The 230,686-nt window shown below is 39.6% G+C and carries 200 protein-coding genes, 2 tRNA genes and 3 pseudogenes (2 of these 205 cut by a window edge); 116 read left to right on the forward strand and 89 right to left on the reverse strand.

Annotation, left to right across the window (positions count from 1 at the left end; all coding sequences use genetic code 11):
* The 4 genes from OCU78_RS16985 to OCU78_RS17000 form a co-directional block, all read left to right on the forward strand.
* Nucleotides 1-266 carry the 3' end of an alcohol dehydrogenase family protein gene (locus OCU78_RS16985; protein ID WP_218941060.1) on the forward strand. Its footprint begins 784 nt before the window's first position, so the window shows 266 of its 1,050 coding nt (coding positions 785-1,050); its start codon lies off the left edge, out of view; the stop codon is at nt 264-266.
* Nucleotides 267-506: 240 nt separating this feature from the next.
* The gene (locus OCU78_RS16990) at nt 507-929 is read left to right on the forward strand and encodes an organic hydroperoxide resistance protein (RefSeq protein WP_137374366.1); all 423 of its coding nucleotides are present in this window, start codon (nt 507-509) and stop codon (nt 927-929) included.
* 320 nt (nt 930-1,249) lie between these two features.
* Entirely contained in the window at nt 1,250-2,035 is a 786-nt protein-coding gene (locus OCU78_RS16995) for a ribonuclease H family protein (RefSeq protein WP_137374365.1), read from the forward strand.
* Between the two features lie 5 nt (nt 2,036-2,040).
* Nucleotides 2,041-2,733, forward strand: coding sequence for a pseudouridine synthase (locus tag OCU78_RS17000; protein ID WP_137374364.1), 693 nt, complete (start codon nt 2,041-2,043; stop codon nt 2,731-2,733).
* 90 nt (nt 2,734-2,823) lie between these two features.
* Here the strand turns inward: OCU78_RS17000 and OCU78_RS17005 are convergent, their stop codons facing one another.
* Nucleotides 2,824-3,714 carry a DMT family transporter gene (locus OCU78_RS17005; RefSeq protein WP_137374363.1) on the reverse strand — a complete coding sequence of 297 codons (891 nt, stop codon included), beginning with the start codon at nt 3,712-3,714 and terminating at the stop codon, nt 2,824-2,826.
* Nucleotides 3,715-3,836: 122 nt separating this feature from the next.
* Here OCU78_RS17005 and OCU78_RS17010 point away from each other — a divergent pair, with 122 nt between their 5' ends.
* Complete coding sequence (locus OCU78_RS17010) at nt 3,837-4,319, forward strand: MarR family winged helix-turn-helix transcriptional regulator (protein WP_137374362.1); 483 nt, start codon at nt 3,837-3,839, stop codon at nt 4,317-4,319.
* Nucleotides 4,320-4,389: 70 nt separating this feature from the next.
* Here the strand turns inward: OCU78_RS17010 and OCU78_RS17015 are convergent, their stop codons facing one another.
* The 4 genes and pseudogenes from OCU78_RS17015 to OCU78_RS17030 form a co-directional block, all read right to left on the reverse strand.
* Nucleotides 4,390-6,366, reverse strand: coding sequence for a GGDEF domain-containing protein (locus OCU78_RS17015; RefSeq protein ID WP_137374361.1), 1,977 nt, complete (start codon nt 6,364-6,366; stop codon nt 4,390-4,392).
* Complete coding sequence (locus OCU78_RS17020) at nt 6,363-7,517, reverse strand: sugar ABC transporter substrate-binding protein (RefSeq protein ID WP_167494059.1); 1,155 nt, start codon at nt 7,515-7,517, stop codon at nt 6,363-6,365. The genes OCU78_RS17015 and OCU78_RS17020 overlap by 4 nt, the downstream gene beginning before the upstream one ends.
* Nucleotides 7,518-7,727: 210 nt before the next feature.
* A pseudogene (locus OCU78_RS17025) lies at nt 7,728-8,608 on the reverse strand (AEC family transporter).
* A gap of 80 nt (nt 8,609-8,688) precedes the next feature.
* Nucleotides 8,689-9,675 carry a homocysteine S-methyltransferase family protein gene (locus OCU78_RS17030; RefSeq protein ID WP_137374359.1) on the reverse strand — a complete coding sequence of 329 codons (987 nt, stop codon included), beginning with the start codon at nt 9,673-9,675 and terminating at the stop codon, nt 8,689-8,691.
* Nucleotides 9,676-9,908: 233 nt separating this feature from the next.
* Here OCU78_RS17030 and OCU78_RS17035 point away from each other — a divergent pair, with 233 nt between their 5' ends.
* Together OCU78_RS17035 and OCU78_RS17040 are read left to right on the forward strand one after the other, a co-directional pair.
* Nucleotides 9,909-10,184: a nitrogenase-stabilizing/protective protein NifW gene (locus OCU78_RS17035; protein ID WP_137374380.1), complete on the forward strand. Its 276-nt coding sequence runs from the start codon at nt 9,909-9,911 to the stop codon at nt 10,182-10,184.
* 392 nt (nt 10,185-10,576) lie between these two features.
* Nucleotides 10,577-13,741 (forward strand): chitinase C-terminal domain-containing protein, encoded by a 3,165-nt coding sequence (locus OCU78_RS17040; protein WP_137374358.1) that lies wholly within the window; start codon nt 10,577-10,579, stop codon nt 13,739-13,741.
* Between the two features lie 111 nt (nt 13,742-13,852).
* Here OCU78_RS17040 and OCU78_RS17045 read toward each other — a convergent pair whose 3' ends face one another.
* Complete coding sequence (locus OCU78_RS17045) at nt 13,853-14,107, reverse strand: YgjV family protein (protein WP_137374357.1); 255 nt, start codon at nt 14,105-14,107, stop codon at nt 13,853-13,855.
* A 303-nt stretch (nt 14,108-14,410) separates the two neighbouring features.
* Between OCU78_RS17045 and OCU78_RS17050 the strand changes: the two genes are divergently transcribed.
* Nucleotides 14,411-15,013, forward strand: a complete 603-nt coding sequence (locus OCU78_RS17050; protein ID WP_137374379.1) for a DUF4136 domain-containing protein — start codon at nt 14,411-14,413, stop codon at nt 15,011-15,013.
* A gap of 129 nt (nt 15,014-15,142) precedes the next feature.
* Here OCU78_RS17050 and OCU78_RS17055 read toward each other — a convergent pair whose 3' ends face one another.
* The gene (locus OCU78_RS17055) at nt 15,143-16,147 is read right to left on the reverse strand and encodes an AraC family transcriptional regulator (protein ID WP_167494058.1); all 1,005 of its coding nucleotides are present in this window, start codon (nt 16,145-16,147) and stop codon (nt 15,143-15,145) included.
* 113 nt (nt 16,148-16,260) lie between these two features.
* Here OCU78_RS17055 and OCU78_RS17060 point away from each other — a divergent pair, with 113 nt between their 5' ends.
* From OCU78_RS17060 to OCU78_RS17080, 5 genes are all read left to right on the forward strand, one after another.
* Nucleotides 16,261-18,261, forward strand: coding sequence for a TonB-dependent siderophore receptor (locus tag OCU78_RS17060; protein ID WP_137374355.1), 2,001 nt, complete (start codon nt 16,261-16,263; stop codon nt 18,259-18,261).
* A gap of 9 nt (nt 18,262-18,270) precedes the next feature.
* Nucleotides 18,271-18,579 carry a DUF2218 domain-containing protein gene (locus OCU78_RS17065; protein WP_137374354.1) on the forward strand — a complete coding sequence of 103 codons (309 nt, stop codon included), beginning with the start codon at nt 18,271-18,273 and terminating at the stop codon, nt 18,577-18,579.
* 261 nt (nt 18,580-18,840) lie between these two features.
* Entirely contained in the window at nt 18,841-20,838 is a 1,998-nt protein-coding gene (locus OCU78_RS17070; RefSeq protein ID WP_137374353.1) for a methyl-accepting chemotaxis protein, read from the forward strand.
* A gap of 221 nt (nt 20,839-21,059) precedes the next feature.
* Nucleotides 21,060-22,226: a serine hydrolase gene (locus OCU78_RS17075; protein WP_137374352.1), complete on the forward strand. Its 1,167-nt coding sequence runs from the start codon at nt 21,060-21,062 to the stop codon at nt 22,224-22,226.
* Nucleotides 22,227-22,354: 128 nt separating this feature from the next.
* On the forward strand, nt 22,355-22,600 hold the full coding sequence (locus OCU78_RS17080; RefSeq protein ID WP_137374351.1) for a hypothetical protein: 246 nt from the start codon (nt 22,355-22,357) through the stop codon (nt 22,598-22,600).
* A 105-nt stretch (nt 22,601-22,705) separates the two neighbouring features.
* On the opposite strand, the gene OCU78_RS17085 is transcribed toward OCU78_RS17080, so the two are convergent.
* The gene (locus tag OCU78_RS17085) at nt 22,706-24,733 is read right to left on the reverse strand and encodes a PhoX family protein (RefSeq protein WP_137374350.1); all 2,028 of its coding nucleotides are present in this window, start codon (nt 24,731-24,733) and stop codon (nt 22,706-22,708) included.
* Between the two features lie 211 nt (nt 24,734-24,944).
* On the opposite strand from OCU78_RS17085, the gene OCU78_RS17090 reads away from it, so the two are divergent.
* Complete coding sequence (locus tag OCU78_RS17090) at nt 24,945-25,283, forward strand: YggL 50S ribosome-binding family protein (protein WP_137374349.1); 339 nt, start codon at nt 24,945-24,947, stop codon at nt 25,281-25,283.
* Nucleotides 25,284-25,417: 134 nt separating this feature from the next.
* On the opposite strand, the gene OCU78_RS17095 is transcribed toward OCU78_RS17090, so the two are convergent.
* Both OCU78_RS17095 and OCU78_RS17100 read right to left on the reverse strand, forming a co-directional pair.
* Entirely contained in the window at nt 25,418-25,867 is a 450-nt protein-coding gene (locus OCU78_RS17095; protein ID WP_137374348.1) for an exoribonuclease R, read from the reverse strand.
* 140 nt (nt 25,868-26,007) lie between these two features.
* Nucleotides 26,008-26,958 carry a DMT family transporter gene (locus OCU78_RS17100; RefSeq protein WP_137374347.1) on the reverse strand — a complete coding sequence of 317 codons (951 nt, stop codon included), beginning with the start codon at nt 26,956-26,958 and terminating at the stop codon, nt 26,008-26,010.
* 163 nt (nt 26,959-27,121) lie between these two features.
* On the opposite strand from OCU78_RS17100, the gene OCU78_RS17105 reads away from it, so the two are divergent.
* A complete protein-coding gene (locus OCU78_RS17105) occupies nt 27,122-27,580 on the forward strand; it encodes an Lrp/AsnC family transcriptional regulator (protein WP_137374346.1) in 459 nt (152 codons plus the stop codon).
* A 92-nt stretch (nt 27,581-27,672) separates the two neighbouring features.
* Here OCU78_RS17105 and OCU78_RS17110 read toward each other — a convergent pair whose 3' ends face one another.
* Nucleotides 27,673-27,915, reverse strand: a complete 243-nt coding sequence (locus OCU78_RS17110; protein ID WP_137374345.1) for a hypothetical protein — start codon at nt 27,913-27,915, stop codon at nt 27,673-27,675.
* Nucleotides 27,916-28,118: 203 nt separating this feature from the next.
* Nucleotides 28,119-28,703: a hypothetical protein gene (locus tag OCU78_RS17115; protein ID WP_137374344.1), complete on the reverse strand. Its 585-nt coding sequence runs from the start codon at nt 28,701-28,703 to the stop codon at nt 28,119-28,121.
* Between the two features lie 107 nt (nt 28,704-28,810).
* On the opposite strand from OCU78_RS17115, the gene OCU78_RS17120 reads away from it, so the two are divergent.
* A complete protein-coding gene (locus tag OCU78_RS17120; RefSeq protein WP_137374343.1) occupies nt 28,811-29,482 on the forward strand; it encodes an SH3 domain-containing protein in 672 nt (223 codons plus the stop codon).
* A gap of 127 nt (nt 29,483-29,609) precedes the next feature.
* On the opposite strand, the gene OCU78_RS17125 is transcribed toward OCU78_RS17120, so the two are convergent.
* The 4 genes from OCU78_RS17125 to OCU78_RS17140 form a co-directional block, all read right to left on the reverse strand.
* Complete coding sequence (locus OCU78_RS17125; RefSeq protein WP_137374342.1) at nt 29,610-30,941, reverse strand: PKD domain-containing protein; 1,332 nt, start codon at nt 30,939-30,941, stop codon at nt 29,610-29,612.
* A gap of 200 nt (nt 30,942-31,141) precedes the next feature.
* Complete coding sequence (locus OCU78_RS17130) at nt 31,142-34,264, reverse strand: TonB-dependent receptor (protein WP_137374341.1); 3,123 nt, start codon at nt 34,262-34,264, stop codon at nt 31,142-31,144.
* Between the two features lie 74 nt (nt 34,265-34,338).
* Nucleotides 34,339-35,277, reverse strand: coding sequence for a FecR domain-containing protein (locus tag OCU78_RS17135; RefSeq protein ID WP_137374340.1), 939 nt, complete (start codon nt 35,275-35,277; stop codon nt 34,339-34,341).
* A 70-nt stretch (nt 35,278-35,347) separates the two neighbouring features.
* Nucleotides 35,348-35,863, reverse strand: a complete 516-nt coding sequence (locus OCU78_RS17140; RefSeq protein WP_137374339.1) for a sigma-70 family RNA polymerase sigma factor — start codon at nt 35,861-35,863, stop codon at nt 35,348-35,350.
* Nucleotides 35,864-36,339: 476 nt separating this feature from the next.
* Here OCU78_RS17140 and OCU78_RS17145 point away from each other — a divergent pair.
* From OCU78_RS17145 to OCU78_RS17155, 3 genes are all read left to right on the forward strand, one after another.
* A tRNA-Leu gene (locus OCU78_RS17145) sits at nt 36,340-36,426 on the forward strand.
* A 61-nt stretch (nt 36,427-36,487) separates the two neighbouring features.
* Nucleotides 36,488-36,561: transfer RNA gene (locus tag OCU78_RS17150), tRNA-Cys, on the forward strand.
* A 485-nt stretch (nt 36,562-37,046) separates the two neighbouring features.
* Nucleotides 37,047-37,838 carry a helix-turn-helix domain-containing protein gene (locus OCU78_RS17155; RefSeq protein ID WP_137374338.1) on the forward strand — a complete coding sequence of 264 codons (792 nt, stop codon included), beginning with the start codon at nt 37,047-37,049 and terminating at the stop codon, nt 37,836-37,838.
* A gap of 143 nt (nt 37,839-37,981) precedes the next feature.
* Here OCU78_RS17155 and OCU78_RS17160 read toward each other — a convergent pair whose 3' ends face one another.
* The 8 genes from OCU78_RS17160 to OCU78_RS17195 all read right to left on the reverse strand — a co-directional run bounded on the left by OCU78_RS17160 (nt 37,982) and on the right by OCU78_RS17195 (nt 51,059).
* On the reverse strand, nt 37,982-38,950 hold the full coding sequence (locus OCU78_RS17160) for an ABC transporter ATP-binding protein (RefSeq protein WP_137374337.1): 969 nt from the start codon (nt 38,948-38,950) through the stop codon (nt 37,982-37,984).
* Complete coding sequence (locus OCU78_RS17165; protein WP_137374378.1) at nt 38,943-39,938, reverse strand: ABC transporter ATP-binding protein; 996 nt, start codon at nt 39,936-39,938, stop codon at nt 38,943-38,945. The genes OCU78_RS17160 and OCU78_RS17165 overlap by 8 nt, the downstream gene beginning before the upstream one ends.
* A 15-nt stretch (nt 39,939-39,953) precedes the next feature.
* Nucleotides 39,954-41,756, reverse strand: coding sequence for an extracellular solute-binding protein (locus OCU78_RS17170; protein ID WP_137374336.1), 1,803 nt, complete (start codon nt 41,754-41,756; stop codon nt 39,954-39,956).
* Nucleotides 41,757-41,906: 150 nt separating this feature from the next.
* Nucleotides 41,907-42,950, reverse strand: coding sequence for an ABC transporter permease (locus OCU78_RS17175; RefSeq protein WP_137374335.1), 1,044 nt, complete (start codon nt 42,948-42,950; stop codon nt 41,907-41,909).
* A 2-nt stretch (nt 42,951-42,952) separates the two neighbouring features.
* Nucleotides 42,953-43,972 carry an ABC transporter permease subunit gene (locus OCU78_RS17180; protein WP_137374334.1) on the reverse strand — a complete coding sequence of 340 codons (1,020 nt, stop codon included), beginning with the start codon at nt 43,970-43,972 and terminating at the stop codon, nt 42,953-42,955.
* A gap of 98 nt (nt 43,973-44,070) precedes the next feature.
* Nucleotides 44,071-47,961 (reverse strand): zinc-dependent metalloprotease, encoded by a 3,891-nt coding sequence (locus OCU78_RS17185; RefSeq protein WP_137374333.1) that lies wholly within the window; start codon nt 47,959-47,961, stop codon nt 44,071-44,073.
* 22 nt (nt 47,962-47,983) lie between these two features.
* Nucleotides 47,984-48,811 carry a hypothetical protein gene (locus tag OCU78_RS17190; RefSeq protein ID WP_137374332.1) on the reverse strand — a complete coding sequence of 276 codons (828 nt, stop codon included), beginning with the start codon at nt 48,809-48,811 and terminating at the stop codon, nt 47,984-47,986.
* A 697-nt stretch (nt 48,812-49,508) separates the two neighbouring features.
* The gene (locus OCU78_RS17195) at nt 49,509-51,059 is read right to left on the reverse strand and encodes a methyl-accepting chemotaxis protein (RefSeq protein WP_137374331.1); all 1,551 of its coding nucleotides are present in this window, start codon (nt 51,057-51,059) and stop codon (nt 49,509-49,511) included.
* Between the two features lie 576 nt (nt 51,060-51,635).
* Here OCU78_RS17195 and nirB point away from each other — a divergent pair.
* The 4 genes from nirB to cobA all read left to right on the forward strand — a co-directional run bounded on the left by nirB (nt 51,636) and on the right by cobA (nt 56,561).
* Complete coding sequence (gene nirB, locus OCU78_RS17200) at nt 51,636-54,194, forward strand: nitrite reductase large subunit NirB (RefSeq protein ID WP_137374330.1); 2,559 nt, start codon at nt 51,636-51,638, stop codon at nt 54,192-54,194.
* A 15-nt stretch (nt 54,195-54,209) separates the two neighbouring features.
* Nucleotides 54,210-54,533, forward strand: a complete 324-nt coding sequence (gene nirD, locus OCU78_RS17205; protein ID WP_137374329.1) for a nitrite reductase small subunit NirD — start codon at nt 54,210-54,212, stop codon at nt 54,531-54,533.
* Nucleotides 54,534-54,676: 143 nt separating this feature from the next.
* Nucleotides 54,677-55,492, forward strand: coding sequence for a formate/nitrite transporter family protein (locus OCU78_RS17210; protein WP_137374328.1), 816 nt, complete (start codon nt 54,677-54,679; stop codon nt 55,490-55,492).
* Between the two features lie 295 nt (nt 55,493-55,787).
* Entirely contained in the window at nt 55,788-56,561 is a 774-nt protein-coding gene (cobA, locus tag OCU78_RS17215; RefSeq protein ID WP_137374327.1) for a uroporphyrinogen-III C-methyltransferase, read from the forward strand.
* Nucleotides 56,562-56,624: 63 nt separating this feature from the next.
* On the opposite strand, the gene OCU78_RS17220 is transcribed toward cobA, so the two are convergent.
* Complete coding sequence (locus OCU78_RS17220) at nt 56,625-57,065, reverse strand: DUF4174 domain-containing protein (RefSeq protein WP_137374326.1); 441 nt, start codon at nt 57,063-57,065, stop codon at nt 56,625-56,627.
* Nucleotides 57,066-57,216: 151 nt separating this feature from the next.
* Between OCU78_RS17220 and OCU78_RS17225 the strand changes: the two genes are divergently transcribed.
* The 24 genes from OCU78_RS17225 (at nt 57,217) to OCU78_RS17340 (ending at nt 81,973) form a co-directional block, all read left to right on the forward strand.
* Nucleotides 57,217-57,690 carry a LabA-like NYN domain-containing protein gene (locus OCU78_RS17225; protein ID WP_137374325.1) on the forward strand — a complete coding sequence of 158 codons (474 nt, stop codon included), beginning with the start codon at nt 57,217-57,219 and terminating at the stop codon, nt 57,688-57,690.
* Between the two features lie 81 nt (nt 57,691-57,771).
* Nucleotides 57,772-58,437, forward strand: coding sequence for a response regulator transcription factor (locus OCU78_RS17230; protein ID WP_137374324.1), 666 nt, complete (start codon nt 57,772-57,774; stop codon nt 58,435-58,437).
* Nucleotides 58,438-58,443: 6 nt separating this feature from the next.
* Nucleotides 58,444-59,844 carry a histidine kinase sensor domain-containing protein gene (locus tag OCU78_RS17235; protein WP_137374323.1) on the forward strand — a complete coding sequence of 467 codons (1,401 nt, stop codon included), beginning with the start codon at nt 58,444-58,446 and terminating at the stop codon, nt 59,842-59,844.
* A gap of 357 nt (nt 59,845-60,201) precedes the next feature.
* Nucleotides 60,202-62,295: a TonB-dependent siderophore receptor gene (locus OCU78_RS17240; RefSeq protein WP_137374322.1), complete on the forward strand. Its 2,094-nt coding sequence runs from the start codon at nt 60,202-60,204 to the stop codon at nt 62,293-62,295.
* A gap of 160 nt (nt 62,296-62,455) precedes the next feature.
* Nucleotides 62,456-63,253: a DUF3450 domain-containing protein gene (locus tag OCU78_RS17245; RefSeq protein ID WP_137374321.1), complete on the forward strand. Its 798-nt coding sequence runs from the start codon at nt 62,456-62,458 to the stop codon at nt 63,251-63,253.
* Nucleotide 63,254: 1 nt separating this feature from the next.
* Entirely contained in the window at nt 63,255-64,655 is a 1,401-nt protein-coding gene (locus OCU78_RS17250) for a MotA/TolQ/ExbB proton channel family protein (protein ID WP_137374320.1), read from the forward strand.
* A complete protein-coding gene (locus tag OCU78_RS17255) occupies nt 64,655-65,248 on the forward strand; it encodes a MotA/TolQ/ExbB proton channel family protein (protein ID WP_137374319.1) in 594 nt (197 codons plus the stop codon). The genes OCU78_RS17250 and OCU78_RS17255 overlap by 1 nt, the downstream gene beginning before the upstream one ends.
* Entirely contained in the window at nt 65,245-65,649 is a 405-nt protein-coding gene (locus OCU78_RS17260; RefSeq protein ID WP_137374318.1) for an ExbD/TolR family protein, read from the forward strand. Before OCU78_RS17255 ends, OCU78_RS17260 begins: the two co-directional genes overlap by 4 nt.
* A gap of 58 nt (nt 65,650-65,707) precedes the next feature.
* Entirely contained in the window at nt 65,708-66,328 is a 621-nt protein-coding gene (locus OCU78_RS17265; protein WP_137374317.1) for an energy transducer TonB, read from the forward strand.
* Complete coding sequence (locus tag OCU78_RS17270) at nt 66,325-67,512, forward strand: tetratricopeptide repeat protein (RefSeq protein WP_137374316.1); 1,188 nt, start codon at nt 66,325-66,327, stop codon at nt 67,510-67,512. The genes OCU78_RS17265 and OCU78_RS17270 overlap by 4 nt, the downstream gene beginning before the upstream one ends.
* 179 nt (nt 67,513-67,691) lie before the next feature.
* A complete protein-coding gene (locus tag OCU78_RS17275; protein WP_137374315.1) occupies nt 67,692-68,510 on the forward strand; it encodes a siderophore ferric iron reductase in 819 nt (272 codons plus the stop codon).
* A gap of 81 nt (nt 68,511-68,591) precedes the next feature.
* The gene (locus tag OCU78_RS17280) at nt 68,592-69,359 is read left to right on the forward strand and encodes an ABC transporter ATP-binding protein (RefSeq protein ID WP_137374314.1); all 768 of its coding nucleotides are present in this window, start codon (nt 68,592-68,594) and stop codon (nt 69,357-69,359) included.
* 125 nt (nt 69,360-69,484) lie between these two features.
* Complete coding sequence (locus tag OCU78_RS17285) at nt 69,485-70,390, forward strand: ABC transporter substrate-binding protein (protein WP_137374313.1); 906 nt, start codon at nt 69,485-69,487, stop codon at nt 70,388-70,390.
* Between the two features lie 47 nt (nt 70,391-70,437).
* Entirely contained in the window at nt 70,438-72,384 is a 1,947-nt protein-coding gene (fhuB, locus tag OCU78_RS17290; protein WP_240701764.1) for a Fe(3+)-hydroxamate ABC transporter permease FhuB, read from the forward strand.
* Between the two features lie 353 nt (nt 72,385-72,737).
* Nucleotides 72,738-74,861, forward strand: coding sequence for a TonB-dependent receptor (locus OCU78_RS17295; protein WP_137374311.1), 2,124 nt, complete (start codon nt 72,738-72,740; stop codon nt 74,859-74,861).
* Nucleotides 74,862-75,239: 378 nt separating this feature from the next.
* Nucleotides 75,240-75,869: a PepSY-associated TM helix domain-containing protein gene (locus tag OCU78_RS17300; protein ID WP_137374310.1), complete on the forward strand. Its 630-nt coding sequence runs from the start codon at nt 75,240-75,242 to the stop codon at nt 75,867-75,869.
* A 53-nt stretch (nt 75,870-75,922) separates the two neighbouring features.
* A complete protein-coding gene (locus OCU78_RS17305) occupies nt 75,923-76,441 on the forward strand; it encodes a DUF2271 domain-containing protein (protein ID WP_137374309.1) in 519 nt (172 codons plus the stop codon).
* A gap of 107 nt (nt 76,442-76,548) precedes the next feature.
* Nucleotides 76,549-77,385, forward strand: a complete 837-nt coding sequence (locus OCU78_RS17310) for a DUF4198 domain-containing protein (RefSeq protein ID WP_137374308.1) — start codon at nt 76,549-76,551, stop codon at nt 77,383-77,385.
* Nucleotides 77,386-77,558: 173 nt separating this feature from the next.
* A complete protein-coding gene (locus OCU78_RS17315) occupies nt 77,559-77,894 on the forward strand; it encodes a hypothetical protein (protein ID WP_180033728.1) in 336 nt (111 codons plus the stop codon).
* The gene (locus tag OCU78_RS17320; protein WP_137374306.1) at nt 77,891-78,451 is read left to right on the forward strand and encodes a DUF6162 family protein; all 561 of its coding nucleotides are present in this window, start codon (nt 77,891-77,893) and stop codon (nt 78,449-78,451) included. Before OCU78_RS17315 ends, OCU78_RS17320 begins: the two co-directional genes overlap by 4 nt.
* Nucleotides 78,452-78,466: 15 nt before the next feature.
* On the forward strand, nt 78,467-79,471 hold the full coding sequence (locus OCU78_RS17325; protein WP_137374305.1) for a metal ABC transporter solute-binding protein, Zn/Mn family: 1,005 nt from the start codon (nt 78,467-78,469) through the stop codon (nt 79,469-79,471).
* Nucleotides 79,471-80,205 (forward strand): metal ABC transporter ATP-binding protein, encoded by a 735-nt coding sequence (locus OCU78_RS17330; protein WP_137374304.1) that lies wholly within the window; start codon nt 79,471-79,473, stop codon nt 80,203-80,205. Before OCU78_RS17325 ends, OCU78_RS17330 begins: the two co-directional genes overlap by 1 nt.
* Nucleotides 80,205-81,080 (forward strand): metal ABC transporter permease, encoded by an 876-nt coding sequence (locus OCU78_RS17335; protein ID WP_137374303.1) that lies wholly within the window; start codon nt 80,205-80,207, stop codon nt 81,078-81,080. Before OCU78_RS17330 ends, OCU78_RS17335 begins: the two co-directional genes overlap by 1 nt.
* A gap of 2 nt (nt 81,081-81,082) precedes the next feature.
* The gene (locus tag OCU78_RS17340; protein ID WP_137374302.1) at nt 81,083-81,973 is read left to right on the forward strand and encodes a metal ABC transporter substrate-binding protein; all 891 of its coding nucleotides are present in this window, start codon (nt 81,083-81,085) and stop codon (nt 81,971-81,973) included.
* A 166-nt stretch (nt 81,974-82,139) separates the two neighbouring features.
* Here OCU78_RS17340 and OCU78_RS22945 read toward each other — a convergent pair whose 3' ends face one another.
* Both OCU78_RS22945 and OCU78_RS17355 read right to left on the reverse strand, forming a co-directional pair.
* A complete protein-coding gene (locus OCU78_RS22945) occupies nt 82,140-84,107 on the reverse strand; it encodes a methyl-accepting chemotaxis protein (protein WP_137374301.1) in 1,968 nt (655 codons plus the stop codon).
* Nucleotides 84,108-84,422: 315 nt separating this feature from the next.
* Complete coding sequence (locus OCU78_RS17355; protein ID WP_137374300.1) at nt 84,423-84,605, reverse strand: DUF2986 domain-containing protein; 183 nt, start codon at nt 84,603-84,605, stop codon at nt 84,423-84,425.
* 96 nt (nt 84,606-84,701) lie between these two features.
* Between OCU78_RS17355 and OCU78_RS17360 the strand changes: the two are divergent.
* Both OCU78_RS17360 and OCU78_RS17365 read left to right on the forward strand, forming a co-directional pair.
* A pseudogene (locus OCU78_RS17360) lies at nt 84,702-85,205 on the forward strand (GNAT family N-acetyltransferase); the annotation flags it as partial.
* Between the two features lie 86 nt (nt 85,206-85,291).
* Nucleotides 85,292-85,672, forward strand: a complete 381-nt coding sequence (locus tag OCU78_RS17365; RefSeq protein WP_137374298.1) for a nitrous oxide-stimulated promoter family protein — start codon at nt 85,292-85,294, stop codon at nt 85,670-85,672.
* Between the two features lie 84 nt (nt 85,673-85,756).
* Here OCU78_RS17365 and OCU78_RS17370 read toward each other — a convergent pair whose 3' ends face one another.
* Nucleotides 85,757-87,169 carry an MATE family efflux transporter gene (locus OCU78_RS17370; RefSeq protein WP_137374297.1) on the reverse strand — a complete coding sequence of 471 codons (1,413 nt, stop codon included), beginning with the start codon at nt 87,167-87,169 and terminating at the stop codon, nt 85,757-85,759.
* A gap of 51 nt (nt 87,170-87,220) precedes the next feature.
* Here OCU78_RS17370 and OCU78_RS17375 point away from each other — a divergent pair, with 51 nt between their 5' ends.
* Nucleotides 87,221-88,108, forward strand: a complete 888-nt coding sequence (locus OCU78_RS17375; RefSeq protein ID WP_137374296.1) for a helix-turn-helix transcriptional regulator — start codon at nt 87,221-87,223, stop codon at nt 88,106-88,108.
* 56 nt (nt 88,109-88,164) lie between these two features.
* Here OCU78_RS17375 and OCU78_RS17380 read toward each other — a convergent pair whose 3' ends face one another.
* The 3 genes from OCU78_RS17380 to OCU78_RS17390 all read right to left on the reverse strand — a co-directional run bounded on the left by OCU78_RS17380 (nt 88,165) and on the right by OCU78_RS17390 (nt 91,946).
* Nucleotides 88,165-88,857, reverse strand: a complete 693-nt coding sequence (locus tag OCU78_RS17380; protein ID WP_137374295.1) for a Crp/Fnr family transcriptional regulator — start codon at nt 88,855-88,857, stop codon at nt 88,165-88,167.
* Nucleotides 88,858-89,058: 201 nt separating this feature from the next.
* A complete protein-coding gene (locus OCU78_RS17385; protein ID WP_137374294.1) occupies nt 89,059-90,270 on the reverse strand; it encodes a two-component system response regulator in 1,212 nt (403 codons plus the stop codon).
* Complete coding sequence (locus OCU78_RS17390) at nt 90,270-91,946, reverse strand: response regulator (protein ID WP_137374293.1); 1,677 nt, start codon at nt 91,944-91,946, stop codon at nt 90,270-90,272. The genes OCU78_RS17385 and OCU78_RS17390 overlap by 1 nt, the downstream gene beginning before the upstream one ends.
* Nucleotides 91,947-92,097: 151 nt before the next feature.
* Between OCU78_RS17390 and OCU78_RS17395 the strand changes: the two genes are divergently transcribed.
* Together OCU78_RS17395 and OCU78_RS17400 are read left to right on the forward strand one after the other, a co-directional pair.
* Nucleotides 92,098-96,339, forward strand: a complete 4,242-nt coding sequence (locus OCU78_RS17395) for an ATP-binding protein (RefSeq protein WP_167494057.1) — start codon at nt 92,098-92,100, stop codon at nt 96,337-96,339.
* Nucleotides 96,340-96,363: 24 nt separating this feature from the next.
* Complete coding sequence (locus OCU78_RS17400; protein WP_137374291.1) at nt 96,364-97,779, forward strand: PAS domain-containing protein; 1,416 nt, start codon at nt 96,364-96,366, stop codon at nt 97,777-97,779.
* A gap of 131 nt (nt 97,780-97,910) precedes the next feature.
* Here the strand turns inward: OCU78_RS17400 and OCU78_RS17405 are convergent, their stop codons facing one another.
* Together OCU78_RS17405 and trxC are read right to left on the reverse strand one after the other, a co-directional pair.
* A complete protein-coding gene (locus tag OCU78_RS17405) occupies nt 97,911-99,062 on the reverse strand; it encodes an MFS transporter (protein ID WP_137374290.1) in 1,152 nt (383 codons plus the stop codon).
* A gap of 159 nt (nt 99,063-99,221) precedes the next feature.
* Nucleotides 99,222-99,656: a thioredoxin TrxC gene (gene trxC, locus OCU78_RS17410; RefSeq protein WP_137374289.1), complete on the reverse strand. Its 435-nt coding sequence runs from the start codon at nt 99,654-99,656 to the stop codon at nt 99,222-99,224.
* Between the two features lie 122 nt (nt 99,657-99,778).
* On the opposite strand from trxC, the gene OCU78_RS17415 reads away from it, so the two are divergent.
* On the forward strand, nt 99,779-100,873 hold the full coding sequence (locus OCU78_RS17415) for a ketoacyl-ACP synthase III (protein ID WP_137374377.1): 1,095 nt from the start codon (nt 99,779-99,781) through the stop codon (nt 100,871-100,873).
* A 172-nt stretch (nt 100,874-101,045) separates the two neighbouring features.
* Nucleotides 101,046-102,278, forward strand: coding sequence for a glycosyltransferase (locus OCU78_RS17420; RefSeq protein WP_137374288.1), 1,233 nt, complete (start codon nt 101,046-101,048; stop codon nt 102,276-102,278).
* 236 nt (nt 102,279-102,514) lie between these two features.
* Here the strand turns inward: OCU78_RS17420 and OCU78_RS17425 are convergent, their stop codons facing one another.
* A complete protein-coding gene (locus OCU78_RS17425; protein WP_137374287.1) occupies nt 102,515-104,167 on the reverse strand; it encodes an FAD-dependent oxidoreductase in 1,653 nt (550 codons plus the stop codon).
* Between the two features lie 182 nt (nt 104,168-104,349).
* On the opposite strand from OCU78_RS17425, the gene OCU78_RS17430 reads away from it, so the two are divergent.
* Complete coding sequence (locus OCU78_RS17430; RefSeq protein ID WP_137374286.1) at nt 104,350-104,772, forward strand: YeeE/YedE family protein; 423 nt, start codon at nt 104,350-104,352, stop codon at nt 104,770-104,772.
* Entirely contained in the window at nt 104,772-105,200 is a 429-nt protein-coding gene (locus OCU78_RS17435) for a YeeE/YedE family protein (RefSeq protein ID WP_137374285.1), read from the forward strand. Before OCU78_RS17430 ends, OCU78_RS17435 begins: the two co-directional genes overlap by 1 nt.
* A gap of 12 nt (nt 105,201-105,212) precedes the next feature.
* On the opposite strand, the gene OCU78_RS17440 is transcribed toward OCU78_RS17435, so the two are convergent.
* On the reverse strand, nt 105,213-106,100 hold the full coding sequence (locus tag OCU78_RS17440; RefSeq protein WP_137374284.1) for an endonuclease/exonuclease/phosphatase family protein: 888 nt from the start codon (nt 106,098-106,100) through the stop codon (nt 105,213-105,215).
* A 302-nt stretch (nt 106,101-106,402) separates the two neighbouring features.
* On the opposite strand from OCU78_RS17440, the gene nrdD reads away from it, so the two are divergent.
* From nrdD to OCU78_RS17455, 3 genes are all read left to right on the forward strand, one after another.
* Nucleotides 106,403-108,523 carry an anaerobic ribonucleoside-triphosphate reductase gene (gene nrdD / locus OCU78_RS17445; RefSeq protein WP_137374283.1) on the forward strand — a complete coding sequence of 707 codons (2,121 nt, stop codon included), beginning with the start codon at nt 106,403-106,405 and terminating at the stop codon, nt 108,521-108,523.
* A gap of 17 nt (nt 108,524-108,540) precedes the next feature.
* Nucleotides 108,541-109,011: an anaerobic ribonucleoside-triphosphate reductase-activating protein gene (nrdG, locus tag OCU78_RS17450; RefSeq protein WP_137374282.1), complete on the forward strand. Its 471-nt coding sequence runs from the start codon at nt 108,541-108,543 to the stop codon at nt 109,009-109,011.
* A gap of 99 nt (nt 109,012-109,110) precedes the next feature.
* Nucleotides 109,111-109,275, forward strand: coding sequence for a hypothetical protein (locus OCU78_RS17455; RefSeq protein WP_167494056.1), 165 nt, complete (start codon nt 109,111-109,113; stop codon nt 109,273-109,275).
* Here the strand turns inward: OCU78_RS17455 and OCU78_RS17460 are convergent.
* Nucleotides 109,268-110,653 carry an MATE family efflux transporter gene (locus OCU78_RS17460; protein ID WP_137374281.1) on the reverse strand — a complete coding sequence of 462 codons (1,386 nt, stop codon included), beginning with the start codon at nt 110,651-110,653 and terminating at the stop codon, nt 109,268-109,270. The genes OCU78_RS17455 and OCU78_RS17460 overlap by 8 nt on opposite strands.
* A gap of 95 nt (nt 110,654-110,748) precedes the next feature.
* Between OCU78_RS17460 and OCU78_RS17465 the strand changes: the two genes are divergently transcribed.
* The 4 genes from OCU78_RS17465 to OCU78_RS17480 all read left to right on the forward strand — a co-directional run bounded on the left by OCU78_RS17465 (nt 110,749) and on the right by OCU78_RS17480 (nt 115,480).
* Complete coding sequence (locus OCU78_RS17465) at nt 110,749-111,591, forward strand: AraC family transcriptional regulator (RefSeq protein WP_137374280.1); 843 nt, start codon at nt 110,749-110,751, stop codon at nt 111,589-111,591.
* A gap of 188 nt (nt 111,592-111,779) precedes the next feature.
* Nucleotides 111,780-112,964 carry an amino acid aminotransferase gene (locus OCU78_RS17470; RefSeq protein WP_137374279.1) on the forward strand — a complete coding sequence of 395 codons (1,185 nt, stop codon included), beginning with the start codon at nt 111,780-111,782 and terminating at the stop codon, nt 112,962-112,964.
* 11 nt (nt 112,965-112,975) lie between these two features.
* Nucleotides 112,976-113,659: an ATP-dependent zinc protease family protein gene (locus tag OCU78_RS17475; protein WP_137374278.1), complete on the forward strand. Its 684-nt coding sequence runs from the start codon at nt 112,976-112,978 to the stop codon at nt 113,657-113,659.
* Between the two features lie 216 nt (nt 113,660-113,875).
* Nucleotides 113,876-115,480, forward strand: coding sequence for an ABC-F family ATPase (locus OCU78_RS17480; protein WP_137374277.1), 1,605 nt, complete (start codon nt 113,876-113,878; stop codon nt 115,478-115,480).
* A gap of 174 nt (nt 115,481-115,654) precedes the next feature.
* On the opposite strand, the gene OCU78_RS17485 is transcribed toward OCU78_RS17480, so the two are convergent.
* From OCU78_RS17485 to OCU78_RS17495, 3 genes are all read right to left on the reverse strand, one after another.
* A complete protein-coding gene (locus OCU78_RS17485; protein ID WP_137374276.1) occupies nt 115,655-117,541 on the reverse strand; it encodes a methyl-accepting chemotaxis protein in 1,887 nt (628 codons plus the stop codon).
* A 163-nt stretch (nt 117,542-117,704) separates the two neighbouring features.
* The gene (locus OCU78_RS17490) at nt 117,705-118,241 is read right to left on the reverse strand and encodes a hypothetical protein (protein WP_137374275.1); all 537 of its coding nucleotides are present in this window, start codon (nt 118,239-118,241) and stop codon (nt 117,705-117,707) included.
* Nucleotides 118,242-118,358: 117 nt separating this feature from the next.
* Nucleotides 118,359-118,736, reverse strand: coding sequence for a YgiW/YdeI family stress tolerance OB fold protein (locus OCU78_RS17495; protein WP_137374274.1), 378 nt, complete (start codon nt 118,734-118,736; stop codon nt 118,359-118,361).
* A 174-nt stretch (nt 118,737-118,910) separates the two neighbouring features.
* On the opposite strand from OCU78_RS17495, the gene OCU78_RS17500 reads away from it, so the two are divergent.
* Genes OCU78_RS17500 through modC form a run of 4 tightly spaced genes read left to right on the forward strand, consistent with a single transcriptional unit; the run spans nt 118,911 to nt 122,958 of the window.
* Entirely contained in the window at nt 118,911-120,383 is a 1,473-nt protein-coding gene (locus tag OCU78_RS17500) for a cobyric acid synthase (RefSeq protein ID WP_137374273.1), read from the forward strand.
* 3 nt (nt 120,384-120,386) lie between these two features.
* Nucleotides 120,387-121,160, forward strand: coding sequence for a molybdate ABC transporter substrate-binding protein (modA, locus tag OCU78_RS17505; protein WP_137374272.1), 774 nt, complete (start codon nt 120,387-120,389; stop codon nt 121,158-121,160).
* Nucleotides 121,157-121,855 (forward strand): molybdate ABC transporter permease subunit, encoded by a 699-nt coding sequence (gene modB / locus OCU78_RS17510; RefSeq protein WP_137374271.1) that lies wholly within the window; start codon nt 121,157-121,159, stop codon nt 121,853-121,855. Before modA ends, modB begins: the two co-directional genes overlap by 4 nt.
* The gene (gene modC / locus OCU78_RS17515; protein ID WP_137374270.1) at nt 121,852-122,958 is read left to right on the forward strand and encodes a molybdenum ABC transporter ATP-binding protein ModC; all 1,107 of its coding nucleotides are present in this window, start codon (nt 121,852-121,854) and stop codon (nt 122,956-122,958) included. Before modB ends, modC begins: the two co-directional genes overlap by 4 nt.
* Nucleotides 122,959-123,117: 159 nt before the next feature.
* Here the strand turns inward: modC and OCU78_RS17520 are convergent, their stop codons facing one another.
* Entirely contained in the window at nt 123,118-123,555 is a 438-nt protein-coding gene (locus OCU78_RS17520; protein ID WP_137374269.1) for a DUF3069 domain-containing protein, read from the reverse strand.
* A gap of 131 nt (nt 123,556-123,686) precedes the next feature.
* On the opposite strand from OCU78_RS17520, the gene OCU78_RS17525 reads away from it, so the two are divergent.
* The gene (locus OCU78_RS17525) at nt 123,687-124,646 is read left to right on the forward strand and encodes a GGDEF domain-containing response regulator (RefSeq protein WP_240701762.1); all 960 of its coding nucleotides are present in this window, start codon (nt 123,687-123,689) and stop codon (nt 124,644-124,646) included.
* 15 nt (nt 124,647-124,661) lie between these two features.
* Here OCU78_RS17525 and OCU78_RS17530 read toward each other — a convergent pair whose 3' ends face one another.
* Complete coding sequence (locus OCU78_RS17530; RefSeq protein ID WP_137374268.1) at nt 124,662-125,906, reverse strand: GGDEF domain-containing protein; 1,245 nt, start codon at nt 125,904-125,906, stop codon at nt 124,662-124,664.
* 243 nt (nt 125,907-126,149) lie between these two features.
* On the opposite strand from OCU78_RS17530, the gene OCU78_RS17535 reads away from it, so the two are divergent.
* The 11 genes from OCU78_RS17535 to OCU78_RS17585 all read left to right on the forward strand — a co-directional run bounded on the left by OCU78_RS17535 (nt 126,150) and on the right by OCU78_RS17585 (nt 136,697).
* Nucleotides 126,150-126,515 carry a late competence development ComFB family protein gene (locus OCU78_RS17535; protein ID WP_137374267.1) on the forward strand — a complete coding sequence of 122 codons (366 nt, stop codon included), beginning with the start codon at nt 126,150-126,152 and terminating at the stop codon, nt 126,513-126,515.
* A 24-nt stretch (nt 126,516-126,539) separates the two neighbouring features.
* Nucleotides 126,540-126,821 (forward strand): HlyU family transcriptional regulator, encoded by a 282-nt coding sequence (locus tag OCU78_RS17540; RefSeq protein WP_137374266.1) that lies wholly within the window; start codon nt 126,540-126,542, stop codon nt 126,819-126,821.
* A 301-nt stretch (nt 126,822-127,122) separates the two neighbouring features.
* Nucleotides 127,123-128,676 (forward strand): Re/Si-specific NAD(P)(+) transhydrogenase subunit alpha, encoded by a 1,554-nt coding sequence (locus tag OCU78_RS17545; RefSeq protein ID WP_137374265.1) that lies wholly within the window; start codon nt 127,123-127,125, stop codon nt 128,674-128,676.
* Nucleotides 128,677-128,689: 13 nt separating this feature from the next.
* Nucleotides 128,690-130,069, forward strand: a complete 1,380-nt coding sequence (gene pntB, locus OCU78_RS17550) for a Re/Si-specific NAD(P)(+) transhydrogenase subunit beta (RefSeq protein ID WP_137374264.1) — start codon at nt 128,690-128,692, stop codon at nt 130,067-130,069.
* A 205-nt stretch (nt 130,070-130,274) separates the two neighbouring features.
* Nucleotides 130,275-131,696 (forward strand): sensor histidine kinase VxrA, encoded by a 1,422-nt coding sequence (vxrA, locus tag OCU78_RS17555; protein ID WP_137374375.1) that lies wholly within the window; start codon nt 130,275-130,277, stop codon nt 131,694-131,696.
* Nucleotides 131,671-132,330: a response regulator transcription factor VxrB gene (gene vxrB, locus OCU78_RS17560; protein ID WP_137374263.1), complete on the forward strand. Its 660-nt coding sequence runs from the start codon at nt 131,671-131,673 to the stop codon at nt 132,328-132,330. The genes vxrA and vxrB overlap by 26 nt, the downstream gene beginning before the upstream one ends.
* Nucleotides 132,330-133,217 (forward strand): DUF2861 family protein, encoded by an 888-nt coding sequence (locus tag OCU78_RS17565; protein ID WP_137374262.1) that lies wholly within the window; start codon nt 132,330-132,332, stop codon nt 133,215-133,217. Before vxrB ends, OCU78_RS17565 begins: the two co-directional genes overlap by 1 nt.
* A gap of 51 nt (nt 133,218-133,268) precedes the next feature.
* Nucleotides 133,269-134,417 (forward strand): conjugal transfer protein TraF, encoded by a 1,149-nt coding sequence (locus tag OCU78_RS17570; RefSeq protein WP_137374261.1) that lies wholly within the window; start codon nt 133,269-133,271, stop codon nt 134,415-134,417.
* A gap of 41 nt (nt 134,418-134,458) precedes the next feature.
* Nucleotides 134,459-134,608 (forward strand): YoaH family protein, encoded by a 150-nt coding sequence (locus tag OCU78_RS17575; RefSeq protein ID WP_137374260.1) that lies wholly within the window; start codon nt 134,459-134,461, stop codon nt 134,606-134,608.
* Between the two features lie 749 nt (nt 134,609-135,357).
* A complete protein-coding gene (locus OCU78_RS17580) occupies nt 135,358-136,152 on the forward strand; it encodes a substrate-binding periplasmic protein (protein ID WP_137374259.1) in 795 nt (264 codons plus the stop codon).
* A gap of 194 nt (nt 136,153-136,346) precedes the next feature.
* The gene (locus OCU78_RS17585; RefSeq protein WP_137374258.1) at nt 136,347-136,697 is read left to right on the forward strand and encodes a DUF3653 domain-containing protein; all 351 of its coding nucleotides are present in this window, start codon (nt 136,347-136,349) and stop codon (nt 136,695-136,697) included.
* Between the two features lie 44 nt (nt 136,698-136,741).
* Here OCU78_RS17585 and OCU78_RS17590 read toward each other — a convergent pair whose 3' ends face one another.
* Both OCU78_RS17590 and OCU78_RS17595 read right to left on the reverse strand, forming a co-directional pair.
* Nucleotides 136,742-137,146 (reverse strand): hypothetical protein, encoded by a 405-nt coding sequence (locus tag OCU78_RS17590; protein ID WP_137374257.1) that lies wholly within the window; start codon nt 137,144-137,146, stop codon nt 136,742-136,744.
* A 46-nt stretch (nt 137,147-137,192) separates the two neighbouring features.
* Nucleotides 137,193-137,573, reverse strand: a complete 381-nt coding sequence (locus tag OCU78_RS17595; RefSeq protein ID WP_137374256.1) for a hypothetical protein — start codon at nt 137,571-137,573, stop codon at nt 137,193-137,195.
* Nucleotides 137,574-137,834: 261 nt separating this feature from the next.
* Here OCU78_RS17595 and OCU78_RS17600 point away from each other — a divergent pair, with 261 nt between their 5' ends.
* Complete coding sequence (locus OCU78_RS17600) at nt 137,835-138,206, forward strand: regulator (RefSeq protein ID WP_137374255.1); 372 nt, start codon at nt 137,835-137,837, stop codon at nt 138,204-138,206.
* Between the two features lie 25 nt (nt 138,207-138,231).
* Here the strand turns inward: OCU78_RS17600 and OCU78_RS17605 are convergent, their stop codons facing one another.
* The 12 genes from OCU78_RS17605 to OCU78_RS17660 all read right to left on the reverse strand — a co-directional run bounded on the left by OCU78_RS17605 (nt 138,232) and on the right by OCU78_RS17660 (nt 148,970).
* Nucleotides 138,232-139,494 carry a DUF6575 domain-containing protein gene (locus tag OCU78_RS17605; protein ID WP_137374254.1) on the reverse strand — a complete coding sequence of 421 codons (1,263 nt, stop codon included), beginning with the start codon at nt 139,492-139,494 and terminating at the stop codon, nt 138,232-138,234.
* Between the two features lie 4 nt (nt 139,495-139,498).
* Nucleotides 139,499-139,879: a hypothetical protein gene (locus tag OCU78_RS17610; protein ID WP_137374253.1), complete on the reverse strand. Its 381-nt coding sequence runs from the start codon at nt 139,877-139,879 to the stop codon at nt 139,499-139,501.
* Nucleotides 139,880-139,927: 48 nt separating this feature from the next.
* On the reverse strand, nt 139,928-140,641 hold the full coding sequence (locus tag OCU78_RS17615) for a DNA-methyltransferase (RefSeq protein ID WP_137374252.1): 714 nt from the start codon (nt 140,639-140,641) through the stop codon (nt 139,928-139,930).
* Between the two features lie 159 nt (nt 140,642-140,800).
* Nucleotides 140,801-141,406 carry a DUF2726 domain-containing protein gene (locus tag OCU78_RS17620; RefSeq protein ID WP_240701761.1) on the reverse strand — a complete coding sequence of 202 codons (606 nt, stop codon included), beginning with the start codon at nt 141,404-141,406 and terminating at the stop codon, nt 140,801-140,803.
* 187 nt (nt 141,407-141,593) lie between these two features.
* Nucleotides 141,594-142,796 carry a secretin N-terminal domain-containing protein gene (locus OCU78_RS17625; protein ID WP_137374250.1) on the reverse strand — a complete coding sequence of 401 codons (1,203 nt, stop codon included), beginning with the start codon at nt 142,794-142,796 and terminating at the stop codon, nt 141,594-141,596.
* The gene (locus OCU78_RS17630; protein WP_137374249.1) at nt 142,796-143,863 is read right to left on the reverse strand and encodes a zonular occludens toxin domain-containing protein; all 1,068 of its coding nucleotides are present in this window, start codon (nt 143,861-143,863) and stop codon (nt 142,796-142,798) included. The genes OCU78_RS17625 and OCU78_RS17630 overlap by 1 nt, the downstream gene beginning before the upstream one ends.
* Nucleotides 143,863-144,225 (reverse strand): DUF5455 family protein, encoded by a 363-nt coding sequence (locus OCU78_RS17635; RefSeq protein WP_137374248.1) that lies wholly within the window; start codon nt 144,223-144,225, stop codon nt 143,863-143,865. The genes OCU78_RS17630 and OCU78_RS17635 overlap by 1 nt, the downstream gene beginning before the upstream one ends.
* A 6-nt stretch (nt 144,226-144,231) precedes the next feature.
* The gene (locus OCU78_RS17640; protein WP_137374247.1) at nt 144,232-145,755 is read right to left on the reverse strand and encodes a hypothetical protein; all 1,524 of its coding nucleotides are present in this window, start codon (nt 145,753-145,755) and stop codon (nt 144,232-144,234) included.
* A 63-nt stretch (nt 145,756-145,818) separates the two neighbouring features.
* Complete coding sequence (locus OCU78_RS17645) at nt 145,819-146,061, reverse strand: major coat protein (protein ID WP_137374246.1); 243 nt, start codon at nt 146,059-146,061, stop codon at nt 145,819-145,821.
* Nucleotides 146,062-146,302: 241 nt separating this feature from the next.
* Nucleotides 146,303-146,614 carry a chemotaxis protein gene (locus OCU78_RS17650; RefSeq protein ID WP_137374245.1) on the reverse strand — a complete coding sequence of 104 codons (312 nt, stop codon included), beginning with the start codon at nt 146,612-146,614 and terminating at the stop codon, nt 146,303-146,305.
* A 74-nt stretch (nt 146,615-146,688) separates the two neighbouring features.
* Nucleotides 146,689-148,671, reverse strand: a complete 1,983-nt coding sequence (locus OCU78_RS17655; RefSeq protein ID WP_137374244.1) for a replication endonuclease — start codon at nt 148,669-148,671, stop codon at nt 146,689-146,691.
* Nucleotides 148,672-148,673: 2 nt separating this feature from the next.
* Nucleotides 148,674-148,970, reverse strand: a complete 297-nt coding sequence (locus OCU78_RS17660) for a hypothetical protein (protein ID WP_137374243.1) — start codon at nt 148,968-148,970, stop codon at nt 148,674-148,676.
* Nucleotides 148,971-149,230: 260 nt separating this feature from the next.
* Between OCU78_RS17660 and OCU78_RS17665 the strand changes: the two genes are divergently transcribed.
* From OCU78_RS17665 to OCU78_RS17685, 5 genes are all read left to right on the forward strand, one after another.
* Nucleotides 149,231-149,587 (forward strand): DUF3693 domain-containing protein, encoded by a 357-nt coding sequence (locus OCU78_RS17665; RefSeq protein WP_137374242.1) that lies wholly within the window; start codon nt 149,231-149,233, stop codon nt 149,585-149,587.
* Nucleotides 149,588-149,723: 136 nt separating this feature from the next.
* Nucleotides 149,724-151,244, forward strand: coding sequence for a site-specific integrase (locus tag OCU78_RS17670; protein ID WP_137374241.1), 1,521 nt, complete (start codon nt 149,724-149,726; stop codon nt 151,242-151,244).
* Nucleotides 151,210-152,865, forward strand: coding sequence for a site-specific integrase (locus tag OCU78_RS17675; protein ID WP_137374240.1), 1,656 nt, complete (start codon nt 151,210-151,212; stop codon nt 152,863-152,865). Before OCU78_RS17670 ends, OCU78_RS17675 begins: the two co-directional genes overlap by 35 nt.
* On the forward strand, nt 152,866-155,448 hold the full coding sequence (locus OCU78_RS17680) for a hypothetical protein (protein WP_137374239.1): 2,583 nt from the start codon (nt 152,866-152,868) through the stop codon (nt 155,446-155,448).
* Nucleotides 155,441-155,941: a hypothetical protein gene (locus OCU78_RS17685; protein ID WP_137374238.1), complete on the forward strand. Its 501-nt coding sequence runs from the start codon at nt 155,441-155,443 to the stop codon at nt 155,939-155,941. The genes OCU78_RS17680 and OCU78_RS17685 overlap by 8 nt, the downstream gene beginning before the upstream one ends.
* Nucleotides 155,942-156,391: 450 nt before the next feature.
* Here the strand turns inward: OCU78_RS17685 and OCU78_RS17690 are convergent, their stop codons facing one another.
* Nucleotides 156,392-156,925, reverse strand: coding sequence for a hypothetical protein (locus OCU78_RS17690; protein WP_137374237.1), 534 nt, complete (start codon nt 156,923-156,925; stop codon nt 156,392-156,394).
* A gap of 89 nt (nt 156,926-157,014) precedes the next feature.
* Here OCU78_RS17690 and OCU78_RS17695 point away from each other — a divergent pair, with 89 nt between their 5' ends.
* From OCU78_RS17695 to OCU78_RS17715, 5 genes are all read left to right on the forward strand, one after another.
* Nucleotides 157,015-157,221: a helix-turn-helix domain-containing protein gene (locus tag OCU78_RS17695; RefSeq protein ID WP_137374236.1), complete on the forward strand. Its 207-nt coding sequence runs from the start codon at nt 157,015-157,017 to the stop codon at nt 157,219-157,221.
* A gap of 163 nt (nt 157,222-157,384) precedes the next feature.
* Nucleotides 157,385-157,861, forward strand: a complete 477-nt coding sequence (locus OCU78_RS17700) for a hypothetical protein (RefSeq protein ID WP_240701760.1) — start codon at nt 157,385-157,387, stop codon at nt 157,859-157,861.
* Between the two features lie 203 nt (nt 157,862-158,064).
* Nucleotides 158,065-158,418: a hypothetical protein gene (locus OCU78_RS17705; protein ID WP_137374235.1), complete on the forward strand. Its 354-nt coding sequence runs from the start codon at nt 158,065-158,067 to the stop codon at nt 158,416-158,418.
* Nucleotides 158,415-159,368 (forward strand): hypothetical protein, encoded by a 954-nt coding sequence (locus OCU78_RS17710; protein WP_137374234.1) that lies wholly within the window; start codon nt 158,415-158,417, stop codon nt 159,366-159,368. The genes OCU78_RS17705 and OCU78_RS17710 overlap by 4 nt, the downstream gene beginning before the upstream one ends.
* A complete protein-coding gene (locus OCU78_RS17715; protein WP_137374233.1) occupies nt 159,358-160,047 on the forward strand; it encodes a hypothetical protein in 690 nt (229 codons plus the stop codon). The genes OCU78_RS17710 and OCU78_RS17715 overlap by 11 nt, the downstream gene beginning before the upstream one ends.
* A 233-nt stretch (nt 160,048-160,280) precedes the next feature.
* On the opposite strand, the gene OCU78_RS17720 is transcribed toward OCU78_RS17715, so the two are convergent.
* Complete coding sequence (locus OCU78_RS17720) at nt 160,281-164,969, reverse strand: NACHT domain-containing protein (RefSeq protein ID WP_137374232.1); 4,689 nt, start codon at nt 164,967-164,969, stop codon at nt 160,281-160,283.
* 433 nt (nt 164,970-165,402) lie between these two features.
* Here OCU78_RS17720 and OCU78_RS17725 point away from each other — a divergent pair.
* Both OCU78_RS17725 and OCU78_RS17730 read left to right on the forward strand, forming a co-directional pair.
* Nucleotides 165,403-166,543: pseudogene (locus OCU78_RS17725) on the forward strand (transposase); the annotation flags it as partial.
* Between the two features lie 178 nt (nt 166,544-166,721).
* Nucleotides 166,722-168,098, forward strand: a complete 1,377-nt coding sequence (locus OCU78_RS17730) for an ApeA N-terminal domain 1-containing protein (protein ID WP_137374231.1) — start codon at nt 166,722-166,724, stop codon at nt 168,096-168,098.
* A 214-nt stretch (nt 168,099-168,312) separates the two neighbouring features.
* On the opposite strand, the gene OCU78_RS17735 is transcribed toward OCU78_RS17730, so the two are convergent.
* Entirely contained in the window at nt 168,313-168,675 is a 363-nt protein-coding gene (locus tag OCU78_RS17735; protein ID WP_137374230.1) for a phage protein, read from the reverse strand.
* A 227-nt stretch (nt 168,676-168,902) separates the two neighbouring features.
* Here OCU78_RS17735 and OCU78_RS17740 point away from each other — a divergent pair, with 227 nt between their 5' ends.
* Complete coding sequence (locus OCU78_RS17740; RefSeq protein WP_137374229.1) at nt 168,903-169,418, forward strand: hypothetical protein; 516 nt, start codon at nt 168,903-168,905, stop codon at nt 169,416-169,418.
* 44 nt (nt 169,419-169,462) lie between these two features.
* Nucleotides 169,463-169,630, forward strand: a complete 168-nt coding sequence (locus OCU78_RS23000; RefSeq protein WP_353960345.1) for a superinfection immunity protein — start codon at nt 169,463-169,465, stop codon at nt 169,628-169,630.
* 7 nt (nt 169,631-169,637) lie between these two features.
* Here the strand turns inward: OCU78_RS23000 and OCU78_RS17745 are convergent, their stop codons facing one another.
* Nucleotides 169,638-170,000 (reverse strand): regulator, encoded by a 363-nt coding sequence (locus OCU78_RS17745; protein ID WP_137374227.1) that lies wholly within the window; start codon nt 169,998-170,000, stop codon nt 169,638-169,640.
* A gap of 376 nt (nt 170,001-170,376) precedes the next feature.
* Here OCU78_RS17745 and OCU78_RS17750 point away from each other — a divergent pair, with 376 nt between their 5' ends.
* From OCU78_RS17750 to OCU78_RS17775, 6 genes are all read left to right on the forward strand, one after another.
* Nucleotides 170,377-171,027 (forward strand): hypothetical protein, encoded by a 651-nt coding sequence (locus OCU78_RS17750; protein WP_137374226.1) that lies wholly within the window; start codon nt 170,377-170,379, stop codon nt 171,025-171,027.
* A 292-nt stretch (nt 171,028-171,319) separates the two neighbouring features.
* Entirely contained in the window at nt 171,320-171,484 is a 165-nt protein-coding gene (locus OCU78_RS17755) for an SEC-C metal-binding domain-containing protein (protein WP_137374225.1), read from the forward strand.
* Nucleotides 171,439-172,500: a hypothetical protein gene (locus OCU78_RS17760; RefSeq protein ID WP_206383703.1), complete on the forward strand. Its 1,062-nt coding sequence runs from the start codon at nt 171,439-171,441 to the stop codon at nt 172,498-172,500. The genes OCU78_RS17755 and OCU78_RS17760 overlap by 46 nt, the downstream gene beginning before the upstream one ends.
* Before the next feature lie 142 nt (nt 172,501-172,642).
* Nucleotides 172,643-173,368 carry a hypothetical protein gene (locus OCU78_RS17765; protein ID WP_048659844.1) on the forward strand — a complete coding sequence of 242 codons (726 nt, stop codon included), beginning with the start codon at nt 172,643-172,645 and terminating at the stop codon, nt 173,366-173,368.
* A gap of 300 nt (nt 173,369-173,668) precedes the next feature.
* The gene (locus tag OCU78_RS17770; RefSeq protein WP_240701759.1) at nt 173,669-174,433 is read left to right on the forward strand and encodes a CPBP family intramembrane glutamic endopeptidase; all 765 of its coding nucleotides are present in this window, start codon (nt 173,669-173,671) and stop codon (nt 174,431-174,433) included.
* Between the two features lie 397 nt (nt 174,434-174,830).
* A complete protein-coding gene (locus OCU78_RS17775) occupies nt 174,831-177,431 on the forward strand; it encodes an Ig-like domain-containing protein (protein ID WP_102535535.1) in 2,601 nt (866 codons plus the stop codon).
* Between the two features lie 1,056 nt (nt 177,432-178,487).
* Here OCU78_RS17775 and yciH read toward each other — a convergent pair.
* Nucleotides 178,488-178,799 (reverse strand): stress response translation initiation inhibitor YciH, encoded by a 312-nt coding sequence (gene yciH / locus OCU78_RS17780; RefSeq protein ID WP_137374224.1) that lies wholly within the window; start codon nt 178,797-178,799, stop codon nt 178,488-178,490.
* Nucleotides 178,800-178,803: 4 nt separating this feature from the next.
* On the reverse strand, nt 178,804-179,172 hold the full coding sequence (locus tag OCU78_RS17785) for a DUF3319 domain-containing protein (protein ID WP_137374223.1): 369 nt from the start codon (nt 179,170-179,172) through the stop codon (nt 178,804-178,806).
* Between the two features lie 100 nt (nt 179,173-179,272).
* On the opposite strand from OCU78_RS17785, the gene OCU78_RS17790 reads away from it, so the two are divergent.
* Nucleotides 179,273-180,241: a tyrosine-type recombinase/integrase gene (locus tag OCU78_RS17790; RefSeq protein WP_137374222.1), complete on the forward strand. Its 969-nt coding sequence runs from the start codon at nt 179,273-179,275 to the stop codon at nt 180,239-180,241.
* 53 nt (nt 180,242-180,294) lie between these two features.
* Here the strand turns inward: OCU78_RS17790 and OCU78_RS17795 are convergent, their stop codons facing one another.
* Nucleotides 180,295-181,296 carry a D-alanine--D-alanine ligase gene (locus tag OCU78_RS17795; RefSeq protein ID WP_137374221.1) on the reverse strand — a complete coding sequence of 334 codons (1,002 nt, stop codon included), beginning with the start codon at nt 181,294-181,296 and terminating at the stop codon, nt 180,295-180,297.
* Nucleotides 181,297-181,458: 162 nt separating this feature from the next.
* Entirely contained in the window at nt 181,459-182,034 is a 576-nt protein-coding gene (locus OCU78_RS17800; protein ID WP_137374220.1) for an SPOR domain-containing protein, read from the reverse strand.
* Between the two features lie 232 nt (nt 182,035-182,266).
* Between OCU78_RS17800 and OCU78_RS17805 the strand changes: the two genes are divergently transcribed.
* A complete protein-coding gene (locus OCU78_RS17805) occupies nt 182,267-184,951 on the forward strand; it encodes a bifunctional acetate--CoA ligase family protein/GNAT family N-acetyltransferase (protein WP_137374219.1) in 2,685 nt (894 codons plus the stop codon).
* Here the strand turns inward: OCU78_RS17805 and OCU78_RS17810 are convergent.
* The gene (locus tag OCU78_RS17810; protein ID WP_137374218.1) at nt 184,940-185,827 is read right to left on the reverse strand and encodes a LysR family transcriptional regulator; all 888 of its coding nucleotides are present in this window, start codon (nt 185,825-185,827) and stop codon (nt 184,940-184,942) included. The genes OCU78_RS17805 and OCU78_RS17810 overlap by 12 nt on opposite strands.
* Before the next feature lie 228 nt (nt 185,828-186,055).
* Between OCU78_RS17810 and OCU78_RS17815 the strand changes: the two genes are divergently transcribed.
* Nucleotides 186,056-188,203: a TonB-dependent hemoglobin/transferrin/lactoferrin family receptor gene (locus tag OCU78_RS17815; protein ID WP_137374217.1), complete on the forward strand. Its 2,148-nt coding sequence runs from the start codon at nt 186,056-186,058 to the stop codon at nt 188,201-188,203.
* A 481-nt stretch (nt 188,204-188,684) separates the two neighbouring features.
* Here OCU78_RS17815 and OCU78_RS17820 read toward each other — a convergent pair whose 3' ends face one another.
* The 3 genes from OCU78_RS17820 to OCU78_RS17830 form a co-directional block, all read right to left on the reverse strand.
* Nucleotides 188,685-190,652 (reverse strand): sensor domain-containing diguanylate cyclase, encoded by a 1,968-nt coding sequence (locus OCU78_RS17820; protein ID WP_137374372.1) that lies wholly within the window; start codon nt 190,650-190,652, stop codon nt 188,685-188,687.
* Entirely contained in the window at nt 190,652-191,044 is a 393-nt protein-coding gene (locus OCU78_RS17825; RefSeq protein ID WP_240701758.1) for a YfiR family protein, read from the reverse strand. Before OCU78_RS17825 ends, OCU78_RS17820 begins: the two co-directional genes overlap by 1 nt.
* A 109-nt stretch (nt 191,045-191,153) precedes the next feature.
* Nucleotides 191,154-193,229, reverse strand: a complete 2,076-nt coding sequence (locus OCU78_RS17830) for a TonB-dependent receptor plug domain-containing protein (protein WP_137374215.1) — start codon at nt 193,227-193,229, stop codon at nt 191,154-191,156.
* Between the two features lie 167 nt (nt 193,230-193,396).
* On the opposite strand from OCU78_RS17830, the gene OCU78_RS17835 reads away from it, so the two are divergent.
* Genes OCU78_RS17835 through OCU78_RS17845 form a run of 3 tightly spaced genes read left to right on the forward strand, consistent with a single transcriptional unit; the run spans nt 193,397 to nt 195,862 of the window.
* The gene (locus tag OCU78_RS17835; RefSeq protein WP_137374214.1) at nt 193,397-194,149 is read left to right on the forward strand and encodes a 5-oxoprolinase subunit PxpA; all 753 of its coding nucleotides are present in this window, start codon (nt 193,397-193,399) and stop codon (nt 194,147-194,149) included.
* A gap of 39 nt (nt 194,150-194,188) precedes the next feature.
* Nucleotides 194,189-194,926, forward strand: coding sequence for a 5-oxoprolinase subunit B family protein (locus OCU78_RS17840; protein ID WP_373367629.1), 738 nt, complete (start codon nt 194,189-194,191; stop codon nt 194,924-194,926).
* The gene (locus tag OCU78_RS17845) at nt 194,927-195,862 is read left to right on the forward strand and encodes a 5-oxoprolinase subunit C family protein (protein ID WP_180033721.1); all 936 of its coding nucleotides are present in this window, start codon (nt 194,927-194,929) and stop codon (nt 195,860-195,862) included.
* A gap of 152 nt (nt 195,863-196,014) precedes the next feature.
* On the opposite strand, the gene OCU78_RS17850 is transcribed toward OCU78_RS17845, so the two are convergent.
* From OCU78_RS17850 to OCU78_RS17860, 3 genes are all read right to left on the reverse strand, one after another.
* A complete protein-coding gene (locus OCU78_RS17850) occupies nt 196,015-197,499 on the reverse strand; it encodes an FAD-dependent oxidoreductase (protein ID WP_137374213.1) in 1,485 nt (494 codons plus the stop codon).
* Nucleotides 197,500-197,791: 292 nt separating this feature from the next.
* Nucleotides 197,792-200,227: an ABC transporter permease gene (locus tag OCU78_RS17855; protein ID WP_137374212.1), complete on the reverse strand. Its 2,436-nt coding sequence runs from the start codon at nt 200,225-200,227 to the stop codon at nt 197,792-197,794.
* Between the two features lies 1 nt (nt 200,228).
* Entirely contained in the window at nt 200,229-200,903 is a 675-nt protein-coding gene (locus OCU78_RS17860) for an ABC transporter ATP-binding protein (RefSeq protein WP_137374211.1), read from the reverse strand.
* On the opposite strand from OCU78_RS17860, the gene OCU78_RS17865 reads away from it, so the two are divergent.
* The 4 genes from OCU78_RS17865 to OCU78_RS17880 all read left to right on the forward strand — a co-directional run bounded on the left by OCU78_RS17865 (nt 200,902) and on the right by OCU78_RS17880 (nt 206,661).
* Nucleotides 200,902-201,507 carry an arylesterase gene (locus tag OCU78_RS17865; RefSeq protein WP_137374210.1) on the forward strand — a complete coding sequence of 202 codons (606 nt, stop codon included), beginning with the start codon at nt 200,902-200,904 and terminating at the stop codon, nt 201,505-201,507. The genes OCU78_RS17860 and OCU78_RS17865 overlap by 2 nt on opposite strands.
* A gap of 81 nt (nt 201,508-201,588) precedes the next feature.
* A complete protein-coding gene (fabV, locus tag OCU78_RS17870) occupies nt 201,589-202,800 on the forward strand; it encodes an enoyl-ACP reductase FabV (RefSeq protein WP_137374209.1) in 1,212 nt (403 codons plus the stop codon).
* A gap of 178 nt (nt 202,801-202,978) precedes the next feature.
* The gene (locus OCU78_RS17875; RefSeq protein WP_137374208.1) at nt 202,979-204,892 is read left to right on the forward strand and encodes a sensor domain-containing phosphodiesterase; all 1,914 of its coding nucleotides are present in this window, start codon (nt 202,979-202,981) and stop codon (nt 204,890-204,892) included.
* 113 nt (nt 204,893-205,005) lie between these two features.
* Complete coding sequence (locus tag OCU78_RS17880; protein WP_137374207.1) at nt 205,006-206,661, forward strand: ABC-ATPase domain-containing protein; 1,656 nt, start codon at nt 205,006-205,008, stop codon at nt 206,659-206,661.
* Nucleotides 206,662-206,806: 145 nt separating this feature from the next.
* On the opposite strand, the gene OCU78_RS17885 is transcribed toward OCU78_RS17880, so the two are convergent.
* Together OCU78_RS17885 and OCU78_RS17890 are read right to left on the reverse strand one after the other, a co-directional pair.
* The gene (locus OCU78_RS17885) at nt 206,807-207,424 is read right to left on the reverse strand and encodes a DNA-J related domain-containing protein (RefSeq protein WP_137374206.1); all 618 of its coding nucleotides are present in this window, start codon (nt 207,422-207,424) and stop codon (nt 206,807-206,809) included.
* Between the two features lie 199 nt (nt 207,425-207,623).
* Nucleotides 207,624-208,463: an isopenicillin N synthase family dioxygenase gene (locus tag OCU78_RS17890; RefSeq protein ID WP_137374205.1), complete on the reverse strand. Its 840-nt coding sequence runs from the start codon at nt 208,461-208,463 to the stop codon at nt 207,624-207,626.
* Nucleotides 208,464-208,662: 199 nt separating this feature from the next.
* On the opposite strand from OCU78_RS17890, the gene OCU78_RS17895 reads away from it, so the two are divergent.
* Entirely contained in the window at nt 208,663-209,268 is a 606-nt protein-coding gene (locus tag OCU78_RS17895; protein ID WP_137374204.1) for a DUF2238 domain-containing protein, read from the forward strand.
* Between the two features lie 67 nt (nt 209,269-209,335).
* Here OCU78_RS17895 and OCU78_RS17900 read toward each other — a convergent pair whose 3' ends face one another.
* The 5 genes from OCU78_RS17900 to OCU78_RS17920 all read right to left on the reverse strand — a co-directional run bounded on the left by OCU78_RS17900 (nt 209,336) and on the right by OCU78_RS17920 (nt 213,146).
* Nucleotides 209,336-209,587, reverse strand: a complete 252-nt coding sequence (locus tag OCU78_RS17900) for a hypothetical protein (RefSeq protein WP_137374203.1) — start codon at nt 209,585-209,587, stop codon at nt 209,336-209,338.
* A complete protein-coding gene (locus OCU78_RS17905) occupies nt 209,574-210,521 on the reverse strand; it encodes a DMT family transporter (RefSeq protein ID WP_137374371.1) in 948 nt (315 codons plus the stop codon). Before OCU78_RS17905 ends, OCU78_RS17900 begins: the two co-directional genes overlap by 14 nt.
* 48 nt (nt 210,522-210,569) lie before the next feature.
* The gene (locus OCU78_RS17910) at nt 210,570-212,270 is read right to left on the reverse strand and encodes an SgrR family transcriptional regulator (RefSeq protein WP_137374202.1); all 1,701 of its coding nucleotides are present in this window, start codon (nt 212,268-212,270) and stop codon (nt 210,570-210,572) included.
* Nucleotides 212,271-212,371: 101 nt separating this feature from the next.
* Complete coding sequence (locus OCU78_RS17915; RefSeq protein ID WP_137374201.1) at nt 212,372-212,605, reverse strand: DUF3389 domain-containing protein; 234 nt, start codon at nt 212,603-212,605, stop codon at nt 212,372-212,374.
* 106 nt (nt 212,606-212,711) lie between these two features.
* Nucleotides 212,712-213,146 (reverse strand): hotdog fold thioesterase, encoded by a 435-nt coding sequence (locus tag OCU78_RS17920; RefSeq protein WP_137374200.1) that lies wholly within the window; start codon nt 213,144-213,146, stop codon nt 212,712-212,714.
* A gap of 127 nt (nt 213,147-213,273) precedes the next feature.
* Here OCU78_RS17920 and OCU78_RS17925 point away from each other — a divergent pair, with 127 nt between their 5' ends.
* A complete protein-coding gene (locus OCU78_RS17925; protein WP_137374199.1) occupies nt 213,274-214,062 on the forward strand; it encodes a M48 family metallopeptidase in 789 nt (262 codons plus the stop codon).
* Between the two features lie 73 nt (nt 214,063-214,135).
* Here OCU78_RS17925 and OCU78_RS17930 read toward each other — a convergent pair whose 3' ends face one another.
* Nucleotides 214,136-215,218, reverse strand: coding sequence for a site-2 protease family protein (locus OCU78_RS17930; RefSeq protein WP_137374198.1), 1,083 nt, complete (start codon nt 215,216-215,218; stop codon nt 214,136-214,138).
* 355 nt (nt 215,219-215,573) lie between these two features.
* Between OCU78_RS17930 and OCU78_RS17935 the strand changes: the two genes are divergently transcribed.
* The 3 genes from OCU78_RS17935 (at nt 215,574) to OCU78_RS17945 (ending at nt 220,249) form a co-directional block, all read left to right on the forward strand.
* A complete protein-coding gene (locus OCU78_RS17935) occupies nt 215,574-216,827 on the forward strand; it encodes a porin (protein ID WP_137374197.1) in 1,254 nt (417 codons plus the stop codon).
* Between the two features lie 19 nt (nt 216,828-216,846).
* Nucleotides 216,847-219,378, forward strand: a complete 2,532-nt coding sequence (locus OCU78_RS17940; RefSeq protein WP_137374196.1) for a VolA/Pla-1 family phospholipase — start codon at nt 216,847-216,849, stop codon at nt 219,376-219,378.
* A gap of 313 nt (nt 219,379-219,691) precedes the next feature.
* The gene (locus OCU78_RS17945; protein ID WP_137374195.1) at nt 219,692-220,249 is read left to right on the forward strand and encodes a PhnA domain-containing protein; all 558 of its coding nucleotides are present in this window, start codon (nt 219,692-219,694) and stop codon (nt 220,247-220,249) included.
* A 327-nt stretch (nt 220,250-220,576) separates the two neighbouring features.
* Here the strand turns inward: OCU78_RS17945 and OCU78_RS17950 are convergent, their stop codons facing one another.
* The 11 genes from OCU78_RS17950 to OCU78_RS18000 form a co-directional block, all read right to left on the reverse strand.
* Complete coding sequence (locus OCU78_RS17950) at nt 220,577-220,738, reverse strand: hypothetical protein (protein ID WP_167494055.1); 162 nt, start codon at nt 220,736-220,738, stop codon at nt 220,577-220,579.
* Between the two features lie 373 nt (nt 220,739-221,111).
* Nucleotides 221,112-221,360 (reverse strand): DUF3297 family protein, encoded by a 249-nt coding sequence (locus OCU78_RS17955; RefSeq protein ID WP_137374194.1) that lies wholly within the window; start codon nt 221,358-221,360, stop codon nt 221,112-221,114.
* 117 nt (nt 221,361-221,477) lie between these two features.
* Complete coding sequence (locus tag OCU78_RS17960) at nt 221,478-221,696, reverse strand: DUF6500 family protein (RefSeq protein ID WP_137374193.1); 219 nt, start codon at nt 221,694-221,696, stop codon at nt 221,478-221,480.
* A gap of 250 nt (nt 221,697-221,946) precedes the next feature.
* On the reverse strand, nt 221,947-222,351 hold the full coding sequence (locus OCU78_RS17965) for a hypothetical protein (RefSeq protein ID WP_137374192.1): 405 nt from the start codon (nt 222,349-222,351) through the stop codon (nt 221,947-221,949).
* An 84-nt stretch (nt 222,352-222,435) separates the two neighbouring features.
* A complete protein-coding gene (locus OCU78_RS17970; protein WP_137374191.1) occupies nt 222,436-222,900 on the reverse strand; it encodes an ASCH domain-containing protein in 465 nt (154 codons plus the stop codon).
* A 66-nt stretch (nt 222,901-222,966) separates the two neighbouring features.
* Complete coding sequence (locus OCU78_RS17975; protein WP_137374190.1) at nt 222,967-223,296, reverse strand: zinc ribbon domain-containing protein YjdM; 330 nt, start codon at nt 223,294-223,296, stop codon at nt 222,967-222,969.
* 206 nt (nt 223,297-223,502) lie between these two features.
* Nucleotides 223,503-224,801, reverse strand: coding sequence for a DEAD/DEAH box helicase (locus OCU78_RS17980; protein WP_137374189.1), 1,299 nt, complete (start codon nt 224,799-224,801; stop codon nt 223,503-223,505).
* 120 nt (nt 224,802-224,921) lie between these two features.
* Nucleotides 224,922-225,647, reverse strand: a complete 726-nt coding sequence (locus tag OCU78_RS17985) for a DUF1223 domain-containing protein (RefSeq protein ID WP_137374188.1) — start codon at nt 225,645-225,647, stop codon at nt 224,922-224,924.
* A 116-nt stretch (nt 225,648-225,763) separates the two neighbouring features.
* Nucleotides 225,764-225,952 carry a hypothetical protein gene (locus OCU78_RS17990; RefSeq protein WP_137374187.1) on the reverse strand — a complete coding sequence of 63 codons (189 nt, stop codon included), beginning with the start codon at nt 225,950-225,952 and terminating at the stop codon, nt 225,764-225,766.
* Nucleotides 225,953-226,575: 623 nt separating this feature from the next.
* A complete protein-coding gene (locus OCU78_RS17995) occupies nt 226,576-227,703 on the reverse strand; it encodes a TerC/Alx family metal homeostasis membrane protein (RefSeq protein ID WP_137374186.1) in 1,128 nt (375 codons plus the stop codon).
* 634 nt (nt 227,704-228,337) lie between these two features.
* The gene (locus tag OCU78_RS18000) at nt 228,338-230,083 is read right to left on the reverse strand and encodes a bifunctional metallophosphatase/5'-nucleotidase (RefSeq protein ID WP_137374185.1); all 1,746 of its coding nucleotides are present in this window, start codon (nt 230,081-230,083) and stop codon (nt 228,338-228,340) included.
* Between the two features lie 236 nt (nt 230,084-230,319).
* Between OCU78_RS18000 and OCU78_RS18005 the strand changes: the two genes are divergently transcribed.
* On the forward strand, nt 230,320-230,686 hold the 5' end (the start) of the coding sequence (locus tag OCU78_RS18005; RefSeq protein ID WP_137374184.1) for an ATP-dependent endonuclease. It continues 1,334 nt past the right edge of the window; 367 of the gene's 1,701 nt are visible here — the first part of the coding sequence; it begins with the start codon at nt 230,320-230,322; its stop codon lies off the right edge, out of view.

The following is a 230,686-nucleotide window of genomic DNA, read 5'->3' on the forward strand; positions in this document are numbered from 1 at the left end:
CGGGTAGTCGTTATGCCGTTTCAGGTGCAATTGCAGGACCTCTTGTCGAATTAGATGTTAGGACACTCTATTTAAAAGATTTAAGCTTTTTCGGTTGTACAGTATTAGAACCTGAAGTTTTCCCAAATCTAGTTAAGTGTATTGAAGAGAAAAAGATCAAACCAATTGTGGCTCAAACTTTCTCACTGCAGGAAGTAGCTGCCGCACAAGATACGTTTCTGAAAAAAGATCATGTTGGTAAAATTGTATTGACCGTTTCTCAATAACGTTTGGTTTGTGAATTAAATAAATTAATAATCAGATGGTTATGCTCAATTGTTAAATATAAAGGTCATTGCTTTAAGCGAGCAGTGACCTTTTTCATATGTAGTTGTTATTTAAATTGTGCACAATTAACTTGTGCATTATTTAATTTGCGATTAGTATTGCTTTAAAGATTGGTTGTGCGCAATTTAATTTGTGTTCTTTAGCTAATCACCAATTAAAAAATTGAAGGAAGATGAATCATGCAAGCACTTTACACAACATCAGCAACAGCTTTAGCAGGTCGTAATGGTCAAGTATCAACAGACGACAATAAACTAGCTTTAGACTTGAGTTACCCTAAAGAAATGGGTGGGACAGGCGAAGCGACAAATCCAGAGCAACTGTTTGCCGCGGGTTATTCTGCATGTTTTTCAAATGCAATTTTGCACGTAGCGCGTGAAACTAAAGTCGCAATTAAGGCAGCACCAACGACTGCAACTGTTGCAATTGGTTCTAATGACAATGGTGGTTTTGCTTTGGCTGTTAGCCTATCTGTAGAGTTAGAGCTTGATCAAGAAGACGCAGTTCAACTTGTAAAAACGGCCCACCAAGTATGCCCATACTCAAATGCGGTACGTGGCAACATTGATGTAAAACTTACAGTGAACGGTGTCGCGTTATAATCTAAGTATGTAAAGCCTATTTTTTTGAATGATAGGCAGTTGACTGACATCTGATTACGACGTTTAGACAAATTACAAAGGCTCATACTGAACGACTCTTTTGAGTTAAAGCAGTATGAGCCTTTTTGCGTTCGAAAACCGTCTTAATCAGTACAATTAAGAAACAGAGAAAGATGAAAGAACTTACAAAGACAAATAAATTGACTGATTTTAGTAGGAGTCATCGATAAGTCACCAGATAGTGGTAACATTATTCCTTAGGATTATCGAATACACAGATATTGTCTTTGTTGTATTCCCACAATTTAAGAGATTCAGCTTTGGCTAAAAAATATTATGTAGTTTGGAAAGGTCGCAAGACGGGCATTTTTGACACTTGGGCACAGTGCCAAGCGCAAGTAAACGCGTTTGCGGGAGCAAAGTTTAAATCTTTCCCAACATTAGCTGAAGCTGAAAGCGCATTTGGAAATAAAGTTGGGGCTGCGAGTGGTTCTGCTCCATCAAGTAGCTCTAATCTATCCAGCAAACCTAAGTCATCAAGTAAACCCAAGAAGCCTAAGCTCACTCAGGTACAAATTGAGACCATGCCGCTAGATGTGAAAATCTTTACCGATGGGGCGAGCGAGCCAAACCCTGGTGAGGCGGGTTCAGGTATCGCTATTTATCAAGATAATACATTGACTGAACTGTGGTATGGCATCTATCAAGAGATGGGTACTAATAACACAGCTGAGTTAAATGGTTTATACCAAGCCATGTTAATCGCAAAAGATAAGATTAAGCAAAATTTGAGTGTGGGAGTTTTTTGCGATTCTATGTATTCGATCCAATGTATTACTCAATGGGCAGCAGGTTGGCAAAAGAAAGGTTGGGTAAAAGCTGGTGGTGAGATTAAAAATTTGGACTTAATTAAGCAAATGTTCTCACTGTACCAAGAATTGGAAAAACACATCGAAATACACCATGTAAATGGTCATGTAGGCATTGAAGGTAATGAACTTGCAGATCGCATGTCTATCATTGCAATTGAATCGAAAGAACAAGAGCTAAGTTTGTACCGCGAAACCATGGATATTACAGAAATTCTCGCATCACGTAGAGGGTAACAAGGATGCGTTTAGATAAGTTCATCTGCAAAAGTACTGACCTGCTAAAAAATGAAGCAACAATTGCTATAAACAAAGGTGAAGTTGCAGTTAACGGGGTAGTTTGTTTAGAGGAATCTAAACAAGTTCACGAAAATAATACCGTCACTCAGAATGGTAATGTTCTTATTGCTCGCCCGTTTCGATATATCTTGATGAATAAACCATCTGGCACAATTTGTTCAAATGTGGATGAAGCATACCCATCACTTTTTAACTACTTAGATGTAGATAAAGTTTCGGAACTCCATATTGCAGGCAGACTGGATGCGGATACAACTGGCTTGGTGTTAATAACTGATGATGGACATTGGTCTTTTAATATCACATTACCGGCTAAGCAATGCCAGAAAGTGTATCGAGTGGGTTTGACTCGTCCTATTGCTGAAGATGTAGCTGAAAAATTTAAACATGGAATTGAGCTGCAAGGCGAAAAAGAACTGACACGCCCAGCCATTCTCGAAGTTGTTGAACCGAATGAAGTACTCTTAACTATCACCGAAGGTAAGTTTCATCAAGTTAAGCGTATGTTTGCTGCAGTTGGAAACCGAGTAACCTCTTTGCATAGAGAAAAGATTGGTCAAGTTGAGCTCGATGTTGAATCTGCTCGCTGGCGATATCTAAGTAATGAAGAAGTTATTTCATTTACTCAGAAATAAATTTCCTACCGTTCATGATAAACGAACTCTTCTGAATAACAGCTATTCAGAAGAGTTTTCAAGTATTAAGTATTCAGGGATTGTTTAAGTTCATAACGCTTTGGTTTGGGATATTGTTTGCTTGATTGAGGCAATAACTTGAGGCAGTAAAGACATCACTATCATCCCGAGCATTAGGCTGTATTGCGTGATAGTAAATGACTCACCTAATAGAACCATTCCCGCTGTAATTCCAGCAATCGGATTCGCAATCCCACCAAACGTGAAATCAACCACTGACATTCTTTGCAACAACCATACATACATGCCGTAGCCAAGTGCTGTATTCAAGCAAATTACCCATAGTAGCCCTAACAAATTACGACGATCAAAGTTCATCAATGAATTAACATAAGTCTGAGGATCAATAAGGGCATGAATCATGGTAACGACTGAAAGGATAACTCCTCCCATGATGAGTTGCCATGTTAGAACCGTCCACCAATGCATGCGGTTACCAAGAGATTTGGTAATACTGCTGCCGATAATAATGCAAAAGATAGCAGCTAGCATTGCTCCTAAACCGATAGGATTAAGGCTAATTTGACTTGGGTTAAACAACATCCATGCTAGTGCGATAAGACCGGCGCCTGCGATGGCTTGGATTAGATGAGGGCGTTGCTTTTTAACCACCCAGTGAAATAGCATGGCAAAAACTGGTACTGAAATCATCCCTACACCTGATATGGCAGAGGGTAACGTGAGTGCCATAACGAAAATCAGCCCGAAGAAGGTCGCAATGTTGATCAAGCCTAAGCTGAAGATGATCGGCCATTCATCTCTTTTAGGTAAACTTGGCTTAATCGCTAGAAGCAATAAACCGGCGGGTAAAGCACGCAGGGCACCTAAAAGGAGTGGTGACCAGCCTTCAAGAGTGTATTGCGTTACAGCATATGTTGTTCCCCAAAAAAAAGCAGGGATCATGGCAAGTAATATGTTCATTTAAATATCTTAACGTAAAGATAAATCGATAATTGAACTCTATACTTATAATATATGATTGTAAAGTATCTTCATGTTAAGATACTTGCGTATTAAATCTTATTGAACAGGTGTTGTGGTATATGGACGCAATTGATCGAGTGCTAGAGCAGTGGGCAAAAGAAAAGCCAGACCTTGAAACGGAAGCAATGGCGATGATGGGGCGAGTAATGCGCATTGCTAAATATATGGAAACGGAAGTGGCTGAACTTCATAAAAGATATGATCTGAAGCTAGGTGAGTTTGATGTATTAGCAACGCTAAGACGTTCAGGTAAACCGTATTTATTGACGCCATCAGAGCTTATTGGCTCATTAATGCTGACATCAGGTGCAATGACAAATCGTCTTGATAAACTTGAAGGTAAAGGTTTAATCGCAAGAGCACACAGTAAAGAAGATCGAAGAAGTGTTACGGTTGAATTGACTAAAAAAGGTCTGATTTTGATCGATGAGATGATAATTGAACATGTTGAAACGCAAAAGCGATTAGTTCAATCTCTCACCGACAATCAGAAACAAAGCGCGAATGCACTCCTAAAAGTATGGTTGAAAGAATACGAGTAGTTCATATGATTTCAAAGCACTTGATGCACATTCTATAGCTTGATGCATTCTATATAGCTTGATGCATTCTCTATAGCTTAGTGTCTCCGTTATAGAAGGATTGTTTGTTTTTGTACATCATCTCATCCGCTTGCTTGAATAAATCACTGGTATTAAGTTGTATGTCATGAGCCGATTTATCATTATTCGCCCAACCAATTGAGAAATGGGCAGAGTGCTGCTTTCCTTTACCGTCAGTTAGAGTCAATCCTTCTTGCGATTGGCTTAACCGTGCATCTAACTTACTGCATTCTGCGAAAGTGTGGTGATTCGTTAGAATTGCAAGCTCATCCCCACCAATTCTATATAAAGTGTCTTCAGGTGCGAGTTGCTGCTGAATCGTATTGCAGCATAATTGAATTAAGGCATCACCAAGGTCATGACCATAGTTGTCATTAATTATCTTTAAACCATTAATATCTATAATAAATAAACCGATATTGCTTAAATCGATGGTATTAAAATCTTCATTAAAAGCTTTGCGATTTTTGCAAGGCAAAAGCCCGTCTTTTCTTGCAATTGTCAGTAACTCTAACCAAGCAGATAACTGTTTTAAAAATAACCTAAACACTAAATTCTGTTCTTTTAACTCTAACGTTTCTTCATAGATTAAAGACGCTAACCACTCTCCTTTACTCGAATGTAATGAAAGACCGTGTTCGATTTCTGAAGATAAGACTAAATCGAATGGTGTATTAGGGAAAAGAACTGTGAGTTGTTCTTTTATCTTCACTGGTGCAAGCCTATATGGAATGTCGCTATATTGTGAAGCAAATTCAATGACTGCCGCCAGGTTGTTTTTATGTTGTTCTTCTCTAAATAAAGCTTCCGATATCTGAGCCGTTTGTGTTTGAACTTGATCCTCTAGCTCCTGATTAAACATAGATAATTTATGGTTAGACTCTTCAATTATTTTTTTTGAATACGCTAATTGTGCATTTTGATTTTTGAGTTCTGATAACTGTCTACGAATGGTTGTACTCATTTTTCGTAAAATCATCGTGATGTTCATGAACTCAGTAAATTGGAATTTTTGTCCACTTGGATCTTCGTTTTTAGCGTAGCTCACAATGGTTTTTTCCATCAGTGTGAATTGTTTTTTAATCCATCGATTAAAGAATAAAGCAATAGTAAAACTGACTATGAGAGTAAATCCGAAGATTATTGAAAGGGTTTTTCGTGATTCATTCATCGCTTTCAAGCGGTATGTGTTTGAAAATCTATATTCAAGATTCAGTGTCAAAGGTTTGAAAAGAGATGTGGAAGAGTAATGAAACGGCTTATTGAACGCTTCATTGTCTTTATCAGATTCAATAGGGTGAACAATACCAAATCGGTCTGAAGAAGAGATGGAAAAGTATTCTTCTTCATATAGGAAATGAGAGAAAGAATGCTCAATATCAGCAAAATCAATTAACAGAATAATATAACCAAGTGCTTGGTAATTTTTATTACGGTCTAATGTATAGGCCAGCATTGGGGAAGCAATAGCGACACCTGACCCCGATCCTTTATTCTTTTGGTGTTGGGCGATTTTGGGTTCAAAAAAAGTCGAATGAAACATTTGCCCCTTTTTATAGACATCCGTTTGTTGCTTCAATTCAGAATATAATTGGCTTTGCTCAAATTGGTAATCACTGCCATTGAAGTTGTACAAAGGTTCCCAGTCGGCATTTACAATATACACACTATTAATGAGATTAGAGAAGTTTCTAAAGCGATCAAGGTTTTGGTTGATAACCGATGAATACAAAATATTATCAACAGCTTGGATGTTAAAGCGGTCGTGTGAAAGCCAACTTAAGCTGTGTTCAATGCGTGCAAATTCTTCCTTTAGCTGACTATCTATGCTGCCAGCGATATTGGAAATCTGTTTTTCCTTTTCCTGCATATCGGTTTGTACGATACGTTTTGTAATACTGTTACTGGCAAAGATGAGCGGTGCTACTGAACCTATAATAAGAAAGTAGGCAAGGACTTTTCTAAGGCTTAACTTGGGAAATCTCATCGCGAGGACTCAATTTTTGATTCAAATTGATGAACAAGCGTATCCATGTAAAGAGTGACCTCTTTAGCAGGCATGCCATCAAAATAACGATAAAACCCCCGAGACAGCACTTCCAAAACAAATGAAAGGCGAAGAGTAGTTGGCATAGGTTGCGCTACGAGGTATTCATTGTAAATAGCAAATGCGAGTTCATCACTGGCAGTAAAAACTTCTTGGTTTACTTGTTTGAATGAAGAAATGTATTGGTATTTTTGACTTAAACGTTTTAGAAAAGCTTCATCTTGCATTGACTGAATAAAGCGTTTAACTAATTCTCGTTTCTGTGGGTTTTGGAAAGCCCCTTTAGTTACCGCTATGACTTTACTACCGGAAAGCGACTGCATGGCATTACCTTCATAAGTCGGTAAGTTTGTAATGCCTAACTGAGCGCCGAATGTATCGTTCAATGATTCAAATGCCCAGTCACCATCGATTAAATATGGGACTTCGCTATTCAAAAATTTGTTTCGCGCACAGTCAGAATTACATTCGAGTTCAATATTGAGCTTGCTTAATAATTGGCGATAAAACTTCAAAGATTGCACCATTGACTGGCTCGTAAAATCTAACTGTCCAAGAGGTTTTTGTTGAAAGAACAGTTCCATAAATGCAACAAAGAAATACATATCCTTCGCTGGGAAGGTTAGTAGTTGTTCATTTGGATGATTAATCGCATAGGAGAAAAATTGCTCCCATGTGAGATTGGGGTTTTGAACTAATTGTTTATTATAAAAAAGCATTAAGTGATTACCCAAGAACAAAGGTAGCCCCATATATTCTTGGTGCACTTGTACACTTTTAATGGCTGTTTTTTCGAGCTTAGCTTGCTCAATCCATTCAGAAGGAAGTGGGTTAAGAGCAATATACTCATGCAGACCTAAGTAATCAGAAGGTAGGAATATAAGATCAGGCATGTAATTGCGGTTTTGCTTAGCTAACAGTAATTCTGCTTTGATGTTGCCATTTGCAAACTCCCGCGTGGTAACCCTATGCCCTGTTGATTCCTCAAAGTGCTTAGCAATTTGATGGTTCACGTCGCCATTGAATGCGCTCCACAACTCAAGAGTTTCAGCCTGTAATTGTGTAGTAAAAGCCAGGGTGGTGATAAGCAAGAGTCGCTTCAAAATGTTTCTCAGGATTGGTTTATATGCAATTAGATATAATAAATTTCCCAAATGAAACATACAACATGATAGTTTGTATTGTGTCGTATTTTACTCTATTAAGTGTTGACTTCGTGCTAATGGTCACGAATTTTACCTGTGTTTTTCTATGAGAAAATTTGAATTTAAATGGAAAGAAATAACATCTTGATTAGTACTTTAAAAATCTAGTGAAAGTGCGAATAGTAGCAGCACTGGTAAAGTCACAATACTAAGGAAGTTGCCAAATAAAACCATTGAAGCGACATTACTTGGTTCTACTTGAAAACGCTCAGCAAACAAGTAATTCATGACCGCGGGTGGCAGCATGCTAAAAAGCACCATCATTTGTAAGTGGAGGGTAGGGAGCGGAATAAATAAATAGATAATGGTGAACGACACTGCCCAGTAATGATAGATTGAAAAGTGCTGATTATTCCAACTTTAACGCCACTGAGCTTGAGGTTGACCATTTGAGACCCCAGAGAGAGTAACATAATAGGTACCGCTGCTTGCCCAAGCAAAGACGTTGCTTCATAAATTGGTTTCCAGACTGAAATTCCAGCCAAATTTAAGAGCATAGCTAGGGTAGCTGCTAAAAATATCGGCATGGAGAAAATTTGCTTGAGTGGATTACCTTTACTGAGCAGAGCTAGCCCAAGGCTGATATGCACGCATGCTGAAACCACGAATAATAAAACGGCTGGCGCAAGTGCGGATTCTCCAAAAGTGTAAGTAAAAAGTGGAATGGCTAAGTTGCCACTATTACGAAACATATGGGGTGGAGCCCAAGCTTTAAAATTTAACTTCCATATTTTGCAAATGGGCACCATCAACAAACCTGGAACTAAAAGAGCGATTAAAGAAGCATAAATTAAAGGAAGTTGCTCAGTATTAAGGGGCATCATCGTTAGCGAAGCAAACACCAACGCTGGTATGCACACATCCATGTTGATGCGGTTAATTGGTGCAAAATCAGGTTTAATCCATAACCCAATAACAAACCCAACCCCTGCTAATGCAAATACGGGGAATAGAATACTGACAACTTGTTCGAACATAGAGTTCCTTTCTAAAGTTCATGGGAAGTGCTGTTTTAATCGGGACACTCTTAGTAGGCATCTACTAGATAAAGCGGTAACTAGAGTGACTTTTTCCACTCACTTAATGCTTTTATATGAGATGGACCGATGCCACAACACCCTCCAATAATGGTTGCACCGAGTTGATACCAACGTTTGGCATAAACTAAATGCTCTTCAGGTGTCATTTCTCTTATTGCTTGCAAAGTACCATTTGCTTTGTGCTCTGCTTTAATTGGCATAAAGTTATTCGCGTAAACACCAATATCAATATCGCTGTTTGAACGAGAAATGACGTCTTGAGCTGTGATTATTGCCTGTTCCATTACTTCAGGAACGGAACAGTTGAACATTATCCCTTTTGCACCTGAAGCACAGACCATTTCTGTGGCGGTTTTTACGTATTGACCTGATCTTAAAATGGCATGCTCATGTACTTCGTCACTTAAACTGAAAGCGTAATAAGCATCTTGTTCTGATTGATTAAGCACGGATTCGATGGTTTTGAATTCTTCTAAACTAGAAATGGTTTCAACAATCCATAAGTCAACATAAGGTTGCTGTGCATCAATTAAGGTTTGTATGATCTCTTTTGCTTCTTCAGCTTTAAATAAATCAGGTCGGTAGCTACCAAACGGCGGAGGTATTGCTCCGGCAACCAGTACCTTCGAGTGACAAACATTTTGTTCATCAGAGTCATGGGCACTATTAATGGAACTAGTAACGTTAACAATAGGGTTAGTGTCGGTAACTAGTTCAAGATTAGGTTTTGAAGAAGCGACATCATGTGCAATTTTGGCTGCATTTCGTGCAAGCTTTGCGCCTTGATTTTGGTATAGGTCATCACCTAAGTGGAAAGGAACACATGCATAACTATTAGTGATAATAATTTCTGCACCTGCATTAATAAAGTTTCTATGCGCTTGTTCTACATGTTCCGGTGATTCAATAAGTGCTTGAGCACTCCATAATGGTTGTGAAAATGGGGCGCCAATATCTTGGAGCTCACGACCCATTCCGCCGTCTAAAATAGTGAGTTTTTTCATAGTGTAATACAGGTAACCAGTTCTTAATTGCAACAATACCAGACGGTTTGCTTTAAAACCAAGAGCTGTTATGAATTTAGTTCTCCTTAATTCATCGTTACCAATTATAAAGGTTAGTATTGGTGTCTGTGCATGTTGTGAAAGAACTAATGACTAATGGAAGGACGTTGATCAATGAATACAAAAGTAGGCTGGTTTAACCTCAATTCTTAACCCTCCAACGTATGAAGATGATGTCAAAAAGCGAAATTCAGAAAACCATTGCGAGTTTCACTTCAATTGAACAAGCTCTGGAACATTTTGATATTGGATTTGATAGTAAATTTATTGACGAATACCGACTTGAGTTGACTAAACGTTTTAACGGTTATTTGATTCTAACAAAGCCTGATGATTGGTTTTCAGCTCGTCGAGCACTTAAAAATGCATACTGTAAGATACAAAGAGGTCGTTTAGATAAACACTCTCGGTCTGCTTGTCGAGGTTGTACATCATGCCAGCGCCGTTAAGACTTTTGGTTATTCTTATATCTCTTCCTACACATCGTAATTAATTCGTAAGCCAGTTCTTAATTTATAAGTACAAATGCGCATGTAAGCGCATATTAGATATGAGTAAGTGTAAATATTGGTTTTTATCTCTATTTAAAAGCGCTTAATAGTGCTTTATGTCAGTATTATTTAGCGTAATAAAATAAATGAATAATTAGTTGTTGATGCAAAATAAGTCCTCTCTCATTACATAAAGACGACAAATTATTGCGAGTAAATTTATAAATACAAGATCTTTTAGGTGTGTTAATTAGCTATTAGCCTAAAGTTGTTTTGCAAAGGAATTTAAGTGATATGAAGTTGGTCATTTTCATTCCTCAATTGAAACAATAACTTAAGGAATTGCAATTATGCATTTTAATCAAGGACGAGTGGCTAAGAAAGTCTTTACACTGAGTACCTTAACTGCATCGTGTCTTATGGCTTTTAACAGTTATGCAGCAGTTGACTGTACAACGTTAGAAACGTGGGATTCATCGGTTGTTTATACTGGTGGTGATCAAGTCGCTCATAATAATACGGCTTATAAAGCTAACTATTGGAATCAGAATAACGATCCTAGCCAATTTTCTGGTGATTATGCTCAGTGGAAAGTGGTAGATGTGTGTTCTGGTGGTGGCGTTGTTGAAAATGAAATTCCAACCGTAGCGTTAACTTCACCAAGTTCAACGGCTGTCATCGCTGAAGGTGAGACGGTTCTACTCAGTGCAAATGCATTAGATAGCGACGGTACAGTTGCATCGGTTAGCTTTGCTGTTGACGGTGTAGTCGTAGCTACTGCAACGCAAGCACCGTATGAAGCCGCTTGGGTTGCTTCTTCTGGTACGCATACCATTTCTGTTACTGCTCTAGATAATGAAGGGGCAACTAGCCTTGAAAATAGCGTATCAGTAACCATCGATTCAACTCTTCCTGTCAATGAATTGCCAGTTGTTTCACTATCGGTATCGGCTGCATCAGTTGATGTGGGTGGTGTTGTGACGTTAACGGCTGCTGCTTCTGATTCTGATGGCACTGTTGATAAGGTTGATTTCTATGTAGCGGGTACTCTAGTTGGTACTGCGGCAACGGCTCCTTACTCATTAGATTTTACAGCGACGGCAGCTGGATCTGTGTCTGTGTACGCGAAAGTGACGGATAATTTAGGTGCTACGGCTGACTCAACGCCAGTTGCACTTACAGTGATTGGAGAGCCAGTTGCGAATAACTGTCGCCCTGATGGACTTTACCAAACCGAAGGTGTAAGCGTTCCTTACTGTACGATTTACGATGAAGAAGGTCGTGAAAAAATGGGTGTTGACCACCCACGTCGTGTGATTGGTTACTTTACTAGCTGGCGCTCAGGGGATGACCCGCAAGCGGCATACCTAGTGAATGATATTCCTTGGGAACAATTAACGCACATTAACTACGCTTTCGTGAGTATTGGTGCCGACGGTAAAGTGAATGTTGGAGACGTAAATGATCCTAACAATGCGGCTGTTGGTAAAGAGTGGCCTGGGGTTGAAGTAGATCCAGCTCTTGGCTTTAAAGGTCATTTTGGTGCATTAGCAACAGCTAAGAAAAAACACGGTGTTAAAACTCTGATTTCGATTGGTGGTTGGGCTGAAACAGGTGGTCACTTTGCGACAGACGGAAGCCGAGTAGCTGATGGTGGTTTCTACACCATGACAACGAATGCTGATGGCTCTATCAATCATCAAGGCATTGAAACCTTTGCCACTTCAGCTGTTGAAATGCTTCGTAAATACCAATTTGATGGCTTAGATATCGATTATGAATACCCAACATCAATGGCTGGTGCAGGTAATCCTTACGATAAAGACTTCATGGAACCTCGTCGTCAATATTTGTGGGCTTCTTACCAAGTATTAATGAAAGTATTACGTGAAAAGTTAGATGCTGCGTCTGCTCAAGATGGCATTCACTACATGCTAACTATCGCAGCACCATCATCAGGTTATTTACTACGTGGCATGGAAACATTTGATGTTACTAAGTACCTCGATTATGTAAACATCATGTCTTACGACTTGCACGGCGCTTGGAATGATCATGTAGGTCACAATGCTGCGCTATTTGATACTGGTAAAGATTCTGAATTAGCACAGTGGAATGTCTATGGTACGGCAGCTTACGGCGGTATTGGTTACTTAAATACAGATTGGGCATACCATTACTTCAGAGGTTCGATGCCTGCTGGTCGTATTAACATTGGTGTTCCTTACTACACTCGTGGCTGGCAAGGTGTGACAGGTGGTGAAAATGGTTTATGGGGCCGCGCGGCTCTTCCGAACCAAGCCGAATGTTCTGCTGGTACTGGTGAAGGTGAGAAAAATAACTGTGGTCATGGTGCGATTGGTATCGATAACATGTGGCACGACACTGATCCAAAAGGCAATGAAATGGGTGCGGGTTCTAACCCAATGTGGCATGCGAAGAACCTAGAGAAAGGCATTTGGGGCTCTTATGCTGACGCGTATAAACTTGATCCAGTGAACGATCCAACGGATGTTCTTAAAGGTACATATACTCGTAACTACGACAGTGTGGCAGTTGCACCTTGGTTATGGAATGCAGAAAAAGGCGTATTCCTTTCAACGGAAGATAAACAGTCTATCGATGTTAAAGCAGACTACGTTATCGACAAAGAAATCGGCGGTATCATGTTCTGGGAGCTTGCGGGCGACTATAACTGTTATGTCCTAGATGCAAATGGTCAACGTACTTCAATCGATACGACTGAACAAGCTTGTACAAGTGGTAATGGTGAATTCCATATGGGTAACACCATGACTAAAGCCATTTACGATAAGTTTAAGTCAGCAACACCATACGGAAATAAAGTGGCGACAGGTGTACTACCAACTGAAGCTCTTGATATTTCAGTATCAGTAGGTGGATTTAAAGTAGGTGACCAAAACTACCCAATCAATCCAAAAATTACGTTTACCAACAACACTGGTCAAGCACTACCTGGCGGTACTGAATTCCAATTTGATATTCCAGTATCAGCTCCGGATAATGCTAAAGATCAATCTGGTGGCGGTTTGCAAGTTATTGCTTCTGGGCATACACGTGCAGACAATATTGGTGGCTTAGACGGAACGATGCATCGAGTAGCTTTCACACTTCCAGCTTGGAAAGAACTGCCTGCTGGTGGCGTGTACGAGCTTGATATGGTTTATTATCTACCAATTTCAGGTCCTGCAAATTATGCAGTAAACGTGAACGGCGTGGACTATGCGTTTAAGTTTGAGCAACCAGATTTACCACTAGGTGATATTTCAGGTGGTAATGGTGGTAACCCTGGTGATGGGAATACAAATCCGGGTACATGTGACACTGCTGGTATTGTAACTTACCCTGACTTGCCGCAAAAAGACTGGGCAGGTAACCCAAGCCATGCGAATACTGGTGACCAAGTGATACATAACAATGTTATCTACAAAGCTAACTGGTGGACAAGCTCTGTTCCAGGAAGTGATGGCAGTTGGACAAAAGTGTGTTCATAAATAAAGTTTGTTGAATGGTATGTAAATAATGTTTGATGTCTAAACTTATTAGTACTTAAACGAAAAAACCGCCCTAACGTAGGGCGGTTTTTAATAATATGCGATGAATGATTAAGCTTTCGCTTCTTTCATTGATTCAGCTTTTTTTTCTTTTTGCATTTTGGTTAGGAAGTAAACATTAACGCAAGCAATGAATGCATTCGTTACTACAACCGGCCATGCTTCAATCATAAGCCCGTATGCTGTGAACAGTGCACAACCAACAAAGTTAAGAACACGTAAGCGTACGATGTCTTTCATTGTTAGCGAGATAGCTACCATAATTGAAGCTGCGTAACCTAAAATTTCAACCATATTGAATTCCATTATTTGATCCTCTAATTTTGCCGATTGTCTGTCGGTACCAATCCTTCTCATCATGAGATTATTGAGGTAGCTCCGTGCCTCGAATGGTATGGTTATGTTTAATTGATAAGAACTATAACAAGGCTAAATGTGTGATGAAACCCCCAAAACGGGCATAAGTGAAGGTTAGCGATTACGCAAACGTTTAATAAGTTTTCACTGTTAATAATTACCGGATATGTTGGTAAACAGAATTCATATATATCAGAGAAAAAGCAAGGATCGCTTATGTTTAGTGAAGGCGTTAAACCGTTAAAAAGAAGTATGTTGAAAAGTAATATATGTAAATTGAAACTATTAAAACTTGGAATATACAAGAGTCTTATTTTAGGTGGTTTATCATTAAGCTTATTAGCTTGTACTACAATAGAAAAACCAAGAGTGAATGATTATGGCGTGGTGACGAGTGGGGATTTCACTTTCATGGAAAAAGGTATCAAAACCTATTCATGGCACTCAACGTCAAATAAAGCTTACCTTTCTAGTAAATACAACCAAACTCAAGTCACAGACTTGGTTCGTCAATCGATTCAGAAAGAACTATCAGCGCATGGCTTTCAATTAAAAGAAAATAATGTGGTAGGTGATATGGTTGTCGGTTTTGGCCTAACGGAAGAATCGATTCTGAGTGATGAGCAAATATTTGAAGCAATAAAATTATCTACGGGCGTTCCATTTTATGATGGGGATGGCAAGCTTGCAGAAAAAGGTTCTATGTATATCTTTATCATGGTTCCTAATAATGCAGTCCCTCAATGGCAGGCGTTTGCTCAAGCTGCGCTAAAAAATGGCAACGAAATCGGCGAGACAAAAAACCGATTGGATCATTTCATTAATAAGCTGTTTAAAAACTTGCCACATATTTAAGTCACTGTTCATATTTAAATCATAGCTATTCTCTCAGTCACTATTTTCCTCTTAGCGATTATTCCCTTTAAGTTAGCATTTATAGAAGTTAGAGATTCTAAACATCACAGCGCATAAATTTAAAGCCCGCTAAACTAGGGCTTTATTACTTATAGCTATGTGTTGTTCGTATAACTCTTTAGGTGAAACTCCAAACAACTTTTTAAATGCATTTGTGAAGTTAGAAGGGTGATGGTAACCCGCTTCATAAGCGGCTTCCGTTATTGTCATTGTCCCTCTTTCAATATGTACTTTTGCAATTTCTAACCTTCGTTGACGAATATAGCTGGATACGGTGACTCCAAGATCTTGTTTAAATTTACGTTGTAAGTTTGAAACGCTCATTGCCATTTTGTCGGCTAAAAAATCTAAGCTAATATCTTCATCTAAGTGTGACTCTATATAGTGTATTGAAGCACTTATTTTATCATTAAGAGGCTGCTTTTCTGACTCAGAGTTACCTAGCTTCTCTGGCGATAGTTGTTTCAAAACATCAAAGATGAGCTGTTGAGCCAAAGTCTCTTTCTGAAGTGATGAGATGAAGTCATTGCTGTTTGGAAGACCTAAAATCTTTTCTACCAGAGTAATAATTTCAGGTGTCACATTCAGTAACTGATGTGACTGATCGATGTTAGAGAATGAATGCAATGTACAATTCAGTGCTGTATGTTGCTTTATCCAAATAGGTGAAATCATGATATGGAGCTTTGATAACTGATTACCACGTGTGATTGTTTTACGAAAACATGCTGGGGTAGATAAATTAACAATTGCACCTTTAGGTGATTCATCAGAATTTAAATCTAACTTCAGGTTGTCATAGGAAACGCTCAATGACCCGCTTAGCAATATGGTGATAATCATTGATGCTTGAGCCGTTGCAACGACCTCCGAATCTACAAGTTCTAAACAATTTCCACCATGCATTGAAAACCGATTTTCACTGTTATATATAACAAATTTGCCTTCCACTAATGGGGATTGTTTTTTATTACTCTCACCAACAATCAATTGTTTCTCGGTTTCTTCAACTCGTTTTATTAAAGCAACACGACTAATTTCTTTCCGCTGTTTGTTTTGATGAGCGGCCGGCATACGCATTTTCCTCATTATGTTTATGCGATTTTGCATAATATATTCAACTATTAATTGAACTTGAGTGAATTTACCATAAATGCAATTTATTATCATTTGCATTAAGGCTATTCATGGAAACGAACAACTTTGCTCTGAAGAAAAAAGCACTACTGAGTATGGCAATTGCTGCTGTATGTAATAGTGCAGCACATGCTGAATCAACTGAGTTTGAGGAAGTAGTGGTTTGGGGCACTAAGGTATCAAGCAGCTCAGAGTCAGTATATGCAGAAGATATGGCGTTAAAGCAAGCTGATCATATGTCGGATTTATTAAGAGACATTCCAGGGGTTGATGTTGGAGGTACGCACTCCGTGAACCAACGTATCAACATCCGAGGGATGGGAGAAACAAAGCTAGATATTCGTTTAGATGGTGCTTCGCAACATGCCAACATGTTCCACCATATCGGCAATTTAACGCTTAACCCAGACATTATTAAGTCTGCAGATATTCAAGTTGGTAATAACTCAGTTGCTCAATCTGGTTTAGGGGGCGGTGTTTATTTTGAAACAAAAGATGCTATGGATCTACTGAGATATGATGAAGACTTCGGTGTAAGAATCTACGGTGGTGCGGCATCAAATAAGAGTGAGCAGGCATCAATAACACTTTATGGCATGTTATCAGATAAGGTTGATGCGCTTGTTTATGGGCATGGGGTTTCAAGAGGAAACTTTGAAGATGGAAATGGTGTTGAAACCTTTGGCGCTGAAGGGGACGTATATAATGTCTTAGCCAAAGTAGGCTTCGAACCAAATGATCTCCATCGTTTCGAAATCAGTGCGGACATGTATCGGGATGAAGGCGATTACAGCCCACGACCTGATATGTCTGGGTCTGCGAATGAAACCATCAGTCAAGATCTTCTACTTCCAACTGAATATGACAGAAATACATTCGTACTTTCTTATGAATTAACAGGGGAAGCGCATAAAGGTAAAGTGAGTGTCTATTCAAGCCAAACAGAGGTCACACGTGATGAATCAAAAATCACCGTTCGCTGGCCAACTGATCGCTTATCCGAAAACTCAGCAACTAACCGAAATCTAGGGGCTAATGCTAAATTTGAGTCAGACTTGGCTTTAGGTAGCTTCGATAACACTTTATTGTATGGCATAGACTACATTGACCAGAATTCAACCAGTGAGTATGGCGGCAATAAATTCATGGATGAAACCGCTATTTCACGAGCTATTTTCCTTGAAGATACGTTATATATTACACCATCAATACTTGTTACCGCGGGTGTGCGTTTTGAAGATTATGAGCGTAAAGCAACAACGGGGAGTAAGACATTTGATGATATTACATGGTCATTAGGTTCTGAATGGGAAGCAACTGACAACGTAACCTTATTCGCGAATACTCGTTCATTATTCAAAGGACCTGAATTATTAGAAACGTTCATCGCGTATCAAGATGTAGCGGTGCTAGCTGACGATATTAAAGCCGAAACAGGTCAAAATACTCAAGGTGGTGTTCGTTTTGATAAGCAAGTTGGTGACCATTATATTGGTGCTAACCTGACGATTTTCAAAACAACGATTGAAGATTATATTACTGAAGAGTACCAACGCGCGACGCAGGGCTACTTAATTTATAACCTTGGCGATATGGAAACGAAAGGGGCAGAGGTCAGTGCGACTTATGGTTACAAGCTGTTCCATTCAAAACTGTCTTACTCACAGCTAGAAAATAAAGATAAAACAAATGGCGGTCCAATTTTAGACGGTAATGGTCGAAGTGCAGATATGGGCGATAGCTTTGCCTTAACACTGGATTACCAATCGGACTCACTAGACACACAGTTTGGCTGGACTTCAATCCTAGTGCTTGACGAAGATAATGTAGTTGAAGGAACACCTGAAAAAGAAGGTTACGATGTTCATAACCTTTATGCACAATGGCGACCATCAAGTGTTGAAGATCTCGCGGTTACTTTCGGCATAGATAATGTGTTTGATGAGCTTTATATTTCGCATGCTTCACGAACTGGCTACTCAAGAACCACGTTAGCTGAAGATTACGAACCAGGTCGTAACTACAAGTTATCATTGGCATATCAATTTTAGGTGGTATACATGGATTTGAAATTAGACGCACTAAAATACCAAGCTCATGTTGTTATTCATTCTCCGCACGCCGGGAAATACTTAAGCACATTATGTCGTCACTTTGGTCGAAAAGTGAAATCTACATGGGATGAGGAAAGGGGAGTTGTAGAGTTTCCTATTGGTGTTTCAAAATTTGAATATGATGATAAAAAATCTGAACTAATAATTACATGCTACTCGGGTGATAAAACTCAGTTAGATAGACAGCAATTAATTATTGAAAGCCATGTTCATCAATTTTCAAGAAGAGAAACGCTTATTCTTGATTGGGAGTGAGCTATAAAAGAAACTAAAAAAGAGCGACGATAGTTGCTCTTTTTTATTTATCTGTAACTTATTGATAACATGTGTGGGGCGGGGAATGTTAGAGCGTTGGCAATGAGCTCTGTCTTAAAAGTCTTTTAGTTATTAGTTTTTTACTCTTATTTACAAATTACTCTATTATTAGTAAGAGTATTATCACATTGGATATTCGAGGTGGTTCACATTTTGTTAACTTGTGATATCTTGTCTGAAATTTGTAAAAGGAGCTCAGGGATGAAGCTTTCGATATCCAGTAAGTTGCAATTAAGCTTTTTGTTTCTTGTTGTACTATTTATCGTATCTGCCAGTTTTACTTACCGAAGTGTCGGTGTAGTGGAACGGCATACCCACTCATTGTTAAATACTGATTTACCAACGGTTAATACAAGTCGTGCTATTGGACAGTCAATTCAAGCAAGTTTGTCTACTGTACGTGCTTATATGTTACTTGGCAGTGATGCAACAGTTGGTGAGCAGCAATTACAACAACTTTCGAGTATCACGCAAGACGTTGAAAATACGCTTGCTACTTTGGAAACGAAACTGCCAGTCGAGCGTTTTGAATTAGTTTCTGAACAATGGAATAACTTTAAGCTTTCATTGGATGAATTAAGTTCACTTTCTCATGGTGATGAAAACTTACCCGCTCATAATTTATTCAGTAATGAAGCTGCACCAATTGCCGAAGTGGCACTTGATCAGTTACAAGGGCTGATCAATGACGAAGCTTCGAACCCATTTGGAGCAGATCGTAAGCGACTCTTCAAGCTGTATGCTGATAGTTATTCATCACTTGCAAATGCGTTATCTGCGATGCGTGATTTTCTTATTTATGGGAATAATGATTACTTATCTAAGTATGATGATTTCGTAGCTACACATGAAAAGTCGGTTAAAGAAATCAATTCCATGTTAGAGATTATGACTCGTAGTGATAAGAGTTTATGGAATCTGTTTAATGAAATGCAACAGCTGTACTTCCCACTTGCGAAGGAAGTTATTCGGCTGAGACAATCTCCAGAATGGAATAAAGCGAATGCATACATGGCGCAGGTGGTTGTGCCAAACGCTCGCTTACTTGAAGATAATTTAGACCAAATCGTTAATGATCAACAAAATGCTGCGGATCAAAATGGACAAGGGATCCGTCAAGATTTAGAGCGAGTCAATCTAATGCTCTTGGCTGCAGTATTGGTGGTATCGATTATTGGCTTTATCATTGCTCGCTATTTAGGACGCAGTATTGGGCTACGTGTATCGAGTGTTGCGAAACGAGCTGGTCTCATCGCACAAGGTGATGTCTCTCAACCAAGCTTAGTGGTTGCTGGTCAAGATGAGTTGGCACAATTGACTGTGTCGATTAACCAAATGAATGATTCATTACGTGAGATTGTTCTTGGAGTGACGACAAAAGCAAATGAAGTGGATTCAAGTATGACTTCGCTTTTACAGTGTAACCAAGAGACGCTCTCACAAGTAGAAAACCAAAAAATCAACATTTCGCAAATGAGCCATGAAGTGACCGAGGTTGCGCAATCTGCAAGTAATACCGCGCAATTGGCAGATGAATCCGTTGCGGCTTTGTCAGCATCACAGAAAGAACTTTCCGCAGGCTCTGATGCTTTAGATAGTAACCGACAAGTGGCGGTAGAACTTGATGAAACAATAGGCAAAGCGAACCAATTGGTTTTGGCTCTCAGTAAAGAAAGTGAAGCCATTGGTCGAGTGACGGAAGTCATTGAAGGATTGGCGGAACAAACAAATTTACTTGCTCTTAATGCGGCTATTGAGGCTGCTCGTGCAGGTGAATATGGACGAGGCTTTGCGGTAGTAGCGGATGAAGTGAGAATGCTTGCAACTCGTACAACAGAATCGACCACCGAAATTAATTCTATTGTAAATGCAATCCAGTCTTCAACAACATCAGTCGTGAAAGAGATTGAACTTAGCCAAGGTTTAGCTAAGCAAGGCGCGAACCACACCGAAGAGGCGGTAACTAAACTCTTAGATACCACTGGCTTGATTACAAAACTTAATGACCAGATGTTAAACCTCTCTACGGCTGCCAATCAACAGTCAGCAGCTACAAACCAAATGACAGAATTGGTCTCTGGCGTTGAGATATCAGTTGATGGGGTATCGACCATTAGCCAGACGTCAGATAGCACAACGAATCAAGTGATAGATAAAGTAACAGAGTTGAACCGAGAGATGGCTAAATTTAAATTGTGATAAGGTGTTCCCGAACTTGGTATTAATTCTATATTTCCATGGAACTTAATAAGTTACGTAAATGTCTTATCGGGTAAATATGGTGCAAATGGGCGCGATCATTTTGGTCGCGCTTTTTATTTTGTAACGAAAGTTAGATTAGCGTAAGAGTTGGTTAAGTTTCCCTTACTAAAACAGACTTTTAGCTATACTGATCCAAATGCCAATTTAGGTTTACCTCTATGAAATCACTGGTTAAATGTTCACTCTTCACAGCAGTATCTTTCGCAAGTGTAAGTCTTGCACATGCCGCTCCTACTATTGTTCCATCTGCTCCAAGTCTTGGAGCAAAAGGTTACGTCCTACTTGATTTCAATTCCGGCAAAGTTTTGGTCGAGAATAATGCTCACAAGAAGTTAAACCCAGCCAGCTTAACCAAGCTAATGACAAGTTATGTCGCTGGGCAAGAAATGAAAAGTGGTCGCATATCGAAAGATGATAAAGTCCAAATAAGTGAAAATGCATGGGCTAAGAAGTTTCCTGATTCATCTAAAATGTTTATCGAGGTGAACACTCATGTCGATATGATGGATCTTTATCGCGGCTTAATTATTCAGTCTGGAAACGACGCTAGTGTAGCGATTGCAGAACATGTTGCCGGTTCTGAAGGTGCGTTTGTTGGCTTGATGAATTCATGGGCTGCCACGCTTAAATTAGAAAATAGCTCATTTGCTAATGCACATGGCTTAGATGCTGAAAATCTATACTCAACTCCTTATGATATTGCTCTATTGGGGCAAGCTATTATCCGAGATTTACCAGAAGTCTATAGCTTGTATAGCGAGCGGTCATTTAGTTACAACGGTATAACCCAATACAATCGAAATGGTTTATTACGAGACAGAAGTTTGAATGTCGATGGCATGAAAACAGGTTATACCTCTGGGGCTGGGTACAGTTTAGCCAGTTCTGCTACACAAGGTGAAATGCGCTTGATAGCAGTGGTGATGGGGGCTTCTAGTGCAAAGAGTAGGGAATCGGACAGTAAGCAGCTATTGAGCTACGGTTTCAGGTTTTTTGAAACTGTCCAACCTCATTCTAAGAACGAAGTTATTGCGCAAGAGCGTGTTTGGTTTGGTGACAGTGACAGTGTAGAACTGGGCGTAGAAGACGATACATTTTTAACGATCCCAAGAACGGATAGTAAGAACCTTTCGGCTTCGGTGGAGTTAACATCAGAACTCAAAGCGCCTATTGCCATCGGTGATGTGCTTGGGTACGTGCATTATAGTATTGATGGGGAAGATATTGATAGTAAACCACTTGTCGCTTTAGAAGCCGTTGAAGAAGGTAGCTTTTTCAAACGAATACTTGATCACATCAAACTGTTCTTTAGTAATTTGTTCTAGCAGATAGCAGATAGCAGATAGCAGATAGCAGAATGCTCGATGGGTCGTATTTTACAAATAGACTCTAAATAGGAATGTTAGCCTATGGTATTTTTAACCTAATTCGTTGTTTTTATTAGGAGAGCGCTATGTTGGATGAAATGGCGATTTCGAATTACCTTGGTTTGTTCCTGATTTTATTGCTGAGTTACCCATTTGCATTAGTGGTATTGCAGATTGCTATTTTTGAAGTAAGAAAAAGAGAGCGTGTCACCTTTTGGTTTAATCTTACGTGCTTAGCTATCGCGTTATTTTTAATATGGATGCATATGCAAACTGAGGTGATATATGGAAAGTCACTTTTAGATGCCTGGTATGCTGAAAATCCTGAGTAAGTCCAAGCCTAATTAGATATATGGTTGATTAATAAAATGGGCATAGTCAATGACTATGCCCATTTTAGTATTGGTAGTCGATTTTTTGCTAGTTTGCCATACTTGTTAAACGGCTATTTCACCGCCATCTTTTTTACGAATGACCACTGTCGCAGCTCTTGGTCGAACTTTTCCAGTCGTTATTAAAGTAGCATCTTGGCTAGATGGCCAGTTAGCTGGATGCTGTATATTGATAAACATAGACTTCAAATCAGGGCTCATTGTGAAACCTGTAACTTCACAGCCATTTGGTCCGACAAAGAATCGTTTAAGTTGAGTTTGGTTAGATGCATTAATGACTTCACTGTTACCATTTTCATCAACCAAAGTAGAAGGAACGACGGCAAGCATTTGATCATTGGTATAATTGGTTATTTCAGATGCGCCATTGTCGGTTTGAATCCATAAAATCCCACGAGGATCAAAGGCTAATCCATCTGGACTTGCTAACTGGTTTAAGTCTGTTAATCCAGAGCGGTTGGTAGCTGCGCTTGCATTCTCGGGAGCACCGAATAAGAAAATATCCCATTCAAATTGGGTTGGTACAGCCCCTTCATCCCAGCGAATGACGTGACCAAATTTGTTATCAATTCGTGGGTTCGCTGAATTACCTTCTTTACGTTTATTGTTGTTCGTTAGAGTTAAGTAAGCTGTGCCAGTGATTGGGTCAACAGCGCACCATTCGGGTCTATCCATTGGAGTTGCACCCAGTAAATCAGCGGCTCCAGCGGTATTGATAATGATTTCTTCAAGTGTTTTAAAAGTACTGCCAAGAGTAAAACCGTCAATAGTGCGGCTATCCAGCGTCAGTGGTAGCCACTCCCCTGAATTATCATCGTTGAATTTAGCGACATACAGTGTCCCTTTGTCCATGTATTTGTCGCCAGTTGTGAGACGGTTTGCAGGGTTTGAATCTGCAGGGTTCCATTTTTCTTCAGAGACAAATTTGTAGAGATATTCAAACCTTGAATCATGACCAGAGTAAAATACAACAGGTTGCCCTTCAGTTAATTTGCCAAACGTACAACCTTCATGACGAAAACGACCTAGCGCGGTACGTTTTTTAGCTCTTGAATGAGCTGTGTAAGGGTCAATTTCAACGATGTAACCATGACCATTAGCTTCATTTCGGTAATCATCTAAATGAGAGTTAGCTGTAGGGGTAGTATTAAAACGAGTGAATTCATCAAGTCTTTCCTGGGCATCACCGGCTAATGTGTCCCATCCATAACGCGTTTTATCTGAAGCGATACCAATACGTTCTTCCGCATCGTTTTGCTTTCCGCTATTAATAAAATACCCAGGCCAATTTTCTTCACAAGTAAGGTAAGTTCCCCATGGCGTGTAACCATTACCACAGTTATTTAAAGTACCTCTAGCTTGGCTTCCATCGGTCGAAAATTTAGTTGATACAAGAGGTGTATGGGCTATTGGACCTGAAAGGTCCATTACTGTTGCCCCAGTATATCGTCTGTTTAGAGGATCATTATCGACCAGAATCCAAGTGTTATTTTCTAGCTTAACGCGGACAACACTCACACCATGGGCATTAATTTCTTTGCGAACCTCATCAACACTTGTTCGTTGTCCTTCATCAAAAGTCGGTCCATTTGGATGAAGGGCTTTTTGGTCAATATATTCATGGTTGATAACGAGCAAACCATCATTCCCATCAGTAGATAAAGGAAAGAAGTGCATACCATCGTGGTGCATACCTAAAGAATTTTCTTGATCGAAAGCACTGTTTGAACCGTCTTGCTTCCACGGTTGTGGATTGGAATTTAAAGGCGTTCCCCAAGGAACTAAGACTTGTGCAGTGTAACCATTAGGTACAACAACTGCATCAGTGAGTGAACCTGAGACAGAATCAAAATTTAAAATTGCAGAACTGCGAGAAGGTTGGCTAGCAAGAGGTGCACTTACATTTGATGCGCTGCAACCCGTTAGACCAAAAGCCCCAAAAGCGGTCATTGCACTTAGTCCTAAACCGCCTTTTAAAATCTTACGGCGAGATAATTGGGCTTCAAGTACGTCTTCAAATGGTTTGTTAGCACTCTTATTAAATCGTGTTCTATCAAATGTTTCCTTGCTCATCTCATGACTTCCTAAATATTATTTATTTTAATAGTTGACTGTGACTTTGGGCGATGTTGAAGGAGAAAAGTGACAATTCATAGAAGGTTTGATTAAGGTTTTGTTTCTAAATATTAATTTACGGTAAGGTTAACGCCTAACTGCACGAAAAACTTTGAATTGGCAAAGAAATGTGTATAAATGCGCAGTTCAACCTAGAAGAGATATAGACATGAAAATAGAAAAAATTGAAAACAAAAATCGTCGTTTACGTAAAAAGCTTTATTTGGGCGAGTTTGCTATTTTAGGTTTTGAAATCAGCTGCACGACATCGATTAAGGACTTTGATCAGTATGATATTTTTATCGATGAATTTATTGATTATATCGATAGTATTGATCTTTGCTTTGGTGGCGGTGGTCTAGAATTATTTGAAGGCTTTTTATGTTCAACAGAGCGCTACCGCAGCGTAACTGAAGAAGAACAAGTTCTTGTTGCACAGTGGTTAGAAGCCCGTTCTGAAGTGAGCAAAGTAGAAGTTAGTGAATTACTGGATGCCAATTACGCTTAATGCTTAGTGTAAAACCGCATTAGAAAAAAGCAGCCATTATGGCTGCTTTTTTCGTAATAAAGCCTTTATACACACTGCCATGTAGTCTAGTGCTATTTTAAATCATTAATTAAGCTACTGGTCCTAAAGATTTTTTATGTGTTATCTTCATTTACTTTCGCGTAGAAATGCAGTAATTCGGTTAATTCTTTAACCCAACCGAAAGCATCGGTCGGCGAATTTTTTAAAATGTCTTCTACTTTTTTACAGTGCACTTCAATTTTAATCGCTTCTTCTAAATTGAACGAAATCGAGTAAAAATGCCAAAGTAACAGGCGAGTCATGCGCTCAATATTTTGTTGAGAGTTATCGGACTCGGAAAAAGCCAAATTAACTTCACCCAGTGCAATTGCTGTCATTCGTAACATGGCATCGAATTTAGCTGACTGCATACGCTCATCACTTGTGACTTCTTCTTGCTCGAATGTAAAAAGCTCTGTCATTGCTTCTTCTGGAACAAGACGGTGAATCATTCTTAAACTGAATTCTTCTAAATCTTGTCTTGGCATGGTGATTAAGCAATCTAAAGTGTAATCGCGTTGCATAGCATTCTCATAACATCAAAAAAGGCTCGCCAGTGTAATGGAGAACCTTATAGAGACAAAGAAAATATTGTGACAAAGGAAATTTTCAGACCTTAACTGGGTTACCTCAGGCTGAGGCAACATTGGCAATTCTCCGTATTTTAAGTCTTTGCTTTGTGCGCTGGTGGCTGATAAGTAAGCGAATCATCATTTTTCATGAATATATTGCTAGCAATCAAACTACCGATACTAATAAAGCTTAATGCGATCCAAGCTGAGATGGATGGAGTTTCTCCAAAAAGAGGGATTGCAAGTAATGTTGCGATGGCTGGAGTTGCACTACCAAAAGCAGCAGCTCGTTCAGCCCCTAATGTGTTTATTGCATAAAGGTAAGTAAAGGCGGCAATTAAACCGGCCCCAATGCCTTGAACAAATATGTGAATCGATAGTTCCTCAAATGGCCACTCAGATATCTGGGTAGAGTTAAGCTCACTGGGTAATAGACCTAGCATTATTGATGTGACGAGTGTAACGGCAGAAATCAGAGATATTAAACCAGCGCTTACCAAGGCATTCAAATTGGCGACTCTTGCACAAATAGTGAATGTTGCCCACATGAAGCTGCCTAGTAAAAGTAGCAAGTGACCTTTTGTTTGGTCCCATTCTGCGTCAATACTCGATTCGACATGTTGAATATTTGAAAAAAGAAAAATGAAAATTCCGGCTAAAACAGCGGTTAATCCAAACACTCTGTGCTGGCTTAATGGTTGTTTAAATAATATGACGGCTATACCAGAAACAAATAGAGGGAGTGTACCTGGAATTAATGCGCTGCCGTGAGAAACCGGCACATATTGCATTGCACTACCAGCGACCAATAGATATGGCAATCCACAGCCAATAAACATTCCAACCAAATAGTATTTAGGGACGGATAAAATTTGGTGTCTAGCACGCCAAACTAAAGGCAGCAAAAGTAATGCAGGTACACAAAACCGAGTAAGTGCAATATCTGCAGGAGTAAGATTCGAATTTACCCCACCTTTTAAGGATAGAAAAAAGCTTGCCCAAATGAGTAAGGTGACAAGCATTGATAAGTAACCAAGTTTCATGTGACTCAATCATTAATTTATAAATGTTCCTTTTAGTATGGATGAGTTGCTTAGCAATAAATTGGCAAATATCACTTGTATTACCTACATGATTAACTGCTTATGTTAATATTTGGTTATATATTGGTGATTATAGCTAATGGTAGCTATGCGGGGTTTTAATGTGGACAGAATAGATAAACACCTTCTTCGGTTACTACAAAAAGATGGACGCTTGACTAATGCCGAGCTTGCCGAGCTGGTTGGGTTATCGGCGTCACCTTGCGCGAGAAGATTAAAACGGTTAGAAGAGCAAGGCATTATTGATGGTTATCGTGTCAGCTTATCTCGAAAAGAGGTAGGAATAGCGATGACAGTTTTTGTTGAGGTGAGCTTGAATAACCATCAAGAAGTGTCGATAGAAAACTTTGAATTGGCTGTAGTGGATATGGAAGAAGTGATCAGTTGCCACGTTGTATCAGGCGCTTATGATTATTTACTAGAGGTGGTAAGCCCTGACTTAACCGCGTATGAAACCTTCACCCGAAAGCTACAAAGACTAACGAATGTAAAGGATATCCATACGCATTTAGCTATTCGCCAAGTAAAAGGTAATACTGCTCTGCCAATATACCGAACATGATTAAACAAGTTACTGCTATCGAAAAGCAATACAACACATAAAAAAACGGAGTGCATTTTCATGCACTCCGTTTCTATATGTATTAATAACTATTAGTGGTATTTGAACTTGGAGATTAAGCAGTCTCCAGTATTTTGATCAATTCGAAATGAAAATGCATGCGAATGATAATCAACACCGTCATTCCAAATCGTTTCACCAAATATCTTACATAGCTCAAGCTCACTGACTGAGCCAAACTCTTCTACGTGTTTTACAACAGAAACAAGTTTACTTCTAATTTCTGGTGTCCACATTGTATTATTTAAGCGATTGAAAGCCATAGTATTTTGCATATTAACTAGCCAGAATATTTCTTGTTATTAAGTTATATGAATAATGATGATAACAAATTTCAGCATTAAGTAAATGTTTTTTGTGATGCACTTCTCAATTAATTACGATTATTGACTGATATTCAAACAGGTCGTAGCAGTGGAAACTTACAATCTTGTAACTATATGAAATCATTTGTGTTAGCTGAATTTGTTAGACTTAACTACTCTAAATGTGCCGTTTTCAGTTTGTAATTACTTTTTGAATTCTCGATCAATTTCGCTTCATTTAAGTATTGCTGGCTAAGAGAGTGATACTTTTTTTTGAGCTTATTTAGATCTTGAGTTAATGATTGTGACGCATTTATGTAATGTAAAGCGGCTTTATAATTCGACGTTGAACCTTGGTTTTCACAATGAATAGACATTCTTTTCCATGCGAGTATCAAACCGGAAATGGTATCGACTTGTTGTGCTACCAGAGTGGTTTGATGTAACAATGAATTGGAAAGATAATGCGCATTTTCGATTTGCTGGTGTAACTGCCTGTGAAAAAGATCTTTGTGTGGGGCCCATAGCGTCATCAGTTCTTCTTCACTAAATTCTTTAGTTATAAATACTTGGGCATTGTAATACTCAAGCATTTGATTGAACTGATGTGTTTTGGAATTGTACCAGTTCTCTGCCGTGATATGTTTGTGTCGCAAAACGTCCCAGTTCTCATGCTCACAGTGGTCAGCGAAACTTCCTGTGCTCCAGAAAAGTAAAAAAAAGCTAAAAGCATAAGAATAAAAAACTGAAGCTGCCATAAGGTGAAGTGCCTTTTATAAGGATGCTTAATAGAGTATAGGTGAGGGATAAGAAAAGTTGCTGTACACTCAAAGAGTACCGAAAGTCTAATGAGTTAACTTACACTATGAAAAAAATAATGATTGTCGTTTTAATTCTATTGATACTTGGTGGAGCAGGTGCTGGTTATTATTTCTTTTTTATGCAGGAAGAAGCCGTTGAGCAAGAAACAGCTGAAACTGATGAATTAGCCGATGAGCAAGGGCAAATGGAGCCTTTAGAGCCTACCATGGACTTATCTGTTCCGGTTGAACAAACAGATTTCTACGTTATGGAAAGAAAAATCCCGGTAGTAGATAAGCCTAATGACGATGGGCTGATAGAGGGCTTCTTATACAAAGGCGAGTATGTTGAGGTACTTGAAAAGCAAAATGGTTGGGCTCGAATTTCTGATTATATTGTTTTTGAAGAGGGAGGGATGGAAATCGCTCAATGGGTATCTCTAGATGGTCTAGTGACAGAAGAAGTGATTATTTCTGATGAAGAAAAAATCGAAATATTAGATTCATACCTAGTTAAATCTGATGATTTAAAGCTGCATCTAACGAGGTTTCGCACTGCAATTGATACGCTGATGAAAGCTGGTGATTGTAAACCTGGTGATTTTGAGGAGTTGGGTGGCTGGGTCAAATCAGTAACGTATCAAAGTAGCGATGTGTACTTTATTTATTGTGGTGGTTTAAAACAAGATAATAAGATTTATCTCAATGTTCAAACTGGTGAAACTTTTAAGCGCTAACCAGTGTTTTATTTTGATCATGCGAGCGGTAGGTCAGCAGGCCTTGTGAGACTGCTAACGGACTACTTATAAAAAATCCGAGTGTTCTGACACTCGGATTTGAACATTTCAAGTAACTACGTTCTTATTATTCAGCAGTTGATGTATACATATACCCCAGCCCCATATACTGCTCTAAGGTTGTATCAACAATAAAGCCATATGAAATCATAGATAACTGACCTTGTGTTGGTTCTGCCCACATCTTTACGTTAATTTTATCTCCGGCATTCAATACCTGATCGACCTCAATGCCTGTCATTACCGCTTTAACATTACCCATATAGTCAATAGCAGTTGTCTCGTTGATGATGTAATCTTTCCCAACAGCTTCAAGTGTAAAAGTACCTAGCAGGATATGAGCAGGAGCATCGCCCGTGGTAGATATGTTGGAATTGAATTGCTCTGCAAAAGGCCAGGCTCTAGCCGTGGTTTCTTCCGCATACTTAAGAATAAGATTACTTGTTCCGACTTCTGTTGCAGATAGTCGAATGTACTCATCCTTACTGGTAAATTCGCCATCAGAAACGGCAAGGGAAAGTACATAGTCACCGATTAAATCAGGGGTGAAATTAGGTTGTGCATCTGTTGAGTTACTTAGCGTTGCAGTGCTGTTTTCTGGTTGAGAAACCACTTTCCATTCGTAGGTTATTGTGTCATCGTTTCCGTCAGTACTTGCTGTTGCGTCAAGCAGTGCACTTGTACCTAATTCAAATGTTTGCTTGTTTTTTACTCTAGCTTTAGGCGCTACATTTTCAGCAGAATATGAAACCGTCACTTCTTCAGATATTGTTTCGTAGCCATCACTCACTGTTAGCTTTAATTTGTAATCTCCGGCAGTATTGGAAAGGAGATTTGCTGTTGGAGTGGCACTGTTTGTTAATTTCATTGTGGCATTATTTGGCGCTGAAAGTAGTGCCCACTGGTAAGTCAGCACATCACCGTCTACATCATAAGCTTGTGAATGTAGATCAACGGTTTTACCAATAGCTACACTTTCAGGTATATCTAGATCGATCATTGGCTGCACATTAGTGCTCGCATCACTTACATCTATTACATAAGAGACTTTTTCACTGTCTTTGCCACCACTTTTCGTAATCAAATCTAAAGTGTAATTACCTGCCATATCAGGAGTGAAGTATGGTGACACAGCAGTGGTGCTATTTAGTGAAACCATGCTCCCATCCGGTTTATTACTGATTGCCCATTGGTAGCTAATGGATTGTCCATCTAGTCCTTCACTCTTAAGCCCATCAACTCGAACTCGATTGTTAACTTTCGCAACACTTTGCGCCGTGATCACCGCTAAACCAGAAGGTGCTACTGCTGCGGGTGTTGAACTCGAGCTGCCCCCACCACATGCGATTAAAGTTGGAATAGAGAGGGCAAGTAAGGTCCATTTAAAGTTCGAATTCATGTATTTCATCCTAATTGTGCTGAAGGCTACTTGAACGAAGTATGTTTAAGTTCGTAGCCGTGTCTAATTTATAGTTTCATCGTATATACCGTTTGAGGTGGGCGAATCCGTAAATAAAAAACGCCTAATTAAAGGCGTTTTTTATTTATTCAGTAATTAGAGTCAGATGAAGCCAGAAAGGCAGGCTAAACTAGAGTCAATCAAAACTTTCCGCTGAGTTTTACACCGATAGTTCTTCCTGGTGCTGGCATCCCTGAAATAGAACCGGCTTCCAGGTAGTAAACATCAGAAAGGTTCGTTCCCACTAGCTCTCCAGCGATTTTTTCCGTGAATTTATATTTCACATAAGCATCGTAAGTTGTTACATCTGTACGCTTAATGACATCTTCATCATGGCTGCCTGAAACATAATTAGTCCTAAACCCTGTTTCTAAATCTTGATTGAAAAAACGAGCGCCAATAAGGAAGTTAGCGGTGTATTCCGGGGCAGCATGCGCAGCAAGGAAACTTTGTTTTGAAAAGCCTCCTCTTACACAGGTTTCATCGGAGGTGGCACTTTTAGTAATAATGTTGTCGACATAAATCTGAGCTGCAGAGTTCTTATCACAAACTTCATTACGAAAGTTATAAGCGAAAGAAGCATCAGCAAAATAATCAGAATTATCATAATGTCCATTTAACTCAATCCCGCTGGTGCGTTGGCTGTCTAGATTGGCAAATGAAAAACTGTCTCGGTCCCTGTCCATGACATCATCAATAACTTGATCAAAGTATGTTATTTTTGCGCTAGCATTATCAAAATAGTGGATATAAGCCGTTTCGAACAGACGCGCTCTTTCCGGCTGGAGAGGTGCCGAAGCACTTGGGTTACCACTAAAGCCGCTGGTACTTTCAAATAAGCTTGGGAAGCGTAAAGTCTCTGCGTACCTAGCGTAAATACGGCTGCTGTCATCGAAGAACCATGTTGCCGTTAAAGATGGCATCCAGCCACTCCCACTAGTTTTATAATCCGTGTTATAAACTTCTGTCGATTCGATAGCTTCAGCTGTACAACTGCCTTCAACATAATTAGCTTGTTGCATCGCATTTTTACAGGCGTTATTCGCTAGGTTTAAATCATTTTGACTGTTAGCTAGCCATTCCGATGAATGGTCTTCAATGAAAGTTGTCTGGTTTTGAGCTGCATTGGTTTCTTGCTGAATTTTTGATGCAAGTAGTGAATCAAAGTTAGCTAATTCTTGCTGTTTTTCTGCCAGAGAGATTTGGTTTTCTGCTGCCTGATCAGGGAATTGTGAAATTAAGTTTTCTAAGCGTGTTATTTCTTCGGTGATGTTGCTTTTGGTGAATGTGACTCGTACTTCATGCTCTGCGTTAGCAATGTTTTGGGCAATTTCTTCAGCTGCATAATTTTCTACAGTTTGATAGCTGAGATGATAACCATCGGTTTTATATTCTTTTAAGCTTTTAATATTTCCGGAGTTTACTTGATGTTCAATATAGTAGTCTGTTGCGTTATAAGAAATATAACGAACACCAGCATTCAGAATCAGTGACTCTAATGGGCGCCATTCAACTTTTGCAGAACCATTATATTCCTCCCGTTCACCAGCCCGAACAGCACCGCCATAAAAGTCGATCATGTATGCTAAGCCTTCTTTTGGCATGAGCTCATGTTTTTGGTAGCTGCCAGCGAAAGTTAAATCAATAGAGTCAGAAAGGAGCATTTTATTCTTGAAGTCAAAACCATAACGGCTTTCATCTCTATTTACAGTGGAAGTGTTAATGATGACATCAGGAGTATCACTGTTCCCATTAACGAAGTTTGGAAACCCATAGCCTGTATTGCTTTTTGAATCAGTGATTGTGAGCCAAAGGCTAGTACTGAAATCAAGCAAGTGATGATTTGGGTTAGCTCGATACTTTAAGCTATATGCTTGCATTTTTGCGTTTGCCAGCGGCCATTGAGGCAAACCGTTTGAGTTACGGTAATCTGATCTACTTGATAATATTTCGCCGTGGATACTCTCGGTATAACGGGCATTGAATTGTAATTTTTGATAATCGTTAAAGTTAATCGTCCCTTTAACTAAAACCGATTCCATTTCCGAAGAGGTATTTGGGACTTCATGACCAGGTATGTGTACAAGTGCCATATGTTCTGGTTCTAGGTATGGGTTCCTGCCTGGAATTAAGCCCGTATTCTCACCAAAAGGTTTAGAGTAAAACTCATCTTTACTGGTACCAGAGTAATAATTACCGCGATTACGATAAGCATAAGCCGCAAGCCATTCAAATTTTGGTGTAATGCCGGCTAATGCCAGTCGATAGGCAATATCTTCACCATTGAAAGGGTTGTCATCTTTATTATCTCGAGTTTGGAAACGGACTTCAGGATCGTCATAGAGTGGCACGCCGCCAATGTCAGCATACGAAGGAACATCCTGCCAGCGTTTACCAGTATGCAAGCGGGCTTTATTCGGACTTACCGAATTACTACTGCTCTCAATTATGGTTTCGATACCAAACTCGTCACCCTCTGGCACAATATCTTGTGGTTGCAGAGTCGTTACTTGAACGGCACCGCCAGTCGAAGTATTGACATCAGAACTGAGCTGGGCACCTTTCAAAACTGTCATACTGCCAATTAAGTTTGGGTCAATGTAGTTTCTATTTGAAGAACCTCGATAACCGTTATAAACCGAAATGCCTTGCTCTGTTCCATCAATAACAACGGGGACTCGCCCAAACCCTTGAACACCACGAACATTAGGGTCAATACTTCCACCACCATTACGTGACTCGCCGCTATGAACATTAGTCACTCCAGTAAACAAGTCGGCCGCAGTTGTACCTTTGAACCGCTCTATTTCATTTTTACTGAGGTAGTCACTAGCAACGTCTGCATCGTAAACTGACATTTCACCATCTACATCACGTTCATAAGCATTGTCGAAATGAGTTCTCACATTGATAGCATCAAGGGTCATGGCTTCTGAGGTTGGAGAAAGGTAATAAACGCCATCTACTTGCTTATGAGCATTTAAACCAGTATTAGTAAGCAATAAACTCAGGGCTTGATCTGGTTCGTATTCGCCATTTAATCCTTGTATGTACAGATCCTTAGATAAGTCTGAATTTAAATAAAATTCGACTCCTGACTCGATTGCAAATTGATTAAGGGCGCCATCAAGTGTGCCAGCAGGAATATTGTATTGTTGGGTCATGTTAGCCATGGCGGAGAAGGGCAGAAGACTGGCAATTGCCCCAACTGTTATTGTATTTAGGGCTGTGATTGATTGACGACGCTTAATGTACGGCACCATTATTTCCTTATCGGTATAGAGCACACTTAATGTTGATTACACCGAATGAAAATCATAAATCCGTAACTTTATTTTCAATATTTTGGCTTTATCGTTACCCATAGAGGCGTTCGATAATGGATCTCGATAGGCAGTATCTGGCTAATGTTATAAAGAGTTCGGTCAATATTGCTAGTTGTAAAAATGCCCGTTAGCTTCAAATCAGCTAAGGACGAATCCACATTAAGTATCCCACGTCGATAACGAGCCAGTTCATTGACAAAATCGATGAGAGGAGTGGCTTGAGCCATTATTTTTTGCTCAAGCCAAAGCGCATCTAGGGCTAAGTTGTTTTCAATATCAGAGACTGATCTACGGTTAAAATGCGCTTGTTCGCCAGCAAGAAGATGGGGAGTACCCATGCCTAGCATCGGCTGTAGTTCTACTTCACCTTCATAGACAGAAACTTGCGTGGTTTCACTATGTTCCCGAACACTAAAACGGGTGCCAATTGGCAAGACATTACCTTTGGAAGTTGATACAAGTAAGGGAGAGTTATGCTCTTCTTTAGAGATCATGACTTCACCATGAGTAAGAAATAACGTCTTGTGATGGGTATTAACGTCGACAAATATTTTTGAATCGGTATTCATCGTAAATTTAGTGCCATCAGGAAGGATGATATTTTTCATCTCTCCTGTAGCGGTAAGGTATTCGATACCATTGGGAGTCGGTTTATAAGTACTCATACCTAGTGCTAAAGCTGAGAATGACACTGCGCTGATGGAAAGTAATTCACGCCTGCTCAAACCTTGTTTATTAGGTGACAGAACGCGACGGCTTAAACTCGATTGTGGTACATGAGAGAATTTACTTTGTAATTTCTCAAGTTTATCCCATGCATAGGCATTATTAGGATGTGCATTTTTCCAGTTAAGGAAGGCATCATGATCTTGCTGAGTAACGTCATCAGCCCATAGGCGAGCCATCCAAATAGATGCTTCTTCAATAATATCTCTTGATAAAGGTTCCATAAATCTTCTTGTTACCTCGAAGAATTAATATGGTGAAGGCGCAATGAGTTTAAATAATGCATGAGTAAATTTAGACCTCATCAATCATTGCTAGCATGCAACCCTGTAGAGCTTTAGCGACATACTTTTCTACAGATGACACAGAAACATCGAGTTCTTGTGCAATCATTTTGTAGCTTTTCCCTTCTAATTGACGCATGAGTAGTGCTTGTCGTGCTTTGATAGGTAAGCGTTTTAATAAAGAATCAATTTCAACCAATGCCTCAACGACAATGGTATAGTTTTCTGGTGACCCTGTAACTTGAATGGGTTCTTGTTCAATAAGCTCTAGGTATGCAGATTCTACTCGTCGTCTTCTGTATAGATCAATGACGAGACCTTTAGCTATGTGAGTTAAATATTTCCGAGAGTCACTGTATTCAGGTAACTTTCCACGAGTTAGCAGGCGTAGGTAAGTATCTTGAACTAAATCGGCAGTCGAGTCTGGGCAACCGAGACGACGCTTTATAAAGACAGAAAGCCAGCTATGGTGTTCCTGATACATATGGTCAATACGTTCCATGTTAACTTCGCCTGTTAACGTCATTACCTGATACTCCTAGATAAATCTTAATGATAATTGTTATCATTGGTGAGGTTGGGAATATATCAGAAATCCAAATATGTGCTACAAGAATTTATAAAAATTAACAATTATTGAAGCTCATATTGTATTTTTAAAACCTGAAGATGATTGCCGATAACTCAGGGGAGGGATAATCGTAAAGCAATCTTTTAGTTTGCTGATACCGAGAAATTACCTTTTTGTTTTCTTTATGAACATCGTGATGTGAAAATGACCTCTAAAGGCTGGTTTTTAACCATTTGAATTAAATGAAGAATATTATTATTGACTCATTTTTTAAATCAGTTAAAGTAAGCCTCGTTCTCAACAACAAAGCGTTCTTTTAACGTAAGTAGTTGAGTGAAAAGATTATAAGGTATGGCGAAAGCGGTATCGAAGATGGTGTCTAACCCGCTTGAAAAAGCACATTGGTTAGGAGCATCGCAACAAGTTTGCGTGCCCTGGTGGTGGAATTGGTAGACACAAGGGATTTAAAATCCCTCGGCGTTCGCGCTGTGCCGGTTCAAGTCCGGCCCGGGGCACCATCTATTTGAACTTCACTTAGAAGTGAGATTCAAAGAGTCGTACTCTTAAAACACGATTAAAGGCGCCTTGGCAGAGTGGCTATGCAGCGGATTGCAAATCCGTGGACCTCGGTTCGACTCCGGGAGGCGCCTCCAAATTAGAAGCCCTAGCAGAAATGCTAGGGCTTTTTTGATCTTACCAACATATTCACACCCAGATTAAGATTGTTATTTAGCCATCTTAATTTGACTTCAGAACATCATTATTTCCTCTGCTAGTTACCTGTTTGTTTGGATTAGTCTCATGGAATCGACATCTTTAAAGTTGCATTTACACCTAAGAATGAGATTTACACTTAGAATAATACTCACATCACATGTAACGCGAACAAACAAAACACAGGTCATTAGTCGCCAACTAATAGCTGCTGTGAATGTGATTAGTGCATTTATTTAATTGCAGATATGGTAACGAAACAGGTTTTTTATGAGTTGATTAATAGTGAATTAGCGCATTAATCGTAATAATGTGACTAAGTTGTAGTCATTCGACAGTGTTTTATAAAAAATAGGTTGCTAAAAGTTATTACATATATACAAATGTAAGGCTTGGCAGGGTGACAGGGTAGGAGCAAAGTCAGATGCGATCAGCAAATTCAGAGTATTTATTAGCAGCGTTGAGAAGCGTTATCAAAAAAAAGGGTAGAACATATAGAGATCTTGCAGATCGCGTTGGTGTTCCTCTCTCTACGTTTAAACGACATCTGTATAGCCCGAGCATTACTCTTGAACGATTACTTGATTATTGCCGTGAAACGGATACTACTCTAGAAGAGCTGCAAAAAATTGCAGTTAAATTGCAGCATGATAATGAAAGCTTCTTCAACCACACTCAAGACGAAATTTTTTATCAGTTCCCGCATCTTTATGATTTCTACCGTGAGTTAAGGCATATTCGAAATCGAGATAGCCACGGCTATATGAAGCAAAAATATGGGTTAGATGATGCCTCGACTTATGGTTATTTGCGGGCTCTAGAAATGCTGGGCTTAGTGAAGTTGACGGATGATAATAAAATTCAACTCAATGGTCCTTTTTACTACCGATTTTCTGATAACTCGAAACTAAGTATTCAATATAAGAACATTCTCAAGGAACAAGCGTTAGATAACCCAAATTGTGTACGAGTAGGGTTCTCAAGAATGAACCTCAAAGAAACACAATTAGAGGCTTTAAATAAATTACTGACTCAAGAAATCCTTAAATATCATACGGAAAACATGAAGGAAGGTGTTGAGAGTGAAAGCGACCTAAGAAATGTCTTATTGTTCGTGACTCCACATGAAACATTAAATTTTTCTGATGGAATTAAACCTCTGCCTAATACCTTCTTAGAACAGATTAGAGATGAGATGGGTAAGTTGGAAAAGTAGAGTTTCATAGACAATAGTTAAGAATCCCTGAGTTAGTACTCAATAAAAAAGCAGAGGCAATGATTGCCTCTGCTTTTTTATTGCAGTTAATTTAACATTATTGTCGTTATTTTAATTTGTTGAAGTTTGTTTGACTTTGAAATTTATGTAGCCATCACATGACAGGCTGCAAAGTGGTTAAGTGCTCTTTCTTCCAACGCGGGATAACTTTCTTTACATTCACTTTCTGCAAAGCGACACCTTGATGCAAAGTGACAACCCGAAGGAGGGGACATAGGTGAGGGAACATCTCCCTTTAATAATTCCCGTTTTCCTCTTAGTGTTGGATCAGGAAGAGGAATTGAGGAAATCAGTGCTCGTGTATAAGGGTGCTGCGGATTTTCAAAAAGAGTTTGCGTGTCACTCATTTCGACAATTTTCCCCAAATACATAACAGCAATGTTGTCTGATATGTGGCGGACTACAGAAAGATCATGAGCAATGAAGACTAAAGCTAAATTCATACTTCTCTGTAAATCTAGCAATAAATTGATTATTTGAGATTGCACTGAAACATCTAAAGCCGAGACCGCCTCATCACAGATTATCAATTTGGGATCGAGCGCAATGGCACGAGCAATGCCTATTCTTTGACGTTGACCTCCTGAAAATTCATGTGGGTACCGATCCGCCGCGTTTTCAGGCAAACCGACTTTAGTCAAAAGCTCTTTTACCTTTTCTTTGCGTTCTTGTTTTGTTCCCACACCATGAATCTCGAAAGGTTCTTCAATAATACTTCCGACAGTATGACGGCTATTCAAACTCTCCATTGGATCTTGGAAAATGATCTGCATTTCTTTTCGAAGTGAAACCATTTGGCTAGATGAATAATGGGTAATGTCACGGCCATTAAATATTATCTGACCTGAAGTCGGTGTGTGTAATTTAAGTAGAGATCGACCAAGAGAACTTTTACCGCAGCCAGATTCGCCTACTAAACCGAGCGTCTCCCCTGATTTTACAGAAAAAGACACACCATCGACGGCATAAACGTATTTCGTTTTAGTGAAAAGGCCGCCTCTCACTTCATAATGCTGTTTTAAATTAAAGACTTCGAGAATAGTTTTAGCCATTGAGCTCACCTTCTGACTGTAAGAAGCAACTCACATTATGGTTTGTTCCTACAGAAGTTAGTTTAGGGATACTTTGAGCACACTGTTCAGTTTGATACTGGCAGCGGTTTCTAAATCGGCATCCTGACGGCATCTCTCTTAAACTTGGCACTGAACCCGCTATCGTGCCTAATGTTGATTTAGAAATACCATCAATTCTAGGGATAGATTTGAGTAAACCTTGTGTATATGGATGCTTTGGTGAAGCAAACAATGTGAAAACATCTGCTTTTTCCACCACGTGACCAGCATACATTACGACAACTTCATCGCAGCTTTCCGCAACCACACCCATGTCATGAGTTATTAAGATCGTTGCCATGTTGCTTTGCTTTTGCATATCACTCATTAAATCCAATATTTGAGCTTGGACAGTGACATCAAGTGCAGTTGTTGGTTCATCTGCAATTAAAATGTCTGGTTTACAAGCCAAGGCAATAGCGATCATCACTCTTTGTCTCATTCCTCCAGACAATTCATGAGGATAAACATTCATTCGCTCTTCAGCCGCAGGAATACCAACTTGTTTTAGCATTTCTATAGCTGCAGTTTTTTGTTGCCGCTTTGAATATTCAGGGCGATGAAGATCAAAGACTTCGCAGAGTTGTTTTCCAATCGTATGAACGGGGTTTAAGGCCGTCATTGGATCTTGGAATATCATCGAAATCTCTTTACCACGAGTTTGGTAAAGTTCTTCTGGTTCCATACAGACCAGATCTTTGCCTTTATACAAAATTGAGCCAGATGTTATTTTTCCATATGGATGAGGCAGCAGCCCCATAATGGAAGCTGCCGTAACGCTTTTACCACAACCTGACTCACCGACAATGCCTACGGTTTTTCCTTTGACAATATCAAACGAAATACCATCTAAGACTTTTACATCACCTTCATCGGTGGTGAATGTCGTTTCAAGATTATTTATTGATAAAATACAGTCACTATTCATATTATTATTCATCCATTAACCTTGAGTGAATCGCTTTTCGATAAGAGTGACTGCAGGGTAAGATTTTCCTGATTCTAATGCTTCTTGAGTCGCTTTTTTCTCATCAAGGTCTATCCAGAAAAGTCCATATTCCATGCTTTTTGAATCCAAAATATCACGAGATAAAGCCGTACCCACAGTTTCTGGCAGTTTTACATAGCGCCAGTGAGCAGCTCTTGAAAATGGAACTGAGTAGGTAGGGATAACGCAATTACAGTTGGCAATTTGCTCTTGAATTAAACGTGAGAATGTTGCTTTTTTATCGACATCAAATTCAGCGTCATACGACTCAATCAACTCATCCATTTTCGGGTCAGAAAAGTTGGTGAAGTTGTTAGTTTGTGGTTTAGCGTTAGCTGAGTGGAAATATTGCCAATAAGCCGGCATTTGTGGTGCGCCCATCCCAAGGAATGCTGCCTGGTGTTTCTTTTCAAGTAACGACTTAAAGCCTGTTGCACCATCCACCAATTTTAACTCTATTTCGAGACCTGCTTTGCGCGCTTCTTCTTTTAATACAATGACACGTTGAGAATGCATTTTTGACAGGTAAGTTAACGTAATGCTTAATCGGTCACCATTTTCATTAATGCGAATGCCATCTTTATCAAGCGTTGAATAACCAGCGAGATCGAAGTATTTATCAGCAAGCTCTAAATCAAAGGCTTTAGCTTTTATCTGTTTATTATCGTAATCACCGAAGCCTGAACCAAAACTTTGTTGATGTGAATAGTCGCCACGTAATGCGATATCGATCATTTTTGGAACGTTCAAAGAGTGGGCGATACCACTACGAAGATTGTCATTTCCCATTTTTTCAGCATTCAGGTTCAACCAAACACCAGCAGCCCCTTGAGGCGACTCATTGAAAAACCATTTCTTTTCGATAAAGCCACGATCGTATAAATCGCCTTTGGCTTTGTCGTGCCAAACAGAAGGGAATACCATGTAATAAGCGTCCAGTTCACCTTTCTCAAAGTACTTAATTGAGATATCAGAATCACGGATCACTTTCAGTAGGATGTTATCTACGTTGTAACGGTGTTGATAATATTTATTACCGTAGCCCCACCAATTATCCACTTTGGATAATTTAACGTACTTACCTTTTTTAATCTTCGCGACTTTATAAGGTCCCGTTACTGGTTCGGCTTTCCAGTTGTAACGTTTTACAAAATTCTTAGGAATGCCTTTGGGATAAAAATGCGCAGGCTTTGGCAAAATATTGAGACGCATTAGTAATTCATCATTGGCTAATGCATTAGCAGAATGAAGGGCAAATGTATGTTCGTCATAAACGGTAATGTCGGCTATTTTTTTGGTATAGAAATCTTTGTACCATGGTGCTTTAGTATGAGAGCTTCTCATGTAGTCAAAGACAAATCTAAAATCTTCACTTGTGACTGGTTTCCCATCGGTCCATCGCGCACTTTCGTCTAATTGAAAGTAAATGGTTTTTTGATCATCCCCGAATGCCCACTTTTTAGCGAGAGAAGGCACAAATTGACGTGTGTTTGGGTGCTGCTGAATGAGCGACGGGTTGCCATCCATAATGAAAGCTCTGAAGCTGCCATTCGAGTCAGGGCCTACCGTGCGCATTGTAAGGGGGAAGCTAGTAATGTGAACTCGGTAAGTACCACCTTGTTTTGCATTAGGATCGGCAAAAATAGGTTGGTCATTATTCGTTATCCATTCGAGCGATTCAGGTAAGTTTTCAGCTGATGAAATCCCCGGGATTACAAGACAGGCGAACAGCAGAAGTGTCTTAGAAATTTTATTCATGTTAGCTCCAAGCTTTTATTGTATGAGTGTTTACCGCACTCTTATTCATCTTTTAATGGCAGCAATTCTGTCCTTACGCAGTCGCTAAACGAATAAACGAGCGACAACTGACTTTACAGTTTTAAACACAGCCAAAGAACAGAGTTAAAATTAGATATAGCGGGTGAATTTTTTAGGATCGAAGGCTTCACGAACCCCCTCACCGATAAAGGTCACCATGGTTAACACTGAAACGATGGCAAAAACGACAGAGCTAATGATCCAATAAGCGTCTAAGTTCGATTTGCCTTGCTGAAGTAAATCACCCCAGCTTGGGGTAGGGGGCATGAGCCCTAGACCTAAGTAATCCAGTGCGGTTAGCGTTGTGATATTCGCGACAATGCCAAACGGCGCAAGTGTCACGATCATCACCATGGTATTGGGTAAGATATGTTTAATAATGACTCGGAACATACCCGCACCTTGTGCCCTTGCCGCAGTCACGTATTCACGAGCCTTTTCTTTATAAGTCATGGTACGCATGTACCAAGTGATACTTATCCAACCGAAAAGAACGTTTATGAAAACAAAAAGGAAGAAGCTAGGTTGTATGATGGAAACCATAATCATGATGACGTACAAGAATGGAACCATCGACCAAACTTCAATCACTCGTTGCATGACTAGATCAAACCTCCCGCCTAAATACCCCATAAGAGAACCCACGAGTACGCCAATTGTGTAGGAAATGGCTAATGTGAGCATGGCAAACCAAATTGCGATTCTGAAGCCATAAATTAAGCGTGCCAGTACATCTCGGCCTGATTGGTCGGTGCCTAAATAATGTTGCTGCTCGAATGAAGGCGCTGTTGGCGGGTAGTTAACACCATCAAAGTCTTGCTCATACGGGTCCCAAGGCACAATTGGCATTAGAACCCAGTTACCTTCGTCTTGTACTTTGAATTGCTCTCTTAGCTCACGATAATTCGCTTCGTAATCATAATCCTGCCCAAGAGTGCGCCCAGTGACGACGTGTGTATAAGTCGGGAAGTACCAGTTACCGTCATAAGAAACTATAAGGGCTTTATTATTGACGAATACTTCTGCGATTGAAGACAGAAGTACAAGGGCAGTCAGTACAATAAAAGAGTAATAGCTGCGCTTAATAGAACGGAATCGTTTCAGTTTTTTCTTCGTTAAAGGATCAATTTGCATGATTAGCGTCCAAATTTCACTCTTGGGTCTACTGCAGCCACGCATAGGTCAGACAAGATATTGCCGAACATGAGCAGCAGGGATGAAATAGTAAGAATGCCCATTACGACTGGGTAGTCTCGCTCAACAATGGATTCGTATCCTAATAAACCGATACCATCGATATTGAATACCACTTCAATGAGAAATGAGCCTGCAACAAAAACAGAAACCACATTGCCTAAGTGACTGGCAATAGGAATTAGGCTATTTCTAAGTGCGTGCCTTCTTACTGCTTTGTTAAAGGGCAGACCCTTCGCTATCGCGGTTTTTACGTAATCGGCTGCTAGGTTCTCTAGCAAGTTATTTTTCATTGTCATGGTGAGAATGGCGAAGTCACCAATGATGTAACAAATTAGAGGCAATAGAGCGTGTGAAAATAGGTCTCGAACTTGTTGAATGAATGACATTTCATCAAAATCATCACTGATGAATTCACCCATAGGAAACCAGCCTAAATGAAAGGCAAAGAAAGAGATGAGAAATACACCGACCACATAGTTAGGCAGGGCGTAGCCAATAAAAACCATGACTGAGCTGACGTTGTCAAACTTAGAACCATGCTTTATGGCTTTCAAAATGCCTAGAGGAATAGACACGAGATAACTGATAATAAAAGTCCAGAAGCCAAAGAACATGGAAACTGGCAACCTCTCTTCTATCATGTCCCACACTGGCTCGTAGTAACGAGTCGATTCACCAAGGTCAAACTGAACTAATTTAGTTAACCATTCTTGGTAGGCTTCAAAAATTGGTTTATCTAACCCGTAAAACTCATTGAGCTCAGCAATTTGGTCTTCTGATAAAGATTGAGAACCTTGTTGTCCGGCACTGCCGCCATCAATGGATTGGCTTTGCATTTGAGATATCATGCGCTCAACTGGACCGCCAGGGACAAATCGAGTTAGAGCAAAGACTAATAGAGTCACACCGATGAAAGTCGGGATGATGAGTAGCAGCCTTCGGATAAAGTAGGCAAACAATTCAAACTCCTTTATTGAATTCTTATCACACCAAATGAAGGAAGACTGGCTCACGAAGAGCCAGTCTTAATTAACGCTATTGAGAATAGCTATAGTGCTTATTTACGGTAGTTAGTGCTTGTGAGAACAGGCAGCTGCTCAAGTGCATAACGATATTGGATGTATTCTCTTGAACTCCATAACCAGATTGTTTCTGGGTTAATATCATAGAGTTCAGCTGTATCTGGAGAACGTTGTAGTTCTTCATCAACAATCGTTACGTATTGTTCAGCCCAGTTAAGTAGCGCTGGTAGATACACATCGTCATCTTCATTTGCTTGGATAGCTTTCCATGCCGCATGCAAGTTGTCTTTACTGTTACAGCGAGTAGGGTTAGCCGTCACTGTGAAGCACTTGTTAGTACGGTCTTCAGTGAACTTAGCTGGTGAGAAGAAAGAACCACGGAACAAAGACTCAAAGTAAGGTGTTTCTTTCAATAGCTCTACAGCCGCTGTGTCACGTAGCATAACCAGTGTGAAGTCATTAACAGTACGAACGCCATTTGCCTTCAAGTTACTCTTCGTTGTGTAGTTAGTGTCGTCTAGCTTCACTAAGTCATCTTGTTTTCCGTTGATCAAGAGGGCTTTTTCGGCCATACGTTTTGCTAAACCGTTACGACGAGTAACTACATAGTTTCGAGTTTTCAGGCTGAATGTCACACTGCCATTCTCATCAACTGATGCGTCTGGGCTAGTCAGTGAAATATCATCAAGTAGATCTTGTGAGCTATCAGCTAGGCCATATTCTTCTGCATCACCAAACGCTACAAAGTTATTTAGCAGCGCTGAGAACAAAGGTGTAACCGTATTATCAGATAACTGGAAGAATGCCTTCAGGTTATATAGGTACGGTGGTACATCAATGGCTCTCTTGATGTCTGGGCGGTATGCCATAACGGTATTCGCTCTTTCACCATCTTTATCAACAAAGATAGGGTCTGGGAATGAGTCCATGCCGTAGCCAAGGTAACCAAGGTAAGTTTTGATCTTCTGTGGTGTACCTTGTGTTCCACTTTGTATGCTAGATACATCGAGTAGGGCAATATTCGATTTATCACGAGCGCTAGAGTAATCACTACGCTTCACAAGCATTTGTGCTGCTACTAGCTTATCTGCCCAAATACCGAACTGATCAACTGCGGTTGAAGAGTTGTTGTATGGGTTGTTTGCTCGCATATTTGCATACGGGCGACCATCACGAGTTTCCGATAGAACTTGGATTCTGTCGCGACTTGAAGCCATGATGTTCACTAGATCTTCGTCAAAACAAGATTCAGGCAGTGTAGTCTTATCTTGTAAGCTCGGACCGTATGAACTCCACAGGTCTGAAAGTGGAATGAATCGAGTTATTTGACCGTTGCTAGAAGATACGTTGATCTCACAAACACGATCGGGTGTGCTCATTACTTTTACAAAGAAATCAGCAGCCATTAAAGAAGCATCAAAGGTATCACATACCATTTTTGCACCTTCAGGGAGGCCTCTACGAATGTAACCACGAGTACAGTTATCTGTATAGTAGTTGGCTACACTTTTACCGTAGCTGTCTTCTGAGCCACTTAATTTAGATAGTTGGTAATCAATATCTCCTAAATCGTCAACAACAGAACGGATTTGGTTAAATTCATACCAGCGAGAGTAAGCATAATTTTGCAATTCGTACTCGTAGAATTGTTCTCTTCCGTCACGTTTGTTTTTAAGGTCATAACTGTCCCAGTATTTTTGAATACGGAACTCCGTTTGTTCTAAAATATTAGAACCTTCATCAAAACGATTACACGTCGTTGTGCTTCTTACATTTTCGTCAGTACAGTAATCGAATGTTTTCAATACAGCTGAAGCATCTTTGCTTCTTAATTCTTCTCGGAACTGTTGTACAGAGCCGAGTAAGTAAGCTTGCTCGTCGTTATTTAGCGTTGCGTCGATATCACTCAAACTGCCGTACTTAGTGACAGTTTCGAGAGTTTCAGCTCCTGTCTCTTCGTTAACAACGGTAACTTCTGTTGAATACTCAAGTTGGCGACCGTAACCAAAGCGTAAAGCTGCAATATCGTATTTGCCGTAAATTGGCAGTTCATCAAAAATTGAAGCGCCGTAATCCATAGCTGAACTGTGCGCAGGCACTTTGTCGTAGCCAAATGCGTTGATTTCGTCTTGTTGGTAGAAGTTTTCTTTATCGGCAGAACCCATAAAGTTGTGTCGTAAACCAAGGTTATGACCAAGCTCGTGTACTAGTGTTGATTTGTACATGTGCTTAGAAATTTGATTCGTTACGATTTCTTGCTGTTCAGCAGAAAGTTTTGTCCACTTCTTAAGTTTTGTGTTCACTTTGTCAGCGTAATCAGCCGCAGCAGGATCAAGGTCTGAGTTATCGAAGTAACCATCGGCAAGGTAATCAATGCCTTTGATAAGACCTTTAGACTTTGTGCTAACCCACATGAATTCTTCTGAATACATGTTTTGGCTCGCCATTTCTTCCATTGCTAGATGACGTTTTGCTAAGTTTTTGCTGAAGCTGCCGTCTGGCTGTTGATCCGGTCTTAACCACTGAGTATAGCCATTAGAAAAGTTTGGCTCGCTTGCTACTGCAATAGGGAGTGAATCAGACATCGCAGTTGTCTGCTGAGCAACTAAGTTGTCTTCAACACCTGCAAAACCAGTGCTGACTGGAGTTGTCGGCGCAGTAGAATCTTCTGGATCTGGCTGGGCTGGAACAAACTCATCCGGGCGATCAATTTCACCACGGTTATAGTGCATGGTCAGCTGGTTCCACATTCTACGTGAAGATGCACGAATAACGCCGGCATATTGGTTTACATGAGCGTGTACAATCTCACCAGTTAGCGGGTTGGTAGCCGATGGACCATAACCCAGTAGACCACTATCTACAGGATCAGTAATTAGGTTAAATACGTTATAACGAAGGTCACCAGTATGGACGCCAGCTGGCTCAGTTTTGTTCACGATATTGATTGTCGGAACACCAGAACCTTGTAAAACGGTATTGATTTCGTTGATGGTTTCAATCGTTGCATCAAGGAATAACTTGCTGTCTTCTTCGAAGTAGCTATCACTCAAGTAATAGTTAATATCTTCTTTAGGGTTAAATCGGTTAAGAAGGCGGAATTTTTGCCCTTGAAGACCAATTTCACCTGAAGCAGAACGTTCAATTTTTTCATCGTTGAAGAAGCCATAGCGAGATGAATCACGACCTGGGTATTGAACTGTCTCATAGTCGCTACTTGCCACTGAATCTAGCTTAACCAAAGAATAGAAAAAGCGAGTTTTAAAAGAAAGGTTTTCTAGGTCATAGCCAAACTTGTAGGCATCATCTGGTTTTGCTGTGAAGGTTCGCTCAACTTCTACATTGATCGTGCCAGTCTCATGATCGTACTCCCAGTGAGTTAGCTGAGGATCGGCTGTTTCTTCAACATCAGATGATGTGTACCAAGCATCGACACTGTCTACCGCAAGAGATTGAATATTTGCAAAGTCAGGAGTGAAGTGAGAAGCATTTTTCCAATCTGTATCAGCATCTTCATTCAGCTCTTCTTTGTTGGTACATTCATCGAAGCTATTTTCTGCACAACGATATTGCTCAAATGTACCTGGAATCTTTAGAACAGGAGCTTGGTTAATTACATCTGTGTAACGCGTATCTTCACCGGTTCGAATGGTGTCACGATCCACTTCTTCAGCAAGGATACCGTTAGTTTTATCAAAACGTAGTTTGACTAGTTTTGGTGTACCCTGAAAAAATCCACGTTGGCTGGTGGCATAACGAGGCGTAGCACCAGTAGAAGGCATATACAGCCAAAGTGCTTCAGTATCTAGAGATTGTGTTGTGATTTGCTCTTGTGCACGAGGAACGGCTTCATAGCTGCGCTCTTCAGCACCACATCCATAGAGAGCAATGCTCACTACCGATGCAATAGCCAGTTTCTTAAACATATTATTTCACCTTGAGATCGGGTTAATAGTTATAATTTAACGTGAGGTAATAGGTCGGGTTTTTTAGATCAAACAGAGTGTTTAACGGGCTTGGACCTCTATCCGGATCATAATAAGTGGCGCTATTGGTCATTCCCAAAGCACTACTAAAATTGTCCGTAAATTGGTAGCCAATTTCTGTTGCGTGAGTCAGTTTTGGCGAGTAGCTAGTGCCTCTATAACTCCAAGAAGTTGAACTAACAAAGTTGATATTGAAGAACCAATCATTTACCGAGTAGTCGATAGCGAAAGCATTGCTTAGGCGGTACTCTTCTAAAGGTAAACTTCCAACCGTTGTATATTTATGAAAGTTCTTTCTTAAGCGAACGGCATCGCTTATTTGAAGGCCTTCTAATATATTGTCTAATTCGATGGTGAATTTAATATCACCTCGAATTGCAGTCTGAAGATCTGTTTGTTTAGATAGGTCAGAAACTGGAATAAGAATTCGAGAGCCAACAGCCATAGAAATATAATCGGTTGGTTCCCATAAGTTTTTCTTAGTTGCAGTTAGCCATATATCATCCCAATAATCACCGCGTAAATCGTCATAGCTGTGATAACCAGAAAAGTTGGCTGTAAAATATACATCTGGATCATAGTTATAAATAATTGACGCGTTAGCAGAAAGGTTTCGATCAGATAAATGGCTACTGTCTTCATAACCATTTCTGCTGTAATCGAGACCTAAAGAAAGTTCCCAAGTTTGAAGTTGGCTCTCTTCTATTTCTGTATTTGATATTTCTTCGGCATGAAGGGCGGTTGACATTAAAGCTGACGCAATAATGCAACTGAGTGTATTGAGTTTCATGATGTGCCCATTCCCTGTGTAGATCGTTCCATTCGTTTCCGCTCCATGCGTTACGAACTTTTTTATCACTGCTCTTAATTGAGGGAATAGATAATAATCGGTCTAGAGAGTCCTTGATAATCCTATTTAGAAAGTACCACCTGATTGATTCATTAGTCTTATATGATGAAACCAATTATTTGTCGCGTTATTTACTATGTTTCACCTGGTTCTTATAGGTTGGTGCTTTATGTTGCTTGTTACTATAAAGATAGATTTAACGGTTACCTTTTATATGGATTATGGTTTTTATGAATGATTGGGTGCTGTTTTGTCTCAATCTATTATTAAATTAAGCATCAACACACTTATAAATTGAATTGGTGATATTTTAGACACGTATTTACGCATTATTATGGAAGGGAATGTGGACGGCTAACATTAGCGAAAATTAATTTAATAGTTACTTAAGTAATAGTTAATCTTTATTTCTATTAATAATTAAGTATTGATAAAAACAACGATCAATAATAAATTGATCGCTGTTTTTATATGGTATTGCGCTAATTTCAGCAATGATAAAGTTTTGTTAAATTGAATCGAGAGGTTAATCTATATTCGTTGGTCATTAGCCTTAATTTATTGTCAACTAAACTCGCACTTAACACACCTTATTCACCATCAATAACCTTATTTCGCAGCCAATTAACGTAATTGATTAGCTTCTAAATTGATTCATAAGTCTTCGTAATTGCTCGATATCATCAACAAGCTTTCGAGTTCTATCAATGGATAATGATGATGTTTCTGATGTAGAAGAGGCAAGAGAACGAATTCGAGTGATATTAGTATTGATTTCTTTTGTCACTGTTGACTGTTGATCAACGGCTGCTGCTATTTGGTGGCTACTATCAGCGACTTCATCTAGGCGCTTATATATGTCTGTTAACAATTGCCCTGTGCTGTCTGCACGCTGTTTACATTGAACAGACAACTCACTTCCTTTCTGCATGGTTTGTACTGCATTATCTGCTGTAGACTGAAGCTGACTAATCATTAAATGAATTTCACTTGCTGAAGAACCCGTTTTAGATGCTAAGTTTCTTACTTCATCGGCTACTACCGCAAAGCCTCGACCTGCTTCACCTGCACGTGCGGCCTCAATAGCAGCATTTAATGCAAGTAAATTGGTTTGATCAGAAATTGCACTGATGACATCCAAAATGCTATCAATCTTTTTGCTATCTTGTGCTAGTTGATAAATCACATTTTTCGATTCTTCTAATTCTAAAGCAAGTGAATCTACCGCTTGGATGGTTTCGGTGATGCTTTGAAGCCCTTCTTTTGATTTATTACTGGCTTCTGAAGTCAGTGTAGAGGATGAAGTTGCACTGGTTGAAACTTCATTAATTGAATAGGTTAACTCTTCAATTGCAGTGGCTACTTGTTCGGTTTCTAGGCATTGTTGATCAATGCTTGTATCTATCGTTTGTATCGTTGCGAACTCATCTTCAGCAGATTGAAGTATTTTAGATGCAGTATCTTCCGCTCGTGCTGATACAGCACGAAGTTGTGCTGATTTCATCATTAAAGCAAGTTGGATTTGAGAAAAGTCATCTTGGAAACCAGTGTATGGTCTTTCCATTAACTCATTATCATACGTTTGTTTAGATAAAGTGGAGATATGTCTTAGCCTAGCAACAAAACGAGTTAAACAGGCTGCGAGTAAAAGATTACAAGCAAAAAATGATGCTAACCCAGTTAATTGGTTTACGAAGATGAATAGGGAAGGGACCAAAGTGACATTCAAAATCGTTAGTCCGATGATCAGCTTTAGGTATGAGATGCGTTTAGTTGAGGTTGAGAGATTATTTCTGAGGCGAGAATATAAAGTTTCCGCTCGATCCACCTGATCCGATGAAGGCTTTGAACGCACCGACTGGAACTCAATAATATTGCCCTGTTCATCTCTTATTGGCGTGACAAAAGCTGAGACCCAATAATGTTCATTTTCCTTACATTTGTTTTTAACAAGCCCCATCCAGCTTTTTCCAGCATTTAAATATGACCACATCTGTTTAAAAGCTGATTTAGGCATATCAGAGTGTCTAACAAGATTATGGGCTTTACCTAGTAGCTCACTCTCTTGATACCCTGCAATAGAACAAAAATCATCATTTGCATAAGTGACATAACTGTCGGGGTCAGTAGTAGATATTAAATTGGCAGCTGGAGGGAAATCTTTGTTGGCTGTGTTATCTGTCGTCATCCTAACTTCACTTTTCTTTTAATGGTTAAAAACGACGCAGAAATATCATACGAGTTCATGTCTCTATATGATTGAAATCAATTTGATTTTTATATTCACGAAATGAATAGGTGCAAAATAAGTTTTCGTGATCGAAACCTGTCAAATTTTTGGAATCAGCCTCTCAATCTTAACGGGTCGAAATGTTGTTTATGGTCAAAATAATTTGGATGGGTAGGCGAATTACGAATTAATCGATATATTTTGACTTATTCTTCTACAAAGTGAGTTTTATCAAGCTGCTTATTAATTTTCGTTAATCTAAATAAAAATCATTGTCATTTGAATGTTGTTTATGTAGTCTGTTTTGAAAGATTACAACATTTCTCTTCTAGGCTTTAATCTCATAAAACACCCTTAAACCCCAATATAACTGAGGTTATTCGTTTGCTTTGCCTCTTTTTTGAACGCTTCTACCTCTTTTGTTCTACCCCTTTAGGGTAGTTTGTTTTCGTAATTGATTTACATCATATTTTCATTTTCTTTCATAATTCATTATTCGCTCAGTTAAGAAATATATAACCTTCAGGAATTCTTATGAGCAAGATGAAGCTAGTCGTAATCGGTAACGGGATGGTCGGTCATCGCTATATCGAAGATTTAGTAGAGAAGACAGATGTAGCTAACATGGACATCACAGTATTCTGTGAAGAGCCACGTGTAGCTTACGATCGTGTACACCTTTCTTCATATTTTTCACACCATACTGCGGACGAACTTTCTTTAGTTAAAGAAGGCTTCTACGAGAAACACGGCATCAACATGCTAATCGGTGAACGTGCAATTAACGTTAACCGTGAAAAGAAAACAGTTTACTCAAGCACTGGTCGTGAAATTCAATACGACAAACTGATTCTTGCAACTGGTTCTTTCCCATTTGTACCGCCTATTAAAGGGCATGAAGGAAAAGATTGTTTTGTATACCGCACAATCGAAGATTTGAAAGCGATCGAAGCAACCGCTAAAAACTCTAAATCTGGTGTTGTTGTTGGTGGTGGTTTACTTGGTCTTGAAGCTGCTGGTGCACTAAAAGCGCTTGGCGTAACGACTCATGTTGTTGAGTTTGCTCCTAAGTTGATGGCTGAACAACTTGACTTGGCAGGTGGTAATCAGCTTCGTCAGAAAATCGAACGTATGGGCGTAAACGTTCATACAAGTAAGAACACGCTTGAGATTGCTCCTGAAGGCACAGAAGCTCGTAACGTTATGCGTTTTGCAGACGGTACAGAATTAGAAACTGATTTTATCGTATTCTCTGCAGGTATTCGCCCACAAGACAAACTTGCTCGTCAAATGGGTCTAGGTATTGCCCCTCGCGGTGGTATCGAGATTAACGATCACTGTCAAACGACAGATAAAGATATCTACGCTATCGGTGAGTGTGCGTCTTGGAACCAAACGTTTTACGGGCTAGTGGCTCCTGGTTACAAGATGGCGACAGTAGCGGTTGACCACGTTGTTGGTAACGAAAGCACGTTTGAAGGTGCTGACATGTCTGCGAAGCTGAAGCTTCTAGGCGTAAAAGTAGGTTCAATCGGTGATGCGAACGGTCGTACACCTGGCTGTAAGAGCTACGTTTACCAAAACGAAGAGCAAGAGGTTTACAAACGCCTAATTGTTTCTGAAGACAACAAGAAGCTTCTTGGCGCTGTAATGGTTGGCGATACTTCTGACTACGGCGACCTTCTTCAACTTATGTTGAACGAGATTGATCTACCAGAACACCCAGATGCATTGATTCTTCCAGCGCACGCTGGTGGTGAAAAACCAACGCTTGGCGCTGACTCGTTACCAGAAACTGCTGTTATTTGTTCTTGTTTCGACGTGACTAAAGGCAAAATTGCTCAAGCTGTAGCTGAAGGTCACCATACCATTGGTGATATCAAAGCAGTGACTGGCGCAGGCACGGGTTGTGGTGGTTGTATTCCACTTGTGACTTCAGTATTAAACGCTGAACTTGCTAAAGCTGGTGTGGAAGTTAAGAGCGACGTATGTGAGCACTTTGCTTATTCTCGCCAAGAGCTTTTCCACTTGATTCGTATTGAAGAAATCAAAACATTCGATGAGCTGTTAGAAAAATACGGCAAGGGTTACGGCTGTGAAGTATGTAAACCTCTAGCGGGTTCTATTCTTGCTTCTTGCTGGGGTGAACACATCCTTAAACCTGAGCTAGTGAAGCTTCATGATACCAATGACAACTTCCTAGGTAATATCCAAAAAGATGGTACTTACTCAGTTATTCCTCGTATGGCTGGTGGTGAAGTAACGCCTCAAGCTCTGAGCGTGCTTGCTGATGTTGCGGCTGAATACAATCTGTATACGAAGATCACTGGTGCACAACGCATTGGTCTATTTGGTGCTCAAAAAGATGACTTACCAGCAATCTGGAAAAAGTTAATCGCAGCAGGTTACGAAACTGGTCAAGCTTACGCTAAAGCACTGCGTATGGCGAAGACATGTGTAGGTTCAACTTGGTGTCGTTACGGTGTTCAAGATTCTGTTGGTCTAGGCGTGATGATTGAGAACCGCTACAAAGGTATCCGTACTCCTCATAAGATGAAGTTCGGTGTATCTGGCTGTACTCGTGAGTGTGCTGAAGCTCAAGGTAAAGACTTAGGTATTATCGCGACTGACGCAGGTTGGAACATGTACGTTTGTGGTAACGGTGGTATGAAGCCTCGTCATGCAGATTTACTTGCAAGTGACTTAGACCAAGAAACATTATTGAAATACATTGACCGCTTCATGATGTTCTACATTCGTACGGCTGCTCCACTACAACGTACATCAGTATGGATGGACAACCTAGAAGGTGGCGTGGATTACTTACGTGAAGTGATTGTAGACAACAAACTTGGCATCAATGATCAACTTGAAGCGGACGTAGCTGCTCTAGTGGGTAATTTCGCTTGCGAATGGACCGACACGATTAACGACGAAGCTCAACTTAAACGCTTCTCGCACTTCATCAATGCTGATGACCGTGATGACAACGTAGTATTTGTTGAAGATGGTCGTGAACAACACCGCCCTGCAACATTTACAGAAAAACACCCAGAAGCGAAGGGCGATATCCTTCACGTTGAACTGGTTTAATTGGGAGACGACATCATGGCATTTACCAAAGTTTGTAAGATCGAAGACATTGTTCCAGGTACGGGTGTATGTGCGTTGGTTGCTGGTGAGCAAGTAGCAATCTTCCGTCCAACCAAAGCGGAAGAAGTGTTTGCAATTAGTAATACAGACCCATTCTTTCAATCAAACGTTTTATCTCGCGGTTTAACGGTTGAGCACAAAGGGGAGCTTTGGGTGGCAAGCCCACTTAAAAAGCAACGCTTTAACCTAGCAACAGGTGTGTGCATGGAAGACGAGCAGTTTAGCGTTAAAGCGTATAAAGCTCGTGTAACTAAAGGTGCTGTTGAAATCTCAGCATAATCAAAATTCGGCTTTGCTTAAGTTGAGCCAGTTTAAGATTCGATAGTTCAAGGGTTCTAGTTCCCGATATTGCCTTAGTTCGGCAATTAGAACCTTTTCCTATCCGATTTTAACTTTTAAATTTAACTTTTAAGGACAATTTTATGTCTCCTGATTTCAAACCAGCTGAATTCGTTCAAACCATGATTGATGTGGGTGAAGCAAAAACTAAAACAAGTACTCGCGATCTTCTGATTCGAAGCACAATGGCTGGTATCATTCTTTCTCTAGCGGTTGTTGTTGCTATTACAACCATCGTACAAACAGGCATTGGCATTGTGGGCGCACTAGTGTTCCCAGTGGGTTTCGTAATCTTGAGTGTTATGGGCTACGACCTAGTAACAGGCGTATTTGGTCTTGCACCTTTAGCTAAATTTGATAACCGCCCTGGTATTACTTGGGGTCGTATCTTACGCTGTTGGGGTATCGTTGGTCTTGGTAACCTTATTGGTTCTCTTATTGTTGCTTTCCTAGTTGCGATTTCACTAACGGGTAACTTTTCTTTAGAGCCAAACGCAGTTGCTCAAAAGTTCATTGCTGTATCTACGGGGCGTAGTTTAGGTTTTGAAAATATGGGAATGGACGGATGGATTACTTGTTTCGTTCGCGGTATTTTCTGTAACTTAATGGTTTGCCTAGGTGTGATTGGTAACATGACGGCACGTACAGTTACTGGTCGCGTAGCAATGATGTGGTTCCCAATCTTCATCTTCTTTGCACTGGTATTTGAGCACACAGTAGTAAACATGTTCCTATTCCCACTGGGCATGATTCTAGGCGCTGATTTCGGTATCGCGACATGGTTGAACTTCAACCTTATCCCAACAATCCTAGGTAACATTGTTGGTGGTCTACTGTTCACATGTATTCCTCTATACCTAACTCATGCTAAGACTGCTCCTTCTTTAGACGCTAAGTAATTCTGAATACGGTGAAACGTAATTTAGTATGAGATTAAAAGCCCCAACAAAGTGTTTGGGGCTTTTTAGTTTAGGTCATCCCAATTAGGCAGATGAGTTCATTTACATTGAACGAAATTCCCGCAATAGATTGTTTTGTTATAAATATTTCTATCTTAGTTAGTATTTAGTCAGAATATTTATTTCAACAACTGATAATCTAAGTGTTAAGGATTTGGATAAGCCGTAAAGAATACAGCGGCTTATCGCATAGATTAAAGCTTGATATAAAACAAGCAAACCTTCGGAGCGCAGCATGTCAGAAGTATCGTCATCGAATGTTAAAGAAGTAAGCAAAGGATTTGTTTCATTAGTAGGTGCAGGTCCGGGTGACCCAGACCTCCTCACATTAAAAGCCGCACGTGTTATTCAACAAGCTGATGTGGTGGTTTATGATCGCTTAGTATCGAAAGATATATTAGCCATGGCTAACTCAGATGCAGAGATGCTATATGTGGGAAAAAAACTCGATCATCACTGTGTACCACAAGATCAAATCAATCAATTGCTAGTGACTAAAGCACAAGAGAATAAGCTGGTTGTCCGCTTAAAAGGTGGAGACTCATTCATCTTTGGTCGTGGTGGGGAAGAGTGTGAAACTCTAGCAGAAAACAATGTGAGATTTGAAGTTGTACCTGGTATTACTGCTGCCGCAGGTGCTACTGCGTATGCGGGAATCCCATTAACACATCGTGACCACGCTCAAAGTGTTCAATTCATTACTGGCCACCTGAAGAAGGACGGTGAAGATATTGATTGGCGCTCTCTTGCTCAACATAATCACACTATCGTGTTCTATATGGGGCTAAAAGAAAGCCCTAATATTCAGAAAAATTTGCTGGATAATGGTATGCGTGCTGATATGCCTGTTGCCATTATTGAAAATGGAACACGCAAAGAACAAAAGGTTTATCGAGGCGGTCTACAAGATTTATCAAACCTAGCTGCACAAGCTAAAAGCCCAGCTCTGATCGTTGTTGGAAGTGTGGCTCAACTTCATGAAAAACTGGCTTGGTTTAATGAGCAATAAATAGCGACACTTTTTAGCTAAAGTTGCCTAGTGACAGTTCAAGTTAAGATAACAAGATTAAACTCAAATATTGCAGTGGCTAGCACGTCGCTGCATTTCTTGTTTCCTCATTGGCATTTCATCGATTAAATCAGTTAAACCCTGCCAATTAGTTTCTCCATCCCATCTGTGCTTTTCTTCTCCATCTTTACCTATCAAAATTGCAGTATGTGAGCCTTCCGGAATTTGGTAAATGTTCGCAACAGATTCAATGTTGAATGCTTCGTCGAACCACTGAGGAACAGTGTATCCATCTTCCGTAATTACAATGGTTACAATGTCACGCTCTTTGAGCTGGCAATTATTGATGAGAACGCCTTTAAGAAATGATTTCACCATTGAATCTTGGCTGGGAGCAAAATAGATAACACTTCTATGTTCCAAGTAGTGCCCGTAAGCAGGGTAACTGTTGGCTTGACCTGCATAAAGGCTGACCACCAATAGAGCGAGCATGAACTTAACCATAATCTAGCCTCAATAAACTAAAAGTAGATATACGTTAAGTGTAGCTAATAGGTTCAATATTGTTCATGGATGCCACATTAGCGAAAGCTACTCGCAATTTTGAGATGAATAGAATAGTGTAGTCACACTCGATTAAAGGCATAAGAATAAAATGGAAAAAGTAGCAATTTTAGTAGATGTGCAAAACGTTTATTACACCACTCGTGATAAATACCGCAGCAATTTTGATTACAACCAATTTTGGTATGTGGCAACGGAAGGACGTGACGTTGTTGCCGCTCATGCATATGCAATTTCGAGTCAGGATCCTAAACAACGCCAGTTCCACCATATTTTGCGTGGAGTCGGGTTTGATGTGAAACTGAAGCCTTTTATCCAACGCCGTGATGGAAGCGCAAAAGGTGATTGGGATGTTGGTATCGCACTTGATGCGATTGAATTAGCAGAGCAGGCTGATGTTATTGTGCTGGTATCTGGTGATGGTGACTTCGAAATTTTAGTAGAACGAATTAAAGAGCGTTTCAACAAACCTGTAGAAGTCTATGGTGTTCCTGGTTTAACCGCCCAGAATTTAATCGATTCAGCCTCAAGATTTATACCAATTGAGAAAGACTTACTTTTATAGCGGCTATATCACATTTATCAATTGATTTAATATTAATGATAATTAAAATGCAAACCATTATTATTTATATGGTAAATGACAATGTCCCGCGTTTTAGTTGTTGATGATGATATTCAATTATGTGAATTATTGAGTGAAGTTTTAGAAGAAGAAGGGTATCACGTCGATACAGTGCATTGTGGTGAAAGTGCCCTTCAATTCATTCAAAGCAACCCTGTGGATTTAGTTTTACTTGACGTAATGCTACCAAACCTCAGCGGCCTTCAGGTTGCACGTCGCATTTGTCAGCGATTCGCGACGCCTATCTTAATGCTAACGGCTTTAAACGATGAAGCATCTATGCTTGATGGCTATCAAGCTGGTGCTGATCAGTACATTGCCAAACCATTCAAAGTGCCTGAATTACTTACACGTATTAAAGTGATCCTTCGACGCGTTGCTTTTGAGCGCCAAAGGCAATCTCTTGCGACAACGAATCAGGGATTAAACGAACAGTTATCACGGCTTCCTCTGACAGGAACTGAGCAAGAACTTTTAGACTTTTTAATCAAAAACAATGGCGTTGTTGTATCTAAATCAGATTTACAAGTGAGAGTACTGAAGAAGGAATTATGCCCATTTGATCGAAACTTAGATATGCATATCAGTAATATTCGTCGAAAGTTAGTTCAAGCTGGGTTGTCAAAGCAACACATCAAAACAGTTCGTGGGAAAGGTTACAGCTACCTAGAAACGGTAGGAGCATAACTCTTAATGGTATCTTCTTACTTTCGTTGCCCCAATTTTATCGCCAAAAGAAAAGATGGGTTAACATTTCAGTTATTCAGCTATCTCACCGTGATCTTAGTCAGCATACTTATTCTTCAAGGGTTGGCCGAAAAGGCTTTGATGAAAGCATTACTGAAAGTGCCCGAAACAGTCAAAGAAGAAATGCTTGATTTAGCTTACCAAGCGAACGTTTTGATAGAAGATGGCGATATGGATGAACTCGCTGACTGGGGGAATGCACAAGATTATTACTTATTCGTATTGGATAAGGAAGGTCGACCAATAACCCACAGAGACATGCATCCACACTTCGAATTTAAGCTACGGTTTTTACGTACTTTAGATCATCAGTTAGGGGCAAGAGTCAGTAAACCTATCTTTGGGATCCCACTTATTGAAGGGAATACCCTTGTGGTACAACTCCCACACCAAGTACATCCAGCACAAAACTTTGCTTTGTATTTCTCACTCATAAAAGCATTGATCGCACTTATTATCCTAACTTTATTTTCGATCATTATGGCGAGAAGTTTACAACAGCCTTTAGGACGATTAAGAGAGGCAAGCCGACGCTTAGCGCAAGGTGACTTCTCTGTTAGTGTGGTTTCAGAATTGAACTCTAAAACGCGAGAGTTTAATGAACTTGCCAATGATTTTGATCACATGACCAATGAAATACATTCTCTGGCGGAAAAGCAACGTCGGCTGATCCGTGATGTCTCACATGAACTGAGAACGCCTTTGGCAAGGCAAAACTTAGCACTTCACCTTCTAAGGCGGAAGATAAATGAAGACTCTCATCATTTATTGGATCGCTTAGAAAACGAAACAGAAGAAATGAATAATCTAGTTGGTGAAATTTTAGAATTTAGCCGTTTAGAGAACTCTCGTTATGACGCCAAGCTCAAATTCATGCACGTCGAACAGTATTGTTCAATGCAAGTAGAGCAGATGCAACCAGACCTTAAAACAGGACAGACTTTAAAAACTGACCTATCGACCGATTTATCAGAGGTCGCTTTAGATGAAAGGTTAGTATTAAGGGCTTTAAGTAACGTTATAGGAAATGCGATTAAGTACGCAGGTGAAGATGCCAATATTGTCGTTTTAACTCATGAAATAGAATTAGACAAAGTCTATCGAGTGATTTCTGTTGAAGATGACGGTCCCGGTATCTCTGAGAGTAAGCTTGTCGACATATTCGATCCCTTTACCCGATTAGAATCTGCTCGAGATAAACAATCGGGAGGGTACGGTCTTGGTCTTGCAATCGTTAAAGAAGCGATGTTAGTGATGAATGGGTTAGTCGTAGCCGAAAACCGAAGTCAAGGCGGTTTGAAGGTCAATCTGCTTTTCCCTATGAAACTAAACAAAAATCCAAGTTAAACAATGTGGTACTTGAAAAATATTGCATTATTTAAAAGTATCGAAAATTGAACAACACCAGCAATTGAATGACATTGCTGAAATGGTCGAAAATCATTGTTTAAACACTCTAAAAGCGCCGATATTGGTGCTTTTTTTACTTGTCAGTATGTTGTTAGATTTCATGTCAGAAAATTTACATAACTTTACGAATGCAAAGAATGTAAATTTAATGCAAATAGTAATAGTTATCACTTATATTTGCGTCCGAATTATCAAGTGGTACCGGAAACGGTTTATCAGGTTAGTCATTAAATAGTGAGATTCACTCACAATAAATAAAGCAGCCTGAACAAAAAGAAAAGTCGGAGAAAGGACATGTTTTCAAAGAGCCCATTGGCTTTAGTGATAGGCGCAGTATTAGCCTCATCAGTTGTACAAGCAGAGACAACAAAAGCAGACGAACATATGGTTGTAGAAGGTCGTGACTACGGTTATAAAGCCGACACGAACACTACAGCTATGCGCATGGAGGCGACTCAGTTAGAGACTCCTGGACAAGTATCCGTTATTGATGAACAAATCATTGATGAACAACGTGCAAGTACGTTGGGTGAAGTATTACAAAATGACGCTAGTGTTAGTGCTGGTGGTACAAGCCGTAACCGTGAGCGTTTCTCACTTCGTGGCTTTGAATTAAGCAGCTCAGATGGTTTTTTAAGAGATGGGCGTCAACATTGGTCTCACTACCGCCAGCCAATTGAATTACTAGAGCGAGTTGAAGTTCTAAAAGGTCCATCAGGATTGCTATACGGCAAATCTGAGCCGGGTGGCTTAGTCAATATGGTAACGAAGAAGCCTACATCAAACACTCAAATGTCATTAAGCCAAGATATGGGCTCTGATGATCATTTCCGTACTACTGTTGATGTAAGTGGCTCACTGAACGAAGCTGAAACACTAAGAGCTCGCGCTATTTTATCTAAAGAAACTTATGGTTCATACCGTTCATATGGTGATGGAAGTGAGCCAGAAACAGATAGATTAGTGGGTGGTCTATTCGTTGAATATGATATCAATGACAAAGTGATGATCTCTGCTCATTATGATAGAACAGAAGATCACGGCAGCGTAGATTCCGGTGCCTACATTGTAAATGGTAAGCCTGTACTTGGCGACAAATACATCTGGGATGCGGAATGGTCAGAAATTGAAAATGATGTTGAGAACTACGGTGTTTCAATTGATGCTGCAATTACAGACACTATTTCATTAAATGCAGGCTACAACCGTCAAAACTTCGAACGTTTTGATGTGGAGTCGTACCCTAACTTTAATGATTATGAGCAAACTGGTCTTATCAAGCACTCAGGTAATGAACGTACAGATAAGTGGGTTTTTGATACGGCTTACTTAGATGTAACTAAAGACTTTGAATTGCTAGGTACTGAGAACACACTACTTGTAGGTGGTAACTGGCTCGATTACTCATACGATCGTCATCAAGCTTATTACAACTCTGTTTCTGTTGCTCCTGGAGAAACTGTAGGTAAACCTGGTTATTCAGGTCGTGTAAGAGAGTCTGAGTCTGACTACAAAACATACGGTGTTTACTTACAAAACATGATGACAATCAACGACCAATGGCAAGTGCTAGCTGGTTTACGTTTTGATGAGAAGAAAACAGATGATTTGACAGAAAACCAAGTGTCTCCAAAACTAGGTGTGATTTACCACCCTGCTGAAAATGGCTCTGTATACGTACAATACTCTGAAAGCTTCATGCCAATTGGTGCTGTGAATGGTGATCAGTACGTTAACGATGGCGAAGAACTTGACGCTGAACGCGGTATTTCTTACGAAATCGGTACTAAATGGGAGCTATTGGATGAGCGCCTATTCGTAAGCGGTGCACTGTTTGATATCACCAAAGAAAATGTGGCTCTTGATGTTGAAGCCGGTTTAGACGGGAATGGCGATACGCTTTATGACAAAACTCAAGGCGGTGAGCAGAAACACCGTGGTGTTGAGGTTACAGTGCAAGGCTTCGTAACTGATAGCTTCTCTCTATCGGCTTCTACAATGTATCTTGATGCTGAAATCACGAAAGATAAGACTTACCAAGGTAACCAACCAGCGGATGTTCCTGAATTATCTGCAAGCCTTTGGTCAACATATGAAGTGGTTAACAACACTGATGTGAATCTTGGTCTTATTTATGAAGGTGAGCGCTACGGAGACGCAGCAAATACATTCAAAAAAGACGGTTATACTCGTGTAGATATGGGCGCAGCTTATACTCATAAATACGATGAAAATTTTGACATCATTGCACGTATCAATATTGAAAATGTATTTGATACGGAATACCAAGCAGGTGGTGGTTCAACAAGTAGTAATTACGAAGGTGCTAAAAATGTTGTTCTTGGCGAAGGTCGTAACTACATGGCAACTTTACAAGTTAAATATTAATACTTAGTAATGAAATGATAGGGGAGAGCAATGCTTTCCCCTTTTGTGATTGTGCTACATCAATAAAATATGATATTAAATTAAGGATGTTATTGATAATGAGAGTGGTTATCAATAAACTTCATATGAATCTCTTCTTCTAAAGTAATTGACTACAACTATGAACTTTTTAAAAACGAGCCTAGCGCTTCAAGTTATTCTTATCAGTGGTGGCATGATTGCGACAACCGCGTCGGCTAATAGCCTAGACCAAGCGCAATCTATTCAAAATAAAACCAATAACGCATCTGCATCCAGTCAGAAAGTGATCAATAAAAGTTCTGAAGCAACATTAGCCTTGAAAGCTGAGATTGAGCGATTGCAAGAAGAAGTGAAAAATTTAGAAATCTATCATGACCACCTTGCGGCTCTTGTGAATAGCCAAAATCAAGAAGCGGCAAGTATCGATGCACAAATTGATCAAATAAAATATACACGTCAAGGTGTCGTACCTTTGATGTATCAGATGATCGATGGGTTGCATGTTATTGTTGAACAAGACATGCCAATCAAAAAAGAACAACGTTTAGAGCGAGTAGAAAAGCTTCAATCTATGATGGTTCGTGCCGACGTAAGTGATGCAGAAAAATACCGCCGCATTCTAGAGGCTTACCAAATTGAAATGGATTACGGCATCAAATTGGGCGTCTACCAAGGTCGTATGGCGTTGAATGGTGGAGAAGCAGGCAATGAACAAATTATCGAAGCTGACATACTGCATTTAGGGCGCACTTCTCTTATCGCTCGTAATTTGAATGGTAGCCAGTACTGGTCTTGGAATCAGACATCAAAACAGTGGCTTGAGCTAGACCCTTCTATGAAAACTGATTTAGATAAAGCTTATGACATTGCAGGCCAGCAAGCTGCACCGAGCTTAATCACTTTACCTGTCTCTCTTATTACTGCGGAGGTGAAGTAACATGAACTTTAACTCAAATTCATTATTCTCTTTAAAGCCTCTTACTGCACTTTTATGCGCTATTTCACTTTCTTTTCCGGTAATGGCTGCAACAAGTACATCTGCCGATCTTGCGAATAAAGCTACTGCTGAAAACAAGGCTCAGGCTCGTCACAATATTCAACGAGAAGCTGAGTTCAAACAGACAGAAAAACAACTTTTAGCGTTAAAGACGAAGCTGGAAGTGAAACAGAAAACAATCCAGCAGCAAACTGATGTGTTGACTGAAGCATTCAGTGAAAACGAAAATAAGCTAGCGCGTCTTGAAGAAAAACTGCGTTTAGAAACGGGCAGTTTAGGTGAGCTTTTTGGTGTCGTTCGCCAAAATGCAAAAGAGCTTGGCACTGAATTACATAATACCGTGAACAGTGTAGACCGAGGTGTTCATACTGACACAGTCGATCAAATCATTGACGCCAAATCATTACCTTCAATGGAACAGTTAACTGGTTTGTGGATAAGTATGTCAGAGCAAATTTCTGCAAGCCGCGAGTTGGGTAAAGCTCAAATTTCATTTATTGATGGTAATGGTAATACATCTCTAGTTGAAGCTTATCGCCTAGGTTCAATTGGTTTAGTAACAGAGCAAGGTTACGTGAGTTGGGATAGCAAACGAAATGATGCCATTGCGTACATGAAGCAGCCAGATAACGGACCTGTTATTAGCTCTCTTTCTTCACTAGCTGCCGGTGAGACTACTAATATAATCATCGATCCATCTCGTGGTTTCATGCTTGAGCAACTCGCATTAACCCCAAGTTTACGAGACCGTCTTCAAGCCGGTGGTGTTGTAGGTAAAGTCATTCTTGGTTTACTTGCGATTGGTCTCCTCATTGCTCTTTTCCGTGGCGTGTCTCTAGCGATTGCTCGTCAAAAAATCCGCTCACAACTTAAAAAGCCAGATCAACCAGGAAATAACCCATTAGGTCGTGTACTAGCGGTTTATGACAAAGAGCAGAATAGAAGCGTAGAAGCACTTGAGCTGAGATTACTTGAAGCGGTAGTTGATGAACAAACTCATTTAGAGAAAGGTTTGTCCATGCTTAAGCTGCTAGCAGCACTCGCTCCAATGCTTGGTTTACTTGGTACTGTGACAGGCATGATCGAAACATTCCAAGTGATTACTCAATTTGGTAATGGTGATCCTAAAGTTATGGCTGGCGGTATCTCTATGGCGCTTATCACAACGGTACTTGGTTTGGTGGCAGCTATGCCTCTTCTACTTGCACATAATATTTTAAGCACACAAGCTGAAAATATCCGTAATATTCTCGAGAAACAGGGTATTGGTTTAGTTGCTGAGCAAGCTGAAAAAACAACACAGCCTGAAGCTTCACTATCATCTGTTGGGACCGCTGCGTAATGGGTATTTCATTGGGGAGCTCAATTTTGTCGAGCTCCATCATTCCAAATGGCTTAATACCGGATGCATTGCTCACGAGTAATTGGCTGCTTTCATTAAATCACTTTATGGAGCAGGGCGGCTTTGTATTGTGGTGGCTAGCGGCGGTTGTCGTGGTGTACTGGCTGCTGGTGGTAGAGCGTGTATTGTATCTAACGCTCTATTTCCCAAAGCAACGCAAACAATGGATTAGCCAGTGGCATGCTAGAAATGACCAGTCATCTTGGCATGCTAAAGCTATACGTGAAGGTTGGTTAGGGCAAGCGAGTATGTTGCTCAACCAAAACCTGAACTTTATTAAGCTGTTGGTTGCGATTTGCCCAATGCTTGGTTTATTAGGAACGGTTACGGGAATGATTTCTGTCTTTGATGTGATGGCTACGCAAGGCAGTAGTAATCCGAAACTAATGGCTTCAGGCATTTCTTTAGCGACACTACCTACGATGGCGGGAATGGTTGCGGCATTAGCTGGAATGTTTGTTCATGCACGCTTAGCAAAGGTGTGCTCTCGTTTAGAATTAAAATTAGAAAAATCATTAAGGAGTCAACAATGAGACTCGGCAGACGTCAAAACCGAAATGAAGAGGCTCAAATTGACCTAACTTCTATGCTTGATATCGTATTTATCATGCTGATTTTCTTTATTGTGACGAGTTCATTTGTACGTGAGTCTGGGGTAGAAGTAAATCGCCCTCAGGCGTCTAATGTTGTTAGCCAAAAAGATGCGGGTATTTTTGTTGCTATTACTTCGACAAACGACATTTTTATTGATAAGCGCATGATCGATGTTGAGCGTGTTCAAGCAACACTTGAGCATTTATTGCTAGAACAACCTGATGCATCCTTAGTTATTCAAGCGGATGAGCATGCATACAATGGAACCGTTGTTAAAGTGATGGATGCCGCTAAAGGCGCTGGCGTGAAAAATATAGCTTTAGCGGCAGAGAAACGATAATGATCTTTTATTTAAAAGTTCGATCCGCCTTTATAGGTAACATACAGGGGAGTCTGTAATGATTCGTTTGTTGCTAGCATTGCCGATTGCCGCCGCTATGGGAATTGCATTGTTTTCTTTTATGGCATGGATGGTGGACAACGGTCACCATAGAACGCAAGAAAATAGCGAAACATTAAGTTTTAACATGGTAATGGTTGAAAGTGAGCAGGAAGTTCAAAGACGCCAGCGAGCTGTACCAGAAAAGCCTAAAGCACCAGAGCCGCCACCAGAAGCTCAAGTATCTACATCTAAAGCAGAGGTTACGCCAATTAATCCAATGTCTTCAATTCCTGCATTGGATCTAAATACTTCAATTAGTGGATTGGCGATTAGCGCTCCAACATTCTCTGATTTTGGTTCAAACCAACAGGCAATGCCCCTCTATAGAGTGGAACCTAGATACCCTGCAAAAGCTTTAAAACGTGGTGCCGAAGGCTATGTACTGATGTCATTCACAATAGATGAAACTGGTCGCCCTGTGGATATTGAAGTAACAGACGCTAAGCCTCGTAGAATGTTTGAAAGGAATGCAATAAGAGCACTAAAAAAATGGAAATATCAACCTAAGGTCATTGATGGAAAAGCAATAGCTCAGGTTGGCCAAACCGTTAAACTTGAATTTAAGTTGGCAGAATGATGAAAAAAATATGGATATTTATCAGCTTATTGCTATTGCCTTCGCTATTTCCATTGAAGGCTTTGCAAGCTAAAGAGTTGAGTCAGTACACCGCAATTCGTGTTCAAAAAGCAAGTCAATTTGCTCAAGACGAAAAACTCAAAGAGGCTATAGAAACACTATCAGCCATGGAGCTTTCTAAAAAATACGATAAAGCTTTTGTTGCTCGCATGTTGGGTGTTTATCATTGGCACAATAGTGATACTAAATCTGCAATCAAAGAGCTGACTTATGCCGTTGATAGTGGCTTGCTTCTTGATGAACAAGCATGGATTACTCAAAGAATGCTTGCCGATGTATTACTGAATGAGCAGCGCTTCAAAACGGCGCTTCCTCATTACTACGCATTAGTTCAATACGCGCCTGAAACTGAGAAGATGGATTTACTGTGGATGCGTATAGCACAAGCGGAATACCAAATCGGTAACTGGAGTAATGTATTAAAAGCAATCAGCAAACACGACAAGTTGAAACCAGAACCTGATTTAGCTCCGTTATCTTTAAAGTTAGGTTCGCAACTGCAACTTAAACAGTGGAAACAGGCTATTCCGACTCTAGAATCCTTGATTGTTTTACAGCCGGAAAAAACGAACTGGTGGAGACAGCTTGTAGGTTTACAGCTTAGGCTAAATCAAAATCGTGCAGCGCTAAATACTTTAGCCTTAGCTGATTTACAAGGCGTTGAATTGTCTGACTCTGACCGTCGTTTAACTGCTCAATTATATGCTAAACGCGGAATACCTGAACGCGCGGCCCAAGAGTTGAGCAAACTTAGTAATGCTCATACAGATGTCCAGCTTCTTGCCGAGCAAGCAACTTATTGGCAACTTGCTAGAGAGTGGGATACGTCGATCAAAGTGTGGGGAATGGCCTCTAAATACAATGATAAGTATCATTGGAATGTTGCTCAGCTGATGGTGCAGCAGGGCTACTATCAAGAAGCTCTTGTTGAACTCGATAAAGTTAAGCAAAAAGAAAAACAAGCGGATGTCGCACTGGCCAAAGTTCGTTCGTGGTACAAACTCAAAGAATTAGAGAATGCTTTAATTCATGCCAAAAGAGCTGAAGGCATTGAAGCCTCAACTGAAGCTAAAGGGTGGATAAAATACTTAACTCAATTGAGACGTATTGATACCAGCAGTTAAAATCAAAGCAGCCACTTAATTATAAGTGGCTGCTTTGTATTTAGAATATGTTTTTTGTATTCAGGTGGTTACTTTTGTATTTAACTAAATTAGTTAATACCCATTAAATTGACTGATAATCATTTTCAATAGCGATGAATTATAATAGGCTATACAAAAATTTATAAAAGCCAATTTCCATGAGTGAAACTTTCTCCTTTGATACTCTTTTCCAATATTCACAAACCGTCACTCCATTTCTGGAAGGTCGTTTAAAATCGATTGAATTGACTTGTGAAAACTCTGATAGCCCACTTGAAGCCATCAACAGCCAAACTAATGACCAGCCAACCTCAATATATTCGTCGCCCAGCATCACTTATGGTTTGCCTTGCAGTGCTGATATCAAAGTGCTTTATGACTCAATAGCAACAGTATCTCCTGAGGCTAAACAAGCTTATTGGTTAACTCGCACTTGGGGATTGCTTTGTTGGCAACCGATATACCTTTCTTTTATATCAATTTATGCTTGTCATGGTTTGCCAAAGATTAAAGATATGTCTCAAGACCTTCGTGAGCAGTTTATCGCGGGTTATCAATTTAATGATGACGGCGTCAGGATCAATGAACAAAACACACTCATTGAGATAGCGGCGACTGAGCTACATTTATTGTTTGATTTTTACAGAGAAGAAATCGGCGAGTGGGCTCGAATTCGCCCAGGTTTCACAAACCACCTTTTTGCAGATGCGATCTTGGGGTGCATTGTTCAATTTCAACAATTTCAGCCTGAAATTCCAAACTCTTATTTCTTAGAGCAGGCTAAAATTTGGATTATTGCTGCTGGTTTACCATTGAAGTCATTAGAAGGGCTAAGCGTTAATCCAGAGACAAGTAAGCTTCACTTAGTTAGAACGAGTTGTTGTTTAGTATATAAGTGCACAGGTCGAAAACTATGTTCTGATTGCCCTAAATTACCTGAAAATAGAGAGATGAAAGTAACGTTGAAAGCATCTTAATAAAGAGCTTTATGAAATTAATTATCATTTATATTCTCATGTGATAAAGTCGCGGCACTTAGCTAAAATTTAGAAGAGCCAATGTACCAATTAGTTAACGCGTCGTTTCAAGTCGATGGAAAGAAGATTCTTAAACCTACCTCTTTGGTGTTTAAATCCGGAAAAGTTACCACGTTACTTGGTCACAATGGTTGTGGAAAGTCGACATTAATGAAGTTACTCAGTCGTCAAAATAAAGCTTACTCTGGAACCGTTCTATTAAACGAAAAAGAAGTAGGGAGCCTGAGTAGTCAAGATTTCGCACTTAATGTTGCCTATTTACCTCAGCACCCCCCAGTGACAGATGGTGTGACTGTCCGTGAACTTGTTTGTTTTGGTCGCTACCCATGGAAAGGGGTATTTGGTCGTTATAGTAAAAATGATTATCAAATTGTCGATGACGCCATTAATAAAGTGGGCTTAACTGAGTTTTCCCAGCGATTCGTAGCCACACTTTCTGGTGGGGAACGCCAACGTGCCTGGGTAGCAATGTTGTTAGCCCAGCAAAGCACATGCATTCTTTTAGATGAACCGACATCAGCCTTAGATGTTGCGCATCAGCATGAGCTTTTATCTTTGATTAGAGAGTTAAACCAATCTTTGGGATTAACCGTAATTATGGTTCTACATGACATCAATATGGCTGCCAAGTTTAGTGATGAACTCATTGCTCTCCACTCTGGTCAAGTCATCGCTTCTGGTTCTCCTTCTGAATTAATGACAACCGATAACCTAAAGAAAATTTACGGGATGGATTTATCCCTTTTTACTGACCCCATCTCTGGAAAAACAATCAGCTATATTGCCTAAATATTTGGTTTAAGAAGCTTAATACGTTTAAGAAAACCCAACTTAAGAACAATCCGTTTATGAAGGTTGGTTTTAGATGATGATTTTAATCAGGTTCGGTATACAACTGTTGAAAGGATATTAGTGTGAAAATATTGGTTGCTTATATAGCGTGTTTCTTTAGTTTTACGGCTTTTGCAAAAGAAGTCAGTCATGAGCTTGGGTCAGCAAATTTTGAATACACCCCAGTACGAGTAGTTACATTAGACTGGGCGTTAACAGAGACAGTTTTGAGCTTAGGTATTGAGCCTATTGGTGTCGCAGACATTAAAGGGTACAACTCTTGGGTAGCAGAGCCTGAAGTAGGGGACGCTGCCATAGATGTTGGTTCAAGAAGAGAACCTAATTTTGAATCATTATTAAAGTTGAATCCTGATGTGATTTTAATAAGTAAACAAATGTCGGCGGCTTACCCGCAGCTTAATTCAATTGCACCCACATTAGCTTATTCAATTTATAATAGTAATAAATCTCCCTTTGATTCAGCCGTCAGTATTACGCGCGATCTTGGTGATTTACTGGATAAATCTACTCAAGCAGAACGAATTATAAGTGATACCCAAAATAAGCTATTAACTAATGGTCAGAAAATTAAAGATCAATCAGCTAATAGTACTCAGCCATTATTGTTTGTTCGATTCGTTGATGAGAAAACGGTTCGAATTCATAGTGACGGTTCGCTGGCAAACGACACTATTGAAAAAATGGGTTTAACCAACTCTTGGCATGAACCAACCAATCTTTGGGGCTTTACAACCGCAGGAATTGAGAAGGTTGCTGAGCATCAAAAAACCAACTTGATGATATTTGGTCCATTGAAAGAAGTAGAAAGAAAGCAGTTATTGCAGTCTCCTTTATGGCAAGCAATGGAATTCACTCGAAATGACTCAGTTTATGAATTACCTGCTATCTGGACTTTTGGTGGGCTTATCGCCTCTCAAAGGTTTAGTGACCAAATAACTAGTCAATTAACTAATCAATCAAACAAATGATCAATGTGTTCACTCATAGTTGGTTTGGGTCACTTCAGCGAACGAGACTGCCTTTAGGCATAGCTGGGCTATTCAGTGTGATAGCCCTACTAGTGCACATTACGGTTCCTTACTCACAAGGTTTATCCGTATTAGTTGATGTTATTACTCAGTATGACCCGTCAGATTATCAACACATCATAATCAATTTAACTTATCTACCACGTTTAGCAGTTGCTTTAATATGCGGTTTTGCACTAGCGGTTGCGGGGTGTGTGATGCAATTTGTTTTACGAAACCCCATTGCGTCGCCAACCACTTTAGGTGTCGCTTCTGGTGCCGAACTAGGAATGATCCTGAGTATTTTATTACTTCCAGCCAGTATTGAAGTCAGTGGTTTTATTCCTGCATTTATCGGCGGTTGTTTTGCTACAGCATTGGTTTTTATCTTATCGGCTAAACGAGGCTTTTCACCAGTTCATATGGTACTTGCGGGCATGGTCGTGAGCTTGTTTTTTGGTTCAGTGAATACCATGTTGCTTTTATTAAATGAAGAGCACCTTACCAGTTTATTTGTTTGGGGAGCAGGCTCGTTAAATCAAAATGGCTGGGAAAGTGCGCAAATCCTAATTCCATTAACTGTTATTCCGACATTACTACTTCTAGCCATTGAAAGACCATTATCTGCATTGCAGCTAGGGGATGACGTTGCCTCTTCTATAGGTGTGAGTGTTAAAGTTCTAAAAGTGATCAGTTTAGCATTGGCTATTTTTGTTACAGCGGCAGTGGTTAGTGAAGTTGGGCTGATCGGTTTTGTCGGTATCGTAGCGCCGGCAATTGCAAGAATGTTAGGGGCTAGGAAGCTCAACCAACAAATTTTGGTTAGTGGGTTGGTTGGCTCATCTATGTTGTTGCTTGCTGACTTAATCATACAGCCATTTTCAGGAGCGGGTGGCGAAATGCTACCAACAGGCGCAATGACTGCCTTACTTGGAGCGCCTTTCCTTTTATGGCTGCTCAATAAGAAACTGTTGCAGTCAGATATGAAAGCACGCGAGTCAGTGATCAGCACTTATTGTCACCGAACATTAAAGCAAGTTGTTATCCCTATTGTGGGGCTCTTTGTGTTTCTTGTGATTGTTGCTGTCTTTGTTGGAAAAGATCAAACTGGCTGGACGATAGTTGAATCGGTTTCAATCTTACAACTTAGAATACCAAGAGTTGCTGTTGCTGCATTAGCTGGTGTTGGCTTAGCTATTGCTGGAACAATAATCCAACGAGTATCAACAAATCCTATGGCTAGCCCTGAAGTTCTAGGGATAAGCTCAGGTGCAGCACTTGCATTAGTTATAGGAGCTTATTTCGGGATAACGGCTGATCGATTCCAGCAAATGCTGCTGGGTACTTTAGGCGCATCATCGGTTACTTTTTTTATTTGGTGGATGGGCAGAAAGCATAACTTTGTAGCGACACATATGCTACTGACTGGCATCGCACTAAGTGCGGGGCTTGATGCCTTTCTGAGGATTGCTTTGTCATCTGGTCAAGATAATATGAGAGCCTTGCTCACATGGTTATCTGGCTCAACTTATCTCGTTTCAATGACAGATGTTTATTTATTAGGATCAGGGATATTAGTTTTCATTATTACCATAGCCTTAATTCACAAATGGTTAGACATCATTAGCTTAGGTGAGGTGGCGGCAAATAGCCTTGGAGTAGATTCAACAAGAGTAAGAATGCTATTGCTGCTTTTGGTGGCAAGTATCACGACTTTAGCAACAATAGTAATTGGACCTTTAAGTTTTGTAGGTTTGCTTGCTCCCCATATGGCTCGGTCATTACACCAATACAGCGCAAAGCAGCAATTGATTACCGCCAGCTTACTGGGTGCAATCTTAATGATGACCGCGGATTGGTTAGGGCGAACATTTTGGTTTCCTTGGCAATTTCCAGCAGGGCTATTAGCTTCATTGATTGGAGGAGCATACTTCTTATATCTCATGAGAAAGTAAATAGTTCCAATCGGAGATTAATTTTGGCGGTTATTAATATGGGTAGCCGCCACACCTTATATTCGTTTTTTCCAACTTATCTTTAGTTACTAGGCAAGTTCAGAGCCTTGCAGTTTTATTCTTACATCCGCCTATACTTTGATATTTTTCATTGATGCAGCTCCCTTTAGATACTTTTTAATCCGGTTTTTACAGATAAAACAATCACCTAAGATAGTAGGTGATTGTTTTATGCAGGCAATTGATAAAAACCTAGCCACTCATCGATAAATTTCATAAAACGGTAGTAATATTTATGCATATGAGTATTATTCCCATTCTCATTTGTTGTTTATAAAATATAAGAGAATTGAATGAAGTCTAAGAAAGGGATTTTCCCATTAACATTAGTTGCAGTGGCGGTAACTTCTGCATTTTCAATCGTTTCAACGCAAGCTCAAGCTGAAGGGTACGCAGAAACTGATGAAAAAATGGTGGTGGTTTCTAGCCGTACACCAAAAGCAATCAGCGATATTCCAGGTACGGTTTGGTACATTGATGCTGAACAGATTGAACGGGAGTATAGAGGTGGAAAAAACCTAGATGAAATTCTAGCCGTTACTATTCCGTCTCTTGATGTACAAAGTGGTGGTCGAACTCATACAGGTCAAAACTTACGTGGTAGAAGTATCATGGTAATGATTGATGGCGTATCTCTGCAGTCTGTTCGCTCCATCAGCCGCCAACTAGATTCTATAGACCCATTCAATATTGCACGAATTGAAGTCCTTTCAGGTGCTAGTTCCATTTATGGTGCTGGTGCAAGTGGCGGTGTGATCAACATTGTGACTAAAAAATCGAACAGTGATGAACTTGAATTTGAAACTTTTGTTGGTGGAACAACAGGCTTTAATTCTGGTGAAGATCTAGACTATAAAATTGCGCAATCAGTATCGGGTGGTAATGACAGTGTTAAAGGTCGAGCTGCTGTTACTTATACTAAAACCCAAGCCTATTTTGATGCAGATGGTGGCATTATCACACCAGATGTGACGCAAGGTTCGACCCAGTTTAACGAGACAGTTGACGTATTGGGTAATTTACAAATTGATTTAGCCGATAGTCAAAGACTCAACTTACTTGCCCAATATTATGATAGCCAACAAGATTCGCCATATGGCTTATATTTTGAGAAAGACGCGAACGGAAATTATCAATTTGTCGACGTTCGTGAAGGGTACTCTGCAGAGCGTCAGCAGGGTACTGAAAGAATCATGGTTAGTGCTGCCTACAACAATGATGACTTCCTAAGTCATCAGTTTATTGCTGAGCTTTCATATCGTATGGAAGAGCATACCTATACTCCATATACGCGAGCAGGTCGACAGACACTAAGCTTTAGTTCATCAAGGCAAAAAACAGACGTTATTTCTTTAAAAGCAGTAATGAATAAGTCGTTTGATTCATTGTCTTTTACTTATGGCATCGATGGGTATTTAGATAAATTCGACAGTGACCAAGCTCTCTATGATTCAACGGTTACCGGTAATACCGGTGGTTTAGTCAATGTTATTGATGAAATTACTGGACGTTACCCTGGAGTGGATACAGAAGCTCTTGCAACATTTATTCAACTCGAATATGCGATAACGAATGACTGGTCTATTCAAGGTGGTACTCGTTACCAGTATTTGAATACAAAGATTTCCGATTTTCAGAAAAATGCAGCGTCAGATTTTGTTCCTGGCGGTGAAACAGATTATTCAGAAACACTGTTTAACTTCGGCACTATATATCAACTATCAGAGAGCTCTCAGGTGTGGGCTAATTTCTCACAAGGCTTTGATTTAGCTAACCCTGCAAAATACTATGGTAAAGACGCAACCGTAAATGTAAATGACTCTAAACTTGAAGGCATTAAAACGGATGGCTACGAAATTGGCTACCGTAATGAACTTGATGATTTGTCATTCCAAACAGCCTTGTACTATTCATATTCAGATGGTTCAGTTGAGTATGCAGATGACAAAAGCATTAAAGGAATTTCTGATCCGCTACGAGTTTATGGTGCAGAAGCCGAAGTTAAATATTGGATGACAGATAACCTGCAACTGGGTACATCTGGTCATTATGTTGTCTCAGAAGAGAAAGGCGATAACGGCTGGGAAGATTTAGCCGCGATGGAAGCGAGTACAACCAAAGCAACGGCATGGGTTGGATGGAATGACTACGATTACAACATGAAGCTGCAAAGTGTCACAATGTTTGATTACAAAGACGCTGATGATCGTAAATTGGATGGTTACACTGTTTTTGATTTTGTTGGCAGCTATCAACTTCCAGTTGGAAGCCTAGGCTTTGGTATTAAAAATCTACTAAATGAAGATTACTCAACAGTATGGAGTCAGCGTGCAAGACATTGGTATGGTGATTCAGACATGTTCGAATACAAAGGTCGAGGTCGTACATTTACTCTCAATTACCAAGTGAAATATTAATCTCATAGATTATTATCAAATTTAATCAGTCAGCCGCTTTACTTTAGAAGTAGAGCGGCTTTTTCATAGAAATCAAAAATCCCCTCACATAGAACCGTTCTGAACTCAAATTTGAGAAGCTCATATTTTATAGAACTTCTGCTTATATAAACGTAAACAATGTAAATTAAATGCCAATACGAATGATTATCAACTAAATTACCGCCCAGATATTTTATAGGTACATACATTCATGCAATTAAGCTGTGCGGTGTTCAAAGTGTTAGCGGAGTTTAAAGTGCTAGCGCGGTTAAAAATCAAATTGGTTAACGAGTCAAATTGGTTAAGCAACCATTCGCTTGAAAAACATGCAGTTAAAAACAAAGTGGCTAAACAACCATGTGGTTAAAAGGTAGAGCGGTTCAAGCGTGGGCACGCCGACTCCATGTTTATATTTCAATGGCATTATTGTTTGTGGTCCTGTTTTTCTCAGTAACCGGGATCACTCTTAATCGCCCAAATCTGTTTGAGTTAAGCCAGCCTGATATTCAAAGCAATATTTTCGAATTACCAAGGGCATTATTTTCTATCAATGATGGACGAATTGAAGCCGATGAAAAAGCGCTACATCAATTCTTGAAAAACGAAGCAAATGTATCCGGAAGCCCTTCAAATTTAGACATCTTTTCAGAAATAGAAGATGGCGAGTTAATCATTGGCGAAGTATCAATGGATTTCAAAGGACCGGGTTATAACGCTTCCGTATTCGTCGATATTTTGGATGCATCGGTTGAAGTTGAAAGTACAGATTACGGGGTAATCGCGTTACTTAATGACTTACACAAAGGCCGAAATAGTGGCGAAGTGTGGAAGTGGTTTATTGATATTACTGCATTGCTGATGATTTTTTTCGTTATCACTGGAGTTTGCTTGCTGCTTCCGAAAAAGAAAACATTACATACATCCATTAAGTGGACCATTTTTGGCTCACTCGTCTCTGTAATCATTTACATAATTGCTGTGCCTTAATTTGGTCAGCATTGATTAAAGATATTCGGTATTCGTTTCCTAAGGCTATGAACATGAAAAACACATTTTGGTGTCAGTTGCTTATTGCACTGTCACTGGCTCCAACTTTAAGTATGGCTGAACCTATTCCAGCAGCTGCCAAGCTAGATGTGAGCTTTGAATTACCAACAATCGATACATCAATGTATGCCAGACCGTATGTTGCAGTATGGGTGGAAAACAGTGAAAGAAAGTCTGTAAAAACGATTGAACTTTGGGTCGGTAAAGACGAATGGCTGAAAGACTTGCGTAGTTGGTGGCGAAAAGTAGGTCGCTATGATCGTGAACTTGTTGACGCTGTTACCTCAGCAACGAGACCTGCGGGTGAATATCGATTCGTTTGGGATGGAAAAACTGACAGTGGTGAGCCACTCGAACAAGGTAACTACACCGTGCATATTGAGGTAGTTCGCGAGCATGGTGGACGGAATTACTTACGTCAAAAAATCACATTGGGTGACTCAAACGCAAGCTACCAATTAGAGCCAACGGAAGAAACAGGCGAAATAACAATGAGCTACGTTGTTAAATAAAATTGAGTTGCTAAATAAGATCACGTCGTTAAATAGAATCACGTAATTAAATCGATCAAATACTCACGTTAGTTGAAGATGAATTAACGAAAATAATGGAATTAAAAATGATGAAACAAACAAAAGTAAAAGCACTAGCTCTTGCGGGTGTAATGGCATTTGGTTTAGCGGTAACCACAACAGCTCAAGCACACCCTCGTTGGGTTTTACCTTCTCATTTTACCGTATCAAAAGAAGGCGGCGATTGGTTAACTTTTGACGTTACTGCTTCTCACGGCACGTTTGTATTTGATAAGCCTGCTGGCAGTGAAAGTGCACAAATTATCATGCCAGATGGGAGAAAAGAGCGTCCAAACTTCGTGGTACGTGGTAAGCGCCGTTCTATTTTTGATTTCTACTTTGAAGAAGAAGGTACTCACAAGGTTACGATTAACAATACACCAAGCTATTACACTCAGTACAAAGCAGGTCGTCGTGACACCGTTAAGTGGGTGAAAGCGACTAAAGCAGAAAGAGATAGCATTCTTCCTGAAAAATCTCGTGACATTGTCACTCAAATCAGTTTCACACGAGCTGAAAGTTACATCACTGTGGGCAAACCATCAGACTCAGTATTTGAGATTGAAGGAAAATTACTTGAAATGAAACCTGTAACTCACCCTTCAGACATCATCGAAGGCGAGCCTGTGACATTCCAGTTCTTTTACAACGGTGCAATTCAAAAAGGTGTAACTGCTGAAATCACACGAGAAGGTACGCTTTACCGCAACCATCAAGAGCAGATTGACGTAGTAAGTAATGATAAAGGTGAAATCACATTTACTCCGGATGTTGCTGGTCGTTACGTGATGAAAGCGAACTACAAAGGTGAGCTTATTGATAATCCATTAGCAGATAAAGCCAGTGCTAATGTCCATCTAACTTTTGAAGCATTACTACAGTAATCGGGCACCCCATACTGGGCTTCGAACGCTCGTAAACAACGATTAGGGTTCATGGTTATGAACCCTTTGTCGGTTATGTATTGCGTCGATTATCTATTACCTCAGTTAAGTAATACACAAGTTTAAAATTACAAAATGTTACTACGCTAGCCATGTGAATGTTGAATATGAAAATACAAATTAAAACAAAATTAAAAATAGCTATTAAGACAAACTTGGCCATTGCTGTCGCGGCAATAGCATTACCTGCACAAGCGCATTTTCCACTTATGGGCTGCTGGCTAGAAAAAGAATTAGTGGTTTGTGAAGCGGGGTATTCAGATGGAAGTACAGCGGTCGATTACGCTGTTGAGATGTTTGATTATGACGATAATCTTATCGCTAAAGAAGTGACTGATAAGCGTTCAATCGTGGAATTTGTACATCCCAATGAAGATTTCTATTTAGTCTTCGATTCTGGTCATGAAAATCCAGTTGAAGTTGATGTTGTTGAGATCAGTGAGAAATGATCACTCAATCAGTAAGACCAGATACTGGTGATAGAGAAGGGAAATGGGTCGGGTTCATTATTATCTTGATCCTTGCGTTCGCTACGGTTGCTATTCCATTTCAGCAAGCAAACACTCAAACAGAACACGTTGAACAACATCAAATATTAGTTACCGATGTTAAGAAAGAAAACCTGGCTATGCTGTCTGAACTTAGGCTTGCTCACGAAGAAATTCGAGACATTTATTTAGAAAGTGATGGCGAATGGCCAAGTGTCAATTTTTTAGAAGACGAGTGGATCGCGCCGTTCGTGAAAGATCAAAGTTGGAAGCGTAAAGGGCAGCATCATTGGACTCATGTGGGAAATGGATACTATTTTTCTGCTCCTTCTCACTCAGGTGCTGCAAACGCATTCTTGTTAAACACCAATGTTATGTCACCTGATATATGGATATCTCTCGGGGGAAGCCTAGAAGCACCGAGCTCATATGAGATCGAGTATTTAGAGTCATTAGGCTGGAAACAAGTTGTCACTGCTGCAAGTGACCCCAAAAACAAATTAAATGATGTTCATTAAAAATAGAGATTTATCATGCGAGTTTTAACTGTATTCATTGTTTTTCTTTCTGTGTTTACCACGTCGAGCCTTCACGCCACAGCACTCTCATCATTAGACGAACAATTAGATAGCAATTTAATAGACAGCAATAAAATTACAATCGGTATCACGCTGCAACCCTATTACAGCTATGTCAAAGCTGTGGTTGGTGATAAAGCTAACATACTCCCATTGGTTGATGCTGGTTTTAACCCACACAATTACTTACCTCAACCAAACGACCTAAAACGCTTAAGTATGATGGATGCCATTATAGTGAATGGCATTGGACATGATGACTTTGCATTGAAAGTTATTGAAGCGTCACAACGTAATGATTTAGTTGTAATTGAAGCCAATAAAGAAGTGCCTTTACTGCCTGCACTCGGTCAATCTGTTGGTCAAGGTGCAGTAAACCCGCATACGTTTGTAGGCTTATCAACAACGATTCAAAAAGTGTATACCATTGCTAGTGAAGTATCGAAATTAGACCCAGATAATGCCGCTTTTTATCGTAAAAATGCTCGTAAGTACGCGAAGCATTTCCGTTTGATGAAACGTGACGCCATGCTTTCACTTGGTGAACTTGATACTTCAGGTATGAAAGTGGCCACAACACATAATGCTTACGGGTACATCCTTCAAGAATTTGGGGTGGACGTAGTCGCGGTGATTGAGCCGGCTCATGGCGTCGAACCAAGCGCTAGCCAACTTCAAGGAACAATTGAAAAGATTCGTGAATCTGAAATTGACGTTCTCTTTTACGAGTTAAATATGCCAAACCGTTTTGTCGACACTATTGAAGTAGAAACTGGAGTTCAACTTTATCGATTCTCACACATGACTCATGGTGATTATGAAGATGAAAAAGTTGAAGTTGAAATGAAAAAGAATGTCGAGACTCTTATTGAAGCGATGAAATTTGCAGCCAGTAATCAGGCTAACTCATCCCAACAAGGCCAGAAGATTAAACAAGTAAGTAAGTCGGGTGGTTTGTAATGATTGGTCCTTCAATCTCAATTAATAACCTTGGTCTTCAATATGATAACAACATCATTTTGGAAAAAATCTCTGTAGATTTTGAACCAGGTAAATGCCACGTAGTAATGGGACCAAATGGAGGAGGCAAAACATCGCTGCTTCGTTCTGTTCTTGGACTCACTCCATTCTCTGGGGACATAAAGATCCATTGGCCTGCAAAGCCGAGCATTGGCTATGTTCCACAAAAGGCTATCTTCGAATCCAGTTTGCCTTTGACTGTGATGGACTTTGTATTGCTCAACCAAACTCGTACGCCCTTATTTTTCCGTCGCAAATCAAAACAACTTGATACCGCTCTTGAACAGTTAGATCGCGTAGGTATGGCAAGCCGTTCTGATCGTCGAATGGGGCAATTATCAGGTGGTGAGCAACAGAGGGTGTTATTTGCTCAAGCGCTATTAGATAACCCAAGTTTATTAGTGTTTGATGAACCAACCACAGGCATGGATGAACAAGGGGTTCGCTATTTAGAAACTCTTATAAAAGAGTGTGTTGATGAGGGACGAACCATTTTAGCGGTTCATCATGATGTGACAGCGGTTCGTCGTTTAGAAGCGAATGTACATGTGGTTAATCGAGGCTTAGTTGAAAGTGGCACTCATGAACAAGTTTTACACCCATCAAAAATTGAAAGCTTGTTCCAACATTATACGAGTACTTCAAACATTAAAAATACAGTCGAGGTAGCGTAATGGAATGGTTACGACAAATCGCCATCATGGGTGTAGAAGCGGGCTGGTTAAGCGATAGCTTCATGTATGCATTTATGGTTAACGCCCTGGTTGCAGCCTTACTACTAGGGCCATTACTTGGTGGGCTAGGGACGCTTGTTATTGCTAAACGACTCGCTTTCTTTTCTGAAGCTGTGGGTCACGCTGCTTTAACAGGGATTGCAATCGGCGTGCTACTTGGAGAGCCAGCCGAAAACCCAATCATAGGCTTGTTTAGCTTCTGTATGATTTTTGCTTTGCTACTTCACTTTGTAAGAAATAGAACCAATGTGCCATACGACACGCTTGTGGGCGTATTTTTAGCGCTTGCTTTAGCGGTTGGTGCTGCCTTATTAATGTATGTCGCGCGTAAAATAAATATCCATATGCTAGAGAATGTCTTGTTTGGTTCGATACTCACGGTGACCGATCAAGATTTAGCGATATTAGCGGCGAGTTGTTTCATCATAATCGTACTGCTTATCCCTACGTTCAATCGCATTTTATTAACTTGTATTAGCCCTGATATCGCGAAAGTTCGTGGCTATAACACCAGTTTTTATGATTACTTATTTGTGATGATGATTACGCTAGTGACCATAGCTGCAGTAAAAATCGTTGGTGCAGTCTTAGTTGGAGCATTATTGCTCATTCCTGGTGCTACCGCGCGTTTACTGACTAAACGAATGGGAAGCTTTGTGCTGCTTTCTGCGTTACTCGCGACAATTGCTTGTTTGGTCGGAACGATATTGCCTATGGAACTTGACCTTCCAGTGCCTTCAGGCGCATCAATTATCATTGTTTCCGCAGTCTTTTTCTTGTCTGCAACATTCTACCGAATTATAAGAAAGGCTTAAAAATGACCTCTTTATTCACTAAGGTTTCTTCTGCGCTAGCTTTAATCACTGTGCTTCTTACCCCTCAGTTTGTATTTGCTCAAGATATTTTGACCGCTACGCCTGTGACTTATGCACTGGCGACTGAGCTAACGAAGAAAACCAGTCTCACGACCCAGTACTTGCCTCCCAAGCGTTATGGTATTGAACGTTTGCCCAACTGGTTCAGTACCAAAGGCGAAAAGAAAGCCATTGAATCAGGCCAGAATGCTACGGTAGCCATTACACTTTCGTCTGTATGGAAGGCGGATCCGACCTATGTATATGCAAGGCAGGGTAATATTCGATTGGTCGAGATTGATGCTGCTCAGGCAATTACACCACGTGCACAAGGGGTCGCTGCTATTACACTATCAAGTGGCGAAGTATCTAAATTCGTTTGGCTTAACCCGACTAACTTGACTCGCATGGCATCAATTGTGGCGGATGATTTAAAAAAAGTATGGCCGACATATTCAGACACGATTGATGAAAACTTGCAGCGTGTCATGTTAGATGTCCGCGAGTTGATCAACCAGCAGCAAGCGATCTTATTTGATCAAGAAGTGGATGCCGTTGTACTTTTATCTGAAAGCTTAGAAGACTTTGTTTCTGGTAATCAGTTGTTTGTTGAAGATAGGATTTTTACCGCAGAGCTTGAATGGAATGAGACTCAGAAAACAGAGTTACAGTCGACATTCAAAGAAGATGATTCCTTGTGGTTAGTGACATCTAAAAAACCTTCCAAGTTATTGAAATCACTAGTATCAGAAGACAAGATTCTAGTCATTGATTCAGTAGATCGTTGGGGAAAGAAGGGGATTACTAGTGATAAAGTATTCTCGCGTTGGGAAATTATTCCTAACAATCAATAAAGCTTATTCTTGTATTAAAACGTTACGCTTCTACTAATACTTGAGCTTTATTAAAACTGAGCACTTGCGTTTTAACTGAGTAGCTAGAATGTAAAATGCAGCAGGTTAGTAGCCTGCTGCATTTTTATTTATCCCACGATAGTGGTCTGAGTATGGTTTACGTCTTTTAAGAAATGAGTAGTTGATTTAGTTTCTCTTGTTGACCTTCAATGGCAGACATTTTTTGGATGGCTTCTTCAACCAGATCTAATGCATCTTCCGCCGCTTTCTCTGACGCTTTTGATTCATCTTTTATTGCTGAACAAAGGCTATTTGCACCATCAACTAATTCGATTTGTTCTAGAGTGGATGACTGAACGTTATTGACCAATTCACCAATATCTACACTATAAGTATTGAGTTGAGTGACTATTTCACTATTCACACTCACATCTTGCTTAGTCCTTACGGCTAAGCTTCTCACTTCATCCGCGACAACTGCAAACCCTCTTCCTTGTTCTCCAGCTCTTGCAGCTTCAATCGCAGCGTTTAAAGCCAATAGGTTGGTTTGATCGGCAATGCTAGTGATAGATGAAAACGCATTGGTAATATCAGAAGCATTTGAACTTAAAGTATCAATCATTTTTATCAACTGCTCGCGTTGATCTGATTGAGTATGAGTAATTTTAGAAACATGTTCTAAATAGTCATTCAGTTGATGCTGCTTGCCCTGCAACGCTAAAGACATAGATGCCAGTGATCTAAGTGACTGAGAACAATTAGTAATGATTGGTTTGTACTCAGAAATTTGAGCGAGCATGTTTCTTTGAATATTATTCATATAGCGCTCAGCGTTAACTTCCGATTGGGAATGGAATTTAACAAATCTTGCTAGTGTTGAAGGATAATGGGTGACTGATTTATGGTGATTACCGGTACGCTTATAAATGGTAATCGACACATTTGTGCAGTTTGAATGAACATAGCATGTTTCACCAAAGCTTGAGTAGCCAGCAGTTGGAACATCAAACTTTGTTGCTTTTAGCTCCTGTTCGCTGCTTCCTATACGTCTTAGGACACAATCTATCGCTATTGTGGTAATTGGCTGACCTTGAATTTCAGACAAAAAATGTTTGTTGGATCGCTGCGTTGAAGAGGCAATGCTGTCAGAACTTACTAAAGAAATTTCTTCACCAAATGTTAAATCTGAAAACAAATTTAGAGAGTTCTCGTTGCCATTAACACTGGCTACGCTTCGAACAAACTTTTCGCCTTCACTAGTCTCTATGACAAAATGCTTTCCGGTTAACGCATTTTGAAGATTGTCAGGAGAGCAGTTGAGAACCTCACATAAATGCTCAACTGGTGATGTTATCTCATTATTGCTTAAGATAATTTTAGACAGAGTCCGTGTAACATTATTAGATTTAGCTACGGTAAACTTGGTATGGACAGTACCGGATACTGAGTGTGTATGATGGAACGCGTAAGCGTAATCAGGATGAAGTTTAATAAGCATTAACAGCGCTTTATTACTGCATGGTTTTCCATTTAACCCAAAATCTGCTCTTGTGAAATCTAGCTTACCCCCAGCACTTCCACCAATTAACGGGACCTCTATTTTTCCGCTGTTATAAGCAGCTCTTAAAAACTGATTCTCCATAGCATTTAAGCCAGTAAAGCAAGTGTACGCAAAGGTATCAGTATGGTTTTGCTCAACTTGCCAATTCAGAGACTTGATCGCCTTTGTCATGGTTGTTATGTGGAGGTCAATATCGGTTTCAAGAGTATGTTTCGGTATATCAACAAGTTGTGGCTCGCATTGGATAAACATTTTCTGAGAGAAAATATGAAGAACAACTTCACCACCGTCATAGGCGGAAGCCGTTGTTGAACTCAAGTTACCTGCACTCATAATGGTGACGCAATGTGCGCCAATAGATTTAAACACATGTCCTAAATCAGCAGTTACTTGATCAAATTTTGAATGATTTGAGACGTAAGCCAAACATAGCGTAGGTTTTTCAACTGTGTTTAATATGTCTTCTGTTTTGGGTAGTGAACTCGTGGTATGAGAGAGGATGACAGAGTGGGGTAAAACATCTTGAGCACTTTGTGAGCTTCTATTAGTTATTCTTTTTAATAAATTTAACATCCAGCGTCCTGACTTGTTTCTGGTTGATTCTCTTAGTGAAATTAATAATTGGTATAGAGAAACGGGATGTTATTTAAAGTATCAGATTAGACACAAAGCCATATTAATAATGTGGGTAAATAAGCGATAGATCAGGATTGGTTTTTAATATATTTAAACTATGTCACAGTTTGCATATTGAGGTGGCGAGTAGGCGGAGTGGGGTGATGCGTGCAGTTCATATTTTCTGTGCAGCAATAAATTAAGCGTTCCTATAAAAAGTTAAACGTGCCTACAAAGAATGAGGAATTCAATATAGGCATGTTTAGAGTCAATCTAGTCAGAAACTTCGTTTGACGAAACCGATTCTTCGTTTGGTTTCGCAGCCGCTTCTTCAGCTTCTATCTTGGCACGCTCTGCTTTGGAAATATATCGAGGCTTATTGCTAGTATGCAGCTTAGCATTTGCTCTCTTTTGTTTCTTTTTTAGAATATCGTTAATTTTTTTCTTACGGTTCATTGCTGCATAGCCTTGTATTTAGTTAATGCGGTGGAGGATAATCATTTTAGCCGCAGAACTCAATAAATGAGTGTATTTCGATGGAGAATGGTGTCAATGCAGCCACTTACTACTGAGCGTTTAAATTTACGAATGATCACGCATGATGATGCCGAGTTTATTCAAGCTTTATACAACACAGAAGATTTCTTGAAAGACATTGGGGACAAAGGCATTGACTCTCCAAAATCTGCTGTAAATTATATCCAAAATAATATTTTGAAGATGTATGAAGATAAAGGTGTGTGTTTATTGTTGGTTGAAGATAAACATACATTAACTGCTTTTGGTGTTTGTGGCTTGATTAAGCGAGATACATTAGAAGCGTATGATATTGGCTACGGCTATTTTCCAAGTGTCTACGGTAAAGGTATTGCTTATGAAGCTGCGAAAGCAATATTGGATGATGCGCAGCATAGATTGAAAATTAAAAGCCTTGTCGCGATTACTACCTCAACCAACCAGCGCAGTATAAAACTGCTTGAACGCTTAGGGTTTAGTTTTGTAAGAGTGGAGGAGGCTTTATCAGAGTCGGTGGATCTCAATCTTTATCAATTGACCTTTGATCGTCAATCCAGCCCTAATTCACAACCCAAGCTCTTCTCTCAATCAAAGCACGTCTTTCAATCTAAGCATGGTACTCAATAATGTATCAAACTAAAGACATACTCATTGGCGAACTGGCCACTGAATTTAAAACGGTTGTCGCAATGGTTCATATTTATTGCAATCACCACCACGGAACAGTAAAGGGGCTGTGTGCGGATTGCACGGAGTTACTCGACTATGCTGAAACTCGGCTTGATCGATGCCCATATGGTGAAGCAAAACCTACCTGCAATAAGTGCCCAATTCATTGTTATAAACCTGATCCTAAAGAACAGATGCGTTTAGTGATGCGTTATTCGGGGCCTAGAATGTTGTTAAAACACCCTATATTAGCGATTAGACATTTATTACACGAAAGACGTACTGTGCCGGCTAAGCCGTTACCTAATGCTTCTAATCGACATAAAAGGCTGAAATGATCTATTTGTGTTGATTAAAAATTAGAGGGTGTGCACATTCATGCTCACCCTGTTTTTATTTAAGTTAACCTGACTAAATGCTGATTACGCAATAGCAGGTGTGGCCTGATTATTGCTATCATTGCTGATGGTTAAATTATTAATCCAGCGTCGGCTTACGTAGCGATGTGAACAAATAGCCAATTTCACCACTTCTTCTACAAGCATTAATGCGTAGATATATTGGAAACTCCATCCCAGTACAAATGCACCAAAGACACAAACTGGAATACCAACCATCCACATGGCAATGAAGTCCATGCGAAGGCAGAATTTATTGTCGCCTCCGGATCGTAGCATCCCGTTAATGATCACCATGTTGAGCATTCTAATAACAATGGCACAACTCATGAATAGCATTGTTGGTGAAGCTAAAGCGTATAAGTTGGATTCTGTTAAGTTTAACCACTCTAGAACGTATTCTTGTCCCAGGAATAGGGCGGAACCTACAGTAATGCCGAATACCACGACAATTTTAATAAAAGCTTTCCCCATATCCATCGCTTGATCAAATTCATCACGTCCTAAGGAGTGACCTAGTAGTACAGAACACGCAACAGAAATTCCAAAAAATACCGAATAGCAAAGTGATTCAAATGGCGCAAGCATAGAGAAGACCGCTAATTCAGTGGTTCCCATATGACCGAAAACCATTTGATAAGCCATTGTCCCTACAGCCCAAAGTACAGCATTCATTGTTAATGGAAATGCAATACGTCGGTAAGAAAGCCACAGTGAATGTTTGTGAGTAGAGCTTTCTGATGTGAGTAGCCAGTGGTTTTTATGGCGCATGTAGGCGTACATCATGATCACTTGAATTAAACGAGCAAGTGTCGTGGCTAAGGCAGCTCCAGCCACACCCATTGCTGGAATCCCAAATGCTCCTTTAATGAGTATTAGGTTTAAAGCTATATTGAGCCCAATAGTTACAGCACCAAGTAATAATGGGGTTACCGTGTCACCTGATGAGCGCATGCTTGCTTCTGTTACAATCACAATGTGAGTAAGTAGAAGAACCGGAAACCCATACCAAAGGTAAGATGCTCCTAGGTCTATCACAGTTTGATCGCTGGTTTGTAGCATCATCAGCAACTGGGCACCAAGCGTAATGACTGCAGTAACTGGTAATAAAACTTTCAAACCAAAACGCAATGTTATGGACGTGATCGTTTTAGCACTCGAGCGGTCACCTTTTCCCCAGTACTGAGCAACCAGCGTGCCATTGGCAGTGGCTAAACCTGCCATAATCATAATCGCAACAAAGTGCCATTTTGATGCTATTCCCACAGCTGCGGTGGCTTCCATACCAAAATCGCTAACCATCAACACATCGGCAAGGGCGAGTATTGCAACTAAAGCACTTTGTAGTGCTACAGGTAAGCCAAGCTTAATTATCCTAGATAAGATATGCTCTGGCTTCGTTAAGTTGTTTGCGTTAGGGTATGTTTTAGTAGTCATAGGCTCTCCAGTTTATGACGAGAACTATAGTGATAAGACAAAGATAAGAACATGTTTGAAAATCGAGAAAACCTGTGCGAATCCGTCATTGGCTCTATGAGCCCTAAAACAACATGGCAAGATGAAGTCTTTCTTGCTGAAAGTTGTAAAGAACGTTTTTTGACCACCGAAGATATCCCTGAATTACAAGCATGCGGTGTTCATATGGCTGGTATGGCTAAGCTATTTGATGGCTACCGGATTGAGCGAGAATCAGTGTCCGTCCATACTTTTGTATTTACTCAAGAAGGCAGTGGCATTTTAACGACTTCTACATTTGTTGCTGAAATTGAGCCATATACTTTAGTTGTTTTACCAGCAGGGACTTCTTTCCGATTTGAACTTAACCCACAGCAGAACTATTGGAAAATGGCTTGGATGCTGATCCCTGACACCCCACAATGGCAACATATGGCAGGTTTAGGGCAAGCGATAGTGCCGTTTGGAGAGTGCGAGCAAGTGTGGTCTTTATTGAATTTGTTGTATTTTGAGATTGGTGGTCGCGCGAGTTTTAGAAAACTGCTTTCGAGTGAAATTGTACGCTTGCTAACTGGGTTTGAACCGAAATCGACCAATACTACGTCACGTGTACAAGCTTTATATAATGAAATTGAAAGCAGCTTACATTTAAATTGGACTGTGGCAGAAATGGCAAAGCGAGTATTCGTTAGTGAAGAGCAGCTAAATAGAGTGACCAAATCGTTGTTCCAATTGTCACCTAGAAGTAAGCTCATTCATTTGAGGATGGATAAAGCCGTGAGCTTATTGCATCACCAAGAATGGTCAGTAACTATGATTTCTCATCGATTAGGTTATAAAGACCCATACAACTTCTCGCATCGTTTCAAGAAGCATTTTGGGCAATCTCCTAGTCAATATAGAAAATCATTGCGTCACTAGATGAATGAATTTAAAGGCTATATTGGAACTTAGAGCTTAGAGCGTAAGCACGACATTTAGCTTATAGTTTGGAAAGCATGCTTAAGTTTCTCGGTCTTCTTATTAAGAGATGGAATATCAATAAGGTGAATACTGCCACGTTCTAAACTTATTTCATTAGCAGCTTCTAAGCTTTTAAGAACTTCGTTGAGCCTAGGGCGTGATATACCGGTGATTTGGCTAAGTTGCTTTTGCGAAATATCGATTTTAATCAAACTGCCTTGCACAGCAGGTAAGCGTTTTGCTAGATCCAGCAAAGAAAATACAATTCTAGATTCACGATCGTAAAGTGAGCAAAGTTGAGATTGAAGCCAATTTTTTTGTAAGTCTAGAGTGCAATGATACAACCATCGAAACACTTCGTCGTTGGTGCTAGCCAGACGGTCAATTTTTTCTTTTGGGAAATAAAGGATCGTGCAAGGTAGAATCTCATCAATTGTCGCGTTTAAAGATAAGCTATTGTATATCACACCACCACCAGCCCAAGTATTTGCACTAAGTAGCGTGGCGTTCATCGTATTTGTGTTTTCAGAAGCAAAGCTAATCGACATGATCCCTTGAACGATATAAAAAACGCCATCTACACTGGAACGTTTAAACTGATTTCGGTCTGAGAGACCATGTACAGTAATGGCAGAAAGCAATAACTCATCTTTTAATGCCTGGCTTAGATTGCAAGGCCATTGGATATCGGAAGTAGAGGTTTTCAAAAGCGATCTCGATTGTATTTTTTCATAGTGTAACGTGACGAATTACGTTCTTACAATATGAATAACCTCTAACGTTAAAATCGGCAGACAAAGTGCTATCGAAACGATCAAGTAGCTGCTGCTAAAATACTTAGACATAGGTATTTTGTTATAGCTACTTGAATATAGGTATTTAGGCAGTAGCTACTTAATCATAGGTACTTAGATAGAGGCACTTTTACATTGCGAAGGCTTATTAAAATGTTTGAAGCAAAATTGAACAAAGTCATTACTACTTTTAGGCTTCGCGAGAAAGTACCCTTGTAAAACATCACAACCAAGTTGAGCAAGCCTACGAGCTTGAACTTGGCTTTCTACACCTTCTGCAACCACTCTTAAATCTAAGCTCTTACTTAAAGCAATTACACACTGTACAGCCGCTAAGTGTTTATTGTTTTTCAGCATTTTACTAACAAAAAGTTGATCGATTTTAAGCTCAGTAAATGGGCTGGAAATTAATTGGCTTAATGATGAGTGACCAGTACCAAAGTCATCTATAGAAATGTTCACTCCACGGATGCGTAATCGACTGGTATTTTCAAGTGTTCGAGCTAAATCAGACGCTAGTTCAGTTTCAGTCACCTCAATCGTTAATTTATGAGGCGGGAAACGTACTTCATCAGCAATTTGTAAAACGCGGTTAGCAAAATCAGGTTGAATTAGATCGGTAGGCGTTACGTTTACCGATATATTCAAAGACCACCCCTTGTTATGCCAACTTGCGGCAGTTTCAATGGACTTCCTTAGCATATGACAGGTCATCTGATAGCTTAAACCCATATCTATCAATTTGTCTAAGAAGTGAATAGGAGTCAGCATTCCAAATTTTGGGTGGTTCCAGCGTATCAAGGCTTCAGCACCGATTAACGTACCACAGCGAGCATCAAAGTGAGCTTGATAATGAGGTTCAAACTGATCACTTCTTAGTGCATGTCTTATCTCTTCTTCCGTTACAGAAATAATTTGTGACTGCTTGCTTTGAGCTATGGATGTGTCTTTTTGTACCCAAGTGAGAAGTTCAGTAACTTGCTCTCGTTTAAGAGGCTTAATTAAATTGGCGACTTTTTTTAACCCGCATGATTTCGACATTTCAATTACAGCGGCTTGTACATCACTGGCAGCACTGCTGGTGAAAACGACGGTCGTCTGTATTCCTGAATCAGCTAAGACTCTTACGAATTCTACGCCATCCATTTCGGGCATATAAAGATCACAGAAGATCAAATCAGGCTTTTGTTTCTTTACCGCTTCAAACCCTTTTTTTCCATTGTTCGCAGTCACTATGGTGGCACTTGTGATTGAAGAGAGCATCGAATGCAAAATTTTACTTTGGAATGCATCATCTTCAATGATGAGAATATTACCAATATCCATTAAGAGACCATGCTAGCAGTCATAGCTAGATCCTTGTAATCCAATTGTTGAGCGAGAACTCGGCTTTGTGCCGAAAACTCCTTGCTTTTGATGAAATCAGTGTCGTGAAGCTGATCACGGCATCTAATCGCTAAATGGATAACGTCACGTTTACTCCAATTATTGGGCCAAGCTCGAGTTAACACACCAAATAAGAGTTTAGGCACTTCGTTATCAGTAAATTGTGTATCCATTGAGTGAGCAAGCATTGTTGATGCTTTCTCAAAGCTTTTCTGTTCGATCAATGTGAGAGCATCGCGTTTAAGTTTGATCGAATTTTCTCGCGATCTTTGAACTTTGTTTCGCCACTGTGATAGATAAGCTAACAAAGCTTTGTCTTGAGTGGTGAAGGGCTCTTTTTTAAGTGATATGTTAATTTGTTCGCTTAAGCGCTGATATTCAGACTGATGACCTAATAATAAATATACGCGTGAAAGTTCAATTTTTTCGAGAAGGCTTGGCTGATAACCTTCAATGTTAGCAATGTAGGTTTTGTATTCTTGCAGTAAAGCTCGCCCTTTCATTGGATCACTTTTTAGAATATTACCGCGAGAAAAAAGCAATAACTCCATTGCTTTGTAAGCTGCTCTCGGGAATTTGGCACGCCAACTTTCTGCCCATTTCCCTAAAACAGATAAGTGCGTTAATCGCTGTTCTCTAGTGGCAAACTGAGCCTGGTCTAGAACTAGTTGCGCACCTAGCTGATACATATCCAAAGTTTCTCTAAATGAATGCCGAGATTCTAAGATCATCGACTTCGTACTAGAGATAGCATTAGGTAAATTAAACATTGCCATGTTGAGGTTTACTTTTAAGCGATGCCTTTCAATAACCTTAGGGGAAATGGCAATCGCACGGTCGATGTCCTTTAAAGCAAGATCAAATTGAATTTGAGCTACATTTAGCTCTGCACTGAGTTGTGCGGCAGAAGCTGCATGGAAAGGGTCTTTTTGAAGTGGTTTGAGTAAGAACAAGCCTTGTTTATATTGCCTTTGCTTAAGTGCAATACGAGCCAAATTAAGGACCACTTTTCCATTTTCCACACTGCCTTGTAAATTGATCAGCACATTACGTGCATCATCATATTGACCAAGTTCTATAAGTGCTTCTGCTTTTATGCGTTGAGCATGAACAATGATGCCATCGTCTTGATAAAACGCTTCATCGACCATCGTTATAACGGCTTGGTAGTCTTTTTTAGCAAAGTAAATCAGAAGGTCGGAAAGTTCGCGTTTTTTACGAACAAACCCAGAAAGACGTTCTTTTAAAGTCGTGTAATTGAGTGGTTTAAGAAGGTAACCATCTGGGCTTAATTCCATAAACCCTCGCACGACTTCAGCTGTAGCATCGCCAGTTACAATGATATTAGCGCAGTCTGCGGCAAGTAAGCCTTTAGTCTGTAGTTCATCAATCAGCTGAAAACCATTAGCGCGATCACCTAAGTTGTAATCGAAGAAGACAAGACCATAGTGGTTATTACGGCATCGTAAAATGGCTTCTGAAGCATCTTGGGCAAAATGCAGCATTTCCGGTTGGTAACCCAGCTTTTGAAGCATACCTTTGGCGGCGGTTCTATACATTGAGCTGTCATCGACAATTAAAACGGGGCGTGAATGGTCAAGAGTGTTGAATGGCATATATAAGTCGCTATCAATTGGTACATAGCCATTATTTATAATTTTTATACAGAAGTCTGTTCCTTAAAGAACAGAACTAAGAGAAACTTGCAATTATACTGTATGCAATTCCCCCTAGGTAGCGAGTTTATAAACCTCGATGTCGAATAATATGTTTTATAGTACTTTACGCCTGCAAATTCTGCTTCTGTCTGTTTTGTCTTCACTCAATACATTCGCCCAATCAGCCTCTGATTATGAAGAAACTACCAGTTATAAAAGTACTGAACGACCATCAGAAAACTTGCTGAAAAGTATTTCAGAGCAAGTGAGCTTGATAGAAGTCAGTTCTAAGGATGTTTTTGCGGAGGAAGACTACTCAGTTGACGCGATTCTGAATAGTAAAGGAGAAGCACATCTCAAGCGCAGCTTGACGATTGGTATTCCTCAGCCTTCTAAGACGCAGGGTTATCACGCTGATCAAGAAGATATATCTATCTTACGTATTTTTATGAAACAGTACTGGTTGGCTTGGGGGGAATTGTATGGGTTCGAAATAAAATTTCAGCTTTCACCGTACCAAACCTTATATTCAGAACTGCTAAATGGTTCTATTGATATCCTTACGACATCAACCTACAACAGCAATTTAACCAGTTGGGTTAAGTATAGTATCCCATACGTAGAGGCAAAAACTGCTCTGGCTAAACGTATTGGTGAAAGCATAGATGGTGGGAAGGTTGGTTTAGATTTACCAACATCGATTACCCCATTTGGTTTTAATATCAATAATGAAATTGAGATACATACAAATTCAACATCTAAAGTGCTCGATCGAGCAGATAGACTCAATTATATCTTCAGTTGGTCGGTCAAAGAACTAAAGAAAGAGTTGGCTTTTCGAGGTCTAATCGATGAGTTTTCCGTTACATTTAATACTTCCGGGATCCCCATCCGTTCAATGACACGTTTTGAAGATGAACAGCTTATGTTGTTGATCAATAGCGGTATTCGAAAATTTTCCAAAGATAAAACTCAGCAACTTTGGCAACAGGCGACAGATAACAATGGTCTGGTGTCTTTCGCGCCAGTTGTTGGATCGTACATACCGGAATTAACGGATAAGCAATCTAAAAAAATAGCAGAACAACCAGTGCTTACCTATGCCTATATTGTCGATGGGGAAGAACCCTACTTTATTACGGAAGATTTCCTTATAGAGGGCTATATCGTTGATGTGATGCGAAGCATCAGCCTAAAGCTTGGTCTGACATTTAAAGCCAAACCGTATCACTCATTTCAGGAAGCCATGGATGCGGTAAAGAATCGTGAAGTAGACATGTTTCCTGGCGTGTATAGAACTGAACAGCGACTCAGTAGCTTAGAATTTACCACTGACATAGACAGAACTTTGCTTGCCATCGCGAGTGAAGAAAATTACTACACTATTAGGCAATTGAAAGGTAAACGTTTAGCGTTAGTCCGTGGATTATATGAGAACGAACTTTTGGCTGATTTGTTGCCTGTTAATCCAATCATTTATTTGGACACAGCAGAAGATGCGATGCGCGCAGTGGCAGAAGGCCGTGCTGATGCTTATGTGGGTAAGTTACTCAATAGCGCGTATTTAGTGAATAAGCACAAGTTATTTACTCTTAACCTTCATAAAGCTGAAGACTTTGATGTTGAGTTTTGGCCTAGAATTGCTTTACCTAAAATGGAAACGGACTGGGTTGAATTACTCAATGTCGGTATTTTTAATTTAGGGGATAAATTCCAACAAGATCTTCAAGTTAAATGGAAAGAACATATTGTATTTAGCCAAGAAGGGGAGCGTGTTCAAGCCTTATACCAACAAGTTGTCATCGCAAGTGGAATACTTATTGTTTTCTTATTGATGTGTTTCTTATTTTACCGTCATCAATTAGGTAGAAGGAAAGACATTCAGGCAACTCTTGAAAGAGCATTGCAAGAAGCGGAGTTAGCAAAGAAAGAGGCGGAGGAACTGACTCTTGCTAAATCAGACTTTCTAGCACGTATGAGTCATGAGATTAGAACTCCGATGAATGGCGTTCTGGGAATGGCTGAAGCCTTGTCTTTTACTAAACTTAGTAGTGAACAAGAAGATCTGTTACAAACCCTAAACGGCTCCGCTCGTAACTTAATGGCACTTCTTAATGACGTACTAGATTTTTCAAAAATGGATGCAGGTAAACTGACGCTCGAGAGTGTTAACTGTGAGCTAAATTCATTGATGACGAGTGTGATTGGTAACTTTAAACACAAAGCTACTGCTAAAGATCTTTCCATTAATAGCCGGATAGATTCTCAAATTGGTCGCGTTTACATGTGCGATTCAACTCGTCTAATGCAAGTACTCAATAATCTGGTTTCTAATTCAGTAAAATTTACTCAAGAAGGGTTTGTTGAACTAAGCGCCCAGCTTATTGCGTCCGATTATAAACAAACGGACGATGGGACGTTATACGACCTAATTGGTTTTCAAGTTAGAGACAGCGGTATAGGCATCGCTAAAAATAAGCAAAGCTCCTTGTTTGATCCTTTTGTTCAGGCTGATGGTGATATTACTCGACGTTTTGGTGGTACAGGGCTTGGTCTTAGTATCTGTAGTGAGATTGTGACTGAAATGGGGGGAGAGATCCGTGTGTCTTCTGTGATTGGACATGGGAGCTTATTCAGCATCACTTTACCTATGCCAGCAGGTAAAAGCGAAGATATTGTTATTCAAGATAAAGCCATTAGTGAGATGCCTTCGGGTAATCAATTGAATAAACTAAGGGTTCTGTTCGCAGAAGATAATGAAGTGAATAGGAAAGTAATTGGCGGGCAATTAAAGCGCCTTGGCGTTAGCTTTGATACCGCTGAAAATGGACTTATTGCTTATAATAAATTCATTTCGAATGCATCTTATGATGTCATTCTGTCTGATTGCCATATGCCTGAAATGGATGGTTTTACATTGGCGACTAAGATCTCTACTGAATTTCCAGAAGATAAACCCCACCTTATTGCCATTACTGCAGATGCGTTAAGCGGTGCAGCTAAACGTTGTATCACAGCAGGGTTTGATGACTACATCTCTAAACCATGCCCACTTGATGTTCTTGAAAGTAAGCTAATACAAATTGCAGGTAAGCATTATGTGGCTGAATCTGATTTTGATGGTAATGAAAATTCGCTGGTGGCTTGGTTGGATGCAAATAGCTTCGAAGCCGATAATTTGGATGATGAATGTGTCGAAGATATTTTCTCGGTTAATGATGTTCAGGAGCCAATAATCAAACCAGTTAATACCGTTGATGAAAGCGATTCATTAGATTGGTTAAGCGAGATGGAGAGTGATTCAGATGAAAAAGAGGATAATGATTTCCTCTTATCCAAAGAAAATTTAGCGGACGGTGGCAAAGAATCTAATAAGCTTGTTAATAATAGGCTTGTTAACAGATCAGTAAATCATGAATCTAAGCCAAATTTAGCTGAGGAGCTTGAGATAGATGCAATCCAATGGAGTGAAATAGAAGAGTCACACATGGATGAGTTAAATCAGGCTCTATTTCCCTTGGAGAAGTCACAAGGTAACTTACCTGAGACTGGGTACTTTACCGATGTTATTTATGAAGAAAGTCAAATCGATAATGGTCCAAATAACAATGAAGATTCAGATAGCGTCAATTCTCCAAATAGCATTAACGACCCACATAGCGTTCAGCAAGAAGCAGAATACCATTTGAATGACCTCACTGATGCTGAGCTATTTGAAAAAGAAATGGAGCAGTTTGAGTTGGCGGTTCAGCAGTCAGAAAAAGACTCAAATGCCCCTGAATCTTTAATGGAACCGGCAATTTTACAAGCTGAACAAGATTTATTCGAGTCATACCAATCAAGGAGCACCTTAGGTTCCAATGATTTTATTGAATCTAATTTTGAATTCACAACTGATAAATTTGATGCTCCTTTAAGCGAACTCGCTGGACTTGAACTAACAGAAGAACAAGCTTCACCCAATGAATTGATATTGCCTGCATTTGAAGCATTTAATGTAGACCATGTGTTATCTATGAGCGGTGAAGATCAAGATATAGCCTTAGATATTCTCGATACCTTCATTAAAAGCTACAAAAACGACATTCAAGAACTTGAAGCTACTGGTGCAATTCAAGATGCATTAGCCATTAAAGATACCGCGCATCGTATTAAAGGTAGTGCGCTTTATTTAGGTAATGATTCACTATCTACGGTTGCAAAGGATATTGAAAAGAACGCTTTAAAAAATGACTTAACTTACAGTCATGAACGCATTGAGTTTGTGACTAAAGGGTTAACGATTCTTGGACAAGAAATCGAACAATATTGCGAAGGAATAAGAAGTCCAAACCATTCAGTCATGAGCTAATCTAAAGTGATAAATATATCTTCTATGAAGCGATTGCTAAAAGCAGCAGTCGCCATCAATTGCTTTTTTGCTACTTTGATTGCATGTCTTGTTGGTGCGTTTTCGTTAAATATCGAACGAAACTTTTGGCAAGAAAATTTAGTCGAAGATTACAAAAATCTAGCCGTTACCCATTTTTCTGATGAATTTAAAGATCTAAATTTGGCGACGGAAGAACTTGCAAAAAATGCAGTTATTTCTGAATTTATACAGGTAAATCATATCAATAAAAACCCCGTTTCTATTGATAATGAAATACAGAAAAGTGACCAGTTTTCTACCTTAATTATTCAAAACACCATTGGACAGTTTGTTTATACAAACACAAAAAGTAAAACAAGCTCAATTAACGGGCTAAAGAGGTTACATGAACCTCATACGCAAATGGTTTTTACTCCAGTGAAAAATCTTGGCATAGACTTTATCGATGGTCGAATTTTTATGTTTGTAAGTGTCCCTATTGTCGGAGAATCCTCCGTAAGACCTACTGGCTTGGTTACTATGCTTCGAGAGGTGAATTCTGAGCTACTAAGAGAGTTAAGTGAGAAGATCGGTCGTGAATTCAACTTTCACTACACATCTGCAGGAATGAGATTAACTCAAATTAGTTATTCTCATGGTTTTAAAGTGGATTTGTACCGTATAACAAATGGTGAACATTCATTCGATGCGGAATATAAAATTACATTGCCAGACGGACGTGTTCAGCCCGCAAACTTTGTTATTACCTTTGCTCTAAAGCCTTATCAACATTTTGACCCTAGGTACTTACTTTTTGGTGTTGCACTCACTGTTCCTTTGATTACGTTTGTACTTTGGCTTGGTTTTTCAACTAAGGTTATTACCCCTATGGCAAAACTCATTGATTATGTAACCGATGAAGGGACATACAATGAGGCACGAGTAGATAAAACGTCATCGCATGAATTGCCGGAAGAGCTGAAACTGATCCATCATCGTTTTAAGAAGGTGTATTTTAATATGTCTCGGCAGAATCAATTTAGCCAAGTATTGGTTGATGCGATTGGAGATATTATTATCACCGTCGATATTGAAGGTAAGATTTGTTATGCCAATCCAGCCGCGAGGCAATGGTTTAATGTGTGCGAAAGTATTTTGTTTGGTCAGCCACTAGAGCTGTTTACGAGTAATATTAATCATGAAAGTCCAGACGTGGCGACTTGGTTATATACGAGCAACGTCTATAAAGAACGGATTCAATGTGAAGCCGAATTGGTAAATATTATTAGTAAGACGTTTGTTTATCCTGCCGATGTTATTGTTCAGCCGATCAATATTTTAAACTCAGATAGTGAATTTGAAAGTATTGATGGAAGTTCATCGACAGTGGTTGTGATAAGAATTAAAGACATCATTCCACTTGATAAGTACATGTCATAAAAAAAGGAGAGCGTTGGCTCTCCTTATTTCTTTTAAAAACATCGGGCTGTAAAAACATGAACTAAGTAAAACATGAGTGAGTTAAACACGCCGTTCAATCAATACTTTTACTGACTGGTTCTCGTTCTACTTTACTCACCAGCAATTTGTAGGTGTGAGCCTTTAAGGCTAGCAATAAACATATAGATTGTCGTTGCTAGTAATGAAGCAAACAGATAAGTAAATAACCCCGATTGTGAACCCATGAAGCTGTCTGCGATAATAGGACCAGCCACAGAACCAATACTGTAGCAAAACAGCATAATTTGAGTGACCGATACCAAGTAGCTCGCATCCATGTTTCGGCAACCTAAGTTGATTGCAATTGGGTACAAAGCAAAAGTTGCCATGCCTAAAATGAACAAACTGCTCGCCATCACGTAAAAATCTTGGCTTAAGGTGATTAATGCAATGCTTGCTACACCTAACAGGCAGAACAAAGCCATCAGCAATACTTGACCAATCATTCGAGATAACCAAGTGACAATCGGTTGTACAGCCATTCCACCCATAATAATCAATGCCATTAAGCCGCCAATGTCATCGTGGCTAATATTACGGTTTGAAAGCTCAACAGGCATCAAGCCATAAATTGCGCCAAGAGTAAGCCCTGAAACAATGCATCCAATTAAAGCGCTGTGACTTAAATTCGTGATTTGTTTGAAAGACAAACTTTGCGAGTGGCTTGATGCTGGTGCAGCAACATTGCCAAACAGTAATACGATAACAGCACTGAATAAGAGTGTGAAAATAGCAATAAAAGGTACACCGCCTATAACGCCTAATACACCAATACCCAATTGACCCAGTGCAGAGCCGCCATATAGAGAGCACATGTAAATTGCTAAGCGTTTTGCTCGTTGCGATTCTTCACCGCTCATCAACCAAGACTCAACGACAACAAAAATACCCGCAACGGCAATACCAGCAACAAAACGTGCGACTAGCCAAACTTGGCTAATAGGTATTAACGGAAGTATAAGTACGGTACCAATGAATACTGATAAGCAAAGTACGAAAGCATTACGATGCCCGTAATGAGCAACAACACGTTCGATAATAAGAGTACCAACCAGTAAGCCTGCATAAAATGCACTCGCTAACCAACTCGATAGCGTACTTTCTAGCCCATAGTCAGACAGCATTAATGAAAGTGAACTCATTAAGTAGCCAGAAGCAATAGCGTAAAGTGACAGCGCAATAACAGGAACTGTTATACGAGCGATAGGTTGAGTGTTTTCCAATGCAGGAGTCTCCAAGGTCGTGTGGAAGATGAATTTTCCGCGACTATGGAGGAGAAAGTGAGATGGGTAAAACGAATAAAAATAGTCGTGACGATAAAGAAAGTTTATCGCCACTGTGGTGTAAAATTATCTATTTTAAAATGAGATAATTTTAGATTCTTATTTAGCTAAAGCTTGATTAAGCCATTGATCAAACTGTGATTTAGGTAGTGCGCCATTAATGCTATCAACACGTTTACCATTCTTGAATACCATAACGGTTGGTATACTGCGAATTTGATATTGCGCGGCAAGTTGTTGCTGAGCTTCAGTATCAATCTTAACGAATCGGACAGAGCCTGCACGTTCAGTTGCCACATCACTGAATACTGGTGCAAAACCAACACATGGATTACACCATGTCGCCCAAAAGTCGATAACAACAGGTTGAGAACTGTTTAAAATCGCGGGTAGGTTTAAAACCGTACCTTCGACTGGTGAGCCGTCTAGTAGTGAACTTTTGCATTTTCCACAGGTTGGGCTTTCTGTGATTCTTTCTGATGGAACGCGGTTGACACCTTGGCAAGAAGGGCAACGAGTATTAAATGTAGACATAACTTTCTCTTTTTATTATCAGTTCGTAGAATGCCCGATTTACGGCAGTGGTACGAAATGTTTATACTGTTTCAAACAGCCTTACGATACTTAAATAAAAACAAACAATAAATAGGTAAATGATGACAAATTATTATGCTGAAATTACAGGCTGGGGGAAATGCTTGCCACCAGCTGTACTTTCAAACGATGACCTAAGCACTTTTATTGACACTTCAGATGAGTGGATAAAAACTCGAACAGGTATCGAAAATCGTCGCATTAGCCATGTGAATACTTCTGAGCTTGCAACTGTGGCAGCAAAGCATGCAATGGCATGTGCTGGTCTAACAGCCGAAGATATCGATTTGATCATTATTGCGACTTGCAGTCCTGATTCTCTGATCCCTAACACCGCATCTAAAGTACAACAAAACCTTGGCATTAAAGGGGCTGCTGCCTTTGATTTAAATGCAGCTTGTACTGGCTTTATCTATGGATTGGAAACGGCGACTCGATTGATTCAGTCAGGTAACTACCGTAATGCCATCGTGATTGGCGCAGAAAGACTGTCTTTCTTCATTGATTGGACTAAACGTGATACTGCCGTGCTATTTGGTGATGGAGCAGGGGCGGTTGTATTGTCTCGTACAGAAAGCCAAGTGGGTTTACAGCATGCTCAGATTGGTTGTGATGCAGAAGGTCGTGACATTCTTGCGGTACCAAAGTTTGGTACATCTATGGATCGATTTGCTGCTGACAATGGGTATTGGGACTTTGACTTTGTCGGTAAAGAGATTTTCAAACGTGCAGTAAAAGGGATGGGAGCGGCTGCTCATACTGTTCTGAGCCGTACCGGTTTGTCTACTGATAATATTGATGTGGTTATTCCTCATCAAGCAAACATTCGCATTATTCAAACTCTGTGTGATATGGCAGGGATCGAACGCGATAAAGCATTTGTGAATATTCATAAATACGGTAATACATCTGCTGCTACTGTGCCTATCGCTTTATGTGAGTCACTAGAGCAGGGCGTTGTAAAACCAAATTCAAATCTCCTTGTCGCGGCTTTTGGTGCAGGTTTAACGTGGGGCGCTGGTCATATAAAATGGGGTGAAAGAGTCACTGCTATTGGCAGCTCAGATGCAAGCTTACCTGAATTAAATCAAACGGCTCTAGAGCTACTAGAAAATGCAATTTTACACTGTAAAGAGCGCCCAAACGAGGTTAAGTAATCATTCATTCTTGAACTTTCTTAGGTCAAAACATTGTTTCTGGAAAAACTATCGCTTTGAGTAAGAAGGATGCATATCGAGCATGAAGGTTACATCTAGTTTAACATCGTACATATAAACTTTAATTAAGGGACTACATACAGTCCCTTTTGCTTTTCTGATAGGAAGCTACGTGAAAAAAGTATTAGCAATTGGCTATGTTTGGCCTGAACCGAACTCTTCAGCTGCGGGCAGCCATATGCTGTCACTGTTACGTTTATTTAAACGTCAAGGTTGGGAAGTTGAATTTGCTACGCCTTCTCAAGAAACAGAGCACATGATAGATCTTAGTGCTGAAGGTATTACAAGCAAGGCAATTGAGCTTAATTGCGACAGTTTTGACGAGTACATTAGCGAGTTACAACCAGATATCGTCATGTTTGATCGGTTCATGATGGAAGAGCAATTTGGTTGGCGTGTAGAAAGATCATGTCCGACTGCGTTAAAGCTGTTGGATACTGAAGACTTACAATGTTTACGAAATGCCCGTCATCAGGCTGTAAAGGCGGATAGAGAGCTGACTAAAGTTGATCTCTTTGGTGATTTGGCGAAGCGAGAAATCGCTGCAATACTTCGATGCGATCTTTCGTTGATCATATCAAGCCATGAAATGAAGTTATTGGTTGATGAATTTAAGGTTGATCCATCATTGATCTACCATCTGCCATTTATGGTCGACCTTGATACATTGCCTAAAAGTACCCTCAGTTTTGAAGAGCGTCAGCACTTTATGACGATTGGCAACTTTAGGCATGCCCCAAATTGGGATGCGGTTTTGCAACTTCAACAAATCTGGCCAAAGATAAAAAAACAACTACCAGAAGCTGAGTTACACATTTACGGCTCGTATCCGCCACCAAAGGCAACTGCACTGCATAATCCCAAAACTGGCTTCCATATTAAGGGATGGGCTAAAGATGCAGAGGAAGTCGTAGAGCAATCTCGTATTTGCTTAGCACCATTACGCTTTGGAGCTGGGATAAAAGGCAAACTATTAGATGCGATGAAGGTGCAAACCCCAAGTATTACAAGTGAAATTGGTAGTGAGGGAATGCTACCTAATCCTGATTCGGTTTGGCCAGGTGCAGTTGAAAATGATTATGACGACTTTGTTTCGGCTGCGGTTGAATTGTATACCAATAAAGATAAGTGGTTAGCTGCGCAGTGCCAGTGCCATGGTTTACTAGAAGCATGTTATGAGCAAAATGCTTTAGGTAATGCTTTAATTGAAGAATTGACACGCTTAGAAGCAACCTTAGAATCGCATCGGTTAAACAACTTTGTCGGATCAATGCTAAAGCACCATACAATGACCAGTACAAAGTATATGTCTCAATGGATTAATGAAAAGAACAAGCACAAATAGACCTATCTCTATTGATAAGTTAAATCCAGAGCATTGCTAGCGACTGTTTAGCTAGTATAAAAAATAAAGCCCATCAGCCTTTCAGCTAATGGGATTTTTATTTCTCTACGTTACTTATATCAGCAATTACTTAGCTACATTTCGTCTAGTAACTTTCATCTAGAAGCCATGTTCTCTTAAAGAGAGCTTACAGATTCTTAATATAGGTTCTTATTATGGTTAATGACTATATGTGCTTAAGATCTAGAAAATTGATATGTACGGAAACCACCAATCAAATTACGAGCTTTATAGCCATTATTCACTAGTTGACGATAAGCTACGTTACCACGTAACCCAACTTGGCAATAAATGATGATCTCTTTGTCTTTAGGGAGTTCAGTTATTCGCTCACGAAGTTGGTCTACAGGGATATTAACGGCGCCTTCAAGGAAATTACCATTAGATAACTCGTTAGGGTTACGCACATCAAGCAGCAATTGGTTTTCAGACAGTTGATCAATTTGGTGATAGTGGATAGGCGTCGCATCACCTTTAATAATATTGCTAGCAACAAATGCCGCTTGGTTAATTACATCCTTAGCACTTCCATAAGGTGGCGCGTAAGTCAGTTCAAGGTGCTGTAGTTGCTCTACAGTCATACCTGCACGTTGAGCCACAGCTAATACATCTATTCGTTTATCGATGCCATCTTTTCCAACTGCCTGTGCCCCCAAAAGTACGCCTGAAGTTGGGTGGAACAGAATTTTTAACGATACTGTTTCAGCTCCCGGATAGTAACTGGCATGGCTTGCAGTATGTACATAGACTTTTTCATAATTAGAACGGCTTTGTATAAGTTGCTTTTCATTTTTACCTGTTGAAGCAACAGCTAAATCAAATACCTTACAAATCGCAGTACCTTGTGTGCCTTGATAACTTTCGTTTCTTCCAAATATATTGTCTGCTGCCATTCGACCTTGGCGATTGGCAGGACCCGCTAAAGGGACTAAGGTTGGTTGCTTTGTAACAAAGTCTTTTTCTTCTATGGCGTCACCAACGGCATAGATTGACGGATCACTGGTTTGTAATTGATCATTGGTTTGAATTCCGCCCAATGAACCAATGGTTAGACCTGCTTCTTTCGCGAGAGAGGTTTCTGGTCGAACACCAATCGCCATAATTAACATACCCGTTGAAATCTGCTTACCGCTACTCAGGCTTAATGTAAGATTCTGGCTTGAATTATCGAACTCGACTGCTTCAAGAGCACTGTTTAAGCGAAGATCAATGCCTTTTTCTTTAATTTCACTATGTACGAAGCCTGCCATTTCTCTATCTACTGGAGTCATGACTTGATCAAACATTTCGATTAATGAAGTGGAAATACCGAGCTGGTGGAATGCCTCAACCATTTCTAAACCGATAAAACCACCGCCCACAACGGTCGCATGTTGCGGTTTGTTGGTGTTCAAACTTCTTAATATTTTATCCATATCAGGAATATTACGAAGTGTATGAGTGAGCGGGTTATTAATACCACTGATGTTTGGTGTAATAGGGCTCGCACCAGGGCTTAATAGCAAAAAGTCATAACTTTCTTGGTATTCAGTTTGATCGAGAAGGTTTCTTACAGTGACAGTTTTGTTAGCACGATTGATACTGACAACTTCATTCAACACACGCACATCAACATTGAAGCGAGCCAAGAAGCTTTGAGGTGTTTGCAGTAACAATTTACTTCGGTCTTTGATGTCACCACCAATATGGTAAGGAAGACCACAGTTAGCAAATGATACAAATTCACCACGCTCGAACATTATAATTTCAGCATCTTCGCTTAGTCTTCTTGCTCTGGCTGCTGCTGATGCTCCGCCGGCTACGCCACCAACAATCACAATCTTGGTCATTTGAATCTCCAATGGGTTAGTACTTGTCTTTAGCCACACTATAAAAACTAACATTAGAAAAGTCTAATGTTAGTTTTATTTAATTACACCTAAATTAGGATTGACTAATTTACATTTATTAGTAATATCTAATTTATGGTTGATTGCTCCGTAATAATATTAAAAATGAAGCAGAGGTAAATATGATTCATACAATTCCTTGGCATGCACTAGTTGGAGGTATGTTACTTGGTGTATCCGCCACTATTTTATTGCTGTTTATAGGGCGTGTCGCAGGAATTAGCGGCATTGTCAGTGGGTTATTGAAGCCAGTCAAAGGCGAGTCTGGTTGGCGAATGACTTTTATCGTTGGAATGATTGTCAGCGTATTTATCTTGCAACCATTCGGAGTTGAACTGCCAGTAATCGATAACAGTAATCTATTTATTGTGGCTATCGCAGGGCTACTTGTCGGGTTTGGGACCAAAATTTCGAATGGATGCACGAGTGGCCACGGGATTGTTGGCTTAGCAAGGTTTTCTAAACGTTCAATTGCTGCAACCTTAACATTCATGGCTTTTGCTGCGCTGACTGTACTAGTCACTAAAGTTACAGGAGTCATATAATGAATGAATCAATGTATAAATCTGTTATTGGTTTAGTGTCTGGAGTTCTATTTGGTAGTGGTATGGTGATATCTGGAATGGTTGATCCGATTAACGTTCTTGGTTTCCTAGATATAACAGGGGATTGGAATCCAAGCCTTGCATTTGTAATGGGGGGTGCGCTAGCAGTATTTACTCCCATGTACCATCTGGTTATTAAGAAACGCAAACAGGCAGTTAATGGTGAAGGTTTCAAAATAACAACTAATCAAGTAATAGATAAAAAACTAGTTGGTGGATCTGCACTGTTTGGGATTGGCTGGGGGTTAGCGGGTTTTTGTCCCGGCCCTGCGGTGACCAGTTTAGGTGGCGGGGCAACAAGTGTAATTTTATTTAGTATTACAATGCTCATTGGAATGAAAGCTGCTGTGCCTTTGCAAAGTAAATAATCAAAATCGAGATTAACGATTTGGAGTGACTAATTGCACAACACTGCTCACTGGGCAATGGTCACTTAGTTGAAAATCTAGTACATCTTGAGTCTTAAAAAGATTCTGTTCTGCAGGTTGAAAGCTCAGTGAGTCACTCACCACAATATGATCTATAACAGAACGAAACTGGTGGATTTTGCCTTTATGTCTATTTGAGCGAATTTTACACTTAGCCTGAGTATTCTTTGTCGCTAGGGTTGCAGTGGTGTTATCGGTTAAAATACCCCATAGCCAATCATTGGGGTAAGCTAAGTTATGGTTGAAGTCACCTAGAATGATATAAGCATCATTATTTTCCTCTCTAGCCCTAATCCACTGATTTAATCTTTCACCTTGAGCTTTTAAACGCTGGCAATTCTTATTCCTTCTATAGGCACCACTGCAGCCTGCTTTCAAATGAATTGATAAGAGATGCACTTCGTTTTCTTCTATATCGACAGATATATAACTCGCAAATCTTAGCTTACTATTACTCTCTAGCGGGAAGTCTTCATAGTCTGTAATAGAAAGCCCTTTTCGAATCGCAAAACCAGTGTACTGGTTTACGTTACTGAATTGATGACGTCTGTTCGCGGGAATAGCACGGTCTGATAAGAGTAAATCGAACTTATTGCCGGATATTCGGCTTAGAGCTTCAATACTGTCTACTTCTTGGAAAGCGATAATATCCGAATTCAATTTATTGAAGTAATCAGAAAGCTTGTTTTCATCTGTAAATGTCCGTTGAGGAATGTTCAATTCATTAGTGGTTTTTGTGGTTAGCCACTCAATATTCCACGTTGTGATGGTCAATGGTGAAGCAAATGCTGGAATGCTAAAAAAGCAAAAAAGTGCAAGCCATTTATTTAGTTGTGTCATGCGATTTGACCATAATAGAGTTAGTAATTGATATTTAGCCTTTATCCTACAACACCTACAGAAAATTCAACTCTTTTAAGTTTTTTTTCATCAATTACATTGTTTCTTTTCAACTGAGAAGTCATGCGACAAGATCGAATTGTTATTAGTCAGCTTGTGACTATCCTTGATCTAGATCAATGCTCAAAGTCGACGGTTCTCGTTAAATACGCCACAACATATTGTGTTAGTTCAATAATAAATAGCTCTATATAGTGTGTCTGTGGATAACCCTGTGAATGCACTCTGAGTAAGGAGACGTGGTGAAATCAATCGTAATCAAACGTGATGGCTCAAGAGCGCCGTTTAGCAGAGATCGTATTCAAGCTGCTGTAGAAGCCGCTGCTGACAAAGTAAGCCAAGATATCGCTATTTATGCGTTGAATGTAGCATTAGCTGTTGAATTAAAGCTTGAAGAGTACGATGAAGTTCATATTTCAGAAATTCAAACCATCGTCGAAAATGAACTTATGCAAGGTCCATATAAGTCACTTGCTCGTTCATACATTGAATACCGACACGACCGCGACATTGCACGTGAAAAGCAAAGTGCTTTGACTCGTGAAATAGAAGGTTTGATCGAAGAAAGTAACGTTGATTTAATCAATGAAAATGCAAATAAAGATGGCAAGGTAATTCCTACTCAACGTGACTTACTTGCGGGTATTGTGGCTAAACATTATGCAAAAACACACATTTTGCCACGAGATATAGTTCAAGCTCACGAAAGTGGTGATATTCATTACCATGATCTAGATTACGCACCGTTTTTCCCAATGTTCAACTGTATGTTGATTGATTTAAAGGGCATGTTAACGCATGGCTTTAAAATGGGTAATGCGGAAATTGATACACCAAAATCAATTTCAACGGCAACAGCGGTAACCGCACAAATCATTGCACAAGTTGCTAGCCATATTTACGGCGGCACAACGATTAACCGTATCGATGAGGTTCTTGAACCTTATGTAATGGCAAGCTACGAAAAGCACCTTTCATTAGCAAAAGAGTGGGATATTCATAGCCCTGAAGCATTTGCTATCGCTCGTACTGAAAAAGAATGTTACGACGCATTCCAGTCATTAGAGTATGAAGTAAATACATTGCACACCGCTAATGGACAAACGCCATTTGTCACGTTTGGCTTTGGTTTAGGTGAAAGTTGGGGCTCAAAGCTGATTCAAGAGTCTATCTTGAAGAATCGAATTGCTGGTCTTGGCAAGAACCGTAAGACAGCGGTTTTCCCTAAACTTGTGTTCGCAATTAAAGATGGCTTAAACCATCAGAAGCAAGATCCTAACTACGACATCAAGCAACTGGCTCTAGAGTGTGCTTCTAAGCGTATGTATCCAGACATCTTGAACTACGACAAAGTAGTAGAAGTGACAGGGTCATTTAAAACGCCTATGGGTTGCCGTAGTTTCTTGAATACATACGAAGAAAATGGCGAACTGATTCATGAAGGTCGTAACAACTTAGGTGTTGTTAGCCTTAACTTGCCACGTATTGCGATTAACGCAAAGGGCAATATTGATGACTTCTATACATTGCTTGATGAAAAACTGCACTTAGCACGTCGAGCACTAGAGACCCGTATTAGCCGTTTAGAAAACGTGAAAGCCAGAGTTGCCCCAATCCTATATATGGAAGGCGCATGTGGTGTTCGTTTAAAAGCGGATGATTCAATCGCAGATATTTTCAAAAACGGTCGTGCTTCGGTATCACTTGGCTATATCGGTATTCATGAAGCGATGACGGCTTTATTCGGTACTGATTCACATTTATATGATGACGTAGAGCAACGAAATAAAGCGTTAGAAATTGTTGAATACATGAAGAAAGTGGTTGAATCATGGACTCAAGAAACGGGTTATGCGTTTAGCTTATACGGCACACCAAGTGAAAATTTATGTAGTCGTTTCTGTAGCATCGATACAAAAGAGTTTGGAATCATTGAAGGGGTAACTGACAGAGGTTATTACACCAACAGCTTCCACTTAGATGTGCAAAAGAAAGTAAACCCGTACGACAAGATTGATTTCGAAATGCCGTACCCACAAATTTCTAGTGGTGGCTTTATTTGCTATGGCGAATTCCCGAATATGCAAAAGAACATTGAAGCTTTAGAAAATGTTTGGGATTACAGCTACACACGCGTTCCTTACTACGGTACTAATACGCCAATAGATGAATGTTATGAATGTGGCTATAACGGTGAATTTGATTGTACAAGTAAAGGCTTTACTTGCCCTAAATGTGGTAATCATGACTCAACTAAAGTGTCAGTGACACGTCGTGTTTGTGGCTATTTAGGTAGCCCAGATGCAAGACCATTTAACTTCGGTAAGCAAGAAGAAGTTAAACGCCGCGTAAAACATTTATAAACGGTCTGTAGATATATATGAATTACCATCAATATCACCCAATTGATGTGGTAAATGGACCAGGAACACGCTGTACATTGTTTGTTTCTGGTTGCGTTCACCAATGTCGAGGTTGTTACAATCAATCGACTCAGAGGCTTGATTCCGGTCACTTGTTTACGCAAGATCTTCAAGATCACATTATATCTGATTTGAATGACACGAGAATTAAACGAAGAGGGCTTTCTCTTTCTGGTGGAGACCCGCTACATCCTGCTAATGTGAGTGAAGTGCTTACATTAGTAAAACGTGTGAAAGAAGAGTGCCCCGGGAAAGATATCTGGTTGTGGTCTGGATATACGCTTGATGAGCTTACTGATGAGCAACGAGAATTGGTTGATCTTGTCGATACACTTATTGATGGTAAATTCATACAGGATGAAGCTGATCCAAGCTTAGAATGGCGTGGTAGTGCAAATCAAATCATTCATCGATTTACTGATTTGTAAACCCATTAAAAAAGGGCTTTATCGTTGGTATTCGCCGCAAATGAAGCCCTTGGGTGTGAGTTCTTTAATTTCCTGTCTACTTAATACTTGTATTACTGTTTGATTCAGGTAATAGACTTTTATTATTCAAACCTATGCTTGCCAGTATCTTCAGTATCTTCAGTATCTTCAGTATCTTCAGTATCTTCAGTATCTTCAGTATCTTCAGTATCTTCAGTATCTTCAGTATCTTCAGTATCTTCAGTATCTTCAGTATCTAAGTAGCAAGTGGTGTCGGTTCTTCAATGAGGTTATTAATCCATTTTTTGGAATTAATTCTCTGAGTAGTTAAACCGATTTTTACCACCTCCTCTATGATTACAATCAGTAATACCCATTCTAACGACCATCCATATACAATTGCAGTTATGTACGCGAGTGGTATTCCAATTGCCCACTGACCGAAAAGGTCGATAAAAATGCTGTAATTAATATCACCGCCACTTTTCATCACTCCTCCAATACCAACCATATTAAATACTCTAAAGATCATGCCGAAGATCATAACTAAGCATACATTTACAGCAGTATCTTTAAACTCTAGATGAGTAAGGTCAATCGCGTACACAATCAGTGGTTTTGCTAAGAAACAAGATACGGCGAGTAAAATAGCAAGTGAACAGCTAGCTAATACATACCCCCAAGCCGTATTCTCAACTCTATTATAGTTTTTTGCCCCAATCTCATTGCCTAATATAATTGACGCCGCAACTGCAAACCCCATGAAAGCAGAAATCAATACACTTTCGACAGGTGATAATAGGGAGATTATCGCCAGTTCACCGACTCCCATCTGCCCAACTATTATGTTGTATACAATTAATCCGCCAGCCCATGCGGTGTCATGAACCATCATTGGAATAGCGACAGATAAATACTTCTTACGGTACTCAGGAAGTACAGCTTCAGTGTAACTTTTACGGGTAGGGAAGATATTTGCATGATGTTTTTTAGCAAGAGTGAATAAAACAATAGTTTGTATGAATCTGGAAATTGTTGTGCCTATTGCAGCGCCAACGACGCCTAATTCGGGGAAGCCAAACATACCGAAAATGAGTAGAGCGTTTAATACAACGTTTACTCCAATCGCCATAATACTAATTTGTGTTGGTAACTTTGCATTTCCGACAGAGCGAAGAGCGCATTCAAGTGGAACAACTAACGCTGTAGCTAAAATGCTGGCTCCTGTTATCCAAAGGTAATCCTTTGCCATGAATATATAATCAGGATCTGAGGCCACCACAGACACTACTGATTCAGGAGCCAACAAGTACAACGCGATAAAAGGGGTAACAGCAAGTAAAGAAAAAGCCCAAGACTGAACTAATGTTCTTCTAATGCCATTAAAATCACCGGCACCAAAATATTGCGAAGCTAGTATGCTAACTGCGCCACTGATTCCAACTACCATGATCATGTTAAAGAAAAAAATACGATTCCCAACACCAACAGCAGCGGTAGCAGCATCCCCAAGTTGGTTAACCATGAAAATGTCGACAACACCTAGTAAAGAAAACAGCATGGATTGCAGTGAAACAGGCAAACCTATCTTGATTATCTTTTGCCAGAATTCTTTGTCTAAATGATTATATGTATTGAGCATCGCAAATCTCCTTTTCCTAATAGGGAAAAAGTGTATAGAGATTTGTTGAGAGTGTATTTTCTTAACTAATCATAAACTTTTGCCAAACTATCAAAATGAATGACAAGCAAGAAAAGTATGAAATTTCAGAAAGTACTCATCAAGAATTTGTGGACCAAAGCCATGTCCTCGCGTTTCAAGAATTAGGTATTGTTCAGTGTGGGACCGCAACATGTCGTGATTTTTTCTCGGTTTATCGTAAGAATCAACAAAAGCACATGCTGCTATTTACAGTTAGAGGAAAAGGCTGGCTAGAAAGCGGGGCGTGTCGATACATATTAGAACCAGGGTCTTGTATCAGCGTACCAGCTTATGTAGAGAACGGATTCGGAATTGAGGAAGAAACATGGCAAATCGCGTGGGTCTTTTTATCAGCAGACAAAAAATGGAACAACGTCATCGGAAGTGAAGTAACTTATTCATTAACGCCTGCTGCCGAAGTTATCGCATCCTGCATTCACACTTTGCTACGGAGTATTTCTCTACCCATCAACCTAGGTGGCAAAATTGCCATTCACAGCGTTGCTCAAATTGAAGCCATTATTAATGCTCCAATACCCCAAGAACAATCGAGAAATTCAATCAGATTAAGACGTGTATTTGATAATGTGCAAAAACAGTTACATAAAGAATGGAATGTAAAAGAACTTGCCAGCTTGTTTCCTTGCTCAGAACCTCATTTTCACCGGTTGTGCCAGCAATATCATTCTCATAGCCCAATGGAACATATCATGAGAATGAGAATGGAATATGGTGCAAGGTTGTTGAGGTCGAGTGATTGGTCCATTCAACACATTGGAGAAATTGTTGGCTACCCGAATGCTGCAAACTTCAGCACAAGGTTTAAAGCTTGGTCAGGCATGACTCCAAGGCAATTTAAGAAGAGCGCTCCAGCTTAAGAGTTCCGGTAAATATCGTCAGTTATAGAGACTAAAAAGAACATGCGTAAAATTAAAATACGCCATTTATGACGCTAATTTAACCTAAATGAAACCGAGTAAACGCTTCTAATAAAAAACGTTTTTGATTTTGCTACGATAATGTTAACTTGAAACTATTACTTGAATTTCAAAGGGCTGTGACTTTCATGTTCGCACAACTTCCAAAACCAACTTTAGATCCAATTCTTTCCCTCTCTGTTGCTTATCGCGGCGATACTCGTGCTGATAAGGTCGATCTCGGCATTGGCGTTTACCGAAATAACCAAGGTGAAACACCAATAATGAAAGCTGTTTCAATGGCGCAAGATATTGTTGTTGAAACACAAAAAACCAAAGCTTATGTCGGCCTTGCTGGGTGTGAAGAATTTAACCAAAGTATGGTTGATTTACTCCTGAAAGGGACCTCTGCAATGGATAGGGTCGCGGCTATACAAACTCCTGGTGCAAGTGGTGCTTTACGCATGCTAGGAGATTTATTAAAAGTCGCTCAGCCTGATACTACTATCTGGATATCTAACCCAAGCTACGTGAACCATAAACCGGTGATGGAAGCTGCAGGTTTGAAAGTAAAACATTATTCTTACTTTAGCCCAGAAACAAAACAGGTCGATACCGCTCGTATGCTTGACGAACTATCAAAAGCAGGACCTAAGGATGTGGTCTTACTGCACGGCTGCTGCCATAACCCAACAGGCGCAGACATTGATTTTTCGGCTTGGCAAGAAATTACATCACTCTCTCAAAAGAACGGTTTCTTACCTTTCGTTGATATTGCTTACCAAGGCTTCGGCGATGGCCTAGAAGAAGACGCTAAAGGTCTTCAATTTATGGCGAATAACGTAGAAGAAATGCTGATCACCACTTCATGTTCTAAAAACTTTGGTTTGTACAGAGAAAGAACAGGGGCTGCAATTGTTATTGGTAAAAATAGTGAGCATGTAGGTAATGCAAAAGGGAAGTTACTTACCTTGGCACGCTCAACTTACACTATGCCGCCAGATCATGGTGCTGCTCTAGTCAAAACTATTCTTCAAAATCAAGAGCTAACAACGATTTGGAAGACAGAGTTAAGTGAAATGCAGCAGCGTTTGTTAAATTTAAGACAATCTTTATGTCTGGAATTGCGAAATATTCATAACACGTCACACTTTGATTTTATTGAAGGCCATAAAGGTATGTTTACTGTACTAGGCTTTAATGAATCGCAAATGCTGCAGCTACGTGAAGAATATGGCATTTATGGTGTTGGTGATGGTCGAATCAACATAGCTGGTCTTTCTGAATCGCATATTCCTTATGTTGCAAACGCTATTGCAAGTGTATCTAAATAAATGGTGGATAAATGTACAACTGGAAAGTAATCATTACTCTGATGTTAAGTGGTGGTCTTGTTGCTTGCACTACAACTAATCAAGTACCTGCAGAGCCTGATCAAAAACCACAAATCGAACAACCGGTCGATAACAAAGTCACAGAGACCGAATCAGCTGTTAAAGAGAACGTTAAGAAAACTGAAGACAAAGAAGCAGAAGCTAAACCAGTTGAAGAACCAAAGAAAGAAGTGAAGCCACCGGTTGTTGAAAAATTGAAAAAGACTGCTGATGGCAAACTGATTCTTGGTGAAGAAGAGTGGGTATTTGTTCCGGGCTTAAAAGAAACTTTAAAAGCACGTATCGATACCGGTGCTACAACATCTTCTGTAAGTGCGGTTGATATAGTTCCGTTTGAAAGAGATGGAAAAGATTGGGTTAAATTCAAGATTGAACACGATGGAATCAAGACTGCTGAAATTAGTCTCCCTGTAGAGCGCTGGGTTAAGATTAAGCAATCAAGTGCTGATGAATCGCAAAAGCGTGCGGTTATTTCAACATGGATTCAAATTGGTGATCTAAAAGAGAAAACCGAATTTACTCTAGCAGATCGAACTCATCTTACTTACCCATTATTAATGGGACGTAGTTTCTTTAGAGACGTAGCGGTAGTTGATGTTGGACAGAAATATGTTCAAGATAAAATTACCAAGTAAATACTAATCTTTACAGCATTTATTTAAAGCCCATTGAAACTCAATTCGATGGGCTTTCTGTTTATTGTAGGTAAGCTTAGTATTTAGCCTCGACAATGTGATCCTGATCTCTGTATAATTCGCGCCTCAATTTCCCCATTAATTGTTACTTATCCATGTTTTATTTGGTGTTAAAGCTAGAAATAACAGACAAGTACTCTCCTAGGACATAATTTTTTGATCTCTACTGCGAACATCACAATGCAATTTGGCGCTGAACCTTTGTTTGAAAACATTTCAGCTAAGTTTGGTAACGGTAACCGCTATGGCTTAATCGGTGCTAACGGTTGCGGTAAATCGACTTTTATGAAGATCCTAAGTGGTGTTCTTGCTCCAAGCTCTGGTAATGTTTCTATAACCCCTGGGGAAAAACTGGGCGTATTAAGCCAAGATCAATTTGCGTTTGAAAAATACAGCGTAATTGATGTTGTGATTATGGGAGATAAGAAGCTCTGGGAAGTAAAACAAGAACGTGAGCGTATTTATTCTTTACCAGAAATGAGTGAAGAAGATGGAATGAAAGTAGCAGAGCTTGAAAGTGAATTTGCTGAAATGGACGGCTATACAGCGGAAAGCCGTGCTGGTGATATTCTTATACAAGCTGGTATTGAAGAAGAACTTCATTTTGGTTTGATGCAGCAAGTCGCACCTGGCTGGAAGTTAAGAGTACTTCTTGCACAAGCTTTATTCGCTAACCCTGATATCCTGTTACTTGATGAACCAACAAACAACTTGGATATACATACGATTAACTGGTTAGCAGAAGAGCTGAACCAGCGTAAATGTACAATGATCATCATTTCGCATGATAGACACTTCCTTAATTCTGTTTGTACGCACATGGCTGATATTGATTATGGTGAATTGCGTGTTTACCCAGGTAACTATGAGTACTTCCTAGAAGCATCAGGATTGATTCGTGATCAACTCCTAGCAAGCAATGCAAAGAAAGCAGCTGAGATTAATGAGCTTCAAGATTTCGTAAACCGTTTTGGTGCAAATGCATCAAAGGCAAAGCAAGCAAGTTCTCGTGCTAAGAAAATGGATAAAATCTCACTGGATGAAGTAAAGTCTTCAAGCCGTATGAGCCCATCAATTGATTTTGGTGAAGGTAAAAAACTTCACCGACAAGCTCTTGAGTTAACAGAGCTAGGTCATGGTTTTGATGGTGAAGTGCTTTTTGAAGGTGGTAACTTATTATTAGAAGCAGGGACTCGTCTTGCTGTTATTGGTGAGAATGGAGTGGGTAAAACGACATTCTTGCGTTGCTTAGTAGAAGAACTAGAGCAAAACAAAGGTACTGTTAAATGGTCTGAAAATGCATCGGTTGGCTATTGCCCCCAAGATAGCACTGCAGATTTTGATAACGATTTAAGTATTTTTGATTGGATTTCTCAATGGCGTACAGTTAAACACGATGACTTAATGGTTAGAGGTATTTTAGGTCGCTTGTTATTCACCGCTGATGATGCGAATAAGAAAGCAAAGAACTGTTCTGGTGGCGAAAAGAATCGTCTTTTATTCGGAAAGTTGATGATGCAAGATATCAACGTTCTAGTAATGGATGAGCCAACAAACCACATGGATATGGAAGCGATTGAAGCACTTAATGATGCTTTGAAGGTTTATACTGGTACATTGATTTTTGTCAGCCATGACCGTAAGTTTGTTTCATCGTTAGCAACACAAATTATTGATGTAAAAGATAAGCAGTTGGTTAATTTCCAAGGGACTTATGATGAGTACTTGGCGCACCAAATAAAAGTATTGGCAACCTCTTAATTAAGTCACTGTCTTTAATCAAATACTTTTGAGTATTGATAAAAAGCCCCAAACGTAATTACGTTTGGGGCTTTTTTGTAGGCTAACAAGTAGCAGTGTAACTGTTTGTTTGACTTAATCTATATTCAATCGAAAGCCTATTTTATAAGTCAAAACTGGAATACCTGTTAACTATTAGTATTTAAACAGCTGCACTTGTGTATTTAATTGTTGGGCAATCCCACGAAGTTCTTCTGACAAGTGACGTGAATTATCAGCCTCATTTGACATGTTATCAGACACATCATTAACAAGTTGGATATTCTTACTTACTTCCCCAGTCACAGTTCGCTGTTCACTTGCAGCATTCGATATGTGTGATGCCATATCTGAAATTTGCTGTATAGACGTCGCAATCTCTTCCAGTGCTGTTGTTGCATTATTTGCGTCATCTACACTTGATTGAGCTAAATCTTGGCTACGCTGCATTGATTCGACAGCGTTAACACTGTTCTTTTGCAGTGTTTCGATCATTTCACGAATTTCATCAGTTGAACTGTGCGTGCGTTGTGAAAGAACACGAACTTCATCAGCAACAACAGCGAAACCGCGGCCTTGTTCGCCAGCTCGTGCAGCCTCAATTGCTGCATTAAGTGCAAGAAGGTTGGTTTGCTCTGCAATGTCTGAAATCGTGGAGAGAATGGTATTGATATCGAGAGCATTCTTTTCAAGCTCTTGGATAATTCCAGACGCATTCTCAACTTGTTCAGCCAGATTGGTAATTGAATCTTGGTTTCTGATAATAACTTGTTTACCTTGCTCACAGTTTTCTGTAGAGCTAATCGCGGAATCAGCTGTCATTTGAGCATTGTTTGCTACTTCTTCTGCAGTAGCAGACATCTCATGAACTGCAGTAGCAATTTGAGAAATTTCATGCAGTTGTACAGATAGACCTTCACTTGTTTTGCGTGCAACATTGGTACTCACTTCCGACTGCTGATTTAGCTTTGTTGATGAGTCAGCAATGTCACGAACGATTTCTTGCAGCTTTGCTATAAATGCATTGACGTGAGTCGCTAGCGTGCCGATTTCATCTTTACTGTTAACAGTAATGCGTTGAGTTAAATCACCATCTCCCTTAGAAAGTGCTTCCATCGCAGAACTAAGCGTTGTGAGAGGAGACAAAGCTTTTTTAATCACAAACATAGCGACAAATGCGATTACAGCAAGTTGTATCAAACCAAAAATAGCTGACTGGCGTAGCAGGGAACGATAAGAAGCAAAAGACTTCGTTTTATCAATGACCACAGTGAAGTACCAGTCGGTATGAGGTACTTTCTGAACAGATAAGAATGCTTCCGAGTTATCAATAACCGTTTCTTCGAATGAACTATTCAAGGACATCGATTTAATTTTATGTGCATTGAGGTTATTCGAGATATTTGAAACTGACTGTAGAGTTAGGTTTCGGTTTTTATGCGCAACAATATTGCCATTACCGTCCACCAAGAAAGCATAAACCCCTGGTTGTTCAATGCTTACAATGTCATCAACCAATTGGTTTAGGTTTAAGTCGGCACCGATAACACCAGAGAATCCATTTGTATTAAAAGGAGAAGAAATAGTTACGACAAGATCATTGGTTGCCACATCAATATAAGGTTCAGTGACAACAGTTTTACCTTGAGCCATTGTTTCTTTATACCAGGAGCGAGTTCTTGGGTCATAGCCTGCAGGTACAGGAAGATCGACACCTTGTAAGAATCGACCATCAGATAATCCGGCATAAGCGATTTGAAATTGACCAGCATTGGTACTTTGAGTGAAGTAACTCGTTGGATCGTCAGAGTATTTGAATGCATCTTTGGCGGCATTAACGACGTTAATACGACCTTCAATCCACTTTTCAATACCGGCAACATTTGATGAAGTGAGCGTATCAGCATATTGCTGAATAGAGCGGTATGTCTCGTTAAGTAGTTGTTTACCCGTAATATAAGTTTGAATCATGGTCATTGTAAAAATAATGACGACAAAAATTAGCGTCAGTTTATTTTTAATCGATATGCTGTTAAGACTCATTTTTAATGGTACTCCATATTAATCAGCAAGGTTTTTTTGCGAGATTACCAGTACGCTATACGCTGGTAAAGCTATTTATGAAACCTTGCTAATAATATGAGTACCTTATGCAATCGAGAGCTAAGCTCTTTAGTGCATTTTCATGTAAGCCTAAGAGTTGATACTAAAACCCAAACTTAGCTGACATTAAGATTTGGTGACCATAAGTACCGTTGTTACGAAAGTCGAGACCAAGTGAAAGTTGATCTGTTGAATGGAATCGACCGCCAAAACCAACTACCGAGTTTGTGCCATCGTTATCTATCAATTGACCTAGGCGAGCATTAACTTCTACACCAGCCATTAACCAAGCTCTAACACCTAGGTTAATCTCTGTTTTAAAAGCATCGTCTTTACTACTGTCTGAGTCATACTTGATGTTATGAAGCAGCATTTGACCATACACATCAGCAAACTGACCGGCAGGACCATTAAACCCTATACCACCCGCAAGATCCCAATCTCCATCAAACCCACTATCAAAACGACCTATAAAATGCGTATTTTCAGTAAAGTAAGTGGTAAATTCACCGCCAAATGTACTTGGGCTAGCCCCCATGCGAACTTCAAAGGCGTTGTAGTTAAAATTATTTGCCGAGACCGAAAATGAACTCAATACAGCTAATCCAATTAGCAACTGTTTGTTAGTTATGCCAAACATGGGAACTCCAAAAAATATAATTGTTTGCATTATAATACAAAAAGGTCTGCAAAATGCAGACCATATTTTAAAGAGTACAAATAAATAGATGAATTAAATCAGTAATTCATACTCCCACTAAAGAACTTGGATATGATCTACTTCAATCTCAGGTGTCTTACCACCTTCGTATTCACCAAATATTCTAATACTTGTATCTGCTGTTAACGGTTGAAGCAATTGAATGTCATCATCCAGTTCAATTTGTATTTCACTGCTTCCGTCAGAAAATACGAAAGTGTCTTTATTAATTTGGCGAACTATCTTCCCGTCAACAACCGCATCTTTTTCGGTGAACATACCGGTATCAGCCAGTAATGACTCAATAGATATAGCTTCTACAGGACCTGTATAGGTAACATTATTTGAATCATTACGGTCATGCTCAACACCTGCGAAAGCAAGAGTAGGTGCAAGAATGATAGTTGAAGCGATAGCAATAATTGTCTTTTTCATAATAAATCCTATTTTGTTTGTTCGTTTAATGAAACGTTTTGTTTCGATGGAGCTATTAAACAACACTCAGATTGAATCTAGAGTGAGTAAGACATTCATTTTCCATTCATTTTATTGAGCAACTACATGATATGGCGGTAAGATAGAGGTTCAGTTTGTAAGGAATTCAGATCAATGCTCACACCTCTCGACGCCCTTATGGTTCAAGGGACAACATCAGATGCCGGAAAAAGTGTTCTAGTGGCAGGCTTATGCCGCGTTTTAGCAAGGAGAGGGATAAAAGTCGCCCCTTTCAAACCACAAAACATGGCACTAAATAGTGCGGTAACATCAGATGGTGGTGAAATAGGTCGAGCACAAGCGGTTCAAGCACAAGCGTGTAATGTCGAGCCAACCGTTCATATGAACCCTGTCTTGTTAAAGCCAAACTCAGACACTGGGGCACAAGTGATTCTACAAGGCAAAGCCTTAAGTAATATGGAAGCAACGGGTTACCATGATTACAAAAAGGTAGCCATGAATACCGTAATGGATTCATTCAAACGTTTAACTGATGATTTTGAAAGTGTGATGATTGAAGGAGCCGGCAGCCCCGCTGAAATTAACCTTCGAGAAAATGACATCGCCAATATGGGATTTGCTGAAGAGGCAGATGTACCTGTAATCATAGTTGCGGATATTGATAGAGGCGGTGTATTTGCACATTTGTATGGCACATTAGAGCTCTTATCTGAGTCTGAACAAAATAGAGTGAAAGGCTTTGTTATTAATCGCTTTAGAGGTGATATAGCACTTCTTCAGTCAGGTTTAGATTGGCTAGAAGATAAGACCGGCAAACCTGTTATTGGTGTACTTCCTTATCTGCATGGTTTTAATTTGGAAGCTGAGGATGCTATTACTTCTGAGCAAGTATCTGGAAGCCATATAAAATTAAATGTGGTTGTTCCCGTGTTAACACGCATCAGTAACCATACTGACTTTGATACTTTACGCCTTAACCCTGATATTAATCTTCGTTATGTGGGCAAGGGTGAACCTTTAAACAATGCCGATTTGATTATAATTCCTGGAACTAAGTCAGTGAGAGCTGATCTTGAATATCTTAAAAGCCAAGGTTGGGACAAAGATATACAAAGGCATATTCGCTTAGGTGGAAAAGTGATAGGCATCTGCGGAGGATATCAAATACTTGGGAATATAATTGATGATCCAGATGGTGTTGAAGGGGCGCCGGGGAGTAGTTCAGGCTTAGGTTATTTAGATATTGATACCGTATTAACACAACAAAAAACATTAACAAAAAGTTCGGGTACTTTGACGTTAAATGGTAATACCCAAACAGTCGATGGCTATGAAATTCATGTAGGATTAACGCAGGTTAAAATGGAGTCTCCGGTAATGCTCAATTCAGGCACACCTGACGGAGCGGTTAGCCAATGCAACCAGATCTTTGGTACTTATTTGCATGGTCTCTTTGATAGCAGTGAAGCACTCAATTTAATTTGCGAGTGGGCTGGTGCAAAAGATATTGCTGAAATAGACCATCAAGAATTAAAAGAGATAGGGATCAATCGAATTGCCGATGCGATCGAAAAATATATGGATTTATCCTTATTGTGGCCTGAACTAAACTTCGAAAGGAAATAGACGATGAAAACGTTTTGCGTCTTTCTGTTTAGCTTGCTGTTGTCCACGACAGCGTTCGCAGGTGAAAAGCTTAGAATTTACGCCGCGTCATCAATGACAAATGCAACGAATGCTTTAATAGAAGGTTTTCAGAAGAAGCATCCGGTAGACATTACTCCGGTTTACGCCAGTACTTCATCTTTAGTTCGCCAAATTGAAAGAGGGGCGCCTGCTGATATTTTTATCTCTGCAAATGAAGCATGGATGGATTATTTAATCGATAGCAGTATTGTACTGAGTGACAATGTCACAAGTTTATGTGAGAACGAACTAGTACTAATCGCCCCCAATGATTCTTCACTTGACCCGCAAATAAGCCTGAACCAGTCATTTGATATTCAGTCGAAAGATGAGTGGAAAAAAAATCTTCTTGGAGAGCGCCTTGCCATAGGTAATGTTAAGTCAGTGCCTGCTGGTATCTATGCAAAAGAAGCATTAGAGTCTTTGAGGGTGTGGAGTGACGTTGAAAGGCGTCTTGCTCCAACAAATAATGTACGGATGGCACTCGCACTAGTTGAGCGGGGTGAAGCGGCAATGGGAGTTGTATATAAAACGGATGCGATTTTATCTGATCAAGTACAAATCATAGCTACCTTCAGTCAGGATTCTCACTCGGCAATCCGTTACCCTGTAGCAAAGATATCCAATTCGAAGATGGCTAAAAACTTTTATGCCTACCTCAATAGTTCTGAAGCAATCAGTATCTTAAATAGTTTTGGTTTTAAAACGCTTAAATGATGTATTTATCTGAATATGAATATCAGGCATTACTCTTGAGCTTAAAGGTCGCTGGTTTTGCGATTCTTTGGCTTATTCCCATTGGAATATCACTTGCTTGGTTAATGGCTAAAAAGCAATTTATTGGCAAGAGCTTGTTAGAAAGCTTAATTCATTTACCACTTGTTTTACCTCCAGTCGTCATTGGTTATTTATTGTTGATCGTAATGGGAAGGAAAGGTGTCGTTGGAGAGTGGCTCTATGATGTTTTCGGCATTGTCTTTAGTTTCAGTTGGAAAGGGGCCGTCCTCGCTTGTATTGTCGTTGCTTTGCCGTTGATGGTTCGCTCTATTCGGCTTAGTCTGGAAACCGTGGACAGCAAATTAGAAGAGGCAGCTGCAACACTTGGAGCTTCACCTTTAAAGGTCTTTTTTACCATAACACTCCCACTGATGCTTCCTGGAATAATCACAGGCACTATGTTGTCATTTGCAAGAAGCTTAGGTGAATTTGGCGCGACAATTAGTTTTGTTTCAAATATTCCAGGTGAGACACAAACTATACCTCTTGCAATGTATACCTTTATTGAGACTCCAGGATCAGAGTTGGAAGCCGCACGACTATGCGTGATTTCGATAGTCATAGCATTGAGCTCATTATTGCTTTCGGAATGGCTAACTCGTAAGTCATCAAAAAGACTTGGAGGGGCATCATGAGCTTTATCACTTTAAGATATCAACAAATCCTAGGTGAAACTGAGTTTGATATTGATATTGAACTACCAAGCACGGGGATTACCGCAATATTTGGTCGTTCTGGTGCAGGTAAAACCTCTTTAATCAATGTTATTAGCGGTCTTAAGAAACCAGATTCTGGGTTAATTGATATTGCAGGGCATAGGGTTTTTGATAGTGAAAAATCGATTAATTTGCCTATCCACAAACGCAATGTAGGGTATGTTTTTCAAGAGTCTCGCCTTTTTCCACATATGAAAGTGGAGGCGAATCTTAAATACGGCATAAAGACTGTTGATAAAGAACATTTTGATCAAATAGTCAATTTACTTGCACTCGAAGATATTCTTGGTAGGTATCCAATGCGTCTTTCTGGAGGGGAGAAGCAACGTGTCGCCATTGGACGTGCACTTTTATCTAAACCAAATATCTTATTAATGGATGAACCTTTAGCTTCGTTAGATTTACCCAGAAAAAGAGAAGTCATGCCGTTTCTAGAGAACCTTGCAGAAACAGTAAATATTCCAATTTTGTATGTGACCCATAGTTTGAATGAAATCCTTCGATTGTCTAATCACCTTGTCATTATTGATCAAGGCAAAGTAGTATCTTCAGGTGCAACAGAGACGGTTTGGTCTTCTAGAACGATGAGCCCATGGCAATCATTTTCTGAACAAAGTTCCTTATTCGAAGGAACCGTTATTGAGCATAATTCTGAGTATGGGTTATCCAAACTTAAGTTGTCTGAATCGACGTCTTTATGGGTTCAACAGGTCGACAATGTGCGCGGCACTTCAGTAAGGTTACAAGTCAGAGCGAATGATGTTTCTATCACGCTTGAAAAGCCCTCTAACACCTCTATAAGAAATATCTTACCCGCAGTAATATGTAGAGTAGAAACCCAGCAGAAAGGCGCTCATAAACAAAGTGTGTCAGTTGAATTAGAGCTTGATGAAGGCTGTTACCTTTGGGCAACAATCACACTATGGGCTTTGGATGAGCTTAATCTCACCATTGGGCAATGCGTCTACGCTCAAGTTAAAGGTGTGAGTGTAACTCAAAGAGATATAGCCGTTACTCATTAGAGTAAAAGAGGCTTAGAGTTATTTTTGTTGTCTAGCGGTGAATATTAGCATTAACAAAAAAGCCGCTGAATGCGATATTCAACGGCTTTGGTTTGTCAGAATTAATTGTTAACTCTTAACAGAAATGGAAACGAAAGTAGAGGGCTATAAGCCAATCTATTATTTCGTGAACACTTCCTTAAAATCAGTTTTCAAGATTGGATCACGACGAGCTTTTTTGATTTGTTTAACCATGTCTTTCACACAGTTGTGTAAAACTTGATCAAGCAACTGCGCGCGGTACTCTTCTTTTTCTTCATCTGTCATGCCTTCAGGTAACTTAAGAGTAGGGAACTCTTCCATTACGTTTACGCCGGCAAAAGACTGGCTAACAGTAATTAGCGCATGAAACTGTTCAAAGTTATCAAGAACATTTTGTGCACTTGCTGGCAGAGTGTCCCATGCTTCACGTACTGCTTCTTCAGACACTTCGTGAATAGAAGTAACCATGTGGTGCATCTCTTTTGGTACTTCATCAAATTCGATAACTTGGCGAAGTTCAGGTGAGATAGTGGTTAAATCAACTTCTTGTTGTTCGTTGTTTGTAGCGTCTGACATAGTATTTCTCTTCAAAAAGAAACAATGCTAAAAAAATCTGTAAAAAAGTCAATCAAATATAGTAATTAGTGCATGAATTAGAGCGGTTTTTCATATACTTTGGAGTATTCGGTAACCTGCAGGGGATAAGAATGACAGGTAAAGGTTCTTCTATGCGCATTTTATTAGTGGATGATGTTCAGTTGGATAGAATGCAGCTGGCTATTCGACTCAAACAATTAGGGCACGATGTTGAAGCTGTTTCTAGTGGTAAGGAAGCATTATCTTTGTATTCCCAATTCGATCCAGAGCTAGTTTTACTTGATATCAGCATGCCCGAGATGGATGGCTTTGAAGTTGCGAACCAAATACGTAAAACATTCCCTGAGTGGGTTCCTATAATCTTTTTGAGTGGTCACGAAGAACCAGAAATGATCGCACAAGCAATAGATGCTGGTGGTGATGATTACCTTATAAAGCCAGTTAACAAAGTTGTATTGAACTCTAAACTCATTGCAATGCAGAGAATTGCATATATGCGAAGAGAGTTGAAACAGACAAGCGCAAAACTTGAAGAATTGAACACACTCCTTCAATTACAGGCGAATGAAGATGGTTTAACCAAAATTTATAACCGTCGTTTTATGGATACAAAACTTGAAGAAGTATTGGCATTACATGGAAGACGTAAAGCCTCAATGACTTTAATTTTACTTGATGTGGATTTCTTTAAACCTTACAACGATAATTATGGGCACATTCAAGGCGATAAGTGCTTACAAAACTTAGCGACCACGTTAAATCACTTATTTGAACGAGCTGGCGAGTATGTGGGTCGATACGGAGGTGAGGAGTTTGTCATCATCATCAGCGACAGCGATATTCAGTGTGCATCAAAGCATGCTTTTCGGATTCAAAATGAAATTCATAATATGAATGACAAGCACGATCATTCAAGTGTTTCAGATAGAATCACGTTGTCACAAGGCGTTATTTCTTTTGAACCCAAAGGTTCGGAATCATTAAATGAGGTCTATGAAGCCGCCGATAAAGCTTTGTACCAAGCGAAGCAAAACGGTCGTAATACCTATGTTTGCGGATCATTTAAATAGAGCTACTATTTTTAATTAGGCGTGGTGGCTAACAAGGCGGTTTCTGCCTGCCTTTTTCGCTCCATACAAGGCATTATCTGCGAGTTTTATTACTTCTTCTGGTTGACGCGTTGTGCTGCTGTCTGCCACACCAATACTTACGGTAACATTCACAATTTTAGATGTTGGAGCAACTTTTCCACGTTTTTTTATTCCAGTTTCGTCATTTTCGGGTCTTGACTGACTATTACGAATCGTCATGTCGTAGCTTTCAATATCATGAATTAAGTCTTCAAGGTGTTCTTTGACTTGATGAGCCTGTTTGCCTTTGAAAATTATAGTAAATTCCTCACCGCCATATCGATAAGCCTTAGCGCCTCCAGACGTTAATTTTAAGCGGCTAGCGACTAACTTCAGAACATCATCACCAGTGTCATGACCATAGGTATCATTGAATGACTTAAAGTGGTCAATATCAACCATAGCCATCGTATATTTCCGTCCTAAATGCTTCATGTCGACTTCTAGCGCATGCCTTCCCGGGATATCAGTCAATTGGTCATTAAACGCCAATGCGTGGCTTGCAGACATCACATAAACAATAATGAGTATCCCTGAAAGCGAGAACATAGTGCTTGATATGTACTGGATGTGAAAGAAAACAAATGTAGTTGAAGCTAGCAGAATTGAGCTGTAAACGACAACGTCAATAGGACGATTATGAAGTAATACCAAAATGGAGGTTAAGCCAGATAAACCTAAGCCATATAGGACTAAAATCAAAGGAAGTTTGGAGATAGTAGGGACAGTAAATAACACACCTTCACTCCAAGTCTCAAAGCCACCGTCATTGAAGTGATTAAGGATAAGCTGAGACCAAATAATGAAAAGCAATAAGATGCTGACATATAGAGCAATGCTTTTAGAATCTACGCCTGTATCTGGAAAGGCGTAAACCAACAAACAAGCCACTGGGAGTAATGTCACCAGAAGAGACAGTTCAAGAAGAGTTGTTCCGCTGTGTAAAGGGGTCTGCAAACGGTATTGTATAATGCTATAGGCTGTAAGCATTGCCAAAGACACCATTGCCATTCTACCTTGCTTAAAGGTGTGACAAAGGAGCCCTGCCACAATTAAGAGGATATAGGGTAGATTACTTGCAATACCTAAATTAGAGTTGGTGACTAATATGACATTATTCATGCCAATTAATAGGACGCCCAACAGTAACAAAGGAAAGAAAAATCGAAATATGCTCGATGTTACAAATGAAGATGTCATTTAAGTAATGTGCCTAGCTAAACTGATAATCTTATAATTAGAATTTACTTGTAGGATACGGCTTAAAAATAAATTGCCAAGCTTTTTACCTAGATTCTAGATAAAAACACTAACTACTAGATAAAAATATGATAGATGATTGGCAATAGTTCAACCTTATTCATATTACTTTCTATTTGCTATTGCACATTAATGAGACTAAATAGTATATAAGAGTTAAGCAGTTACTTATGGAGAAGCAGGATGCAGATTAGTGTCGATGTACATAACTATATGGAAACACTGGTAGGTCACGTACTCGCGAAAGACGAATATATTGAAAAGTATGATAACGAGCAGCTAGCTGATTTGGCCTGTTTAGCCTTAGGTCAGCTTCGACCAATTTACATTCGTTTCGACATAGACTTTCTTTCGGCTTTAGCTGAAGAAAAACTCGTTCAATACAAAAGCAACAGTGAAATTGCAGTTAAAAATGCAGAGGCGATGATTCAACAAGATCGACGCAAAAATAGAGAAGACGATATTCCTGTCATATTTGCACATCAAAGCTTTGATGATGATGTTGAGCTTGAGTGGTTTGAGAAGCCGCTGCTTAAAGGTAAAAAATAGTTAATACAAGATAAGGAGCAATACGTGGGGTTATTTTCTAGGTTGTTTGGTGGCAAAGAAAAAGTAGTAAAAGAAGTCAGCATTGAGCCTGTTGAATATAAAGGATTTCACATTTATCAAGATCCTATTGCTGAAGCCGGGCAATACCGAGTTGCCGGGCGAATAGAAAAAGAAATTGATGGAGAGATAAAATCACATCGCTTCATTCGATCTGATGTTGTTTCAAACAAAGATGATGCAAATGAATTAATGCTTAAGAAAGCGCAAATGTTTGTTGATCAAATGGGTGAAGGCATTTTTAGTTAACCAATTAGGGTTAGACTTGATGCTAGTCATAATTTTAAGAGCTTTCAGTGTATATGCTGAAAGCTCTTTTTAGTTTGGGAAGGCAAACTCAACTAGCTGTTTGTTATTAAAGGGAAAAGCCTTAGGTGGTTTGACCTCTTGCTTTGTTTCTCTATTAATTTTCAGTCAACCCAAGTGATTTATAAGCATACAAAACTGTTATATGTAATAACATTTTCGATTCTTGTTACAAAAAACTTGAAGTATTAGTTGCCGTTAGATACAAACGAATAATCATTGTGCCAATAGTAAAGGAATCGCTATGCAAATTGGTGTACCAAAAGAGATACTCGCGGGTGAAACCCGAGTCGCGGCTTCACCGAAATCAGTGGAGCAACTACTTAAGTTAGGGTTTGAAGTTTGTGTAGAATCGCAAGCCGGAGCGCTAGCGAGTTTTGATAATGCTGCTTACGAAAAAGCAGGTGCTTCAATCGTAACGACTGAAGAAGTTTGGAATTCAGAATTAATCTTAAAGGTTAATGCTCCAATCGTTGACGAACCAGCAGAAATTAATGAAATTGCTCTGATCAAAGAAGGCGCTAGTTTAGTTAGCTTTATTTGGCCAGCACAAAACCCTGAGTTAATGGAACAGCTATCCAGCAAAAAAATTAACGTTATGGCTATGGATTCGGTTCCTAGAATCTCACGAGCTCAAGCTCTTGATGCATTAAGCTCTATGGCAAATATTGCTGGCTATCGCTCAGTTGTTGAAGCTGCTCATGAGTTTGGTCGTTTCTTCACTGGACAAATTACCGCCGCCGGTAAAGTTCCACCTGCAAAAGTTCTGGTTGCTGGCGCTGGTGTGGCTGGTCTAGCTGCAATTGGTGCTGCAGGCAGTTTAGGCGCAATTGTTCGCTCTTTCGACGTTCGCCCAGAAGTAAAAGAACAAGTTGAATCGATGGGCGCTGAATTCTTGGAAGTCGATTACCAAGAAGATACTAGTGCTGGTGATGGCTACGCAAAAGAAATGTCAGAAGCATTCAATAAGAAAGCAGAAGAACTCTATGCCGCACAAGCAAAAGACGTCGATATTATTATCACAACGGCACTTATCCCGGGTCGCCCAGCTCCAAAGTTAATTACCAAAGAAATGGTTGATAGCATGGCTGCTGGTAGTGTGATTGTCGATCTCGCGGCAGCAAATGGTGGTAACTGTGAATACACAGTCGCAGACCAAGTTATTACAACTGCTAATGGTGTAAAAGTCGTTGGTTATACCGATATGGTCGGTCGATTACCAACTCAATCATCTCAGTTATACGCAACCAACTTGGTTAACTTGCTCAAGTTACTTTGTAAAGAAAAAGACGGCACGATTGATATTAACTTCGATGATGTTGTTTTACGCGGTGTCACAGTTGTTAAAGATGGTGAAATCACTTGGCCAGCTCCACCAATTCAAGTTTCAGCACAACCTCAACAAGAAAAGCCTAAAGCAGCTAAACCAGAACCTAAAGTAGAAGAGCCTACTTCTCCGGTTAAGAAATTCGTTGGCTTAGGCGTTGCTGTTGGTGCTTTCGCTTGGGTAGCTTCAGTAGCACCTGCAGCATTCTTATCTCACTTTACTGTTTTTGTTTTAGCTTGTGTTGTTGGTTACTACGTTGTTTGGAATGTGTCTCACTCATTGCATACACCATTAATGTCTGTAACAAACGCAATTTCAGGCATTATCGTCGTAGGCGCATTGCTACAAATAGGGCAAGGAAGTGGCGTTGTAACGTTTTTATCTTTTATTGCTGTTCTTATTGCAAGTATCAATATATTTGGTGGTTTTACCGTGACCAAACGTATGCTTGAAATGTTCCGTAAAGACTAGTAAGGAGTCACCAATGTCTGAAGGATTAGTACAAGCGGCATATATTATTGCTGCTGTATTCTTTATTATGAGCTTAGCGGGTTTATCTAAGCAGGAATCGGCTCGTGCTGGTAACTACTACGGTATTACTGGTATGGCTATCGCTTTACTTGCCACAATTTTCGGTCCTGATTCTCAGGGTGTCGTTTGGATTATCATTGCTATGGTAATTGGTGGTGGTATTGGTATTCATTACGCCAAGAAAGTTGAAATGACCGAAATGCCTGAGCTTGTTGCAATCTTGCACAGCTTCGTTGGTATGGCTGCAGTTCTTGTCGGTTATAACAGCTACATTGATGCACCGGTAGCAGCAACTCATGCTGAGCATGTTATTCACTTAGTTGAAGTATTCTTGGGCGTGTTTATTGGCGCGGTTACCTTCACAGGTTCAATTGTTGCGTTTGGTAAATTACGTGGTGTTATTTCATCATCAGCATTGAATATCCCTCATAAGCATAAATGGAATCTAGCTGCATTAGTTTCTTCTGCATTGCTTCTAAGCATGTTCGTAAATGCAGACGGCAGCATGTTCGCTATGATTGTGATGACCCTTATTGCCTTCGCATTTGGTTATCACTTAGTTGCTTCAATTGGTGGTGCAGATATGCCAGTTGTTGTTTCGATGCTTAACTCTTATTCAGGTTGGGCTGCGGCTGCGGCTGGTTTCATGCTTGCAAATGATTTATTGATTGTTACTGGTGCCCTAGTTGGTTCATCAGGTGCAATTCTTTCTTACATTATGTGTAAAGCAATGAACCGTTCTTTCATCAGTGTTATTGCGGGTGGTTTTGGTCAAGAGGTTTCTGTTTCTGCAGAAGTTGAAGATCAAGGCGAGCACCGTGCAACGTCTGCTGAAGAAGTAGCAGACATGCTTAAAAATTCCAAATCAGTCATCATCACCCCAGGGTATGGTATGGCAGTGGCTCAAGCGCAATACCCAGTACATGAAATTACTGAGAAGCTTAGAGCTCAAGGTATTAACGTTCGATTTGGTATTCACCCAGTCGCTGGCAGGTTACCCGGTCACATGAATGTGTTACTTGCTGAAGCAAAAGTACCATACGACATTGTATTAGAAATGGATGAACTGAATGATGATTTCGGCGAAACCGACACTGTACTTGTAATTGGTGCGAATGACACAGTTAACCCTGCAGCTCTAGAGGATCCAAATAGCCCAATTGCTGGCATGCCAGTTCTTGAAGTTTGGAATGCTCAAAATGTTGTCGTATTCAAGCGTTCGATGAATACGGGCTATGCTGGTGTCCAAAACCCGTTGTTCTTCAAAGAAAACACTCAAATGCTATTTGGTGATGCTAAAGAAAGCGTTGATGCAATTTCTAAAGCTCTTTAATTACAACTCAAGAGTAAAGCTATAATTAGAGTCATTAGCGATTAAAAAGCCAGCGAATTGCTGGCTTTTTTGTGTTTATAAACCATAACCGTGGTAGCTAGAGGGTTAACAATTTATCTTTATCGTGTTCTGTTATATATTTGATTTAATAGAATGAAATTACGTATCGCTTGTGACTATAAAATCAATCTTATCCTTCATTGCCATGACTTTCTTGATTTCTGCAAATTCATTTGCGGATTCACTACCTGAGCGCATAGATAATTTCACCAAGTTGTTTGATCACCAAGCTGCTATCGATTCATACGATATACGTATTCTGCAATCGGACTACCCAAACAAGCTCATTACACCTTCATCAATGCTCCCTCAAACCGCTAAATATCCACTTAAAGATATTCAAAGGCTTTATCAGTTATCAAAGACTTGCAGCGGAAAACTACCTTTAAGCCCTCTGATTACAGAACCACTCGTTTTTACTCGAGCATTGTGTAAAGGAACAAAACTATCTGTACGCTGGTTCAGCAGAAGCGGGTTAATACATCCTGGCGGCGGTTCATACGCAGCAAGGTATGTAGAAAAGTACCCGGAAAAATTTGAATCTCTAAAGCAGTTCATGCATATACAAGAGCGAAAAAGCACAGATAACGACGAATTGTTAAGCCGCTTAAAAAATATGGACAGTGATGCTATTACAGCATTGATCGCAGGCGCTAGCATGTTCGTGGAGTTGGATGAAATTTGGCTTAAGCGTGGAGATCAGTACTATCTATATGACGCTAGCGTTTGGAAAGACAATGCCAAGCTGTCTGGACTTGCTTTCAGTCTACATGCAGAAGGTCAAAGCTGTTTTGTCCAAAGAGGAAATATATGCTGGGAAATAGAAGATCACTCTGAACTTTTACAGCTATCAATGCTAGTTCTTGTGGTTGCCAATATTTTACTTGTTATCGGTTGGGCTCTTTACCGCTGGAACAGTAAGAAACAAGAACTTAAAAGTAGAATGCTGGTACTTCAAATTTTGACTCACGAGCTTCGTACTCCTATTGCAAGTTTGTCACTTACCGTTGAGGGGTTCCGTAGAGAGTTCGAACATTTACCTGAGTCTGTATACGATGAATTTCGGCGTCTGTGTGAAGACACAAGACGTCTTCGTCAACTTGCTGAAGCGAGTAAGGATTATCTGCAATCGGATAATCAACCATTGGCAACTGAATGGTTGCCTAGCGTACATGAATGGCTTGAGTATAAATTAGATGAAGAATTTTCAGCTGACATCACTCTACAAATTAATGCTGATATTGCAGCTAAAGTGAATATATACTGGCTAGGAACATGTATCGATAATTTAATTCGCAATGCCGTAAAGTACGGTATTGCACCAATCACCGTCGATGTAACAACTTCTAACAAAAGTCTGACATTTAGAGTGATAGATAATGGAGACTTGACCCGGAAAGATTGGGAACAGTTAAAGAAGCCGTTTGTGAGTAAAAGCGGACTTGGCTTAGGGCTAACTATAGTTGAATCTATGGTTGGCAAGATGGGAGGGAAAATGACATTAATTGGCCCACCAACGACATTTATTTTGGAGATACCTTGTGAAACAGACACTGCTACTCGTTGAAGACGATAAAAACTTGGCTGATGGTTTATTAGTTAGTTTAGAGCAAGCTGGATATGAATGTTTGCATGCTGAAGCCATTTCTGAAGTTGAAGGGTACTGGGAGCAAGCTGATCTTGTCATTTTGGATAGACAGCTTCCTGATGGAGACTCTGTCGACCACTTGCTTGGTTGGAAAAAGATAAAAGATGTCCCAGTGATTCTTTTAACAGCATTAGTGACTGTCAAAGATAAAGTGGCTGGTCTGGATTCAGGAGCAAATGATTATTTAACGAAACCATTTGCTGAAGCAGAATTGTTTGCAAGAATAAGAGCACAGCTAAGATCCCCTGATTCTGAAGAGCAAGACTCCACAAAAGTGTTTGCTCAAAATTTAGTGATAGATAAAGCTACTCGTGAAGTCTTCTTTAATGAACAAGCAATTACTTTAACGAGAACTGAATTTGATTTACTTCTGTTCTTAGCTAGTAACCTCGGTAGAGTATTTACAAGAGATGAATTGCTTGACCATGTTTGGGGATATAATCACTTCCCAACGACAAGAACAGTAGATACACACGTTTTACAATTAAGACAAAAATTACCAGGGTTAGAGATTGAAACTTTGCGTGGTGTTGGCTACAAGATGAAAATCTAATGAGAATTCCAGCTCTCTCAATCATCTTACTTACTAGCTTGTGCAATTCTGTGCAAGCTTCGGATTGGTTTGATAATAATGATACACTTACTCAAGTACACAAGCATCTATTGGATGACGATCTTCCAGGGATGTTTGAGTCACTTGTTGAAGTTTGGCAAAACAATCCTAAACAAGTGAAAGAAGATCATCTAAATGAACTTTTCACTCAAGCGCTAGACCGAGATTGTGGTAAAAGCCTTTCTAAACCTGTATTACCAAGCTGGATAGGCTCACTTGCCGTTAAACGGCTTGCAATTCAAAGCCCTGGTAGAGACAGTTTCCGTTTAGTCGTTGACGCGGAAGTTGAAAGCTTTATTGAAAACATCGAGCTAAGTAAATGGGTTGATAAACCCATTTCAAGTGACAGTTTATTCTATAAACAAAGTTCAAAAGAATCTTCACCGGCAAACCATAGCTATAGAAAACGATACAACTTAAATTCACCCCTGGATTCAGGGTTATACCGGCTAACCGTAACCTCCCAAAATAAGAAAACTTGGAGCTCTTGGATAATCCTTGGAGAAGTGAGGTTGAAACAACAGGTTCGTTGGGCATCTAAAGACACATGGCTAATTGATAAAAAAGAATTACTAAACCCTTACTGCCCATTACCACGCTTAGATGTTGGCCTCTTCGATTATATCAATGGTCAATATGAAGAAGTTTGGGGGAAAAGCTACGAATCAGATTACCCAACAACATTAGAGGGCGGAAACATTTCTAATGACAGATATGTTTTGGCTGTCTCAATGGTTCATTCTCGTTGGCAAGGTGATATTGCTATTGAACAAACTCAAACTATTAGTAAAACATTCGATATTTCTGGTAGTGAAGAGTTAAAGTAATTTAAAATTATGCCGTTAACAATGTTAGGGATATAACAAAGAATTATCAGCATGAATAAAACAATAAAACTACTCGCAGCATCTATTTCATTAGCTAGCCTCCCGCTAAGCGCCGCCAATTATGCTATCGAAGCAAGAGGAGATGCAATGGGGGGCGTTGGTGTTGTTTCTGCTAATTTTTTAACCGCTCCTTTCTATAATCCCGCACTAACTGCAATTTATCGTCGAAATGATGATGTAGGTATGATCACGCCTAGTTTTGGTATTTCTTATAATGACCCTGATTCACTGGTTGATGATATCGACTCTGTGTTAGGGGCGTCTTCTCCTGCCGATATTACAAGCGCCTTAAATGACTTGAATGGAGATAAGTTAAAACTAGAAATTGGTGGTGTTGTTGCTTTTGCTATTCCTAATCAATTTATTGCCGCTAATGCATTTGGTAAAGCGTACACTGAGTCATTTGTCACTCCCGAAGTGTATACCGCTTCCGGAACGGCTTTAACTAATGCAGAACTTACAGCAATAAAAGCGGTATCTATCGGGGTCACAGAGGTAGGTATCTCACTTGCTAAGTATCAAACTTTTATGGGGCAACACATTTCATTTGGTATATCTCCAAAGCTTCAAAGGATTTATACATATAACTATATTGCATCTGTAAATGACTACGACTTATCAGATGTAAGAGAAAACGACTCAGCCGATACACAATTTAATATGGACGCTGGTGCTTTGTGGTTCTTTGGACCATTCAGAGTCGGTTTTGCAGCGACTAACTTGGTTAGCCGTGATATCGATACTAAATATGTAGAAAAAACACTCACTGCAACAGACACAACGACAACAACAGTGACCGCGCAACACTCATACAGCATGGGACCGGTTTATACCGTAGGGGCTGGGATTGTTTCAGATTACTTCACAATAAGTGTGGATTATGATTTAAATGAAGCAGAGAAATTTAGCTCTTTTGATGATAATGAGCAAATGATACGTATTGGTACTGAAATCGACTTAATGCGCCAACTTAAACTAAGAGGTGGTTACTACCAAAACTTAGCATACTCAGATTCTGAAGGTACGATTACAGCAGGTGTGGGAATATCTCCACTGAACTTATTCCAATTAGATATTAGCGCTAATTACACTAATGAAAATGCAATGGGTGCTTCTATCAATTTCCTTGCTAGTTACTAACTCTCCTTATATAGTTCGGCTTCTCTTATTTGGAGCCGAACATGCTAAACGACTTACCAACACTTTCTCACGCAGAACAACAAGCAGCAGTTGAAAAAATTCAGGAGTTAATGACTCAAGGGATCAGCACTGCTCAAGCAATTAAAATCGTTGCAGAAGAAATCAGAAAAGAAATGAACGAAAAAGAGTAGGGGAGCTGTTTAGCAAATTATTGCTCTAACTGGTTACCGAACACTAGTTCCGTGAAATTTCAATACTAAAGCCGACAAGTTAATCTTGTCGGCATTTTTATAAACATACCACCCAGAATATCCATCGATGTTGATGTCACACCAAGATACCTATATTCCTAGATTCGCCGAAAGCTAGTGCACTATAAGTTGATGGAAAACAGATTTAGCATAACGTACTAATGTAACTATCACATGTTAAAGAATCCAACCTGCCCATAAAAATCAACAAAATCACTTTGTAAACAATAATTTAGTGCAGAATAATATCCCGCCCGGGTCGTAACACTTAGTGAGTGTGTAATAAAATTACAAGAAGATCGGTAACTCCAACATAGAGTCAAATAAATTGACACTTAATTTTATGTCGAAAGTTCTGTGATTTTTTAGATGGAAAGATTGATAGGAGCTCTTGTTTTGAGTGAGAATCTGTCTCTTCTCATGGCTTGAATTGGCAAAAGTAATTAAGTGTTTAGATTAGTCACCCCGTAACTTTCTATGTTGGTAATACTCTAAAATAGATATGCGGAGCGTTTAAATGGAGATGTTTTATATAGACTTATAGAGCATGTACTTCATTTCTATAGATCTAAATTGAACAGAAGGGTTTACACATTTCTAATGTGTGATTTATTTCCTTATATTATTGCGGTCACCGCGTTAGACAGCCAGTTTTTATTCTACTAGTTTATAAGTAACATAAACTTTAAATGGAAGTTGGTATGCGTCGTTTTCTTTGTTTTCCTCGTCCATTATTTATTGTAATCGTTTTGAATTATCTACTATCCCTGCCTGTTCTATCAGACGATTTGCAAAACCTTTCATTTTTCACTGAAAATTATCCGCCTGCTAACTTTGAAGATAACGGTAAAATTTCAGGTTACGCGGTAGAAATATTAGTAGCAGCTGGTGAAGCTGTTGGTGAGGAGATTGACGTTTCAAAAATCTCTATCTTACCTTGGCCTCGTTCATATCGAAATTCGCTTAACCTCGATGATGCAGTTTTGTTTTCAACGACACGTACTGAACACCGTGAAAATCTATTTCACTGGGTTGGACCTATAACTAAAATAAAAGTTGTCATTCTTGCTAGAAAGCACGACAAGATTCTTATCAACGATCCTATGGACATAAGTAAATACAAAATTGGAGTGATACGTGACGATATTGGTGAGCAATCATTGTTACAAATTGGTATCCCAAGTTTTTCTATGCAGGAAGCCACTTCAGTTACAACCCTCGCAGAGCAGCTTGTGAAAGGTCGTATCGACTTACTCGCATACGATGAGAAAGCAGCGTATTGGTGGGCAACACAAGCTGGAATCGAGTCAGATGTTTTTGAGCCAGTATACGTCTTAACTGAAGGCAAATTGTATTACGCGTTTAACAAGAACATAGACCTAGAAATAGTAGAAAAATTTCAAAAAGGTCTCGATATAATCAAGTCTCAAAAGAATGCTCAAGGCATTAGTCTTGACCAAGAGATCATTAATAAGTACCGTTAATCGCAATAGTAATAAGTCCTAGCACTTTGATTTCTCAGTTAGACTTTAGAAATTTCTTAGCCAGTATCTTGTTGTTAATTTATGCTTCAGTGCGTATTATCTATCTTTAAGTTAAATAACCTCTTCTTATTCAGTAACTTATCAATAATAACTCAGAGCCATTTTCTACTCATAAAGAGTGGAGTGCGTTCAAGATGACTAAAAACCAAATTTTTCGAGAATTCAACTGCCGTTTATCTATCGAAGACACTGCGAAACTATGTTTTAAAAGTGTGAAGACAGTCACTAGGTGGGACAAAGGGGGGGCAATCCCACCAGAGTGTAAAAGACTTATGAGAATGTATTCTGGAAGAGAATTAAGCCCAAGGGAAGAATGGAGTGATTTTCAAATGATCCATGATCGACTTGTTTTACCTACTGGGTTGAAGATGAGCCCTGAGCAAGTTCTAACAGGTGCAGCACTGTTAGAAGTTTTATCAACGGGTGAGATTATAGTATTAGGAAAACTAGTAAGGTATGCACGCGAGTTAGCAAAAAGAATTTAAGTTCAATTTAAAAGGCTCTAAATAGAGCCTTATTCTACTAGCAATCACATCTCTCGGTTATGAGTGTCGTTTGGTCCAATAACACAAGCCCATTTGAAATTTTGATTCATCTCCGGTGTTGAGAAATTCATCTTAACAACACCAGTATCTTTATTAAGCTTGGCAAACCCAACATAATCTTTTATAAAAATGCTTTGCTTTAAGTCTTGTACATTAGTGCTATGGTTTCCATCATATGTAGATACCACCCAGCCACCAATTTCGATTGAGTAAAAGAAACCTTCTTTAACCCGAAGCCAACCATCTCTGATATCACCCCTTCCAAAATCACTCATCTTAGGGCTGATGGATGTCAATTCACAAAATAAACGTTTTTTAATGTCATAATTTACCGTATCACTAGCGTAAGCGTTAATAGCAAGTGGTACTAAAAGTAATAGTTTTTTCATAGGATTTCTTTTCAATTGGAATTTTTATCTTAATCGACGTAGTAGGCTAATTTGTGTGGTGAACAGTAACGTCAACTTTTTTGTCCTGGAGCTTACAATAAGAGATATACCAAATGCCGCCTGACTGTATACAAGCAACTTGGAGTTGATTATCTAGAGAAGCTTTTTCATTTTTTCTAATTGATTTTAACTTGTAAGCATCTTTTCTTGCCGTAACGCATTCAGATGATGACGTGCTTTCCCCTCGGGATTTTAGCTCTTTAGCCACCACATTCAATGTAGCTGAGCGATATGCTTTAGCAGTTGTAGCAGATTCATAACATAAACTATATGTATCCATTAGCTTTGCGTCTTGTTCTGAGATTGTCGAACAACCAGTTAAAAAAAGAGCACCTAATAGACCACTACTTAGTATTATCTTTTTCATTACACATAACTTATTTAATTAAATGATATCAGTCGCATACTCTATATGAATGATTTGATTTTATAAATGAACAAAATGTGAAAAATGGTGAGCTATGTCATTGTTTATAAAATAGTTATCGGATTTGTTATTTAATTTGCAACACAAGTAGCACTATGACCAAATAATAAAAATGTCATTAATGCGCATTATCTCTCGTTATGTTGAATAGAGTTGCATACGGTCTAAATATACAATCCTTTGACTATCAAAGGATTAACGATGAAGTACCGAGAAATGAGTAAGAATTACATTTTTCGTAAATTGGAATGCCAATTAACAAAGAAAGAAACCGCAGATTTGTGTTTCAAAAACGTGAAGACGATCACTCGATGGGATCAAGGGCAGGTTATTCCACCTGAATGTAAACGCCTAATGAGAATGACCAAAGGTCGAGAATTGGGTGTAAGTGAGGAGTGGAAGCAATTCAAAGTGCATTATGACAAGCTAGAATTACCAACCGGACAATTGGTTTCAGCTCAGCAGATACTTGTCGGAATGGCTTTACTGGAGATTCAATCAGAATTAGAAATTCATACTTCTACTTATCTCCTAAGATTAGCTCGTTCAATCGCTGAACTTAAAAAGATATGAAAAAGGCCCATAAAGGGCCTTATTGTTATTCTATTATTGGCTTGAATAATTTTAGCCAAGCATTCAGAGTCTTTGATCTTCTACGTGCTGTATTTGCATTTAGAGTGGGGACGCAATCTTGAAGGAAATCAAAGCCACTTCCATCAGGAATATCTGACAGAGTCTTTCCAGATGCCCAGCTTATCCATGTCCAACCACAATCACTACTCTGGAACCTCATAGCAGCAGATTTTAATCTTTGATTATCATCTAATTTTCCAAACTGCATACCAGCCGAAGTAGCCTGATTAGATCTATCTAAATAACCTAACATACGAGCAGCATGAAGGTAATAAGCAACTTGCCTTGGTGTAATACCTAAAGTGAATTCATTAACTTCTTGATATTCTGACTTAGCTATCACTACATCAAATACACGTTTAAGATCATCAGCTTGCGGGACTCTTAAACTAGATAAATATGTTAGCTCACTAGTCTTCAGTTCAGTTAATATTCGCTCAGCAGCCGATTTGGATAACTGGTGTGGGGAACTCCCATCTATAAGTGGAGTTAACTTAAAATCATATGAAGAATCAACAACTAATGACAAAAATTCTTTAACTACATCAACATCAATTTTCATTTCTATTAATGTTGAATGTATATCTTCTGAACGAGTTAAAATACCAAAGAAATCATCAATAACAGGTGACACCTTTTCATAGTGATTTGACTCTAGCCGAACGATGAAAGAACCAGGTCGAGCATCAACTGGTACTAATCTGTCAGATATATTAATTGTTCTTACAAACTCATCATATAAAGAAGACCATCCATCAAGAATCTTTGAAATTGAATCTAACTTAACTATGCCACGTCGACCAGACTTTGAGATATGAATCTCATGATTAGTAACAGCAGGAACGGTTTCTTCGACTGAAGTGAATTCACATTCAATTCTATAATCTATTGGAGGTAGCTCCTCTTCCGTCAATTCTTCTGCTGTTAAGAGTGCTAATTCTTCTTGCTCACCATCAAAAGAGGTGTAAATCTTAAAAATAGAGTTTTCTTCCGGATATAAGAATGCATCACGAAGTGAACGAGTGGCACTTTCAAGCTTTTCAAGGCGACCATAAGACATTGGGACATATAACCAAGTGTCACCTTCTTCAAGCTCATCTATCCAATAAATTAAGTAATAGAGTCCTAACGCATTGACTGCGCTAAAAAGTTTAGGACCATCATACTCTTCGTAGATTTTATGGAACTCAAGTGTTCCTAACCTGCTGTTTTGTGCTAATGGATACATTTCATTATTCTTCTATACACTCAAATCGTTCGTGTGGAAGAGCTTCTTTTTTAAACCAAACTGTAATGTGACAAGGACCACCAGTCTTTTTCATCATTCCATCATCACTAGACAAATGACCTGCAGATAAGGTTTTGTTCCTTAATGGTTTAAATAGCTTCTTTTTCTTTAACGCTTCTTCTTGTCTTGTAAAAAGTGAAGCCCCATAAAGCATTTCTCTATCGCTAGGCTTTTTAGCTGCTCTTTTAGGGTTCTCTTCAATTGTAGATCTAAAGTCGACTTTTTGAGGAGGATTATTGTCTACCAACCGATAAGCCTCACCATTTGCATCGATTGCATTTTCCGGAGGCATGTCTTCAGGGTAAAAATCAGGATAATCGCACATATTTAATTGAACTTGTCACATAAAACATTGTTGCATAGTAAAGAGCATTTACTTATTTATCAATGGGCTGACTCGTGAATGTGTGATGGACATCGATTCGCTAGAGATATCACTTCCCCAAAAGCAACGTTGATTAGACAACGCAGAAACGCCAACAGCACCTGATCCCATGAAAGGATCACAAACTAACTCTCCTTCAGTACTGCTTTGCTTTATGAGTATGTCCATTAATTCTACAGGCTTTTCTGTCGGATAGCCTCTATGTATCCTGGGTACTTGCAATATATCAGGAGTGCTTAGGTCATTTAACTTTCTTTTACCTTTTTCAAAGAATAGAATAAATTCGTAGCGGGCGCGATAATGGTAACCCATACCAATCTTCATTTTGTCCCATACGATCGGTTTCCAAAATTTGAAACCAATTGATTCCGCTATTGGTTTAACGATAAACGCAGTTTCTTGATCACAAAAAAGATAGAAGTGGGAATTTTTCTTTAGAACTCTATATATTTCAATAAATAGTTCTTCGAACCTATCATTAGGAAAAATCTCGAACCATTGGTTGCTTGATGCTTTGCTGTTTTTAAGCCTCGTTGTCGTTCCGACTTTACGGTGCTTCTCTAATGATTCATATGGTGGATCAGTAATAAGTAAATCAATTGATGAGTCATCAATTGTTTTTAGCCATTCAACTGCATCTAGCTCATATAAACTACACTGTAATTTTTTAGTACTATTATTCAACAACTTAAACTTACCCATACTGATAATGTCACATCATTCAAAAAACGATGCATTCTATACGAAATTGATTGCAAAATCAGGTTTAAATTTTGATAGATAAATGTCATCAAATAGATATTTCCAATGATGCTTAACACTGTTTCTGAGTTGTATAGGATTTCCCAGAAATTTAGTAGGTTATAAGCAATCAATTTTATTTCTAAGTTTTTTATATATTGTTGCAGCGTCATAACCCCATGATGCTTTAAAGCGTATCAACTTGTGCTGCCCATCAAGAGCTTCATTTACATACTTATCTCGCTTCTTTCGGTCAGCTCGCTCATGTGAACGATCATCTAGCTCAATCACACATATAATTTTCGTGGTGCTGTCAGTCACAACAAAATCCATGCGCTTTGCCCACGTTCTTGAGTTGTTTTTCCATTCCACAGGCTGAATTAGAGCCATTAATGATGTTTGGCAATGAATCATGTAGTCATCAGGGAGCGCTTTGCGAAGGGCAATATAGAAATTACGTTCATTCTTTGAAGTAAGATACTCTGAACGTTTATGCTCAACTTTGTCGGATGATTTATCTACTTTAGCAGGAGTGATAGGTTGCTTGTTCCCATCCGCATAAGGCGGAGAAGCATCTACTGAATGTAGAGAAGGGCGTCGTCTTATTGGTTCAACTTTAGGCTCGACTCTAGCCTTATTTACCCACGGCTCTTTTTCGGGCGAATCTTCTTTCAATTTATAGACAACATAACCAATTGCTAGTAACCCAATCAATAACAAAAACACAGTGACCTCCTTGATATAATCAACAAGGAGCATACTTTGTTTGTTTCTCAGATTATAAAGCTTTTGTTCTATAGTGTTATCAAAAGCAAGTAATGCGCTTTGGACTAATCGAAATGATCTAACGCACTACGTTTATTTACTCATTTTGATCCTACAAGCAAGCTTATAGCGACCAAAATCGAGTTGATTATAGAATTGTTGTCTTAATAACGACCTTTAATTCTTTCTTAACCTGATTCGTACCCTCTGAGCGAAAGATAGCGCCGAGCCACGGTATATCCATGAGCAGTGGAACACCCGAAACAGACTTTCTTTCCTCACTAGAGATTAAGCCACCTAGAGCAATGGTTTGCTGGTCTTGAACTTTAACTACTGTGCTTAATGTTCGCTTATTGGTGATGATGTCAGCCGCTATGACAGAATTAGTAACTGAGCTAGATTCTTGGTTTATAACCAGTACTACATGGTCGCCCATAACATGGGGTGTAACTTCTAGTGAGACACCTACATCTTTACGTTCTATCTGTTGAATTGTGTTACCGCCATCTGTCACTTCACTTGATGTTAGGAAAGGGACGTTTTGACCAACGGTGATATAGCCGCGTTCTCTATCCATGATGAGCATGTTAGGGCGTGATAGTAGTTCAGTATTTTCACTTGATTGGACAGCTTTAACCAAAGCAGAAAAATCACCATTATCGAAAAACAGTAAGTTATCGACAGCCTTATCTATTGCTATGGGCTGAGTAATAAACCCCGCATTATCAAAAGCGACCTCTAAATTTACGCCAACGTCCTTACTATCACCAAGTTCAGTTTCAGTAATAATAGCCTCAATAAATACCTGCTTCTGGGGTTTGTCTATACCTTGAATAATTGCGTCTATCTTGTGAAGTTGTTCCTCTGAGCCAGTGACGATAATGGCATTGGTTGTCGGTAAGATTTGCACATCATAATTATCAAGCGTCTGCTCTTTTATCGTGTGGGTTTGCGTTGCTTTCAGCATGGAGTTCATAAGGCTAACGATTGATGAATTACGAACATGGTGAAGTCTGTAAAGCTTGACCAGTGGAGGCTCGATAGCGACAACGCTGTCTTTATCTATCGAGACGGTATAAACACCACTAGAATGCGAAAGTGCGTAGCCATGAGAGCGAAGAACAGAATCAAAGAAAGAAGCGTATTCAGAGGGTTGAAGTTCAGGGGCGGTAAAGCTGACTTTTCCAGTGACGCCTTGACCAAGCACAACAGTTTGCCCCGTATAGCTGGCAAACCAAGAAACAAACTCAGCGATTGGTGTATCACGCGATTCAAATACAGGTGATATTGGGGCGGAAGCATGAGTTAGCGATGTAAAGCAAAGTAAGAATATTAAAATATATCGAGACATTAGCAAAAGACCTTATGTGATAGCTGTCCATTGCTTACTCTTATCGTGCAGCTGGATAGCACAGTGACATTAAAACCCATATCTCGAAGTTCATAACTTGTTAGCCTATGACCACTTTTATCGAGCGTAAAAGCAGGGAGTTGATTGGGTGGATTCCATGCACTGACTACTCGATAACCATCAAGTAAATCAGCGATAGATTGTGTATTGTGTTCAACTTGTGTGACTTCTGATTTTACTGGCTCTGGCATGTAATAGAGGGAGATTGCAAATGTGAACAACGCGCCAGCCGTAAATGAAAAGATGCGTGAATATTTACGACCATAGATTTTAGTCAGTCTCATAATATTCCTAAAGGTGTAAGGGACGGTATAACGTCCATGCGTATAGTAAGGAGGCAAAACAGAATAAGTACGGTGTGGATAGTTAGAGGCAAACATCTGCTTAGTGTTATATGACTTATATAAATCTGTTCCCCACAAATACCATTTATCGACAGTTGGGGAGTTGCCATTGTCACCATATTTCACGATGCCTATGTGAAGTTTAGGCATGGGGATTTTTAAGAGTCCAAGTGAAGCAATAGAAACTAATGTTGATAAGAATGGCACTTTCATTCTGTCCAAGCGGCGACAAAAAACGGTGTGCTCAGCCAAAGTTAGACGAGCCTGTTTATCTACGACGGCAATATCTTGAACAATAAACATGACTGACCAACCAAGTTTTCTTATGTGTAAAAGAAGATCAAGTAAGGGCTGTCTGCCTTTATCATTCCAAGTCCGAGAATTGAACCAAGTTCCACACTCATCAAGCACTATCAAACCATCTTTTGAGGTATCAAAGCTCTTGTTGGCTGAGCCGATAGCGGCAAAATCTTGAGCCGTTGGTTTATCTGGCAAGCGGTACAATCTTGTTTGTTTCTTATTGCGCCCGAGCATAAACCGCAAATCAATATCAAGGTTAGTGGCGACTGGAAGCCCTTTCTCAAGATGCTCGCGAATCTTACCTACAGCCGTGAGTGTCTTACCAGAACCCAATTTACCAGTGATGAAATCAACGCGAGCCATTAGCTTGATACCTTAGAAACAACATAGAATTGCCATTCCCAAACCCAACGAACTAGGCGAGAGGCAAAGATGGCACTTAGGCAAGGTACTGCATTATTAGGAATGAAAAACGCGAACCCTTGACGAAGTTCGGGCGGTGCTAAATAGCTTAGACCGACCGCAGTGGATTGAATGACCAGTGCTATCGCTAGAGCCAAACCTATGACCAAAGTTATAATGGTTAGGTTTAAAGCAACTTGCTTAGTAAGCCTTAGAGCAAAAAAACCAAATATCTGAGCACCAAGACCACCAAGAAAAGCAGCGAGCGCAGGGAGGCGCATTGCTGAGCCAATGGTCGAAATGATAGGTAGTAAAGCAATCATAGAGCGTTATCCTTTATTGACGGTATAAGCCCGAGGGGTGATACCAGTGAATAAAATGTCTACTAAGGTATTGAGTGTTAAGAAGTAGATAACAAAAGAAAATATGGTCTTGAACTTGACGCTAAAATCACAAGGAATAACGAAAGAGCCACCGAACGGGCTAGGGATAGCAAGAGGTGTGCAGTCGTCATACTCAGGTAAAACATTCAAAACCATATTTATCTGTTCTTCGATAACCAGCTGTACATCGTCAGTCATAGGAGTTGTTACAGCATTTTGAGCTTCAACTAAAATCGTGCTGTGACCAGAAGATATAGAACCATCTACAGACTCACTAAGTTGTGAAAAAACGTCGGTGACATAACCTGAAGTCGTACCGTGAGGGTTTTCACATTGGTTATTTTCAGCAGTCGGAATACAAGGCTCTGGAATTTTGTCAGCTAGCCTATCAATAGCACCTTCAAGGGTCGTAGTTTGACCTTCAATTGAGCCTTTCAATGATGAAGTTTGTCCACTGATGGCGTTAACAATGTTATTGCCGTTATTGTTAATCGCTCCAGTTTGCTGCAATGCGAGATCTTTATTAGCCTCATATATCGCATAGTCTTGGTTCATTTGATCAACAAGAGAACCACCAATAGCAAGAGCATTAGAATTAAGAGTAGCCAGCTGGTTATTGGTATCTGCAAAACCATCATTCATATCTTTATTTAAAGCATTAGCGGCTTCATTTGAATCACGATTAAGATTTTGTATTGCGGTCAAAACCGCTGTATCAGTGCTATCTGTTGGCTCAACTGGGTCAGGTTCAGGCTTTTCAAAAGATGGTGGAGTAGGGTTTATTGGGTCTGGATTGTCAGGATTAAAACGACCACTTGGTGGTGATACTGGTTCTGTAGGGTCTAAACCATCCAAACATTGCGGCCAGTTAGGCAGACCAAGAGCGCAATCATTTGGTTGGGTGCATCGAGTTTCCAAAATGTCTAAAAAGTCTGAACACTCAAATGTAAAAATTCCATTTTCAGCCGCGCAAGATTGTTCAGCTTCAAAAATAGCATCAGTGGTAGATTGTCTATCGCAAAGAGGCACATCGACACATTCAAAAGTGTCTGGGTCTAGCTCTAATGGAGGCTCGCACGTTTCACAATCACCAGTAATAGGGTTCAATAAATCAGGTAATTTACATTCAGGTGGTGGATAATCACAAAAACCCTCTTCATTCACTTCTTGACCCGGAGGGCAGCTAGCTAATCTTTTTATGCTATACATCCGAGTATTGTCCCCGTTATAAGTTTGCCTACAATAAATAGAACTTAAATCATACTGGTCAGTACAGTTATATGCTTTCCACCAATGATAAGGACACTCCAAACCCGTTAGAAAAGAAGATGAATAAACAACATCCATATCAAGTGGACAATTAATATCACCGTTGATTTTTTTTGTTACTTGAAAAAAACCGTCAGAAAGAGCACTAAAAGAAACACCCATCATTAGCAAAAGGAGAAAGATATTTTTCTTAATGTTCATAAGGGATAACCATGTTGAAGTGAAGAGGGAATTGGATGCCTTGACCATCCAAACGCTGAGTGATTAAGTTGCTTTGTTCGCACCTTTTTTCACTAGCTTGATTCCAATGAAGCCAACTAAAAGAGCAGTTGCAATCGGCCAGACCCCAGTCAGCAAATCAGTGACAAAAAGTGCAATAGCATCAAGAGCTGCTTGAGCGTCAGCTGGTAGAGCAGCACTTGCAGAGCCTGCGACCATTAGAGCGATTGAACCAACAGCAACACGTTTAGGTGTTGCAAATTTTCTTAAAGATTTAAAGTATTTCATGGTTATTCCTTAGCCATTAAGTAGAGATTTCGGCTGCTTGTTTTAAAGCAAGGATTTGCTTTCCAACTGAGAAGCCGATACAGATTACAGTGCCAAATGCACCGACAATAAACTCAATATCTTGAATATTCATCGCTGACCACCCCAGATTATTGATAGTAAAAGGCATATGAAAAGAGCACTGATAAATATCAGAAGCCAAAGAGAATCGAATTGCTCAGCACTCATAATTCAAACCGCCTTATTTAGCTAGTACTGGTAAATCGAATAGGTGGAAGCCGTTTAAAGCAACGTGCTTACCATCTTCATTACCAAAACTAAATTCTTTGTATTCCACGTTGAATTGCATTCGGTTACCAACGCATGATTTTAAAATGTCCCCAGCTTTACCACCGGCCCAAAGTTCTTGGCTAATTTTTACTTCGATGGTGTTCGTTGGGTTAGTTGTGATTAGCTTTAATTTACCGACCGTAATAGATTCACCCGTGCCACGAGCTGCCTTTGTTTCTTGAATGATATCGGTAGCGTCTAAAATCAAACCTTCGAGTTTCATAATGTATTTCCTTTCTTGACGTAAAATTTTTAAAGATAAAAGCGGGAGTTATTGACACAAGTCCAAGGGCGAAATTAATGGTATGTATCCGGCGGGGCTGCGCCCACCGAACACACCCCATTAAAATCGCCAAAGAGCATCATGGCTTCAAGCTCCTCGACATATTCCATATGAGCTTCATATTCTTGAAAGCGTTTGTCTGCCATGCGTTCATATTCCTGTTCAGCTTCAAGAGCATCAAAGAAGTCAGTCACACCGCGCATGATGGTTTGTTGTGATGCCAAGAACTTCTCTTTGTTCTCTACTTTCCAATTGCGGAAACGGGTACAAAGGTAGACCTCTTTGAACAACAAGCCAGAAACACGGGCAGGGGCTTTATCACCAAAACGGGTATATTCCTGGCCATCATGTCCTGTTTCTTCTAACAACAATTTTTGAACAGCTTCAGGCGCACCATATTGGAGTCGAACCTTTTGAGATTGACGCTTGACCATCACGCCACCCATAGCAAAGCAAAAGTCTTTCCAGTCGCCAACATCGGCAGCCTTTCGAATTTTTTCGAGCATGTAATGCTCTGTTTCATCTAAATCTGATAACAAAGCGTCATCCTCTTTGAATTCTTCTCTAAGGCGTCTAAATTCACGCCAGACCGAAACCGAAGGCCCACCAATAAATTGAAATTGACGAATCTGATTTACACGCGCCCAAGTGACAACACGCTCAGCGGCTTCAATGCCATTCAGACTTGAGCCTTTATCTTTGGCGATGTGCTGACCATCAATATTTTTCGAAAGATATTTAGCGACATAACCAACGGCAGAGCCTTTTGATAGGTCGATGTTTTCAGCCTTGAAACGGTATTTATTTGCGCCTTTTTCATTAGAGCAATCAACCATACAAATGCTATTAAATTTTTTGGTTACACGGTCACGGTCTTTTGATTCCATGAACAGTAAAAAGTGGTGATGTGGTGTGCCGTCTTGGTGTGGCTCAGCGATTCTCATTCCATAAACTTTGATGTCATTCTTAGAAAGCCAGCGTCCTAATTTTTGCCAGTTCTCTAATAAATATTCATGAGTCTGCTTAGCTGTAGGCTTGCCAGCTTCCAACCACTTAGGATTAACCGAGCCTTTAGAATTAGCATGAAAGCGGCTAGGGGATGTGACCGTATAGAAAACGGAAGAGTGATTTTGTTCAGCAGCTATTTCTTCAAAGCCACGCAAACGAACAAACATTTCACCGCGTCTAATCTCAGGGTTAGAAACTGACTTAGCCGCTAAATCCGCAATCGTGAACCAGTTATTAGTATCATTACTGTCATAAGCTACGGTTTGCTCTAATGCTTCTGCATTGGAGGCTCTACGCTCACGAGTACGGTTAACCGAAAAATCAGAGCAGTAAACCTGCTTATGACGCTGGACTAATGCTAAGTCTCTCGCCACCTGTTCCACATGGTAAGCGCACTTTCTACGAAGTTGACGACGTAAAAATATTTCATCACTCACACGTTCAACCAGAGATAAAAGCTCACCCTTTAAGCACTTATCTATGATTAATTCGTCCGAAAATTCCAAACCAATTGAATCAAGCAATTCACAAGCTTTCATAAATAGAAACTGTGGAGATTCAATATCAATAAGCTCTTTGGTGAATTTACGTGACTTTGAAAAAGCCAGCTCTTTGATTTCATCGTCAGACATAGCCGCGCTATAACCGTATTGATTCAAACGCTTATTAGCATCTTCAATTTGGTGTAAAGCTTCTGTGTAGTTCTTATCATCACAAACCGAAAGAAATGATCGCGTCATGTGACGGCTAAAGTCACCATGACGGAAACAAGCGCGAAAAACATCATCACGCCAGTTTGTAAGTATGTTTAGTTTTGATTGGCGGTAACGCTCAGGAAGATTAAACGATTCAATGTATTCACCGAACGCAGATAAGCGAGGCTTTGTTACGTGCTTAACTGTAGAAACAAAACGCTTATTGGGAACTGGCAAACGAGGTGCAGAGAAATGGCGTGCTGGTTCAACTTGAGGTGAATACAAATGATCCATGATTAACGCTCCAACCCAAAGAACGTACAAAATTGCTCAAGCTCTTGGTCGTTATCAAACGTAAAAGTGAATGCGTCACTAGAATTAGTTTCGGAGCTGGCAAACGAAACAGTATGAAAACGTTCTTCGCCAATCATTCGATGACCAAATTTAAGATCGCTAGCTAAGAATTCAAAATAGATTTCTAATGGTGAATTGTGGAGAGACACAGACGCGTGCGTAAAATATGGAGAGTAAGAAAAACAAACGTGTTCAGATTTAAGAACAGAGCCATATTCGACAGGTTCAACTTGAAACATAACAACCACCTTGACTTGATTATTCTGAATTGGGTTTTGACCGACTAAGCCGAGCCAACAGCGTCAAGGGCAAACAGCCCAAACTTAGCCAGTCAAAAGAGAACCCAAACGACCTAGAGAGAGTCAGTCCAGAAGCCGCTCGGGTGTAATACAAGAATTTCTGTAGCGATTAAATACAGAATTCTATGTACCGTCAACACAGCAAATTTTGTATTAAAAGACTAGAATCAAGGTAATTGGTGATTTAAGGAAAATCAGAAATGTATACAAACAAGCTCATTGATGCCTATAAAGAGCGCATGAACTATGTTCAATACAAGCAAATTGCTCACGATTTGGGTGTAAGCCCGCAAATGATTACTGAAGTAAGAAAAGGCAGAACGTATCTCAATGAAAATCAGATACTTATGCTTGCTGATGTTGTTGGCGAAGATAAAGAAAAAGCATTAGTTGGTCTTGCTTTAGATAAAGCTAAATCTGATGAAGCTCAGACACTGTGGAACAGTATTGCAAAAAAGTATAATGGGCATGGTTTAACAAGTATTTCAATGGCTTGCGGTGCTATAGCCCTATACTTAGAACCACTACAACAGTGCGTATTATCTATCTTATGTTAAATAGTCTGGGTTTCGGGTTAACTTCATAAGTAGGACACTTTCAACAACTTACCGACCAGATCAACCACTTGTTAAATTTCGGTTCTGGGCTTACGATAACTTCATAATATCTAATTGTGAGGTTTTAGTTGGGTTCATGAGTTACACAACTTTGGAAGTAACAAGGAATAAGCAGCAAACTCTTATCTTGGTTGATGATGAGACCACCCTGCCGTCCTTGTTCGTCACAATCTACGCATTGAATAACCTGCGCCGGAAACGGTTGAGCACTCAGGGGAACATCCATCGTTCACTGAAGTTCTTCTATGTATATTTCTTCAAGAAGCACAAGGTTACTTTCGATTACGCCTTCCACGAGGCTGGCTACAATATTTCGAAGTTTATTGATGAGCTTGATGGCTTCTTCACTTACCTCCTTGGTCAGCAGCACCTTAATAATGAGGAGGATATTGTTGGTCTTGGTTTTATGCACTCAGGTATCACTAAGGCAAACAAAGTAACCTACGGGGTGCACATCAGCCATGTAGGCGGTTTTTTTAAGTACCTCAACTACCGATACATGAATGTGTCATACCAAAATATGTCACCAATGGAAGCTCATCAAATTAGCAAGGCAAACAAAGAGAACCTTGCTTATGCAATAAATAACTTCAATAAGATTGAGGTCTCTCAGAACGAGCCTGCACACAGATACAAAAGTATCACGGAGAAGCAGAGCATTGAGCTGATGAACATGTTAATCCCCTCCACTCCTGCTTTCACTGATGTTGATACTAATCAACTCGTTGATGCCGTAGTTAACCCTGTAAATCCATTTGAAGAAGGTTTTCAGCAATATCGTAACTATCTCATACATAGATTTATGTACAACTATGGTTTGCGTGTCGGTGAGGTGCAGTTGCTCATGACAGACAGCATTGCCGAAACGCTGCCAGACTCACGAGGTGAAACTCAATTTGTGATGGTTGTACAGGATCTACCGGATGAGGTTGATGACCCAAGGAAGCATAAGCCGTCAGTTAAGACAGAGCACTCATATCGTCGAATAGAGCTGACTGAAGACGACTTCATCATGGTTGAGATCTTTAACAATCGTTACCGTGCTCCGCTGTTTGAAGAAAAAGCTATCGAAGACCATGGCATCCTCTTTATCAAAGGGTCTGGAAAGCTAACCCCATTCTCCTACGATGGAATTAGCACAATCTATAAGAAAAAAATCGACCCTTCGTTCATTCACCTCCATCCCTATTACCGAACTGAGGCGAAAAAGAAGATCGATTATATGGTGAAATTGACTCCCCATGTAGGCCGACACACTTGGGCATACATTACATTGGAATACATCTACAACGAAATTCTGAAAGAGAATTTAATGATGGCTAGTGACTACGGAATCCGCGCAAGGATGAATGGTGAGCTAGATGCCGCTGTCGAAAAACTGCGATCATTAGGAGGCTGGTCTGTGACCAGTAACGTGCCTCTAAAGTATGCCAAACGATTTGTCGAAATGGTGAGTAACGAGAGTAATAAGAATCGAACTAAACGTAATGATTGGCAGGCCGCTATACCTGCTCCGAAGAGTGAAACGAAATCAACTTACAACCCTTTAGAAGATGATGGATATGATGAAGACATCCCATTCGACTTATTCGATTAATAACCCTGCACAAGAGCCACTACATGGTCACTCGCTATTCACCGCTGAGCAGGTGGAATGGATTGATTCAATCAAGCTACCACAGCGGCTTCTCTTGTTGAGTGCAACGGAATTTGATGACCAGTTTTTAACTTTGACTAGCGATTGGCGATACCGTTTTTCTGGTGCAAACAAAGCCATCTTGTTTGCATCCGGTAAGAACTTCCGTGCTCTATCTTCATCTTCAATCAAGTTGCTTAAGCATCTGACAGTTGAATACATAAAAGAGAACTCTGCAAGTGGTGCCAACTGGTTTGCGGAAGGTTTAGCGAGGGTATTTTCGGAACTTGAGTCTGTTTCTCGTGAGAGCCTAATTGCCAAATTAAGGGAGCTAGTTGCTAAGGTTGACCGCAATGCGTCAGACAACAGCCATTTCTATTACACGCTCAATGCCCTTCGTACACTGGAGCGTCGTAATTTCTTTAAAAGCACTGGTGACAAAGGTGACCTTGAGGATTTGTTGCTGGAAGTACCTCGACCTAGGAATCCGCACTGGGGTCGGTATCAGAACCTAGACCTCGTTATTCCAGATGAAGTAAGCCTGATGATCGAGAACGGCGTTCAGCTATGGGCGTCAAAACTATGCCCGAAACTGGAGACTAAAGAGGCTAAGGTCAAGCATCTTGAGAAGGTCAAAAAAGTCGCAAAAATCGATGTCTTAAGAGATTGTATCATCACTGGCATCGTCTATTACGTTGGAGCGCGACCAGTTCAAATCGGAAAGATGGCTGGAGGTGACTATGTAGTAGACACCATGAATGAACATGGAATGCGTTATTCATTACTTGTGCCTTATGCAAAGAAGTCGAAATTGACTATTGACCGGGTTCGTATCGCTGTTCCTGAAGAGCTTGGGAAGCTGATCACCCTGTACAAGTACCTTGAGAAAATTGGGGATGAAGACCCGCTATTCCCTACTAAGCTATCTTCGACTCCGATGGTTGATAAATCGATTAAGAGTATGCTGCTTAAGTTCTCCCCTAAGGAAATTCAGGAGGCTGTAAAAAACGAAGACTACAAACTGCCCGTTTATACCGCTAGTCTCTTTCGCCATAACGTGGGTCATTCTATGGCGATGAATGGTTCAAGTGCTGCTGAGATTGCGTATATCTTAGGACATTCCAACTACGTCGTTGCCGACAAATACATTGCAGCTACCCCCGAAATGGCTGACATCCGAGAGATGGCACTGGGTCGAAACCCTGTGTTCAAAAACATGATTGCGCTGGCATTGACTGGCAACCTAGTCCACAACACTAAGTGGAAAGGTCGTCGGGTTGCTGCCTCTATCGGCGGCAAGCTACATCACCATATTGGCGGGTGCAATTACGAAGAAAACATCTGCCCATTCTCCCAAGGTCGTGGGTGCTATGGATGCCTGTACTTTATGCCCTTCACTGACGGTGAGCACGAGGAAGTACTCGATTCATTCTTTGACGAGATTGATGAAGTCCGTCACGTAGCTGACGACACAGGTCAAGTACACCACCCACTGATGACTGAATTGGTTCGCAGGAAAGACCATGTGATTCAGGTAATTGCTCGTATTAAAATGGTTCAGGCTAAGGAAGAGATCGAATAAATGGCTCTGGAAATTAAAGTAATAAATAACAAGCACGCAAAGAACCTTGTTGCCTACGTGGACAAACACAAAACGGCATTTCATGAGCGCCTTGAAGCCTACAATGCGGTTGGAGACTTGGACTGGGATGCAGCGTCTTGGCACTTTGGTGAAAAAGGTGTTGCGTGGCTAAAAGAAACCAAAGACCACGGCTTTAAATGGAGTGAAGTATCAAATCGCGTTAAAGGACTCACTAAAATGGAAATCTCTAAAGATTTTCAGGACTTTATGCGTGCTTACCACATGCATCAGGTTGTGATTTCCAGCGGTTTACCATCAGGTTCAACTCTAGATAAGCCATTGCAGATCATGAAGCGTTGGTACTGGGAAATGGTTACAGAAACGGGTCAAACGCACCCTATGTACCTCACTGCCGATATCATTCATGCTGCTATGGATCGCCATAAAGACAACTCAAAAAGCGCCCCTAACGTCAGTGACTATTGCGACGTTGCCGTAAATATTATCAAACTTCTTCGGAAGTATGATTTATTCATGGTGAATATTGAAGTCGAAAATAAGCACCCTTGCCGTAGCTCCTCTGTTGGGACAAAGGAAAAGAAGAAGGCTTCCGAATTAAGTCCAGACGACACCCCTGACAAAAAGCTGATTTCCATCCGTGCATTCATGGCTGTTATTGAGCTGATGGCACTGGCAGAAAACGACTATCAGCGCATCTTTTACAACATGTTGCTACTTTGCATCATCTGTGGCTTCCGCTTCCAAGAAGTCATGTCGATGAACATGGATTCATTGGTTAAAAGGGATATCACCGAAGAAAGTAAGCGTCAGCACGCCATTGACCAAGGTTGGCCTACTTACAAACTAGGTATTGAATACCTTGGTGCAAAAAAAGCAGGTTGGCGAATTCATTGGCTGGCACCGACCTCTTACCCAGTGGTTGAGATGATTTATAAGCAGGTGGAAGAACTGACCTATGGTTTCCGTGAGACCATCAAAGCCTTTAGAGAATCTGACTTCACCAACTTCTTGCCTAGTAAAATCGTAGAGCTTTCGGAAGACCTGATTGAATGCCGTGAACTCTATGACATCATGTTTACTGGTACAGGCGGTCGTCGTAATGTGCTCTATAAATCTATCAGCGTTTCTATGGAATCATGGGCTGGTTACAAACCGATTGTGAGTGGTGAAACGGAGAAATTTAACGTTCAAGGTAAATATTTTACCAAAGAACAATTAAATGATTATGTTTACCAGCGCTATGCCCAAACCAAGAACTTCACTAAGGGGCACCAATGTGTGTTGTCGCTAAAAGACAGTGGTGACTGGGAGCATTTCAACTACGAAGATTTAATGTTCATTATGCCGGAAGGTGCTTTTGGTATTGGGCAAGATTTTGTTTCGTTACAGAACATAGTTCCTCTGGATGAACATGCCGTTGAGGCATGGCTAGGCGGTGCCAATAACCGTAAATCTCTCTTCGACTACTTCAACTTGTTTGAAGATGACGGTTCTCGTATCCAACTGAAAAAGCATGTGCCAAGGCATAACATCAATACCTTCTTGGCTATCGCAGGTGTGACTGACCATATTCAAGCCATCTTGATGGGTCGTGTTGATATCACCCAGAACAAGCATTACCAACACCAAGCACAATCGCAGTCTTATCAGACAGCCTCATTAGCAATGTCCATGCTTGAGAAAGCATATGATGAAGGCAAAAATGCTCTTGCAAAAGAAAACCAGTTGTCTCTATTTGATGCTGATGGAGAGCCTGAACCTCGCCCAAAACCATCGGTTTCTGCTGTTCAAGAACCTCCAAGGACTGAGGTTAGTCGCCGGATGTCAGCTCTTGCTAAATCAGCTATGCCAACGAAGAACACTGGTGTCGCCAACGTTAAAGCATCAACCTCAATGGCGATAAATCCAAAACTAAGCGTGGAGCACAACCTTAAACAAAACATGCAGACCTTTGGCGAAACTACTGACGAAGTAGCTCACTATATCGCAGGTGCAATGTCGGATAAGTTCCTCCCTGAACTTAAAGCTGCCCACGAAAAACTAGTAGCACAAGGCATGGCGGAAAAGGCGAAGGAACTGCTGGAGCGACATGCAAAACTACACCCTTTAGGGTTTGGTGCTTGTACGCGTGACGTAGCACGCTGGGGCTGCCCTCATGCCGTGAAATGTCAGTCAGGGTTGCCTTGTGGGTACTTCACCCTTACAGGACGTTTGGGTGAAGCTGAGGAAGCATCTCGGCGTCTGGCTATCAAGCAAGCCGAGGTTATTGAGCTTCGTAAATTCGCTGAAGCTGACCCTAATTTCAAATTGGCTCTGGAAGAACAAGAAGAGGCTCTGGTTGTGCTGGAAGCTCTGGAAGCAGACGCCATCGAGGCTCAAAGCGCCAAGAAACTAGTAGATCTCATGTCAGACGACAAAGACAACCCGCTAGGCCGAATCATGGCGCGAATTAATGAACAAATGCTAATTGGTAAAACCCCGAAAACCCTTGCCGACCTGTTCTTCATCGAACAAAAACGCTTGGAGAGAGATGCAGCCCAGAAGGAATCAAATAATGGCTAAAGTACCACGTACTCGTAATGCAGATGACAAAGTGATTCAGGGTAAAGAGCTTGATGCCTACATCAAAGCTGAGCTGCAAGCGATGGTGCGTGAGGGGCTTGAAAAGTCCCCCATTCAGCCATCAACACTCCATGCACGCCTGAAGGCTAAAGGTATTATCAAGGGCGGGGTCAGCACCCTGAGTACCCGTAGAGTTATTATCAATGAATACAAACTTCGCCAGCATAACAACCATGAGGATGGAAAGCGCGAATTGACTGCTGACGAAAGAATCATGTTAGCTCAAGGACGAACTGGAGCCGCCTACATCAGTAAGGCTGACCGTCTCGATAGTGCGCTTAAAGACTACAAGGCGCGTTATGAGCGTAATATTTTAGCTGTCGCAGACATCATTGAATATGTTGACTCCCACCTTCCAGTTAGTGTTGAGACCTTACTTGCAGAGGATCTTATTCGTGAGTTGAGAGTATATGGTAAGGGAAATGAAAAATGATGGAAAATGGTTCAATTGTTTACGTAGTCCATAACTGAATGTATTTAACAATAGTTTGATTTACCATAAAGTAGGTAATCACCATTATTTAAACTATCGTCTAAATAATGGTGATTACCGCTCAAAAACTTACTCAGTTGGTGCATTTTTGGTAGTTTCAATCCGAGGAATTGAGAAACTTAGCGCGCTCTTTTTTGTTTATCCACAACCAAATTATGAACAGTATAACCGCCCTCTTTATCCATTCATTATCTTTTCTTTGTGACAATGTAACGTTATTGCGCTGAGAGTTTTCAAATTACGCTAGTGTGTTGGAATCTAGAACAGATCATTCTTGAGCGCTAACTTTTTCGAGAATTGGTTAACCAAAAAGGTGTTAAAGATATCGATATAACAAAAAGCGTGGCGCTATTTGGAGCATGTCTTTTACGTTGTACTAGTTGCTTTGATTTATGGTTGATTATTCTTGTTGATTAGTCTCAGGGTTTTGTTTCTAACGTTTAACTTTGCCACGAGAGAAGATGCTTTATTGTTGGCCTCATTGTACAACGGAGTTAACAATGGCTTTAACTTAACAGAGCGTTCCATCAGTAAATTGTACTCATCAACTTCTGTAAGGGCTGCGGCCAACTCGAATTCAATCTCTGCTCTCTCTTTTTCTAGTTCCTCAAGGAGGCTTATCTCTCTCTTTTTATTCGGATATCTTCTGCGCTTCGTTAAAATAAAGAAAGCATCATAGAACTTTAAAGATTTACGGTAGATGCGGTGGCAACCATAACCTTTGCCGGTTAAAAGCCCTGCAATTTCGAGCTTTTTCAGTTCCCTACTTATAAATGCCCTCATAGCTGGTTGCTCTTCCCCGACCCTTGTAGAACGAATCGTAAACTCTCTTCTTATTTCTCGAACAGAAATTTCATACATAGCTCTAGGGAAAAGAATTTCATATATATCTTTATTTATTCGATATTTGTTAGATTTTTTCATGGGAGTATCAGGATTTATAATTATGCGGATTATAGTCCGTGGTTATCTTGGCTTCAAGGGTGGATAGTCTTTCATTTTTCGGATTATAAATGAAAGATATAGCAAAGCATTTTGGTAGGAATCTTAAAGCTGTGAGAAAAGAGCGAGGAATCTCGCAGGATAAACTCGCCCTCTTGGCCGACATCGATCGCAGTTATGTTGGAAGAATTGAGAGAGGTGAAGTGAACGTTACGCTAGAGAAAGTCTATCAACTATCTGAAGTGCTAGATTGTGATCTTAATGATCTACTTCCATAATATTATTAGTTGATCTGTCAGAGTTAAAAAGAGCCTAATGGTTGTGCTCGAAGCAGCTTGAGTTTAAAAATGTCTTGTAGAGTGTCAATGTGTGTGGGGTGCCGATCATTGATAATTTGGTTTAGTATTCTTACTAAAGCAATCTAGTAAAGTAGAGTTTAAATTGAATACAAAACGCGCCCCCTCTCCTGAGTATCAAATCACACCAGAAATTTTTGTGCGCAATGCATGGGATATGGACTTTAGAATATCTACTGCAGACTCCTCAGCACTTCCTCCTGGTTTCATAAAAAACACAACATCACTAGCTGAAAAGGAAGGTATCATCGTTCACTCTTTAGACTTTTCTGAGTACGAATCGGCAGTAGCCGCATTAACCGCAAAAGAAAATTCACGTTTCCTTGAAGCCATTGAAAATGATGGAGGCAATAAATCATTACTATGGTTTGTAAATTGCGATTCGCTTGCACCTTTGAACGTTGATATAACCTATTCCCTTCGTACTGTATTGACGACACGAATAGGAAGTAACACCCAGTCAGTATTCATTTCTACTAAGGCATCATTATTAATGATGTTCGCTAACCCCGAAGCACCTTTTTACCAAAGTCACTTTAGACTAACGGGATATAGTAGTTAACGGCGGGAAAGCCTATCTAGAAAAATTCAAAAATAGAACCGACAAAACTTAGTATGATATTCACTGAAAGTGTCCTTAAACTAAATTACGAAATTGATTTAGAAATACCTTTTATGCGCACCACGTTTCATGCTAGCTTGACGATAAAAATCAAGTAGCACTGCTGCTGAAATAATCTTCGTAAACATTCCTAAGGAACATCTATGTTAGATACCCATAAGCCGTTTATTCTTAACTACGCAACAGAAAGAGTTCATTCAGATGTTCCATCTTTAGGTGGGCACTACTGCGAAAACGAACATATGTGGGTTGATAACGAATCCAAGACGCCAATTATAAATCTAGTTGATAGAAATCACCCTGAATTAGTCACAAAAACAGACGTTCAAATTGAAAGCGATGATCAGTCCTACGCTTTTGAATTGCTGACAAAAACCAAAGTTCAAGATGAGAGTGATGACAATGATATTAGGTTATGCCATTTAAACGAGCTTCTCACTAAAACAGCAGTGATGCAAGAAAGCGACGATAACTCCTACAGTTTTGGTATGTTATGATTCTTTTAGTTACTAATAAGCGAGATCTAACTACTGACTATGTTGTCAGAGAACTGAAGCTTAGAGGTGTTTCATATGTTAGGCTTAACACAGAGACACTAAATGAGCATAGGTGTTCTATCGGTTATGACTCGATAGATGATTGGAAAATTGGTGATATCAACGGTAAGAAAGTCACCTCTGCTTACTTTAGAAGACCCTGCCCTACAACAACTTCTCACCCCACACTAACTGAAGGGGAATCAGAGTACTTAGATATGGAATGGCTATCATTTCTTAAGAGCATTTATTATCGGCTTGATAGAAAGTGGTTAAGCTCTCCTACCAACATAGCTTTAGCTGAAGATAAGCCAAGACAGCTATTATTAGCAAGTTCTCTTGGTTTCAACGTACCACAAGGTATTATTACTAATGATGTTTTTACAGTTATGGCGAGAACAGCGAATGAAAACCTCATAGCCAAGCCATTGAGACAAGCACTTTTAAAGGAAAAGAATGAAAGTGTTGTTTTCACTAGCCAGATACCAACACTTACACCTGAGTATGACGAATCAATAGGTTTTGCTCCCTCCATATATCAACAAGAGATTTCAAAAAAATATGATGTTCGCGTAACTGTAGTTGGCGATAAAGTGTTTCCTGTAGCAATTTGGTCACAAACATCTGAAAAAACAAAAGTTGACTGGCGTCAAGGTGGAAGAATTGATCTGCTCCACGAGCATATAGATATACCAGATGATTTGAAAATGAAATGTATCAGGCTAGTTAGATCTTTGAACCTGAGGTTTGGTGCTATCGATTTGGTATGTGACTTGGATGGAGTTTATTGGTTTCTTGAGATTAACCCCAATGGCCAGTGGGCTTGGATTGAGAATCAGACTAAGTTGCCAATTGCGTCATCCATCGTTCACGAGTTAATGAAAATTAGTGAGTATAATTATGAATCTTGACTTGTTTTGGCCGACAATTTCATATGGTTCTGAAAATGCAAAAAAAGAGCTCCTTGAAAGAGACTTAGAACTGTTAAATGATTTGTCAGTAAATGACGCGATAGGTGTTACATTAGATGAATCTCGGCGGTTGTACGATCAAGAACAGGCAAGGCGATCGACCGTAGATAGTAAAGCTGGTACATATATCGCAGCTTCAACTGCACTTATACCAATACTGATATCATTGGCTTCAATTATTACTAGTTTTGATACTCTCATCGAATTCAATGGCTTAAGTGTTTTGGGGCTACTCACAACTGTTGCGTTTATGTTTGCCTTAATTATGTCGATTAGGTGCGTGATGTGGTCCCACAAAGCGCTTAAAGTTTCATCCTTCCACTTGTTAAGCTGGCAAGAGTTAATTACTCATGACAACCCCGAAACATTACAACTTCAATTAGCCAAAAAGCTGTTGAGCGCTTTACGTATCAATTATGATTTAACCAATAGCACAGTTACTTGTGTAAAGATGGCTCATGCCCTGCTCACTAGCGCTATGTTTTGGTTGATCGTTGGTACGCTATTACAAGCATTTGCTTATTTACTAAATGGTTCTGAAGCGCTTGGTGGCCTACATAATAGAGATGCAATCAGCCCGATCATTAATATCTTTAATATCAAATCAGACCCCATTTAAAGCCCGGGCTTCATTTACTGTTTGATCTTAAATGGTGATTTTAAGTTATGGCTTATAAATGTTTTATACGGTTATGTTACATGGATGAGTTAGCTCAGAGGTTAACTAAAAAATGAGCAGCCTCTTTAGGCCCAAGATAGCACAGAACTCACAACGTTGTACGGATCTTGGCAAGTTAGTATTGAGGCGAACTAGTGTTAGCCTCAATACATCAATAACAATTGGGTTTTAAACTAAGACAGCAGCCCATTATCAAGCTCTTTAACCGCACTCATTGCTGTATAAACTTCTGAATTCAACAGCTCATCCCAGATGTCTAAACAAGTACTTATTGCCTCATCATCTTCATCTTCTGAAGCTTCATCGTAAAGACGTTGCAACACGCTTAGGAGGGAAGATTCCCTAATATGAAGATGTCGATGCTTAAAAAACTCATCATTCTGATCAACTTTAACGATGTTTTTTACTAGATCCAACAAAGATTCACTTATACCGGTGAGCATGCCGGGAAAGCTTTCCAGCTTCTTAAATATCTGATATATACTGTGTTTTGCAGCTTTTGACTTCACAAGTTCACTAAATAGGAACGTCGAATTATGCTTTTTCCAGTAGCTATCATGCTGAACACAATTACCTATTTGTTGCAGAACATCTTTATCCTCGTCGTTTAGCAAAGTTATGTATGACGACTCTATTTTGCCAATTCGGTCATGGTACTTATCTTCCCGTAAGAATTGGGAAAGCACTGAAGCGCACCCACTTCTTAACTCTTTGTCCCCTCTCAGAACCAAAGTTAGCTCATGTTTAAATAAGTCATTGAAAAACCAGCGAGCATAGATCTGCCTAGCTGCTTCTTTGTTGATATCCAAATACTGAGAGCCAAGCATTCTAAGAACAAGTTTCACGTATTCATTGACGTAAGTGCTCTCGAAACCTTGGTTGAAAAAGTAATTTGCACCATATGCTCCAGTGACCCGAATATCTTTGGTGCATAACTCAATAAATTTAGAATGAGCAAATGGACTATCGTAATTTAGATAAGGCAAGATTAACTCTAGGGCTGACATCTTGACTGCGGGGTGTTTATCAGCAATTGCGTGATTTACTAAGTACCTATTTTCGTTTGCGAGTGATTCGTTTTTGAAAAAAATCTTAGCTATTGCGTGATATGCCTGACCCCGAACACAATTGATTGAGTTATCCATCAAAGACTTTGCTGATGCAACATCAGTAGTATGTCCTTTGTCTGAGCTCCAAACATTGAGTTTGTTAAATTCAGGGTCTCTGGAATTGCGCGCCAAATTTAGCAGTAGGTTAAGAGTTTTTGTATCTGAGGTCAGCGATCGGCAGCTAAGTAATTTAACTAAAGAACGTTCACGCTCACATTCACACTCATTTTGGGGGAAATGCTCGATAACCTTTTCCAATAAAGTATTACTACATTGGGACCAATCCTCTTTGTAATCCTTATGAGCTTTTTCTTTACTAGAGTCCGCTATCCCTCGAAAAAATGCAGTTATATATCGAGGATCTATATTTTGGGGCAACAACAATGCAAGGTTTGCGAATCTGCTTGGTTCATTACAAACAGAATCCTCTAGAGTGCGAGAGAACTGTGTTATAGTTGACTCGGACATTACTTCTTTACCTACTTGCTTCCAGTTTCTACCAATAGATGGCTTTTCAGGAGATAGAATTAGCTTCGACCAAGACTTATTAGAAAGTTTGTTTCCGATAGGTAATGGTGAAGTAATTATCCCCCCTGTAATTTGATAATTTGAACAAAAGTCAAAGGTTGAATAATTGATAAACTTCCGCTCCAGAACCGTAATTAATTGTGCAGTGGCAGTAGAGATACGGTGTTGATCGAGTTTAGGTAACAAAAAATATTGAGCACTTCCCCAATAACTATAGTCTGACCCTCTTCGTCTTGTCTCCAAAATCCGCTTAATTTGCTCTATGTTCATGTCACTTTTTAAGCGGGTGATCGATTCTTCTAGCTTTGTAAAATGTCCGTTGGAGCAACTTTTTGAAAACTTCGATATTAGTTTTCCAGGCAATATCCAAACTGGTTCAAGACGTGTGTTACCACACGATAAGTGCGAATTTGGACGACGCAGGATCCAATCTATGACTGTATCAGCGTACTCTGGAGATAAATTAAGTAATAGTCTAGCGACTAAGTTTACGGTGACTGGATTTTTAATCGCTAAGTAAGGCTTTATGAGCTCGTATAATATTCCAGAATCAGTTTGTAGGTTTTCTCCCGCCTTTTCTATCAGTTGAAACATGCAAAATGTTAGGTTATGGTCTATCTCATAATCATCAGCTTTATCCTTATGTAACCAAGTCAAAACCGATTCATGTTCACCTTCTGATTCCGCTATATCAGTGATATTTCGAAGTAAACGCGTCAATACCTCTTCTGGAACTTGTTCAGCGACGACCCACATGTCTTCTAACTCTGTTAGAGACCAGTTTTCGCTTTGTGTGATTTTCCGATGCTCTCTAATCTCATATGAATAACTATCCTTACAGATAACCTCTCTGTAATGACTCAAGAGAGCTTCAATTAATGATAAAGCTTGATATGGACGTTTCTTAGACAAGTTTCGCCAATCTATATAATTTACAGAACAGCCTTTTTGAATAAGTTCAAGCCTTAAGTCGAACATATCGTCAGAATCATCTTCAATAGCCCAACACAGACTACTACATACTTTTTGATTCCAACTATCTGACCTATCTACATATGGGCGTAAAGTAGCCACCACTAACGCTGGCTTAAGCTCTGAAATGGAACTTAGGAGGCTGATAGAAGTGTCAATTAGCTTTTCATCAGAACTATTTAGCCAAGCGCCCAAAATGCCCTTCTCACATAGGCATTCAACGATTTCTGGATTTTTAAAGCAAGTCGTAGAGGTAAACTTCTGAATTAACTCGGAATCACGAACTAACTTGTCGATTAGTTTTCTTGCGGGGGCTTTAATGACCTTTAAGTCCTTTAGTGAATTAAGGGCTAAGAACTTCAGGTGAAAGCGAACGTTATCGCTAAATAAAACTGCATCAATACTAGAGCAGTAATATTTTTGGTTAGCTTCTAGCAACATATTTAATGCGTACCTAAGGTGCTCTCTTTTATCCAGAGTTTGGTTGCTATACCCACCCAGTTCATATAGAAGCTTTTCAGAAGAGTCACTACCTGCTCGATATAACTTTGAACCGACTTGATAATCATATAATGCCTGATGCCTAAAACTTATTCGTTGTTCCTGGCTAGTTAATACTCCCACTGACATTAATACCTCTAAGGTCCTTCGCGAACCTACACGAATAGAGTTCAATGATACAGACAAAGAACCTTGCTTCATCATTAAACCTACCAGCTTATCAATAAGCTGTTCGGCTTCGTCTATTGATAGATGGTGGGCATGTATTTGACTTAATCGATCATCCCAAAAATTCTTAACCAACTCTAGTTTGTTGTTAAAGCTAGGTGCATTCTGCGTCCGGTGTGCAATCGTTAGGTATATACCAAGCCATAAAGGTATCTTAAGAATCTCTTTCTTGACGGAAGAAAGTTGTGAGTAGGTCTCAAATGGCGATATCAACTCGACGACTTTTTCCTCACTCAACGTAGATAATTTAACCTCATGTAATGAATCCGAAATACTATTCAGCCAACTTGATAAGGCTATGTCTTCGTTTAGCTCAAAATCCCGCGAAGCCAAGACGATTGATATGTCGGCACCTTCTTTACGCAGCGCGATCGTTTGTCGGATTAAATCCTGGCAAATATGCAGCGCTACATTAGAATGTGATCCAGTCCAACGAATAGCGTCGAGCTGGTCCAATATAATGACAACTTTGTTGTGCTTTGATATTGCACTTAAGCTGAATGGAGGTGAGTAAGGGAACCCTAAAGCCCTTCCATACGCATCTAAATTATCGACTGGATTTCGTCGATCAAGTCTCACAGGGACACTTATCGCCCCCTTGTTACGAAGGTGATGGTGCAGTTCGAGAAGCAATGAACTTTTTCCAACGCCAGCTTCTGCTCTAACGAGCGTTACAGGATTTTCTTCCAAAGAATTGATGATGTTATCCAGCTCTTTTCGTTTAATAAGCTCATTACATATTAAGAATGGTTGGATTGACTCCTCAAATTCTTTGGAAAGATTTTCAACAACTGAAAGTACTCTTTCATCTTCTGGTAGACTTCTTGCAACAAAACCGGCCTTTGTTAGATCACTTAATAGTTGGTTTGCCGTAATCTTGTTACGTAATTTATTATATTCGGCGGGATAAGATTTGAGGTACTGGACTAATTTGCTACTGCTTCCAATGAACAGAGACGAAGCTTTATCTTCTAATTCATCTTGGCTATGTTTGTTCAAATCATAACGGACAATCTTGAAGCGTTGCAGAAACAGCATTGCTTTTCGAAGATCCTCTTCTAAGTTTAAGGACAAGCCAAGATACCCACATAATGAATTGAAGCATTTTTCTCTATCTTTACTTTGTTTTACTTGATGTTCGAGGAAATCTATTGGTATTGCATTACTATTCAATGCACTTTCACATAAATCACTGATAATTCTACTTGAAAGTGGTGAAACCAAGTGAAACTCTGTAGCCCCTCTATTGATTTGAAAATTTGCGTTTTTTAAAATTTTGGTACTGTGAAGTTTAGATAAATTCCAGTATTCATCATTACTAGAGCTCGCTTTACACTGGTGATGTTCGTGTGAACCATCGTTATTACCTATTACCAAGTCAACTCCGACCTCGTCATCCCCAATTGGCTCTACAGTCACATAACTCGTCTTTTCTTGTAATAGACGTAATAACTGATAAGCAATCCAGTTAGATTCATATCTATTACCAAGCTTTTCTGCATATCCACCCGCTTCTAGCGCCATACTGTTTTTCTCAACTAAACCTTACACATCAGTAAGATATGGCCTATGTCTACTTTTTACAATCATTCTTCTATTATCTGTGATGATTACGAGCTAATTGCTCAGTCTGCGAAAAGCCTTTAGTAAGGTGTATACATAAACGCTCCCACAGCAATTGCACAGTGCGACAGTTAGGATTAAACCATCCTGGGACTGTTTCGAGTTGAAGGCTGCTGCTAGTTGAAGTTAGCTAGAGATAACTCTGCCCAAGCGAATTAAATCGGATATGGGAACACACCATTTTTCAAACGGCAGATGGTGTCGAGAACAACCATAGTGTCTTCAGGTGTTGAAAGCATACCAAGTGACCACTTGTTGCTTAGATCTTCATTTGATCCGCACCAGAAGTTTTGGACACTGAGTTAAGTGATTACAATCACTAACGAGGTGAACAATGACAACTAAGAAAACACGAATTAAACATGCTCCTGAATTTAAAGCCGAAGCGCTTAAGTTAGCAGAGAAAGTCGGTGTCGCTGCCGCCGCACGACAGCTTTCGCTATATGAATCTCAAATTTATGGGTGGCGTAAAGCCGTCAAAAAAGATGCGAAAATCAGCGATAGAGAAAAGGAACTAGCCACTGAAAATGCCAAACTCAAACGATTATTGGCAGAGCAAGCTGAAGAGCTAGATATCGTAAAAAAGGCCGCCACCTACTTCGCGAAAAATCTAAAGTAGATTGCTATGAGTTTATGCTCGAACACCTGATGCAGTATAAGGTTGTCCGTATGGCTAAGGTGTTTGGGGTTTCTCGAAGTGGGTTTTATTATTGGATTGATAATCGGCATAAAGTCACCCAACGCAACGAACACCGAAAGCAGCTTGATAGCAAAGTTCGTGAAGTCTTTGATGATAAAAAGGAGCGTGATGGTGCAAGGCGCATTCAAAAAGAACTTGAAGAAAATGGTAATAAACACGATGTAAAAACCATCGCCGCGAGCATGAGGCGTTAGTTGCGAAGGCCGCCCGTAAATTCAAATGTACGACAGACAGTAAGCATAGACTTCCTGTAGCCCCGAATTTGCTTGAGCAAGACTTTAATGCGACAGCACCAAACCAAAAATGGGCTGGAGATATCACTTATCTAGCGACAAGCGAAGGCTGGATGTATTTAGCCGTTGTTATCGACTTGTACTCACGGCAAGTAGTTGGTTGGTCAATGAGTACCAGAATGACCGCAACTCTGGTCTGTGATGCGCTATCAATGGCATTGTTCCGCAGAGGCATGCCAGAAGAAGTGATTATCCATAGTGATAGAGGTAGCCAATATTGTTCAAAAGACTACCGCGACTTAATCGCAGCTCATAATCTAAAGCAAAGTATGAGTAGGAAGGGAAATTGCTGGGACAACGCTTGTGTTGAAAGCTTTTTCCACTCAATGAAAGTAGAAGCCGTCCAATACGAGTCGATAATGACCCGAGAAGAGATGCGTCAAGCACTCTTTGAATACATCGAAGTTGATTATAATCGAACAAGAAGGCACAGTGCTCTTGGGTATCTAAGTCCAGTTAACTTTGAAAAACAATATGTCGCTTAATGCGGTGTCCAGTCTTACTGGAGCAGATCAATATGGTCTATTGCGTCTTGTTACAGAAAAGGAACAAATTAGACTAACAGCACTTTTTATATTGATAATAAGTTATTAAGAAATAGTATTTTTTAGTAGTATCGGACACAAAGAACATATGCAATTATTTTCTATAGGAGTCCGGATGAGAATTCAAGAAGAGTATAAGAAATCGGGATATTTTTGGTTACCCGGAAATGAAGAAAAAAAAATACCCGGTACTTTAACAATAAACGATGGTGGCAACACCCAACTAGAAGTCGTGGGGCTTTTTGATGACAGTATTGAAGCTTTAAATGGTGACGATGATCTTAGTCGTATCATTGGGCATGTTGAAAATGATGGCTTTGTTACTCTTGAAGACTGTTTTTATACAAACAAGAACATTGGATTTGGTGGAATTTCAAAGTCAAAGGTTTTAGTTAACAAAGTTTTAAGTGGAGCGGCCTGGGACAAAGATGAAAAAGTAAAATTTAACACGTTGTCATTTTCGGTTGATTGTTTAGATGAATGGGTTGGAATCAGCGGAATTAATGTGGATACAGCCCCTGACTACAAGACGGCAACAATCAGCTATGAACCACCTGAGGCACTAAGCTATGCACTTGATAACGGCATGGAACTCAAACTGTGCTTTGCTTATACTCTCCCTGGCTTCCCTACGCTTCAAGAGGCGAAAATCACACAACGTGCCTATTTTAAAATAATTTCTAATGAATTGCGTGAGTTATCAGAATTTACAATTCTTGCATATAAGATCACAAACTTAATGTGTTTTGCAATGAATGAGACGGTGTCAATGAAAACACTATCAGCCACTTCTAATGAAATTAAGCGAAATAATATCCCACAACCTATCAAGATTTATTACCAAAGTATTCCATACACGGAAAAAGAGCCTACTAAAACTCGATATGATATGTTGTTCAGTTTTAGGACAATCCAAGACAATGCGGGTCAAATTTTCAACAATTGGATAAATGCATATGACTTTTTATCACCTGCATTGGGCCTCTATTTTTCAACTAAAATGGGTGCACAGAAATACCTAGACGGTAAATTTTTAGCTCTTGCTCAAGGATTAGAGACATATCACCGTAGAACTAGTAACGAAACACTTATGGACCCAGAGGATTTTGGTACCTTAGTAGATACTATTCTAGAAGGCTGCCCAGAAAACAATCGGGACTGGTTAAAAGACCGTTTAGTCCATGGGAATGAAATAAATTTGGGTAAGCGACTTAAGAAAATTGTTGAACCTTTTAAAAAACACCTTGGCAGTAGCAAAGATAGAGGCAAGCTCCTACGCAAAATAGTAGATACAAGAAACTACTTAACTCATTATAATGAGGAACTTAAGGGTGCAGCTGCTAATGGCAAGGACCTTTTTAACTTATGTTCGAAAATGGAGCTAATTTTTAACTTACATTTTTTAAAGGTTGTAGGGTTTACTGATAAAGAGATAGAAATTGTGGTAGAAACCTCCCAGCCTTTAAAGGCTAAAATGATGAACATAAATTGATACAAAACTAATGTTTATGATAAAAAGCCGAACTCAATGAGTCCGGCTTCTTTCTCCTTGATATGACCAAAAAGGAGGACTAGTAATTCGAAAAAACAAGGATATTCTTCGTTCTAGTCACAGCTACCTTATCAGTAAGAATGACATCATTTTAGTCAATGTTATTGAGGCTTTGAACTCACATTGGGAAAATCATACTTTTCTAATCCTATTTCTAGATATTAGCTATCGCTCTAGCAAGGCCAAGCAAGTGTGTTGAAGTCTTAATCTCTAACTCTGATTGAATACCCAATAATGCAATCCCTGCTAAGATTTGTTGCGGCCTCACCACTTGGCCTGTCGGCAGCTCCATACTGTCATATAACATTTTGAACTGTATCCAGTCTTCGCTAATACTTAGTTCTCGACCTTTTGCCATTCTCATTAGTCTTTTGCACTCAGGCGGTATTGGTTTTCCTTCGTCCCATCCCGTGACCGTTCTCACAGTTTTAAAACACAGTTCCGCGACCTCTTCCTTGGTCATTTGGCACTCTAACTCTCGAAAAATGTAATTCTTACTCATTTCGCGATACTTCACAGATAAAACCTCTAAATACAAGAGGTTGCACCGTAATGACAAGATATGCTGCATTGAACATAAGCAGACATAATACGCACAATTGATATTTAGATTAATAGTAGCCACTTTTAAAATGGTTCAACATGCTCAGAAATATCCGAAGGTTAGTTTCAGATTTTCCTACTTGTGTTCAGTCAAGAGAAGACTTACCTTGCACGCCCTTAATAAATTAGATTTGGTCAACAATGAACAGACTACTTATATTACTATTAGCTTTTTCTTCGTGCTCACTAGCGTCAGTAATTGAACGCCCTACACACGTTTTCGAGCAGTTTGACGAAAGCCGCTATAGTTGGCTCCCACACTACGATGAGCATTTATTCAATACACACATAAATGACGATGCAGCAAAGTTCATTTCAGAAAATGAGCTTCAAAGGTACGTGAAGCTCAGATTCAGAAACTTCGTCAAAGACTTAAAGCTCAAAGAAAATATCGAACACCAAGCCCATAACTATATGGATGTAAGCATCGACTTGTATAAATACAACGACACATTAGACATCTACTTTGGCATGATGTCGTTCAAAATAACCCATTCCATCAATTGGGAAAATAGCAACGCCGCCCCATATGTGCTTGCAGTGGCAATTGCTGGTTCAGAAAAGCAGCTAAGTCAAAGCATTAAGGAAAACTTGGGGTCATTAATTGAAGTAATTGCAGAAGACTACTATTACATTTCAGACCTATCTGATGACTAACAATTAAGGTATGTAGTATGGAAAGTATATTTTTCCTAATCTTTATGGGTATCGGAATATATTTGTTTCTTCTACCAACAATTATTGCCAGGGGAAAAGACCATCCACATAAGACGGCAATTACTGTACTTAACATAGTTGGTAGTCTTTTTTTTGGTACTGGTTGGCTAATAGCTTTAGTTTGGAGCTTAATGAACACTGAGCGTCTATAGTGCTTATTTAGCTTGCTTTGTTAAGCGTTTTGGCCATGCAACGTGCAAGCCTTATCAATGAACTTACTGTTTTCCGATCTTCGTTAGATCCTATTTCTAATAAAGCAGCTCCTAACAGTATTTGGCTTGCAGATAGTCTTTGTCCCGTTGGCAAAACAAACTTCCCATTCTCGACATAGAACCCTACCCAATCGTCTGAAATCCCAACTTCTCTATAAGCACAAAGTCTCATCAATCTCTTGCATTCATTTGGAATGGGTTTTCCTTTGTCCCAACGTTTGACTGTCGTCACATTTTTAAAACATAGTTCCGCGGTCTCTTCTAAAGATAAACGGCAATAGAATTCTCTAAAAAGTTGGTTTTTAGTCATCTAATGCCCTCCAGTCTCTGGGAGCATTTAAAACGACATGAGCCAATTAATGATAATAATTTGAATAATAAGAGTTTATTTAACTTAACGTGGCAAAGTGCGCACTGTGCAAATACGTATTAATTGGCGAATTTGCCTTATAAAAAATTATTCATATCTTGTTAATGTTCGATTTTCCGAAACTAATTTTTGTCCAGAGGCTTCATAGACGCGAAGTTTTACTCATGGCACTTTTCTAAAAAGTGCCAGCTAGCTCAAATCTGCCCCAAAGTGAGCTAGTCTTCGCTGGCCTCACAGTTCATTGATCAGCTTTTGACTTAATTGTATTAATGGATATAACGTTTCATTTTGTCAAACACATTGCTCATGGTTAACAATGTACTCAATTGAATCAGATGTAATTTCAGAAAGAATGAGGGCCGCTGTTTCACTTGGTTGGTCGATATTCTCCAAAAAAGTTGGTAATAACTTAGTTGCAATAAACAAAGAAGCGTCAATGCAGCTTCAATATGCCTATGTACTTCAGCAACTGATTCCTCTTATAACGTTCAGTTCAGGTGATAGATTCAACATAGAGTTAGAAACAGGGATTAATATTCACGGTAGAACTAGAGAAATAGACCTCGTTTTTAGTGGAATTTCACAACAGCAAAGTCACACTATCGCTATTGAGATGAAATGCTATCGTACGCTTAGCTCTTCAGGAGGTAAGCGTGGAGCGACCGATATATTCATGAAAGACGTATACGAGGATTTGCAACTTCTTGAGCAATATGTATCTGTGGTTGGAATGTCTGAGGGTGTATCACTTGTGATGAACGATATGGATCGGCTTGTTAACCCCAAAAGTAAAAGCACAAAGTGCTGGGACTATGACATTTCTCAAGGTGCCTCATTTGGGCCGATAGACCTAACAACCCCGATTGGTGGTAAAGATGTAAATATTTCTTTAGCAAAGAGCTATTCCATTGACTGGAGCAATAATGGTGACTATTGGTTTTTAGAAATTCAGGGCCAAAGCATGTGACCATAGCTTCGTGAGTATACCTATTCTCAACCCATAATTGCCCCAAAGTGTGCCAGCTTAAGATTTGGGACATATTTCTTTTGTCATCACTTGCCCTATTTTTTCTAATAACTAAATATGTAGTTAGTTTTGTATAGGATGTAATACCGACACTGCCTTCCTCTTAAATTTTTGTTTCATTATTAAGTAATAAAAACAATATGATACGTGATTTTTCTGGGTGTTTCTCTACAATTACATGGAATGTGTCTAGTTAAAAGATACTCTTAAATGCTGCTAGTTGGAGTTCAGTATGTTTGATATAAAGTCCACTCTGAGTGAAGTCGTTAAAAGATTTGATTCTCAAAGTAAGGTAGAGTTTGCTCATGACGTAATGGCAGCAGCCAATACAAAGTTGAACGATCTTTGTTGGTGTCCAAGTGGCAAAAAATTTGCGAATGTCATGAGCATCGCTTAAATGAACGATTGCTTAATGAGCATGAAATACGGATTGCTATTAATAAAATCTTTGATAGTAAAAAGTACTGTTGTGCATCGTTTGATTCTAGTAATTGCCAGTTACCGATCAAAGGTGCACACACAATTCAACGTGGGCGTGTTCTGTCGAGTTTAGCTGAAAGTGGTCATGTCGGAACATTCTATCGAAACCTTACGGGTTTTGAAGAAACTCGAAAGCTAAAAACGGGTGTTAAAAAAGAGGCCTCTATCTTCTATGGCTTCTGTCATTACCACGATACAGAGCTATTTAAAGCCATAGAGTTAGAGGAATTTCACCCAAGTTTGCCCAATTCTTGGGCTAGCTCGTACCGCGCCGTTTGTCATGAGTATTACCAAAAAAAAGCAGCGATGGAAGCCGTTGAATGGCAAGCAGAAAACATCGATAAAGGGTTAGAGCTTTATCAACAAGTTTTGATTCAAGAAAAACTGTATATCAGCAGACAAAATGTAAGAAAAGGATTTGAAGATATTGAGCGAATAAAACTAGCTTATGAAACAGCATATGAAAGTAAGGATTTTAGTCGAATAACATCATACGTAATTAAATTTGATGCTCCTCTCACTATCGCTGTATGTGCTTCTATATCTCCTTATTACGACTTAAACCATAATAAAATGCAGAATAAAGGGAATCCAAATGATAATTTTCAACATATTGCTCTTTCTACGGTAGCAATCGATGGGAATGCAGCATATGTAATTTCGTATTTATCTGAACATGGCGTTATCGACGCATATGTAAAAGATCTTATATCGAAAGGCAATGAGTTTGTTAAGTCGTGGTTGATGAAATCGATTTTTGCTTATACAGAAAATTGTTTTTTCAAGCTGTCTTGGTGGTCGTCTTTGCCCTCTGAGGTACAAGAAAAGATATACGCATTGGCTATTTCAGAGAACTACACCAAGACCTTCGAGTACGATGACTTAGTAAGTGTAACTGTTACAGGCGATATTGTGGAGATAATCAGCATTTAAGAGTGATTCTCAACGCTTGGCATTTGTCATTTGAGTGTTGGGTTTGGTGTTTATGCTGGTATGGCTAAGTTTCGTGGTAGCGTTGCTCACATATAATGCAGCGCTATTCGTTTTAATCAAAATTTCGAGTAAGGAGATAGATATGATTTTAGACTGTTCGTCTTATGAATCTGTAAAACGGTCACTTTGTGATGCTTTCCATACAACAGAAGAAGATCTCATTTCAGTACTCAAAAGTGTCAAAAATGACAAACAAATCGATTACTATACACTCGAAAAGAATGTTGAAAGTGCTGCTCGAGAAAAGCTCGGTGAGCCTGATAGTGAACTCGAAATACTGTGGTTTCATGGCACTCGTGTTGAAGATCATAAATCATTTAGAGAATATGGGATTCTTACGAAAAGTTTAGTCAAAGGTCAGTTAGTTCAAAGGTTGTCTTCATTGGCATCTGGTTTAGAAAAATCTGGTTCTAATCCTTTTTCCCTATCTATGTCTGGGAAAAATGGTGACCATGATGAAGGACCATTTGCCTTCCTCATAAAGACAGTTGCTATTCAAGCTCCAGGAGCAAACCACAACTATACTGATGCACCTGAGTTGGTTGAAGATATTGCAGGAACTTTACTTGGAAAAAACTATAAAGAGCTTGTATTCCGTTTTCAGGAAGTTACAAAACCATACTTAGTTTCTTTTACTTCTAAACCTCGAGGAGACGAGGTATTTAAAGCTTTGTTCTTTCTGAAACTGATGGTGGATGGTGAGTCAGAATTAGATGCTGGTGAAAGTGCTAATACTTTCTATAATTCGAATGCAGAAGTTATTCCCCCTCATAGGATTAAAAGTTTTCATCATCTAGCAAACTTATAACAGGCCGTTAACCCATAGAAATCTTTATCCAAAACGACCACGTTAGAGTTAAAGCTTTAACTCAAAAATGTCCAGAGACGTGTTATGCCGCCATGCTTTGGGACAAGAACGCCTTAGTGCTATGACTCTAAAACGCGTGTGCCTCAAAATCCGTCAGAGTTAAACCCATACATATCCTGTTCCTGTTTTTCACCAGATTATTTAGTCGTGAAGATCTCGATACGATTGAAATTAATGTGAGGCGGGTGATATAAATGTAACCTTTAAATGCAGGGATTAATAAATTTAGATATGGTACAAATGGATAACTTTCCCACCGTAGGACTTAAAACCTCGTTACCCATAAGCATATTGGCACTTGCCTTATATTACCTATGGGGCGACATGGGTTTTAATGATCTTCGAGGCCTTTTTTGGGTGGTGGCGTTTGTGATGATGCTTACTTTAAAGAAAAGTGAAAATAGCCTCTTTTCAGTAACTCCACAAGTTTCCTCTTTTACTCATCATGTATTCCCAATTACTGTGCTAGCGATTGGCGTGGCTTGTATCACGTTGTTCTATATGGAATTTATCCGGAAATATGTCACGGGACAAGAAGTCGACTATATCGTAGGATTTCTCGTTAGTGGTGAACTGGAAGTAAGCGAGAAACTAAATTATCTTTTCGAAACCGTTATATTAGCTCCGTTATCAGAGGAGTTTTTCTTCAGGTTTATCTTGCTAAGTAGCATATGCTTACTTTTGAGAAACAAGTTTGTAGGCGTAATTTTATCGTCACTCTTATTCGCCTACGGCCATGAAGACCCTGTCGTTGCTTTTTCTCTAGGTATCACTGCATCAATAGTTCTACTGAAATACATGAGTATATATAGCGCTATAATTTTTCATACGATTTATAATTTGTGGATATATACAGTGGAAGTTTTTATCGTACCCGCATTTTTCTTTAATGATTGGGACTTTGCACCAAGTGGGAACATCGGAACAACCGTTTCTATAATGGCATTAGCTGTATCTTTTTTGGCACTATTGATTATTAAACGCAAGGAAAAATCAATACAATAAGGTTTTAGTAACCGCTTCATCACTATAAGGACTGAGGCAATAATCAATGAAATCACCACACTTATCGACACCTCGATAGTAAAGTTTCTGACACACTTTTGTCCAGAGGCTTCATAGACCTGAAGTTTTACTCGTGGCACTTTTCTCAAAAAGTGCCAGCTAACTCAGATCTGCCCCAAAACGTTCTAGAACCCATCTAGATCGTAATAGAACTAGCTAATGTGTAAAGCAAACACATTACTTTGAAAAAACTCCCGTCCGCACCCAAGTATACACATCTCCAAAAGTCATTACTTAGGGAGAGTTGTGATATTCTTATATATGAGCTAAGTTGTTGGTTACAAGTAACTTAAAAAAATCTGGGCTTAGTTTTTTCATGGATATCAAGGATGGTAATATGACTCCAAAGTCAATAATTTTATTTGGACTACTTTTTAGCTCTTTGAGCGTACAATCTGCCACTTATACGGTAACAACAAGTAGTGATCAAGGCATGGGCTCACTTCGAGATTTCATCGAAAAGGCCAATGCTAATCCTGGTTTAGATACTATCGAAATACCGGCTTCATATAATGCACAAGCACCTATCTCGCCTAATTTGGGTGAAGTCCCTTCAGGTCAAACCGACAACCGAATGACAATTACTGATGATATTATCATTCGAGGATTAGGCGATGATTATGTCCACATTAATGACCATCAACGCTGGGTTTCTGATACTGGCTCATTTAATACTGGTTATCCGGATGATCCTAACAATCTGGTTCTAAGATCATCTGGTCTTTTATTTGACATTAATCCTCGAAATACCGCAGGGCGCACCATCGATGTCACCATTGAAAATGTGTGGGCAGAACACATGTCAGGTTTTATCTTTTCCGATAACGCTAATGTAACACTCAATAACGTTATCCTATATAGGATAGTGCCTAGGCAAGGAGAGGCATCCATCATGTCTACTCAAGATGGCTCTGTTACAATAAAAGATTCATTTATATTCGAAAATCTTGGTCCAAGATCAGCACCCACCCTTATTTTTAATAGTGATGTTTTTATTGAAAATACGGCTTTTGAATCTAATGGACCATTGGTTGAAAGCACAGCCAGTCATGTTATTCAAGTTAGTCAAGATAGTTCAGGCAGCAGCACAACGGCAGTCATCAAAGATAGTATATTTAAAGGCTTATTTAATTCTACTTTTAGATTTAATGAAGCTGATGCACAAATTATAAATACTTTATTTGATGGAAGGGATGCTAATAGAGGTTGGCCAATCTATGTCAATAAAGGAAAATTGACGCTAACCAATAGTACGCTGTATTACCCGACTATTACTAAAAATGTAGACCCCGCTACTTACAAAGCGACCCATATAGAGTTAATCAATAGTGCTCAGCTTATAGCCAATAACAATCTACTCGTTATAATCGATGGTGCAAATAATGTTGGCTCTGCAATTTATCCAACTGATTGGGACGATACAACTATTTACCCATTATCAGAGAACAACAATAACTTTATTTCGACACCTGGTGTCGATGACACCCCTAATACTGGCCTGTCACTTGCAGGGTGCGTTACAACTAATTGTTTCGTTCCAAACACGCTTTCAATAGCGCTTGTTGATAAAGGCGACGACGCTAAAGCGCTATATGCCGATGGAAGCTCAATCACATCAGATTACCTCAAGCAAACCCGCCCACAGGGGTTGAGTATCGACATTGGCGCATTCGAAAAACATGAATCTCTTTATGCTCACCCAGATAGCTATGAGGTTGATCAAGATACTAAGTTGATTGTATCTAGCCAAGATGGAGTGCTTAAAAATGATACCAATGAAAATTCAGCAGCCGCTACATTAGACCAAGATGCTTTGTATGGAAGTGTCACATTGAATGCAGACGGCAGTTTTGAGTATCAACCTGATGCTGACTATTATGGCAATGATGAATTTTATTATTCAATCAATACTAGCCAAGCAAAAGTATCAATAACAATTCTCTCCACTGGTTGGACCCTTATCCCTAACAATGCAGCGCCAATTGCGAATAATGATAGCTACTCACTTTACGCAGACAGTATTGATACCATTGTTGCACCAGGTGTATTGTTTAACGATACAGATGATGCGAATACACAAGATCCTTTTTATGCTGGTTTAACTGCTCGAATCTATAAACAACCAATGCATGGGTCGGTAACACTTAAGGAGAGTGGTGAATTTATTTACACTCCTGAACCTGGTTTTATAGGCGATGATAGCTTTGAATATGATGTTACAGATATTGGATCAAGACATAGTTACCCTGCTACCGTTAATCTTCATATTCAAGCCGGTGTTCCTTATGGGGGGAAGGTTATCGCGGGAACCAGCAGTGGTGGTTCTATAGGGTTCTTAAGCACGCTGCTATTGACGATACTCGCACTGTTTAGACATCAAAAGTCACTTGCCGTTAAAGTGGTCGTCCCACTATTGTTAAGTGTTTCTCCTTTCGCTCATTCTGCAGAAGAGAATAACGGAATATATGTAACAGCTAATCCTGGGATTTCATGGTTAGAGCCAGATACTGACCACAACGCGTGGAGTCAGGAAAGTAACAGTCAGTTTTCTTTCGGAAGTAGCTTAGGGTACCAATTTGATAATAACGCGAGTATCCAGTTTACTTATCGTTGGCTAAATAGTGTCGATTTGAAAGCAGAACATACGCAATATAATGATATGACGGTCGATTACCAACATTACAGCTTTAATTTTGTTTATCGAGTTACGCAGCTTTGGGGCGATAAATTCGCCCCGTACTTCAGTTTGGGCTTAGGTTATCTTGATGCAAGTTCGAACCACGCGGAAGATTTCGAGGTGGAGGATAATGTTCACCCCAACATAGGCGTCGGCGTGAATGTATTGGACTTTGGTCAAATTAAGTCAGATCTACAATGGCATCATTTAGCAGGTGATGTTGATACCCTCGAACTCGTGTTTTCTTATTACTTCAAGTAATTCAACTAAGAACAGTGCTTTTAGCTGTTCTTAGCCAGAGCTATCAGTTAGCACCTCTTCATACATAATTTAAGGGTATTACGGTTGCTCCCTGCGATGATTTGGAATTGTTCATCAATTGGGAGCACCCAGTATCTGACCTTTCCAATCAATACAATGCAATGAGTTAAGGGACTTTTACACTTGCATTTATTCATGACTCGCTAACTTAGCAAAGGCATTAACAAGCTTCTGTCCAAGAATGAGTTACGATACCAACAAGTCGGCTTGTACGAGCTAGTCGTGACTAACCAGCGTGTGTGTAAGATCTAGTATGAGTTACTACAATTTGGGTCTTAGGTGCTAGAAATATACAATCTACAGATTTGAATTGACCTTGTTCGCACTTTACTCATCCAGAAACGTAATGATCGTGGCTTTATATTGGACTAAGTAAAATTCTAATTTTGAGGGATTAAAGTCATTAGATAGTTTTGATGGGTTATTTTACACCTTGCTTCGCTGGCGTGGAGGTATGGTCGAATGCTTTTGATGTCAGGAAAACAGAGGATTGTTTTACAACACTCCCCACTCTTCCCCATTAACTCCTTGGCAGTCGATATCAATAAATATTGAATTTACTGGACGTTTTATTGGTGAGCCTCTTATGGGTCTAAAGTTAAATGGCTATTTTTTATGTGATGAAAATCACAACGTTAATCATTCAACTTCATGAACCTGAAACCTCTGTTTTGGTTGGTTTTTATACTTCTAAATAGCTACTTATGAAGTTAAAGTATGTTCATGAACCAAACCTAACATGAGTTTCTCGTGTAAATCATTGAAAATAAGGGTTTATATTTCCCATTCGAGTTATGAACATAGCCTTAACCCAGAATTGTTAAATTGAATTGGTTTTAATATAGGGAGCTATTCTCTACCTGCTCCCTATTACTCTATTTCTGTTATGTATAAGCTCAATATCACGCTATTTAACAGTAATGCCTATTTACCATAAAATACCTAATATCTATCAATAATAATCTTCGATTTTATCTCTAGTATTAGAACAGAAATTTAACCGCCAGAAAATTTTACTTTAAAGCCTTTCTTCTCTAAGTGAGCTTTAATTTTATCTCTAGCGTCACCTTGTATTTCGATGTTCCCATCTTTAACTGAGCCTCCACAGCCACATACCTTTTTAAGTTCAGCAGCCATAAGTTTAAGTGGAGCATCATCTAGGTCAAGACCTGTTACAACAGAAACGCCTTTGCCTTTGCGGCCTTTAGTTTCTTTTTGGATTCTTACAATACCATCACCTTTAGGTCGCTCAACCTTTTGCTCTTCAGGTGTAATACGACCAACATCGGTGGAATATACTAAGCTCATAATTTTACTTCTTTTGTTGCTGTGCTTTTTGTTTAGCGACTAAATAGGCTTCAATATGCCTTTGAATTGCAGGTTTAGCGCCTTTGATGAGTTTACCATTAAACATACAATACCAGGCATTTGGATCACCGGTATCATTTTTGATTTGGTACCCATTAAAGGTTTCGGCTTGGTTCGCCCCTGGTCTTTCTTTATTTAGAGCTGAGAATTCTTTAGGTTCAATAATTGATGCTGTGTCTAGCCACCAATCAATGCTCTTTTTTACAGCGGTCAAATTACCTTGAATGACGCGCGTTTTAAGCTTTGCTTGCCATACTGTATTCTTTGCATCTGTTGAAAGCAGATGTACTCCACGATAAATAGAATTAGCCATATTTATGAATCATCTTTTAGGTTTCACTGCATTAATCATAATTGCACTTCTGTTGATATCAAGCATAATATGTCAAAAATATTAATTTAAAGGCTTTAAATTGCGAAAAAAAATACCAGTATTTACAGACGCTTCCGAAATTAAAACAATTGTCCAATTACTGGAGACGCAACCTACAATAGATCTGATCGATTCCATCACAAATCATGAATATTCCAAAAACTCGATACTTGGAATCTATTCTGATTGGAATCATTATAGAACTTTTTGCCAAGCTCACCATATCAAGGCACTGCCAGCTTCGGTTACTGCGATCCGACGCTTCCTTGAAGTAGAATCACAAAGAAGAAAATTTGCATCCCTAAAACGTTACACTGCAACATTGAGTATGTTGCATACCATATTAGGCTTTGCTAACCCAATACCACACCGACAAGTTCGGTTCACGATATTAAGTCTACAAGCAAAAATGGCTGGTGACGCCAAACAAACAGTAGCATTCACCCATGAACATTTAATTCAGTTAAAAACTTTGTTATCAAAATCTGATGTACTTTATCAAGTAAGAAATTTAGCGTTGTACAATGTTATGTTTGAATGCGCGCTTAAACGCTCAGAACTTAAAGCCCTTAAGTATTCAGACTTACAGTTCGAAGATGAAAATTCGATAAAGATATCTGTTAGTGGCAACACTTATCAATTATCTGATGAGGCGTCACTCTTCTTGAAGCGATGGTTAATGGCTTCTAATACTGTTGATGAAGTTCCCTTATTTCGCTCTATTGACCGTCATGGAAATGTTAGTGAAAATTACCTTGATGACTCTTCAATCTTCAGAATACTAAAAAAAGCTGGTGACTTATTACACTTACCAAAAGATTACTCATTTTCGGGTCATTCTATAAGAGTTGGTGCTGCTCAAGAACTATCAAATCAAGGTATGAACATACGAGATATTCAGGATTTCGGTCGCTGGTTAAGCCCAGCAATGCCATTGCAATATATCGGAGCAAAAGGCACTGCTGATAAAGAAATGCTGAAGTTTAAATCAATGACACCCTGGTACTAATTCATTAATAACCTTCGTAAATTACAAAGGCATTAGACCAAAGCATTAAATTTTCAAGAATTAGCTAAGCTCGTTCTTACACAATTTTCTAAGAATTTAGAAAATTGATGCCCATTATGTTCTACCATCTTAGGAAACATTGAAATTGGAGTCATTCCAGGGAAGGTATTAACTTCGTTCAGATAAATCTCATTATCTTCTGTTAAGAAAAAGTCTATACGTGAGAGGTGTCTCAGCTTCATTTGCTTAAAGACTTTCCTTGCACTGCTTTCAATAAGTGATAGTTGTTCTTCAGATAGCTCATCTGCTTCAATTTTAGTTGTTGAATGGCTATCAGAACTGTACTTCTCTTCATACGAATAAAATGCACCATTGGGCGCAATTACTTCACCAGGTTTACTTAGATACAACTCGCCATCAAATTCATAAGCTGCAACTTCAAGCTCACGTGGAATAACTGCTTTTTCGATAAGAACTTGTTCAGAATAACCAAAAGCTTGATCTATAGATGAGTCTAAACTTTCAATGTCAGTCACTTGATAGCAGCCAATTGAAGATCCTTGGCGTGCGGCTTTAACAAAAACTTTCTTCCATTCTTTGAACGCTTTGGACGCATTGTCATGCGATTCTTTATCATTTTCAGAAAGGAATAAATATGGCGTATTGGGAATGCCGATAGCGTCATACCATAGTTTCGATGTGATTTTGTTAAAACTGTTGTTACTTGCTTCTGAACCACAACCTAGATAAGGGATTTTTGCTAATTCAAACAGAGATTGTATGTCACCCGTTTCACCTGGAAATCCATGAATGCAAGGAACAATGAAATCGATACTTTGTTTACTGACAGCGCTACATAACGATTGATCATTGATATCTAAATATACGACTTCACCCGTTTCTAAACACCAGCCTTCAGGTTTTATTTCTACTTTTATGACTTGAAAGTCCTGAACCGAATTTAGCTGTTCAAACAGATATTTAGCTGACACAAGAGAGACTTCATGTTCAGAAGAGCCTCCACCACATAGTAAGAGGATTTTAGTTTTGTTCATGGGGGAATTCGTTCCTTGAAACTAGGAGTGCATTTTGATCATGATAAACAATTGAAAACATAGGTACAGTGTTTTGCAAACTAATTTACACTTACGATAAACAAGTGATTAAGTATTCATCAAAAAAGGAGCCGAAGCTCCTTTTCATATTATCATTTAGTGCTAATTCAGTTTATTAAGTGTTGGATAATCTGAATTTTTTATATCGTCGATACTTTTAACGAAAGGTTTTAAATTTTGGAAACTTTGAGGCAATGTAGAAATGGCTTTTTTAGCATCAAGTTTTGTTGCGTAGTCACCGTATAAAACACTGAACCACTTAGTTCCATTCACTACTTTATAGTTTTCCCAAATTGGTTGAGATGTTTGAGGCAGCATATTGACGAAAGTATCCACCTTGGCTTGGCTACCAACGGCTACAACTTGAACCGTGTAACCAAAACGTTGGTTCATCTTAACTTGCTTTTTCGTTGGAGGGACAATTTTTGCAGATGGTGATTCAGGGCTTAGTTTCACCACTTTCTTATCTTCAGCAGGAGAAAGTCTTACTACATTTACTTCTACGCTCTCTTCAGTAACACCCGCACCCATTTCATTAGACTTGGACACGACAGGTGCTTGCATTGTCGCTGTCTTATATTCTTCTTTATAACTTTCAGAAGTTACATCTGTTATGTAATTCTCAGATGCACATGCAGCCAAGAGCAGTGGCAAAATCGCAATTGCAAATTTTTTCATGGAATGCTCAACGTCCTTAATAATAAATTACTATAAATCATGCCCATAGCACGGGATGGAATCAAGTTAACTTTATCATTATACACCATTACTGGGTGACCTATTTCACAAACTTTATTATGTATGTACGCTCTATCATCAATTTGTCGAAATCTTTATCACTTCGTACATTGTATATACGCTACGATACTTAATCATATTTCTTTGAAATTATTACGGTTAGGGAATGCTTATGAACCATTTAGACTCTTTACTAAAACCGCGTTCAATTGCCGTAATCGGCGCTTCTCAAAAAGCAAACAGAGCTGGATTTATTGTCATGAATAATCTGCTCCATGGTGACTTTTCAGGTGCAATCATGCCTGTTACCCCAAGGTATGAATCTGTTGCAGGTGTTCTCGCTTATAAAAGCATATCCTCCCTTCCCATTATTCCAGAACTCGCAGTGGTGTGTACCAATGCGTCACGTAATGTTCAGATCTTCAAAGAATTAGCAGAAAAAGGCATCTCGGCTGCGATTGTACTTTCATCAGAAATGTACAAGGAAGGTGATAGCGGTGAATCTCTTGATGAACAATGCCTTAGTATCGCTAAGAAGCATAATATAAGGATTCTTGGGCCAAATAGCTTAGGTATAATTTTACCTTGGTTGAACTTAAATGCGTCGTTTTCACCAATTAGTGCCCTTCCAGGTAAAATAGCTTTTGTTTCTCAGTCTGCGGCTGTTTGTACAACGGTTCTTGACTGGGCTAATGATAAAGAAATTGGGTTTTCTGCCTTTATTTCAATTGGTAATAGCAGCGATATTGGCTTTTCTGAGTTGCTTGATTACCTAAGTACCGATTCCCATACTGAAGCTATTCTGCTTTACGTAGATACCATAAAAGATGCAAGGCGTTTTATCTCTGCAGCTAGAGCTGCCTCTCGAAATCGTAGAATATTGGTATTAAAAGGGGGAAAAACACCACGAGGGAGAGCCGCAGCAAAGGCGCACACCGGTGGTACGGATACACTTGATATCATTTATGATTCAGCAATACGCCGAAGTGGCATGTTGCGTGTAAACAACATGCATGAACTATTTGCAGCAGTTGAGACATTAACGCATTCAGTACCACTAAGAGGTGAAAGGCTCGCAATTGTTACTAATGGCGGTGGCCCCGCTATTATGGCAGTAGACACGCTTTTCGAGCGTGGCGGTAAACTTGCTGATCTTTCCGATAGCACATTTCAAAAACTTAATGGATTCCTGCCAGACAGTTGGTCTCATAACAATCCTATCGATATTGTCGGTGATGCCAGTCAAAAACGATATATAGATACTATCAATGCGCTTTTAGATGGTGACGAAGCCGATGCAATACTCATTATGCATAGTCCATCCGCCATCGCTCACTCAACAGAAACAGCACAGAAGATTATTGAAGCTATCAGGGCTCATCCTAGACATAAGCGATTTAATATATTAACCAACTGGTCTGGTGAATTGACTGCAAAACCTGCGAGGAAATTATTCACTGAAGCTGGTATCCCTACCTACAGAACACCAGAAAGTTCAGTTGTTGCCTTTATGCACTTAGTGGAGTACAGGCGAAACCAAAGACAGTTAATGGAAACACCGACTACAGCTGAAAAAGTGCACATAGAAGATTTAGAAGATGCTAAATTATGGATAAAACAACGACTACTGGATATAAATACAGTCCATCTTGATACTCATCAAAATAGTCATTTGTTCAAAAGTTTTGACCTTGATGTTTTGCCTACATGGATAGCTTCTGATCCAAGTGAAGCCGTACATATTGCGGAAAACATCGGTTACCCTGTAGCGGTTAAGTTACGCTCTCCCGATATTGCGCATAAGTCAGATGTTCAAGGTGTAATGCTGAATTTGCGCAATAGCCAGGAAGTGGCTAATGCATCGCAAGCTATATTAGATCGCTCTCAACTTTCATACCCGACCGCAAATATTCATGGTTTGCTTATTCAAGGAATGGCTAAGTTAGCGGGTGGACAAGAACTAAGAATAAAAGTCACTACAGACGCAACTTTTGGCCCTATTATTTTACTTGGTCAAGGAGGCTCTGAATGGGATGAGTCTATCGATGCCGCCGCTGCGTTTCCTCCTTTAAATATGACGCTAGCTCGTTACTTGATTATACGGGCAATCAAAAGTGGAAAAATTAGATTACAGAAACTTCCTCATCCAATTGATATTAAAGGCTTGTCTGAACTTCTTGTTCGAATATCGCAGATGGTTGTAGATTGTCCTGAAATTAGTGAGCTGGATATTCATCCACTACTTGCTAATGGTGACAAATTTACTATTCTTGATGCCGATATCACACTCACCCAATACGCTGGTGACGCACAAGAAAGGTTAGCGATTCGACCTTACCCTGTAGAACTCGAAGAAGTCATCACACTTAAAGACGGTTCTGAGATTCTATTACGCCCTATTCTTCCTGAAGATGAACCCTTACACGCCGACTTTATTAATAAGGTATCAAAAGAAGATTTATACAAACGCTTCTTTAGTGATATCGGAGAACTTAACCACGAAGCTTTAGCGAATTTAACGCAAATAGATTTTGATAGAGAAATCGCATTTGTTGTATTGAAGGAAATCGATAATGAACACGTTATTATTGGGGTTTCTAGAGCGTTAATTAACCATGATAATACCGACGCTGAATTTGCTATTTTGATCCGCTCCGATCTAAAAGGTATTGGCTTAGGTCGTATTCTTATGACGAAAGTTATTGATTACTGCCGTTCCAAAAACACTGTACAGATGTCTGGAATGACAATGCCGTCGAATAGAGGCATGCTTACTCTAGCTCAAAAGTTAGGGTTCGAGCTAGAAGTTAGCTTTGAAGATGGTACCGCCGACATGGTTCTTAAATTAAACGAGTGACCATGTTTTTTTGATGTGTTGAATGCACCATGATTTTGCATCTCCAATTTTATTGCGACGCCATGCTAGAACAATATCGATTCCGTGCGGTTCAGTTCCTGCGATTTGTTTTAATTGCCCGGACTCAATCAATGGCTTTGCAATCACGATTGGTAATGTTCCAATGCCCAATCCAGCACTCAGCGCTTCAACTTTTGATTTGATACTCGTGACCGTTAGTCTGGGTTGTTTTTCCAAGATATTCACACTTAATGCGGGTTGTTCTCTTGCTGTATCGGCAATAGCAATAACCCTGTAACTTTCTCTTGCTGCTTGATCGAAATCACCAGACCGGTTGTGAACATAATGATCACTAGCTGCCACCCACACTAGTTCAATATAGCCAATTTTGTCACTTTTAACATCATTAGGCAGAGTTTCAGGTTTCGGGCAAACAAGAAGGTCGGCTCTGCCCTCTGCGAGTGATTCCCAGCAGCCAGCGAGTATTTCTTCCTGTAAACGTACTCGTGTTTTACTCACTTTCCCCAACTCATCGACTAGAGAGAAAAAGTTATCAATTGGGATGAGTCCATCAAAAGCAATGGTAATATCCAGCTCCCAGCCATTAGCTAATACAGTCGCGTCGTTCACCAATTGCTGAGTTGCACTCAAAATTACTCTACCCTGCTCTAAAATAAGAACCCCAGCCTCAGTAAAATTTGCTTTATGCCCAGAGCGATCAAAGATCATGATGTCTAAATCTTGCTCTAATTTTTGAATCTGATAGCTCAATGAAGAAGGTGCGCGATCAAGTTCATTAGCAGCGGCTGCGAAGCTGCCTCTCCGATCTATAGCGTCTAGAATATGTAAGGCTTCTAATGTAATAGGACTCTGCATTATTTCTCCAGTACGATATATCGTGATTTACATCACATTAACAGTAAATGTAGATAAAAATCTAATCCTTAATTTTATCTTAAAAAACAATGAATTAACGAAATTTAATCATTGTTAACTGTGTAAGCTATTAATAAACTTAAATGCAAACAATAGTAATTATCATTTAGATCCAATACTATTCGACCAGCTCAAAATAATAGACTATGGAACTAAGGTAATTATTAGATGTATAAGCACTCCCTACTCTCAGCCTCAATTGTAATAGCTCTTACAACAACTTCAGTACAAGCTGAAGATTATGCCCTATTTGATGAAGTAGTAGTATCTTCAACACGAACTAATCAGACGATCCAAAATACTGCCGCATCTGTAACTGTGATCAATGAACAAGCCATTCAAGAAAGCATGGCAAAAGATGTCAACGAAGTATTTGAATACACACCTGGCGTGACAATGAACTCAAGCTCACGTCAAGGTGCACAAACTATCAACATTCGAGGAATGGAAGGTAAACGTGTAAAAATACTGGTTGATGGTTCTGCGCAGCCAGGCTCATTCGATGGCGGTCCATATAGCTTCATTAATTCAAGCGGCATCACAATTGACCCTGATATGCTTAAAAGTGTAGAGATTATCAAAGGTGCTGCATCAAGTTTACATGGTAGTGACGCTATTGGTGGTGTTGTTGCATTTGAAACAAAAGATCCAGCCGACTTTCTTAAAGGTGGTAAAGACGTAGGCGGTCAAGTCAAACTCTCCTACTCTTCTGAAGATAAATCATTTAGCGAACATGTCGCTCTAGCAAACCGATTTGGAGAGCTTGAAACTCTGATAGCTTATACACGCCGAGACGGTGAAGAGACGCAAAATTTCAGAAACCCTAGTGACCTAGAAAACTATGGCTTAGAAGGACAAGAGACTTCTGCTGATAATTTGTTAGTAAAACTACAATACCAATTAAATGATGATCATCGAATTGAGTTTTTAGCTGAACTGATTAAAGATACATCAGATTCTGATATTCACCACTCTAGTTACACAACTTACACAGGTGAAGACGATACAGAACAAAATCGATTCGCTATTAAACACATTTGGTTTGCCGATGCTGCAATTGCCGATACGATTACAAGCAAAGTGTCTTACATCAGTAAAGAAGAAAATGGTGTAACTAATCGATTCAAGCCTGCAGGTCCAGGTATGCCACCTTGGGTTCCTGCAAATAACGATAATATGCAAACCAAAAACTATATCTATACTGAAGACAAACTTGAAGTTGAAAGTCAGTTAGATAAAGAAATTGATAACCACTACCTTGTGTATGGTGTGACATACACTAAGAGTGATATCAGCAATACAAATATGGAATACAACTCTGACCCAGCTACAGATGATAAATTGTATGTCTATACACCAGATGCTAAAGAACAAAAGTTTGGCTTATTTTTACAAGATGAAATCACTTTAAACAATGATAAATTGGTACTAACACCGGGTATTCGCTTCGATCATTTTGAAACCGATCCTGGTAATAATACTGGTGATGAGTTAACTAAGTTTTCAGACTCAGCGGTAACTGGTCGTTTTGGTTCTACTTATAAAGTAACTGAAACTGGTACTGTATTTGGTCAAATCAGCCAAGGATTCCGAGCACCATCTTTTGATGAACTGTATTACACCTATGATAATCCTGCACATGGTTATGTAAACGACCCAAATCCAGACCTTAAGTCTGAAAAGAGTATTTCTTTCGAGCTAGGTTACAGACACAACACTAGCGCTTCATCGACAGAAGTCGCAGCTTACTACAGTGATTATGATGACTTCATCGAAACAGTAGTGACCAAGAAAGTAGGCGGAACAACCCATTACTCAAATGTGAACTTAGATTCTGCAACTATTAAAGGTATTGAGTTCTCAAATAAACTAATGTGGGACGAATTAGTTGGTGCTCCTGAAGGAATCTCAACGCATTTTGTTGCAGCATATACTGAAGGTGAAGATGGAAATGGCTATGCATTAAATAGTGTAAACCCATTAAATGCTGTTCTTGGTTTAAACTTTGATGCGCCTAGCTCAAAATGGGGTACAAGCTTTAAGATCAATTACACCGCAAGTAAATCAGGCTCAGACATCAACAATGATGATGATAATGGTGGTAACACAGGTCAAGTGGAACTTCCAAGCGCAACTGTTCTTGATTGGACTGCGTACTACAAACCAGTTGCTAACTTAACCATTCGCGGCGGTATTTTTAACCTAACGGATAAAGAATACTACCGTTGGAATGATATCCGTGGTGATGATGCACTTTACAAAGAAAACACACAAGCTGAGCGTAACTACGGTATCTCAGCTAACTATCAGTTCTAAGTTTTCTTAGGTAATTAACGTAAAAAAGCCAGCGTAAACGCTGGCTTTTATTTATTTCACTAAAAAATGTATCAAAAAGGTATAAAAGTGAAATTATTTGTCTGCCATTTCTTTCTTAACCATCACTGCAGAAGCGACGATGAAAGCAATAATAAGACCAAGTTCCATTACAAACTCCGTAAAAAAGTAACATTTCGTAAATATATCGTGCGGATAATAACATATTGAACGATTAATGATACTTTTTAACCGCTACTTTATGTTTTTTACGACTTAGATCAATTATGGATGCCCAAGCTACCTTTTGACAACTTTCATAATTACGATCATGAGCTATAGACTTATACAAATCACAGTATTAACTCTGTGAAAATTATAAAAAACTACGTTTATTCCAAGATAAAATCAGTTCAGGTTATGTGTAAAGATTCGGCTATATAATAAAGCTAACGTTTAAGATAAATACCAATAACCATTTGATTTACTGAGAATAAACAAAGCACCCCTTCCCTTTACTCTTCGCTTGATACATTGCCTGGTCTGCAGCTTTGAGTATTAGATCGAGATCTCTTTCGTCATCTTCAACTAAGTTAATGCCAATACTTGCCCCTACTTTTAATGAGCGACCTTTATACATAACCTCTTCTGTGATTATTATTAATAATCGTTCAGCCAGTGCCGACATCATTTCTTTGTTTGTAGATTTAATGATTAAAACAAATTCATCGCCAGATAAACGAGCAACTAGATCCCCAGATCTCACCTGAGATAACAATCGACTGGCAACTTGTCTTAGCATTTCATCTCCAGCATCGTGTCCATAAGTATCATTTACTTCCTTAAACCCATCTAAATCTAGATAAAGTACCGCGAAATGATTATCTGAATATTGGCTTGAAGAAACGACTTCATCTAGCGTTTTATACAGGTGAGAACGATTTGCAAGCCCTGTAAGTGCATCATGATGGGCGAGATGCTCAAGTCGCTCCATCTCTTTCACATTTGATAGGTCAGATAAGGTCAGCACCATATCAAACTCGCCACGTTGTTGATTGGAAACAATTCGGTTAATTTTGACAAACATAGGTACTAAATTGCCTGAACTATGTTTTTCCCAAACCTCTCCCTGCCACTGTCCATAATTTTCTAATGATTCTATAATCGTTGGCATCAAAGAAGTGAACTGTTGCCAAGGAAGAACTTCAAAAGGTGATTTTCCTAAAAGCACACTTGCTTCGTAACCAAGTAAAGTGGTTACAGCAGGGTTTACCATTGTAATTTCATTCGAAGCATTCAAAACAACTAATCCATCCTGGCTATTTTCAAAGACTCCAGCTGCAAGTTTCTGCCTATTCATTGCAGATTCGATCTCTGTAACATCTTGAATGGCAAATAACGTTTGGCCTTGTTTAGAAAGCTCACGACTACTGACCTGCAAAAGTTGTTTACTGCTAAATACATCGATTGATTCAATGAGTTGATCGTTTAAAACAAGGTTTGAATCAATTGCCGATTGAAGTAAATCAGATTGTTTCGTTACTATCAGTTCTTTAATGGTTAAGCCTTCTAGATACGCTGAAGTACATCGAAATATTTCCATTGTCGCGGCATTCGAGTGAATTATCTCACCATCTTCGTTTACGACGATAAGGGAGTGTTGAACGGTCTCAATCACTTCATTCGCGAATGACTTCTCTTGTTCAAGCTTATCTAATGTAAAGTTGACTTGTTTCTCCCGCTGACCAAGACGCTCTAACATGGTATTAAAGGCATGAACTAAGTCACCAATTTCATCATTGCTATTTAAAGTGATTTTTTTAGTACGTTCACGCCTTTCAACAAAGGCTTGCATACCTTCATTTAAGTTGAATAAAGGTTCAATGATAAAGCGTTGAATAATCTTATATAGGATAGTTCCAAGGACCAGAAGTAAGATTAAATAAATACCAGCGGTCTTTAATGTTATAAGAAATATATTTTCAAAACTTTGCTTTGATATGGTGACTCGTAGATGTGCAATGACTTCTTGCTCTAAAACAACAGGAACTAATAAAAAGATATATTGATCTGAGATAGAGAACTGTTTTTGCCTTATCTCAATACGCTGTTGTTCATTCGGTACTGGTGGGATTCGGTCTTGCTGCTGGTACATAGCAAACAGTTGTGGTTCTGTATCAAACAACTTCACACGTACAATGTCTCTATCAGCACTAAAAGCAGACAGAATTTCGTTGGCTGATTCTTTATCATCAAAGAGGATTGCAGCTTGAAGATTAAAGGCGACGCCTTTTGCTAAAACCTTTACACGCTGTACTAAATTGTCTCTTTCTCGCTCATAAGTGACAGTGTAACTAACCCATTGAATCGTGATAAAAGTAGCACTGATAAATAAAATTATCGGTAAAAAAAGTTTATTTTTAATCGACAGGTTTTTCATGGATGACAACATCATTTGCCCTCCACAGTTGCGATGCGCAATAAATTTGAACCAATAGTATAATCATCTAATTGAACGTTATCTAAATTTATCTTTGGTTTGATCTGACTGTTCACAGTTTGTAGCTCAATAACGCCTCCTTGCTTCGTGAAGTTCTTCTGGTCACTAATTGTCACATTCGATGGTGTGGTATATTTTTTTCGATCAAATGTGGATTTATACCCTGTGACATATGTGACATTGCACTCTTCATTCATCTTTGATGTAACTGTTATTGGCAGTTCACGAATTACTTTACCTTCAGTGATTGTACTAAGAACCCGCTTAACTTTGTCATCGCCAATGATACAAAAATTAAGAGATTTCATTTCTGATTCGTTCGTCCAACGTATAAAGCTAGCCATTCGAAACACATATACAGCCTTCACTTGATATGGCTTAAAACTAGCCGCGTACGCCTTTAAGGAACAAATATGCGTTATTACCAATAATACTAATGTAAAAACAACTCTCTTAAAATTCATGAGACACCCTTACATATACGGATTCTTGATTCGCTTCTTTATATGTTGAGTAATCTGTTTGATAACCGCTTTTTTTACCTATATTTTCTACTACGACTTCGAATAAAGGCGCTTTATTGGATTTCTTCCAACCTAACCTTGCGTCAAATGCCAGTTCATGAGAATACGATTGCCAATCAAAAGTTTCACCAGTGTAAGAAACGTAGTGATCTGGGTAATTGACGTTCATATATTTACCAACAACATCAAACTGGAAGCCCTCATAAACATTCCACAAAACTTGAGCCGTCGCTAAATGCTCACTATCTATATCATGCGTTGATTCAGAATATTGACTTGAATCTGGGTTAGTACCCTTATGCTCTCCTTCAACACTCAAATAAGAGTAGCTGAAGTAACTCTTTAAATTTTCAGTTATTTTATATGAAGCACCAATTTCAATACCATACGTTTTAGCTTCATAATCATCAGTTAATACGCCGTTGATGACATGAGGAGCTTGGTTGCCAGACTGTTGTAAACTGTGCTGGCGAACATTATCGTGAATACTATAAAAAGCAGTACTATCAACCTCTAACCGCTCTCCACTCGAGAAACGGTATCCTATTTCCGTAGTAATCACATTTTCGTTATCTAAGTCGTTATTCTGACCATAATAAGCGATGTAATCGACGTACCCTTGGTTCTCATCATAGTAATATGAGTTTTCTAAGTAGACCGAGTTTGAATCCATGTACGAAGGCGCAACGACGGCTCGGCTCACACCGCTCCATAAAGAGTGCTTTTCATCTATTTTGTACATAACCCGTAACTGGGGAGACAATTCTGTCGTAGAATTCTGCGTAAAGTGCTCAAGTTTAACCCCCATCACCGTAGACAGGTGTTCATTCCAAGCTAATTGAGACTGGATAAAAATATTAGTGATATAGTCATTAGCCGATTCGATATCATATGCTCGTCGATAGTAATCAACATTGTAAAAATCAACATCATCAATTTGGCTAGAAGAAAAATCCAGGTGCATGTAACGAATACCACCACCGAAAGTCAGTTGATGGAGGTCGGATAATTGTGTGATAAGAGTGGAATCGAAATCTACCGTAGAATAGCTGCCGGGGGCGTCAAGGGCATTATCTTTATTATGCTCTCCCCATAATGAATAGGACAAAACTGTTTGTGAGCTAATGTCCTGATAATCGTTAAACTTGGCATAAAACGAATGGCTGTCATTATCAAAGTCTTTCGATGAATAATCGTACCAACCTTGATCATCATAATAATAGGTATATAAGCTTGTTCGGTAAGCGCTTTTCTCTCCCCCAAACCTCAAAGACCAGTTTTTATCAGCATCAATCGGCTCAAAAACCATGCCGGCAGATTGAGCTTTCCAAATTTCATTATCTGATGTATTCGGCTGGTAAGAAGACTCTTCCTTATACTTATAAAAAGCGCGCCCATAAAGATACTCATTAAACTTTAAACCTTGCCTAGCACTAAATTCGTAATTGTCATTAGCAGACGCAACCGCTGATACATAAGTACCTTGAGTAGCTTCTGAGGATTTAGTGATGATGTTCACTACGCCATTTGCAGCATTCCCCCCCCAAATAGTGCCACCAGGTCCTTTAAGTATCTCTATTCTTTCAATATCAGCCAGAATATAGTCAACATCAGTCCAATATGTACCACCATATACAGGGCTAAATAGGCTTCGACCATCTATCATCACGAGCATTTTATTGTACAAACCATCGTGGAAACCACGGGTTGAAACAAACCATGATGTTTCATTAAATTTTGTTACTTTCAAACCAGGTACGAGTACCAAAGCTTCAGCAATTGTTTTTGCGCCGCTTCTTTGGATTCGTTCGTTTGATAAAACATAAACAGAAGATGGAATATCCGTTAGCTTTTGCTTAACTTTAGACGCCGTCTCCATCTCGACATCTAACATTGATAACTCTTCAAGACTCATCGACATTAAATGCTCAAGTGAATTCCCCTGAGCATAGAGAGAAAATGAAGGCAATAATGCTAGAGCTGCGTATATAGATGAATGTTTCATTGTATGACCTGAGATGAAGATAGGCGTTGATCCTTCGTTTGCTGGTGACTATATACAGAAAAGCGTTCTGGTAAACCTTGAAGTTGAAAAATTTGATTTAGCTCACTGTTTAATACAGCTATTTATTAGAGTGTCTTAACTAAAGTAAACTAATGGATTGAGAACAAGTGACAACAAAGATATTACTTAATTGTGACATGGGAGAGAGTTTCGGACATTGGAAAATGGGAGATGACGAACTTGTCATGGAATGGGTAGATATGGCGAATATTGCTTGTGGCTTCCATGCGTCTGATCCTCATGTTATGTCTCGAACCATAAAACTTGCACAGCACTACAATACTCAGATTGGGGCACATCCAGGTTATCAGGATCTTATTGGGTTTGGTCGACGATCTATTGCTCATACTCCAGCTGAAATCTCTGAATTAATTTCATATCAAGTCGGCGCTTTAGAGGCATTATGTCGATTTCATGGAACGTCAATCAAATACGTGAAGCCTCATGGTGCTTTGTACAATGATATGATGGAAAATTTAGAAGTTTTTGAAGCCATCGCGGATGCAGTATCTGACTTTCAAGTTCCGCTTATGATCCTCTCATCTTTAGATAATCAGCGCTATTTAGATATAGCCGACAAACATGATTTGCCTTTGTTGTTTGAAGCCTTTGCGGATAGAGCATATACCAGTAATGGTCGACTGGCTGCTCGAACTCTATCAGGCTCTGTGTACAATCACAGTGATGATATCTATAACCAAGTGATGCAGCTGATGAATTATGGAAGTGTTACTACAATAGATGGAGAACGCCTTCATCTAGAAGCCGATACAATTTGCGTTCATGGTGATAACCCTCAATCCATTGCATTAATTAAAAAAATCAACCAAGAGTTACATTCCAACACAATGAATAAATAACACGACTCTCGATTACGTAATGTCAATTTGGTGGATGATATGATTCAACCCAGTTTTAAAATTGAGCCAATTGCTGAATGCAGTTTGTTGGTTACCTTTTCAATCAATTCAAAGACAACCGAAACAGAACAAAGAGTTGGTCATATTTCTGATGCGATTCGTTTTCACTTTTCCGACGTTATCATGAATGTCACGCCAGCCTATTACTCAATATTGGTCGACTACCTTCCTTATCGTATTTCTGAATCAGAATTCATTCTTAAATTGACTGAAGTGATTAAAAGTGCAGAACAAATAGGTTTGTCCAATACACCTTCCGAGCTAATTACCTTACCCGTTTATTACGCACATGAAACAGGCATAGATATTGAGAGGTTTGAGCAGAATGGGATTTCTTTAGATGAACTCATCAAGCTTCATACACAGCCTGAATATACAGTAAGTGCTATTGGCTTTGCTCCAGGTTTTGGGTTTCTATCTGATGTTCCTATCGAACTCACTATGCCAAGGCATAATACTCCGAGAGTATCGGTTGCAAAAGGCAGTGTCGCAATTGCCAATACCAAAACTGCTGTTTATCCAAGTGACTCGCCAGGTGGTTGGAACATTATCGGGAACTGCCCGATTCCATTATTTGAATTAGATAAATTGAATCACCTAAATAGTGAAGACAGCTTCAAAAATATTGATTCAATTTCTAAGTTGAAAATTGGGTCCCGAGTTAAATTCAAAGCGGTATCTCGTGATGATTTCCTCTCTCTTGGAGGCTTGTTATAAATGTCGACTTCTTCATTAACTATCATTAAACCGGGGCAAATGACCCTAATCCAAGATTTTGGGCGTTTTGGCACCAGCCATTTAGGGCTCACCCAAGGTGGACCTGTTGATGATTATGCTTACAGCTGGGCAAATCATTTACTTTCCAACCCTGTTAATCAGTCTGTGATTGAAATTACGTTAGGACAAGTAAAGTTAAATGTAGATGAAGATTGCGAGCTTGCCATTTGTGGCGGAGATTTGGATGCAAAGCTAGATGGTACTGCACTAATCAATTGGAGTACTTTCATTGCAAGAAAAGGGCAAATACTGTCTTTTGGTTTACCCAAGAATGGCTTAAGAGCTTATCTAGCCGTAAAAGGTGGCTTTAATATGCCATTAACTTTAGGAAGCAGCTCAACAGTCGTTCGCGAAAATATTGGAGGCGTCAATAACGGCGCACCTTGTGAAGAAAATTTAGTATTAAGTTTCGATAGACACGTCATAGCGGAGACCTATAAGTCACGGTCATTAACTTTTCGCTTTAAACCTAATTACAATTTACCCGTTACTTTAAGAGTGATTGAGGGTTATCAAAATCAATACTTCTCTGAAGAAGCTAAGCAGGCTTTTTATAGCCAAGAGTTTACAGTTGATCAAAACTCCAATCGTATGGGATACAGGTTACAAGGTAACACAATTGAGTCACCCAAAATAGATATGCTTTCAGAAGGCATAGCCCTCGGTTCGATTCAAATACCACAAGATGGCCAACCTATTATTTTGTTAAATGACAGGCAAACCATTGGTGGGTACCCAAAATTTGGATGTATTGCACGAATAGACTTGCCTAGGCTTGCTCAAGCAAAGCCGGGGCATTCTATTTCATTTGTTAAAGGTGACCGGCTAGGGCTTCAAGATGTATGGTGTCAATGGGCTAAATTCTTTGGATACTAAATTTTCTTCTAACCGTCAGCTATCGTTGCAAAAACATTATCTATTTACTTATGGATAAAACGTTATCGATACAAAAAACGAGCCTCTTTAGGCTCGTTTTTTAATTAGAAGTGAAGTCTACTAATAAACTCGAAAAGCTAAATGAACCGAGTTCAACGAACTTCACCAGTCACAATAGCCAGGGCTGCTGGATAGTCCCTTTCCTGAGTTAGTTGCACAGCTTTATTTTCAACATTTCTCAGATTTAGCGACATTGTTTTAGGGTGTGCGGTTTCAATATCCGACCTGATTGGTAACTTAAACCAATGCAATGCAATTTTCTGCGCAGCTTCTAGGGTTGATGAAGCTTTAACCACCTCTAAGCGTGCGTAATTATCACCACTGAAAGATACGCCAGCGGCTCTTAAACTAGGGTCTGACCCAGGGATTTGTTGAGCGCCAAATAATGGCTTGCCGCCTACTAATGCATCTGAAAATGTTGGAATGAACTGAGACATATGAGAGATAGCTGCTTCAGTTCTTTCTTTAAGCTGTTCTTCAGTCCAACCCGATGTAATTTTCTTGAGCAAACGTGTGGGTAGCTTCGGTTGTGAAGAATCGCTCGAAGAGGACACTAACCCATCTTTAAACAAAGTAATTCCTTCTGTCATTCCATGTAACTGAAACACGCCATCAGCATATGGTGTCAGTTGAGCCATTCCTTGTGGTGTACCTCTCGGACCATGAAAGATAACTTCTGGCCATTCTTCTGCGCATTGTTCCCATTTCGTAATATAAGCCGCTTTAAACTCCACGAGCCTCTGCTGCTGAGAGCCAATAAAATCATCAACCACACCAGTTTCAAAACCACTGGCATTGATTAAGTAATCCACTTGGAAAGATCTTAGGGCTTTCTCATCATCTAAATAATTCAGCTTCCACTTACCTAGTTCACCTATCTGCAACTCGCTAGACGACTTAATGGTTGGTTCGACTTTATCGACAGAAAGTAATTGGCTATTGGTTAGCACTTTGCAATTAGGCTGTTTTTCTAAAGAAAGTTGAGCTGTAGCAGAAAGCCTAAAGACACTTAATCCATACTCTTGAACAATGACTACCGGAAACTTAAGAGCCTCAAGATTACTGTGCTTAGCGAACGGAATACACCACTCGTCGAGCGTAGTTGGAGATTCAGGTTGAGAGCGTAACGCTAAAGCCTGTAATTGCTTCTTATCGTACAGTTTAAAATAGTCGTCAGGAGATCCCAGAACACGATTGTTCTCATCTTCTTCGATAAGAGCTCTGTATGATTCTTGAATGACATTAAGGCGAGGAAGAAGATCGTCAGGATTCCCGCCATCAGAATGTGGCACGGCAATAATGGTTGGACGAATATTCAAAGAATGGGGAAACAACCGGATAGTTTCGATTGATTGCTTCAATAGAGTCAAACACTGCTCTTGTGAAATGTCCCTATATAAATTCCCACCAGCATGAAGGTGACAAATAGGAGGTCCATTTACCAAGCTTGGCCCTTTTTCCAAGATAGTGACGTTATATCCCAGCTCACTAAAATGAATAGCACTTGTTGTTCCAGCAATCCCTCCACCTACGATGGCAATCGAAGGTGGAACTTTATCCGTATTGTTGTCAGTCATCATGTTCTTTAAGGCAAAATTAACTGCCGTTATTCTACTTTCGAATTGAAATGATTTAAATCACATTTTTATCAAGGTCTTAGCTTTCGACTATAAAAACAGCATATAAAAAGTGAATTTTTTCTTGACTCATTTCCCCAACAACTCGGTTTTAAGGGCGCTAAATTGACAATAAAAGCCGGAAGTAGCGCCACATAAAGCCTGCAGTGTAAGTTGATGGAATACCCGATTAACTTATCCCTAAAGTTATCCACCGTTTTTGTGGATAACTGTTGATAAGATTATTTACATATTAACCAAAGTCTTTATTAACAGGGACTAACAGTCGTTTTATTAAACTATTAACAACACCTGCTAACGTAATAAATGTTAAAGCTGGCAAAACTACCCACAGCATAGGGTGAGCATTTGGTGATAGTTCAAAACCAAAATTCATAACCCCTGCCACGCTAAGTTCTGCACCTAATGCTGCAATACCACCCGCCACTAGAGCCATTACTCCATATTCGCACCAGATAGTATTCAAAATACGCTTTTTACTCGCGCCTAAAGTTCGATATAAACGGATTTCTTGCTGACGTTGAGAAAGACTCAATCGAAGTAAGGTGAATATAAGTAATAAGCCCGCAACAACACCCAATGCAGCCAACACAGTAATCGACCATACGATTTGCTGAAGTAATTGCTGGATCTTCGAACCCATTTTACGAATATCCATTAAACTGACGGTTGGATGATTTCTTGATAAGTCGCTGAGCATTGCATTGTGCGTATCTTCTAGTCGAAAACTCACCAACCAAGTAGATGGGATGGAACTTAAAACATCAGGAGTAAATATAAAGTAAAAATTGGGCTTCATTTCTCGCCATTCAACTTCACGTATAGAGTTCACGTCAGCCTCAAACGTTTGACTATTAATCGTAAATGTTAACGTGTCCCCTATTTCTAAGCCCAGTTCACTTGCAACTTCAGACTCTATAGAAACACCATTTTCTTGCGTCCATTGACCTTCGATTACATCGTTATATTCCGGTAACGTTTCACCCCAAGTGAAGTTCAACTCTCGACTTAAGGCGTCTGTTTGCTCAGAGTCGTTTACATATTCTTTTGCTTCCACACCATTAATATTGGCTAAACGACCACGAATGATTGGGAAAGCTTGCGAACGTTCAATGCTATTCGTATCTAAAACCTCTAAATATTCCTCTTTTTCATAGTCCGCAATATTCAAAGCAAAAGCATTAGGAGCGTTTTCAGGTAGAGTTTGCTGCCAATCGGAAAGTAAGTCACTTCTTACAAGCCAAATAATAGAAAGCAACATTAGAGACAAAGCAAGCGAACCAAACTGTATGCCCGTAGCTAAAGGTGTTCGATTTATGCGACTAAGCGCCAATCTCATTGCTGTCGAGACAGGCAATTTCGAGAGCACTTTTAAAACTCCCATGCTGACAAAAGCTAAAAGCAAAAATAGGACAGCAATCCCAGCTAACACAATCCACACCAATGAATTACTACCATACATACCAAGCATCGGCAGAATTGGAACAAGTAATAGAAGGTACTTTTTCATCCCCTCTTTTGTTTGGTGTCCAGACTGGATAACGCTTATAGCTGACGTGTTAACTAAACCGAACAACGGAATTCCAAGAGCAGGAATGCCGATAAGAATACTCGACAAGATCGCAAGTAAAGCCGGTTCAAATCCATAACTAGGTAGAGGGCTTGGCAGTAAATCACCTAGGGGAATTCTAAGCAGTGTTTCAAGTCCAATACCAATTCCAACACCAAGAATTGCAGCAATGGCAACCAGCAAAGAAACTTGGACAGAAAGCCATTTAATAATCCACTGCTTACTCGCTCCTAAGCTTTTCAACATGGCAATGGTTTTTTTACGACTTGCTACATAGTGCTGGCATGTTAGAACTAAAGTAGTCGCCGCCATGATCACAACAATAGCAACGGTTAGAGACAAGTACTGAGTCGTACTTTCAAACATTTCATTCGTACGACTTGCAGTATCTTGTGTGCGCCATCGATCACTCGGTGTTAATTCAACTTGCTCCTGAATGTTTTTAAGCGTCGACTCATCACCATTCAAAAATAAGCTAAATCGTACACGGCTGCCTGGCTGAATCGCTCCGGTTTTCTCAATATCAGAGCTGTGAATAAGAACAGACGGCATTTGCTGGAATGGGTTGAAACTCAGACCTGGTTCTTGTGCAATACGGCCAGAAATAGTTAAATCCGCATCGCCAATAGTGACAATGTCACCAATATTAACGTCTAATTGGGAAAATATACGTTCATCAAGCCAAAGCTCCCCTGCTTCCACTTTATTAGTTTGTTCACTGCTCGATTCCAGAAGCATCTCACCACGCAGTGGATAAGAGCTATCAACGGCTTTTACCGTTACCAGCTGCATACCATTGTCACTAAACGCCATAGTAGAAAACCGCGTCAGTTGAGAGTTTTCGAGTTGATTAATTTGAGTGAGATCTAAAAGCTGCTCTGGGATAGGGTTCGCAGACACAAATACGCTATCAGCTGTTAATGCATCTTTCCCCTGCTTGACGATCACTTGCTCCATTCGTTCTGCAAGTGCAGATAATGCAAATACACATGCAATAATTAGAGTTAACGCTATTGATACCGGCCATAATTGACCATGGCGGATTTCTTCAATACTCCATGAAAACAACCGCGTGTTAAGTCCTTGAGATGAGCTCACGTTACACCTCCTCTATATTGCCTGAATGCATTTTTAAAGTTCGTTGGCAACGCTCTGCTAATTTAGGGTCATGTGTAACCAAGACTAAAGTCGTGCCGTGGTGAGCATTCAATTCAAAAAGTAACTCGACAATTTTTGCGGCGGTTTGTTGATCTAAATTCCCCGTGGGTTCATCAGCAAACAGGATCTTAGGCTTAATCATGAAGGCTCTTGCCAAAGCGACTCTTTGCTGCTCGCCACCAGAGAGTTGAGAAGGAAGGTGATCCACCCTATCTTTAAGACCTACCGATTCTAGAAGTGCAGTCGCACGTTCAATATCTTCATCTTCACCTTTCAATAGACAAGGCAAAGTAACATTCTGTAATGCAGATAAGCTCGGGATCAATAAAAAACTTTGGAAAACAAATCCAACCGATTCACTTCGGATTTTGGCTCTTGCTTCATCGTCAAGTTGTGAAAGCGGCTGACCAAGTAAGCTTATTTCACCTGTAGTTGGAACATCTAGCCCTGCAAGCAACGTCATTAATGTTGATTTACCGGCTCCGGAAGTTCCAACGATAGCAACCGTTTCTCCTTCTAGAATATCAATATTGATCTTCTCTAAGATTGTTAAATGTTCTTGATTAGTAGACACTGTCTTTGAAACAGCTTCAGCTTTAATTATGGATGTGTGCATGACTAGACTAATTTCCTTTCTATTATTTTTCTTATTTTCCGCTACGTCTCTGGCGCAGACTAATACGTTACTTATCCTAGGTGACAGCTTAAGTGCTGGCTACAATATGGATATAAAGCAAAGCTGGCCAAGCTTATTACCGGCTGCTTTACTAGAACATGATAAATCAGTAAAAGTGATTAATGGCAGTATCTCTGGTGATACAACAGGAAACGGCTTAGCTCGTTTGCCTCAACTATTACAAGAACATACGCCAGACACTGTCTTAATTGAGCTAGGTGCAAATGATGGTTTAAGAGGATTCCCTCCTAAGCTAATGTCTTCAAACTTACAAAGCATCATTGAACAAGTAAAAGCTTCTGGTGCGACACCTGTCATGATGCAAATTCGAATTCCACCTAATTACGGCAAACGCTACAACCAACAATTTGAATCTGTTTTTACTTCGACTTCAGAACAACATAAAGTTCCCTTATTGCCCTTCTTTCTTGAGCACATAATTCTAAAACCAGAGTGGATGATGAATGATGGCTTGCATCCAAAACCAGAAGCTCAACCTTGGATCGCTGAATTCGTTGCATCGGAATTATATCAGTATCTTTAGTTTTTAATGGTCTAGCTCAATAAATTTTACATAGCTTTACGTTAACCTAAATGCATATCACCTATATATGTAAGGTTATTTATGCTGATAGAACCCATTATCAAAGGTGTGGTAGCAAAAACTGCTCACCCACTTGGTTGTAAACAAGCAGTAAAGCAACAAATTGACTATGTAAAAAGTGCACCGAAAATCAATAATGGACCTAAACGCGTTCTTATTATCGGTGCATCTTCAGGATTTGGACTTGCATCAAGAATTGCCCTTACATTTGGCGGTGCTCAAGCTGACACTATTGGCGTGTCCTTTGAGCGTGGTCCTAATGAAAAATCTCTAGGCAGTGCTGGCTGGTACAATAATATTTACTTTAAAAAAGAAGCAGAAAAAGAACATCGTCAAGCTATTAACATTGTAGGTGATGCATTTTCTCAAGATACTCGAGACCGAGTTATTGAAGCCATTGAGACCTATTTCGAAGGTGAAGTCGACTTAATCATCTACAGCTTAGCTGCTGGTGTGCGTCCTAAAGGTGAACAAAAAGATGAGTCAGATAAATTCTGGCGTTCAGCGATCAAACCTATTGGTGAAAGTGTAACTGGCGCAACAATTTCATTAGAAAACGACAGTTGGACTGAAACAACCATTGAGCCAGCTACCGATGAAGAAACGGAATCAACGCTAAAAGTGATGGGTGGCGAAGATTGGGAAAACTGGATAGATGAATTAATTAATGCTGAATCTATAGCTCCTGGCTGTCAAACCATTGCCTTCTCATACATGGGTCCTAAAATCACTCACCCTATTTACCTTGATGGGACTCTCGGTCGCGCTAAAATTGATTTGCACCAAACCAGTCACTCTCTAAATCTCAAACTCGCAAACTTTGATGGGCATGCTTATGCTACCGTGTGTAAAGCATTAGTGACTAAAGCCAGTGTTTTCATTCCAGCTCTTAGTCCTTACTTACTTGCTCTCTATAAAGTAATGAAAAACCAAGGCACACATGAAAATTGTATTCAGCAAATGCAACGGTTATTTAGTACTAAGCTCTATGGACAAAAACTAGTACCTTTGGATGGGGAACGTTTATTGAGGATGGATGATTGGGAGTTAAACCCTGAGACTCAAGCTGAGGTTACAGAGATTCTAAACCACATGGATTCCAATAATTTTACACAACTTGGCGATTATGAAGGTTTTAAACAAGAATTTTTGCAACTGAATGGCTTTGATATACCACTAGTTGATTACTCTAAAAGATTGAATAGTGAGAGTTTTATTAACTTAACTCCCTGAGGAAAAACAAATCTCAATAGTGAGATGAAGCTCTATCTTTTAAAGCCTTGGAAAAATTGCCAAGGCTTTTTTGCGTAAGCTTACTTATACTTAGTTAAAAGTCATATTTATTGTTTTTTAAATTCGATACATACAACACAGGATGTGTTGTTCATTCAAATAAGGAACATGATTTCATATGAAGAAAGTTAATACTTTAGACTTAGAAATCCCAGACAATATGAGAGTTGGATGGCAAAACATTGTCGACCTACTGGCACAGATAACAGATGTTCCTGCGGCTTTAGTGATGAGGGTTCATCCAGAGTCGATTGAAGTGTTTTCCACCAGTAAAACCGAAGGGAATCCCTATAATGTTGGTGATTCTGAAACGTTAGGCAATGGCCTGTATTGTGAAACCGTTATCAACAGCCAACAAATCTTAACCATTCCGAATGCTCAGAAAGACCCTGAATGGGCGAATAACCCCGATATACAACTTGGTATGATTTCGTATTGTGGAATTCCATTGCTGTGGCCTAACGGTGAAAGCTTTGGCACCATTTGTATATTAGACAGTGAAGAAAATCATTATACACCCACCTATATAAAGCTCCTCGAAAGCTTTCGCGTATCAATTGAGTCCCAGTTAACGACATTATTCCAACATGCCAAACTGGTACAAATGAATAAAGAATTGAAGAGTCGTGTCCACACCCGAACAAAAGATCTTGCCAGTTTAAATTACTCTTTAAGCCAAGAAATTGATAAGCGAAAAGCTGCAGAGCAAAAGATTTATTATCAAAAAAGTCATGATTTAGGGACAGGATTTCTTAATCGGAATACTTTTGAAGCACACCTTAACCACCAACTTCTTTCCAAAGTTCGTGCACCCGAGCAATCATTTGCTGTGATTCATATTGGTTTTACCAACGGACGTCGCATTCAAGCGCGTTACGGTTACAAAGCATTAGATAAGGTTCTAGTTGAGTATCGTGAAAGATTAGACTGTATCAATGATATGGACGTCATTATTGGGCGACCAACTTCGGTAGACTTAGCTATTGCCTTCAGTGTTAAAGATTTACAGCATAGACTAGACGAGTTATGTAACCATTTAGTCGAAATTGGTCATTCTGAGTTTATGATCGACAGCGATAAGGTCCACCTTCATGCATTCATAGGGATTGCGACCAGTAATATTGATGATGATGCAGAGTCCATATTGCAAAAAGCCAGTGAAGCGATGATTGCATGTAAAGATTCAGGTCAAAAATTCGCGTACTACTCCCAATCTCATTCTGAAACTCAAACTCATATCAATAAGCTGGAAAGTTATCTGCTACAAGCGGTTAGAAACGACGATTTAATGTTGTATTTCCAACCAAAAGTTTGCCCTGTTACGCACAAATGGATTGGTGCAGAGGCACTGCTTAGGTGGCGTCATCCAGTCCTTGGTGATATCTCTAATGAAACCTTAATTCATATGGCTGAACAAAATGGACTAATCTTTGAAGTTGGTAGTTTTGTGCTACGTGCAGCGATAGAGAAAGCAAAAGAATGGTCGGAGTATGTTGATAACTTTAAGATGGCAGTAAATGTATCTGCGGTACAGCTTAAAAACGCACAGTTTGCTGATCAAGTTATTCACTTACTGGAAACGTATCATTTGCCACCACACTTTCTTGAACTCGAAGTAACAGAAAGCGGTCTGATTGCCGATGAAGTTGTCGCAAAGAATACCCTTGATTCATTGCATCAAATAGGAGTGACATTGTCACTTGATGATTTCGGGACTGGCTATGCCTCGTTCAGTTACTTGAAAAAATTCCCTTTCGACTTCATCAAAATTGATAAAAGCTTTATTGACCAAATGCAAAGCTCTACTGATGATGTTGAAATTGTACGCTCAATTATCCAAATCGCTAAGAAGCTAGATTTAAAAGTCGTTATCGAAGGTATTGAATCTGAATTTCAGGAACAATTCATTATCAAAGAAGGCTGCGACGTTGGACAAGGTTACCTCTACGGCAAACCTATGCCATGCCAAGAATTTGAGCAGAGTTTGATCAACCAAAACTACTTAGGGTCTACTCAATACGCTTTAACCTAGTTTTTTCACTTAACTCAGCAAATTAAACAGACTTTCTCTTTACTCTATAGGTGGCGGTTTTTATAATCGCCGCCTTTCTGTTTTATCTTTCCCCTTAAAAGGCACACTTCGTTATGGATCAGTTGACTGCAAAGCTGAAAAAGCTAGAAAAACAAAACTATCGTGCATATCAACAAATTAAAGGTCAATACGACTTTGCTGACTTTGAACTTCATATTGATCACATTCAAGGTGACCCATTTGCATCGGCTTCTCGTTTCCGAGCAACCCGAGCATGGTCTTTAACTGGGTTAGATTGGTTGCAAGGTAAATCTCCCGCTTATCAAGTTGCAGCTCGTGACTTCATTGCTCGTAGCTTTGCCCAATTTGCAAAACAAGAATCAAGCATTTCAATTGCACTTACTGGTCAAACTGTTTTAGACAACACAGCTGTAGTTTTCACTGAGCATGGAATTGAAATTCGATTCCGTATCAACTTGCCCGCTGACGGTCGTAGTATTCTGGCTAAGAAAGCAATTAACATTATTACCTTTTACCTGCCGAAGTTTATCCGCCGCGCAACACTTGAACGTGAGTTAGATTTTGATGCCTTAGTTGAGCACTGCGAAACAATTGAAGATCAAGAATCACTTCGCAAGCAACTAGAAGCGAATAATCTTGCTGCATTTGTAGCAAATGGCAGTGTTCTTCCCCGTATTGCCGGTAACTGTGACTTTCCAATGAAAGATGCCGTTCCTTTTACTGCTCCTGAGTCTTTGAGTGTTTCGCTAAAAACACCGAACAAAGGAATGGTAACAGGATTAGGTATTCCAAAAGGTATTACGCTGATTGTCGGTGGCGGCTTCCACGGTAAATCAACGTTACTGAATGCTATTGAACGTTCTATTTACAACCATATCCCAGGTGATGGTCGTGAAGGTATTGTAACGAATATTGATGCTATGAAGATCCGCGCTGAAGATGGTCGTTGTGTTCATAACCTAAACTTGTCGAACTACATTAATCACCTGCCTATGGGTAAAGATACGTCTGACTTTAGTACTCAAGATGCCTCTGGTTCAACATCGCAAGCGGCTTGGTTACAAGAATCAATTGAAGCTGGCGTGCAAACGCTTCTTATCGATGAAGATACTTCAGCGACTAACTTCATGATCCGTGATGAACGTATGCAAGCTCTTGTATCTAAAGGTGATGAACCGATTACTCCTTTAGTTGATCGTATCGGGCAGCTTCGTGATCAAATGGGCATTTCTACATTAGTCGTTATGGGTGGTTCTGGTGATTACCTAGATGTCGCTGATACCGTCATTCAAATGCATGACTACCAAGCGGTTGATGTAACGGAAAAGGCACAACAAGTTATTGCTCAGCACCCATCACAGCGTTTGAATGAATGTGAGACAGAATTAGCAACATTCACCCCTCGCCCATTTAACCGTCCATGCCTAATGAATATCTTAACTGATGGTAAGTTCCGCGTGACGGCGAAGGGTAAAGATTCACTTCGATTTGGTAAAGAGTTTACTGACCTTTCTGCCCTTGAGCAGTTAGAGTCATCATCTGAAGTGAATGCAATCGGCTGGGCTTGGTTCCAGTTTGCACAAGGAATTGGTTGGTCAGATAACCCGGCTAAAGAGTTCACTGAGATACTGTCTGGTGAATGGCATGCAAACATGCCTGCACAGGGTGATTTAGCGAAGCCTCGTTTACTTGACGTTATGGCGGCATTAAGCCGTATGCGTAAGTCTCAATTTAAACCATCAAAATAGAATGGTTTAGGAATATTGATTGAATGTAAAAAGGTGCGTTGAACGCACCTTTTTTTGATCTAAGCTTCTTATATCTATATCTATATCTATTATCGAGCAGTTACGTTTATCGCCTACAAGATGCTCACTTAAATTGAATCTAGAATTAATGGCGCAAAATATTCCATGCCTCACACAGAACTCTGAATTTAGACGTGTTTCCTTGGTCTCTGTCAGGGTGCCATTTTAAGGCTAATTTACGCCAGCGCTTACGAATTTCAACTTGAGTTGCGTCCATCGGTAATTCAAATAGGCTTAAAGCTTTGGCTCTATCCATATCCACACCATTTGTGCTCCCCACAAATTTACGGTATCGAGTCCAAAATTCATTAAGAAGCCGTTTCACTTCACCTTCATCCGCTTCGTAATTGTGCCAATGCACATAATAGTCACGTAAAGGATCTTCATGATCAATCGCATTTTGGTTAGACTTTAAGTTTGCTATTAACTCAATATCCATCGCTTGTACCTGTAACCAGTTATCTGGATATAAGGTTTCTTGCAATTGGTACAAGGCATTCATGATAAGGAAATTTCGCTTGAAGAGGTCCTTTTCAGGGACACTGTCTAAAAGTGGCATTAAACCGAGATCATTCAAATGAGCAGCAAGAGTATGAACTTTCCAACCAGATGGCGCTCCTCTTAGCACTTCTAAAATAGGCCACAGTAATGGGTTCTCCATATGGCTCTGAAATGTCGCACTAATACTCTGATTTTCTGACATATATATAAAACCACTATTGAGAATAATTTAAAGATAAGCCTGATCTAATTGAAATCTATACTCTGTTATTTGTCGAGTTTATTCACTGTTACACATGCCCATTTATTGATATTCATAGCAAAAAGGTCAGCATTGGCTGACCTTTTTCATATAATACCGTTTTGATAAAAGTGGTGTAACCCACTTTAAATCATATTGATTAGATTACGCCTAATTCTCTTAAACGTTCCATCAAGTATTCATTCGCTGTGTAGTTTTCGGACAAAACAACTTCTGGTTTTGGATGCAAGAAAAGCGGCAGGGAGATACGAGATTTCTCTTGGCGAGCACCTGATGGATTAATAACACGGTGAGTCGTTGACGGGAAATAACCACCAGAAGCTTCTTGTAGCATGTCACCAATGTTAATAATTAAGTTACCAAAATCACAAGGTACATCTAACCAGTCGCCTTCTTTAGACTTAACTTGTAAACCCGGTTCATTAGCCGCAGGCAAAACAGTTAACAGGTTAATGTCTTCATGCGCTGCTGCACGAATTGCACCTGGCTCTTCATCACCTTGCATTGGCGGATAATGAAGAACACGAAGTAGAGTTTGTTCGCTGCCGTTAATCATTTCTGAAAGTGCGATAGAAAACTTATCTTGAACATCTTGTGGAGCATAAGCCTCAACCCAACCTAGCAGCTCTTGAGCGAAAGCATTCGCGCGCTGATAGTAATCTAAAATCTGTTCTTTTAGATCTTCAGGCATTTGACCCCAAGGGTATACATGGAAGTATTCTTTAATGTCTTTAACGCTGTGACCCTTAGCAATTTCCGACACTGATGGTGGAAAATAACCATCTTGTGTCTCAACATTGAAGTGAAATTTTTCTTTCTCTTCAGACATAAAGAATTGATACCAATTTTCGTAAATTGACTCAACTAACTCTTTTGGTATCGGGTGATTTTTCAGAACTCCAAATCCAGTTTCACGTAGTGAGCGTACGAATTGTTCTGCAGCATCGTCAGCAAGGTAATCGACAGTTTCCAGTTTCATGACTTTCTTTCTTTTTATGTGTTTGTGGCGTGATTTTAGGGGGCGCTTTGCGTTAAATCAAACTTTAATGAAATAGAAGCAATCGTTTGATTAGATACTGGGCGGTGCTTTGACTTTTCAACAAATTTAGTGAATAACCCACAATTGAACAGTGTACATAATTATGTAATCATGAAAAAAAATCATAAGGACAACATTAATGACTCATCTTCCAATTCGCCAAAATCAAACATTATTAATGTTGTCAGCACTGTATTTTACTGTGTTGGTATTTAGCGCAATTTCCCCGCTCTCGCGAGCAGTTTGGTTGGCCGAAATAATTCCCGCTATCGGGATCCTTTTTGGGATCTTCTGGGCTTCAACCAAACATACCTTTTCAAAGACAGCTTACATGCTTATGTTCATATGGCTCATACTCCATACTATTGGATCTAAGTACACATTTTCAGAAGTCCCTTTCGATTGGTTTAACAACTTAATTGGCTCAGAAAGAAATAATTTTGATCGGGTAGCTCATTTTTCTATAGGGTTATACGCTTACCCGCTCGCTGAGTTCCTTATGCGTAAGAAGCACTGTAAACCAACGGTTGCTGTCTTATTTTCTCTATTCGCGATCATGAGTGTAGCTGCTGGCTATGAGATAATTGAGTGGTGGTATGCTGCTATTGCTGGTGGAGATGAAGGGATTGCGTTTCTTGGATCTCAAGGTGATATTTGGGACGCACAAAAAGATATGTTATGTGACACTTCAGGGGCATTAGTTTCACTAGTGCTTTTGAAGGTACAAGGTCGAATCAAAGAATAGTAACTAATTACCAAACTGGCATTGCCTTTGTAACGAGACAGTGCCAGTTTATCAGCCTTTATCGACATCATTTCATGGTTACTTTTCCGCCTATCATTTTAAATGCAGGAGTGCCCCTCACTAATGTATCTCGTGCAAATTCAATTCCGCAATTTGGGCAATAACAAGGGGTCGTTGTGTAGTCATCGACAATCCTTTCTTTGAAGCATTTAACTAAAGAACCTTTACCACCTTTTCGGTACTTAAAGAGTTGTTGCTTGCATTTACTACAAAAGATCTCGACAGTTTTGGTTGGCTGTTTTTTATTAGGTTTTGCCATTGGATAACTTCTTTGGGGAAAGTAAAACAATCAAAATACCAATCAATATGATTGTTGAAGAAATGATGAAGTGCAGAGTAATTGGCTCAGAAAGAAAGACAGCGCCACCCAAGGTCGCTATCACTGGTACTGATAGTTGAGAAACAGAGGCTACGACGGTTGCCAATTTTTTCACCACGTAGTACCACAAAGTATATCCAACTCCTGAAGCCACACTTCCTGAAAGTACTGCATAACCTGCCCCTTTACTGGTTACTGCTAACATACCTTCAGGTGACCAATTCATAGCCAGCATAAACAAACACGATATAAGAGCAATCAATAACGAAATGGCCGAAGCGACAACGAAGTTCAAAGTCGTGGACTGTAGTGGTTGGTCTGAATGTTTACCTCCTAAGGTATAAAAGCCCCATGCAATGCCTGCGGCAGCCATTAATACGATAGCAGTCAAATCAAACTGGACATTTTTGTCATTGGGAAAGAGTAAATAAACAAGACCAAAAATGGAAAGCATGCATCCAATAGTGTCTGATTTTGATAGTGAATGCCCTGATAAAACATGCGCGGCAATCATTGTAAATTGAACCATCACGAATAATATTAGCGCACCAAACCCGGCACCTAGTTCGATATACGCGAAAGAGAACCCGTACATGTAAACCATTAATGAAACCACTGGCTTAGCTTTTACCTGTATTGATCCTAAAAGACTCTTAGATGGCTTAGGCTGGTTTTTCTTACCTGACTCTCTTTTTATATAGCGATATAAGTGAATTGATAGCAGAATAACGATCAAAGTGAATGCTCCAGAGAGCAGCCGGATCAATGAAAAGCTAAATGGATCTATCGTTTGATCAGCGAGAGCCCAACGGCAAAGCACTGAGTTAGCAGCAAAAGCCACCAGCGTAACCGCTGTGATTAAGCTTGTTTTCATCCAATCAGTAGTCATTTAATGCCATACATCCATTTATTGTTTCTTTAATTATGAACTTAATCGGTTCAATTCTGGCTTAACCCACACTTGGCTAAAATCAAACCAGCCAAGCGCATTACACTTAGCATTTTGCAACGTACCACACTGATCTTTATTTACACCCAGCCAACAGTGAAACATAGGAATTAGCTGATAACTATTAACTAGCTGCTTGCCTAGTTGTCTAGCTGGAAATGCATCATGCTCACCGGCTCGCCATTGATCAACTAACTGGCACCACTGGTCAAAATCATCCAAAGGGCTCAATAATTCAATGTCGCTGTAATCCATCAACCAGCCAGCAAGCGCATCATCACGGTTATTCGATATACCCATTGGCTTTATCCAAACATCCACATTTTCAGGTTCTGGAAGGGTGTGATCATAAGTGATGAATTCAACTGCCACACCGTATGATTTCAATACTTTGGCAATTGCTTTCGCCAAAATTGGAAACATTGGATGCTGGAAGTGGTAAGCAACTGTGATCTGTTTGTTGTTAGTTGGCGGCGCTTCCACTGGGCTTAATTTAATATCATACCAACCTGGTTTTAAGCCATAAGCATGCAGTACACCTAAATCGATAACTTTTTCTTTAGGAATGTGCGCAAATAGGTCAGATGCGTTTAGTGCATTGGATAAGAAGATTGCCCATCGTGGATCGGTCGCAATACCAGATCTTCGATTAAGCAATAAATAGGTACAACCTGGATCAAGCTCGACTTCATCACTCTCCCCTCTATCTGCCATTACTGGCTTAGACAAGCTTGGATAAACCATAGAAGAGTAGGCTTCATCGACAACCCATACTTCCACTCGGTCAACTAAAGGTCTAAAGCCAAAGTAACCATCAAAAGCATGCAGAACGAGGCGCTTTTCATTATTAGCTTCAATTCTATACGGTCCAGTACCTATCGGTTTAAGATCATAGTCTTCGCCACGTAAACTTTGAGGTAAAGTAATTTTGGCACTTGATTCAGTTAAAGCTAATGGGAAATGTTTATCAGGGCGGGTTAAAAATACATCTACAACCCAGTTTTCTGAAGAGGTCACATCTTTAATGTGCGAAAACATGTTCAGAGACTCTAAAGCCAGAAGATTAACCACTACATGCTCAGTTAAAAGCGGTTCACCATTATGGAATCGAACCCCTGGTCTAAGGTAAAAACGCCAGTGAGTATCAGACACTGATTGCCATGTGTGCGCAAGATCTGGCTGTAATTTGTCATGATCATCAAGGCGAGTTAAACCGCTGAATACCTGACAAGCTATATGCTGCTCTGAGCGGCGCATAGATTTGGATGGGTTTAACATTGAAAGAGGTCGATAATAAGGCAAGCGAATCACCTGCTCCCCCTCTTGATATTGAACGCCTAAATAACGTTGGATAACTTGCGTTAGTTTCCCTGCATCACTATCTAATACTGTCAGTGCTTGACCAATTTTGCCTTCTTCCAAGTAACGTCGAGCAAGGTTTTCGCTAACATCATTACGGTTTTGCTTGAAGTTAAGTTTAGATAACTTCCCTCGCCCAGCAGCAGGATGCCACTCAATCCAACCTTCCTCTTCTAACTTATTGAGGACGATTCTCGCGTTTCGGCGTGTACAACATAAAACATCCGTAATTTCTTCAAGCTGGATGTCTGTATCTTTACCATCGCAATGTTTGAATAGCGTTTCGAATTGAACGCGGAGTCTTGGGCTGCTCATAAAGAGGAAATCTTATATAACTGAAGTTATTTACAGTTTCCTCATTTTCTTAACGGAGATCAATCATACAAAGCACGATTAACAAAAACTTTTCAAATCTATCAGATAATTGCGCAGCACAATTCAGCAGAAACCTGGTTTAGTTGTTGTTCATTATCAAGTTTAATTGACCATTTACACTCTGAACCATTGGCCGATATTACATTTGCCCCATTGCCAATTAACTGTATAGAATCAACCTGAGCCTGTAAGGTGACCCTATGCTCTCCTTCAAGTCGAACGACAAGTTCATGCGCAGTGACGATGATTTTTCCGCTTTTAAAAGTAATAACCATATACTGCCTACTTAATATATCTTCTTGATGTTCGGGTGCTTTCGCTCGATCAGACCTACTAACCTGTGTTGTAAAGCACTGGCACTAGTTAATCGATTTAACCCTCTCATTGATTAACTTTCTTATGCTTCTTAACCGCAATGGTTAATCGGCTGGTACAAACTAACCTTTTTCGTTCATCAGTAATATTGATTTGCCATACTTGAGTAGAGGCGCCTAAATGAACAGGCTCTGCCGTTCCAATCACATGCCCTTCACGCATTGCTCGAATGTGGTTAGCGTTAATATCTAAACCCACACAGTAGTAATCTTCACTTACGCAAAAGTTTGCAGCTAAAGAACCTAATGTTTCAGCCAGTACAACAGAAGCGCCACCATGCAACATACCGAGAGGTTGATGAGTGAAATGGCATACAGGCATAGTTGCAACTAAGGAATTGTCGTTCACTTCTGTATAAATAATATTGAGGTGCTCAATCAAAGTATTTTTTGATGTGGCGTTTAATGTTTCTAGATCGACTTCTTTTTTCCAAATGCTCACGTTTAATCCTCAATTAAAATTTACGCATTATTAGTGCTATTTATCGTTCAGATACTATGAAGAAGTTTTCGGAATGATGTAAGTTAATGTTAACATGCAAAAAAAACTTATAACACGAGGATGTTTTATGACGTCATGGATGAAGGTGGCTTCTCTTGTCACTTTAGCAGGCTTAACAGCATGTAGTGCATCACCTACTGGTCGCAATCAATTACTGCTTTTCTCAGATCAGGATATGTCACAGCTAGGTGCTCAATCTTTTGAACAAATGAAAGCAGAACAGCCAATAAGTAAGGATGCAAAAACCAACCAGTACGTTCAATGCGTTGCAAATAGCATCACACGACATATCCCTAAACAAGGATTCAGTGAGTGGGAAGTCGTGGTTTTTGAGAGTGATCAAGTCAATGCCTTTGCTTTACCTGGTGGTAAAATTGGTGTTTATACTGGCTTACTTAAAGTCGCAGTAAATGAAGATCAGCTAGCAACCGTAATTGGTCATGAAATTGCTCACGTAATTGCTGACCACAGTAATGAACGTCTGTCTCAATCTCAACTAGCGAATACTGGACTTCAAATTACTAATGTGGCGATTGGTGCTTCTGAATACAGCCAATACCAAGGTATGACAATGGCAGCACTGGGTTTAGGGGTTCAATATGGGGTTATTTTACCTTATGGAAGAACTCAAGAATCTGAAGCAGATATTGTAGGATTAGACTATATGGCGAAAGCCGGGTTTGATCCGAGACAGAGCGTTAACCTATGGCAGAACATGGCAAAAGCTTCAGGTGGCAACCAACCGCCAGAATTGCTATCAACGCATCCTTCTCATGATACTCGTATCAAAGACTTGCAAGCTACCATAAAAACGCTACCTAGCTATGGAGCGACCAAGCCTAATTGCAAAGCTTAATGGTAAGATCCAAATAAAAACGAACGGTTCTAGCCGTTCGTTTTTTTAAGAATAAATAATGGTCTATTTAGATTTACGTCCCCAAGATTTGCAGCGGCAAACTCAACAACTCATCACCCGCCGAGGCAAAATACCAGATAATGCCTATAAGACTACTTACTAAGCCTACATACCAAGCAAAGGAAAACAGTTGCCCATACTTGTCTAAAGGAAGTAAATGACTATGATGCCTACCTCTCCACTCGATAAGAATTTCCACGCTGCCCATTATAAGTAAGAAGCCAAATAGCGTTAAGTTCATTTGGTAACTGATCACCACACCAGCAATTGCAGCAGCAACACACAATACAATTCCCAGCATGCTATTCATTGAAAAGCTGATACTTTTTAATACATGCCCACCATCTAAAGGAAGAATGGGCAGCAAGTTGAACAAATTCAATAAAGCATTAAAAACAGCAAGCCCTGCAAAGAACATCTCACCTGTTACCCAGTACAATACCGTGAAGATGATAGATAGAATTAATCCAAAGAATGGACCCATGATGGAGATAACAACATCTTGCCAACGCGTATTAATTTTCTCATCTGAAAGAGCTAGTCCGCCTAAAAATGGAATTAAATAGATCCCTTTTGTTTTCATCCCGAAATACTTCATGGCACGAATGTGACCATATTCGTGAAACATCAAACAAGCTATGAGTGCGAGGGCAAATTGAATTGAGAATAACCATGAATACGCAGCTAAACTAGCTGAAGCCAAGACGACTTTAATCAGTTTTGCACTTTTTAATGCTTTCATGCCCAGAGAAACCAAACCAATTAAACTAAAGCGCTTTTCAGCCTTAGGTGCCACAAATGGTTTTTGCTGTTCGATATCTTTGGTATCTCTAGTACCACTAGCCATTACCTCATCATTAGCAGTTACACGGTAACCTAAATGAAAGGGCTGCCAATTTACTTCAACACTTACTTGGCAATGAATCTCTTTTTCATCTGCTTTAAGCACAAAAGTATGCGCTCTCTCTTTATTTGAATCTGAATGCGCATCCAATTGAGAAACTAACGTATTGTTCCAAAACAATTGTTGCCAACCAGCCATCGAACCTTCTAAGCGTAATGGTTTGCCAAGAAATTCTATTGCGAGTAATTCCAAATTTTCTTTCCAATGTTGTTCGAATAAGTGGAATCACATTATGCCGATTAGTTTTTTCAAGGTAAACAGAAACAAAGGTGTTACAAAATAAGCAACTGAACACTAATTAATCAGCAAAGTAACACAACAAGTCTGGTCACACCTCCAACCACACATAAATCATTGATAATTTGAATATAATTAGTGTTAAAGTCCCGCCCCCCTAAAAACATAACTTCACAAAATATCTCTCCACTCTTTGACTTTTAATAAAATGTTGAATTAACATATCATTTACAAATGAGTAACTTTAATAAATGTGCTCTATGTGTTTTCAATAATAAGAATGAGATTTGATGCCCTAGGAGGGTCAAGGATGAAAACAGTACAACGCTCTCTCGTTTCCCTATCCGTATTATTTGCTTGCAATACACTCGCTGCTGGCTTCCAAGTAGCCGAACACTCAGCTTCAGGTCTTGGACGTGCATTTTCTGGTGAAGGCGCAGTAGCAGACAATGCAAGTGTACTTGCACGAAACCCAGCTGCGATGACTTTATTTGATACTGCACAATTTTCAGGTGCGCTATCTATTGTTGATCCTGAAGTGGATATCACGCAGACAAAAATCAATGATAATGACTTTAACCAAACATCAAGTGATGTCGCACCTATGCAATTTGTCCCTGCGGCATATTACATCAGCCCTATTAATGATTCTTGGGCATGGGGTATTGGTATGTTTACCGCCTACGGCGTAGCAACCGATTACCCTGATGACATATTTGCAGGCGATTTAGCCGGTGATACCTCACTTGTTTCGGTTAACTTGAATCCAAGCATAGCTTATCGTCTTAATGAGAGTTTTAGTATTGGTGCAGGTCTTAACCTTGTATATGCAGAAGCTGAATTAAACCGACACAAAGGCAGCCTTCCTTTGAGTGGCTCTGCCAGTGACAAGCTTATTTCAATGACGGGTGAGACGTTTGCTTTTGGTTGGAACGTAGGTGGCTTGTACGAACTTGATGAAAACAATCGATTTGGTATTGGTTATCGTTCTGCTGTCGACCTTGATTTTGATGATGGCGAATTTACTGACTACTATGGCGGAATCATTTCTGATCCTTCTAAAAGCCAAACCACTGGTCGATTAGAAATTAGCTTGCCTTCCATTTTAGAGTTATCAGCATTCCACCAATTGAATGACCAATGGGCAGTTCACTACGGCTGGCAACTGACTAACTGGAGCACCTTTGAAGAACTCAAAGCCACATCACCTGACTGTAATGGTGGTGTGTGTTTCCTTAAAGAAGAACACTATGACGATAACCAACGTTGGTCTGTAGGCGGTACCTACACAATTAATACTGAATGGACAATCCGCGCGGGTTTGGCTTATGACGAACAAGCTGGTGAAGCGACGTTGAGTATTCCTGATAGCGATCGTTACTGGTATTCAGCAGGTCTTACCTACACGGTTTCTGAAAACATGACTCTCGATGCTGCATTTGCATTAGTTCAAAGTAAGAGTGGTTCATTTACAGAAACAGACGCTGCTGGGCAAAAGTTAACCTTTGAATCTGAAGCTGTTGCTTACTTATCGGCAATTCAACTTAACTACACATTCAACTAAGTTATCGGGAAAACATAAAATGAATAATAAATTTTCTTTATCTCTAGTATGCTCCGCTTTGTTACTTGCAGGTTGTGGTGACAACAGCGGAAGTAGTGGCACTTCAACGAGTGCACCGTATTCTGATGCCATTAATGAATCGCTTGCACGCAGTTCATCAATCAATTTCAACCTATTAGGAAGCGATGCAGACGTTCCTTTGCCGTCATTTCTTTTATTTGATACTAGCGACCATACTCTAAACATTCCTTTAAGTTCTTCTTCTACTGGTCAGCTTAATGACCCTATGGTGGCAATGGGTGAAGCCGATGGTTGGAGTACTATCATGCCATTCACCATTAACACTAACTTGCCAAGTGATAGAACACTAAAAAATGATGTAGTGATGATGGGTACAATTCCATTTAGTGCTCACTTGAATAGTGGTGTAAAAGTTGCAAAAGTAGATGTTGACCTGAGTACGGGCGTGATGTCTAACTTTACTGCTCTTACAGCAGGGGTTGATTACTTGGTTGCTTCAAGTGATTTCAAAACCATTCAAGTATTACCTCTTAAAGGTTTGGAGCCAGGTTCTGATTATATTTACGCATTAACTGATTCGATTATGGACAGTGAAGATGAATCACTAGGTACTTCTAAGTCCTATGCTTCATTAAAAACCACTGATATTGATCAAGCCGGATCGCTAGATCTTCCGCAAAAAGTCATCCACCAAGTTGAAGCTCTATTTGCTGGGTATGGTCAAGTAACCAGTTCAGATGACATTATCTATTCTTCATGGTTTACCACAGCATCTGCAGGTAACGTGATGAACGGTACTAAAGCCGCGATAGCTCAAACTGTTATGCCAAACGTAGCGCCTTCGGACATCTGGAAGAACCTCGCGAACCCGAATAATCTTTCTGCCGCTACTTTAGATAGCTTGTATAGCACGGCAGTTTCAAGCACCGTTCAAGATTTTGCAACCGCGGTTAAAAATGACGAGATGTTTACGACTGCTTTTAGCCAAGATTCAGCCGATAAGCTGGCAACAGCTTACGATACAAACTTTGCAGACCCTAACATCGCTTCTATTCAGGTTTATCGCGGCACCGTTGAGTTGCCGTATTTCTTATCTGATTCTTTAGAAGACGACGCTTGGAAGAAAACGCCATGGCGCAGCGCGATGCCTAGTGTGCTAACGATTTTAAGCACGCTAAGTTCAGGAAGCGACAGTGACAAAGTGGCGATCGCGACTCAACTTGCAGGCTTAGGTATTACCGACCCTGCAACTCAGCTCTATGATCCTGAGTACCAAAAATTATTAATTGGTGAGAAGCTAACACTTGCTAATGGCGACCAACTTGATAGCGCTCGTATCATGACGAAATACAGTGCAGTACCGCAAGTTCGCGCTGTGAAATCTGTACCTTTCATTATGTTTGTACCTGAAGGTGCAGCTATTGATAGCAATTTACCGATTCTGCAATATCAACATGGTATTACCAATATTAAAGAAAGTGCTTACGCATTTGCGATGCAGCATATTGGTGGTGCAATGTCTGGCGCAGCGCCGTTTAAACCTTATGCTGTGATAGCAATTGACCAACCACTACATGGTGAACGCCAATTAAGCCCTAAAGTTGTGACTACTCCATCAAACGCGACGGTATACATGAATCTTGAATACCTACCGGTTGCTCGTGACAACATTAGACAGAGTGCAATTGATGGCTTAGGTCTTCGTTATGCCTTAAATATGGCTTCTGACGCGGCATTCAATAACCTTGATAAAACCAATGTCTCTTTATTTGGACATTCAATTGGAGCTATCACGGGCATCAGTTCGTATACTATAGGTAATACAACGCTTAACCCTGCTATCGATTCAATGTTCAGCTATACGAGCGCGACCTTGTCAAATCCAGGGGGTGGTATAGCTCCATTCTTGCTGAACTCAGGAACTTTCTCTCCTGATATTAAGCACACTGTTAGTATTTCAGGTGTTCCTGCTTACAGAACTCACTACACCACTAATTGCTATACGCAAGATATAAGTGGTGGTGACTGCTTTACTGCTTACTACACAACTATAAGTGATGACTCAGCATCTGCAGAAGAGAAAGGAGTTAAAGCAACTATTGATTCAACTCTTTCTTCATTCACTTTTGCCGCTCAAACCGTGCTCGATAATGTAGACCCATTCAATATTGCTTCGACAACAACAGGACCTGTTCTTGGTATTCAAGCCGCTAACGATCAAACGATTCCCAACTCTGTAGCGACCGTACCAACAGCAGGCACTGAGCCACTGTTTAACAAGCTGTCACTAGTGAATACTGCACGTGATGCAAGCGGTCAAAAAGTGGCGTCTTATTTTGATGCAGCTTCCTTTGCTGAGCACTCAACAGTAATCACGCCACAAAGTGTGAATGACGTAGCTGCAAACACTGAGATGACCTCGCAAATTGTTCAATTCACTCTAACTCAAGGTAATGCAACAGGTACTTTGAACGTTGATGCTTCTCTACTTGATGCTTCTAAAAATGCACAAGTTTCTAACAACCCTTAAGCCTCTATGAACCTTTAGGCTTCTAAGAAGCTTAAGGTTTCTAAGAGCACTTAGTCGCTTTTATTGAGAAGTCGAACGAACAAATGCCAGCTTAATCGCTGGCATTTTCATTCCTATTCACTGTTCTTTTTCTTCCAAATTCTATTATCTTTATCGATTTGCTCAGTTACTTAACCGTGTGTTTACCTACCACAATACAAATGTTTTACTTCATCAAAATTAATCGGCACAGAATACCGTACGACCTCTTTCTTTCTTGCAAATAAAGTGGATAATAGCCGACTTATTAATACCTATTAAATGTGAGTCCATTATGTCTTCTGAAGCAACTATGCTAGAACGCTGCCAATCTAAATGTGAACTATGTGGTTCTGATTCTTCACTAACTGCATACGCAGTACCACCACATAGCCACGTAACTGTGGATCACGGCATCATGGTGTGTGATAAGTGCCTTGGTGAGATTGATGAGCCAAAAGATATTAACCATTGGCGTTGTCTAAATGACAGCATGTGGAGCCAAGAAGCCCCAGTTCAAGTAACGGCTTGGCGTCAATTGACTCGTCTAAATGCTGAAAGCTGGGCTCAAGACCTTCTAGACATGATGTACCTTGAAGAAGAGACGTCAGTATGGGCACAAATCGGTATGTCTGCCGACGATAAACCTTTCGATGTGAATGGCGTTGAGCTTAAAAAAGGTGACGACGTAACAGTAATCAAAGATTTGCCAGTTAAAGGTACAAACCAAGTAATTAAGCAAGGTACTGTTATTCGCGGTATCAGTGTTGGTGATGATCCAAAGCTGGTTTCAGGTAAAACCAATGGCGGACAATCTATGTACGTTATTGCTGAATTCTGCCGTAAGAAATAATTTTTGCGTCTTAATTTACTGACTAAAATTTTCAGTAGATGAAATTAAACGAGTTGAAAAACTACGATTGTAAAAAGGCGCTATTAGAGCGCCTTTTTTAATATTTGAACAAAATATATTGAGTTAAAACTGGTTACTATTCACTCACCACAAGACCGTAATTCTATAAAAGAGAGTAACCTACTAGCTAATCCCACTTGCCACTTTGTAATACACAATGCCAAATAAACCAGCAAACACCAAAATAGTAATGAGTACTTTTAACCAAATAAACTTCATTTTTTCACCTCTTAAATTATCACACCACAAGTGATTTCTATGCTAAAACTAACTGTCAGCACCACACTTTTCACAAGGCTCATAAGTTCTATCACCCTCACTGATTACAACGAACTCTCGTACGCACACATCGCATAAAACTAGTTTTGGATAACTCACCTTGCCTTTCTTAGGCTGTGACTTCCCTTCTGTTGTGTATTTCTTTCTCATTCTAAGCTCTACGTTGAATCTTGTTTGGAGAATTATAACAATGATTTTAAGATGTGAAATGCTATCAGATCACTGATAAAGAATTTGATAATCATAGGAAAAGTTATAGATCGAAATTGCAGTATACAGACTCTCAAATAAGCTTATACGATACAAAAACCGAATGATTGGTTGAATGATCAAGTGAGAAACATGGTAAAAATTACAGATAAAGAGAGAATTAAATATGGCGATGAAAAGTGATGAGATATGAGGGTAATTGATGGGAGATAAAAGCAACGTGCAATAACTTATGAGATAAGTACTACACGTTGATATTAAGATGCCAAGGCATAAGCTTCAAAAGCTTAGTTAAAAGCTAAAGTGTAAAAGCTTAAATGTAGAAAGCTTCTACAGTGCCTTTCAACGTAATTAGGATTGGTTGTCCACGACGATCTAAAGCTTTAGGTGAAGGGATTTTTACCCAACCTTCACTGATGCAGTATTCCTCAACATCCGTGCGCTCTTTACCGTTTAGGCGGATGCCAATTGGGTATTCGAAACATTCAGCAACATGGTGCGGGCTACGAGGGTTACCAGCAAGATGATCTGGTAAAGCTGGCTTTGAATTAGTATCGCTCATTTTCATGACCTAGTGTATATATAAAAGTGCGTCATTGTAGTCAATACAAGGCTTACGCTCAAGTGATCTCAGAACAGATTTGCTTAGAAGGCTCTAGATTCCTCAGTTAAATTGCTATCAAAGCTCAGATTGCACCATTTCTATTATTTTCTTGGCTTTTTCAAAGTGGTTTAATTCATGTTTTTTAATCCACCACGTTGCAGCTTCCATCAAAAGCTCTGGATCATCATTCTTATTTGCAAAAAAAGCATAGAATGAAACTCCAACACCCTCACCTTTTTGCTGAATCTTCTTGGTACAAACATCGATTATTTTGTTTTGCAGCGATCTACGCATTACTTAACTCCAATTTGCAAAAGTCTAGGTTACACAGTATAGAACGCTACCTCAACAGTTAACTGTATATATATACAGTTAACTTTAAATGACCGAAAAAAGCTAACCAAATGAACACTTTTCGTATTATTTATGCACTCACAGGTCTTATATTGCGCACATGAAACAGTCAACCCCGAAAAGTTGAATGTTGAATTGGTAGTCAAGGATGATACTAAATTCCTATTAGCACAAAGCTAAACTAAATAGGTTAATCAAAAATTGGGGTTTCAGGATCTGGTTCGGCACGATTGTCTGCCAGTCCAATTTCACCAGCAATATAGATAGCACTTGTTAGCGCTTCTATTGTTTTATTGCCTTCACGCTTTGGCACATCACCAATAACCGGAACCGACTCTGCTTCCTTTATAGATTCACACACAATACTTTCACAAATAGCTTGTGATTCTAAGTGAGGTTCTATTTTAAGAGGCTTATACCCGAACAGCTGGAAGTCACGAGAATCATCACTGATGTTATTAGCTTCTTGCCTATTGCTAGAACCCTTATTAAGCATCTGAAATTCTTGATGATCCTCTTCAGTAACATTAGTACTCCCATCAGCACTGATGGCGTTTGTAGAAAAAAGCACGCTAAGCAGCATTAAAAATTTCATGTATACCTTCCTAGATACCATTCACCTAATTTATAAATGGTATCTAACAAGTCGGATTTTGAACAGTGTTTTTATGTAATGACTTTACTTACAAACGACTTTAAAGCGCTCTAGAACGAGCATCATGTCTTCGCTAGGTTCTATACCTAATTCTTCACATTCTTTTGAGAAAAAACGCCAGTGGGCATCACGCCACCAAACTAAAGTCTTATCACCCTCACCTTCTGCCGCTGCAAATTCAGGAGTAACACCTATATATTCACATTTAGAAACGGAAGTTATTTCTATAATACATACAGGGTCACCGTTCCAATTGGTCACGACTTGCAGGTGCCCAATTTCTGGCATTATCTCCCCTTCATGACTGTACCAATACTCTAAACTACATGAAGCTTGCTTTTCTCCACGTAGAATAAGCTCTGCACAGATGTTGGCATTGTGTTCATCTGCACAGTAATAGTCGGCACTAAAGGAGGTATACTGGCTCGCCACTTCTGGGGCTAATGACTTTAGGTATTTAACTAGATAACTCTGACTTCTTTCTTCCATGAAAACAGGCACCTTTACGATTAAAAATAAGTAATAATAAGCTGTTAAACCAATGGTATTAATGAGCTAAGCTTTTTTCACATATTTAGCGGTAACGAGCATTTCGCCTGCGCCATCAAGCTTACAGTCAAGCTGGTGATCCTTTCCTTCAATGATACGTTTGATAACAGCTTTCGTACCAATTTTTAGATTTATAGAACTGCCTTTTACTTTTAAATCTTTTACCAGAGTGACTTTATCACCTTGCTCCAAAACTTTTCCATTCACATCATGCACAGTGAAAGCTTCTTCAACTTCTGATGGGTTCCATTCATAGGCACATTCAGGGCATACAAGATGGCTTTGATCTTGATAGACATATTCAGACTGGCAATTAGGGCATGGTGGAAATGACATAAGCTACAACTTTATTTAATAAATTCAGCCGGTATTTTAATTATTAAAAGCTATCTTAGCGAGTATGTTTGTGGGAATTTTTAGAAGTAGGCTCTGATATCTCACTAAGTTAATGGAGTTACCCTCAACTCTCCTCTATCAGTCTCTCTTTATCGCATGATCAAAAAAGGCGCTCAACGGCGCCTTTAGTTTTCATTCATGAGAGTTTAGTAATCTCTTAGCCAAATATCATGATTTGATAGCGCTTTTTTACGCTTCTTCTTTCCCGTTCCAGCCGGTTTCGCTACTGGCTTGATTGCCTCTAGAAGTTCTTTTGTCGCTTCTTCATCAACTTCAAAACCTTCAACTTGCTCACGCTCTAGTCGAATCTTGTTCTTTTTCTCGATTACTTTGAAATGATGGTAATCTTCGTAATCAATCAACGATAGCGCCAGACCAACTTCACCAGCACGTCCACTTCGACCAATGCGGTGCATGTAATCTGAAGGGCTTCTTGGTAAATCAAAGTTGATAACAACAGGCAATTTTTCGATATCTAAACCACGTGCAGCAATATCTGTCGCAATCAGTACATCAATTTCACCTGATTTAAAGTCTTCAAGTATACGTGTACGCGCGCCTTGCCCTTTATCACCGTGGAATACTTCAGCAATAATGCCTCGCTTATAAAGCTTATCAGCCAAGTGTTCACAGCTATTCTTAGCATTTACGAAGATCAGCGCTTGGCGCCATTCGTGCTTTTTGATCAAATGTGCAAGCAGAGCTGTCTTTTTTCCTTTATCTACAGTAAATACACGCTGAACAAGAGTTGAAGCATCATTACTTTGAAGCTGTACTTCTACAGGATCATTTAATAGCTCTTGAGTAAGCGCTTGAACTTGCTCTGGGAAAGTTGCAGAAAACAGCAGTGTTTGCTTTTGTTTCGGCAACAAAGCCAGTAATTCAGATAGCTCTTCAGTAAAACCTAGGCTTAGCATTCTGTCTGCTTCATCAAGAACCAGCGTATTTACTTTATCCAGCTTAACCGCATTGCTTGAAATAAGATCAAGTAGACGACCAGGAGTCGCAACAAGAATATCCGCACCACCACGTAGAGCCAGCATTTGTGTATTTGCTGATACACCACCAAAAACACAAACCGTTTTAATTGCGCCATTAAAATGCGTTGCGTAAGACTTCACGCTATCAGCAACTTGTTTTGCTAATTCACGGGTAGGAACAAGGATTAGGTTTGAAACAAAGTTACCCTTGCCATGTTTGCTACCAGAATGAACACCTTCACGCTTATTGGTATACAACTCTTGCAATAAAGGAAGAGCAAAAGCGGCAGTTTTACCAGAACCTGTATTTGCCCCTGCAATTAAGTCACGACCAGTTAAAACACTTGGGATGACTTGTGCTTGAATAGGAGTTGGTTGTTGATATTCCAACTCGTTTAATCGAGCTAACAGTGGAGAGATAAGACCAAGTTCAGTAAAGTTGTTTGGCGTTTTAGCGGTAGTCATGAATATAAAGGCTCAGAGCTAAGATAATAGCGGCATATTTTAACGTATTTATGGCTTCTTGAGTGAGTTAAATTGCATTTCCTGCGCAAACTAAACAATCAAGATGCTGCCTATTGAAAATTAAGGCTTAATCCAACCTGCAACGGTTTGCTCTGGTTTGAAAGACCCCGGCTTAGTCAGCCACACGGCAACAGCATCTGCTTTAGCAATTAATAGCCTTTCAGGAATAGTAAAGTGCCAATCAGATGAAGCTTTCATGTTTCCTTCATACAGCACCACAAAGTCATGCTCTAACAATTTTCCTTTATTCTCACCAGCTTTCACTTCAGTGATCTCATCCATGGCAAGCAGAGTAATATGAGCAATATACTCCCCCTTCTTCTCGTAACGGATATAATACTCATCACCCAGCTTTTCAAGCGCTAACAATGATCGTTCTTTAGTCGCTGATTCTGGTAATGAGCGCTCTAGCCAATTGAAATAACCGCGCCACTCATTTCCATCCACAATAAAACCCGGGGTATAGACGCCACTGGTTACACCATAAGCTTTATATAAGCGTTGCTTTTGGCTAAATGCTGCACTGGCAAACTTATCTTCCCAGCCTAGATAATTCCAATAGTCGACATGATAGGCAACAGGAATGTACTCCTGCCAAAGTGTTGGCTTATCTTGAAACTCACTTAGATATTGATCGGCTGGAGGGCAACTGGAGCAGCCTTCCGAAGTAAACAGCTCGATAACTTGGGCAGGTTTCCCTTGATGTTCCCACGTTTGTGCAACAGTAGAGAAAGGGAGCGCAACTAAAATCTTAGCCGCTAAAAGAAAAGGAGTGATTCGAAGCATCTGGACAGCCTATAGAAAGTGGAAGCCTACTCTACAAGACCGCAATAACGCTGTTTTTCTTTCAGATACAAAAACGCCAGCTTTATTAGCTGGCGTTTATAATTCATTTGCGAAAATTAACGGTACATACCGATATCTTTCTGCATGTGCCCAGATAAATCATTTGCGTAGTAGCTTTTTGGAGCGTTATCTACAAATAAGATATCTAGAATGTGAGCAATCAGTCCTTTGAAGTTAACCGAGTAGGTTTTCTTATCCATAGAGTTTGGAACAGCGATAGTATTCATTTGAATTGCTTGAGCCATGATTGCCTCTCTATAAATTTGTTTGTGTGATTCGTTTCGTTGAGAAGAATATTAAGTGTTTTTATGGCAATTACAAAATGACAAAAACTCCTAATTCAGATTAGTTTTTCTAATAAAACAAACCATTAACAATCTCTTTGATTATGCATTCGATATAATTGAATACAAATTCAAAATTGTGCTTATTTATTGAATTTCGCATAATTTACTACCATTTACGCATGCTTTGCATCACAATTTTTTTACAAAATTTATTTTACACAGCCCCTTCCATTCTATATTAACCATATTTTTTGATTAGTTATTTTGTTGTTAATGTAAGGAACCAGTAAGGATTATTTATTACTACTTTGCATCGGTTTACCAAAACAAAATATAGTGAACGGCATATTCTTCATGCCTATATTCCAAAAAGTATTAGTAGGATGGTGTCTGTATGATTTTTATAATAATGAACTGTATCAATCAAAAATGAATCATCATTCAAAGCGATAAATTATTGATTGGAAGATGCAATAAAACGAATAAAGAATGGTGTCTTTATAGGGGCATTGATTTTGATGAGAATGAAAGTAAATAGCCAGTCATATGGATAATGACTGGCTACTATCTTGAACTGCTACTTAGGAAGTGATGACCGTTTTTTTACTGTATACGGATGCCACAACTGCAATCAGCATAGTTGAAACTAGAACACCCAGTGAAACAAAGGTTGGAATTGCCCATTGGCTTTCGACCAACAACATTTTTACACCGATAAAAACCATAATGAACGATAAGGCAGGTTTCAAATAAATAAACTTATCCATCATACCTTGAAGCACAAAATACAGTGATCGTAACCCTAGTAGTGCAAATACGTTCGCAGCTAATACTAAGAATGGTTCTTGAGTCACTGCAAAGATTGCAGGAATCGAATCTAAAGCGAACATCACATCCATCACTGCAATTGCACCGATTACTAGCATCATTGGTGTTAAGAGCCACTTGCCACTTTGTTTAATTAGCAGTGCATTACCGTGAAAACTATCACTCACAGGCATAATTTTACGCAGTAATTTTTCAGGGTAAGGGCTAATACTGTCTTCACCTTTGTCTAGTGCAAGCTTAACACCAGTGGCAATTAAGAAAGCAGCGAATACATAGAGAACCCAATGGTATTGAGCGAGCAACTGAGCGCCAACAGCAATCATAATCGCTCGTAGGACAAGCGCCCCTATTACACCCCATAATAATGCTCTAGGTCTTAAATGCTCAGGTACCTGGTATTGACCGAAAATCATGGCAAATACAAATAAGTTATCAACGCTCAGTGATTTCTCTAATAAATAACCCGTTATAAACGCGATAGAAGCTTTCTGAGGCGAGTAATCACTTGAAGGTGAATAGACATCCCAGAATAAATAAATGGAGCCTGCAAAAACGAATGCGAGCATTATCCAGAAAACGCTCCAAGTGCCAGCTTTTTTGATCGTGACATTACCGCCGCGTGTTTGATAGATATCAATAGCAACCAGAACAAGCGTTAACAAGAAGAAACAAGCGTAAGTAATAGTACTTGATGAATTCAATACAGTTTCACTGCTCGATGCCACAGAGCTTACAGTTACAGAGCTAGAGTTAACAACACTTGCAGTCGCTATACTTGCGCTAACTAAGTTTGATATAACTGAGCTTGAAGTGTCTAAGCCTGAAGAAGCGAGGCTTGAAACGGTGGAACTAATTGATGATATAGATTCAGTTGGGTTCATTATCCCTCCGGGCGGAAGGACTTTCATTAGACCTTCCGCAAACAAAACTAATTAAGAAAAACACTGTATAGATCCAGTGTTACTCAATGTTGATTGCGTTGGTCTCGTTGAAGTGAAATTGGGATTTCACCTTTATTTACCGGATAAGCTCTTTGGCTTAACGAGATGACGATAAATAAACTTGCGCTAACTACTCCCCAAACGAGTGGATAGTAGTCCTCAAATTTTCTGACGTCTATATAAATTTTACCAAAATAAACAAAAGGAGCATTTCGCTCCTTTTATGTCATCACGCTGTAGTAAGAATGTTACTTCTATAGGGCTGATTATTATGTTTTTTCTATACATTAATTGCATTTTAATTAAGAGCTAAGGTCTAATACGAAAACATAATAAACGGTATTAGGAACATTCTAGACACCAGAAATAGGTACAAAATAAACCAGTACCGACCAAGCTGAAACCCAACCTACAACGACAACTGCATCTACCCAATCTTTATTCCACATCTGATTTCTCCCAAGCCTAATATCCTTTATTAGGGTCAAGAAAAATAGAGCAAAAACCATACCGAAAGTACGCGAGTTAACACCTTTATTTTCGAAAATTTTCAGCCATATTACCTATCTGTACATTACCCTTCGCAAACGCACGCGAGGCAATCATAGCCATTATTATTACCTAATGCTTGAGGTTGATCGGTCAAGAACTCGATGAAACAATCGGCCATTGAAACATTAGTAACCAATCCTTCATCCAGCATATCTAATACTGCACCATAGCCTTCTTTACCTTTCATGGTATAAGCAGATGAAGTACCTATATAGGTTTGATTAGATATGACCTTTTGCCATCCCATCGCTTCCGTGTAAATTTCCAAGTGGCTGATTCTATGATTGATCGGGTGTTCTTTGTGATAACAGAATTTAAGGTTATGGGTATATGGAAAGCTACCAGTACCCGTGCCCACTACACCATTGTCTATTGAATTGTTAATTGCCCCCTCTAGCATTGCCATCATTGTACTGCCCAGTACGGTATAAACGCCAATAGGCACGGCAAACGGAAGCAGTTTTCCGGCAATATCTGCCACAGATACATCGCCGGCATTAAGTGAATTTCTGACTCCACCAGCATTATGGATAGCAAACTCAACTTGGTGCCCTTTCTTATTCATCATGTAATGAAAAGACTGCGCAACAAGAGGGGCTAATTCACTTGCGCCTTGTTCATCTGGCACTCGCACATGGCGAAGTTTTTTATCAGTAGAAGCGATCACTTGTTGCTGAAGCTTTCTTACTCTTGGTAAATACTTATCAACAAGAATGCTTTGAATGCCAGAGTCTTTCTTACACACAATAATATTTGGGTGTTGGTGCAAATAGCTACATGCAAACTGATGGGCTTGATCATTGCCTTCTTCACTCATTTTGGCATCTAAAAATAATCGGCGCCCCAGAAGTAACTCATTTTTACCATTAAAACTTATGACTTCGCCTTCAGCTGAGAACTCAATCTCACAATGACCTAAACTCATAGAGTGAAAACCGGCTTGAACGACATAAGTGCCATTAATTAAGACACCGTATTCATCATCTTTTACTAAACCCACGCCAGAAAAGTCACCCTGTAACCTATGACTATGCCCACCCACGATGACACTGATTCCTTCAATTTTGTTCGCTAGATCTAAATCTGCTTCATAGCCTAAATGGCTGAGCAAAATAATTTTGTTAATCCCTTGCTGGTGAATTTGTTCAATCGTCGCTTTCGCTGTATTCAATGCGGAGGTAAATGGCGTATCTAGATCTGGGTTGGCAATGTCTGCCATTTTATCGATGCTTAAGCCAAAGATTGCGATCTTTTCTCCATCAAAATCTTTGGTAATAAAAGTCGCGCTATGGGTTTCAGGGATGTAAGGCTTAATAATGGGGTTATCAGATAAGGTATGAGTTTTATTGATATCTTCATTCGATAAATCCCAGTTACCTGCCAGTAAAGGAAACTCAATCTTTTTAGCGAAGATAGCCACCGGTTCATTACCCATATCAAGCTCGTGATTACCTAATGTCATTGCATCTATATTCAGAGCATTCAACAAGTCGGCATTCGCTTTACCTTTAAATAATGAAAAGTACAAAGTACCTTGGAAACAGTCTCCAGCATGTAGAAACAGTGTACCCTTACCTTGTCTCGTTGCTTCATCTTTTAATTGTTTAAAACGTGTTGCGATTCGAGCAAACCCGCCAGTACTAACATAAGGTTCGATGATTTGCTTATTCACATTTAGTGATAGCTGTAATGACGTTGGTTCAAAGTATGAGTGGGTGTCATTAATGTGTGCCAAAACAATTTTGGTCGGCTTATTATTTTTAGTCATATGATTTCTCTCTTTGTCCCATTCATACTAGGTGGAGAATCATGACAGAATCGTGAATTTTATGAAACAAGACTGCAAAAAAATCTCACTCTTATTTCAGTATAGAAAAGAGTGATTTCTACCAAAAGATTTTGATTTGTGACCAGGCAAGACACCAAACGGTGAATTTTCTATTATGATGAAAGTAATCTGTTAGCTTTCAAACAATTAGCAGATACACCAGCAGGAGTAAGCCTATGCAATTAGAAAGAATAGAAATTTCTGGCTTTCGCGGTATCAAACGTATGTCTTTAGCTTTTGATGAGCTCACCACACTAATAGGTGAAAATACGTGGGGTAAATCGTCTTTATTAGATGCACTTTCAGTCGTATTACCCGCAGATGGCATCCCCTATCATTTCGAAATGCCCGATTTTCATGTCGACTATTCTGTTTCTCACCCACAATCTCAGCACCTTCAAATCGTTCTCTCTCTTAAAGCTAATGACAAAAGCGAACTTAATGCTGGTCGATACCGAAAATTAAAACCGATTTGGGTTCAAGACGAATTTGGCGTCTTTCGAATCTATTACCGAATTAGTGCAACCCTTGAGCAATACGAAA

The organism is Vibrio gallaecicus (assembly GCF_024347495.1).
GTDB lineage: Bacteria > Pseudomonadota > Gammaproteobacteria > Enterobacterales > Vibrionaceae > Vibrio > Vibrio gallaecicus.

Coding starts and splice junctions, on each gene's coding strand:
- OCU78_RS17575 (WP_137374260.1), top strand. CDS start 134,459: ATGCTAAACGACTTACCAACACTTTCTCACGCAGAACAACAAGCAGCA.
- OCU78_RS17260 (WP_137374318.1), top strand. CDS start 65,245: ATGAGACTCGGCAGACGTCAAAACCGAAATGAAGAGGCTCAAATTGAC.
- OCU78_RS17545 (WP_137374265.1), top strand. CDS start 127,123: ATGCAAATTGGTGTACCAAAAGAGATACTCGCGGGTGAAACCCGAGTC.
- OCU78_RS17065 (WP_137374354.1), top strand. CDS start 18,271: ATGGATTTGAAATTAGACGCACTAAAATACCAAGCTCATGTTGTTATT.
- OCU78_RS17255 (WP_137374319.1), top strand. CDS start 64,655: ATGGGTATTTCATTGGGGAGCTCAATTTTGTCGAGCTCCATCATTCCA.
- OCU78_RS17645 (WP_137374246.1), bottom strand. CDS start 146,061: ATGAAATACTTTAAATCTTTAAGAAAATTTGCAACACCTAAACGTGTT.
- nrdG (WP_137374282.1), top strand. CDS start 108,541: ATGAATTACCATCAATATCACCCAATTGATGTGGTAAATGGACCAGGA.
- OCU78_RS17875 (WP_137374208.1), top strand. CDS start 202,979: ATGAAGAAAGTTAATACTTTAGACTTAGAAATCCCAGACAATATGAGA.
- OCU78_RS17710 (WP_137374234.1), top strand. CDS start 158,415: ATGATTCTTTTAGTTACTAATAAGCGAGATCTAACTACTGACTATGTT.
- OCU78_RS17115 (WP_137374344.1), bottom strand. CDS start 28,703: ATGGCAGCTTCAGTTTTTTATTCTTATGCTTTTAGCTTTTTTTTACTT.
- OCU78_RS17465 (WP_137374280.1), top strand. CDS start 110,749: ATGAATGACAAGCAAGAAAAGTATGAAATTTCAGAAAGTACTCATCAA.
- OCU78_RS17250 (WP_137374320.1), top strand. CDS start 63,255: ATGAACTTTAACTCAAATTCATTATTCTCTTTAAAGCCTCTTACTGCA.
- OCU78_RS17095 (WP_137374348.1), bottom strand. CDS start 25,867: ATGCAACGCGATTACACTTTAGATTGCTTAATCACCATGCCAAGACAA.
- OCU78_RS17685 (WP_137374238.1), top strand. CDS start 155,441: ATGGCTAAAGTACCACGTACTCGTAATGCAGATGACAAAGTGATTCAG.
- OCU78_RS17590 (WP_137374257.1), bottom strand. CDS start 137,146: ATGAAAAAACTATTACTTTTAGTACCACTTGCTATTAACGCTTACGCT.
- OCU78_RS17370 (WP_137374297.1), bottom strand. CDS start 87,169: ATGACTACTAAAACATACCCTAACGCAAACAACTTAACGAAGCCAGAG.
- OCU78_RS17765 (WP_048659844.1), top strand. CDS start 172,643: ATGATTTTAGACTGTTCGTCTTATGAATCTGTAAAACGGTCACTTTGT.
- OCU78_RS17210 (WP_137374328.1), top strand. CDS start 54,677: ATGTCTCCTGATTTCAAACCAGCTGAATTCGTTCAAACCATGATTGAT.
- OCU78_RS17985 (WP_137374188.1), bottom strand. CDS start 225,647: ATGCTTCGAATCACTCCTTTTCTTTTAGCGGCTAAGATTTTAGTTGCG.
- OCU78_RS17795 (WP_137374221.1), bottom strand. CDS start 181,296: ATGAACAAAACTAAAATCCTCTTACTATGTGGTGGAGGCTCTTCTGAA.
- OCU78_RS17750 (WP_137374226.1), top strand. CDS start 170,377: ATGTACTCAATTGAATCAGATGTAATTTCAGAAAGAATGAGGGCCGCT.
- OCU78_RS17355 (WP_137374300.1), bottom strand. CDS start 84,605: ATGAACCGTAAGAAAAAAATTAACGATATTCTAAAAAAGAAACAAAAG.
- OCU78_RS17060 (WP_137374355.1), top strand. CDS start 16,261: ATGGAAACGAACAACTTTGCTCTGAAGAAAAAAGCACTACTGAGTATG.
- OCU78_RS17565 (WP_137374262.1), top strand. CDS start 132,330: ATGAGAATTCCAGCTCTCTCAATCATCTTACTTACTAGCTTGTGCAAT.
- OCU78_RS17225 (WP_137374325.1), top strand. CDS start 57,217: ATGGAAAAAGTAGCAATTTTAGTAGATGTGCAAAACGTTTATTACACC.
- OCU78_RS17330 (WP_137374304.1), top strand. CDS start 79,471: ATGATTGGTCCTTCAATCTCAATTAATAACCTTGGTCTTCAATATGAT.
- yciH (WP_137374224.1), bottom strand. CDS start 178,799: ATGAGCTTAGTATATTCCACCGATGTTGGTCGTATTACACCTGAAGAG.
- OCU78_RS17495 (WP_137374274.1), bottom strand. CDS start 118,736: ATGAAAAAGACAATTATTGCTATCGCTTCAACTATCATTCTTGCACCT.
- OCU78_RS17500 (WP_137374273.1), top strand. CDS start 118,911: ATGCTCACACCTCTCGACGCCCTTATGGTTCAAGGGACAACATCAGAT.
- OCU78_RS17275 (WP_137374315.1), top strand. CDS start 67,692: ATGAGTGAAACTTTCTCCTTTGATACTCTTTTCCAATATTCACAAACC.
- OCU78_RS17075 (WP_137374352.1), top strand. CDS start 21,060: ATGAAATCACTGGTTAAATGTTCACTCTTCACAGCAGTATCTTTCGCA.
- OCU78_RS17385 (WP_137374294.1), bottom strand. CDS start 90,270: ATGGATATTGGTAATATTCTCATCATTGAAGATGATGCATTCCAAAGT.
- modC (WP_137374270.1), top strand. CDS start 121,852: ATGAGCTTTATCACTTTAAGATATCAACAAATCCTAGGTGAAACTGAG.
- OCU78_RS17690 (WP_137374237.1), bottom strand. CDS start 156,925: ATGAAAAAATCTAACAAATATCGAATAAATAAAGATATATATGAAATT.
- OCU78_RS17945 (WP_137374195.1), top strand. CDS start 219,692: ATGTCTTCTGAAGCAACTATGCTAGAACGCTGCCAATCTAAATGTGAA.
- OCU78_RS17305 (WP_137374309.1), top strand. CDS start 75,923: ATGAAAAACACATTTTGGTGTCAGTTGCTTATTGCACTGTCACTGGCT.
- OCU78_RS17085 (WP_137374350.1), bottom strand. CDS start 24,733: ATGAGCAAGGAAACATTTGATAGAACACGATTTAATAAGAGTGCTAAC.
- OCU78_RS17195 (WP_137374331.1), bottom strand. CDS start 51,059: ATGACGACAGATAACACAGCCAACAAAGATTTCCCTCCAGCTGCCAAT.
- OCU78_RS17335 (WP_137374303.1), top strand. CDS start 80,205: ATGGAATGGTTACGACAAATCGCCATCATGGGTGTAGAAGCGGGCTGG.
- OCU78_RS17640 (WP_137374247.1), bottom strand. CDS start 145,755: ATGAACATTAAGAAAAATATCTTTCTCCTTTTGCTAATGATGGGTGTT.
- OCU78_RS17810 (WP_137374218.1), bottom strand. CDS start 185,827: ATGCAGAGTCCTATTACATTAGAAGCCTTACATATTCTAGACGCTATA.
- OCU78_RS17245 (WP_137374321.1), top strand. CDS start 62,456: ATGAACTTTTTAAAAACGAGCCTAGCGCTTCAAGTTATTCTTATCAGT.
- OCU78_RS17100 (WP_137374347.1), bottom strand. CDS start 26,958: ATGAAACTTGGTTACTTATCAATGCTTGTCACCTTACTCATTTGGGCA.
- OCU78_RS17615 (WP_137374252.1), bottom strand. CDS start 140,641: ATGGGTAAGTTTAAGTTGTTGAATAATAGTACTAAAAAATTACAGTGT.
- OCU78_RS17155 (WP_137374338.1), top strand. CDS start 37,047: ATGCGATCAGCAAATTCAGAGTATTTATTAGCAGCGTTGAGAAGCGTT.
- OCU78_RS17940 (WP_137374196.1), top strand. CDS start 216,847: ATGAATAATAAATTTTCTTTATCTCTAGTATGCTCCGCTTTGTTACTT.
- OCU78_RS17925 (WP_137374199.1), top strand. CDS start 213,274: ATGACGTCATGGATGAAGGTGGCTTCTCTTGTCACTTTAGCAGGCTTA.
- OCU78_RS17740 (WP_137374229.1), top strand. CDS start 168,903: ATGAACAGACTACTTATATTACTATTAGCTTTTTCTTCGTGCTCACTA.
- OCU78_RS17825 (WP_240701758.1), bottom strand. CDS start 191,044: ATGGCTAGCTTTATACGTTGGACGAACGAATCAGAAATGAAATCTCTT.
- OCU78_RS17430 (WP_137374286.1), top strand. CDS start 104,350: ATGATTCATACAATTCCTTGGCATGCACTAGTTGGAGGTATGTTACTT.
- OCU78_RS17885 (WP_137374206.1), bottom strand. CDS start 207,424: ATGTCAGAAAATCAGAGTATTAGTGCGACATTTCAGAGCCATATGGAG.
- OCU78_RS17035 (WP_137374380.1), top strand. CDS start 9,909: ATGTCAAAAAGCGAAATTCAGAAAACCATTGCGAGTTTCACTTCAATT.
- modB (WP_137374271.1), top strand. CDS start 121,157: ATGATGTATTTATCTGAATATGAATATCAGGCATTACTCTTGAGCTTA.
- OCU78_RS17485 (WP_137374276.1), bottom strand. CDS start 117,541: ATGAGTCTTAACAGCATATCGATTAAAAATAAACTGACGCTAATTTTT.
- OCU78_RS17745 (WP_137374227.1), bottom strand. CDS start 170,000: ATGACTAAAAACCAACTTTTTAGAGAATTCTATTGCCGTTTATCTTTA.
- OCU78_RS17910 (WP_137374202.1), bottom strand. CDS start 212,270: ATGAGCAGCCCAAGACTCCGCGTTCAATTCGAAACGCTATTCAAACAT.
- OCU78_RS17185 (WP_137374333.1), bottom strand. CDS start 47,961: ATGTTTAAGAAACTGGCTATTGCATCGGTAGTGAGCATTGCTCTCTAT.
- nirB (WP_137374330.1), top strand. CDS start 51,636: ATGAGCAAGATGAAGCTAGTCGTAATCGGTAACGGGATGGTCGGTCAT.
- OCU78_RS17980 (WP_137374189.1), bottom strand. CDS start 224,801: ATGACTACCGCTAAAACGCCAAACAACTTTACTGAACTTGGTCTTATC.
- OCU78_RS17000 (WP_137374364.1), top strand. CDS start 2,041: ATGCGTTTAGATAAGTTCATCTGCAAAAGTACTGACCTGCTAAAAAAT.
- OCU78_RS17530 (WP_137374268.1), bottom strand. CDS start 125,906: ATGACATCTTCATTTGTAACATCGAGCATATTTCGATTTTTCTTTCCT.
- OCU78_RS17990 (WP_137374187.1), bottom strand. CDS start 225,952: ATGGCTCAAGCAATTCAAATGAATACTATCGCTGTTCCAAACTCTATG.
- vxrA (WP_137374375.1), top strand. CDS start 130,275: ATGACTTTCTTGATTTCTGCAAATTCATTTGCGGATTCACTACCTGAG.
- OCU78_RS17730 (WP_137374231.1), top strand. CDS start 166,722: ATGAGAATTCAAGAAGAGTATAAGAAATCGGGATATTTTTGGTTACCC.
- OCU78_RS17390 (WP_137374293.1), bottom strand. CDS start 91,946: ATGCCATTCAACACTCTTGACCATTCACGCCCCGTTTTAATTGTCGAT.
- OCU78_RS17015 (WP_137374361.1), bottom strand. CDS start 6,366: ATGAGATTTCCCAAGTTAAGCCTTAGAAAAGTCCTTGCCTACTTTCTT.
- OCU78_RS17705 (WP_137374235.1), top strand. CDS start 158,065: ATGTTAGATACCCATAAGCCGTTTATTCTTAACTACGCAACAGAAAGA.
- OCU78_RS17055 (WP_167494058.1), bottom strand. CDS start 16,147: ATGCCGGCCGCTCATCAAAACAAACAGCGGAAAGAAATTAGTCGTGTT.
- OCU78_RS17600 (WP_137374255.1), top strand. CDS start 137,835: ATGAAGTACCGAGAAATGAGTAAGAATTACATTTTTCGTAAATTGGAA.
- cobA (WP_137374327.1), top strand. CDS start 55,788: ATGTCAGAAGTATCGTCATCGAATGTTAAAGAAGTAAGCAAAGGATTT.
- OCU78_RS17935 (WP_137374197.1), top strand. CDS start 215,574: ATGAAAACAGTACAACGCTCTCTCGTTTCCCTATCCGTATTATTTGCT.
- OCU78_RS17965 (WP_137374192.1), bottom strand. CDS start 222,351: ATGAAATTTTTAATGCTGCTTAGCGTGCTTTTTTCTACAAACGCCATC.
- OCU78_RS17080 (WP_137374351.1), top strand. CDS start 22,355: ATGTTGGATGAAATGGCGATTTCGAATTACCTTGGTTTGTTCCTGATT.
- OCU78_RS17470 (WP_137374279.1), top strand. CDS start 111,780: ATGTTCGCACAACTTCCAAAACCAACTTTAGATCCAATTCTTTCCCTC.
- pntB (WP_137374264.1), top strand. CDS start 128,690: ATGTCTGAAGGATTAGTACAAGCGGCATATATTATTGCTGCTGTATTC.
- OCU78_RS17785 (WP_137374223.1), bottom strand. CDS start 179,172: ATGGCTAATTCTATTTATCGTGGAGTACATCTGCTTTCAACAGATGCA.
- OCU78_RS17975 (WP_137374190.1), bottom strand. CDS start 223,296: ATGTCATTTCCACCATGCCCTAATTGCCAGTCTGAATATGTCTATCAA.
- OCU78_RS17130 (WP_137374341.1), bottom strand. CDS start 34,264: ATGGTGCCGTACATTAAGCGTCGTCAATCAATCACAGCCCTAAATACA.
- OCU78_RS17265 (WP_137374317.1), top strand. CDS start 65,708: ATGATTCGTTTGTTGCTAGCATTGCCGATTGCCGCCGCTATGGGAATT.
- OCU78_RS17625 (WP_137374250.1), bottom strand. CDS start 142,796: ATGTCTCGATATATTTTAATATTCTTACTTTGCTTTACATCGCTAACT.
- OCU78_RS17230 (WP_137374324.1), top strand. CDS start 57,772: ATGTCCCGCGTTTTAGTTGTTGATGATGATATTCAATTATGTGAATTA.
- OCU78_RS17050 (WP_137374379.1), top strand. CDS start 14,411: ATGTTGAAAAGTAATATATGTAAATTGAAACTATTAAAACTTGGAATA.
- OCU78_RS17425 (WP_137374287.1), bottom strand. CDS start 104,167: ATGACCAAGATTGTGATTGTTGGTGGCGTAGCCGGCGGAGCATCAGCA.
- OCU78_RS17045 (WP_137374357.1), bottom strand. CDS start 14,107: ATGGAATTCAATATGGTTGAAATTTTAGGTTACGCAGCTTCAATTATG.
- OCU78_RS23000 (WP_353960345.1), top strand. CDS start 169,463: ATGGGTATCGGAATATATTTGTTTCTTCTACCAACAATTATTGCCAGG.
- OCU78_RS22945 (WP_137374301.1), bottom strand. CDS start 84,107: ATGTTAAATTTATTAAAAAGAATAACTAATAGAAGCTCACAAAGTGCT.
- OCU78_RS17280 (WP_137374314.1), top strand. CDS start 68,592: ATGTACCAATTAGTTAACGCGTCGTTTCAAGTCGATGGAAAGAAGATT.
- OCU78_RS17905 (WP_137374371.1), bottom strand. CDS start 210,521: ATGAAAACAAGCTTAATCACAGCGGTTACGCTGGTGGCTTTTGCTGCT.
- OCU78_RS17270 (WP_137374316.1), top strand. CDS start 66,325: ATGATGAAAAAAATATGGATATTTATCAGCTTATTGCTATTGCCTTCG.
- OCU78_RS17675 (WP_137374240.1), top strand. CDS start 151,210: ATGATGAAGACATCCCATTCGACTTATTCGATTAATAACCCTGCACAA.
- OCU78_RS17320 (WP_137374306.1), top strand. CDS start 77,891: ATGATCACTCAATCAGTAAGACCAGATACTGGTGATAGAGAAGGGAAA.
- OCU78_RS17770 (WP_240701759.1), top strand. CDS start 173,669: ATGGATAACTTTCCCACCGTAGGACTTAAAACCTCGTTACCCATAAGC.
- OCU78_RS17165 (WP_137374378.1), bottom strand. CDS start 39,938: ATGAATAGTGACTGTATTTTATCAATAAATAATCTTGAAACGACATTC.
- OCU78_RS18000 (WP_137374185.1), bottom strand. CDS start 230,083: ATGACTAAAAATAATAAGCCGACCAAAATTGTTTTGGCACACATTAAT.
- OCU78_RS17915 (WP_137374201.1), bottom strand. CDS start 212,605: ATGGTTATTACTTTTAAAAGCGGAAAAATCATCGTCACTGCGCATGAA.
- trxC (WP_137374289.1), bottom strand. CDS start 99,656: ATGTCTACATTTAATACTCGTTGCCCTTCTTGCCAAGGTGTCAACCGC.
- OCU78_RS17660 (WP_137374243.1), bottom strand. CDS start 148,970: ATGTTTCAAGTTGAACCTGTCGAATATGGCTCTGTTCTTAAATCTGAA.
- OCU78_RS17400 (WP_137374291.1), top strand. CDS start 96,364: ATGAAGCGATTGCTAAAAGCAGCAGTCGCCATCAATTGCTTTTTTGCT.
- modA (WP_137374272.1), top strand. CDS start 120,387: ATGAAAACGTTTTGCGTCTTTCTGTTTAGCTTGCTGTTGTCCACGACA.
- OCU78_RS17670 (WP_137374241.1), top strand. CDS start 149,724: ATGAGTTACACAACTTTGGAAGTAACAAGGAATAAGCAGCAAACTCTT.
- OCU78_RS17040 (WP_137374358.1), top strand. CDS start 10,577: ATGCATTTTAATCAAGGACGAGTGGCTAAGAAAGTCTTTACACTGAGT.
- OCU78_RS17970 (WP_137374191.1), bottom strand. CDS start 222,900: ATGGAAGAAAGAAGTCAGAGTTATCTAGTTAAATACCTAAAGTCATTA.
- OCU78_RS17895 (WP_137374204.1), top strand. CDS start 208,663: ATGACTCATCTTCCAATTCGCCAAAATCAAACATTATTAATGTTGTCA.
- OCU78_RS17830 (WP_137374215.1), bottom strand. CDS start 193,229: ATGAAACATTCATCTATATACGCAGCTCTAGCATTATTGCCTTCATTT.
- OCU78_RS17805 (WP_137374219.1), top strand. CDS start 182,267: ATGAACCATTTAGACTCTTTACTAAAACCGCGTTCAATTGCCGTAATC.
- OCU78_RS17865 (WP_137374210.1), top strand. CDS start 200,902: ATGACTAGACTAATTTCCTTTCTATTATTTTTCTTATTTTCCGCTACG.
- OCU78_RS17720 (WP_137374232.1), bottom strand. CDS start 164,969: ATGGCGCTAGAAGCGGGTGGATATGCAGAAAAGCTTGGTAATAGATAT.
- OCU78_RS17525 (WP_240701762.1), top strand. CDS start 123,687: ATGACAGGTAAAGGTTCTTCTATGCGCATTTTATTAGTGGATGATGTT.
- OCU78_RS17840 (WP_373367629.1), top strand. CDS start 194,189: ATGATTCAACCCAGTTTTAAAATTGAGCCAATTGCTGAATGCAGTTTG.
- OCU78_RS17815 (WP_137374217.1), top strand. CDS start 186,056: ATGTATAAGCACTCCCTACTCTCAGCCTCAATTGTAATAGCTCTTACA.
- OCU78_RS17435 (WP_137374285.1), top strand. CDS start 104,772: ATGAATGAATCAATGTATAAATCTGTTATTGGTTTAGTGTCTGGAGTT.
- OCU78_RS17475 (WP_137374278.1), top strand. CDS start 112,976: ATGTACAACTGGAAAGTAATCATTACTCTGATGTTAAGTGGTGGTCTT.
- OCU78_RS17300 (WP_137374310.1), top strand. CDS start 75,240: ATGTGGTTAAAAGGTAGAGCGGTTCAAGCGTGGGCACGCCGACTCCAT.
- OCU78_RS17440 (WP_137374284.1), bottom strand. CDS start 106,100: ATGACACAACTAAATAAATGGCTTGCACTTTTTTGCTTTTTTAGCATT.
- OCU78_RS17535 (WP_137374267.1), top strand. CDS start 126,150: ATGCAGATTAGTGTCGATGTACATAACTATATGGAAACACTGGTAGGT.
- OCU78_RS17160 (WP_137374337.1), bottom strand. CDS start 38,950: ATGGCTAAAACTATTCTCGAAGTCTTTAATTTAAAACAGCATTATGAA.
- OCU78_RS17220 (WP_137374326.1), bottom strand. CDS start 57,065: ATGGTTAAGTTCATGCTCGCTCTATTGGTGGTCAGCCTTTATGCAGGT.
- OCU78_RS17650 (WP_137374245.1), bottom strand. CDS start 146,614: ATGAAACTCGAAGGTTTGATTTTAGACGCTACCGATATCATTCAAGAA.
- OCU78_RS17755 (WP_137374225.1), top strand. CDS start 171,320: ATGTTTGATATAAAGTCCACTCTGAGTGAAGTCGTTAAAAGATTTGAT.
- OCU78_RS17090 (WP_137374349.1), top strand. CDS start 24,945: ATGAAAATAGAAAAAATTGAAAACAAAAATCGTCGTTTACGTAAAAAG.
- OCU78_RS17900 (WP_137374203.1), bottom strand. CDS start 209,587: ATGGCAAAACCTAATAAAAAACAGCCAACCAAAACTGTCGAGATCTTT.
- OCU78_RS17070 (WP_137374353.1), top strand. CDS start 18,841: ATGAAGCTTTCGATATCCAGTAAGTTGCAATTAAGCTTTTTGTTTCTT.
- OCU78_RS17655 (WP_137374244.1), bottom strand. CDS start 148,671: ATGGATCATTTGTATTCACCTCAAGTTGAACCAGCACGCCATTTCTCT.
- OCU78_RS17880 (WP_137374207.1), top strand. CDS start 205,006: ATGGATCAGTTGACTGCAAAGCTGAAAAAGCTAGAAAAACAAAACTAT.
- OCU78_RS17375 (WP_137374296.1), top strand. CDS start 87,221: ATGTTTGAAAATCGAGAAAACCTGTGCGAATCCGTCATTGGCTCTATG.
- OCU78_RS17310 (WP_137374308.1), top strand. CDS start 76,549: ATGATGAAACAAACAAAAGTAAAAGCACTAGCTCTTGCGGGTGTAATG.
- OCU78_RS17960 (WP_137374193.1), bottom strand. CDS start 221,696: ATGCGTAGATCGCTGCAAAACAAAATAATCGATGTTTGTACCAAGAAG.
- OCU78_RS17950 (WP_167494055.1), bottom strand. CDS start 220,738: ATGAGAAAGAAATACACAACAGAAGGGAAGTCACAGCCTAAGAAAGGC.
- OCU78_RS17460 (WP_137374281.1), bottom strand. CDS start 110,653: ATGCTCAATACATATAATCATTTAGACAAAGAATTCTGGCAAAAGATA.
- nirD (WP_137374329.1), top strand. CDS start 54,210: ATGGCATTTACCAAAGTTTGTAAGATCGAAGACATTGTTCCAGGTACG.
- OCU78_RS17890 (WP_137374205.1), bottom strand. CDS start 208,463: ATGAAACTGGAAACTGTCGATTACCTTGCTGACGATGCTGCAGAACAA.
- fabV (WP_137374209.1), top strand. CDS start 201,589: ATGCTGATAGAACCCATTATCAAAGGTGTGGTAGCAAAAACTGCTCAC.
- OCU78_RS17030 (WP_137374359.1), bottom strand. CDS start 9,675: ATGAAAAAACTCACTATTTTAGACGGCGGAATGGGTCGTGAGCTCCAA.
- OCU78_RS17610 (WP_137374253.1), bottom strand. CDS start 139,879: ATGTGCGATTATCCTGATTTTTACCCTGAAGACATGCCTCCGGAAAAT.
- OCU78_RS17010 (WP_137374362.1), top strand. CDS start 3,837: ATGGACGCAATTGATCGAGTGCTAGAGCAGTGGGCAAAAGAAAAGCCA.
- OCU78_RS17120 (WP_137374343.1), top strand. CDS start 28,811: ATGAAAAAAATAATGATTGTCGTTTTAATTCTATTGATACTTGGTGGA.
- OCU78_RS17850 (WP_137374213.1), bottom strand. CDS start 197,499: ATGACTGACAACAATACGGATAAAGTTCCACCTTCGATTGCCATCGTA.
- OCU78_RS17125 (WP_137374342.1), bottom strand. CDS start 30,941: ATGAATTCGAACTTTAAATGGACCTTACTTGCCCTCTCTATTCCAACT.
- OCU78_RS17820 (WP_137374372.1), bottom strand. CDS start 190,652: ATGTTGTCATCCATGAAAAACCTGTCGATTAAAAATAAACTTTTTTTA.
- OCU78_RS17240 (WP_137374322.1), top strand. CDS start 60,202: ATGTTTTCAAAGAGCCCATTGGCTTTAGTGATAGGCGCAGTATTAGCC.
- OCU78_RS17695 (WP_137374236.1), top strand. CDS start 157,015: ATGAAAGATATAGCAAAGCATTTTGGTAGGAATCTTAAAGCTGTGAGA.
- OCU78_RS17605 (WP_137374254.1), bottom strand. CDS start 139,494: ATGTATCCATTAGCACAAAACAGCAGGTTAGGAACACTTGAGTTCCAT.
- OCU78_RS17365 (WP_137374298.1), top strand. CDS start 85,292: ATGTATCAAACTAAAGACATACTCATTGGCGAACTGGCCACTGAATTT.
- OCU78_RS16990 (WP_137374366.1), top strand. CDS start 507: ATGCAAGCACTTTACACAACATCAGCAACAGCTTTAGCAGGTCGTAAT.
- OCU78_RS17135 (WP_137374340.1), bottom strand. CDS start 35,277: ATGGAACCTTTATCAAGAGATATTATTGAAGAAGCATCTATTTGGATG.
- OCU78_RS17860 (WP_137374211.1), bottom strand. CDS start 200,903: ATGCACACATCCATAATTAAAGCTGAAGCTGTTTCAAAGACAGTGTCT.
- OCU78_RS17800 (WP_137374220.1), bottom strand. CDS start 182,034: ATGAAAAAATTTGCAATTGCGATTTTGCCACTGCTCTTGGCTGCATGT.
- OCU78_RS17715 (WP_137374233.1), top strand. CDS start 159,358: ATGAATCTTGACTTGTTTTGGCCGACAATTTCATATGGTTCTGAAAAT.
- OCU78_RS17005 (WP_137374363.1), bottom strand. CDS start 3,714: ATGAACATATTACTTGCCATGATCCCTGCTTTTTTTTGGGGAACAACA.
- OCU78_RS17190 (WP_137374332.1), bottom strand. CDS start 48,811: ATGAAACTCAATACACTCAGTTGCATTATTGCGTCAGCTTTAATGTCA.
- OCU78_RS17520 (WP_137374269.1), bottom strand. CDS start 123,555: ATGTCAGACGCTACAAACAACGAACAACAAGAAGTTGATTTAACCACT.
- OCU78_RS17635 (WP_137374248.1), bottom strand. CDS start 144,225: ATGATTGCTTTACTACCTATCATTTCGACCATTGGCTCAGCAATGCGC.
- OCU78_RS17110 (WP_137374345.1), bottom strand. CDS start 27,915: ATGCAAAATACTATGGCTTTCAATCGCTTAAATAATACAATGTGGACA.
- OCU78_RS17175 (WP_137374335.1), bottom strand. CDS start 42,950: ATGCAAATTGATCCTTTAACGAAGAAAAAACTGAAACGATTCCGTTCT.
- OCU78_RS17140 (WP_137374339.1), bottom strand. CDS start 35,863: ATGACGTTAACAGGCGAAGTTAACATGGAACGTATTGACCATATGTAT.
- OCU78_RS17395 (WP_167494057.1), top strand. CDS start 92,098: ATGTTTTATAGTACTTTACGCCTGCAAATTCTGCTTCTGTCTGTTTTG.
- OCU78_RS17325 (WP_137374305.1), top strand. CDS start 78,467: ATGCGAGTTTTAACTGTATTCATTGTTTTTCTTTCTGTGTTTACCACG.
- OCU78_RS17585 (WP_137374258.1), top strand. CDS start 136,347: ATGACTAAAAACCAAATTTTTCGAGAATTCAACTGCCGTTTATCTATC.
- OCU78_RS17170 (WP_137374336.1), bottom strand. CDS start 41,756: ATGAATAAAATTTCTAAGACACTTCTGCTGTTCGCCTGTCTTGTAATC.
- OCU78_RS17295 (WP_137374311.1), top strand. CDS start 72,738: ATGAAGTCTAAGAAAGGGATTTTCCCATTAACATTAGTTGCAGTGGCG.
- OCU78_RS17580 (WP_137374259.1), top strand. CDS start 135,358: ATGGAAGTTGGTATGCGTCGTTTTCTTTGTTTTCCTCGTCCATTATTT.
- OCU78_RS17955 (WP_137374194.1), bottom strand. CDS start 221,360: ATGAGCGATACTAATTCAAAGCCAGCTTTACCAGATCATCTTGCTGGT.
- OCU78_RS17415 (WP_137374377.1), top strand. CDS start 99,779: ATGACAAATTATTATGCTGAAATTACAGGCTGGGGGAAATGCTTGCCA.
- OCU78_RS17490 (WP_137374275.1), bottom strand. CDS start 118,241: ATGTTTGGCATAACTAACAAACAGTTGCTAATTGGATTAGCTGTATTG.
- OCU78_RS17340 (WP_137374302.1), top strand. CDS start 81,083: ATGACCTCTTTATTCACTAAGGTTTCTTCTGCGCTAGCTTTAATCACT.
- OCU78_RS17995 (WP_137374186.1), bottom strand. CDS start 227,703: ATGAACCCAACTGAATCTATATCATCAATTAGTTCCACCGTTTCAAGC.
- OCU78_RS17595 (WP_137374256.1), bottom strand. CDS start 137,573: ATGAAAAAGATAATACTAAGTAGTGGTCTATTAGGTGCTCTTTTTTTA.
- OCU78_RS17570 (WP_137374261.1), top strand. CDS start 133,269: ATGAATAAAACAATAAAACTACTCGCAGCATCTATTTCATTAGCTAGC.
- OCU78_RS17775 (WP_102535535.1), top strand. CDS start 174,831: ATGACTCCAAAGTCAATAATTTTATTTGGACTACTTTTTAGCTCTTTG.
- OCU78_RS17845 (WP_180033721.1), top strand. CDS start 194,927: ATGTCGACTTCTTCATTAACTATCATTAAACCGGGGCAAATGACCCTA.
- OCU78_RS17665 (WP_137374242.1), top strand. CDS start 149,231: ATGTATACAAACAAGCTCATTGATGCCTATAAAGAGCGCATGAACTAT.
- OCU78_RS17680 (WP_137374239.1), top strand. CDS start 152,866: ATGGCTCTGGAAATTAAAGTAATAAATAACAAGCACGCAAAGAACCTT.
- OCU78_RS17235 (WP_137374323.1), top strand. CDS start 58,444: ATGGTATCTTCTTACTTTCGTTGCCCCAATTTTATCGCCAAAAGAAAA.
- OCU78_RS17630 (WP_137374249.1), bottom strand. CDS start 143,863: ATGGCTCGCGTTGATTTCATCACTGGTAAATTGGGTTCTGGTAAGACA.